A 225169-nucleotide genomic window follows, 5' to 3' on the forward strand; every position below is an offset into this window, starting at 1 on the left:
GCTCGACCGGCAGACCGAGATCGACATCGCCGGTGCGGTCGATGCGCAGCACGTCGGCGCCCAGATCGGCCAGCAGCATGCCGCAGAACGGCGCCGGGCCGATGGCCGGCATCTCGATCACTTTCAGGCCATTCAGTGGCCCCTGACTGCTTTTGGTCATTTCTTGTCCTTCGGCTTCCAGTCCTGCACCGGCAGGCCGGCCTTCTTCCATTCCGAGAGACCGCCATGGATATGCGCGATTTTTTCCAGCCCCATATCCTGCGCGGTCTTGGTGGCCAGCGCCGAGCGCAGGCCACCGGCGCAATAGAAGATAAAGCGCTTGTCTTCGGCGAATACCGGCTTGTGATACGGGCTTTCCGGATCGATCCAGAATTCCAGCATGCCGCGCGTGGCGTGGAATGAGCCCGGAATCAGGCCGTCGCGTTCAAGTTCACGCGGATCGCGGATATCGACGAAGACAACATCCGGCTTGTTCAGATGCTCGGCCGCTTGTTCCGGCGTGAGCGTGACGATGGCCTGCATGGCCTCGTCGAGCATGGCTTTGTAGCCCTTGCGCATGGCGTTCCTCCGCTTCAATTGCGGAGCAGTATAGGTCAGTCGCCGAAACCGAGCCAAGAGCGGTCGAAGCGCGGCCTCGGCAGTGGCGGCGTCAGCCTGAGCTGCCAGGTCCAGCCGGCTTCCGTTACGGCATTGCGCACCGCGAGCAGCAGTGCGTCATCGCCGTCGATCAGCAGCGTGTTGTTGTGCCAGCGTTTCGGCGGCGGCGGCGCGGCGCCCAGCCGTTCCGTCTCGCCGCTGCGGCCGACCAGCGGCAGTGCCGTCACGACATTGCGCTCGCGATCAAAGCTGAGATCGAGGCCGGTGAGCCAGTCCCGGCCAGCCAAAAGCCCGAGATCGCGCTGGCGCAGATCCTCGCCATGGCCGGCAATCCGCATGCCGCCAGGCCGCAATGCCACGGCAACGCGCTGGCCGCCGGCATCCAGCGCGGTCAGCCGCATGCGCAGTTCGCTGGTGGGAATGGGCGCCCGCGCCGCCTCGCGCTGTGCGGCGAATTCGATGCATCGGCCGGCCCCGGCCAGCAGCAGAACGAGCCAGAGCAGCATCACCATGCCATGGCCGGCGCGGCTGTGCAGAATGCGCAGCGGGCCGGGAAAGCGGCGCGCACGTAATGCTGGAATGGCATGGCGGCGACGCGCCAGCGCAGCGCTGTCGGCGCCGTAGAAAGCGAACAGCGTATCGCCGATCACCAGCCACTGGCCGCGCGCATAGCCCTTCTTCTCGCTGCCAGCCTCAGTCTGGAACGACACGCCGGCATCGGCATATTCGACGCCCGCAGCGGCAAAGCTGCCGAAACGCTGCTCGGCGGCGGCCTGGGCGCCTGCGGCGTTGCGAAAGCGCGCGGCGATACAGGCTGTGCCATCGTGGAAGCGTGCCAGTTCTGCGGCCTGCGCCTCGGGGAACAACGGCCGCAGGTCGCGGTATTCACTGGCATGACGGCCGAACACCGCCCAGGAATTCATGTAGCCGCCGTAGCGGGTGGCGAGCGCGATACTGTCGATGCGCAGCCGCGACGCCGCCCAGCGATCGAGCAGCGCATAGAAGCCGGCCGGCACCGCGATGCCACCGGCCAGCAGCAGCAGCAACGCGAACCAGGGACCGTCGGCCGTCCAGTTGATCTGCGACCAGTCGAACCGATCGACCAGCGCTGCTGCCCAAGCTTCGCTCATACCGCCTGTTTGCCTGTAAATCCGTGTGTAAACAAGGGGATAGTGTATTTCTCAGGTATTAACTGAATCTTTCCCCTCACCCGCTATAGGATAATCCGGTCCATATCAGGTTTGCTTTGCCCATGGCTCCCGTTACGCCGTTCCGTCCCGCCACCACGCCTGCCACCGACAGCTATCGCGTCGGCGGCCATCAGGTAAGCTATGAGCTGCTCAGCACGCTCAAGCAGGCCAGCAGCCGCACCGGCGTGGATTTCGCCTATCTGGTGGCCCAGGCCGGACAGGAAAGCGGCTTCAAGGCCGATGCCCAGGCCAAGACCAGTTCGGCGCGCGGCCTGTTCCAGTTCATCGACAGCACCTGGCTGGAAACCGTGCGCGACCACGGCGCCAAGCATGGCCTGGCTGACTATGCCCAGAAGATCGGCACCGCCAGCGATGGCCGCCCGCGCGTGACCGACCCGGACGCGCGCAGTGAAATTTTGGCCCTGCGCGACGATCCGCGCATCGCCTCGGTGATGGCCGCGGAATATGCGCGCAGCAACCAGCAGGTTCTGGCGCGCGAATTCGGCGTCGATGTGAAGAAGGTCGACCTCTATCTCGGCCATTTCCTGGGTCCGAACGGCGCCACCAGATTCCTCGGCGCGCTGAAGGAGAACCCGACCCAGCCTGCCGCCAACCTGCTGCCTGAGGCCGCCGCCGCCAACAAGGGTGTGTTCTACGGCGCCGATGGCAACCCGCGCACGCTGGGTGAAATCTACGCCTTCTTCAACGCCAAGCTCGACAGCAAGTCGCAGGGTCTCGATACCGTGCCGCTGGATGGCCAGTCGTCAGGGCTGGCCGCCGCGCCCTATGGCAATTCCGCTGTGCAGGCGCAGATGGATGAGCAGCGCCGCTTCGTCGACCAGAATATGAAAATGATGGCGATGGAAATGCTGCACAAGATCATGCTCGGCAACAAAAGCCGGCTGATGGGGCTGGGCAGCCCCAGGAGCAGCTTCGACAGCGGCGAGAGCTGAAGCCCTCGCCTGCCCCGCCCTGATCAGACGACTTTCGTCAGCACGGGCTTGCCGGCGAACCAGGCTTCCAGATTCTTCAGCATCAGATCGCCCATCGCCTGGCGCGTTTCATGCGTGCCCGAGCCGACATGCGGCGCGAGCGCCACGGTGTCGAGCGACCACAGCGCTTCCGGCACGTTCGGCTCGTCGGCGAACACGTCCAGACCCGCGCCGGCGATCTTCTTCTCCACCAGCGCCTTCACCAGCGCCGGCTCCTCCACCACGCTGCCCCGTGCGATATTGACAATGTAGCCATCGGCGCCCAGTGCGTCGATCACGGCTGCATTTACAAGCTGGTTGGTTTCTTTGCCGCCCGGGCAGGAGATCATCAGGATATCTACATCCTTCGCCATGGCGACAAGGTTGTCGTAATAGCGCCAACTCAGATCGGCTTTCTTGCGCGGACCGAAATAGGCGATCTGCAGGCCGAAGGCTTCGGCGCGCTTGGCAATCGCCTGACCGATACGGCCGGCGCCGACGATGCCCATGATGCGGCCGCCCAGCTTGTCGGTGAGCGGGAACTTGTCCTTCGGCCAGCGGCCCGTACGAACGAACTGGTCGGCCTGCGGGATGCGGCGCATCATCGCGAGCGTCAGCGCCATCGCGGTATCGGCGACGCAGTCGGTCAGCACGTCCGGCGTGTTGGTCACGGTGACGCCGCGGTCCCTGGCGCAGCCGATGTCGATGGAGTCATAGCCGACGCCGAAGCTGGAGATGATTTCGAGCTTCGGCAGCGCCTCGATCAGCTCGCGGCTCGCCCCCGCTCCGCCCGACGTCGCCATGCCGCGTACGCGCGGCGCGATCTCTTTCAGCAAAGCGGCCTTGTCCGTGGCTTCCCACAGCTTGTGGACCGTGTAGGCGCCATCCAGCACCTTCTGGACGGCCGGCGGCATGGCGGTGGTCTGCAGGATTTCGACGGCCATCGGGTATTCCTCCAACTGATATATGAGTTGGCGCAAACCCTAGCGGGGGGAGGACGCTACCCGCAAGCCGCAGGACCAATGGACCAAATGGCCCACGGCCCCTTTGGGCCATACCCGGCTAACCCTGCAAGAGTATTTCCCGACTGCCGAATCCCGTCATCCTGTCGATTGTCGGACAAGGGCTTGGGTTATTTCGGGGAACCCTCGGCCGATGGGGTGCAGGCATGAATATAGAGCCACATTTTCTGTCGCGGTTTCTGCGGCTCGGCCCCGGACCGCATCACGCGGCGAACGCGCCGGCGATCAGCAACCCCCGACTGCAGCGGCTGTATGAATTGTGGGACACAAAACGTGGCGGCAGCCTTGTGGCGCCGGCGCGCAGCGATTTCAGCATCGCCGAATTCAAACCCTGGCTCGGCAATCTGCTGATCCTCGACAATATCGGCGCGCGCGAGGATATCCGCTTCCGCCTGTATGGCACGAACCTCGCCGAGCTGTTCGGTTTCGACCTCACCTACAAGACCGTGCTGGAATCGACACTGCTGATCGGCGACCGGCCACTGGTGGAATATCAGGAAGTCTCGCAACAGCAGCGACCGATCCATGTCTCGCGCTTCACGCCGACGGCGCGCCGCCATATCGCGGTCGACAAGCTGGCACTGCCGCTGATGTCGCATGATCGCGTCGACCAGATCCTGGCCGCGATCTATCCGTCCGAACCTGACGAGATTTAGCGGGCCTAATTACCCAGACCGTTGCCGAGCAGGCGCACCAGGTCGTAGTGCCGCGCGACGCCGAGCTTGCGATACAGGTTGCGCCGGTGCACGCGGATGGTGTTGACGCTGTTGCCCAGCATCTGCGCCACGCGCTTGACCGGATGACCCGCCACCAGATGCTCGGCCACCCGCACTTCCGACGGGCTGAGACCGAACTGGCTGGCGAGCGTAGCATCGAGGCCATGCTCGGCGACCGGCTCGCTGAAAATCTGGATCGCCAGTTCTACGCCGTCGCCGGCGAAATAGTATTTGCGCAGCGACAGCGGCATGATCTGCAGCCGGTACGGCCGGCCGGCGGGCCGCCGCACGAACACGGTCGAGCCCGGCCGCGACAGGATCGGACTGTTCATCAGCGAGAAGATTTCCTGCTGCAGTTTCCGGTTGTCGTCGGCATTGGCTGCGGCCAGCGCACCGCCCGTGATCACCAGGCCGTCATTGTCGCAGCAGATCGCCGAGGCAACTTCGTTCATCGACTGCACGCGGCCGCTGCGATCGAGCACGACCAGGCCGACGCCGCGTTCGGCCATCGAGGCCGTAAAGAAGTCGAGATGGCGGTCGCGCGCGATCATGGTGCCACGCAGCTGGAACATGGTCTGGAAATGCGGAATCATCTCGCTCAACCCGACAATGGTATCCTCATCGAACTCACCGAAGCGGTCGCCGCGATTGAGCACGAAGTAATTGAAGCGGTCGCCATCCTGGGCAAAGATTCCGGTGGCGAGATACTGGTGCCCGGCGGGCCGCAGGAATTCATTGACGAACTGGTCGCGCATCTGGCGTTCGCGCGACAGCATGCTGCTGGTGGTGAGCACGCGGCCAAGATTGCCCCGCAGCATCATGATCGGACGGAACGGGCTGCGCATCGCGTAGTATTCCGGCAGGCGCGGCGCTTCTTCGCTCTCATTAGCGCAGCCGGACACGCGCAGGCCGTCGCGACGCGAGGGACCTTCCATGGTCGCAATGGTGGCGAGGCTCGCATTGTAAGCGAGCGCGAGTTCGCTCAGGAACGGCGACAGGTTCTGATCGTCGGCCGCTGCGAGATACAGCTTCTGCAGCAGGCGCGACGAGTTAATCTCGGAATACGACATTCAGCTCCCCCGCAAACGTCGAATTGCGCGCAGTCAATGCGCGACTGTACGTCCAAACTCAAGTGCAGAATTGAGACCCTGCAATTTTACCCGCTTTTGGCGAGGTTTTGCAGCTTTTTAGGTCGCACGGGGGTCACAACTGAGGGAGAAGCCGCCCGCAAAACAGGCAACCGTTTGGATGATTATTTCCGGTCAGGCCGCCTTCGCGGCTGACGCTACGGAAGCGCGGGGGACCGGACGCTCCAGCGGCACCAGATTCCGCAAGAATTGGTCCGTGCACGCATCCCACGAATACTGCAGCGCCAGGTCGCGGCAGGCTTCCGGCGACTTGCCCAGCGCGCCCCGGATCGCGACTGCCAGATCCTCATCCAGCGCACCGACTTCGGGATGCGGTCCGATGATGTCGATCGGTCCGGTGACCGGATAGGCGGCGACCGGCACGCCCGAGGCCAGCGCCTCCAGCACGACAAGGCCGAATGTGTCGGTCAGGCTGGGGAAGACGAACACATCGGCTGCCGAGAAGTAGCTGGCGAGATGGCCGTTCTCCAGATAGCCGGCAAACACGGCTTCAGGATACTTCGCGCGATAGCCGTCCAGATCTGGACCGATGCCGACCACCAGCTTGGTGCCATCGAGTTTGAGTTTCAGGAAGGCCTCGACATTCTTGTCGACCACGACGCGGCCGGCATAGAGGTAGATCGGGCGCGGCAGGTCGAGAATATCCTTCGGCCGCGGCTTGAAGCGTTCGATATCCACGCCGCGCGACCAGGTGCGCAGGTTCTTGAAACCGCGCTCGGTCAGGCTCTGCGCCAGGCTGTCGGTCGCCACCATCATTCCGGCGCCGCCATTGTGGAACCAGCGCATGAAGGCATAGCTCCAGCTGAGCGGAATGCCGGTGCGCTCCTGGACGTATTCCGGGAACTTGGTGTGATAGGCGGTGGTGAAGATCAGGTTATGGCGCTTGCAGTATTTGCGCGCCGCCATGCCGAGCGGGCCTTCGGTGGCGATATGGATGGCGTCGGGTGCGAAGGCCTCGATCAGCCGGACCAGCTTGCGATAGGGCAGGATCGACAATTCGATCTCGGGGTAGGTCGGGCAAGGCACGCGGCGGAATTCGCCCGGGCCGATCACCTCGACCACGTGACCGCGCTTTTCCAGCACCTCGCGGGTCTTGGTCAGGGTCCGTACCACGCCGTTGACCTGCGGATGCCAGGCATCCGAGACGATCAGAATACGCATGCCGTTCTTTCTCCCACTCGCGTTCTGGCTCATGACGGGCCGAATCACCGAGTCCCGATTTCATCGCGATTCGATGACAGACGGATGAAAGGCTGGGGATAAGTCGGAGACAGTGGTGAAACTTTGATGACAATCCACAAAGGGTTACCGCCCGGGTCGAGGTGGAATCCCGGCGTTGCCCGGCCGTGGACGGATTGTCATAATCCGGCAACCCAAACCGGAGCCGCTGCATTATGACCCTGATCCGCCTGCCCCTCCTCGCCGCACTGCTGGCCATCACGTCCCTTGGCGCAGTTGCCCAGGAGAAGGTCGTCAACGTCTACAACTGGTCGGACTATGTCGATCCGCAGGTGCTGAAGGATTTCGAGACCGAGACCGGCATCAAGGTGCACTACGACGTCTACGACAGCAACGACACGCTCGAAGCGAAACTGCTCGCCGGCAAGAGCGGCTACGACATCGTGGTGCCGACGCAGTACTACATGGCGCGCCAAGCGCAGGCCAAGCTGCTCCGCCCGCTCGACAAGTCGAAGATCCCGAACTTCACCAAACTCGATCCGGCGCAGATGGAACGTCTGGCCAAATACGATGCTGGCAACCAGCATGCCGCGATCTATCTCTGGGGCACCAGCGGCATCGGCCTCAACCCCGACAAGATCAAGCAGCGCATGCCTAATCCGCCGTCTTACAGCTTGCGCATGCTGTTCGATCCTGAAGTGGTGTCGAAATTCGCCGATTGCGGCGTGGTGATGCTGGATGCGCCGGACGAGATCCTGCCTGCCGCGCTGAAATATCTCGGCCTCGATCCGAACGCCAAGGACGCCGCCAGCATTGCCAAGGCCGAGGCCGTGCTGATGAAGGTGCGCCCCTACATCCGCAAGTTCCATTCCTCGCAATACATCAACGACCTCGCCAACGGCGATGCCTGCCTGGCCTATGGTTACTCGGGCGACATCCTGCAGGCCCGCACCCGCGCCGAAGAGGCCAAGAAGGGCGTGCGCGTGCAGTATCTGCTGCCGAAGGAAGGTGCCCAGCAGTGGTTCGACGTGATGGTGATCCCGGCCGATGCGCCCAATCCTGACAACGCGCATGCCTTCATCAACTACGTGCTGCAGCCCAAGGTGATGGCCAAGATCACCAATGCCGTGCAGTACCCGAACGCCGTGCCTGAGTCGCTGCCGCTGGTGTCGAAGGATGCTATGGCCGACAAGGACGTGTTCCCGCTGGCCGAGGCGCTGAAGTACCTTTACACCGTGGTGCCGTCCAGCCAGACGGAGCAGCGCACGATCAGCCGCACATGGACTCGCATCAAGGGCGGCAACTAGGCGTGCCTCTGCTTCAGCTTGCCGGCGTCTGTAAATCCTATGGCGCCGAACCGGCCGTCAGCAGTCTGAATCTGAGCGTCGACGAGGGCGAATCCCTCGTCCTGCTCGGCCCATCCGGTTGCGGCAAGTCCACCTTGCTGCGGATGATCGCCGGGCTGGAGACGCCGGACAGCGGCCATATCCTGCTGGATGGCCGCGACATCACCGCCCTGCCGCCCAACCACCGGCCCGTCAACATGATGTTCCAGTCCTATGCGCTGTTTCCGCATTTGAGCGTGCGCGACAACATCGCCTTCGGCCTGCGCCGCGAGAGACTGCCGGCGTCCGAGATTGCCGTACGCACGGCGGAAGCCATGGCGATGCTGGAGATCGAAAGTTTCGCCACCCGCAAGCCGCATCAGCTGTCCGGCGGCCAGCAGCAGCGCGTCGCTTTGGCGCGCGCGCTGGTGAAACGGCCCCGCATGCTGCTGCTCGACGAACCGCTTGGTGCATTGGATAAACGCCTGCGCCAGCAGACCCAGGCTGAGCTGCGCAAGCTGAACCGGCAGACCGGCATCACCTTCGTCTTCGTCACCCATGACAACGACGAGGCCATGGCGCTGGCCGACCGCATCGCCGTGATGGACCATGGCCGCTTCCGCCAGCTGGATGCGCCGCGCCGGATATACGACCGGCCAATCGACCGCTTCGTCGCCAGCCTGATGGCCGAGACCAACCTGTTCAATGCAGCCGTCGAAAGCGGCAGCGGCGGCCTGGTGACGGCGCGCAGCGGCATCCTGCGGCTGCATTACAGCGCCGATGCCGAACGGCCTACCCGCAATGGCCGGCAGGAACTGTCGCTGCGGCCGGAGCAGATCGAGATTTCGCGCGAGCCGTTGGAAACCGTGGCCAATGCCGCCACCGGCATCGTCGCAGATATCGACTATATCGGCGACATGACCGGAATCTCCGTACGGCTGGATGACGGCCAGGTATTGAAGGCCTCACAGCTCAATGCCCTGCACGAACCGCTGCTCGAACTCGACCAGCAGGTCTGGCTCAACTGGGAGGCCGATGCGCTGGTGCCGTTGCGGAGTCAGGAGTGACAGCGAGACGCCTCGGCCTGCTGGCGCTGCCGCTGCTGTGGACAGCGGCATTCGTCGTCGTGCCGCTGCTGCTGATCCTCAAGATCAGCTTCGCCGAGGCACAACTGGCGCAGCCACCCTATACGCCGCTGTTCCAGGACGGCGCACTGGCCGCAAGCCTGACCAATTACAGCCTGCTGCTGGAAGACACGCTTTACTTACGCGCACTCGGCAACAGCCTGCTCTATGCCGGCCTCGCCACGATCTGCTGCCTCGTGATCGGCCTGGCGATTGCCCGCGCCGTGACGCAGGCGCCGAAAGGCTGGCAACCGTTTCTGCTCACCCTGATCATCCTGCCCTTCTGGACCTCGTTCCTGATCCGCGTCTATGCCTGGATCGCGCTGCTCAAGCCTGAGGGCCTGATCAATGCCGCGCTGCTCAGCAGTGGCGTGATCGACCAGCCGCTGGTGCTGGTCAATACTGGCTTCGGCGTCGTGCTCGGCATGACCTACAGCTACCTGCCATTCGCCATCCTGCCCATCTATGCCAGCCTCGCCGGCCAGTCGCCGCGCCTGACCGAAGCCGCCATCGACCTCGGCTCGACGCCGATCCGTGCTTTCTGGCTCGTCACCGTGCCGCTGGCGCGGCCCGGCATTCTCGCGGCTGGGCTTATGGTGTTCATCCCGATGGCGGGCGAGTTCGTTATTCCCGACCTGCTGGGCGGCTCGGCCACCATCATGATGGGCCAGACACTGTGGACCGAGTTCTTCTCCAACCGCGACTGGCCACTGGCCAGCGCGCTGGCAGTACTGCTCACGCTGCTGCTCCTGGTGCCGGCGATGACGCTGCAGCGGCTCGAACTCGGCAAGGCCAGCCGATGAATCGCAACCGCCTCAGCTCCATCAACGTCGCCGCGCTGGCGCTCGGCCTCGGCTTCCTCTACCTGCCGATCCTGCTGGTGGTGGTGTTCTCCTTCAACGCTTCCAAGCTGGTCACCGTCTGGGGCGGTTTTTCGCTGCACTGGTATGGCGTGCTGTTTTCCAGCCCAGCCTATCTGGAAGCCGCGCTGCATTCGCTGCAGATCGGCGCAGCGGCGGCAACGCTGGCTACACTGGTCGGCACGCTGGGCGCACTGGCCTTCACCCGGCTCGGCCGCTTCCCCGGCCGGCAGGTATTTGCCGGCCTGATGCTGGCGCCGATGGTGCTGCCGGAAGTGATTCTCGGCGTTGCCACGCTTCTGTTATTTGTCTCACTCGATGTCGAACGCGGGCTGCTGACGGTGATGCTGACGCATGCCACCTTTGGCGCCGCCTTCGTGCTGGTGATCGTACAAGCCAAGCTGGTCGGCATGGACCCCGATCTCGAAGCCGCCGCGCGCGACCTCGGCGCCGGACCGGTGAAGGCCTTCCTGCTGGTGACGGTGCCGGCCCTGCTGCCCGCGCTGGTCGCCGGCTGGCTGCTGGCATTTACGCTGTCGCTCGACGACGTGGTGCTGGCGTCCTTCGTCAACGGGCCTGGCGCGACCACATTGCCGGTGCGGGTCTACTCAGCCGTGCGGCTCGGCGTCTCGCCCGAGATCAACGCCATCTCCACCTTGCTGATCGCGCTGGTCAGCATCTTCGTGATCGCCGCCAGCCTGCTCTACAAGCGGACCATCGTCGACCGCCATTGAACAGGGCGGGGTTCGGAACAGGTGCCGGCAGAGTCGCCTCCGCCGGCACATGGTATGGCTATCAGATGGCCTGGCCACCTGAGACTTCGATCCGCTGCGCATTGATCCAGCGGTTGTCGTCGGACAGCAGGTTGGCGATCATCGGGCCGATATCGTCAGGCAGACCCACGCGGCCGAGCGCGGTCATCCCGGCCAGAACCTTGTTGATCTCCGGATTGTCGCGCACCGCGCCGCCGCCGAAATCGGTCTCGATGGCGCCCGGCGCGACGGTGTTGACGGCAATGCCGCGCGCACCGAGTTCCTTGGCCATATAGGCGGTCAGCACCTCGACCGCGCCCTTCATCGCCGCATAGGCGGCATAGCCGGGATAAGCGAAGCGCGTCAGGCCCGAAGACAGGTTGACGATGCGTCCGCCATCGGCGATCAGCGGCAGCAGCGTCTGCGTCAGGAAGTAGACGCCCTTGAGGTGAACGTTCATCAAACCATCGAACTGCGCCTCGGTGGTGTCGGCGAACAGGGCGTAATCGCCGTGGCCGGCATTGTTCACCAAGTGGTCGAACGTGTCGCGCGACCAGGTTTCGCGCAGCGTCTTGCGCAGTTGCGCGGCGAAGGGCGCAAAGGCCGCGACCTTGCCGCTGTCGAGCTGGAAGGCGACCGCCTTGCGACCCATCGCCTGGATTTCGGCGACCACAGCCTCGGCGTCGGCGCTGCGGCTCTGGTAGGTGAGGATCACGTCGCCGCCGCGGCGGGCGATGCTGAGGGCGGTGTTGCGGCCCAGACCGCGGCTGCCGCCGGTAACCAGGGTGATCTTGCTCATGGTCGTCTCCTGTCCTGAGGGGGGCTTGGAACAGGGCTGAATATCGCGCCGGAAAATCGCGCTTTGTTGCCGGATACTCGGGGTTCTTTGCCTAATCCTCCAAAACCCCGTGCATGGCTGCTGGCACCGCGCTAGGCTTGCCGTATGACCGACCTGCTCAACGCCGTCCGACGCTATGCCGATGCCCATGCCAACCCGCTCGGCATGGCGCAGACCCCGATCCCGGGCCTGTTCCTGGTCCGCGCGACCGCACGCAGCGAACTGATGCATGCCGTTTCCCGGCCGATGGTCTGCCTCGTGGTTCAGGGCAGCAAACAGGTGACGATGGGCCTGCAGGAGTTTGCATTCGCAGCTGGCGACTCCCTGCTGATCACCGCCGATGTGCCGATCGTGAGCCAGATCACCCGCGCCAGCACCGCCGCGCCGTATTACTCGCTGGTGCTCGAACTCGATCTTGCCATCATCGCGGCGCTGGCGGTGGAGATGAAAGCCGTGCTGGTCGGCGACGATGCGCCCGTGCGCGTCGACCCGACCGATGCGGAAGTCGCCGAAGCGGCGCTGCGCCTGTTGCGGCTGCTGGAACGGCCGTCATCCCTGCCGGTCCTGAAAGACCAGCTGCTGCGCGAGATGCACTACTGGCTGCTGGCGGGCCGGCATGGTTCGGCGATCCGGCGGCTGGGCTGGCCCGACGGTCATGTGCAGCGCGTGGCGCGGGCGGTCGCCGTGCTGCGGGCGGATTATGCGCAGCGGATCCCGGTGGAGCGCCTCGCCTCGGCGGCCGGCATGAGTCCGTCTTCCTTCCACCAGCATTTCCGCGCCGTGACCTCGCTGTCGCCGCTGCAGTTCCAGAAGCAGCTGCGACTGATCGAGGCGCGACGGCTGATGCTGATGGAAGACATGACCGCGAGTCATGCGGCTTTCCAGGTCGGCTATGAAAGCGTATCGCAGTTCACCCGCGAATACGGCCGCCTCTATGGCGCACCACCGGTGCGCGATATCGAGCAGGCCCGCAGCAAGGCCCGTTCGGCCGCCTAGCCCCGCAACTCCGACAGCGCCAGAACGAAGCGCCGCCAGAACTCGGCTTCATCCGCCGGCAGGCCGAAGCGCATCCACTGCGGCTCGTAGTCGAACACGCGGACATGAATCCCCCGCCCGCGCAACGCGGCCGCAAAACTGGCAGCATCGGCGATCTTCGCGAGCCGGAACAGCGACGTGCCGCCCAGCACATGGATGCCACGCTCGCGCATGCTCTGGTCGAAGCGGCGCGCACGGGCACGCAACTCGTCGCGCATCCCGACTTGCCATTGCGTATCACTGAGCGCCGCACATCCAATCTGCAGCGCCGGGCCGCTGACCGCCCAGGGACCCGCCGTGACACGAATGGCCCCGGTGACGATCTCGGGCCCCAGCACGAAACCGAGCCGCAGCCCGGCCAGGCCGAAGAACTTGCCGAAGCTGCGCAGGATCACCAGCCCGGGCTTGCCGGCCTCGGCGCAGAACGACACCTCCGGCACCACATCGGCAAAGGCCTCGTCGAGGATCAGCCAGCCGCCGCGCGCAGCGAGGTCTTCATGCCAGCGCCGCAGCAGCGGCAGGCCCAGCCCGCGACCGTCGGGATTGTTGGGATTGACGGCGAGCAGAACATCGAACCCCTGCAGGCTGCCCGGCACGCCATCGATCTCGACCACGTCATGCCCCATCGAGCGCCAGACATGCGCATGTTCGCCATAGGTCGGGCCGAGAATGCCGATGCGCACCACGCCCTGTGGTCGCGCGAACAGTCGCGGCAGCAGCTGGATCGCCGCCTGCGTGCCCGGCACGGCGACGATGCCGGCCTCGGCCGGTGCGCCATAGGCCTGTCGCGCCGCCTGCAGCAACGCGGTCATGTCGTCGCTACTCGGCAGCCGCGTCCATGCCTCGGTCGGCAATTCAGGTACGGGCCATGCAAACGGATTGATGCCGGTGCTGAGGTCGATCCAGTCGCCGGCATGAGCCTGACGCAGGCCGCTGAGATCGCCGCCGTGCACAGGTTGACGGAGCACAGCCGGAGCGCCCATGGTGGAATCATCTGTCATGAACGGCGATCTTACGGTGTACCCGGCTGCAATCAACCTCTGGCTCCTGGTCGTGGCCCTCGGTCTCGAAGCCCTGCTCGGCTGGCCCGATGCGCTGCATCGCACGATCCGCCATCCGGTGGTATGGATCGGCGCGCTGATCGCGTTGCTGGAGCGCCATCTCAACACTCCCGCCCGCTCCGATCTGCTGCGCCGGCTCGGTGGCATCCTGGCGCTGATCGTGCTGCTGGTCGCGGTCTGGTATGTCACCAGCGTTGCGCGCCACATGATCCACTATCTGCTGCCGGCAGACGGCTGGATTTTGGAAGCGGTACTGGCTGCCAGTCTCCTCGCGTCGCGCAACCTGTGGAATCATGTGATCGCCGTGGCGCGCGGCCTGGAACAGGATGGTCTCGACGGCGGTCGCGCCGCTGTGGCGATGATCGTCGGCCGCGATCCGGACAGCCTGGATGAAGCGGGCGTCAGCCGCGCCGCCATCGAAAGTCTCGCCGAGAATTTTTCCGATGGCGTGGTGGCGCCGGCTTTCTGGCTCACGATCGGCGGCCTGCCCGGCATCGCGCTCTACAAGGCGATCAACACCGCCGACAGCATGATCGGTCATAAATCCGACCGCTATCGCGCCTTCGGCTGGGCCACCGCCCGGCTGGATGATCTGGTCAACCTGCCGGCATCGCGGCTCAGCGCGTTATTGCTTGTGGTGGCCGCAGCCCTCCTGCCCGGTACTTCGGCCGGCAATGCCTTCAAGGCTGTCGAACGCGATGCCGGCAGGCACCGTTCCCCCAATGCCGGCTGGCCCGAAGCGGCGATGGCCGGCGCGCTGGGGCTGCGGCTGGCCGGACCGCGCCGCTATGCCGAGGGTCTGGTCGAGGATCACTGGATGGGCGACGGCCGCAGCGACGCCAATGCGGCGGATATCCGCCGCGCGCTGAAGCTCTATGCGATGGCCGGACTGCTGCTGTTCGGCGCGGCGCTGGCCGGCGGAATTATCGTGCTGCTCTGATCAGGGCATCGACATCGAGATGCGTCTCGATGCCGTCCGCCAGCGCGTCCAGCGCATCTTCCACACCGGCCTCGTAATTGCGCACCGCCATGCTGCGACCGCTGAGCTGCGACAGATAAGCAGCACGGAAGGCATCGCTGCCGAACAGTCCGTGCAGATAACAGCCGGCGATACGGCCATCGTCTGTCACCGCGCCATCATGCCGGCCGGACAGGCGCAGCAACGGCCGCGCGGTATCCGCCCCCTGCGTCTCACCGACATGCATCTCATAGCCGCGCACCGGCTCGCCGGTGAATCGCTCGAAACCATCGGTTTCGGTCAGCGTTTTGCTGCCAGTCAGCACGGTATCCACCGCCAGCAGACCAAGTCCTTCGACGGCTTCAGCCGGGCCCTCGAGGCCGCCCGGATCGGCAATGCTGTGGCCGAGCATCTGGTAACCGCCGCAGATGCCGAGCACACGACCGCCACGGCGCAGATGCGCCACGAGGTCGATATCCCAGCCCTGTGCCCGCAGGAATTTCAGATCGGAAATCGTGGCCTTGGAACCCGGCAGGATCACCAGCGCGGCATCCGGCGGCAATGGCTCGCCCGGCGTCACGAAGACAAGACGCACGCCTGGCTCCTGCTTCAGCGGATCGAAGTCGTCGAAATTGGCGATCTGCTTCAGCTGCGGCACGGCGATCACGATATCGCCCCCGTTGCCATTCGGGCTCTCCTGCACCGTGCCCAGTGCCACGGCGTCTTCCGCGGGCAGGCGCGCGACCTCGGGCAGGAAGGGCAGCACGCCGAAACTCGGCCAGCCGGTGCGCTGGGTGATGATCTTCAGCCCGTCGTCGAACAGGCTGGCATCGCCACGAAACTTGTTGATCACATAGCCGGCAATCATCGCCAGTTCTTCAGGTTCCAGCAGCGCTGCCGTACCGACCAGCGAGGCGATCACGCCGCCGCGGTTGATGTCTCCCACCAGCACCACCGGCACATCGGCGCGGGTGGCGAACCCCATATTGGCGATATCGTTGGCGCGCAGGTTCACCTCGGCCGGCGAACCCGCGCCCTCGACGATGACAAAATCGGCGTCGGCTTTCAGCTTGGCATAGCTCTCGGCTACGAAAGGCCAGAGTTCGGCCTTGCGGGTGAGATAGCCGCGTGCATCCGACTGCGCATAGACCTTACCCTGCACCACGATCTGGCTGGTGCGGTCGCCCTGCGGCTTCAGCAGCACCGGGTTCATATGCACGCTGGTCGGCACGCCGGCCGCACGCGCCTGCAGCGCCTGGGCACGGCCGATCTCGCCGCCACCATCCGCTGTGACGGCGGCATTGTTCGACATATTCTGCGGCTTGAACGGCAGCACACGATGGCCGCGTTTCACCAGTGCGCGGATCACGCCGGCGCAAAGCACGGACTTGCCGACATCGGAGCCGGTGCCCTGGAACATCAGGCTGCGGGCAGGTTTCATCCCACCTATTTCAGCACGAGCGGCAGCCCCGCAGCCATGAAAATCGCATGATCGGCTGCGGCGGCCACGGCCTGGTTGAGCCGGCCCTGTGCATCGCGGAAGTCACGCGCCAGCTTGTTCTCCGGCACGATGCTGAGACCGACTTCGTTGGAGACCAGCAGCACCGGGAATGCGACATTGTTCAGCGCCGTCAGCAGCCCGGCGGTCTCGGCAGCGATGTCGCGGCCGGCATGCATAAGGTTGGAGAGCCAGAGTGTGAGGCAGTCGATCAGTACGGCGCCGGTGTCAGACGGAAGCGCGCGCAGGACTTCGGCGACGGCAATCGGCGCCTCGATACTGTGCCAGCGGTCGTCGCGTCGGGCCTTATGCTCGGCAATCCGCGCCTTCATCTCGTCGTCCCAGGCTTCGGCCGTGGCGATATAGACCAGTCTGCCGGAGCGTTTCTCGGCCAGCTGTTCGGCCAGCCGCGACTTGCCCGACCGCGCGCCGCCCAGCAGCAGGGTGATGCGGGCGTCGTCGCGTACGGCCATGTCAGGCCTTCACCTTCTCGCGCATGGTGACGAATTCTTCCGCCGCCGTGGGATGAATGCCGATGGTGGCATCGAAATCGGCCTTCTTGGCGCCAGCTTTGATCGCCACCGCGATACCCTGCATGATCTCGCCGGCATCTTCGCCGACCATATGCGCGCCGATCACACGGTCGGTCTTGGCATCGACCACCAGCTTCATCATCACGCGCTCGTCGCGACCCGAAATGGTGGCCTTGAGCGGGCGGAAGCTGGTGCGATAGACATCCACCTCGCCGTATTTGGCGCGCGCATCGGTCTCGCTGAGACCGATGGTGCCAACCGGCGGCTGGCTGAACACGGCAGCCGGCACATCGGCATGGTCGGGCGAGCGCGGCTTGTTACCGAACACCGTATCGGCGAAGCAATGGCCCTCGCGGATCGCGACTGGCGTGAGATTGATGCGGTTGGTCACGTCGCCCACCGCGTAGATATTCTCCACGCTGCTGCGCGAATATTCGTTCACCACCACGGCGCCGTCGGCATCGGTGTTGACGCCGAGCACTTCCAGGCCGAGGCCCGCGGTATTCGGCTTGCGACCGGTGGCGGCCAGCACGGCATCGACTTCCAGAGTGCTGCCATCGGTCAGATGCACCAGCAGCGCGCCGTCTTTCGCTTTCTCGATCTTGGTCAGGTCGGTCTTGCATTTGAGATCGATGCCGGATTTCCTGATCTCGCCGGCCAGATGGTTGCGGATATCCTCATCGAAGCCGCGCAGCACCTGCTCGCCGCGATACAGCATCGTCACCTTCGATCCGAAACCGTTGAAGATGCCGGCGAATTCCAGCGCGATATAGCCGCCGCCGACAATGACGATCCGCTTCGGCTGTTCCTTCAGATGGAACGCCTCGTTCGAGGTGATCATCAGCTCGGCGCCAGGCACGGCGGGCTTGACCGGATGACCGCCGGTGGCGATCAGTATCTTGTCCGCCGTCACGGTCTTGTCGCCGATCAGGACGGTATGGGCGTCCTTCAGCGTGGCGCGGCCATCGAAGGTCTTGGCACCGGCATTCTCAAACAGCTTGCGATAGATGCCTTCGAGCCGGGCGATTTCCTTGTCCTTGTTGGCGATCATCGTGGGCCAATCAAAAACCGGAGATCCAACCGTCCAGCCGAAGCCGGCGGCATCCTCGAAGTCATGCGCGAACTGCGATCCGTAGACCAGCAGCTTCTTCGGCACGCAGCCGCGGATCACGCAGGTGCCGCCGTAGCGGTATTCCTCGGCCACCGCGACCTTCGCGCCATAACCGCCCGAGATACGCCCGGCGCGTACGCCGCCCGAACCGCCGCCGATTACAAACAGGTCGAAATCATACTGACTCATCGGGGGCCAATCCTTCCGCGTGATATTCCGCCGGCAATTCATGCCGGCGGCCCACGCTGGAGATCAGGGTCCGAACCTCGGGATAGCGATGGGCCACGGCAATGTGGTGCAGCCGGAGGGCTTCGACAAGCGTCCCGCCCAGGCCCAGCATGCGGTCGGCATGGGCGATCATCACACTGTTGGGCCAGGCCCTGGGCCGGATATCGCCCAATGCGGCAAAGATATCCGCGGCGCGGCCCGGATTGCGCTGGGCCATCAGCGTGACCGCCGAGGCGGTCGAACGCGACACACCGGCATAGCAATGCACCAGCAGATGCTTCACCGGCTGCGCCGCCAGCTTCTCGCCAACCTTCAGGATAGCGGCGACATCGGTCTCGCTCGGCAGCGAGCGGCTGCCTTCTTCGGTGACGATATCGTAGAAGCGGAATTCGTCGCGTAGCGCCCTGGGGTGATGCACATAGCCATCGGGCTGCGGCGTGCCGGGATCAAGGATGCCGAGGATATGGCTGACGTCACCGGCGAATTCGTGCAGTTCGGCCACGCCGCAGATGCTGATACGGAACGGCATCAACCCACGTTCGACGGTACTCATCAGTCAGGTCTCCTTATTCGCCAAGAATCATTCAACAGTTACGGATTTGGCCAGGTTGCGCGGCTGGTCCACATCAGTGCCCTTCAGCACCGCGACATGATAGGCCAGCAGCTGCACCGGAATGGCGTAGAGGATCGGCGCGACGAAAGGCTCGACCTGCGGCAGCACCACGGTGGCGAAGGTGCGCTCGTCCACATGCGCCAGGCCGGCCTTGTCCGACATGAAGATCACCTTGCCGCCGCGTGCCATCACTTCCTGCATGTTGGAAATGGTCTTTTCGAACAGGCTGTCGCTCGGTGCGATCACGATCACCGGCACCTGTTCGTCGATCAGCGCGATCGGACCGTGCTTCAGCTCGCCGGCGGCATAGCCTTCGGCATGGATATAGGAAATCTCCTTCAGCTTCAGCGCGCCTTCCAGCGCCAGCGGGTAGCACGGGCCGCGGCCGATATACAGCACGTCGCGCGCATCCATGATCTTCTCGGCCAGCGCCTGCAGGTCCTCGTCGTGGTTCAGCACCTCGGCCGCATGCGCCGGCACTTCCATCAGCGCGGCCATCAGCTTGGCGCTTTCGGCCTCGCTCAGCGCCTTGCGGGCGCGCGCCACCGCCAGGCTGAAGGCGGCCAGCGTGACCAGCTGGCAGGTAAAGGCCTTGGTCGAGGCGACGCCGATTTCGGGTCCGGCTTTCGTGGGCAGCACACCATCGGCTTCGCGCGCCATGCTGCTTTCCGGCACATTGACGATCACCAGGGTGCGGCCGCCATTCTGCTTCACATAGCGCATGGCGGCCAGCGTATCGGCCGTCTCGCCCGACTGCGAGATGAAGATCGACAGGCTGTTGGGATCGACCGGCGCTTCGCGGTAGCGGAATTCAGACGCGACATCGACCTCGACGCCGATGCGGGCATAGCGTTCGAGCCAGTATTTCGCCACCAGGCCGGAATAATACGACGTGCCGCAGGCCACGATGGTGATGCGGCTGATCTTCGCCAAGTCGATGCCCAGGTCGGGCAGATGCACCCAGCGGTCGGTCGGGCTGACCATGGTGTTGATGGTGTCGCCCATCACCGCCGGCTGCTCGTAGATTTCCTTGAGCATGTAATGGCGGTAGTTGCCCTTGCCGATCATGGCGCCGCTGATCGCAGTCGGCCGCACGGCGCGCTGCACCGGCTTGTCGTCAGCATCGAAGAAGCGCGCACCGTCGCGGCTCAGCACCACCCAGTCGCCTTCATCCAGATAGGCGATCTTGTCGGTCAGCGGCGCCAGTGCCAGCGCATCCGAGCCGAGATACATTTCGCCATTGCCGAAGCCGACGGCCAGCGGCGCGCCGCGACGCGCACCGATCAGCAGATCGGTCTCGCCGTGGAACAGGATGGCCAGCGCAAAGGCGCCACGCAGGCGGCCGAGCGCGGTTTTGACGGCGTCTTCCGGCTTCAGTCCCTCGATCAGATACTGGTCGATCAGGCGCACGGCCACTTCCGTGTCGGTCTGGCTCTGAAACTTGTGACCCTTGGCCAGCAGTTCCTCGCCCAGCTCGCGGTAATTCTCGATAATGCCGTTATGCACCAGCGCGACGCGCTCGGTGGCATGCGGGTGTGCATTCGACTCATTCGGCGCGCCATGCGTGGCCCAGCGCGTATGCGCGATGCCGATCAGGCCCTGCAGCGGTTCTTCCTGCAGGCGGGCCTGCAGGTTGACGATCTTGCCTTCGGCGCGGCGGCGCTCCAGCGCGCCGCTCTTCACCAGCGTGGCGACTCCGGCCGAGTCATAGCCGCGATATTCCAGCCGTTTCAGGCCATCAACCAGCAGCGGCACCACATCCCGCGTGCCGACGACACCGACAATTCCACACATGCTGGAAACTCCTACTTCTTCTTGCGGGTGGCGACTTTCGCCTTGCGGAAGGCAGCGGCCTTGCCCGGTTTATCTTCCTGACGGCCGCGCCCGAGGCTGAGCGCATCGGCGGGTACGTTGCGGGTGATCACGCTGCCGGCCGCGACGATGGCGCCGTCACCGATCTTCACGGGTGCCACCAGCGCCGAATTCGAGCCGATGAAGGCACCGGCGCCGATATCGGTATGATGCTTGTCGTAGCCGTCGTAATTGCAGGTGATGGTGCCGGCGCCGATATTGGCCTTCGCGCCGACGCGGGCATCGCCGATATAGGTCAGGTGATTGACCTTGGCGCCCGCCTCGATACTGGCATTCTTGATCTCGACGAAATTGCCGACATGGGCATTGGCCGCGAGCTTCGCACCCGGCCGCAGACGCGCGAACGGGCCGACTGTGGCGCCTTCGGCAATGCTGGCGCCTTCGATATGGCTGTGGCTGCGGATCACGACATTGTCGCCCACGCTGACCTTCGGGCCAAACACCACGAAGGGCTCGATCACGACATCGCGGCCGAACTGGGTGTCCTTGCGCAAATACACCGTCTCCGGCGCGGTCATGGTAACGCCGCCGGCCATGGCGGCCAGGCGCAGGCGCTGCTGCATCGCCGCTTCGGCCACGCTCAGTTCGGCGCGGGTGTTGATGCCCATCACCTCGACCGGATCGGCCTCCACCACGCGGCAGGTCCAGCCCTTCGCATTGGCATGCTCCACCGTGTCGGTGAGCAGGAATTCGCCCTGCGCATTCTTGTCGCTCAGCTTCTTCAGCAGCGCCGGCAGGCGTTCGCTGTCAAACGCGACCAGCCCGGCATTGCACAGCCGCACGGCGCGTTCTTCCTCAGAGGCGTTCTTGAACTCAACGATCTTCTGCAGCTTACCTTTGCCATCCACGATCAGCCGGCCATAGGCGGCAGGATCGACCGGACGGAAGCCGACGATCACGGCGGCCGGATCGTCCTTGCCGCGACGCGCTGCCAGCAGGTTCTGGATCAGCGCCGTGGTCAGCAGCGGCGTATCGCCGAACAGCACGACGACATCGCCCCTGAAACCCTTCAGCGCCGGCAGCGCCGCCATCACGGCATGGCCGGTGCCGCGCGCCGGATGCTGGATCGCGATCTTCGCCGGCTGAGCCGCAGCGGCCACCGCATCCTGGCCCTTGCCAGTGACGATGATGACGCGTGCCGGCTTCAGCACGGCAGCAGCGTCCAGCACATGGCCGAGCATCGCCCGGCCGGCCACCGGATGCAGCACCTTGGGCTGTGCAGACTTCATGCGCGTGCCCTGGCCTGCTGCCAGAATGACTACTGCTACCGGCCGTTTCGCCATGCTTCACTTCCGTGTACAAAAAAACGCGATTCGCCGCATTTCAGCGCGCGGACAGTGTCATAGCCGCGTCGGCCAACGGAAATCAAATCCCATTTCCGTCTGTTTCAGGGTCTTTCTAATTGTAACACCATGACTCAAAAGGCAATTCTGTTCGATCTCGATGGTACGCTGGTCGACACGGCGCCTGACCTCGCCGCTGCCACCGATCACGCCCTGGTCCGCGCCGGGCGACCGGCCATCGGCCTTGAGTCGGTGCGCAGCATGGTCGGTGACGGCGCCCGCGCCCTGATCGAGAAGGGCTTCAGAGCCTCGGGCGGCATGCCGGAGCCGGCGGCCTTCGAGGCCGCCTTCAGCGACTTCATGATCTACTACGGGCGCCATATCGCCGCGACCAGCCGGCCGTTTCCCGGCGTCGCCACCTGCCTGGCTGCGCTGGCCGAACAGGGCTACGCGCTGGCCGTCTGCACCAACAAGCCGGAAGCCTTGAGTCGCAGCCTGCTCGACCAGCTTGGCCTCTCCGGCTTCTTCGGTGCGGTGGTGGGCGGCGACAGTCTGCTGGTGCGCAAGCCCGATCCCGGCCATATCCGCGGCACGCTGGACAAGCTGGGCCCGGCTTTCGACTGGGCCGCGATGGTGGGCGATTCCGCCAACGACGTGAATGCGGCCAGGGCCGCCGGCCTGCCCTGCGTGGTGGTCAGCTTCGGCTATACGCAGATCGCGCCCAAAGACCTGGGCGGTGACCGGCTGATCGATCATTTCTCGGAATTGCCCGATGCGCTGGTCGCGCTGGGTGGATGAGACGCCTACTTCTCGTTCGCCGCGGCCTTGTAGCCGCCGATCACGCGCGATGGCGGCAGATGCACGCTGACGCTGGTGCCCTGGCCGGGCGTGCTCCGGATTTCCAGCCAGCCGCCATGCATGCGCACCATGCGGTCGCTTAAAGGCAGTCCCAGCCCGGTGCCGGGCTGCGCGCGCGTTAGCGCATTCTGGATCTGGCCAAACGGCTGCAGCGCGATCTTGATCTGTGTCGGCGTCATGCCGATGCCGGTATCCGCCACCGTGTAGACGAAACCACCACCATCGGTCAGTGCGCCCGACAGCACGATGCGGCCCTTCTCGGTGAATTTCAGCGCATTGGCCAGCAGGTTGATCAGCACCTGCAGCAGCGCCCGGCGGTCGGCGCTCAGCTGCACCAGTCCCTCCGGCGGAATGACGCGCAGGTCGACATCGCTACGCTCGACCTTCTCGCGCACCAGGCGCAAAGCCGCGGTCATGATCTCGTCGGCATCGAAATCCTGCTCGGCCAGTTCATATTTGCCAGCCTCCACCTTCGACAGGTCGAGGATGTCGTTGATGATGGCCAGCAGATGCTCGCCGCTGGCATGGATATCGCCAGCATATTCGCGATAGCGCGGGATACTCACCTTGCCCAGCATCTCGTTGCGGATGATCGACGAGAAACCGATGATGGCGTTGAGCGGCGTGCGCAGCTCGTGGCTCATATTGGCGAGGAATTCCGACTTGGCGCGGTTGGCCTCCTCGGCCGAGCGCTTCGCCGCCAGTGCGGTCAGTTCGGCCTGCTCCTTCAGGTCGACCACGCGGCGCTCACGGAACAGCAGCAGCACCAGGCCGATCACCAACATGGCGATGAAGGCCGTCAGCAGGCCGACGCCGTCGGCGAAACGATCGAGCCGGCGCTCCTGATTCAGCAGCATATCGCGCGCCGTGCTGCGCGATTGTCCCAGCAGCGCGATCAGGCGAAACTCGGCATCGCGTGCCCGCGCCTGCATCAGCGTCAGCACCGCCGGCGATCCGGGCGGCTGACCCGGCACGCCCTCGTCCAGCCAGCGCGTCAGGTCCTGCAGGGCCGGGCTGGCCACCGCATGCATGCCGGCAGCGCCCACCATGTTGTCGAGATTGTAGTTGGCGCGCAGCGCCTCGGCGCGTGCCCGCGACGAAATCATATGCGCCACCACACGCGCACGGCCATCGCCCTGCGGATCGTGCTGCCAGGCCTCAATGGCCCAGGCGAGATTGGCGACCTCGCGGATCATGGTTTCGGCATCGCGCTCCTGATCCAGCAGCGTGACCGGCAGGTCGCGCGCCACCGAGGTGAGCGCGTTCTGCACATACAGCGCCACGCCAAACGCGCCCAGCACGACAAGTATGATGATGAACGTGATCTGACGACGGCCAAGCATGATGACGCGGCTCAGTTCGACAGGCTGCCGCGGGCGCGATAGAAGCGCTCCGCGCCGGCATGCAGCGGCAGACTGCGGCCGATCAGGGCATCGGTGAAGCGGACATCTGCGCCGCGCGGATGGCCTTTGCCGAGCAATGACTGACCGCGCTGGCTCCACAGTGCCTCCAGCACGGCCTGCACGCGCTCGTCAGGCACGTCGGCGCGCACCACGAGCTGCGCACCCACCATCAGGCTGCCCACAGCGGTTGTCTGCCCCGGATAGGCGCCGGCCGGAATCTGGCCGTAGCTGAGGAAGGGATTCTGCCGTACCAGACGGGTGGCCGCATCGGCATCGACGCCGACCAGGCTGGCCGGTCCGCTGGCCAGCGCTTCGCTGACCGCTTTGGTGGGCCAGCCGGCAACGATGAAAAAGGCATCGAGTTGCCCGGTCAGCAGCCGCGGCAAGGCCAGATCGGGTTTGATATAGACGGGGCGCAGATCGGCTTCCGACAGGCGATAGGCGCTCAGCAGGTTGCGCACATGCACCAGCGTGCCCGAACCCGGCTCGTCCATCGCGACGGTGCGGCCACGCAGATCGCCGAGGGCAGTGATGCGGGCCTCGCGCCGCACCACCACATGCATCGCCTCCGAGTAGAGGTGCGCGACGAAGCGCAGGCGGTCGTGCCTGCCCTTGCCCGTGAAGATTTCCCTGGCGTTGAAGGCCCAGTCGGCGACATCCGCCTGCACCAGCGCCATCTCGATTTCACCATTCTGCAGACCGGCGACATTGGCGACCGAGCCGTTCGAGGTCTGCGCCACCGCCACCAGGCCCGGCACGCCGCAGCGGCCGTCTCGTGCATCGGAAGAATTGCAGCCCGGGCCGACCGGCATGTCGCTGACCGCCTGGGCGATCAGGCTGCCAATGGGAAAATACGTGCCGCTCTGACCGCCAGTGCCGATGCGCAGGATGCTGGTCTGGGCTTCGGCAGTCACGGCTCCCAGAAGCACCGCAGCGAACAACAGCAGCGCGCCCCGGATAGCACCCTGGGGGGCGCGGAAACGTCGGATGGCGGCGCGGAAAGCCATGCGGTTATTCGGCATCCGGCTGGTTGGCCGGGGCAGCATCGGCGAAGGCCTTCACCTTCTGGCATTCGGCGTCGATCCGCACCACGGTGGGGCAGCCCGACAGGTCTGCCTTGAAGCGGCGGCCATTGGCGACCTGCGGCACCAGGCAGAGATCGGCCAGCGTCGGCGTGTCGCCATGGCAGAAGCGGCCGGTCTGCGGGCTGGCGACCAGCATCTGCTCCACGGCCTGCAGCCCCTCTTCCACCCAGTGGCGATACCAGTCGTCCCTCTGCGCCTCGCTGACGCCCAGCTTGCCGGTCAGGTAGCGCAGCACGCGGGGGTTGTTGATCGGGTGGATTTCGCAGGCCACGGCCAGCGCCAGCGCCCGCACGCGGGCGCGCTCCAGCGGGTCCCTCGGCAGCAATGCCGGCTGCGGATGGGTTTCTTCCAGATATTCGATGATCGCCAGCGACTGGGTCAGCAACTGGCCGCTGTCGGTCTTCAGCACCGGCAGCAGTTTCTGCGGATTGATCGCGGCAAAGCTCTCGGCAAGCTGCTCCAGCTTGGCAAGGTGGACAAAGGTCTGATCGTAGGCGAGGCCCTTGAGGTTGAGCGCGATCCGGACCCGATAGGCGGCCGAGGACCTGAAATAACCGTACAGCAGCATGCTTGCCTCCTCCTGACCCGGATTCTAGCCCAGTCGCCGTTGTGTTACAAAGCCTTGGTGGGTCTCTGCGGTCACCCGAAAGGGTTGCCGCGACGGCGTGCCGCGCTCTATTGTCTGCGCTCCGCAGCGCCCCCATCTGAAGGGGATCGCCAGAAGCAGACTGGGCGGAGCGGGTCGGGAGTGGGCTGAACGGCAGAAGACCGGTAGGCCGGGTATTTGGGGGCCAGCAGGGTAGAGTTGAGATGCGCCTGACGATTAACGGCGAGATGCGGGATATGACCAGCGCGGGCACCGTGACCGAGCTGCTGTCCGCGCTCGAACTCGATGCGCGCAAGATCGCCATCGAACTGAACCGCGAAATCGTGCCGCGCTCCGCCTATGACGCCACCGGCCTGAACGACGGCGACAAGATCGAGATCGTGCATTTCATCGGCGGCGGCAACGCGCCCCACAAGGATGACGACTATTTCGAGGTGGCGGGCCAGCGCTTCCGCTCGCGGCTGCTGGTCGGCACCGGCAAGTACAAGGATTTCGAAGAGACCAAACTGGCCATCGAGGCGTCCGGCGCCGAGATCGTCACCGTGGCAGTGCGGCGCGTCAACGTCACCGACCGCAACAAGCCGATGCTGGTCGATTACGTCGACCCGAAGAAATACACCTACCTGCCCAACACCGCCGGCTGCTACACCGCCGATGATGCCGTGCGCACGCTGCGCCTGGCACGCGAGGCCGGCGGCTGGAAGCTGGTCAAGCTCGAGGTGCTGGGCGACCAGAAGACGCTGTATCCCGACATGGAAGCCACGCTGGAAGCCACCAAAGCGCTGGTGAAGGACGGCTTCGACGTCATGGTCTACTGCGCCGACGATCCGATCGCGGCCAGGAAGCTGGAGGACCTCGGCGCCTGCGCGATCATGCCGCTGGCCGCGCCGATCGGTTCCGGCCTTGGCCTGCAGAATCCGGTCACCATCCGCATCATCATCGAGAATGCGAAAGTTCCGGTGCTGGTCGATGCCGGCGTGGGCACTGCGTCTGACGCCGCCGTGGCGATGGAACTGGGCTGCGACGGCGTGCTGATGAACACGGCGATTGCCGAAGCGAAAGACCCGATCCGTATGGCACGCGCCATGAAGCTGGCGATCGAGGCCGGCCGCCTGGCCTACCAGGCCGGCCGCATGCCGAAGAAACTCTATGCCGATCCCTCCTCGCCGCTCGCCGGCCTGATCTGACCGTGCGAGGCTGAACGACCGTGGACATCGACATTTACGCCCTCATCGAACAGTACCGCGAGTGGTTCTACGTCATCACCTTCATCTGGACCTTCCTGGAAGGCGAGACGTTCGTGATTTTCGCGGGTGCCGCAGCCAGCCAGGGCTTGCTGCACATGTACTGGTTGATCGGCGCCGCCTGGCTCGGCAGCTTCTGTGGCGACCAGCTGTATTTCTGGATCGGCCGCAAATACGGACACAAGCTGCTGAAGCGTTTCCCGCGCATGCAGGGCGGCGTCAACGTCGCGCTCGACATGCTGCACAAATACCATGTCGGCTTCATTCTCAGCTTCCGCTTCATCTATGGCGTGCGTAACTTCTCCTCGCTCGCCATGGGCATGAGCCTGATCAGCTGGCCGCGTTTCGCCGCGCTGAACTTCGTCGCCGCCGGCCTGTGGGCCAACGCGTTTTCCTGGGCCGGCTATCTGCTCGGCGTTGCCTTCGAGGCCATGCTGGGCAACATCGCCAAGGATTTCGGCCTGATCATGCTGGGCATCTTTGCGGTGGTGGGTGGCATCCTGTTCTTCGTGCACCGCCGCGGCAAAAAGAACTTCGAGGCCAAGGTTGCCGCCCAGCAGCAGAAGCAGGTCACCCCGCCGGTTTCGACGGAGTAAAAGGCTCGACGGCGCAGAGACGCCTACAGGCTGTCCATCTTGCCGGTCAGCTTGTCGATGATGCGGTCGAGCTGCGCCACTTCATCCACGCTCAGCGCCGTCAGCAGGTCGCGCTCGAAACCGAGTGCCAGCGGGGCGATCTCGGCATAGACCCCCTGCCCCTTCACCGACAGCGTCAGCCGCGACTTGCGCTTGTCGTCGCTGTCCTTCTCGCGCGCCAGCAGGCCCTTCTGCTCCAGCGCTGCCACGGCGCGGCTGACCGTCACCTTGTCCATCGCCGAGCGCTCCACCACCTCGTTGGCGGTCAGGCCGGGCGTGCGGCCGAGATTGGCGATCACGCGCCATTCCGGAATGCCGATCCCGAAACGGTCGGCATAGTGGCGCGACAGCGCGCCGGAGATGCGGTTCGTGATCACCGAAAGCCGGTAGGGCAGGAATTTCTCCAGATGTAACGCTGCCTTAGCCATGTCCCGCTTTCCGCGGCCGCGCTCCGTTGCCGGCCTTGAATATAGTTTCAATTGTAACTAATGTGCGACTCAACCGCAATACGATTCCGTGCCCAGGGAGGATACGTGCCATGGCCGACCTTTTCGACAATCCCATGAACACCGACGGCTTCGAGTTCATCGAATATGCCGCGCCCGATCCGGCCAAGCTCGCCGCCCTGTTCGAGCGTATGGGCTTCCAGGCCGTCGCCAGACACCGCTCGAAGAATGTGACGCTCTATCGCCAGGGCGACGTCAACTTCATCCTCAACGCCGAACCGGCCAGCTTCGCCCAGAGCTTTGCCCGCATCCACGGCCCCTCGATCTGCGCCATGGCCTTCCGCGTGAAGGATGCCGCCAAGGCCTACAAGCGCGCCGTCGAGCTCGGCGCCTGGGGCGTCGAGAACCATGCCGGCCCGATGGAACTCAACATCCCGGCGATCAAGGGGATCGGCGACAGCCTGATCTACCTGGTCGACCGCTACGGCGAACGCGGCACCATCTATGACGTCGACTTCGTGCCCATTGAGGGCACCGAACGCAACCCGAAGGGCGTCGGCCTCACCTATGTGGATCATCTGACCCATAACGTGCATCGCGGCCGCATGGGCGAATGGGCCAGCTTCTACGAGCGCCTGTTCAATTTCCGCGAGATCAAGTATTTCGACATCGAAGGCAAGCTGACCGGCCTGAAGTCGAAGGCGATGACCAGCCCCTGCGGCAAGATCCGCATTCCGATCAACGAAAGCTCGGACGACAAGTCGCAGATCGCCGAATATCTGAATGCCTATCACGGCGAAGGCATCCAGCATGTGGCGATGGGCACCGACGACATTTACACGACGGTGAGCCAGCTGCGCGGCCGAGACCTGCCCTTCCAGTCGACCAACGACACCTATTTCGACCAGATCGACGAACGCCTGCCCGGCCATGGCGAGGATGTCGCCCGCCTGAAGGAACTGCAGATCCTGATCGACGGCGCCCCGACCAAGGGCCAGGGCCTGCTGCTGCAGATATTCACCGAGAATGCCATCGGCCCGATCTTCTACGAGATCATCCAGCGCAAGGGCAATGACGGCTTCGGCGAAGGCAACTTCAAGGCGCTGTTCGAATCCATCGAACTCGACCAGATCCGCCGCGGCGTGCTGAAGGCCAACTAAAGAAAAGTCCAGTTCCAGGAGGACGCATCATGGGCAAGACATGGATTCCGATGACCCACAGCGAGGGCCTCGCCGCGCGGCAGGCCCATGTGGCGCTGCCCGAGGGCACCTACGAGCGCGAGATGGGCAAGGAGGGTTTCTTCGGCCCGGCGGCGCATCTCTATCACGCCAATCCTCCGACCGGCTGGATCGACTGGGAAGGCCCGCTGAAGCCTCGCGCGTTTGATACCTCGAAATTCGCCGACGGTGTCGACTGCCCCTGGAAGGCGAAGCCGCTGCTCACCAACGCGCATTGCAAATACCGCCATCTGCTGATGTCGCAGCCGATGGACCATCTGGTGCGTAACGGCGACGGCGACGAACTGATCTTCGTGCATGACGGCGAAGGGTCGCTGTTCTGCGACTTCGGCCATATCACCTATTCCGAAGGCGACTACATCCTGCTGCCGCGTGGCACGATGTGGCGGCTGGAGCCGGCGACGCCGAGCAAGCTGCTGCTGATCGAGGCGACCAACGACAGCTATCGCCTGCCGGAAAAGGGCCTGGTCGGCCCGCATGCGATCTTCGATCCCGGCGTGCTGCAGATTCCGAAACTGGATGACGCCTACAAGGCGCAGCAGAAGAAGCCGGGTCAGTGGAAGGTCGTCATCAAGCGGCGCGAGCAGCTCTCGACTGTGACCTATCCGCACAATCCGCTCGATGTGGTGGGCTGGAAGGGCGACCTCACGGTGGTGAAGCTGAACTGGCGCGACATCCGCCCGCTGATGAGCCACCGCTATCACCTGCCGCCCAGCGCGCATACCACCTTCCTGGCCTCGCGCTTTGTCGTCTGCACCTTCGTGCCGCGTCCGATTGAATCTGACCCTGAAGCGCTGAAGGTGCCGTTCTTCCACAACAACGACGACTACGACGAGGTCATCTTCTACCACAAGGGCAGCTTCTTCAGTCGCGACAACATCCATCCCGGCATGATCAGCCTGCACCCTTGCGGCTTCCCGCATGGTCCGCATCCCAAGGCCTTCGCCGCCGGCGCCAAGGCGGCCAAGAAGGAGACCGACGAGGTGGCGGTGATGATCGACACCCGCGATGCGCTGGATGTGGCATCCGCTGCCGAGAGCGTCGAGTTCAAGGGCTATGTCGCGACCTGGAATCCGGAAGGCTTCAGGCAGGCGGCTGAGTAAGACACACGCACACCCGTCATCCCCGTCCAGGGATATCTTCTTTGGCGGGGATCCCATTTGTTGTTTTTAAATGGGATGCCGGGTCAAGCCCGGCATGACGATTAAAGGACACCCAGGGAGACTCCATTCATGAAACTCGCCTCGCTGCGGCATGGCCGCGACGGCCGCCTTGTCATTGTCAGCCGCGACCTGAAGACCATGCTGCCGGTCGACCAGCTCTGCCCCACTTTGCAGATGGCGCTCGATTCATGGACCATCATGGCGCCGAAGCTGCAGGCGGTGTCGGAGGCGCTGAACAAGGGCGAGGCTTCGGGCGCCATTGCCTATGATGCGACCAGGCTGCACTCTCCCCTGCCGCGCGCCTATCAGTGGTGCGACGGCTCGGCCTATCTCAATCATGTCGAACTGGTGCGCAAGGCGCGCAACGCGGTGATGCCGCCGGAATTCCTGCACGACCCGCTGATGTACCAGGGCGGCTCGGACGACTTCCTGCCCCCCACGGCAGATATCGAGGTGGCCGACGAGGCCTATGGTATCGATTTCGAGGGCGAAGTGGCCGCCATCACCGGCGATGTGCCGATGGGTGCGTCTTCCGCTGAAGCCGCGAAGCATATTCGCCTGCTGATGCTGGTGAACGATGTCTCGCTCCGCAACCTGATCCCCGGCGAACTCGCCAAGGGCTTCGGTTTCTTCCACGGCAAGCCCTCGACGGCCTTCGCGCCGGTCGCCGTCACGCCCGACGAACTCGGCGACGCCTGGAAGGACAACAAGGTGATGCGCCCGCTGGTCAGCATCCTGAACGGCAAGCAGTTCGGCGCGCCGGACGCCGGCACCGACATGCAGTTTAGCCTCGCCGACCTGGTGGCGCATGCGGCGAAAACGCGACGGCTCCGCGCCGGCTGCATCGTCGGCAGCGGCACGGTGTCGAACAGGGATGCAAGCAAGGGTTTCTCCTGCCTGGCCGAAATCCGCATGATCGAGACGATTGCGGATGGCAAGCCGAAGACGCCCTTCATGAAATTCGGCGACCGCATTGAAATGGAAATGACGGGCCTCGACGGCCAGTCGATCTTCGGCAGGATCGACCAAACGGTGGTGAAGTATACGCCGCCCTCTTAAGCGTCATCCTCGGGCTTGACCCGAGGATCTCTCTCAGTCCTGCCTGAGATGGTCGGGTCAAGCCCGGGCATGACAGCTGTTTTTTGTCGTCATGCCCGCGAAGGCGGGCATCCAGTCCACCCTTGAAACTGGACTCCCGCCTTCGCGGGAACGACGATTAGGAGCCCCGCCCCACCGCGCGATCCGACACGAACGGGTTGTTCGCGCGCTCCTGCCCGAACGTCGACAGCGGTCCGTGCCCCGGCACGAAGGTGATGTCGTCACCGAGCGGGAACAGCTTTTCGCGGATCGAGTGGATCAGGTCTGCGTGGTTGCCCTTGGGAAAATCCGTGCGCCCGATCGAGCCCTGAAAGAGCACATCGCCCACCAACGCGGCCTGCGAGGGCGCGTGATAAAACACCACATGCCCCGGCGTATGCCCCGGGCAGTGGATCACATCCAGCACCAGATTGCCGACCGTCACCGTATCGCCATCCTTGAGCCAGCGATCCGGCGTGAAGCTGCGGCTGGGCGGAAAGCCATACTGCTTTGCCGCCGCAGGCATGCCGTCGATCCAGAATTTGTCATCCTCATGCGGCCCCTCGATGGGCAGGCCGAGGTGTTCGGCGATCTCCATCACCGCGCCGGCATGATCCAGATGGCCATGCGTCACCAGCAGCTTTTCCAGTGTCACGCCACGGCGCTTTGCAGCGGCCAGCAGTTTCTCGGGCTCGCCGCCGGCATCGACCAGCGCGCCGCGCAGGGTTTCGGAACACCAGATCAGCGAGCAGTTCTGCTGGAACGGCGTGACGGGGTTGATCTCGGCATGCAGGCGCGGTGTCGTGCTGGAGAAATTCTCGGTCATATCCTGCCGGCGATACGGTTCATCAGTTTTTCCGCGGACTCGCCCTGCGAGCCGTAATAGGCGAAGAAAACGAACTTGCGCGCGAGGTCCATCGCCTTTTCGCCCATGTTGGTCTTGTTCAGCATGACGTTGTTGATTTCAGTGTCATGGAAAAAGCCAATGCGGTCCAGAGCCCGACGCCTGCAGTGATAATGCGCAAACACCAGCGCGATCTGGTCGACGAACTGTTCGATATGGTCGCGCTTCAGCCTGACCTCAAGAAAATGCCGGAGCATCGCGGCGAACTGCTGTCCGGTCGGGCCGGGTTTGATCAGCACGAGATTGGCGGTGAAATACGACCCGAAGGACACGACCGACTCGTTCCGGTTGAGCACGACCTCTGCCTCCGCATGCCGCTCCAGCAGTCCGGCGACGCTGCCCTGCAGCAGGATGTCGATATCGCTGACCATCAGCGGCATCTCCAGGTCGCGCAGCAGGGATTCCAGCACCAGGAAGCGCGCCGACTGGTAATAGGCCCGGGCGCAATCGGTCAGACAGCCTTCCGGGGTGTAATAGGAAACCGCGTGCACCGGATCGAAGGTGTCGACCATGTAGAACAGGCGCGGATCCCGGATGCCGATCTCCGCGATCACGCTTTTCAGCTTTTTCGGGTCGCCCACCATGCACAGGATGATCGCGCAATCGACGTCGCAGCGCTGCAACAAGGCATCCAGATAGCTGCGGCCATAGCGGCGCAGATATACCTCGTCGGCGGCCGCCAGGAAGGTCAGTTTCGCTGCGCCGGCACGGATTTTCTGCCGCATCTTGTCGAAGCTCAGCTTGGCGCCGGCGGAATCGGCAAATGTCAGCGGCGGCGGCGGACGATCCGGCAGGGTTTCCGTCAGGATCGCGGTCGCGGCACTGTCCAGGCAAAGCCTGAGGAAGCGGTCGTTGCTGCGATCGTCTTCCTTGCTGAAACTCTGCGGCTGGGCGGCAACGGCAGCGCGCACCTCGTCCACCAGCGGCAGCAGATGCGGAACCTCCGGATGAACCAGAATGTCGGACGCGACGTGGAAAGCCTCACCGGAGAACATCCACTCATCGCCATCGGCAGTGCGCTGACGCAGCAGCACGACCCGGGCGTTGTGTTCCAGCCAGCCGGCGACATCGCCCCGCGCCGTCGCCACATCGGACAGGGCGGCATGCGCCGACCATGATTCCGGATTCCGCTGCAGCAACTGCGTTGCATGATGCAGAATCCGCCCGGCATTGCCGCGATAGCGCGCCAGTACCAGCGCCGTGGACTGGTACTCATCGGGCCGCAGCAAAGCCAGTGCCTCGATGATCGGCTCCGCGGCAGCGAGGTCGTTCGCCATCAGCCTCTCGTTGAAAGCCACCGAGGCTTCGACGCAGATGGTGCTGACAAACGGCGTGAGCTGGAAACCGGCTGGCGCCAGACGGGTCGCGCGGCCGATCAGGCGCAGGGCGTCCGCATGCTGCGCCTGCCGGCTCGCCACCAGTGCCGCATTCACATTGGCAATGAAGTGATCGGGTTCGACCTGCAGGACATAGTTATAGATCTCGCCGGCCTGTGCGGTGCGGCCTTCATTCAGCAGCTCGGTCGCGATACCGACCAGGATCTCGGCGTTCGGCGTATCACGATTCTCGATCAGTATGCCGCGGAGCGCCAACGTGTCGTAGCCGTTGCTGTTCAGCACATAGCCGTGCCCACGCAGCAGCTCCTCGGCCGCCTGTGCATCCGTCGGCTGCAGGTGCTGGCACTCGTAATGCACGATGGCGGGGCGATGCCTGGCGAAGTCGAAAGCCTTGAGCAGTTCGTAATCGTAGCCCTCGGTGTCGATCTGCAGCAGGTCGATCCGCTTCAGGCCATGCCGGGCGATCACCGTGTCGTAGGTGTGGCAGGGCACGGTGATCGATTCCACCAGCGAATTCAGGATCGCGCGGTTCGCGTCGCTGTACAGCCCGCCCAGCGTGCCGCCCTTTTCCAGCAGGTTGGGCAGCAGGAAAGAGGTGATCCCGCCGAAGACCTGGCCGATCGTGCCCCTGGCGATGGCATCGCGCGAGAAGAACCACATGGTCCGCTCGCCCTCGTCGCGGTCGACCGCGCAATTCTCCACCTTGATCAGGTCGCTGCCGGCATAGAGCGCCTGCAGCTTCTCGAAATGCATCGGCACCGGCTCGACGATCACGCCGGTCAGATGGCCCTTCAGGATATGCTGGCGCAGCGGGTCGTAACTGACCCCGTCATAGCCGCCGATCTGCAGGAAGCTGAGTTGCCCATGGGCGCGGAGATAGCCCTCAACCGCCTGGTCGAATGTGAGGGCATGCTGGGTAGCGGCGGGCATAGGCCTTTGACCTGACTGAAGAGCCTCTTCCGGGCCCGGTTGGACTGGACGGCAATCTGCCTGCAGGGAATGAATGATCCCTAAAGCGGGGCCTGCCCCTTGCGAAACGGGACATGGCTCCCATCTGTTGATGAAGCCGCCCACGCGGCGATAAGGTACTGATAAAACAGAATAATCAGGAATTAGTGAGACATAAGCACCGAATAAGCCGGACTAAGCCCGTAGCAGGACCGTAGTGACACCCGCCCCAGACCGGGCAGAGCCGGAAGACGAGGACAGGCTGCCGGGGTTTCCCGGCCGGTATGTTACACGTGAAACATACTGCGAACACCGAAGCTGGGCTGTGGATGCCTCCCCCTCTCCGACGCCCAGCGGGATCAAGGGGTTGGCCCCGGGGTTGCCCGGGCTTTGCCGATGGTGTACGGCAGGCGGTCTGATCGCGAAACCTCTGGGACTCGCATGGCGAAAGCACGGAAATCGGCAGCAAACGGCAAGGGCAAAAGCGCGGCCAAGGCGGCAGGCGGCAAACCGGTGATCTACGTGCTGAACGGCCCGAACCTCAACATGCTCGGCCTGCGCCAGCCTGAGATCTACGGCCGTGCCACGCTGGCCGATGTCGAGAAGCTCTGCGCCAGGGCCGGCGACCGCCTCGGCCTGACCGTCGACTTCCGCCAGAGCAACCTCGAGGGCGAGCTGGTCACCTGGATCCAGCAGGCGCGGACAAAAGCCGCCGGCATCGTATTGAATGCAGGTGCCTATACCCATACCTCGGTCGCCCTGCTCGATGCGCTCAACGCGGCCGAAAAGCCCTGCGTCGAGGTGCATCTGTCGAATATCCACCGGCGTGAAAGCTTCCGCCATCATTCCTATATCTCGCTGGCAGCGGTGGGGATGATCTGCGGCTTCGGGCCGAAGGGTTACGTGCTGGCGCTCGAAGCGCTCGCCGATATCGTCTGAACCGTTTCCGTTTCAAAAGACCACAGGAGTAGCGCATGGCCGCGCCCAAGGACAAAAAGGCAGACAGCCGCATCGACCAGCAGATGATCCGTGAACTCGCCGACCTGCTGAACGAGACCGGCCTGACCGAGATCGAGTGGAGCGAAGGTCCGCTCAAGGTGCGCGTCACCAAGGGCGGCACGCCGATCTATGCCGCAGCGCCGATGGCCGCCGCCGCCGCTGCCGCTGCCGTGGCTGCCACCGGTGGCGCACCGGCCGCCAGCGATGACGCCAGCCATCCGGGCGCGCTCAAGTCGCCGATGGTGGGCACCGTCTACACCGCAGCCGAGCCGGGCGCCGCGCCCTTCGTGAAGGTGGGCGACAGCGTGACCGCCGGCCAGACCGTGCTGATCGTCGAGGCGATGAAGACGATGAACCCGATCACGGCGCCGAAGGGCGGTCGCATCGCGCGCATCCTGATCGAAAACCAGCAGCCGGTCGAATTCGGCCAGCCGCTCCTGATCATCGAGTAACAGAACCAGCGGGTCCCGCAATGTTCGACAAGGTTCTGATCGCCAATCGCGGCGAGATCGCGCTCCGCATCCACCGCGCCTGCCGCGAGATGGGTATCCGCACGGTGGCGGTGCATTCCACCGCCGATGCCGATGCCATGCATGTGCGCATCGCGGATGAGTCCGTCTGCATCGGCCCGCCGCCGTCGTCGCAGAGCTATCTGAACATCCCGGCCATCATCTCGGCCGCCGAGATCACCGGCGCCAATGCGATCCATCCGGGTTACGGCTTCCTGTCCGAGAATGCCAAATTCGCCGAGATCGTCGAGGCGCATGGCATCACCTTCATCGGCCCGACGTCCGAGCACATCAAGCTGATGGGCGACAAGATCACCGCCAAGGATGCCGCGCGCGCACTCGGCATCCCGGTCGTGCCCGGCTCGAAGGGCGCGGTGGAAACCGAGGAACAGGGGCTGAAACTCGCCTCTGACATGGGCTATCCCGTGCTGATCAAGGCCACCGCCGGTGGCGGCGGTCGCGGCATGAAAGTCGTGCGCTCGCCGGCCGAATTCGGCCCGGCGCTGATGGCTGCCCGCACCGAGGCGCGCAATGCGTTCGGCAACGACCAGGTCTATGTCGAGAAGTATCTCGCCCGCCCGCGCCATATCGAGATCCAGATCTTCGGCGACGGCCAGGGCAATGCCGTGCATCTGGGCGAACGCGACTGCTCACTGCAGCGCCGCCACCAGAAGGTTCTGGAAGAGGCCCGCTCGCCGGCACTGAACGACGACCAGCGCAAGGTCATCGGCGACATTGCCGCCAAGGCGATCGCCAAGCTGAACTACCGCGGCGCCGGCACCATCGAATTCCTGTTCGAGAATGGCGAGTTCTATTTCATCGAAATGAACACCCGCCTGCAGGTGGAGCATCCGGTGACCGAAGCTATCACCGGCCTCGATCTGGTGCGCGAGCAGCTGCGTATCGCCGACGGCGCGCCGCTGGGCTACACCCAGAAGGACATCAAGTTCTCCGGCCATGCCATCGAATGCCGCATCAATGCCGAGAACCCGCGCACCTTCGCGCCCTCACCCGGCCGCGTCACCGATTACCATGCGCCTGGCGGCCTGGGCGTGCGCGTCGATAGCGCGCTCTACACCGGCTACCAGATTCCGCCGCATTATGACTCGCTGATCGGCAAGCTGATCGTGCACGGCACCACGCGCAACGAATGCCTGATGCGCCTGCGCCGCTCGCTGGAGGAATATGTGATCGGCGGTCTGGAGACCACGATCCCGCTGCATCTGGCGCTGATCAACGAGCCCGACTTCGTCAACGGCGCTTACGACATCCACTGGCTCGAAGAATTCATCGCGCGCCAGAATTGATTGGCGAACTTTGGGCAGCGCGCTAGCTTCTGAAAGATGAGCGCGCGCCCCGAACCGCTGACACCGGAACTGCTGCTGCAGGCCTATGCCCGCGGCTATTTCCCGATGGCCGACAGCGCCGACGATCCGGGCTATTTCTGGGTCTATCCGACCAGACGCGGCATCCTGCCGCTCGACGGCTTTCATGTGCCGCAGAAACTGGCGCGCAAGGTGCGGTCCGGCGTCTTCACCGTGCGCATCGACAGCGACTTCGCCGGCGTGATGGCCGCCTGCGCCGAACCGACGCCGCACCCGCACCGCAACAGCACCTGGATCAACGCCACGATCCGCGATGCCTATACCGAACTGCACAAGCTCGGCTTCGCGCATAGCGTGGAATGTTTCGATGCCAGCGGCACGATGGTCGGTGGACTCTATGGCGTGAAGCTGGGTGCGGCCTTCTTTGGCGAAAGCATGTTCAGCCGTGCCACCGATGCCTCGAAAGTGGCGCTGGTGCATCTGGTCGGGCGGCTGGTGGCGGGCGGCTTCACCCTGCTGGATACGCAGTTCGTCACCGATCACCTGAAGCAGTTCGGCGCGGTGGAAGTGAAACGCGATGCGTATCTGGAACTGCTGTTCGACGCGCTGCCGCGTCAGGCGGATTTCTACGGCCTGGCGCCCGATGCGCCGCCAGCGCTGGTCCTGCAGTCGATCAGCCAGACGTCGTAGACCGGATGCTCCAGCGGGTTGAGGCCTGGACTGGAGGCGAACATCCAGCCCTGAAACAGCGCGTTGGGCTGCTGGTCGGGCCGCTGCTCGACCACGTCGAGGAAGGCAGCGCTCTCCGGCGGATATTCCGGCGGCCGCTTGCGGCAGGATTTCACCGTCACCTTGAGCGTGCCGAAACCGATGGTCTGGTCGACCGGCGCCTCGAAGGTGTAGATGCGGGCGGTGATCTTATCCAGGCCCTGCAGCACGGCGATCGGCATCGGCGTGGACGGATACTGCTGCGAGAGCTGCGGCTCCTGCGCCTGCGCAGCAGAAGCGCCGAGCAACAGCAACACGCACCAGGATGCAAAACGCAGCACTGATCAGTTGGCCTTGGGCAGCGGGCTCAGCTCGGTCTCGCCGGCCGGCTTATCCTTGCCGTTGCTGCCGGCACCGGTGGCGCTGAAGATCGCCTGACCGATCAGGTCCATCAGGTTGACCGACCCTTGCGTGAACTTCACTTCGGCGCCCGGCTTCAGCATGGCTTCGCTGCCGCCCGGCTCGACCGAGATGAAGTTGCCGCCGAGCAGGCCTTCGGACGCGATCTTCACGGCAGAGTCGTCCGGCAGCTGGTAGCGGCTGTCGACGCTGAAGGTGACGATGGCGTCATAGGTCTTGGGATCGAGTGCCTGCTTGGTGATGGTGCCGATCTTGATGCCGCTCAGGCGCACGTCGCCGCCATTGACCAGACCATCGGCGCGGTTGAAGCGCGCCTGCAGTTCATAACCGCCAACACGGCTGCTGCCGACGCCGCCGGTCGTGTAGGCAAAGGCGAGGAAAAAGCCGGCGACCAGCAGCACGACCGCGCCGATCAGAGTCTCGACCAGATTGCCGTTCATGCCAAACTGCCGTTCATAATTGTCTCGCGCCCCGCCGTTATTCCGGCTGCCAGGCCTGGTAGTCGCCGGTCGCAGCGGCGCGCTGGCCGCCCCTGGCGACGCTGCCCTGCGGGCGATACGCGTAAGGCGTGCCACTCAGGTTCGGCAGATGCTCTTTCTCCCACGGCTTGTGCTCGACGCCATGGATCGGAGCTTCATCGGTGGTGTAATGCAGCCAGGCATGCCATTCCGGCGGCACCTTGGAGGCCTCGGGCTGGCCCTTGTAGATCACCCAGCGCTTGGCATGACCGCTCTTGGTGCGGAAATACCGGTTGCCGAACCCGTCCTTGCCGACGAGTTCACCACTCCACCAGGTAAAAAGCTTGGTGCCGAACAGGCTCATGGAAACCGCCACCCTCAGGCCGGGAATCCGGCCGAAAAACCTGCCGGAATATGACATTCCGGCACGCCGGGAGCAAGCCCCGCCCTGCCCGGCCAAGGCCTTGCCGGGGCAGAAGAAATCGCGCCGATCAGGCCGGATTGCCGGGCGCCGCTTCCAGGAGTTTGGCCACGTCCAGCCAGCTGCCGTCGGCAAAGGCCAGCCGCGGGGCCGTATCCTGGAAGTCCCTGAAGGTGATCGAGCCGCCCGCACTGCCGAAGCTGACGCGCACGTCGTTGCCGTCGCGCACGGCGGTCACCTCGTCGCGCGCGATGCCTTCACCCAGCACCACCTGGCCCTTGTGCATCATCCGGGACGGTCCGTCCTGCACAAACTTTATAAACTTGCCGTCCTCGATCAGCGGCTTGAACGAGGTGACCTTCACGCCGCTGAGGTCGCCGGCGATGATGTCGTCGCCATCGCCCTTGTTATACTCGATGCGATAGCCGTAATCGGCCTCCGGCAGCAGGTTGATCGTGTCATTGCCGGTGCCGCCGTTGAACTTGCTCCGGAAGCCGCCGCTCACAGTGAGCACATCGTCGCCGGCACCGCCAAACAGCTGGGCCCGGCCATGCGCGATGATCGTGTCATTGCCGTCGCCGCCATCGGCAAAGCCGCTGGCCCCGAGGCCGCCGGCAACGATTTCAATATGGTCGTCACCGTCCTCACCATAGACATGGCCACGATCCATCACCAGGAAGCGGTCGTCGCCCGTCCCGCCATAAGCCCTGCCCCCGTTCAGCAGGGTGAACTGGTCCTTGCCGTCACCGCCACGGGCGGTTCCGTTGTAGATCAGCGCGAGATCATCGCCCTCGCCCAGATTCACCTCGCCGCCGCCCATATAAAGCACGGCCTTGTCGTTGCCAGCGCCAGCATCAACGGTGCCGTGCCTGTAGTTGTAGATCGTGTCGTTGCCGGCACCGCTGCTGCTGGTCTGGTTGTGATAGACATGCTGCTCGTCGTCGCCATCGGTGCCGTCAACCGGTGCGCCGCTCACGGCGGCGGGGTCGGGCTGCCCCTCCAGCCAGTCGACCTGAGCGTGCAGCATGCGCTGTACGCCGTAGGCGATATCCGAGAGCCGCGCCATCGCGGCATTTACATTGCCGGCGACTTCGGCAGGGTCCTGCGGTGTCGTCGGCGCCGGCTGGGGCGCCTGGTTGTAGATGTCGAGCGAGGGCTTCGCCTCAGTCTGCCCGCTGCTGATCCAGGTGCGGTGCTGCTGCGCCAGGCCGTCCATATTCACGCCGAACTGCTGCAGATGCGCGCGAAAGCGATCGGCAGTCCCCGCACCCATCTGGTTGGCGGTATAGCGGAAATAGTGATCGGCGGCGCTGCGCGGCGGGACGATGTAGGTCATCGGATTGAGCCCATCTGCTGACCGCCCCACGACGAGGCGGAATGGGCAGAGACTTCAGCCGATACCAAAAAACGTCAATGGAAATGTATACTTAAAGGAGCATTAACCAACACGTATCGGCAGAAATGCAACTATACCGCGCCATTCAGCGCTGGTTGATCAGGGCGATTTCCTGAGAGAATTCGCGCTGCAGCTCGGCCTGCGCCAGCTTCTCGAAAGCGGGATACTTGGCGGCGGCCGCCTGCAAAGCCGGATTGTCGCGCGGCAGGTCTTCCGGCCGCAGGATGTCACTGCTCTTCACACCGCCCTTGCTGCCGACGCCGAGCACGGCGCGGGTGACGGCGGTGGTCAGCAGGCGCTGGCCCTCGCCGCTGGCGAAATAGCTATCCAGCGCGTCCAACTCGGGCCTGGTGTAACTGCTGCTGGCCGCATTCACGACAGCGGTGCGGAAGCGCGGACCGGCGCTGGGCCCGCGCTGGCGCAGCTCGGCGGCGCGCTGCTGCTCGGCCGGCGTGTTGGTGGGCAGGAAGTTCAGATAGAGCTGCGTGATCGCCTCGACACGTTTTTCCAGCCCGATCGTGGTCATCAGCCGCTCGGCGGCCGCACGCGTCTGGGCATTGCCGGCCTGGGCCAGACTCGGGCCCGCGGCAAGGCCAAAAGCCAAGGCGGAGACAATCATCACAACGGCAAACAGAAGGCGGCGCATGGGCGAATCCTGTGCAACTCAACGAGTCATACTCATACGCCTAATTATGGCAGAATCCAGTCAAGGGAACGAAATAAGACCGACCCCCAAATTTACTCACATAATCAGCTTTGAGCGACTCAGGGCACATCCCTAGATTTAGCCCTCGTTGCGGTCTGCCGGTGACCAGATATTGGGTTTTTTGCCCGTTTATCCAAGAGCCAACCAGAGCACAACACATTGATTTCATTTGCGGTCCGGTTGGGGGCGAAGAGCCATGCGTATTGAGCGTCATTTCACGGTTGCGGGCCAGGACGCCTATGCCGGACTGGAGTGGAAAACCACCACCAGCGAAATCCGTAATCCTGACGGCAGCGTTGTCTTCCGCCTCGACAATCTGGAAGTGCCCACAGCCTGGAGCCAGGTGGCCGCCGACGTGCTGGCGCAGAAGTATTTCCGTCGCGCCGGCGTGCCCGTCGCGCTGAAGGCCGTGGAAGAATCCGATGTCCCCGATTTCCTGTGGCGCCGCGAAGCCGATACCGAAGTGCTCGCCGTGCTGCCCGAGAAGGATCGCTTCACGCAGGAGACCAGCGGCAAGGAAGTCTTCGACCGTCTCGCCGGCACCTGGACCTACTGGGGTTGGAAGGGCGGCTATTTCGACAGCGCCGAAGATGCCAGCGCCTTCTTCGACGAGATGCGCTACATGCTGGCGGCGCAGATCGCCGCGCCCAACTCGCCGCAGTGGTTCAACACAGGCCTGCATTGGGCCTATGGCATCGACGGTCCGGCGCAGGGCCATCACTACGTTGACTTCAAGACCGGCCAGCTGACCAAGTCGGCTTCGGCCTACGAACATCCGCAGCCGCATGCCTGCTTCATCCAGTCGGTGCAGGACGACCTCGTCAACGAGGGCGGCATCATGGACCTGTGGGTGCGCGAGGCGCGCCTGTTCAAATATGGCTCGGGCACCGGCAGCAACTTCTCGAAGCTGCGCGGCGAAAATGAAAAGCTGTCGGGCGGCGGCAAGTCGTCGGGCCTGATGAGCTTCCTGAAAATCGGCGACCGCGCCGCCGGTGCGATCAAGTCGGGCGGAACGACCCGCCGCGCCGCCAAGATGGTGATCTGCGATATCGATCATCCCGATATCGAGCAGTTCATCGACTGGAAGGTGAAGGAAGAGCAGAAGGTCGCAGCCCTCGTGGCCGGCTCCAAGCTGTCGCAGAAACATCTCGGCGCCATCATGGCCGCCTGCCAGCTCGGCAGCGGAGAGGCGCGCTTCGACGCGAAGAAGAACACGCAGCTGCGCAAGGAGATTCTCGCCGCCCGCAAGGCGATGATCCCGGAGAACTACATCCAGCGCGTGGTGCAGTTCGCCAAGCAGGGCTACACCGAGATCGATTTCGCGGCTTACGACACCGACTGGGATTCGGAAGCCTATCTCACGGTGGCCGGCCAGAATTCCAACAACTCGGTGCGCGTCACCGACGGCTTTCTCGCCGCGGTCGAAACCAATGGCGACTGGAACCTGACCTGGCGCGGCAGCGGCAAGGTGTCGAAGACCTTGCCGGCGCGCCAGCTCTGGGAACAGGTCGGCTATGCTGCCTGGGCCTCGGCCGATCCGGGCATCCAGTTCGACACCAGCATCAACGACTGGCATACCTGCCCGGCCGATGGCCGCATCAATGCGTCGAACCCGTGTTCGGAATACATGTTCCTCGACGACACGGCCTGCAATCTCGCCTCGATGAACCTGATGTGCTTCCGTCAGGCTGACGGCAGGTTCAACACCACCGCCTTCGAACATGCCACGCGCCTGTGGACCGTGGTGCTGGAGATCAGCGTTCTGATGGCGCAGTTCCCCAGCAAGGAGATCGCCGAGCTTTCCTACAAGTTCCGCACGCTCGGCCTGGGCTACGCCAATCTCGGCGCGCTGCTGATGTCCTGCGGTCATTCCTATGACTCGGATGCCGGTCGCGCGATCTGCGGCGCGATCACCGCGCTGATGACCGGCGTGTCTTACGCGACCTCGGCCGAAATGGCCGGCGAGCTTGGTGCCTTCCCCGGCTATGCGCCGAATGCCGAGAACATGCTGCGCGTGATCCGCAACCATCGCCGCGCCGCACAGGGCGATCATTTCGGCTATGAGGGCCTGTCGACGGCGCCGGTGCCGCTGGATCATGCCAGCTGCCCGGATCAGGCGCTGCTGAATGCCGCCGAAACCGCCTGGGACCGCGCGCTGGAGCTGGGCACCGCGCATGGCTTCCGCAATGCGCAGGTCAGCGTGATCGCGCCGACCGGCACCATCGGTCTGGTGATGGATTGCGACACCACCGGCATCGAGCCGGATTTCGCGCTGGTCAAGTTCAAGAAGCTGGCTGGCGGCGGCTATTTCAAGATCATTAACCGCACCGTGCCGCTGGCGCTGAAAACGCTCGGCTACAACGACGGCCAGATCAAACAGATCATCGATTATGCCGTGGGCCATGGCACGCTGAAGGATGCGCCCGGCGTGAACCACGACACGCTGGCGGAAAAGGGCCTGTCGACGGCGGCGATCGCCAAGGTCGAAACCGGCCTGCGCGGCGCCTTCGATATCAAGTTCGTGCTGAACCGCTGGACGCTCGGCACCGATGTCTGCAAGGCGCTCGGCTTCACGGACGCGCAGCTCGACGATCCCGCCTTCGACCTGCTGACCGCGCTCGGTTTCTCGGCTGACGAGATCACCGAAGCCAACCTGTTCTGCTGCGGCGCGATGACGGTGGAAGGCGCACCGCATCTGAAGGACATGCATCTGTCGGTGTTCGACTGCGCCAATCCCTGCGGCAAGGACGGCGTGCGTTTCCTCTCGGCAGAAAGCCATATCCGCATCATGGCCGCCGCCCAGCCCTTCATCACCGGCGCGATCTCCAAGACCATCAACATGCCGAACCTGGCGACCGTTGAGGACTGCAAGACCGCCTACATGCTGTCGTGGAAACTGGGCTGCAAGGCCATCGCGCTGTATCGCGACGGCTCGAAACTCTCGCAGCCGCTGCAGACCCAGGCGCTGGAAGACGACACGATGGAAGAGAGCGTGGCCGAGCAGGTCGCCGAGGCGCCGGCGGCTGCGCGCGCGCAGATCATGGCCGAGCGTATCGTCGAGAAGCTGATCGCGGCCGGCCGACAGAAGCTGCCGCAGCGCCGCAAGGGCTATACCCAGAAGGCCATCGTCGGCGGGCACAAGGTCTACCTGCGCACCGGCGAATATGACGAGGGCAAGCTGGGCGAGATCTTCATCGACATGCACAAGGAAGGCGCCGCCTTCCGCAGCCTGATGAACAATTTCGCCATCGCGATTTCCATCGGGCTGCAGTATGGCGTGCCGCTGGAAGAATTCGTCGAGGCCTTCACCTTCACGCGCTTCGAACCGTCGGGCATGGTGGAAGGCAACGACGTCATCAAGATGTCGACCTCGATCCTCGACTATGTGTTCCGCGAACTGGCAGTGAGCTACCTCGGCCGCACTGATCTGGCACATGTGCAGCCCGACGACCTGCGCCATGACGCGCTGGGTGCGAAGGAAGCACCGGCCAAGGTCAAGGTCGAGGAAGAGATCATCAAGGTCGCCTCCAACGGCTATATCCGCTCGAATCTCTATGTGCTGAAAGGCGGTCAGAACCGCGCGCCGGAATATCAGGCGACAGGTACAGACGGTCCGGTGATGCATGTCAGCACCGACACGCATACCCATGTCGAGATGGACATTCCCGTGACGGCGCTCGGCGGCGGCCCCAGCAAGATGGAGCGCGTCGCACAGGAACGCTCCTTGGCTCGGATGAAGGGCTACGAGGGCGACAGCTGCCCCGAATGCGGCAACTTCACGCTGGTGCGCAACGGCACCTGCCTGAAATGCGACAGCTGCGGCGGCACGACGGGCTGCTCATAAGAATCTGAAGCTCCTCCTCCAGGGAGCGGCCCTGGCCTCCGAAAGGTGGCCGGGGCCTTTTTTTGAGCCCGCAAAAAGGAAAGACGGGGATGGCCGGGTCAGGCCCGGCCATGACATTGGGGGAATTGTATCCATTGTCCTCATTCAGCTTCGCACCGATCTGCGCCACTGTGCCTGCCGGAAACGCGAGGGCGCATGGATAGCAAGACCGCAGGCTGGGGCAATGGCCTGCTCGGCGTGATCATCTTCAGCGGATCGCTGCCGGCGACGCGCATCGCCGTCGCTGACTTTTCGCCGCTGTTTCTCACTTCGGCCCGCGCCGCGATCGCGGCATTGCTCGGCGCGATCTTTCTGCTGGCCTTGCGTGCGACCAGGCCGCAGCGCAGCGACCTTCTGTCGCTCGTCATCGTGTCGCTCGGCGTCGTGCTCGGCTTTCCGCTGCTGACCGCACTGGCGCTGCAGCACATCACGGCGGCGCATTCCATCGTCTTCATCGGCCTGCTGCCGCTCGCGACCGCGTTCTTCGGCGTGCTGCGCGGCGGCGAACGGCCGAAGCCGGCCTTCTGGCTGTTCTCCGCCGTGGGGGCTGCCACCGTCTCGGCCTTCGCACTCTCCCGAAGCGACGGAGGATCGGTCACGGGCGACCTGCTGATGATCGCCGCCGTGCTGGCCTGCGGGCTGGGCTATGCCGAAGGCGCCACGCTGTCGCGCCGTCTCGGCGGCTGGCAGGTGATCTCCTGGGCGCTGCTGCTGTCGCTGCCGCCGATGGCGGCGCTCACGCTGGTGACCTGGCCCGACAGCCTCCATGGCATCGGCACACCGGCCTGGCTCGGGCTCGGCTATGTCTCGGTCTTCAGCATGCTGGTCGGCTTCATCTTCTGGTATCGCGGCCTGGCGCTGGGCGGCATCGCCGGCGTCGGGCAACTGCAGCTGCTGCAGCCCTTCATGGGCCTGGTGCTGGCAGCCCTGCTGCTGGGCGAGCCGGTCGCCTGGACCATGATCGCCTCCACCGCCGTGGTGGTGCTCTGCGTCGCCGGGGCGAAGCGTTTCTCGTGAGTGTCCCGGCAAATCCTGCCGGGGCGGCAGAAATGACCGTCCGAAACCCATAAATCTTTCAGTTAATTCAATACCTTAAATCTGGCTCCGGCTGGCCTGCCGCTTGCAGGTCCGTGTCCTGACAAAAGGACATGCGTCATGACCACGATCAACACCGCCTACAGCAGCACGATCTATCCCGGCACCGTGAAGCCGGCCGAGACCCCACCGCCGGGTAGCACGACCACGCCGAAGCCGGTGATGGTCCCGACTGACCTGCGCCAGGATGTCGGCGTGGAAGTGACGCTCTCGCCCGCCGCCTTGCAGGCGCTGGCCCAGCAGGCGGCCGCCGTCGCCGATATGCTGGACGAGGAAGCCAAGATCACCGAGAAGCTGAAGCAGACGCTGTCGGCCATCTTCCTCGACAGCGCCAAGCAGGCCGATGAGGCCGACAAGGCGCTGCCCCCGGGACTGACTGGCGACGAGGCCACCGATGCCACCCGCAAGCTCGCTGCCAAGCAGGCCAGCGACTTCTTCGACGGCAAGGCCGCCAATCCCTTCCGCGGCAAGACGCCGGCCGAGCTGTCCGCCGTGATCATCGACAAGGACGGCAAATACACCATCAACGAACGCCGCGCCGCCTACAGTGAATTCGCGCGCCAGGACCATGCCCGCATCATGGACGACCTGACGCCGAAATCCGAATTCGACAAGAAGGTGAACGACGCTGAATTGCCGAAATCCGGCACCACCGAGCGCAATGCAGCCGCCAAGAAGGCGACCGAATTCCTCAATGGCGGCGGCAAGGTGAAGAACCCGCTGGAGGGCAAGACGCGCGACGAGCTGACCGCCATCATCGGCAACGACACCGGCGACTACACGGTCAACGAACGCCGCGCCGCCATGGCGCAGCGCGATGTGCTGGAAAAGGCCGTGCTGGCCAAATCGGTCAAGACGCTGACCTTCGACGAGAAGATGCGCGCCAACAACGAAAGCGTCGCCGGGGCCAGTGCCGAGGCGCAGGCCCGTGCCCGTCTGGCCACGCGCTACACCAATGGCTGGGACAAGACCAATCCCTTCGCCGGCCTGAGCCGCGAAGAACTGAATGCCATCGTGTTTGACGAGACCCGCAGCTATACCAGCAACGAGCAGCGCGCCGCCTTTGCCGAGCTGAAGCAGTATCTGCCGGCCTCGGCGATCCCGGCCGATCCGGCCGCCAAGCCGGATCCGAAAAAGACCGATACCAAGGCGACGGACGGCGACAAGACCAAGGCGAATGACCCCTACAACACGCAGGGCGCCTACAGCAAATACATGCTGCAGCAGCTGCAGCGCGCCAACAACACCTCCTACCTGCTGGGCCTGATGGGTGGTGGCAGCAGTGGCGGTGGCTACGGCCTGGCGAACTACCTGCGTGCCTGAGTTTCCGGATCGGTGCTGACATAAAAAAAGCCCCCGCCGTTTCGGGCAGGGGCAAGTCGGTAATCAGGGAGGAAACGCATACTCGAAACTCTGCAGGGCGGACCGATCAGCGGGGCTGGCCGCGCCCTGTGAGATTCAACATACGCCTTCCCGGATAAAGCGGGAGGTTACGGTCCGGCAACCTCACATTACGTTCCGGTAACCTCAGGCGACTTTCCGTAGCCGGATCATGCCGCCTTCGATGGAGCCAGGGTGGCTTCCACCTGGCGATCGAGATGCGCCACGAGTTCCACCGGCAACTGTAGCTTCTGCGCCAGGTTTTTCAGATAGGCCTGCTCGTCCGGATGATCCGGATCGATGGCAATGCGCGAGGCGAGATACAGCTCGGCGGCCTGCTCCTCGTTGGTGGCGCTGCCGCCCACGGCTTCCAGCGTGATCGGCTTCGACAGCAGATCAAACACAGCGCCCTTGGTTTCGGCATCCAGCTGCAGGCGCTCGATTTCGGAAAACAGGCGCTGCTGCTCCTGCGCATCGATATGGCCGTCGGCTTTCGCGGCGGCCACCATCGCCTGCACCAGCGCCAGCTCAAAGGGCTGGCCGTTGCTGGCCGGTGCCGCCGACGGCAGATACCGCGGCTCGACATTGGCGATGTCGGCCGGCTGTGCCACCGGCGCGCTGCCCGGTTTCTGGCCTTCCTGGTAATTGCGATAGGCGCGCCAGGCCAGCAGACCCAGCGCCGCCGCGCCGCCATAGACGGCGACATTGCCGGCCACGTTACGCGCCTTCTTGTTGGCGAGGATCAGCCCGAGCAGACCGCCGACCGCGAGCCCTTTGCCGCCACCGAGCGTGTCCAGCCCGCGTTTGGCGAGATCGGCATAGTCCGTCGTCTTGCCGCTCCCGCCGAATTTACCGCCCCCCAGCTGTTTTCCGCCGAGGAACTGGTCCAGCAGGGATTTCGCATCGATCATCGCTCGTCTAGCCTCCGTGACATGAGTTCGCGCGCCAAAGATCGGGATTGCAGGCACCAGCTTCAAGGCCGGTGGCGACTTCATCTTTTCGTCATGGCGCTGCTGTCGCCGCTTTTCAGCCACAATCATTCAGCCGCTGCCATGGATACGATCTGGCAGAGCGACATCCTGTTCCATGTGAATGCGGCGCGCGCGGCGCATCATCTCGCGCCGCTGCAATGGAATGCGCGGCTGGCGGATGCGGCAGCCGCACATGCCGCCGATCTGCAAAGCTGCCGCAAGCTGGCGCATGACGGCTGCGATGGCAGCAACCTGCCGCAGCGCGTGAGCCGCGCCGGTTATGCCTTCCGCCGCATTTCGGAAAATCTGGCGCTCTGTCCCTGCGACGCCGCAGCCGTCGTGCCGCTCTGGATGAACAGCGAGGGCCATCGCCGGAATTTGCTTGATCCGAATGTCACCGAGCTGGGCGCCGATACGCGAGTCGATGCGGCGGACCTGCGCCGCCAGCAATGGGTGCTGGTGATGGGACGGCAGTGATGTGAAAGACGAATACGCTAGTAAACACTATGGGTTATTTTGCTTGCTGCAACTGGAAGAATTATTTCTAAATAAAATTAATTTTAATGGGGAAATAGAAAATGGCCGCTCATAAGAAAGCCTCGAGAAAAGGCAAACCTCCTATAAAAAACAAAAAAGGGGCAGAGACAAAGGATATATGTTTTACCATCATGCCATTTGGTGGATGGTTTGATGACTACTACGAAACGATATATTGCCCAGCAATTGAAGCTGCGGGTTTAATTGGAAAGCGTGCTGATGACATATATCGGCCCAGCACAATCGTGCATGACATTTGGCAATATACTCAGAATGCAAAAGTCGTATTGGCAGATTTGTCTGGAAAAAACCCCAATGTTTTTTATGAGCTTGGCTTAGCCCACGCGGCAACAAAGCCCGCTATATTAGTAACTGACTCCATAGATGATGTCCCCTTCGATTTGAGAGCATTAAGAGTGCTTGAATATAATAAAAATCAGCCCAACTGGGGTGAGGAGTTAAGGCAGAAAATTACTGCGTCAATAAAAGAAATTATAGCATCACCACTACAGTCAGTTTTACCTGCATTCCTTACCGTTAAGAATGAATCAAAAAACTCGACTGTCTCTGAACAAGAAAAAGCATTCTTGGAATTGAAGAGTGACTTTGATTTATTGAGGCAGGAGATTGCGCACGTAGGGCGTCAAATCTCGCCCCGAGAAAGTCGCGTCAATATGCGTGAGGATCGCATTAATCCTGATGAAGCGAGAGAGAAGGTCAAATTATATTTGAAAAAAGGAATGCCGGAAGAAATGATTGTTAGACGCCTAACCGAAGTCGGAGCACCTAGATCCTGGGTAATTCGAAAAATTGACGAATACACTACAAAAAAAGAAAGTGAAAACACTCCCAATTCTTCTGAGTAATAAATCGCCTACTTTAACCCTGCCCAAACGCCAGCTTGAGCGCGGTGCCCATCTCCGCAATCGCCTGTCCGGCCTGCGGCATCACCTTGCCGAGCACCACGAAGCCGTGGACCTGGCCGGGGAATTCACGGAAAGCAACGGGCACGCCGGCCTTCTTCAGCGCATCGGCATAGGCCTCGCCTTCATCACGCAGCGGGTCGTTGCCCGCGACCAGCACATAGGCCGGCGGCAGGCCGGCCAGGCTTTTGGCGCGCAACGGCGAGGCGCGCCAGTCGTCGCGATCCGCCGCGCCGTTCAGATACTGCTCCTGGAACCAGTCCATCGCGGCGCGCGTCAGCAGGTGGTCCCTGGCGAAACTCTCATGCGACTTCGTATCCATGTGCATGTCGGTGGCCGGATAGATCAGCAGCTGGTAGCCGATCTTCGGCGCGGTCTTGTCGCCGTCCTTCAGCTTGCCGCGCGCCATCAGCGCGACCACGGCGGCGAGATTGCCGCCGGCACTGTCGCCGCCGACCGCCAGCTTCGTCGCATCGATGCGCAAGGCCGCCGCCTCGCCCGCCACCCAGTGCGCCGCCGCGTAGGCGTCTTCCACCGCGGCGGGGAATTTATGCTCGGGCCCCATGCGGTAATCGACCGAGACCACGGCGCAGCGCGCCTCGTTCGACAGCAGCCGGCAGGCCACGTCATGCGTATCGAGGTCGCCGATCACCCAGCCGCCGCCATGGTAGAAGACGACAACCGGAATCGGTTCCTTCTTGTCGACGCCGGCCGGACGATAATAGCGCAGCGGGATCGGGCCATGCGGACCGGGCGCGGCGATATTGTCGACCTCCGACATCTCCGGCGCCTCGGGCGTCACCGCGCCACGGGTTTCCTTGTAGAGCTGCCGCGCCCCTGCGGCGCCCAGCACGGTATATTCCGGGCGGTTCGCGGCTTTGACGGCAGCGAGAAAAGCTTCAGCTTCTTTGTCCAGCATGCGAGGCGCTCGTTTCTTGGTTTTCACCCCAGGGCTGGAAACAGTCCCCGCAGGCCATTGGCAAAGATTTGAACCGCAACGGCAGCCAGCAGCAAGCCGAAAATGCGGTTGAGGATGTTGATACCGGTCCGGCCGAGCCGGTCTCCGATCGGCCGCGCCAGTTGCAGAACGATCCAGATCGCCATGCATATCAACGCCAAAACGGCCACGCTCAGACCTTTATGCTGCCAGCCGGCCCCGCGCTCCATGTAAATAATCGTCGCCGAGATCGAACCCGGGCCGACCAGCAGCGGCATGGCGATCGGCACCACGCCGACAGCCAGGCGCTCGTCGCCCGATTTGTCGGCGGCTTCGGCATGCTCTTCCGGCGTGTGCTGCTGCAGGCTCATCTGCGCGTTGATCATGCTGAGCGACATCAGGAACAGCACGATGCCACCGCCGACCTGGAAGGCCGGCAGGCTGGCGCCGAGCAGGCGCAGGATCAAATCACCGGAAAAGCCGGCGATCACCAGGATGATGAAAACCGCCAGCGCCGCGGTGCGCGCCGTGGCGCGGCGCTCCAGCCGCGAACGATCGGCCGTGAGCATCAGGAACAGCGGGATCGCCGCGAAGGGATCCAGAATCGAGAACAGCGTGATGGCGAAGCGGACATAGTCGAGCGTGTCGAGCATGGCCGCCTGCCGTCAGATCACGAGGATTTTTTATCAAGCTCCGGCGCGTGGACGCGGATATGCAGCTCGCGCAGCTGCTTCATCGTCGCCTCGCTCGGGGCCTGCATCATCAGATCCTGCGCCTGCTGGTTCATCGGGAACAGCACGATCTCGCGGATATTCGGCTCATCGGCCAGCAGCATCACGATACGGTCGATGCCCGGCGCGATGCCGCCATGCGGCGGCGCGCCGAACTTGAACGCATTCAGCATGCCGCCGAACTTGTCTTCCACGACCTCGGGGCCGTAACCGGCGATCTCGAAGGCCTTGTACATGATCTCGGGCTTGTGATTGCGGATCGCGCCCGACGACAGTTCCACGCCGTTGCAGACGATGTCGTACTGATAGGCGTTGATGGTCAGAGGATCCTGGGTGTTCAGCGCCTCCAGCCCGCCCTGCGGCATCGAGAAGGGGTTGTGGCTGAAATCCACCTTCTTGTCGTCTTCGTTATACTCGAACATCGGGAAGTCGACGATCCAGCAGAACTTGAAGACATTCTTCTCGCAGATATCCAGCTCGTCGCCGATGCGGATACGGGCCTGACCGGCGAGTTTCGCGGCCGGAAGCTCCTTGTCGCAGGCGAAGAAGATCGCATCGCCATCCTGCACGTTGCCGAGCTTCTTCAGCAGGGCGACGCGGTCGGCATCGAGGAACTTGGCGATGGGCCCCTTGGCCTCGCCGTTGTCGAAGATGATGTAGCCCAGGCCCGCCGCGCCTTCCTGGCGCGCCCAGTCGTTGGTCTTGTCGAAGAAGCTGCGCGGGCGCGTGGCGGCGCCCGGCGCCGGAATGCCGCGCACCACAGCGCCATTCTCGATATTGCGCGCGAACACGCCGAAGCCCGAGCCGCGGAACACCTCAGTCACGTCGGCCAGGATGATCGGGTTACGCAGGTCCGGCTTGTCCGAACCATACTTCAGCATCGACTCACGATACGGGATGCGCGGGAATTCGGCCGGGCCGCAATCGCGCCCGTTGGCGAATTCCTGGAACACGCCATGGATCACCGGGCCGACGGCGTTGAACACGTCATCCTGTTCGACAAAGCTCATCTCGACATCAAGCTGGTAGAATTCGCCGGGCGAGCGGTCCTTGCGGGCGTCTTCGTCGCGGAAGCAGGGCGCGATCTGGAAATAGCGGTCAAAGCCCGACACCATGATCAGCTGCTTGAACTGCTGCGGCGCCTGCGGCAGGGCGTAGAACTTGCCCGGATGCAGGCGGCTCGGCACCAGGAAGTCGCGCGCGCCTTCCGGCGAGCTGGCGGTCAGGATCGGCGTCTGGAATTCCATGAAGCCCTGATCCGTCATGCGGCGACGGATCGAGGAGATCACCTTGCTGCGCAGGATGATGTTGTTGTGCAGCCGCTCGCGGCGCAGGTCGAGGAAGCGGTACTTGAGGCGGATGTCTTCCGGATATTCCTGCTCGCCGAACACCGGCATCGGCAGGTCGGCCGCCTCGCCCAGCACTTCGATGGTGGTGACGACCACTTCCACGCTGCCGGTCGGCAGGTTCGGATTGATCGTGTCGCCGGTGCGCGCGACCACCTTGCCCACCGCGCTGATCACATATTCGGAGCGCAGGCCTTCCATCTGTTTGAAAGCCTCCGAGCCGCTCTCGGCCACGATCTGCGTGATGCCGTAATGGTCGCGCAGGTCGATGAACAGCAGGTTGCCGTGGTCGCGCTTGCGATGGACCCAGCCGGCGAGTTTGACCTCGGTGCCGACCTGCTCGGAACGAAGCTGGCCACAGGTGTGGGTGCGGTAACGGGACATCGCCAAATCCGTTGAAAATCTCTAGGGAAATCAAAGGGGGAACAGGCCCGTTTAGGGCCCGAAAGTCAAGACAGATAGGGGCGGAAATTCACCGCCACCAGGGCCAAATTCCGCCGCCGCCCTGCCCGGCAGGGTTGGGCCGGCGAAAAGGGCATGCTAAAGCGGAACAATGCGTGACGATCCCACCCCGATTACCACCACCGAAGAGCTAGCCCGTTTCTGCGCCCCCCTGGCCACGGTCGACTATGTCACCGTGGACACGGAGTTCATGCGCGAGACCACCTACTGGCCCAAGGTCTGTCTCATCCAGATTGCCGGTCCCGACGAGGCCCGGGTGATCGACCCGCTGGCCGAGGGCCTGTCGCTCGAGCCTTTGCTGGAGCTGCTGCGCAACAAGGCCGTGCTGAAGGTGTTCCATGCCGCCCGGCAGGACTTGGAAATCTTCTACAAGCTGATGGGCGAGGTCCCTGCCCCGCTGTTCGACAGCCAGGTGGCCGCCATGGTCTGCGGCTTCGGCGATCAGGTGTCATATGAGCAGCTGGTGTCCAAGCTGGCCGGTGCGCAGGTCGACAAGTCCTCGCGCTTCACCGACTGGGCCCGCCGGCCGCTGACCGAGAAGCAGGTGCGCTACGCACTCGGCGACGTGACCTACCTGCGCAAGATCTACGAAAAGCTGAATGCCAAGCTGGTCAAGACCGGCCGCGCCGACTGGCTGCGCGAGGAAATGGCCCTGCTGGCCGATCCCGAGACCTATGAAACGCCGCCCGACAACGCCTGGCGCCGCCTGAAGCCGCGCACCGCCAAGGGTGAATACCTGGCCGTGCTGCAGGCCGCCGCCGCCTGGCGTGAAGTGGAAGCGCGCCACCGCGACATCCCGCGCCAGCGCATCGTGCGCGACGAGACCCTGATGGAGATCGCCTCGCATCCGCCGAAATCGGCTGACGACCTGGAGCGGATGCGTGGCCTGTCGAAGGGCTTTGCCGAGGGCAAGATGGGCCAGGGCCTGCTCGCCGCCATCTCGGCCAAGCTGGCCAGTCCGAAAGACACCTGGCCGGTGCTGGAGCGCGAGCCCGATCTGCCGCGTGGCATCGGCCCGCTGGTGGAACTGCTCAAGGTGCTGCTCAAGCTGAAATGCGACGACCACGATGTCGCGCAGAAGCTGCTGGCCAACAGCTCAGACCTCGACAGGATCGCCGCCGACGACAACGCCAATGTGCCGGCCATGCAAGGCTGGCGGCGCGAAATGTTCGGCGAGGATGCCTTGCGGCTCAAGCGCGGCGAGATCGCGCTGGCCGTGCAGGGCATGCGCATCAAGCTGGTCGATCTGAAGAAGTAGACCCTACTTCGCCTTCAGAACCCGCAGCTCTGCAGCGCGATTGAACGCCTTGCCAAGCGCTTCGACGCGGCGCTGCACCGCTTCGCCATCAAGGGCTGCATGCTGCGTCGGCAGTTCCAGCAGCAGACTGTTGCCGTTCGGCCGCAGCTTGCAGTCGGCCAGCACGCCGGGCACGCCGGCCGACAGCGTCTGCGCCAGACGCAGCGCCAGCCCGACGCGCTGGGCATAATCGATCTCTTCGGCCGTCAGCAGCTGCCAGGCTGGTGCTGCAATCGGATCGCTGGCGGTGCCGGTGTAACGGGTGTAGACGGCCAGCGCCAGCAGGGCGCGTTCGCTCTGGGTGATCGCGCCGAACGGTGCATGCAGGATGGTGCCGAGCGACTGTTCGCCGCGATAGTCGGGATGCACGCGCCAGCCGGTATCGGCCAGGATGGCGGCGGCGAAGCGGATGCGCTGGCGCTCCTGCGTGTCGCGCTCGAACAGCGGCGCGATGAAGCGGTCGATCTCCATGCCATGGTCGCCGAAGCGGTTTTCGCGCTCGGCCATGTGGCGGCAGGTCGCCAGCAGCGGATCTTCGCTGCGCTGGCGCTCGTCCAGCAGCGCATAGGCCAGGCCCTCGCGCAGGCCGTTGGCGGAGAACACCACATCCTTCGGCTCGAGAACCTTCAGCAGCCGGCGCATCACCAGTGCCGCCAGCGGCAGTGAATCCTGGCGCTTGCGCGGCACGCCTTCCACGCGGGTCAGCGATTCCTTGCTCTGCTTGGCCAGCAGGCGGGTGAAGTCGGCCGCCTCGTTCCGCTGCAAGGTATACTGGTGGATGATGTGCAGCGGGCTGTGCATCTGCGCCATGTGCACGCGAGCAATGGCGCGCCACGAGCCGCCGACAGCGTAGAGCGACTTGCCCTTCCACTTTTTCAGCCAGGGCACGCCGGCCAGCTTCTCGTCGATATAGGCCTTCACCACGGGATACGAGTCCATGCCGGCGATGCGCAGCGGCCCGAGCGGCAGCGTGACGCTGTCGCCCAGCTTGTGACCGTCCAGCGCGACGAGTTCGAGGCTGCCGCCGCCGAGATCGCCCATCACGCCGCAGGCATCGGGAATGCCCGACAGCACACCATAGGCCGAATAGGTCGCCTCTTCCTGCCCGCTCAGCACGCGCACGGTCTCGCCGGTCTCGCGTTCGATCTGACCGACGAAGTCGGCGCCATTGGCCGCATCGCGCACGGCCGCCGTGGCGACGATCTGCAGCGCGCGCACGTTCATGCGGCGCGCCAGCGTGACGAAGCGCCGGATCGCGGCCAGCGCCTGTCTGGCGCCGTCGGAATCCAGCGCGCCGGTCTGGCCCATGCCGCGGCCCAGGCCGCACAGCACCTTTTCATTGAACATGCCGGTGGGCATGCGCAGCGGATCGCTGAACACCACCAGGCGCACGGAATTGGAACCGATGTCGATAACTCCGAGCGGCAACGGCGAAGCGCCCGGCGCAGCAGCGGATTTGGCAAGCGATTGCGCGACGGCCACGAGACTCCTATCCGGCTTTCCACTGCAGCCGCGGCGCGGCGGCGGCTTTCTTGAGCGCCTTGCCGCGACCCGACAGGCTGGGATTGGTCATGAAATAGGTATGCGCGCTGAACGCATCCGGATCGGCCGAGACGCGCGTATACTGGTCGTCGGCGCCAAGATTCCAGCTCTGCGCCTGATCCTTCAGGGTCGCCACCATGATCTGGTCGAGAATCTGCTCATGCACGGTCTGGTTCTCGATCGGAATCAGAACCTCGACGCGGCGGTCGAAGTTCCGCGGCATCCAGTCGGCCGAGGAGATGAACAGCTTGGCCTCGGGCGACGGCAGGCCATGGCCGCTGCCGAAGCAGATGACGCGCGAATGTTCGAGGAAGCGGCCGATCAGGCTGCGCACACGGATATTCTCGCTCAGGCCCTTCACGCCCGGCCGCAGGCAGCAGATGCCGCGCACGATCAGGTCGATCTGCACGCCGGCCTGGCTCGCCTGATACAGCGCATCGATCACCACCGGATCGACGACACTGTTCATCTTGGCCCAGATCGCCGCCGGACGCCCCGCCTCGGCATGGCGGATTTCCTCGTTGATCAGTTCGAGCAGGCGCGGCCGCAGCGTATAGGGCGAGATCGCCACCTTCTTCAGGTTTTCCGGCGCGGCATAGCCGGTCAGGAAATTGAACAGATAGGTGGCATCGTGGCCGAGATCGTTGTCATCGGTGAAGAAGCTCAGATCGGTATAAACCCGCGCCGTGTAAGGGTGATAGTTGCCGGTGCCGAAATGCACATAGGTGTTGAGCTGGCCGCTTTCGCGCCGCACCACCAGCGAAATCTTGGCATGCGTCTTCAGCTCGATGAAGCCATACACCACCTGCACACCGACACGCTCCATGTCGCGCGCCCATTTGATATTGGCGGCCTCATCGAAACGCGCCTTCAACTCGACCAGCGCGGTCACCGATTTGCCGGCCTCAGCCGCCTCGATCAGGGCGCGCACGATCGGACTGTCGTCAGACGTGCGGTACAGCGTCTGCTTGATCGCCACCACATGCGGATCGGCGGCGGCCTGACGCAGGAACTGCACCACCACGTCGAAACTTTCGTAAGGGTGATGAACGACCAGATCCTTGGCGCGGATGGCGGCGAAGCAGTCGCCGCCATAATCGCGGATGCGCTCGGGGAAGCGCGGGCTGAAGGGCGGGAATTTCAGCTCCGGCAGGTCGTCCACGATCAGCCGCTTGGTATCGGCCAGACCCAGGATGCCGTCGACCACGATCACCGCCTGCGGGCTGACTTCCATTTCCTCGCAAACGAACTTGCGCAGGTCTTCCGGCATGTCGGCGTTGATTTTCAGGCGGATCACGTTGCCGCGCCGGCGGCGCTTCAGTGCGGTCTCGAACAGGCGGACCAGATCTTCGGCCTCTTCCTCGATTTCGATATCGCTGTCGCGCGTGATGCGGAACAGGCCCGAACCGAGAATTTCATAGCCGGGGAACAGCTTGTTGATGAATAGCCCGACCAGGTTCTCCAGCGACAGGAAACGGATGCCCTCACCCGGCAGCCTGACGAAGCGGTCGACCTGACTCGGCAGCGGCAGCAGCGCATTCAGGCTGCGACCGTCACGAATCCGTCGCATTTGCATCACCATTGCGAAACCGAGATTCGGAATAAACGGGAATGGATGCGCCGGATCGATGGCCAACGGTGTCAGAACGGGAAACACATGGGCGAGGAAATAATCCTCCAGCCAACGCTTGTCTTCGGTATTCAGCAGTTCGGGCTCCAGCACATGGATGCCGGCAGCGGCCAATTCGCGGGTCAGCGAGCGCCAGCAGACCTGCTGCTTGTTCATCAGATTGGAGGCCGCCTCGTTGATCTGCGCCAGCTGCTGCGCCGGGCTCAGCCCGTCCTGGCTGATTTCCTCGATGCCGGCGCGGATCTGGCCATGCAGACCGGCGACGCGAACCATGAAGAATTCGTCGAGGTTGTTGGCCGAGATCGACAGAAAGCGCAGCCGCTCCAGCAGCGGGTAGCGCGTGTTGTTGGCCTCTTCCATGACCCGCAGATTGAAGGCGAGCCAGGACAGTTCGCGGTTGATGAAACGCTCGCGCGGGCCCAGCGCGATCGGCGGACGGCCCGGCAGGACGGCCGCGCCATCGGACAACGGCAGTGTGGCCGGCTCGCCGGATCCGATTCGGGAAGATTCCGCTGTCTTTTGCATGGTTTGACGCCTCTGTCGTTGCCGGACGCCCTGGCGGGCTTGGGCCCGGTCGACGCCTTCGGGTATAGGTCTAACCATCGTTTATGTCAAAGCGGCGACAACCCGGCCCGATCGCCGAAATGAAGGATAACCCCATGCTCCGCCTCTGGCTTTTGCGCCACGCCAAGTCCGCCTGGGACGACCCGAAACTGGACGATTTCGCCCGTGCCTTGAGCGCCCGCGGCAAGAAGGCCTGCCGGGCGCTGGCCCGCCATATGGGCGAACGGGCCATCCATCCCGACCTGGTGCTGTGTTCGCCGGCCACCCGCACCCGCCAGACCTGGGAGCGGCTGGAAAAGCGCCTGAGCGGCGACGCGCCGCCCAGGGTGCCGGGCGAGCCGCGCGCGCGCTTCGAGCCCCGGCTCTATCTGGCCGAAAGCGCTACCCTGCTGGCGCTGGTGCGCGCCGCACCGGCGGCGGTGCGTGAGCTGCTCGTGATCGGCCACAATCCCGGCCTGGAGGACTTCGCCAGCGACCTGACCGGATCGAGCGCCGGCGACGCGCTGGACCGCCTGGGCGACAAGTACCCGACCGGCGGCCTGGCCGAACTGACCTTCAACGCCAAAAACTGGGGCCAGGTGGCGCCGAAAAGCGGCTTCCTTGCCAGCTTCGTGGTGCCGGCACAGCTGGCGGACTGAAACAGCCGGGCCCGTCACAGGACTGGCCCAGAGACTGGCATCGCACGACAGGTTGGGACACCATGTCCGCCGTCATGCTGCATCTCAACACCACGCTGCTGATTCTGACCGCCACCGTCCTGCTGCAGGGCCTCGTGTGGCTGCTGGTCTGGTTCACCCAGCGTCACCTGTTCGAGTTGCGCCTGATCGCCGCCGGCTTCATCGCCTTTGGCCTGGGTCTGGTGCTGCATGTGACGCGCAATGCCCTCGACGTTCCGCTGGCATTGTTCGTCATCAGCCAGAATTACCTCCTTCATATCGGCATGGCGGCGCTGGCGCATGGCATCGCGCGCTTCCTCGGCCAGCGCGGCAATCCGGCACTGATCTGGGGCAGCATTGCCGTCGTGGTGGTGTTCTGGCCGGCTGCCCTGCTGATCGATCCCTACAATACCGCCGTCCGCATCCTGGCCAGCAATCTCATCGGCATGACGCTGATCCTGTTCATCGTGCAGACGCTGGCCCGCGACCGCACCCAGCCGCCCCTGCTGCGCTGGGCCACCATCGGCGTCCTGATGAGCGACTTCATCGCGCTGGTCCTGCGCTGCGGTATCGCCATCGAATACTGGAATGACCAGCAGGCGCTGGTGCAGGACAACGTTCAGGCCTGGTATTTCTTCTTCTTCAACATCTTCGTCACCGGCCTGTTCCTCATGCTGCTGCTGATGGTGGGCGTGAAGCTGTCGTATGGCTTGCGGCAGAAGAACGACGACCTGTCGCGCGAGGTGGCGCAGCGCCGCGAACTGCAGGACCAGCTGTCGACCAGCCTGGAAACCGCCAAGGCGCTGCACGAGGAACAGAAGCAGCTGCTGCGCATGGTGACACATGAATTCCGCACGCCGCTGGCGGTGGTGGACCGCGCTGCCGAGATGATCGACGTGGTGCTGGACAAACCGTCCGAGACGGTGAGCCGCCGGCTCGACAGCATCCGCGGCGCGGTGCGCCGCCTGGTGCAGCTGATCGACCGATTCCTCGATGTCGAACGTCGCGACCTCAGCTTCCTGCAGCCCGAACGGATCGACATCGGCAGCCTGATGGAACGGGTGCGCAAACATTTCGCCGGGCTGGAACTGGACCTGCGGCTGCGCTTCACGGTGCAGCCCAGCCTGTCATTTTACTGGGGCGACCCGGAAATGCTGGGCACGGTGCTGATCAACCTGATCGACAACGCGCTGAAATACACCACCGATGGCACCCCGGTGGAAATTGTCGCCCGCAGCGAGGACAAGGCCATCGTCATCACGGTGACCGACCACGGCATCGGCATCCCCGAAGCGGAAGCCGCGCTGATCGGCCGCCGCTTCTTCCGCGCCTCCAACACCACACCGGCCACCGGCACCGGCCTCGGGCTCTACAACACCCGCCGCCTCCTGGAGTATCATAACGGCATCCTGAGTCTGCGGGGCGGACGCGGCGGCGGCACCATCGCCACCATCCGCCTGCCGCTGCCGGGCGTGGTGCCGGATGTGAGTATGGAGGTCGCGTGAACCGGATTCTGGTGGTCGAAGACGAGCCGTCGCTGCGCAGCGACCTGGTCGAGTATCTGGCCATGCGCGGCTTCGCGGTCGAGGGCGTCGGCACGGCACGCGAGCTGCGCGCCGCCTTCGACTCCGCGCCGCCGGCCATCGTCATCCTGGATATCGGCCTGCCCGACGGCAGCGGCTTCGACCTGGCGAACGAGATCCGCGCCAAGTCGGATTGCGGCATCATCATCCTGACCGCACTGGGCGAGGCCGACGACCGCATCCGCGGCTTCGAGAGCGGCGCCGACATCTATCTGGTCAAGCATTCGTCCCTGCGCGAGATCGAGGCGACCGTGCAGAGCCTGATGCGCCGGCTGCAGGATCCGCAGAGCCGCGCCGTCGACCGCCAGCCGGACCAGTGGCTGCTGAACCGCTCGACCTGGAACCTGGTGGCGCCGAACCGCAGCGAAATCAAGCTGACCGCCACCGAACTGGCCTTCATCAACGCGCTGCTGGAAAAGGCCGGTCAGCCCTGCTCGCGCGAGGAACTGGCGCAGCTGCTGGCGCGGCCGCAGACCAGCTGGGACAACCGCCATCTCGATGCGGTGGTCAATCGCCTGCGCCGCAAGATCAAGGACTACGCGCAGATCGAAGCGCCGATCAAGATGATCTACGGCCGCGGCTATGCCTTCAGCGCGCCGGCGCGGATTGAAGCTTAAATGGCCGCCGACGTCGTCAGCCTGAACAAGGCACGCAAGGTGCTGCAGCGCAAGGCCGCCAAGGAACAGGCGGCCGAGAACCGCATCCGCTTCGGCCAGAGCAAGCCCGAGCGCGAGAAGCAGCGGAAAGACGCCGAGCGTATCGCGCGCGAATTCGAAGGCAAAAAAGTCGAGGACTAGTCGCTCGCCGGCACTTCTTCCAGCAGGCGCCGCGCCAGCACGACCGTGACGGCGCGGTTCTCGGCCAGGGCTGCCGCATCCAGCACCGCGACCCAGTCTCTGGCCGCGCGGCAGGAGCGCTCGATGCGGGCGGCAAGATATTTCACCACATCCTCGCCGACCTGCAGCTGGCGGTCGGCGAACAGCTTCACCAGCACGGCCGAGAGCAGCGCGTCGTCGGGTTCACTGATCCGTTCGGCCGGCATCGCCTTCAGCCGCGACATCAGATCAGGCAAGGTATACGTCCAGTGCGCCGGCGCGGCCGAGCCGGTCAGCAGCAGCGCATGGCGGCGTTCGCGCATCAGGTTGACCAGATGGAACAGCGCGACCGGATCGGCATGACGATCCGCGTCATCCAGCGCCAGCGGCTGGCGCGCCAGCTCATCCACCGCAGCCGGCGTGAGATCGGCCGGGCCGATCAGGCGGGCGCCATGCGTAGCCGCCCAGATATGTGCCAGATGCGTCTTGCCGCTGCCGGGCGGGCCATAGAGCGCCAGCGCCGGCTGCGCCGCGCCCTCGACAGCAGCCAGTGCCGCCGCGTTGCCGGGTACTTCGAGGAAATCCTCGCGCGCCCATGAGATCGGCAGGGCAAGGCCGAGGCTCAGCTGATTGCGGGCCATGGAAAAACTTACTCGATCTTCTTGGGCGGAGCGCCGGGGCGGTAGAGATAGCTCTGGCGATAGCGTTCCAGCGTGAAACGCGCCAGCACGCCGATCACGGCGAACAGCGGCACCGACACGAGAATACCGACAAAGCCGAACAGGCTGCCGCCGGCGAGCAGCGCGAACATGATCCAGACCGGATGCAGGCCGACGCGGTCGCCGATCAGCACCGGATGCAGCACGTTGCCCTCGATCATCTGGCCGACGATGAACACGCCCGCAACCGCCGCGATCCAGACCGGCTCGTTCCAGAACTGCGCGATCGCCACGCCGATGCCGACCACGAAGCCCAACGTGGTGCCGACATAGGGAATGAAGGAGATCATGCCGGCCGTAATACCGATGAACAGGCCGAACTGCAGGCCGAACAGCGTGAGGCCGAGACCGTAGAAGGCGGCGAGGAACAGGCAGACCAGCATCTGGCCGCGCACGAAGCCGGCCAGCACCTTGTCGATCTCGCGCGCCTGCTCGCGGATCGTCTCGGCATGGTCGAGCGGCAGGTAGTCGTTGATCTGCGCGATCATGCGATCCCAGTCACGCAGCAGGTAGAAGCCGACCACCGGCGTGATCACTAGCAGCGACAGCACGTTGAAAATCGCCTGGCCGCCGCCGAGCAGCCCGGTCAGCACGCCGCCGACCACCTTCATCACCTGCTCGCCCTGGCCGGCCAGCGCCGTCTTGGGATCGTGGGTCAGGTCGATGCCAAAGCTGCCGGCCACGCCCTGCACATAGGGCAGCAGGCGCTGGTTGAACCAGGCGACGTATTCCGGCAGATGGTCCATGAATTTGGCGAACTGGTCCGACACCAGCGGCACCAGCAGCACCACGATCAGGGTGGCGACGACGAAGAACAGCCCGATGATCAGCAGGGTGGCGAGCCAGCGCCTCACTCCGCGGCGTTCCATCCAGTCGGCCGCCGGATCGAGCAGATAGGCAATCGCCATGGCGGCGATGAACGGCAGCAGCATGTCGCGCAGCACGATCAGGAGCGTGAAGGTGATGACGATGATCGCCATCCAGGCGATCATCTGCTGGCGGCGCGTCATGGCTGGCGGCTCCGCATTTCCCAGAAGCCGTCGCGCTGCTGCAGCACGATGTTGCGCTGGGCCAGCGCGGTGCTGAGCTGGGCGGGCTCGCCGTAATAGTCGAGCAGGATCTGCGCGTCGCGATGCGACACCTGCAGCACATCCACCTTGCGCACGATCGGCACGGCGCCGAGTGCTGAGCGCAGCTTGTTCCAGTCGGCCAGGCCGCTGAAGGCGGCGGCGACATTGAGCTGGCCCTGCTTTTCGAGGTCGATCACCGAGGCATATTTCCAGCGCGTCTCGATGCGGCGGCCGAGCTCGATGGCGGCCGAGATCAGGGTCTCTTCCAGCGTGCCGCCGGTGGCGGTGAAGGTCTCGGTCGTACCGAGGAAAGCCGCCTCGCCCTGGTGCTGGATCTGGATCTCGACGCGCATATTGCCGGGGTCGCTGCTCTGCAGGGTCGCCACCACCAGCAGGGCATCGTCGTAATTGCCGCGCCGCATGATGGCGCGCAGCTCGTCGGGGTTGCCGAACAGGCGTTCCAGCGTCGGGCCGTTGGCCATCGGCGGCGCGACGCTGAACGGCACCAGGCCGCCCTCGGCCTCGGGCCGGCGCAGCCACGCCTCGCGCCAGGGATTGTCGGTTTCCCAGATGCGCGCGCCGCCTTCCGCGGATTGCCACACCGACACCAGCAGCACCGGCCGGCTCATGGTTTCGGAATACGGCAGCCGGTTATCCTGCAGCAGGCGGCGGATCGCGTCGGCGCGGAACTGCACGCTGATCTTGCCGATATAGCGCGTCGCAGACGTGCGCTCCTCGTCGATGCCGAAGCCGGCCACCACCTCGTTGAGCAGCGCCTCGGTCGGGCGCGGCAGGCGGGCATGGTCGTCGGGCAGGGTCAGACGGCGCAGCAGGGTCGTGAACGCCCGGCGCTGGCCCTCGGCCACCGCGATGGGACGCGCCGAGGCCGCGCTGTCGGCGCTGGCATCGACGCTGACGCCGGACACGCCGAAGGGGTCGGGCCGCCGGGCCTGCGGAGTCGTCTGCGCATAGGCTTCAGCCCCCGCCCCGAAAGCCAGGAAACCCGAAAAAAGTGCGACAAAACAGGCCCTTAGCGGGCTACGGAGGAGCATTGCAAAGACAGGGGGAATGAGTATGTTGCCAGAATTACTGCGCTGCATTCAGCATACCCCATCGTGGAGGCTGCCATCAACACGTCGCCGCTTTATAAGGCCGCCGGTGTCGATATCGACGCGGGCGAGGCCCTGGTCGATGCCATCAAGCCGCTCGCCGCCTCCACCCGCCGCAAGGGCGCCGATGCGTCGCTCGGCGGTTTCGGCGCGCTGTTCGATCTCAAGGCCGCCGGCTTCACCGATCCGATCCTGGTCTCGTCGACCGACGGCGTCGGCACCAAGCTGAAGATCGCCATCGAGACCGGCCGGCATGACGGCGTGGGCGTCGACCTGGTCGCCATGGTGGTGAACGATATCCTGGTGCAGGGCGCCGAGCCGCTGTTCTTCCTCGACTATTACGCCACCGGCAAGCTGGAAGTCGATGTCGCCCGCCGCGTGGTGGCCGGCATCGCCGAGGGCTGCCGCCAGGCCGGCTGCGCGCTGACCGGCGGCGAGACCGCCGAGATGCCCGGCATGTATGCCGCCAAGGACTACGACCTCGCCGGCTTCGCCGTTGGCGCGGCCGAACGCGGCCGCCTGCTGCCACAGGGTGTAAAGCCGGGCGACATATTGCTTGGTCTCGCGTCGTCGGGCGTACATTCGAACGGCTTTTCGCTGGTCCGCAAGGTGATTGCCGATAACGGCCTCTCCTTCGAGAGCCCCGCCCCCTTCGAGCCTTCGAAGCCGCTGGCGGAAATCCTCATGGTCCCAACGCGCATCTATGTGAAAAGTTGCATGCCGCTGGTGCGCGAGGGCCTGATCAAGGCGATGGCGCATATCACCGGCGGCGGCCTGGTCGACAATATCCCGCGCGTGCTGCCCGATGGCACCGATGCGATCATCGACGCCACCGGCTGGACCCTGCCGCCGGTGTTCAAATGGCTGAAAGCTGCCGGGAAGATCGACGATTCCGAGATGGCGCGCGCGTTTAACTGCGGCATCGGGCTTGTTGTCGTGGTGGCGAAGGAAAAAGCCGACACCGTGATCGCCAAGCTGAAAAGCGCCGGCGAGACCGTGTCGAAGCTCGGCGTGATCGAGGCGCAGCAGGATTCAACGGCCGAGCCGATGGTCAGCATGCGCAACTGCGACACGGCCTGGAATTAAGCTGACCATGCCTGCCCGCAAGTCTGTGGCCGTGCTGATCTCCGGGCGCGGCACCAACCTGCGCGCGCTGATCGACTCCACGCTGGCCGCCGATCATCCCGCCCGCATCGCGCTGGTGCTGAGCAACCGCGCGGATGCCGAGGGGCTGGAGATCGCGAAAGCCGCCGGCATCGAGACGGCGGTGATCCCGAGCAAGGGCAAGGAGCGCGCGGAATTCGACGCCATCCTCTACACCGTGCTGCGCGCCAAGGGCATCGACTATATCTGCCTCGCCGGTTTCATGCGGCTGCTGACGACGGACTTCGTGCAGGCCTGGTATGGCCGCATGATCAACATCCATCCCTCGCTGCTGCCGGCCTTCAGGGGCACCGATGTGCATGCGCGCGTGATCGAAAGCGGCACGCGCTTCACCGGCTGCAGCGTGCATTTCGTCAGCCCCGAAGTGGACGCCGGGCCAATCATCCTGCAGGCCGCGATCCCCGTGCCGCAGGATGCGACGGCCGACAGCATCGCAGCCGCCGTGCTGGAGCAGGAACACGCGCTCTATCCGCAGGCGCTCAGGCTGCTGGCCGCGGGGCGGCTGAGCATTGAGGGGCAGCGGGTGCGGATCGGGCAGCAGACCGCCTAGCAACCGGCTCAGATAGCAGCCTAGCAAGCGCTTGGGGGCGTAACATTTGCTACGCCCTCTGAGAGAGGACCGATCTGTGCTACCAATTTAAATACTGGCGAATCGGGGGATTGCTGTGACGAAAATTCCATTGAGCATTGATCTTCTTTGCGTAGAAGCCGCGAATTTTTCAGTTATCGAAGCTAAGCATCCAGAACCGAGTCTTTTTGGAGTTACAGACGGTAAGGCCGTAGGAACTTATCTTGAACATAAGTTTCGCGTTTTTCTTCAAGAGAGGTACGAGTTCGTCAAAGGGAACTCTGCGAACGGCGTGGACTTTCCCGACCTCGGCGTCGATATGAAAGTTACCAGTATTCGACAACCGCAGTCCTCATGTCCGTTTAAATCTGCAAGACAGAAAATTTATGGTCTTGGTTATGGCCTTATTGTTTTTGTTTACGACAAGTTTGACGACCCTGTAAACAAGACCGCCATATTGCGCATGACCGACACCATCTTTGTTGAACAGCAAAGAACTGCCGATTTCCAAATGACTAAGGGCATTCGGGGAATTCTCGAAAATGAAGGCAACACGGAAGACCTTATGGCTTTCATGTCCGAGAAGAACTTGCCGGTGGATGAAATAGAACTGAAAAATCTCGCAGACGAGATTTTAAAGAACAAGCCGGAGCAGGGTTATCTAACTATATCAAACGCCCTACAGTGGCGACTGCAGTATGGACGAGTGATTGAGAAGGCTGGCGAGCAAGCGGGAATTAGATCCATATATAAGGGCATTGAGCGCATATGAATCCTGAGACCAATCGGCGCATAGAGTATGGCGACTTTCAGACGCCAGATGCGCTGGCTATCCAGGTGTGCACCAGACTAGCCGCGGATGGTGTGAGCCCTGATGTAGTTATCGAACCAACATGCGGATTGGGGGCTTTCGTCATTGCAGCTGCATCTAAATTTCCGGATGCGGCTCATATTTGCGGATACGAAATCAATCCTGAGTATTTACAGATTTTACGGGAAAGAATTTCCAACATTAAAGAGCCAACTAAATATTCAGTCCGCCAAGCCAATTTTTTTACACACGGTTGGCAATCTGACTTAGACCAATTAACAGGCAGCATACTCGTTGTAGGGAATTTTCCTTGGGTAACTAATGCAGCTCAAGGCCTTATAGGCGGCAATAATCTGCCTGAAAAATCAAACTTCCTGAACTTCTCTGGTTTCGATGCGATTAGCGGTAAAGCAAATTTTGATATTTCGGAATGGATGCTGATTGACGTTTTGCGTTGGTTAAAAGGGCGCCACGCGCATATCGCGATGCTAGTCAAGACTGCTGTGGCACGCAAAGTGATGGCCCACGCACAGCGCCGACAGGATTCAGTTAGTGACGCTTACATAATTCAAATTGATGCAAAGAAGAACTTTGCCGCGTCGGTCGATGCTTGCCTTTTAGTAATCAACTTGGACCCCGAGAAAGACACCTGTTACGACTATACCGTATATCAAGACTTTAACGACAAAATTGGGCGCCGCGTTGGCACTCGACTCGGTATGGTTGTTCGCGACTTAGAGGCGTTTAATCGCCATTTGGATTGGCTCGGGACAAGCGACCAAAAATGGCGCTCCGGCATCAAGCATGATGCGTCATCGGTAATGGAGTTTATCCGCTCAGGAGGCCGATATAAAAACGGTCTCGGAGAAGAAGTATCATTAGAAGATCGTTTTCTATTTCCACTTCTTAAGGGCTCCGACGTAGGTAGCGATAAAACTTGGCGCGAGAAATATGTCCTCGTGACACAGAGACACGTTGGCGAACAAACTAACTCGATCGAAACGCAAGCGCCCTTAACTTGGTCGTACTTAATCAAACATGCAAATTACCTTGATGGCCGGGGAAGCACGATATACAAAAAAAACCCGCGCTTTTCGATTTTTGGTATAGGCGATTATTCGTTCCGTCCTTGGCGAATAGCGATATGCGCTCTTTATAAATCACTACGTTTTAGGTTAGTGGGGCCGATTGATGGCCGGCCGGTAATGTTTGATGACACCGTATATTATGTCTCGTTTGAAACTGAGGCCGAGGCGGTTGCTGCATATTCGAGCCTCAACTCAAAACCAATCAATGCTCTTCTAGAGTCTCTCATTTTCTGGGATGAGAAACGTCCGATAAAAACGAGCATTTTAAATTCTGTTCGTTGGTCACCAAGCACCAGTGTCGAACCTCTATTAAAGCTCACTCGCAGCTCTGCAGCGGAGTAAGACGACGTTACTGAGGCATACTTGCCAACATCGGGACCTAGATATTGGCGTTTATGGCTGCGGTGGGTGATTGATCGTGCGAGCCACCAACCATCACTCCCACCACTTATTCCTCTGCCGGCCGATAGCCGTATCCCAGAACATCCGCTGCGCGCGGCGACAGGCGTGAGCGTTCATAGGCCAGCAGCCGCGTCGGGTTCTCGTGCGCCCAGCGCAGCGCGTCATGGCCGATCCACAGACCGGATGAGGACGCGCCCGGCACCTGTGGCAACAGCTCGTAATCGGGATAGCGCACCAGCACTACCCGCGCGTTCGCAGTGAACCGCGCCAGCAGCCGCCACATCTGCCGCGCGAACCGCGCATGGCCTTGGTGATGCGGCGCCGTGTGGATCAGGATCTGTGCCTCGCGCAGACGCTCCGGCCCGCGCTCATCGGCCGGCAGCGGCGCCATCGGCCGGCCCAGCGTGATCTGCGGCCAGAACAGGCCTTCGCTGGCGACCTGCCAGCCCAGTTGCCGTTTCAGGATCAGCTCCGTCTCCGGACCGAAATGCATCTGCGTCGCAGCCTGCGGATCGCTCAGCCGCAGGCTGTGCTCCAGGCGCAGCTTCGGCGGCGCGGCGCGGGTCAATTCCGCGAGGCTCACGCTGCGGCTGTACAGCGCATCAGGGAACGCCTCCTGCAGCGCGGTGGTGAACCGCGTCCAGTCCAGCGGGCTGAGGCAGACCGACCGGCCCAGCACGCTGGGCCGCAGGTAGGGCTGCGCCTTCACGATCTCGGGCGACGCGATATCCCCTTTCGGCGTGACGCGGACAGCGGTGCCGGGAAAGCGAAAAGGACGGGTCTGCTCAAGGACGGACTGCAGGCTCATGTCGCGCTCCGGGATGGCGGGCCACAGAATGAATGGACAGAATCACATAGACTTTAATCCTATATTTATGTACCATAAATGTTCTGTTTGTCAATCGGCAATCTGGCAAGGTGGACGGAACGGATGCGTCGCATACAGGTGCATTCACTGTGGCCCCACAGCCCGAACCGCCACGAACGCGTACGAACCGCCACGAACGCGTACGAACCGCCGCGAACACGCACGAACTCCGGCGAACCCAAACGAGCATCAAACGAACCGCCACGAACGCCAGCGAACACCACCGAAGCAAAACGAGGTCGATTTGATATCAGTGATATCACTGCCGCCGCTGCTCCGTCCGTCACCCTCGGCCCGAGCCAATATGCACCGGCCGATGCGCGGAGGGTTGGGATGGATCCTCGGCGCAAGGCGGAGGATGACGATCTCTGGTGTGGCTGGAGCAGCCGCCTCAGCGGCAGGTCACAAACAAAAAAAGGCCCGGCAGTGCTGCCGGGCCTTCGCTCAGTCCGGAGACTGAAAAGATGTCTTTAGCCGACGATCTCGGTGCCGGCGAAGAAGTAGGCGATTTCCACCGCAGCCGTTTCGGCGGCGTCCGAGCCGTGTACCGAGTTGGCTTCGATGCTCTCGGCGAAATCCTTGCGGATGGTGCCGGCGGCGGCATTGGCCGGGTTGGTCGCGCCCATCACGTCGCGGTACTTGGCAATGGCGCCTTCGCCTTCCAGCACCTGCACGACGACCGGGCCCGAGATCATGAACGACACTAGGTCGTTGAAGAACGGACGGGCGCTGTGCACGCCGTAGAAGCTCTCGGCCTGGGCCTTGCTCATGTGGATGCGCTTCTGCGCCACGATGCGCAGGCCGGCGGCCTCGATCTTGGCATTGATCGCGCCAGTCAGGTTGCGGCGGGTCGCGTCCGGCTTGATGATCGAGAAAGTGCGTTCAATCGCCATGATCATGGGTCCTTTAGGTCTTGGCTAAAAATCGGTGGCGGGTATATAGAGGCTCCGCCGAGGACCTGCAACCGTCCCGGCCCTCCCAAACCCCGCCAGCCCTCCCCGGCCAGCCAAGTTAAGTTGTTCTGAATGCTGTCTTTTCGCGACCTGACCTACCGGATTGCCGGCCGTGTGCTGCTGGACCATGTCTCGGCCGTGATCCCGGCCGGGCATAAAGTCGGCCTGGTCGGGCGTAATGGCACCGGCAAATCGACGCTGTTCAAGATCATCACCGGCGAATTGCAGACCGAAACCGGCAGCGTCGAACTGCCCAACGACTGCAAGATCGCCAAGCTGCCGCAGGAACCGCCGGGCGGCGAGCAGACGCCGATCGCCTATGTGCTGGCCGCCGATGCCGAGCGCGAGGCGCTGCTGATCGAGGCGGAAGAACTCGAAGACGCCACCAGCATGGAAGACGCCGAGCGCATCGCCGCGGTGCATATGCGACTGGCCGAGATCGACGCCCATACCGCGCCGGCGCGCGCCGCCGTCATCCTGGCGGGACTGGGCTTTGACGAAGCCGCGCAGAACCGTCCGCTGGATTCCTTCTCGGGCGGCTGGCGCATGCGCGTGGCGCTGGCCGGCTGTCTGTTTGCCCAGCCGGATCTGCTGCTGCTGGATGAGCCGACCAACCATCTCGATCTCGAAGCCTCGCTCTGGCTCGAAAGCTACCTGAAAACCTATCCGCGCACCTTCCTGCTGATCAGCCATGACCGGCATTTCCTGAACAGCGCGATCGAACACATCCTGCATATCGACAACACCAAGCTCGTTCTCTATCGCGGCAACTACGACACTTTCGAGACCGAGCGGCGGCTCCGCATGGAGCAGCAGACGGCCTTTGCCACGCGCCAGGCCGAACAGCGCAAGCATATGGAAGCCTTCGTCGCGCGCTTCCGCGCCTCGGCCTCCAAAGCGCGTCAGGCGCAGAGCCGCATCAAGATGCTGGCCAAGATGCAGCCGATCGTGGCCGCCATTGAAGATCCCACCGTGATCTTCCGCCTGCCCGATCCGGAAGAACTGCCGCCGCCGCTGATCGTGCTGGATCATCTGACCGCCGGGTATGCCGCCGACAAGCCGGTGCTGCGCAACCTCGATCTGCGCATCGACATGGAAGACCGCATCGCCATGCTGGGTGCCAACGGCAACGGCAAGTCGACGCTGGCCAAGATTCTCGCCGGCACGCTGAAGCCGCAGGGCGGCAAGCTGCAGAAAAGCGGCAAGCTGCGCATCGGCTATTTCGCGCAGGACCAGGACGACGTGCTGGACGAAAACCGCACGCCGGTCGAACACATGCTCGACCTGCTGCCGAATGCCACTATCGAACAGATGCGCACCAAGCTGGGCAGCTTCGGCCTCGTGCGCGACAAGGCGCAGACCGCGGCCGGCAAGCTGTCGGGCGGCGAGCGCGCGCGGCTGCTGTTTGCCATGGTCACGCATCATGCGCCGCATCTGCTGATCCTCGACGAACCGACCAACCATCTCGACATGGACACGCGCGACGCGCTGGTGCAGGCGGTGAACGAATTCAAGGGCGCCGTCATCCTGGTCAGCCATGATCGCCATATGGCCGAGGCCTGCGCGGACCGCTTCTGGCTGGTCGGCGACGGCACCGTGAAAGACTTCGACGGCGACCTCGACGATTACGCCAGACTGCTGGCCGAGAAGCGCCGCGCCACGGCCTCGACGGTGAAGCTGAAAGGCGGCGGCGGTGGCGGCAAGGCCGTGGATGCCTCCGCCGACCGCAAGGCAGACCGCAAGGCGGCGGCCGCCGCGCGTCAGGCGCTGGCGCCGTTGCGCATCGCCGTGCAGGCAGCCGAAAAGGCGATGGCCAAACTCAATGCCGAGAAGACGCGGCTGGATGCGACGCTGGCCGATCCCGACACCTACACGAAGATGAGCGCGGCGAAGCAGAGTGAACTGCAGAAGCAGCATGGCGAGTTGGTGAAGCAGCTGGAGACGGCGGAAGAAGCCTGGCTCGACGCGCAGGCGAAACTCGAAACCGCGCAGGCCGAGGCGGCGTAAGGCGTTAGCCTTCGGCCTTCTTGATCCAGCCGCCGGTGTCTTCGTTCTGCTGCCAGTAGGTCAGCTTGTGGCCGGCGTCTTTCGCGCGTTTCCAGCGCTGCCGCGCGGCATCCACGGCGGCATCGTCATTGCCGTCGAACAGGTCGCAGACGCGGGTATAAGCCGAGACATCCGTGGCATCGGCGCCGTCGACCAGGAACAGCACGTCGGCCTGGTTGGGCCGCTCGTCCTCGACGGTGAGATAGATCGGCTGCTTTTCCGCGAAGCCGTCCGGCTTGATGCCATGCGGCAAAAAGCTGTTGCGGCCATAGGTCCACAGCTCGCCGTTCAGCGCCTGGATGCGTTCCTCGCTGCCGCCCTTGACGACAGCCTTCCAGCCCTTCTGCAGCGTCTTTTCCAAAAGCTCCGGCAGCACCTGTTCAAGGCGCCGCCGGGTCAGATGGTAGAACAGCAGTTCGGCCACTCAGCGATCTTCGTAGTGATCGGCGACGAGGCGGTTGAGCAGGCGGACGCCAAAGCCGGTGGCGCCCTTCGGCACCGTCGCCTTGTCCTTCTTGCTCCAGGCCACGCCGGCGATGTCCAGATGCGCCCAGGGCGTCTTGTCGATGACAAAGCGCTGCAGGAACTGCGCCGCCGTGATCGAGCCGGCGCCGAAGCCGGGGCCCGCGATATTCTGCATGTCGGCGATCGGCGACTTCAGGCCCTCGTCGTAAGCCTCGCTGAGCGGCATGCGCCACAGCAGCTCGTCTTCCGACTTGCCGGCGGCGGCCAGCTGCTCCGACAGGCGGTCGTTGTTCGAGAACAGGCCGGCATGCTCATGGCCCAGCGAGATGATGATCGCGCCGGTCAGCGTGGCGAGGTCGACCATGAACTGCGGCTTGAAACGCTGCTGCGTGTACCACATGGCGTCGCACAGGATCAGGCGGCCTTCGGCATCGGTATTCAATACCTCGATGGTTTGCCCGGACATGGACGTGACCACGTCGCCCGGACGCTGCGCGGTGCCGGACGGCATGTTTTCCACCAGCGCCACCACGCCCACCGCATTCACCTTGGCCTTGCGGCCGGCAAGGGCCGCCATGGTGCCGACGACGGCGCCGGCGCCGGCCATATCCCACTTCATCTCTTCCATGCCGCCGGCCGGCTTGATCGAAATGCCGCCGGTGTCGAAGCAGACGCCCTTGCCGACGAAGCTGACGGGCTTGCCGCCCTTCTTGCCGCCGTTCCAGTGCATCACGACCAGCTTGGACTCGCGCTCCGAGCCCTGGCCGACGCCGAGCAGCGCGCCCATGCCGAGCTTCTTCATCTCGCGCTCGCCCAGCACCTCGACCTTGACGCCGAGCTTGGTCAGCTTGCGGCATTCAGCCGCCATGCTTTCCGGATAGATGATGTTGGCCGGCTCGGTCACCAGGTTGCGGGTGATCTCCACGCCCGCCGCCAGCTTGTCGAGCGGGGCATGCAGCTTTTTCGCCGCCGGAGCGGCCTGGGTCAGCACGTTGACCGTCTTCAGCGTCGGCTTCTCGCGGTCCTTCATTTTTGTGCGGTATTTGTCGAAGCGGTAACCGCCGAGCCGGGCGCCCAGGGCGGCGCGCGCCGCGGCCTCGCCGGCCGGCAGCATGGTGCCCTTCAGCACCTCGGCCCCGATGGCCAGCTCGGTCTCGCCCGCCGTCGCCAGCCGCTTCACCGCGTCGGCGCCCACCGCCTCATAGGCGACAGCCTTGACCTCGGTGGTCTTGCCCAGGCCGGCCAGCAGCACCCGGTTCAGGCCGCCGCCCGAACCGCCACCTGGTGCCAGCACCTCGAGCCACTGGCCCTTGCCGCCGGAAAACCGCGCCGCGGCCGCCATGGCCTTGCCCAGCGCACCGCCGCAGGCCTTGTCGACCTGCTGGCCGAACGAACCGAGCTGGCGCCCCTCGCCCACGACAAGGACCAGGCTGCCGCGTTTCGGGGTTTTGCTGTCGACGATCTCGATTTTCATGATGCTCCAATCCGGGCGGAAAATGGGTGTTGGACTGGCCAAGGACTATAGCGGCCCGGACCTTGGCCAATCAATCGGCACAGACCGGCCGAATCGCCGAATCTGCCTTGTGGACCAAGTCGTTCTTTTCGAGCCGAGGCTGTGGCGGCAGGGGGCGGAATCGCTATACTGCGCGCCATGCGCGGGGTCGTTCTCTACATCATGCGCCAGATCGCCTGGCCGCTCGGTTTTGCCACCCTCACCCTGACCGGGGTGATCTGGCTGACCCAGTCGCTCCGCTTCATCGACCGCATCGTCAACAACAACCTCGCCTTCGACGATTTCCTCTATCTGACCATGCTGGTCCTGCCCAGCATCGTGGCCATCATCCTGCCGGTCGCCGGCTTCTGCGCCGCGCTCTATGCCTTCCACCGGCTGGCCAGCGATTCCGAGATGATCGTGCTGTCGGCGGCGGGGTTCAGCCGGCTGTCGCTGGCGCGCCCGGCGCTCTACATCTCAGCCGTCGTGATGGTGGCAATGTATGTGATCCTGCTTTTCCTGATGCCGCTCGGCTCGCGCACCCTGCGCGCCACGCAGTATGAATTCCGCAACGACCTCGCCGGCATGGCGCTGCTGGAAGGCGTATTCAACACGCCAACCGCCAACCTGACCGTCTACATCCGCGAACGCGACAGCAATGGCGACATGCTGGGCGTGCTGGTGCACGACAACCGCAATTCCGCCAGCCCGGTGACCATGCTGGCCGAGCGCGCCACACTGGTGCGCACAGACCTGGGCCCGCGACTGTACATGGTGAACGGCAACCGCCAGCAGGTCGATGCCGAGCACAAGTCGCTGTCACTGCTGTATTTCGACAATTACAGCCTCGACCTCGACAGTTATGCGAACAAGGAAGGGCAGGGCTGGCGCGAACCGTCCGAGCGATATCTGCACGAGCTGTTCAATCCCGATATGAGCAACGCCGACGACGTGAACCAGTATGCCAAGCTGATCGTCGAGGGCCATCGCCGGCTGGCGACACCTCTCTATGCTCCGGCACTGATCCTGATCGCGATCGCCAGCGTGATCGGTGGCGAATTCAACCGGCGCGGCCATGGCCAGCGCCTGATCCTCGGTGCCGCCATTGCCATCCTGGTGCAGGTTCTCAGTCTGAGCGTCACTCAGCTCTCGGTCAAAAACCTGCCACTGGTGCCGCTGATGTATCTGGTGCCCGTGCTGACGATGGCCGCAGCCATTTATGCATTGCGTGAGCCGGTCCGCCGGCTGCGGACGGCCTGATGCGACAGTCGCTGACGCTATCGCTCTATTTCGGGCGCCACTTCTTTGCGGCGATCCTCACGGTCCTGACCGTGCTGGCCGTGCTGGCGTTCAGTTTCGACACCGTGGAACTGCTGCGCCGCGCCAGCGGCCGTGCCGATGCGTCGCTCGGCCTGGTACTCGAAATGTCGGTGCTCAAGCTGCCGTCGCTGATGACCAAGCTGTTTCCCTTCGCTGTCCTGTTCGGCGGCATGCTGGCGCTCAGCCGCCTGACCCGGTCGCAGGAACTGACGGTCAGCCGCGCCGCCGGCGTTTCGGTCTGGCAGTTCCTGTTCCCTGGCATCGCGCTGTCGTTGCTGCTCGGGGTCTTCCTGGTCACGGTTTACAATCCTCTCAGCGCCGCCATGCTGTCGCGCTACGAAAATATCGACGCCAAGGTGATGCGCGGCCGCACCAGCATGCTGGCGGTGTCGTCTGGCGGCCTGTGGCTGCGTGAAGCCGACGCCAATGGACAGGTGGTGGTGCATGCTCTGCGCGTGGCGCAGCAAGGCGTCGAGCTGCGCGACGCAATCCTGTTCTACTACGAAGGCCGCGACAAGTTCGTGAAGCGGATCGATGCCGCCGTGGCACTGCTCGAAGCCGGCCAGTGGCGGCTGCAGAAGGCCGTGGTCAGCTACCCCGACCGCGCCGCAGAACGCCACGAGCTTCTGACGGTGCCGACCACACTGACCTTCGATCGCATCCAGGAAAGCTTTGCCTCGCCGGCAACGATCTCGTTCTGGGAACTGCCGTCGTTCATCAGCACGCTGGAAAACGCGGGCTTCTCGGCGATGCGCCATCGCCTGCATTTCTACACGCTGCTCGCCTCGCCCGTCCTGCTCTGCGCCATGCTGCTGATCGCCGCCAGCTTCAGCCTGCGCCTGACCCGGCGCGGCGGCATCGGCGCCATGCTGGCAGGCGGCGTTGCCGCCGGCTTCCTGCTGTATTTCACGGTCGAATTAATGCAGCCATTCGGTCTCAACGGCACCTTGCCAGTGCCGCTGGCCGCCTGGGCCCCCACTGTGGTTTTCGTCATGCTGGGAATTTCGCTGCTGTTCCATCTGGAGGACGGATGAACGCACGAAGGGGGGGACTGCTGCAGGCAGCAATCATTGCATTGCTGCTGAGCTATGCCGCACAGAGCCAGGCCCAGATCCAGCCGCAATCTCAACCTGCCGCAGGCAGCGCCGCGCCCACCGCCGGGTCAGGTGAGCCCGTGCTGATGACGGCTGACCAGCTGAACTACGACCAGAACCTTGGCCTCATCCGGGCCGAGGGCAAGGTCGAACTGTCGCAGGGCGGCCGCACGCTGCTGGCCGATATGGTCAGCTACAGCGAGCGTGACGACAAGGTGACGGCCAGCGGCAACGTCTCGCTGCTGGAGGAGAATGGTACCGTCATCTTCGCCAATTACATGGAACTGACCGGCGGCATGCGGAACGGGTTCATCCGCGACATCTCATTCCTGCTGAATGACATGTCGCGTGGCGCTGCCGCGCAGGCCGAACGCAAGGACGGCAACCGCACGATCATGAAAAAGGCGGTCTACAGCACCTGCTCACTGTGCGAAAGCGATCCGACGCGGGCACCGCTGTGGCAGATCAAGGGCCGCGAAGTCGAGCACAATGAATCGGAACAGGAAATCAAATACCGCGACGCGGTCTTTGAGCTTTTCGGCATTCCGATCCTGTATTCTCCCTATTTCAGCCATCCGGATCCGACAGTGAACCGCCGCAGCGGTTTCCTGCCGCCGCGCTATACCAGCAGCTCATTCTTCCAGAGTGCGGTGCAGGTTCCGTATTTCTACGCGATCGACGACACCAGCGACCTGACCGTGACGCCGCAATATTCGACGCGGCAGGGCCCGTTCATCGGTGCTGACTACCGCCAGCGCTTTGCCAAGGGCGAAATCCAGCTCGACGGCAGCGTGGCGGACGAAGATGCCTCCAACGATACGCGCGGACATATCCGCGCCAACGCCGCCTTCCGCGCCACCGACGACATCACTTACGGCGCCAATATCCTGCGCTCGACTGACGACACCTATCTGAGTCGCTACTCAATCCAGGATCGCCCCAGCGGCAACACCCTGGTCAGCCGCGTGTATGGCGAGGCGATCAACAACCGTCACTTCGCCAGCGTGAATGCCTTTGCCTTCCAGAACACGCTGGAGCGCGTACGCAACAGCACCGTGCCCATTGCTGTTCCCGTGATGGACTATTCGGCGGTTTTCGAGCCCGGCGATTACGGCGGCCGCTGGGGCCTGGATGCCAACATGGTTTCGCTGTCGCGCAGCGAAGGACCCGACATGCGCCGCCTGACCTCAACGGTCTCGTGGTCGCAGCCCTACTACGCGCCAAGCGGCGAGGTCTTCACCGCCACCGCGATGATGCGCGCTGACGGCTACTGGTCCGACAATGTCAGCCAGAGCATGGTGCCGGGTTCGACCGACGGAGCGAATATGACTGGCCGCGTCCTGCCGGCGGTGGCGCTGGATTGGCGCTATCCGATGGTGCGCGATGCCGGCCGCATGCGCCAGCTCGTCGAGCCGATTGTGATGGGCGTGATCAGTCCCTATGGCGGCAATCGCAGCGATATCCCGAACGAGGATTCGGTCAGCTTCGAATTCGATGAAACCAATCTCTTCTCGCTCAGCCGTTTCCCGGGCTACGATCGCTGGGATGGCGGACCGAAGCTGAATTATGGTGTCCGCATGGCCGCCTATGGCGAAAACAATGGCCATGTTGAATTTCTGGCTGGTCAGTCGCTGCGCGCCAAGACCGATGACACTTTCACCGAAGCTTCAGGCCTGCGCGACCAGTTCTCCGATTATGTTGGCCGTCTGACCGTTTCGCCTGGCCGCTATATCCAGCTGGTTGACCGCGTCAGACTTGCGCAGAACAGCAACCTGGATGTGCGTCGCCATGAAATGGGCGCCACGCTCGGCACATCGACCAACAACTTCACCGTATCTTACGCCGATCTGGTGAATACCGACTATCTGCGGCAGAATGAGCGGCAGGAAGCGATTTCCGCGACCGTCCGCATGCAGCTGAGCAAATACTGGGCCACGGAAATCCGCCATACCCGCGATCTTCGGGATGACGGATCTTTGCTGAACTTCCTCGGTCTGCGCTATACTGACGAGTGTTTCGACATCATCCTGTTCGCCGAGCGGACGTTTACGGTCAATCGCGATATTCAGCCTGATACCGTCATCGGTGTCCGCTTCAGGATCGCCTCGTTCAATTGAGTCTGCCCATGCACCGCCTGATCGCCCTCACTCTCATTCTTGGCTGTCTGACCGCCACACCGGTCCTGGCACAGGATCAGCAACGCATTGTTGCGCTGATCAATGATGAGGTCGTTTCGCAACGCGATCTCAACGAACGCATGCGTATCATCATGGCCACTACCCGCCTGCCGGATAACAATCCGGAAATCCTGCGGGCCGTCCGTGAACAGGCGCTGCGCTCGCTGGTCGATGACCGGTTGCAGATGCAGGAAGCCAAGCGCCGCAACATCAATGTCAGTCAGCAGGATGTCGATGCGGCGATCGGCGCCGTCGAGCGCCAGATGAACATCCCGCCGGGTCGCTTCGACGAATTCATTCGTCGCGGCGGCATCGACCCCACGGCAGTCGCCGGCCAGATCCGTACCGAGCTGACCTGGAGCCGCATGGTGCGCGCCCGCACCAGCGCCCAGACCTCCGTGACCGAGCAGGAAATCGACGAAGCGGTCGCCAAGCTGCGCGCCAATGTCGGCCAGACCGAAGAGCTGATCTCGGAAATCCTGGTGCCGGTCGACAGCCCCGATCAGGAAGAACCGCAGCGTCAGCTGGCACAGCGCATCATCGAACAGCTGCGTGGCGGCGCCAATTTCCCCGCCCTCGCCCGCCAGTTCAGCCGCGGCACCACCGCAGTCAACGGCGGCGATGTCGGCTGGGTGCAGCGCGGTACCCTGAACGAGGAAATCGAGGCTGCCATCGCCAAGCTGGACAAGGGCCAGCTCTCGGAGCCGATCCGCACCGTGGGCGGCTGGCAGATCGTGGCGCTGCGCGACCGCCGTCGCATCTCGCTGCCGGGTATCGAAGAAAATCGCGTCACGCTGAAGCAGTTGCTGATCCCGCTGGCCGCCGAAGCGCCGCAGGCCGAAGCGGATGCCGCCATCGCCAAGGCGCGCCAGGCGCGCGGCGAGATCCGGACCTGCGATGACGTGGAACCTGTGGCGGGCCGCTACGACGCGCCCGGTTCGGGCAGCCTGGGGACGCTGCGGATGGGCGATCTGCCGGAGAGCTTCCGCCAGGCGGTCGCCCCGCTCGACATCAACCAGACCTCGGAGCCGGTGCGGGCCACCCGCGCGGTGCATATCTTCACCCTGTGCGGCAGGCAGGAAGCCTCCGGCCTGAACCGCAACGAAGTGCGCCAGAACATTCTGTCGCGTCGCGCCGAGTTGATGGCCCAGCGTTACATTCGCGAGTTGCGCCGCGATGCCACCATTGAATTCCGATAAGGCGCAGTCCACCAGCGCGGCGCCGGCCGCAGTTTTGCCCATCGCCCTGACCATGGGCGAACCGGCCGGCATCGGTGGCGAGATCGCCCTGCAGGCCTGGTTGCGCCGACGCGAAGCTGGCCTCCCCCCCTTCCTGATGCTGGACGACCCCGAGCGCCTGAAAGCGATTGCGGCCCTGCATGGCTGGAAGGTGCCGATCGAGGCCATCTCCGAGCCCGAGGCGGCGCTCGATGTGTTCGACCGCGCGCTGCCGGTGCTGCCGGTGCCTCTGCCGGCCATCCCGCAGCCCGGCATCCCGGATCGCCGCAACGCCCCCGCCGTGCTGCATGCCATCGAACTCGCGGTCACGCTCTGCAGCAATGGCAAGGTGGCTGCGCTGGTCACCAATCCAATCCACAAGGCGGCACTCTACGACGCCGGCTTCAGCCATCCCGGCCATACCGAATTCCTGGCGGCGCTTTGCGATGCGCCGCGTCCGGTGATGATGCTGGCCTCCGACAGGCTGCGTGTCGTGCCCGTCACCATCCACGTGGCGCTGAAGCGTGCCATTGACCTGCTCGATGCCGACCTGATCGTGGAGACGGCGCGGATCACGGCAGCCGACCTGCGCGACAGGTTCGGCATCCCAAAGCCGCGGCTGGCGCTGGCTGGTCTCAACCCGCATGCCGGCGAAAGCCGCAGCATGGGCGAGGAAGACGCCGCCATCGTGGCGCCCGCCGTCGCGCGCCTGCGTAGCATGGGCATCGACGCGCGCGGGCCGCTGCCGCCCGACACCATGTTTCATGCCGAGGCGCGCGAGACTTACGACGCCGCGATCTGCATGTATCACGACCAGGCGCTGATCCCGATCAAGACGCTGGATTTCGACAGCGGCGTGAATGTCACGCTCGGCCTGCCGATCATCCGCACCTCGCCCGATCATGGCACGGCATTCGATATCGCCGGCAAGGGGATTGCCAAACCCGACAGCCTGATCGCCGCGCTGAAGATGGCAGCCACGATGGCGAAGCATCGCATTGATGTCCAAGGTTGAAGCGCTGCCGCCGCTGCGCGAGGTGATCGCGCAGCACGAGCTGGCCGCGCGCAAGTCGCTCGGACAGAATTTCCTGCTCGACCTTAATCTGACCCGCAAGATCGCCCGTTCCGCTATGCCATGGACGGATGCCACCGTCGTCGAGATCGGCCCCGGTCCCGGTGGGCTGACCCGCGCGCTGCTGCTGGAAGGCGCGCCCAGAGTGATCGCCGTCGAGCGCGACGACCGCTGTATCGCTGCGCTGCAGGATGTGATTGCCGCAGCCGACGGCCGCCTCGTCGTGCATGCCGGCGACGCGCTGGAAACCGATTTCGCCGCGCTGGCGCCGCCGCCATGGCAGGTGGTCGCCAACCTGCCCTACAACATCGCCACGCCGCTGCTGCTTGGCTGGCTGGCGCAGGCGCAGAATTTCACGCGCATCACGGTTCTGGTGCAGAAGGAAGTCGCCGAGCGGCTGGCGGCCAAACCCGGCGGCAAGACCTATGGCCGGCTGGCCGTGGCGGCGCAGTGGCGCGCCGAAGTGCGCATGCTGTTCGATATCGGCCCGCAGGCTTTCGTCCCGGCACCCAAGGTGACGTCCACCATTGTGGAACTGACGCCGCGCACCAAACCGCTGGCCGAAGCCGAACCCGCCAAGCTGGAACGCGTGACAGCAGCGGCCTTCAACCAGCGCCGCAAGATGCTGCGCGCCGCGCTCAAGCCGCTGTGGCCGGATGCCGATGCGAAACTGGGGCAGGCTGGCATCGATCCGACCCGCCGCGCGGAAACGCTCTCTATCGAAGAGTTCTGCGCGCTCGCGAGGCTGATGTAATCAGCGACCCTCGCGCAGCGTCTTGACGAAATCGACCAGGCCGACGCCGCGATGCCGCTTCAGCCGCTCGGCGCGCAGGATGGCATGCACCTGCGCCAAGCAGTGTTCGACATCCTCGTTGATCACCACGTAGTCGTATTCCGCCCAGTGGCTGATCTCGTCAGCTGCCTTCGACATGCGCTTGGCCACGACTTCGGCGGAATCCTGCGCGCGGGTATGCAGCCGCTTTTCCAGGTCGCGGGTGGACGGCGGCAAAATGAAGACGCTGACCAGATCGTCGCGCGCGCGCTGGCGCAGCTGCTGCGTGCCCTGCCAGTCGATGTCGAACAGGATGTCCTGCCCGGCCGACAGCCGCTTCTCGACCTGCTCTTTCGGCGTGCCGTAGTAATAGTCGAACACCTTGGCGTGTTCGAGCAGCTCCTGGCGGTTCACCATCAGGCCGAAATCTTCCGAACTGATGAAGTGATAATGCGTGCCGTCCACCTCACCCGGACGGCGCGCCCGCGTCGTCACAGAGACCGAGAGATGCAGGTCCGGGTCTTCGGCCAGCAGGCGGCGCGAGATCGTGGTCTTGCCGGCGCCCGAGGGCGAGGACAGCACCAGCATCAAGCCACGCCGGGCAATCGAAACAGCCTTACTCGACATTCTGGGCCTGCTCGCGCAAACGGTCGATCACCAGTTTCAGATCAAGGCCAATCGCAGTCAGTCCGGCATCGAAGGCCTTGGAGCAGAGCGTGTTGGCCTCGCGGTTGAATTCCTGCATCAGGAAGTCGAGCTTGCGGCCCACGCCCTTGGCGTCGCCCTTCAGCAGACCCTGCGCGGAGGCGACATGCGCCCGCAGGCGGTCCAGTTCCTCGCGCACGTCCAGCCGTGTGACCTGCAGCGCGAGTTCCTGCGCCAGACGGTCTTCGGCGACCGGCGGATTCTGCGCCAGCAGTTCCGACAGCTGCGTCTGCAGGCGGCGGCGCAGGCCTTCGGGCCGTACGGCCTCGACTTCGCTGGCGCGCCCGGTCAGCACCGCAATTTCATTGAACTGCCCGCCCAGCACCTCGGCCAGCTTGGCGCCTTCGGCATCGCGGCTCTGTACCAGTTTGTCGAGGGCCTCAGTGAAACTTTGTTTCAGCGCGGCTTCCAGCGACGCGCGGGCCTCTTCATCCTCGGCGATGCTGCCGACCGGCTCGACCACGCCGCGCACGGCCAGCAGGCCATCCAGACGCGGCGCACCGACGCCGCGCGATTCCAGCTTACCGGCCATCGCCAGCAGTTGTTCGAGCAGCGCCTCGTTCAGCCGATAGTTCGGCGCAGCATCCGCACTTTCGACAAGCTGCAGATTGAGATTGATGTTGCCGCGCACCAGTCTGGCCTGCGCCTGACTGCGCAGATCGGCCTCGATGCTGTCGAAGCCCGGCGGCAGGCGAAAGCGCAGCTCAAGGCCGCGGCCGTTGACCGACTTCAGTTCCCAGATCCAGGCTTTGTTGCCGGCGCGTCCATCGACACGAGCGAAGCCAGTCATGCTGACAAGCGACACGATTCCCCCGAAAATGCTACGGTGCGCTGCACTATAGTGAAAAACACTCAGGGGGTCGAGGCCAGGTCATGGAGCAGACAGAGCTTTCGGGAATCGTCATCACCGGGGCCTCGAGCGGAATCGGCCAGGCGCTGGCCGAGCTGTATGCCCGCCCCGGCGTGCTGCTGGCGCTGACCGGCCGTGATGCGACTCGCCTGGAGGCCGTCGCCGAAGCCTGCCGCCAGCGCGGCGCGGCCGTGGAAGCCGAAACCGTGCCCGTCACCGACCATGCCGGCATGCAGGCCTTCATCGCAAAGGTCGCGGCCAGATCGCGTCTCGACCTGGTGATCGCCAATGCCGGCGTATCTGGCGGCTTCAAGGACTGGGCCGACTTCGATGCTTATATCCGCGCGATCACCAGCGTGAATATCGACGGCGTGCTGAACACAGTGAACCCGGCGATCCCGGTGATGGTGCAGCAGCGCAGCGGCCAGATCGCCATTGTCGCCTCGATCGCCGGCTTCCTTGCCATGCCGGGTGCGGTGCCCTATTCCGCGACCAAGCATTTCGCCCGCGCCTATGCCGAGGAACTGCGCGGCCGGCTGGCGCGCGAAGGCGTGCGCGTCTCGTCGATCTGCCCCGGCTTCGTCACCACGCGCATGACCGCGCGCAACACATTCCCGATGCCCTTCCTGATGGACGAGCAGCGCGCCGCCCGCATCATTGCGGATGGTCTGGCGCGTGATCAGGGGCGTATCGCGTTTCCCTGGCCGATGCTGGCGATGGTGCGGCTGCTTGGAATGCTGCCGTATCCGCTGCTCGACTGGGTGCTGCGCCGCAGTCCGGCGAAGAACTGACTTATCGACGCTGGGTCGCGCGATAGGCCGCTACATTCTTCAGGTGCTCGTCGTAGGTGCGGGCAAAGACATGCCCGCCCTTGCCATCGGCGACGAAATACAGGAAGTCGTGGCTTTCCGGCTGCAGCACGGCAGCAATGCTGGCACGGCCGGGATGATTGATCGGCGTCGGCGGCAGACCGTCGATGGTGTAGGTGTTCCACGCACTCGGACGGGCAAGATCGTTCAGCGTCAGCGGCCGTTCCATCTCGCGCGCACCGCCGGTGATGCCATAGGCCACCGTGGGGTCGGCCTGCAGCTTCATGTTGCGCTTCAGGCGATTGAGATAGACACCGGCGACGCGCGGACGCTCGGCCGGCACCGGCGTTTCCGCCTCCACGATGGAGGCCAGAATCACCGCCTGCGCCTGCGTCGTGACCGGCAGGTTGGCGGCGCGCTTGGGCCATAGCTCGGCCAACAGGTCCTCGTGCGCCTTGCGCATGCGCGCCAGCAGCTCGGCGCGGCCGTCGCCGTAGATATACTGATAGGTCTCGGGCAGCAGGCTGCCTTCTGCCACCGCCGTTGATGGCCAGCTGCCGGTCAGAGCCTCGCCCGCCTCAACCAGCCTGCGAATCTCCACCGTCATCTGGCCTTCGGGTATGGTGAGGCGGCGCGGATAGACGCGGCCGGCGGCGATCTTCTCCAGCACCTGCCGTGGCGTAGCCCCCGGCGTGAACTGGTATTCGCCGGCCTTCAGGCTTTGTCCCGTCCCGGTCAGCCAGGCCGCAATCTCGGCCAGCTTCGCATGATCCACCACGCGCGCTTCGGCCAGCCGTTCGGCGATGCCGGCCACGCGCGTGCCGCGCGGCACCAGCACGATACTCTCCTGCGCCAGCGGGCCCGGACTGTCGAGCCAGTGCGAGAACCACAGCCAGGCAGCACACAGGACGACGGCGCCGGCCAGCGGGATCGCCAGCAGGCCGCGCAGAAGCCTTTTCATCGACGGGGAATTAGGCGTCGTACCGCTTCAGCACGAGCGACGCGTTGGTGCCGCCGAACCCGAAGGAGTTCGACAGCGCCGCGCGAACGTCGCGCTGCTTGGCCTTGTGCGGCACCAGGTCGAGACCGACAGCGACATCGCTGGGGTCGTCCAGGTTCAGCGTCGGCGGGCAGATGCCGGTCTTGATCGCCAGCGTGGAGAAGATCGCCTCCACCGCGCCGGCGGCGCCGAGCAGATGGCCGATCGACGATTTGGTGGACGACATCGACAGGCTGCCCATCGCATTGCCGAACAGGCGCTTCACGGCACCGAGTTCGATCTCGTCGCCCAACGGCGTCGAGGTGCCGTGCGCGTTGATGTAATCGATGTCGCTGGGCTGCATGCCGGCACGCTTCAGCGCCATCTGCATGCAGCGGAACGCGCCGTCGCCGCTCTCATGCGGCGCGGTGATGTGATAGGCGTCACCCGACAGGCCATACCCCACCACTTCGGCATAAATCTTGGCGCCGCGCGCCTTGGCATGCTCGAGTTCCTCGAGCACCACCACGCCGGCACCTTCGCCCATCACGAAACCATCGCGCCCCTTGTCCCAGGGGCGCGAGCCCTTGGTCGGGTTGTCGTTGAAGCCGGTGGACAGGGCACGCGAGGCACAGAAGCCGGCGACACCGAGCGGACCGATGGTGGCTTCGGCACCGCCGGCCACCATCACATCAGCATCGTCCCACATGATCAGCCGGGCGGCATCGCCGATGGCATGCGCGCCGGTCGAACAGGCCGTCACCACCGCGTGGTTCGGCCCCTTGAAGCCGTATTCGATCGAGACATGGCCGGAGACCAGGTTGATCAGACGGCCCGGCACGAAGAACGGGCTGATGCGGCGGGGGCCTTTTTCCTTGAGCAGGAGCGCGGCTTCCTCGATACCGTTGAGGCCGCCGATGCCGGAGCCGATCAGCACGCCGGTGCGGCAGCGCTGCTCTTCATCGGCCGGGACCCAACCGGAATCCTTCACCGCCTGCTTGGCTGCTGCCAGCCCGAAGACGATGAAATCGTCAACGCGCTTGCGATCCTTCGCCTCCATCCATTCGTCGGGATCGAAGGCATCGGCACGGTCAGGGAAATCCGCCTTGAGCGGAACCTGACCGGCGATTTTCGCGGACATCTCGGCAGGGTCGAAACGGGTGATCGGGCCAAGGCCGGATTCACCGTTGATCAGACGCTGCCAAGTTGCCTCTACGCCGCAGGCGAGTGGCGTGACCAGGCCGAGGCCGGTGACGACGACACGACGCATAGCGGTACCTTTCGTGACGAGACGGAAAAAGCGGAGAACGTAAGCGGCGTCAGCCGATTACGACGCCGAACGCTCTTTGATGAAATCGATCGCGTCCTTGACGGTCAGGATCTTTTCAGCGGCATCATCGGGGATCTCGACGCCGAACTCTTCTTCGAACGCCATCACCAGCTCAACAGTGTCGAGGCTGTCCGCGCCCAGGTCATCGATGAAGCTTGCCGCTTCGGTGACCTTCTCTTCTTCGACGCCGAGATGTTCGACGACGATCTTCTTAACGCGCTCAGCAACATCGCTCATTTCATAAATCCCTGTGGTTGTGGCTGCCAGCGCCTGCTTTTCATGCGGCGGCAGCGGGCAGATGGGGGCTCCCTTACCATAGAAACCCCACGCTTCCAAGCCGTTCCAAGACCGCGAAACGGCGTGATTCGTGACCGGATTTCCTTAGGAAATCATGGCCATGCCGCCGTTAACATGCAAGGTCTGTCCGGTCACGTAGGCAGCTTCCTCCGAGGCCAGATAAAGCACGGCGGCGGCAATTTCCGGGCTCTGGCCGAGTCGGCCGGCCGGAATCTTCTGGGAAATCATTTCCTTCTGCTGGTCGGTCAGCACATCGGTCATCGCGGTCTGGATAAAACCGGGGGCGACGCAGTTGGCAGTGATATTGCGCGAGGCCACTTCCTGGGCCAGCGACTTGGTCATGCCGGTCAGGCCGGCCTTCGCAGCTGCGTAATTGAGCTGGCCCGGATTACCGGTCGCACCCACCACCGAGGTGATGGAAATGATGCGGCCCCAGCGGCGCTTCATCATGCCCTTCAGCGAAGCGCGGGCGAGCCGGAAGGCGGCGCTGAGATTGACGTCCAGCACGGTCTGCCAGTCATCATCCTTCATGCGCATGGCCAGGCCGTCGCGGGTGATGCCGGCGTTGTTGACCAGGATATCCACCTGCCCCATCGCGGCTTCAGCCTTGGCAACCAGGCCGTTCACGGCTTCGGCGTCCGCCAGATTGCAGGGCACGACATGCGCGCGACTGCCCAGCTTGGCCGCCAGTTCCTGCAGCACGGCTTCGCGGGTACCCGACAGTGCCACGGTGGCGCCCTGCTTGTGCAGCGCTTCGGCGATGGCGCCGCCGATACCGCCGGTGGCGCCGGTGACGAGAGCGAATTTGCCGGTCAGGTCGAACATGTGCGTTTTCCTATCTCGATCTCAAAGAGCCTTGGCCCAGGCTTCAAGCTCGGCCGGCGTGTTGATGCTGAGCGGCTCGATTTCCTTGTCGATGCGCTTGACCAGACCGGCCAGCACCTTGCCCGAGCCAAGCTCGACCACCTGCGCCACGCCCTGGGCCTTCAGCCACTGCACGCCTTCACGCCAGCGCACCAGCCCCGTCACCTGCTGCACCAGCAGCTTCTTGATGTCGTCGGGGTTGGATTCGCCCCTGGCCGTAACGTTGGACACCACCGGCAGTTTCGGCGCCGTCATCGCCACAGTCGCCAGCGCTTCCGCCATGGCATCGGCGGCCGGCTGCATCATGGCGCAATGGAACGGCGCACTGACCGGCAGCAGCATGCCGCGCTTGACGCCCCTGGTCTTCGAGACCTCGATGGCGCGTTCGACGGCCGACTTCTGGCCCGAGATCACCACCTGGCCGCCGCCATTGTCGTTGGCGCAGCCCAGGATTTCGCCCTGCGCGGCCTCGGCCACCACCTGCTGCGCCAGTTCGAGCTCGGCGCCCAGCAGCGCGGCCATCGCGCCCGTCCCCACCGGCACGGCCTTCTGCATCGACTGGCCGCGCAGCTTCAGCAGCCGCGCGGTGTCGGCGACGCTGAGCGCACCCATGGCGCAGAGCGCGGAATATTCACCCAGCGAATGGCCGGCGGCAAAAGCGCCTTTGGCTGCGAGATCGACACCGAAATCCTTCTGCGCGACGCGCACCACCGCCAGGCTGGCGGCCATCAGCGCGGGCTGGGCATTCTCGGTCAGCGTCAGGTCGGCTTCCGGGCCCTCGAACATCAGCGTCGACAGCTTCTGCGACAGGGCGTCATCCACTTCCTGGAACAGCTCGCGCGCCGTGGCGAAAGCCTCGGCAAGATCCTTGCCCATGCCGACGGCCTGGCTGCCCTGGCCGGGGAACAAGAACGCTCGGCTCATGATGGAAGACTCCTGCTGGTGGGACCGAAGATAGGGATAACGCCGAAACAGCGTAAAAAGCCGCGCAAGTCATAAGGCCCGGCCCAATAGTGTCAAGCGTCGGCGTCAAGCCGATCGGGCCAGAGCACGATCATAAGCCATTGAAATGTCTTGCCTTGATGGCTGATGCCAGCGTGCCGCCACATACTGATCGGGACGCAGCAGATAAGCGCTGCCGGGCGCGGCCCCATAACGCTGGGCGGCCAGGCCATCGGCCGGCAGCCAGCGGACGGCGATGCGATCCAGCAGATTGGGCGGCAGGTCCGGCACGGCGCCGAAGGCCAGCAGGGTGAAGCCGGCGCGGCACTGGCCGAGCAGCCAGCCCCCGGCTTCATCGACAGGGGCGTCGATGGCCGGCGCGCCTGGCGGCGGCCCGGCTGAAAAGGCATCGCGATCCGGCGTCGACAATGGCGTGTCGCGATACGTGCTGGGCAGCGACAGGCGGCCGGAATTCACCAGCTTGCGCGCGAAAGCGTAGTCGGCCGCGAGATCCAGCACGGCATCGCGCAGCGCCTTTGCCGTCGTGCCCTTGGGCGAAATGAAATCGGTGCTGCGCGTGGAGTTCAGAATGTTTTCATCGGCGGCCGCGCTGCGTTCCGCATCGTAGGTCTCGAGCAGCGCCTCGGGCGCATCGCCGCGCAGCACATGCGCCAGCTTCCAGGCCAGGTTGTCGGCATCCTGCACACCGGAATTGGCACCGCGCGCGCCGAACGGCGAGACCTGATGCGCGGAATCGCCGATGAAGATCACGCGGCCATGACGGAAGCGCTCCAGCCGGCGGCACTGGAAGGTGTAGATGCTCACCCATTCCAGTTCGAATTTTGCATCCTTGCCCAGCATCGCCTGCAGGCGCGGAATCACGCGTTCCGGCTGGCGTTCGGCGTCGGGATCGGCCTGCCAGCCGAGTTGCAGGTCGATGCGCCAGACATCATCGGGCTGGCTGTGCAGCAGCGCCGAGCCCCCACTGTGAAACGGCGGATCGAACCAGAACCAGCGTTCCACCGGGAAGTCGGCCTTCATCTTCACATCGGCGATGAGAAAACGATCCTCGAAGACCTGGCCTTTGAAATCGAGGCCGAGCTTGCGGCGGATGGTGGACCTCGCGCCGTCGGCGGCCAGCACATGATCAGCCAGCAAAATGTAGTCGCCATCCGGCGTCGTCACCGTCAGGCGGACGTTATCGTTGCCGGGCTGCAGGTCGCTGACGCGATGTTTCCAGCGCAGCTCGATCAGCGGCTGCTGGCGCGCCGCTTCCACCAGGTAGAGCTCGGCGTAATATTGCTGCAGGTTGATGAAGGCCGGGTACTGATGGCCGCTCTCGGGCAGCAGGTCGAAGCTGTAGCGCTGCTGCTCGCCGTGAAACACCTTGCCCAGCCGCCAGGTGACGCCCTTGACCAGCATGCGCGCGCCAACCCCCAGCCGGTCCCAGATTTCCAGGGTTCGTTTGGCGTAGCAGATCGCCCGGCTGCCGGTGCTGACGCTGTCTTCCTCGTCCAGCAAGACGCTGGCGATGCCCTGCCGGGCCAGATCCAGCGCCATGGTCAGGCCGACCGGGCCGCCGCCGACAATGGCCACCCGGCAGGCTTCGGTGCCGCCCGAACCGCCTTGGGGTCCGGTCCGGGGCGGCACATAGCCGAAGGATGGGTAGGTGAAATCCGTCATGCCCCCTCCCTGCGGGTATCCTTTTGTTTCATTTGAAACCAAATTAGCGGCTTCAGCAGACACATTACAGCTTTTTAACCATGGATTCCGTCGCGTTAACCAAGCTCTGCCCTTGTCTGGCCGGCCGGTTTCGGTAAAACTGGCGGCAGGAAGAATTCCTGGAGCAGTATTCCATCATGGAAGTGTCTGGCGTTAAGCAGCAGATGGCGTTCGCGGGGCTTCGTGCCGCGCAGACTGCACAACTGAATGTGCTGCAAGCTGTCAGTGCCGGCCTTGAGAACGTCAAGGCGGTTCAGGCGGTCGCCTCGGCGCCGGTCCCGCCGAGCAGCGGCAAGCTGCTCGATATCAAGGTCTGAGCGAGAGCCTCTCCCGCGACGCGGAAACAAAAAAAAACCGGCCACTGGCCGGTTTTTTGTTGTCCGGCCACCCAATCGCTCGGGGCCGGATCTGAAACCTGATCTACTTCTTGGCGTCGAAAGCACCCGAGCGGATCGTGTCGGGCAGCTTTTCCAGGCCATGCGCCGTGACGGCCTTGCCGAACAGCGAGGTCAGCTCCGCCAGCGCCATGCTCATTGCGATCGCGGCGACAATCTCGCGGCTTACGCCGCCGTTGATCAGAGCTTCCCAGGTCGCGACGAAGGACTCCCGCGTAACCTTGCTCTGCTCTTCTTCGTTCATCGCCATGGGATATCCCCTTATGTTTTGCGAATCGGCCGTTTCTAACCACAGCCTTCGTCGCATATTTAGGTTTATCGAAGGTAAATGCGTCCGGCTGGTGGCAGGCGCCAAGACAAATACTAGCACGAATTCCGGCTCTGCCAGCCCGCTTTGCAAGCATCGGGGGGCAGGATTACCCCAGTATTACAGCACAGCCGCAGCCTTAGCGCAGGCCGTCCATGATATTGCGGTTGATGTCGATCAGCGGGCCGACATCGGTCGCCTGACCCTGGCTGATCCGCTCGGTATGCTTGTTGACGAACAGGCAGATGTTGATCAGCGAGACCTTGGTTTCCTTGGGCAGCGGATTGTTCTCGTCGAGAACTTCCGGCATCAGGTGATTCCAGACATCGCGGTTCCAGGCGGTCGCCGAAGCGATCTTGGCGACATCGGCCGGATGCTTGCTCTGCATCAGGGGGCGTATGTCCATCAGCGCGCGCGTGACCGAAGAGAACAGCCGGTATTCCAGCTGCCTCGGCGATTCAAGTGCGTTCTGCGCTGTCAGATACGGGTTTCTTCCCGACATCAATCAATCTCCTCTCGACCTCGATCAGCCGACGCGCAAGCTTCAGGAGCTTGAAGTAGTCCTTCTGGGCCAGGGCCGCGCCAATATTGCCGATCAAGGCATGTGTACTCGGTGCAGCCTTAACGAACTCCATACAGGCGTCTTTAGCCTTTGCGTAGTACTCGTCGTACTGCTCGTCCCACAGATACGCCAACTGACAGTAGTAGTAGATTCTCTTGGCGCCGGTATCGACATCTTCCGGCTTCATTATGTGCTTTTCGCGCAGAAAAGATGCTTTATTTTCGATAACGATGCTGGCCGATTTGGAAAGGCTGAGCACAGCACGATTTAGTATGAATTTCTCACCTGCCTTGAGCGTAATGATCAGCGGCACAGCATCTGGAGGGGTTGTAACAGCCCCTCCCTCCATATCGGGTTGACACCCAAAGAGGGCTATCCCGCTTCCGCCCCCCCGTCAAGAAACCCTGCGGAAACAGCCCAAAAAGAAAGCCCCCTTTCGTGGTGCTGGCGTATACCGGATATTAACCGGACCCTATCGGTATCCCTCTGCCCGGGAGCGCCGCGAGTCCCGCCATGCCCAGGACAGGACGGCCGGCGCCGGAAGGCCTGCCGGCGCCCGGCAACTGCCACCGCCGCGCATCTGATCCGTCACCTGTACGCCATTGATCAGGTATAGTGGTTCGGCATGACCGTTCGTAACCTCGACAAACTCTTTGCGCCGAAGTCGGTCGCCGTGATCGGCGCCTCGGGCCAGCCAGCCCGCGTCGGCAGCGTGGTCCTCGCCAACCTGCTGCGTGGCGGCTTTGCCGGCCCGGTCTGGCCGGTCAATCCGAAATACCGCACGCTGGAAGGCATCCCCTGCTACCCCGATGTGCGCGCCCTGCCCGGCATTCCAGATCTGGCCGTCATCGTGGTGCCGCCCGCCGCCGTGCCGGCGCAGATCGCCACGCTGGGTGAGATCGGCTGCCGCGCCGCCGTGGTTCTGACGGCTGGCCTCTCGACACAGATGGCGCCGGATGGCCGCACCCTGCAGCAGGCCATGCTGGATGCCGCCAAGCCCTATCTATTGCGCATCCTCGGGCCGAACGGCATCGGCACGATGATCCCGGGCCTGAAGCTGAATGCCAGCTTCGCGCATACCGACGCCCAGCCGGGCCAGCTGGCTTTCGTCAGCCAGTCGGGCGCGCTCTGCACCATCGTGCTCGACTGGGCGAAGCAGCACGGCATCGGCTTCAGCCACTTCCTGTCGGTCGGCGATTCCGCCGACGTGGATTTCGGCGACATCATCGACTATCTCGCCACCGATCCGCAAACCCGCGCCATCCTGCTCTACATCGAGTCCGTGAAGAACGCGCGCAAGTTCATGTCGGCGGCACGCGCGGCGGCGCGCAACAAGCCGATTGTCGCCGTCAAATCCGGCCGCAATGCGCGCGCGGCCCAGGCTGCCGCCTCGCATACCGGCGCATTGGCCGGCAGCGACGACGTCTATACCGCAGCGCTTGGTCGCGCCGGCATCCTGCGCGTCGATGGCGTCGAGGAACTGTTCGACACCGTCGAAACACTGGCGCGCAGCCGCCGCCTGCCCGGCGAGCGGCTGGCCATCGTGACCAATGGCGGCGGACCGGGCGTGATGGCCGTGGACGAACTGATCGAGCGCGGCGGCATGCTGGCCGAACTGCAGCCTGAGACGCTGGCGGCACTCGACAAGGTGCTGCCGGTGACCTGGTCGCATGGCAATCCGGTCGACATCATCGGCGACGCGCCGAGCCAGCGTTACGCCGACGCGCTGAAGATCGTGCTGGCCGATGCCGGCGTGGATGCCGTGCTGGTGATGCATGCGCCCACCGCCATCGTGCCGTCGCTGGAACCCGCGCAGGCGGTGATCGCAGCGGCGCGCGGTTCGCCGAAAAACGTGCTGACCTGCTGGTCGGGCGGCGAAGCCGTGCAGACGGCGCGTCGCGCCTTTGCCGAAGCCGGACTGGTATCCTACGAAACGCCGGATGCGGCGGCGCGCGCCTTCATGCATATGGTGAACTATCGCCGCAATACGAAGAACCTGATGGAAATCCCACCCGAATTGCCGGAGGATTTCACGCCCGACCATGCGACCGTGCGTGCCGTGATCGGTACGGCGCTGGCCGAGGGCCGCAGCATGCTGAACGAGATCGAGGGCAAGCGGATTCTCGCCGCCTATGGCATTCCCGCGGTCGCCACCGAAGCGGCCGCCGATGCCGCCGCGGCCGTCGCGGCGGCGCATCGCATCGGCTATCCGGTGGCGCTCAAGATCCTGTCGCCGGACATCACGCATAAATCCGATGTCGGCGGCGTGGCACTCAACATCAGCAGCGAAGCCGAACTGGTCACGGCAGCCGACGCCATGCTCACCCGCGTGCGCGAACGTCGGCCCGACGCCCGCATCGACGGCTTCGCCATCCAGGCAATGATCCGCCGGCCGCGCGCGCATGAACTGATCGTCGGCGCGCTGACCGATCCGATCTTCGGCCCGGCCATCATGTTCGGCCAGGGCGGCGTCGGCGTCGAGGTGATCGGCGACCGCGCCGTGGCCCTGCCGCCGCTGAACATGCATCTGGCGATGGACCTGATCGACCGCACCAAGGTCAGCCGCCTGATGGCCGGCTATCGCGACTTCCCCCCGGTCGACCGCGATGCGCTGGCCGCGCTGCTGATCCGCGTGGCGCAGATGATCTCCGATCATGCCGAGATCGCCGAACTCGACATCAATCCGCTCTATGCCGACGACCAGGGCATGCTGGCGCTGGATGCCCGCATGGTGATCCGGCCGAGTGCTGTGACCGGCCATGACCGGCTGGCGATCCGCCCCTATCCCAGCGGCCTGGAGGAAAACTTCACGTTGCGCAACGGCGAGACCGTGCTGCTGCGCCCGGTGCGGCCGGAAGACGAACCGGCGCATGAGGATTTCGTGAACAGCGTCTCGGCCGAGGATTTCCGCCTGCGCTTCTTCTCGCCGCTGCGCCAGCTGCCGCATACCGAGATGGCCCGCTTCACCCAGATCGACTATGAGCGCGAGATGGCTTTCATCGCCACACGACAGGCGGGCGACCATTCAGAAACCCTGGGCGTGGTGCGCGCCATCACCGACCCAGACAACCTGCGCGCCGAATTCGCCGTGCTGGTGCGCACCGACATGAAGGGCCAGGGCCTGGGCGAAGCGCTGATGCGCAAGATCATCGCCTACTGCCGGCAGCGCGGCACACGCGAGATTGTCGGCGACATCCTGCGCGAAAACCAGGCCATGCGCACGCTGGCCTCCGAACTCGGTTTCCAGCCGGTCAGCATACCGGCCTCCGACGTGGTGGAAGTGCGGCTGCCGCTCCACGAGTGAAAACCCGCCAGAAACGCGGCTTTCGCCAATCACATTCCTGGGGTTGCCCCTGCCCTGCCCGGCCACTATCTTAAGCGGGCAGCCGGACGGTGGGTCCGGGCCAGAAGACCAGCGCTGTCAGTGCCCCTTTATGATCGATCCTTTCGGCCGTTCGATTTCCTACCTTCGCGTGTCGGTCACTGACCGCTGCGACTTCCGCTGCGTCTACTGCATGGCGGAAGACATGACCTTCCTGCCCAAGGCCGATCTGCTCAGCCTGGAAGAACTCGACCGGCTCTGCTCGGCCTTCGTCCGCATGGGCGTCCGCAAACTGCGCCTGACCGGCGGCGAGCCGCTGGTTCGGCGCGGCATCATGACGCTGATCGATGGCCTGGGCCGTCACCTGAAGACCGGTGCGCTGGACGAGCTGACGCTGACCACCAACGGCAGCCAGCTGGAAAAATACGCCGATGGCCTGGCCGCGGCCGGCGTGAAGCGGATCAACGTTTCGCTGGACACGCTCGACTCCGACAAGTTCACCGAGCTGACCCGCTGGGGCAAGCTCGACAAGGTGATGGCCGGGCTGAAAGCCGCGAAGGCCGCCGGCCTGCAGGTGAAGATCAATGCCGTGGCTTTGCGCGGCGTCAACGACATGGAATTCGACGACCTGATCGCCTGGTGCGGCGATGAAGGTTTCGATCTGGTGTTCATCGAAGTGATGCCGATGGGCGAGATCGGCGAGGAAGCCCGCATCGACCAGTATCTGCCCCTGTCGATGGCACGCAGCCAGATCCAGCGCAAATGGACGCTGGAAGAGACCGACTACAAGACCGGTGGCCCGGCGCGCTATTACACCGTGGCCGAGACCGGGCGTCGCCTCGGCTTCATCACGCCGCTGACGCATAACTTCTGCGAAAGCTGCAACCGCGTGCGACTCACCTGCACCGGGACACTGTATATGTGCCTGGGGCAGAACGACGCCGCCGACCTGCGCGCGCCGTTACGCGCCTCCGAGAGCGACGCGCTGCTGGAAGACGCCATCCGCGGCGCCATCGCGCGCAAACCCAAGGGCCATGACTTCATCATCGACCGCCGTCACGCCCCTGCCGCGGTGCCGCGGCATATGAGCGTGACGGGCGGTTAGACAAGACCGGAGGCTGAGTCTTCAGTCTTTGCTCACGCCATTGGCCAGCGTGTACTGGTCGGCGCGGGCGCGATAGCTGAAGCCCTTGCGCAGTCCCCAGCTGGTCACTTCGGTGTGCAGCGGGATCAGCGCCTGATCATCCAGCGCCATTTTCGAACCCTGCTGCAGCAAAGCCTCGCGCTTTACGTTATCCACCGTGCCGATCGCCTGCTCGATGATCGCATCGAGCTGCGGATTGGAATAGCGCGTCTTGTTGGCGGCGCCGAAGCCCTTGTCGCGGCTCACCGTGGCGACGATCGAGCGCAGCGGATTCGACATCTCGCCGGTGCCCGCCGCCCAGCCGACCAGGCCGGCGGAATACTTGTACTCGTCGCGGTTCTTGAAGAAGACGGTGGCATTCACCGCCTCCACCTTGGTCTTCACGCCGATGCGGGTCCATTGCGAGGCGACGGCCTGCGCCACTTCGGCATCGTTGATATAGCGGTTGTTGGGCGAACCCAGCGTGATCGAGAAGCCGTTCGGATAGCCCGCATCGGCCAGCAGCTTCTTGGCCGCATCCGGGTTGTAGGCGTCGGGTTTGGCGTCCGGGCGCGTACCGAACATCGGGCTGGGCAGGAAATCGCCGGCCGGCTTGCCGAGGCCCTCCATGATGCGACTGGTGATCGCATCGCGATTGATCGCCATCGACAGCGCCTTGCGCACGCGGACATCCTTCAGCGGATTCCTGTCGCCCGCATCGGGAATGCCGGCCGTCGGCTCGCTCTGGTCAAGCGAGATATAGATCAGCCGGTTCGACACCGTGTCGCTGATCTTCACATTCGGATTCTCGCGCAGTTTCTTCATATCGGCCGGCGGCGGATTCTCGATCATGTCGACATCGCCCGCCAGCAGCGCGGCGACGCGCGCCGCATCGTTCGACATCGGACGATAGATCACCTGGCCCCATTTCGGCTTGCCGCCCCAATACTCCGGGTTGGCCACCAGCACCAGCCGATTGCCACGCGTCCATTCGGCAAACTTGTAGGGCCCGGTGCCGACCAGACCCTGGCCCTGGTTCAGCGCTTCTGTGGTCATGCCCTCGGCGACATCGGCTTTGGCGGCTTTCGACGACATGATGGCCACACGGCTGAGATCGTTGGGCAACAGCGGTGTCGGCGCCTTGGTGATGAAATGCACGGTGAAATCGTCGATCACCTTTACTTCGCTGGCCGTGCGGGTGAACAGCGTGAATGGCGACGGGCTGTTCGGGACTTTCGCGGGGCGCGCCATCGAGAAGGCGACATCAGCCGCCGTGAACGGCGAGCCATCATGGAACTTCACGCCGCGACGCAGCTTGAACTCCCAGGTCGTCTCGTTGACCGCGCGCCAGCTTTCGGCCAGGCCGGGCGTCAGTTTCTGCGTCTCGTCCTGCGTGATCAGGGTATTGAAGATCGAATAGGCGATCTGGTTGTTGACCGTCAGATTGAAGTAATGCGGGTCGAGCGAGTTCAGTTCGGTCGAAAGACCGATGCGCAGGTCCTGCGCCTGAGCGCCCCATGCAACACTTCCTGCAACACCGGCTGCGAATACCGCAGCCACCGTCAGCCGTCGCCAATCCAGAATCGTCATCACACCCTCTGCTTGATTTATTTCAGCGCTATACGATGCGCGAAGCTCTGCCCGTCCGAAACGGTGAGTTCCTCGAAGCCCAGCATGCGCGCCAGATCGAGGAATGTCAGCAGGTCCTGCACGTTATTTTCGCGGAAGACCGGACTGGTCCGCGCGATGCTGGTCATCTGCGCCAGCACGGCACGGGCCTGGTAGATGCCACGGAAGCCGTTGCTGCCGATGCCGACGATGATCATCCGCTCGAACCGCTCGCCCTTGGCGAACATCACGAAGCTGGGCGGATAGGGGCGCTGGTTCTGCTGAAACGCCATCCCGGTGATGAAATTCAGCCGCACGTCGCTGTCGGCCTCGGGCATCACCACGGCGCGGGCCTTGTAGGTCTCGCGCGAGGTGATCGGCGGATAATAATAGCCGGCATGGCGGTCGTTTTCCGCCGTCGCGCCGGATGGCAGCAGCAGGAGCGTCGCCAGGCCCATCAGCATGATGCACCGCATCACGTTTCGGATTTTCATGTCTTCCCCCCATTCTCCCGATTCCCGGCATGCAGGCCGGGGCTGTCCACCCTCGGTAACGCTGGCTATACTGGCCTGAATTCAAGGCCTTGCAGTATCCATCCAGCCTGGCGGGCACGTATTCGAATGACGCATGTTAGCAAGATCGCCTTTGTCGCGGCCAGAGGCGATACCGCCGAAGCAGCGCGCGAACGGCTGGCCTCCCGCTATGGCGACTGCCCGCCCGAGAAGGCCGAGGTGATCGTGGCGCTGGGCGGCGACGGATTCATGCTGCAGACCCTGCACCAGTATATGCTGGGCGACACCCCGATCTACGGGATGAACCAGGGCACCGTCGGCTTCCTGATGAACGAATATCGCGAGGATGACCTGCTGGAACGGCTGGCCGAGGCGCAGTCCGCCCGCCTGCATCCCCTGCGCATGCGCGCGGTCACGGTGACCGGCGAAAGGCATGAGGCACTGGCGATCAATGAAGTGGCGCTGCTGCGCCAGACCCGCCAGAGCGCCAAGCTGCGCATTTCGATCGACGGCACCGTGCGCGTGGCCGAACTGGTCTGCGATGGCGCCATGGTGGCGACGCCGGCGGGCTCCACCGCCTACAATCTGTCCGCCCACGGCCCTGTCCTGCCGCTGTCGGCCGGCGTGCTGGCGCTGACGCCGATCAGCGCCTTCCGCCCGCGGCGCTGGCGTGGCGCCCTGCTCGGCCGCTCGGCCACGGTGAAGATCGAGGTGCTGGAAACCGACAAACGCCCGGTCTCGGCCACAGCGGATTTCGACGAAGTGCGCAAAGTGGCCAGTGTGGAAATTTCCGAAGCGCCGGAGATCAGCCTGCATCTGCTGTTCGATGCCGGCCACGGCCTGGAAGAGCGCATCCTGAACGAACAGTTTTTGACTTGACGCACTGCTGAAAAGAAAAACGCCGCGGAATTGCTCCCGCGGCGTCTTTGTTCGTGCGCTGGTCCTGCGATCAGTCGCGGGTCACGCCATTGGCGTAGGTGTACTGATCTGCGCGCGCCTTGTAGCTCAGGCCCTTGCGAGTAGCCCAGGGCGTCACTTCGATATGCAGCGGGATCAGCGCCTGATCGTCCATCGCCATCTTCGAACCCTGCTGCAGCAGGGCTTCGCGCTTGGCGTTGTCGACGGTGCCGAGCGCCTGTTCGATGATCGCATCGAGCTGCGGGTTCGAGTAACGGCCCTTGTTGGTGCCGCCGAAGCCCTTGTCGCGGATCGGTGTGGCGACCAGCGAGCGCAGCGGATCCGACATTTCGCCAGTGCCCGCGCCCCAGCCGGCCAGATAGGCCGAATAGGCAAACGAGTCACGGTTCTTGAAGAACACGGTGGCGGTGGTTGCCTCCACCTTGGTCTTCACGCCGATACGGGTCCACTGCGACGCCACCGCCTGCGCCACTTCGGCGTCATTGATATAGCGGTTGTTCGGCGTGCCCAGCGTGATGCTGAAGCCGTTCGGATAACCGGCATCGGCCAGCAGCTTCTTGGCGGCATCCGGGTTGGCGACTTCCGGCTTGGCGTCCTTGCGCGTGCCGAACATCGGCGACGGCAGGAAGTCGCCGGTCGGCTGACCCAGGTTTTCCATGATGCGGCTGGTGATCGCCTCGCGGTTGATCGCCATCGACAGCGCCTTGCGGACACGCACGTCCTTCAGCGGATTCTTGCCATTGGCATCCGGAATGCCGACGGTGGTCGGCTCCGAGAAGCTGTCGAGATGGATGTAGATCAGGCGGTTCGAAACGGCCTGGCTGATCTTCACATTGGGATTCTCGCGCAGCTTCTTCAGATCGGCCGGCGGCGGGTTTTCGATCAGATCGACGTCGCCCGACAGCAGTGCCGCAACGCGGGCCGCGTCATTCGACATCGGACGATAGATCACGCGTTCCCAGTTCGGCTTGCCGCCCCAGTAATTCGGGTTAGCGGCCAGCACGATGCGGTTGCCGCGCGTCCACTCGACGAACTTGTAAGGACCGGTGCCGATCAGGCCTTCGCCCTTGCTCAGTGCTTCGGTGGTCATGCCTTCGGCGACATCGGCCTTGGCGGCCTTGGACGACATGATGGCGACGCGGCTCAGGTCGGTCGGCAGCAGCGGCGCCGGCGCCTTGGTGATGAACTGCAGGGTGAAGTCGTCGATCACCTTCACTTCCGAGAAGGACCGCGTGAACAGCGTGAACGGCGACGGGCTGTTCGGCACCTTGGCCGGACGCGCCATCGAGAAGACCACGTCGGCCGCCGTGAACGGCGAGCCATCGTGGAACTTCACGTTCTTGCGCAGCTTGAATTCCCAGGTGGTGTCGTTGATCGCCTTCCAGCTTTCGGCAAGACCCGGCGTCAGCTTCTGCGTCTCATCCTGCAGGATCAGCGTGTCGAAGATGGTGAAGGCCATCTGGTTGTTCGGACCGAGATTGTGGTAATGCGGGTCGAGCGCGCTCGGCTCGGTCGAAACACCGATCTTCAGTTCCTGCGCCAGGACCGGACCGGCCATCAGGCCGGCCGACAGCACGGCCGCTGCGGTCAGCGTTTTCCATCGCATCGTCATCAGTTTTATCTCCCCTCAATGGGCGCTTCGTTGCGCCAGACTGGGGCGCAGCTTGCCTGATTCAGTTCCGGACTGACAAGGCTCGGCTAGATCACGAGTGCGATTGCGAAAAGGATCAGGACCATTCCGGCGATGCGGTTGATCCAGCGGCGCATTTCCGCGCCCACGCGATGCCGCAGCGCGGCGATTCCCCCACTCAGCAGCGCCCACCAAAGCAGCGAACCGATGAAAACCCCGGCAACCGCGCTGGCCGCCGCGCCAAGGGTGGGATCGGCAGCCAGGCCAAGGCCGGCGAACAACGCCGCAAAGGACAGAATCGTCGCCGGGTTGCTCATGGTCAGCGCGAAGGTAACGACGAACAGCCGCAGCGGATTTCCCTGGATCGGCGCCCTCTCTGATGAAGACTGGGCCGCGCCCTCGGCAATGGGGGCGGCGAATGTGCGCCAGCCAAGCCAGGCGATGAACAGTGCACCGCCCCACTGGAGAATCTGCTGCACCGGTACGGGCCCGGCCATGCCGAGATTGCCACCCAGCAGCACCGCGAAACCGGCGGCGGCCAGCGCGGCGTAAAGCGCATCGGCCACCGCCGTGCCGATTCCGCCACTGAACCCCATCCAGAATCCGCCAGCGAGACTGCGCTGGATGCACAGCACACCGATCGGGCCCACCGGTGCTGCCACCGCAACGCCGAGAAGGATGCCACGCAGGAACAACTCGAGGTCGGGCGTCATGCAGGCGACAGATGAACCGGTACCGTCGCGGTTTCCTTGGCGGTCGACATCACGATCACGGTCTGGCTGCGCGGGATGCCGGGCAGCGCCTTGATCTTGCGCGCCACCAGTTCCTCCAGCGCCAGCAGGTTGGGCGCACGCACCTTCAGCAGATACGACCAGTCGCTGGCAACATGGTGGCATTCCTGGATCGCAGACTCGCTGCGCACCAGCGCCTGGAAGGCGGCCTCATGCTCGGGCCGCTCGATCAGCACGTAGACGAAGGCGAGCACGCCGTTGCCGGCCGCCAGCGGATCGACCCGCGCGGTCCAGCCGGCGATCACGCCCTGCTTTTCCAGCTTTTTCAGGCGCTCGTTGACCGCCGAGACCGACAGGCCGATGGCACCGCCGATCTCGGCATATGAACTGCGGCCGAAATGCTGGATGTGCTCCAGTATTTTCCTGTCTAACTCATCCATACCGGAAATATATCCGGCAAAATCCGATCAGTTAAGGAAAATCTACGGTTTGATATCCAGGCCAATCGGACAGGACACGCCGGTGCCGCCCAAGCCGCAGTAACCATTGGGATTTTTGGCCAGATACTGCTGGTGATAGTCTTCGGCGTAATAGTAGTCCGGCGCCGGGATGATCTCGGTGGTGATCTTCGCCCGCTTCGCCCTGGTCAGCGCGGCCTGGTAGGCCTCGCGCGAGGTCTCGGCCGCCTGCTTCTGCGCTGCTGAGGTGACGTAGATGCCGGAACGGTACTGCGTGCCGACATCGTTGCCCTGGCGCATGCCATGGGTCGGGTCGTGGCTCTCCCAGAACAGCTTGAGCAGCGCGCTGTAGCTGATCACCTTCGGATCGAAGACCACCTGCACCACTTCGTTATGACCGGTCAGGCCGGAGCAGACCTCCTCATAGGTCGGATTCGGCGTGTAGCCGCCGGCATAGCCGACCGAGGTGCTGAACACGCCCGGGCCCGCTTCCCAGAATTTGCGCTCGGCGCCCCAGAAGCAGCCGAGGCCGAAAATCGCCACCTCCATGCCGTCCGGGAACGGCCCCTTCAGCGGGTTGCCGTTGACGTAATGCTTAGCCGGCACCCGCATGACCTCAGCCCGGCCGGGCAGCGCGCGGTCGCGCGGCGGCATCTCGACTTTATGGCGCGGTGTCTGGAACCACATGGCATTCTCCAAAATTGCTGCAGCGCCCCTGAAAAGCGAGGCCTGCATTCCGCTCAGCCCTGCCCTGCGCGGCGCTGCCTTGCGGGAGGGTGAATAAAAGGTAGTGTGCCTGCTCAAGGAAATCAAAATCACAACGCCGCGTTTCGCCGCCTTTTTCCCTCCATTATCTGTGTCTGTAGTCATCCCCGTGTTCACCCAGCCTTTATTTGCCCGCCTGTTCGGCACTGGCACCCGTCGCGGCATCACCTCGATGGTGCTCGGCATGGCCGCCTTCGTGACCAACGATTCGCTGATCAAGCTGGCCAGCACCACCGTGCCGACCGGCCAGCTGATCTCCACACGCAATATCCTGACGGCCGTGCTGCTGCTGCTGATCATGCTGGCGACCGGCCAGGCCGCGCAGATCCGCCGCTGCATGGATCGCCCGGTGATGACCCGCAGCGCCATCGACGTGGTGGCGACGATCCTTTACCTGATCGCGCTGTTCCATATGCCGATCGGCAACGTCACGGCGATCAACATGAGCACGCCGTTGCTGCTCACCGCGGTCGTCGCCATCTTCCTGCATATCCCGGTCGGCTGGCGGCGCTGGACTGCCGTCGTGTTCGGCTTTGTCGGGGTGACGCTGATCGTGCAGCCGCGCGCCGAAGGCTTCAACGCCTATGCGCTGGTGGCGCTCGCCTCCACCATCTTCATCGTCGCCCGCGACCTCAGCACGCGGCGGATCGCCAGGGATGTGTCCTCGCTGGCGGTAGCGCTGGCCAATGCGATCTTCGTGCTGGTCGGCGCGCTGGCGCTGTCGGCCTTCGAGGGCTGGGTGGCGGTCGGCTGGCATGAACTGCTGCTGCTCGGTGGCGCCAGCCTGTTCCTGATCGTCGGCTATCTGCTGATCGTCGATGCCTTCCGCCATGGCGACATCGCCACCATCAGTCCCTTCCGCTATACTGGCCTGATCTGGGCGCTGGGCGCGGGCTATCTGGTCTGGGGCGATATCCCCAACACGCTGGCGTTTGCCGGCATCGTCATCGTGGTGGGCAGCGGGCTTTACGTGCTGCATCGCGAGCGCATCCGGGCGCGCGACGAGGCGACCCGCAGCGAGCCTGTGGAATAATATCTCCGGCCGGTGCAGTGTGGGCCATGACCGAAGCCCGCCTGAAAGCCCGGCTGCTGGTGCAGGCCATCCTGCGCCGCTATGACCTGGAAGCCATCCCCGCCTATATCCGGCGCAAGGGCGATCCTGATTCCGGCACCGTGCTGCTGAAGATCGCGCTCGGGCCGCAGACCGCGATCCTGCTGGCCCAGGCTCGCAACGCCGAGGGCGTGGCTGGCTGGCTGCAACTGGGCAATGGCCCGATCAACGAGGCGGATGCCGAGACGGCCATCGAGAAAGCCGCCAAGCGTGACCCCGATGTCTATGTGATCGAAGTGGAGGATGCCAGGGGCCGCATCCTCGTGGAGGGCATCCTGCTCTAGGCGACCTGCTCGAGACTGACTGCCGCGACGCGTGCGGCAGCGAAGACCTGACCGATGCCGACCAGAACCGGCTGTTCGACACCCGTCATCATCAGTGCATCACCCAGTTCTGAAAGCGTCCCCGTCCAGCGTGTCTCTTCGCGGCGCGAGACCGCGCTGACCACGGCAACCGGCGTCGCGGGTGACAACCCCTCGCCGATCAGTCTGGCTGCGAAAGCGCCGCCGGTGCGCCCGCCCATATACACCATCAGCGAGGTTTCCGCGTCCGCCAGACCGCGCCAGTCGAGGTCGCTGGGCAGTTCGCCCTGCCGCGAATGGCCGGTGACGAAGCGCACCGAATGCGCCGCATCGCGATGGGTCAGCGACACACCGAGGCTGCTGGCCGCCGCCAGTGCCGCCGTGATGCCTGGGATCACCGCGACCGGAATGCCGGCGGCGTCGAGCGCGGCGATTTCCTCGCCGGCGCGGCCGAACACCATCGGATCGCCGGCCTTGAGCCGCACCACGCGCTTGCCCTGACGCGCCAGCTTGATCATCAGCGCGTTGATATCTTCCTGTTTGCAGCTGGCGCGACCGCCGCGCTTGCCCACCATCATGCGCTTGGCTTCGCGGCGCGCGAGTTCCAGCACCTCGTCCGAGACCAGGTCGTCGAACAGGATCACATCGGCCGATTGCAGCGCGCGCATGGCTTTCAGCGTCAGCAGTTCAGCATCACCCGGCCCGGCGCCGACCAGCGTGACATGACCGCCAGCGGCTTTAGCTGGAGCAATCTCGATATCGGCAGGGACAGTCGGTTCGATGAAGGCGCGCTCGGAAAAACGCTCCCAGAAAGTGCGGCGCAGACCGCCAGCCGGCAAACGTTCGGCGACAGACTTGCGGATGCGCTTGGCGGCAGCGGCCCAGGCGCCCAGTGTTGCCGGCAACAGCGTTTCGATACGGCGGCGGATCGCCTGCGCCAGAATGGGCGCCGCGCCATCGGTGGAAATGCCGATCACCACCGGCGAACGGTTGACGATGGCACCGAACTGCACGTCGCAGTGATCGGGCTTGTCGATGGCGCTGCAGATCGCGCCGGCTGCCTTCGCGGCGGCATGGAAGGCAGCGGCCTCTTCGGCATCGGCCGCATCGATCACTGCCAGCACGGCACCGGCAAGATCCTCGGCCTGCCAGCCATGCGCGATGCAGACGACATCTGCGCCGGCCGCAGTCATCAGTTCGGCTTTCCAGGCCGCGCCCGGCGTATCGCCGACAACCACCGCACGTTTGCCCTGCAGATCAAGGAAGACCGGCAGCTTGGCCAGTGCGCCGATCCGCTGCGGACCTTCGGCCTCAGCCGGCTTTCTGGATACTGACAGCATCGATGATCCTCGCAATCTCGCTGCGGCAGGAGCCGCAATTGGTGCCGGCCTGCAATGCCTCGCCCACGGCCGCCACCGTGCGGCAACCGCCGGTCACGGCGGCAGCAATCTGCCCGGCGCCGATCTCGAAACAGGAGCAGACGAGCGCGCCGCGATCAGGCTGCGCCGCGCCGGCTCGGCCAGCCAGGAGTCGCAGACGATCAGGTGCGCTCACGGCCTTGCCGAGCTGATCCACGGCCCAGCTGCGCGACACGGCGACCGGCTCGGGTCCGATGAACAGCGCGCCGACCAGATGCTCGCCACGGAAGGCGGCGAAACGGTGATGCGACGTCGCCGCGTCGTGATAGGCTAGCAGGTCGATCTCGTCTTCGACCTCAAACCCGAACAGCGTGCGGGCGAATTCGGTCCAGTCCTGCGGCAAAGCCGGATCGGCCAGTTCGATACGCCAGCCGGCTTTCGTGCGCGCCCTGGCCCAGTAGCCGGCCGCGACCTCGCCCGGCGCGTCGGCCATCACGGCGAAGCCATACCAAGCCGCCGCAAAAGGCTGCACGGCGACGGCGGAGTATTTCAGTTCCGGCTGGCCCGAGACCGGATCGGTGGCCGGATTGACCAGCACATCGACGCGGGCATTCGAGGCGATCTGGTCGGTCCAGTGCAGCGGCACGAACACATTGCCGCGCTTCTGGTCGGAGGTGACCAGCGCCCGCACAACAATGCTGCCGCGCGCGTTCTTCACTTCAACCAAAGCTGCCGGCGCGATTCCGCAGCCGGCGGCGTCGTCCGGGTGCAGTTCGATGAAGGGCTCCGCGATATGACCCATCAGGCGCGGCGACAGGGCCGTGCGCGTCATGGTGTGCCACTGGTCGCGCACCCGCCCGGTATTGAGGATGAAGGGCAGATCGTCGGACACCTGCTCGACCGGCGCGCGGAACGCCGTGGCGATGAACCGCGCGCGACGGTCCGGCGTATAGAACTGCCCATCGGCGAAGAACCGCCGCGTGCCGCGCGGCGCCGCGCCGGCCGGGCACGGCCACTGCACCGGCTCCAGGGCCTCGTAGGCTTCGTCGGTGATCGCAGCAAAAGCCGAGATATCGAAATCGCGCGCACCGTGATTTTCGACGCCGCTCAGTTCGGCATATTCGCGGAACGCATCCACGGGCGCGTCATAAGAAAAATCACCCACCCAGCCCATGCGCTTGGCCACTTCGGCGAAGATCCACCAGTCGGCGCGCACCTCGCCCGGCCAGGGCATGAATCCGCGCTGGCGCGAGATGCGGCGCTCGGAATTGGTCACCGTGCCATCCTTCTCGCCCCAGGCGGCGGCTGGCAGCAGCACATGCGCATGCCGCGCCGTGTCTGTGCTCTGCATTACATCGGAGACGACAACGAAGGGACAAGCCCTGAGCGCGGCCTGCACCTCATCGGCTTCGGGCAGGCTGTCGGCCGGATTGGTGCCGGCGATCCAGATCGCCTTCACCTGTCCGGATTTGACGGCGCGGAACAGATCGACCGCTTTCAGCCCTGGCTTGTCGGCGATGCGCGGAGAGTTCCAGAAAGTCTGCACGATGCGGCGATGTTCGGCATCACCCAGTTCCATATGGCAGGCGAGCTGGTTGGCCAGCCCGCCGACTTCGCGGCCGCCCATCGCATTCGGCTGGCCAGTGATCGAGAACGGGCCGGTGCCCTCTTTGCCGATGCGGCCGGTCAGCAGATGACAGTTCAGGATCGCATTCACCTTGTCGCTGCCGGCCGAGGACTGGTTCACGCCCTGCGAAAAGCCGGTGACCACGCGTTCGGTGCGGGCGAACAGATCGTAGAAGCGGCGCAGCTCGGGCTGAGACAGTCCGGTGATCTCGGCCACATCCGCCAGAGAGAGCTTCCGCGCCGCCGCCAGCGCCGCCTCGAGACCATTGGTGTGGTCCGTGACGAACTCGGCGTCGATACGCCCGGTGTCCTGCAGATGCAGCAGCAGGCCGTTGAACAGCGCCACGTCGCTGCCCGGATTGAGCGCCAGATGCAGGTCAGCGGAACGCGCCGTCATGGTGCGGCGCGGATCGACCACCACCACGGTCAGCTCCGGGCGTTCGGCTTTTGCAGCCGCCAGCCGCTGGAACAGCACCGGATGGCACCAGGCCAGATTTGAACCGACCAGCACGACCAGATCGGCCAGCTCAAGGTCTTCGTAGATGCCGGGCACCGTATCGGTGCCGAAGGCGCGCTTGTGGCCCGCCACGGCCGAGGCCATGCAGAGCCGCGAATTGGTGTCGATATTGCCCGAGCCGATGAAGCCCTTCATCAGCTTGTTGGCGACATAGTAGTCCTCGGTCAGCAGCTGGCCCGAGACGTAGAACGCCACCGAGTCCGGGCCATACTGGGCGATCGTGTCGCTGAACACGGAGGCGACGCGGTCCAGTGCAGTGTCCCAATCGACACGCACTCCATCGACAGTCGGATAGAGCAGCCGGCCATCGAGCCCGAGCGTTTCGCCCAGCGCGGAGCCTTTCGAGCAGGCGCGGCCGAAATTGGCCGGATGATCGGCATCGCCCTGCACCGTCACGCTGCCCGCAGTTTCATCACGTGCGACCTTCAGGCCGCAACCGACGCCACAATACGGACAGGTGGTGCGGGTCTCCGCCACGGTGTCTGGCATCAGGCGGCCTTCACCGCCAGCCCCGGCCAGGACAGCAGGATGCGACCCTCCTGCAGCTTGACCGCAATGGTCCGGGTGCAGCCCTGATCGGCGCCCTGAGCTTCGCCGGTTTTGAGACTGATCACCCAGTTGTGCAGGGGGCAGGTGACAGAGTCCCCCTGAACAATGCCCTGCGACAGCGGCCCGCCCTTATGCGGGCATTTGTCGTCCAGGGCGAAAACCTGATCATCCATGGTGCGGAAGATTGCGATGTCGCCGCGCACGGTTTTCACCACGCGCGCGGCGCGCTTGGGGATATCGTTCAGCGTACCGATGTCGAGCCAGTCGTTGCTCATCTGCATGGCCCTTCCTACTCGGCCGCCTGGGCAAACCGCAGATCGGCCAGCGGCTTGAATTCGTAATCGAAGGCGCCGGCAACCCGTTCGGCCCAGGGATCGACCTGCGCGAAGCTCTGCGCGTGCACGAAGCGGGCGAACAGCGCGCGGCGGCGTTCATGGTCCTCGACGATCTGCTGTTTCACCGTGTCGAAGCCGACGCGATGCATCCATTTGTGGATGCGGTCGAGGTAATGCGCCTGCTCACGATAGAGCTGCATCAGCGCGCCGGTATATTCCAGCACCTCTTCCTCGGTCTCGATCTTGCAGAGCAGGACAGTCTGTTTGACTTCCAGGCCCGCCGCACCGGCGATATGGAATTCATAGCCGGAATCGACACAGATGATTCCGATATCCTTGACCGTTGCTTCGGCGCAGTTGCGCGGGCAACCCGAGACGCCGAGCTTCACCTTATGCGGTGTCCAGCTGCCCCAGGTGAATTTCTCCAGCTTGATGCCAAGCCCGGTCGAATCCTGCGTGCCGAAACGGCACCATTCTGTGCCGACGCAGGTCTTCACCGTGCGCAGCCCCTTGGCATAGGCATGACCCGAGACCATGCCGGCGGCATTGAGATCGGCCCAGACACCGGGAAGGTCTTCCTTCTTCACGCCCAGCAGGTCGATACGCTGCCCGCCCGTCACCTTCACGGAGGGTATGTTGAACTTGTCTGCCACATCGGCAATCGCGCGCAGTTCCTTCGCGCTGGTCATGCCGCCCCACATGCGCGGCACCACGGAATATGTGCCGTCCTTCTGGATGTTGGCGTGCACGCGTTCGTTGATGAAGCGCGACTGGTTGTCGTCGGTATAGTCACCGGGCCAGGTGGCCAGCAGGTAGTAGTTCAGCGCCGGGCGGCATTTGCTGCAGCCACAGGAGGTTTTCCACTCCAGCTCCTGCATCACCGCCGGAATCGATTTCAGCTCCTTGGCAATGATCAGGCGGCGGATGTCGTCATGGCCGAGATCCGTGCAGCCGCAGGCCGCCTTGCTGACCTTCGGCGCATAGGTATCGCCCAGCGTGAGCCCGATCAGCTTTTCGACCAGCCCGGTGCAGGAGCCGCAGGAGGCCGACGCCTTGGTGACGGCGCGGACTTCCTCCAGGCTGGTCAGGCCGTTGGCCGTGATCGCGCCGGTGATCTTGCTTTTGCACACGCCGTTACAGCCACAGATCTCTGCCTCATCCGGCAAGGCTGCAACGGCCGCCATAGGGTCCAGCGGGGCACCTCCCGCATAGCCTTGGCCGAAGATCAGGGTCTGGCGCATCTCGGCGATATCCGCGCCTTCGCGCAGCAGCTGGAAGAACCAGGCGCCGTCTTCCACGTCGCCATAGAGCACGGTGCCGATGATCTTGCCCTCTTTCAGCACCAGCCGCTTGTACACTCCGCGCGCGGCGTCGCGCAGCACAATTTCCTCGCGGTCTTTGGCTTCGGCGAAATCTCCGGCAGAGAAAAGACTGATGCCGGTCACCTTCAGCTTGGTTGCCGTCACCGAGCCGTTATAGGCTGCCGGCTCGTCGATCAGGGTCCTGGCCAGCACGCCCGCCATCTCGTACAGCGGGGCGACCAGACCATAGGTGGCGCCGCGATGCTCGACGCATTCGCCCAATGAGAAAATGTCGGGATCAGATGTGCGCATCTGGTCATCGACGACGATGCCGCGATTGACCGTCAGGCCGGATTCCTTGGCAAGCCAGCCATTCGGCCGGATACCCACTGCCATCACCACCAGCGAAGCCGGCAGTACCGTGCCGTCTTCCAGCTCCACGCCTTCGACCCGGCTGGTGCCGAGGATCGCCTTGGTATTGGCGCCGGTCACAACCTTGATGCCGCGCCTTTCGATTTCCTTCTTCAGCAGATACCCGGCGCTGGCATCGAGCTGGCGCTCCATCAGCGTCGGCATCAGATGCACGACGGTGACATCCATACCCTGTTCGGCAAGACCGGCTGCAGCCTCCAGGCCCAGCAGGCCGCCGCCGATCACCACCGCATTGCCGCGCGCTTTCGAGGCCAGGATCATGGCATCGACATCATCGAGGTCGCGGTAGCTCAGCACGCCCGGCAAAGTGTGGCCCGGCACCGGAATGATGAAGGGCACCGAGCCGGTCGCGATCACCAGCTTGTCGTAACTTTCGACCAGACCATTGTCGGTGCTGATCGTCTTGGCGGCACGATCGATGCCGGTGACCTTGGTGCCCTTGTGCAGCGTGATGCCGTTCTTGATGTACCAGCCGTCGCCATGGATGACGATCTGCTCGTAGCTCTTCTCGCCCGACAGCACCGGCGACAGCATGATGCGGTCGTAGTTCACGCGCGGCTCGGCATTGAAGATCGTGATGTCATAACGGCCCGGCGCCTTGTCCAGCAGATGCTCCAGCATCCGTCCCGGTGCCATGCCATTCCCAACGATAAGCAGTCTTTCAGCCATGGAACATACTCCTTACGCGATACTCAGGCGGCGTGTACGGCCGGTGCGCGATGGCGCGCATACAGGAATTCCATGATCTCCTTGCGGCAGCGCACATACTCTGCGTCACCGGCCAGCGTCAGCCGGTTGCGCGGCCGCGGCAGGTCGACCTTGAGGATTTCGCCGATCGTGGCGGCCGGTCCGTTGGTCATCATCACCACGCGATCCGACAGCAGCACGGCCTCGTCCACGTCATGGGTGATCATGATCACGGTGTTTTTCAGCTTGGCATGCAGCTCCATCACGGTGTCCTGCAGCGTCGCGCGGGTCAGCGCATCGAGTGCGCCGAACGGTTCGTCCAGCAGCAGCACCTTGGGCTCCATGGCCAGCGCCCGCGCAATGCCGACACGCTGCTTCATGCCGCCGGAGATTTCCTGCGGCCGCTTGTCGAGCGCATGGTCCATGCCGACCAGAGCGAGGTTATGCCGGGTCCATTCGTCGCGCTCGGCCCGGGTCTTGGCGCCACCATGCACCTTGTCGACGGCGAGGCGCACATTGTCGTAGACGGTCAGCCAGGGCAGCAGCGAATGGTTCTGAAACACCACGGCGCGATCCGGGCCGGGATCGGACACTTCCTTGCCCTGAAGCAGCACACCGCCTGTGGTGGCGCGCGTCAGGCCGGCCACGATGTTGAGCAAGGTGGACTTGCCGCAGCCGGAATGGCCGATCAGGGCGACAAACTCGCCGCTGCTGATCTCCAGCTCGATGTCGCGCAGGGCAATGAAGGGGCCGTTGGCGCCCTTGAAGGTCATGCCGACATTGCTGATGCTCAGATAGGCGCTCATGGCAGGCTCCTTTTGGTACGCGACGGGTTGGGACTTAACTGTGCGGGGGCTGGAATGGAGGTTTCGCGCGCCACCGGAATGACCGGACGCGCGGACGAGACATACGAGCCGTCGAAGAAGAGATCGGCGCCCATCGGGATCGGCGCGCTGGCCTGCGCCAGGGTCCAGGGGCCGGCATGCAGGCCTTCCGGCTTGCGATCGATCAGCGGGAACGGCTTGTCGAGCGCGGCGGCGGCTTCGCGATAGAGGTCGGTGCGGTAGACGGCGTCGGCGGTGGCGGCGATATCGGTGGCGGGATCGATCAGCTTCCAGCGCCGCATCTCGGTCAGATACCACTCGGCCTGGCTGCGCCAGGGGAAGTTGGCGCTGTAGCGGTTGAAGACGAAGAAGTCCGGCATATGCTCAGGCGCGGTATCAAGACCGTAGCGCACCACGCCCAGCATGCTGAGGCGGATCGCCTCGGCGGCTTCCGGGCCGATATAGTCGGGCTTCGCCATGATCTCGACGCCTTCGAGGCGATTCTCCGGCCGGTCGAGCCATTCGGCCGCCTCGATCAGCGCCATCAGCATCTGCTTGTGCGTCAGCGGATTGCGCTCGACCCAGTCGCGGTTGGTGCCGATCACCTTCTCGACGCGGTTGTTCCATATCTCATAACCCGAGATCAGGATGCGGCCAACGCCACGCAGCACGGCCAGCGAGTTCCACGGATCACCGACGCAGAAGCCGTCAATCTCGCCAGCTGCCAGACGATCGGTCATCTGCGGCGGCGGCACGATCACCAGCTGCACGTCGCGATCCGGGTCGATGCCGGCCGAGGCGAGCCAGTAGCGCAGCTGGATCTGGTGCGAAGAGAAATTGAACACGGTGGCAAAAGTGAGCTGCGGCCGGCCCGCATTGCGGTCGGCCGCGATAAGCCGGCGCAGCACATTGCCGGCCTCGTGACGATCATGCGCCAGCGCCGGCTCGGCATCGACCAGGCGGTTCCACAGTTTCGTGGAGATGGTGACGGCATTGCCGTTCAGGTTGAGCACAAAGGACGTGATCTGCGGCTTTTTCCAGCCGCCGGCGCCCAGTGTGGCGGCCAGCGGCATCGGCGCCAGCATATGGGCGGCATCCAGCGCACCGAGCGCCACCTTGTCGCGCATGTTGGCCCAGCTGGGTTCGCGCACCAGCGTGACATTCAGGCCGTGGCGCTCGAAGAAACCCTTCTCCTTGGCCACGATCAGCGGCGCGCAGTCGGTCAGCGCAATGAAGCCGATCCGCATGTCCGTGGGGGCCGCAGCTTTCGCTGCACCCCCCACCATCTTCGTTTTGACTGTGCGACGCGGCATCTTGCCCTCTCGTCCTATTGGGCCGAATAGCCGCCGACGCGGTTGCCGATGAAGCCGATCAGGCGGTCGAGCATGAAACCGACCAGACCGACATAGATCAGCGCCAGGATGATCTCGCTGATCAGCGAGCTGTTCCAGGCATCCCAGATGAAGAAGCCGATGCCGACGCCGCCGATCAGCATCTCGGCCGCGACGATGGCGAGCCAGCTCAGGCCGATGCCGATCTTCAGGCCGGTGAACATGAACGGCACGGTCGCCGGCAGCATCACCTTGAAGAAGAACTCGAAACCGTTGAGCCGCAGCACGCGCGAGACATTGCGGTAATCCTGCGGGATGTTGCGGATACCGACCGCGGTGTTGAGGATGATCGGCCAGATCGCCGTAATCGTGATCACGAAGATTGCTGAAGGATCAGCATGGCGGAAGGCGGCGAGCGACAGCGGCAGCCAGGCCAGCGGCGGCACAGTGCGCAGCACCTGGAAGATCGGATCAAGGCCGCGGAAAGCCAGTGTCGACTGCCCGATCAGCACGCCGAGCGCGATACCGATGCCGGACGCCAGTGTAAAGCCGATCGCCACACGCTTGAGGCTGGACGCCAGGTGCCAGAACAGGCCCTTGTCGAGATTGCCCTTGTCGTAGAAGGGATCGATGATCAGTTCCCAGGTATCGGCGATCACCTTGGATGGCGGCGGCAGCGTCGCCTTCGGGCTGGAACAGGCGATTTCCCAGACCGCGATGGCCAGCGCCAGGAACAGCAGCGGCGGCAGCACGCGCGCGGCGACAAATTTCGCGCCGCTCACCACACGCGGCAGCAGGGTGGCGAGAATGCTCTCGCCACCCATTTCTGCCTTGGTCAGTACATCGGTCTTGACGGCCATGGACAGCTCCTTGTCATGCGCGGACATCGGCTCAGACCCGCGTGATCGCCTGGCTCTTCAGGTAGGCCATCGGATCCGCCGGATCGAAGACCTTGCCGTCGAAGAAGGTTTCCTTGCCGCGCGAGACCGACTTCGGAATCTCGGCGTCGCTGGTGCCCAGCGACTTGGCCGCCTCGCGCCACATGTCTTCGCGGTTGACCTTCTTGATCAGGCCTTTCGCGTCGAAATCGGTCGGCAGGTAGCCCCAGCGCATATCCTCGGTGAGGAACCACAGGTCATGGCTCTGATACGGATAGGAGGCATTGCCGCGCCAGAACTTCATCATCAGCGGATTGTTCACGTCGGCCGTCACCTTACGGCCGCCGTCGCCGTAGTCGATGATGCCCTTGGCACGGTCGAGGATGTCGGGCACCGGCACCTTGAACCAGTCGCGGCCACCGACGATCTTGCACATCTCTTCCTTGTTCTCGAGCTTGTCGCACCACTGCTGCGCTTCCATGGTCGCCATCAGGATCGCCTTGGCGGCCTTCGGATTCTTGTCGACCCAGTCGGAACGCAGGCCGAGCGACTTTTCGGGATGGTCGTTCCACAGCTCGCCGGTCATCAGCGCGGTGAAGCCGATCTTCTGGTGGATGAGTTGCAGGTTCCACGGCTCGCAGACGCAGAAGGCCTCCATCGCGTTGACCTTCATGTTGGCCACCATCTGCGGCGGCGGCACCACGATGGTGGAGATGTCCTTGTCGGGGTCGATGCCGGCCGCCGCCATCCAGTAGCGGATCCACAAATCATGCGTGCCGCCCGGGAAGGTCATGGCTGCCTTGATTTCCTTGCCGCCCGCCTTGGCCTTCTTCAGCGCAGCGCCGAAGCTCGTGGCATCCTTGGTCACGTTCATGCCGGCATAGGCACTCGACACCGAGATGCCCTGGCCGTTCAGGTTCAGGCGCGCCAGGATATACATCGGCACCGGCACATTGCCCTTGGTGACCTTGCCCGACGAGATCAGATACGGCATGGGGGTGAGGATATGCGCGCCGGTGATGCCGCCGCCGGCTTCGCCGAGTTCGATATTGTCGCGCGTCGCGCCCCAGGAGGCCTGCTTGTCGATCACCATGTCGGGCAGGCCATACTTGGCGAACATGCCCTTTTCCTTGGCGATGATCAGCGGCGAGGCATCGGTCAGCGCGATATAGCCGAGCTTGGTGCCCTTCACTTCGGGGCCCGCGGCCTGCGCAAAGGCGCCACCGGGCAGCTGCAGCCGGGCGGCGGCGAACAATGCGGCGGTGCCGGCGGCACCCTTGAACACCTGGCGACGATTGAACTTTTTCATCCTGCTGGTCCCCTCTTCCCTGTTGCGGCCGTCGTTGCGGCCAATAAAAAAGCGCCCCTCGACAGCAGCCTCGGAAGAGGCCGTATCGCGGGACGCCATTGTCCAGTCCGGGACCGGGCACTCTTGCGCAAACCTGGGGAGGCTTTTGCCTGGAGGATCCGGTCAATCCCGCTGCGCCATTGCAGCGGGAGGTTCACACTCTGTTTAGCAGGAAGCGTGCCACAGCCTGCCGCAGTGCAGCATGGGCGGTTTCGCGAGATTTTTCAGGGGGATGGCGCGGCTGCACGATTCGGGGCAGATATGCCGCACTGCACAAATTTCAGGCGGATGCCCGGGCGGCCTGCCTACTTCTTCTTCAACACGTCGGCAAACGCCAGCAGCGCTTCGGCCACATCGACCAGACGCTGCTGGCGGTCCATCGCGAGCTTGCGCAGCGCCGCATAGGCCTCGTCTTCGCCGATCTTGCGCTCGCGCATCAGCAGCCCTTTGGCGCGCTCGATCAGCTTGCGTTCAGATAGGGTGGCCTTGGTCTTTTTCAACTCGTCGCGCAGCGCCTGGAATTCACGGAAACGCGCGACGGCGACATCGATGATCGGCTTCACCCGCTTGGGGTTCATGCCGTCGATGATATAGGCGGAAACCCCGGCCTGCATGGCTTCCTGGATCATCGTGTCGTCGGACTGGTCGACAAACATCACGATCGGGCGCGGCTCGTCGGCATTGATCTGGCGCATGCTGTCGATGGTGTCGCGCGAGGGGCTTTCCATGTCGACGATGATCACGTCGGGCGCGATTTCCTGCACGCGTTTGGCCGACAGCTCGCGCGGCGCCAGCTGCGCCACCAGCGTATAGCCCTTGCCCTGCAGCGCCTCGGCCAGCACGACGGCGCGGTCTGGGTCTTCGTCGATGAGAAGGATACGGATCACTGGGGTCACGGGGCTGCGGCGGACTGGCGTTTACCAGTGACGTAGCAAGATGCGTACCGTCTTATTGGCCGGAGCGAATAGAAAGGTTTTAGTGGTGGCTGGAGGCGGATTTGAACCGCCGACCCAGGGCTTATGAGTCCCTTGCTCTACCAACTGAGCTATCCAGCCACACTAAACGTCCCGCCACCGAGCATGTCGGCCCCGGGAGGCGCATGAAATACGGGCAGAGCCCCGATCTGTCAAGCGCGGGACAAGTCGTTGTTTTCAAGCGGCTAATTCGGCCCCCGCGAGCGTCTCCGCCCGTGCGATCCAGCCGCCGCCGAGCAGTCGTTCGCCGCCATAGACCACGCCGGCCTGGCCGGGCGCGACGCCGTATTCGGCCGAATAGAGTTCCAGCCGTGCGGTCCCCTTTTCGCTGGCCGCGAATATTCTCGCGGCAACGGCCGGCTGCGCCGAGCGCAGCTTCACGGTCACATCGAGTCCCTCGGCCGGGATCGCGCCGCCGAGCCAGTTGAGTTCGCGCAAACCGACGACCTTGCGCGCCAGCGCCTCGCGCGGACCGACCACGACGCGCCGCGTCGCCGCATCGAGGCGCACGACATACAGCGGCTCGCTTGCTGCGATGCCAATGCCCTTGCGCTGGCCCACGGTGAAATGAATCACGCCGTCGTGTCTGCCAAGTACATTGCCTTGCACATCGACGATCTCGCCCGGCTCGGCCGCTTCAGGCCGCAGCTTGCTCACCACGCTGGCGTAATCGCCATTGGGCACGAAGCAGATATCCTGGCTGTCCGGCTTGTCGGCCACGATCAGCCCGAACTCTTCGGCCAGCCTGCGCACCTCGGGCTTTTCCAGATGGCCCAGCGGGAAGCGCAGGTAGTCGAGCTGCGCCTGCGTCGTGGTGTAGAGGAAATAGCTCTGGTCGCGGCGCGGATCGGCGCCGCGCAGCAGCTGCGAATGCCCGTCATCGCCCAGCACGCGCTGCACATAATGGCCAGTGGCGAGGCAGTCGGCATCGAGATCGCGCGCGGTCTCCAGCAGGTCGCGGAACTTGACGCGCTGGTTGCAGCGGATGCAGGGGATCGGCGTTTCGCCGCGCACGTAACTGTCGGCGAATTCGTCGATCACCGCCTGGCGGAAACGGCTTTCGTAATCCAGCACGTAATGCGGAATGCCGAGACGCTCGGACACCATGCGCGCATCGTGGATATCCTGCCCGGCGCAGCAGGCGCCTTTTTTCGCAATCGCCGCGCCATGATCGTAGAGCTGCAGCGTAATGCCGATGACATCGTAACCCTGGCGCTTGAGCAGCCCGGCGACCACGGAGGAATCCACCCCGCCCGACATGGCGACGACCACGCGCGTCTCGCCCGGGGCTTTGGCGAAGCCCAGCGAGTTCAAAGCGGTGGTCTGGTCGGCGGCGGTCATCTGGCGGCGGCGGTCCTTATGCGGCGGGGCGGACTATAGCGCCCGAACCCCGCCAGACAAGCTCAGAGGCGGCAAGCTCAGAGGCGGCAAGCTCTGGGGCGACAAGATCCTCCGGGTCAGGATTGTTTCCCGGCGGCTCGATCCGGCTCGACTGAGGCCCGGTGGGGGCTGAGTGAGGTCTATTTGATGCTGAGTCAGGTCTATTCGGGGCCAAGTGAGGTCCATTCGGGTTCGTGGGTGTTCGTTTTGCTTCGTTCGGGTTCGTAGCGGTTCGTGGCGGTTCGTGGCGGTTCGCTGATGTTCGTGGCGGTTCCCTGGCGTTCGTGGCGGTTCGTAGAGCTTCGCTCCGGCTAACGTGAGCTATCGCATACATAGGTATTCAGCGGCAGCCGCCACGGCTGGACAGGCGCGCCGCCTTATGAGAACATATCACGAACTCTGTAATCCGGCAAGCGGAGGACGACCCATGGTGAAAACGGCGACAGCGGCCCTGCCCTGCAAGCACCTGTCTGTCTCGATCCCGCAACCCTTCGAACGGGTGAATGCGTTTCTGTCCGACCCGGCGAACTGGACGCTCTGGGCCAGCGGCCTGGGCGAGATGCAGTTCGATGCCGCACGCGATGTCTGGACCGCGCAACAGGACGGCGTCGGCGTGGTGACGATTGTATTCACGCCGCCGAATGCTTTCGGGATTCTGGATCACCGCGTGACACTGCCCGATGGCAGCGTGGTGATCATGCCGGTGCGCGCGATGGCGAATGGCGACAGCACGGAGCTTGTGCTGACGCTGTTCCGCCAGCCCGGCATGGATGATGCGACGTGGAAGCGTGATGAGGAGTGGGTGAAGAAGGATTTGGAGAGATTGAAGAAAATTATCGGCGCAACGGAATGTCCGAGATAAACACTCGCTTGTAAGCGTCTTCTACCCCGGCCTCTTTAAGCAAAATGATAAATGCGTCGTAAAGGGCAGCAGGATAATCAGACGGCCCAATAATGATGCGATCAATCAACTCAGGTATTTCTATACCAGTAAGACCTTGGTCAGGAAAATTCCTTAACGGAATCTTGTAAACTGGCTGAGGAACACCCGCGATCACTCTTACGTCCCTCAGCAATCACTCTTACGTCCCTCAGCAATACATTGGAGGGACTGTACATCGGGTTAAAAAGAATTCGCCATTCGCGTTCCTCCCAAAATCCGGGATGCTTGGTACACAGGGCAGCAAACATGAGCATATTAAACGCCATATTTTTTATGGCTTCACGGCCGTATGGGCGGAGCAGATCAATATTTTCTTCTATTCCATCCACAACTATTTTGAACTCAGCATCAAATTCCGAATCGCTGAGATAAGCGACAGGGCTCGTGTATGCGTGGAAAACATCACTCTCGTTAAAAAACGGAGCGGCGTTCATAACAAAGGCAACTCCTGTGCCGCCGCCGTATCCGCGCCACATGGAGAGGCGGCCAAAAGTATCCTCGGTATCGTAGTGTTCAGAGAAGCATGTGAAATATGTGCTGGTGCGAAGACGATCACGCCAATCGTTATAAAAAGTTTGTAATTCTTTCGATAGACCATCGAAAAGATGGTCTAAGGCAACCTGAAATCGCTTTCCATTACTCCCCTTATTATAGGCCGCGGCCACACAATTCATTCCATGCTCCACTTCCATGATATCATTCATGCAAGTCGAATTTCGCATCCACACTTCTTTATTACGCAAAATACTCATTGCCGCATCAGCGTTTGTGTAGTGGACAAAGCGGCCATTGCGCTTTTGCACTTCCGCTTGTCGGTTATGCATGTAAGGGAAAAACACCTGCAACGCAGGCCGCATATCAAGGGGATCAGACATGATGGAATCGTCCAAAGTGTGGCTGTCAGTCACACTTTAGCTTCGCTTTGCCTCGATGGTCCATCTGCAATTCAGAACATTGACAAACCCGAGGATGACGGTTACGCGGCGTTGATCGCATATTACGCCACCCTCTTCCGCTTCGTGAGAATCTCCGCCAGCGCGCTCACCTTCGCCTGCGGCTGGTCCTTGCGCCACACCAGCAGCGTCTTCGCGCGCTGGAACGGCGCCGGCAGTTTGTGTTCGCGCAGCTTGCTGCGCGCGGCATAGCCATCCAGCACGCTGCGTGGCATCAGCGCCGCGCCCATGCCGGCCGCCACGCAGCCGAGCATCACGTGATACGACGCCAGCTCCACCGTGCGCGCGATCTCGCGCCCGCCCTGGCCGAACCAGCGTTCCAGCCGCTCGCGATGCGGACAGCCGGGATGAAACGCCAGCACGCTCGCCTCACGCAGGTCGGCGGGTTTCCGCACGACTGGATGATCGGCAACTGTGACCAGCACCAGTTCCTCGTCGAACACGGCCAATGAGCTGAGCCGCGCATCGCTGACCGGTTCGGCCACCAGGGCTGCATCGCTCTCGCCCGCCAGCACTTTCGCCATCAGCTCGCGCGGCGAGCCGGTATGCAGCTCGACGCGCACCTCGGCATATCTGCGATGATATTCGGCCAGCGGCCCGGGCAGGCGCACGCCGGCGGTGCTTTCCATCGTGCCGAGCGTGAGCAGGCCGCGCGGCGGCGCATCCGTCTGCACGGCGTTGCGGGCTTCGTCCGCCAGCACCAGCAGGCGGTGTGCATAGTCCAGCAGCGTGCGGCCGGCCGGCGTGATCTGCAGCCGCTTGCCGACGCGCACAAACAGCTGCGTGCCGAGGTCCTCTTCCAGTTTCTGGATGCGCGCCGTCACATTCGACTGCACGCGATGCAGCCGGTTGGCCGCCGCCGTGATGCCGCCGCTTTCCACCACGGTGCGGAAGACATGCAGGTCGGTCAGGTCCATTTTCCATATCTCGTTTAGAGATCAATATGATCAGTATTATTCATTTTACGGGATATGCGGCCAAAGGCAATATCCGCCGCGTCGTTGCAGACCAACCCGAAAAGAGCCTCCCCATGATCCTCGTCGCCTTCCGCAGCCGCCTGCGGCCCGAAGCCACTGAATCTTACGCCGCCATGGCGCAGCAGATCGGCCCGCTGGCGATGGCGGTGCCCGGCTATGTCGCGCACAAGGCCTATACCGCCGCCGATGGCGAACGCGTCACGCTGGTGGAATACGAGTCAGAAGACGCCGTGAAACTCTGGGCGCGCGACCGCCAGCATGCGGCAGCCAAGAAAGCCGGCCATGCCGAGTTCTTTTCCTGGTTTCGCGTGCAGGTCTGCCAGGTGCTGAGCGACCGCAGCCATGATGCCGCCGACAAACGGCCGGCCGCGCCGCCTGCCGCTTCCGGTCATCCGGTGATCGCGCGCTATTACTGAAGCAGCCAGCGCGCCACGATATAGCCGCCGAGCAGCAGCAGCGCGCCATAGAAGGCTTTCCTGAACGCCGCTTCCGACAGGCGGTCGCGCAGGCGCTGGCCGATCACCATGCCGAGCAGGGCCGGCAGCACGCACAGCCCCGAGAGCAGCAGCAGGTCGAGGCTCAGCATGTTGCGGCCACCGAGCGATGCGCCCAGCCCGAGCGTGGAGGCCATGAACAGCATGCCCATCGCCTGCACCAGCTGGTCGCGCGTCAGGCCCAGCGCCTGCAGATACGGCACGCCGGGCACCACGAAGCTGCCGGTCAGTCCGGTCAGCACGCCGTTGATGCCGCCCACTAAAGGTCCCGCCCAGATTTCATGCCGTGCCGGCAGCGACAGCGGCGGACGAGCCAAGCCGAGCAAGGCATAGACCACCAGCAGCAGCCCGAGCAGCGCGCCGAGCGCCTTGGCATCGACGAGTTCGAGCGCGGCGCTGCCGAGCCAGATGGCGACGGCGGCGCAGAGCAGGAACAGCCAGAGCCGCTTCAGCAGCATCCTGAAATGCCCGCCGACAAAGGCCTGCCACAGATTGGTGATCGCGTTGGGCGCCAGCAGCAGGATCATCGCCAGCCTGAGGTCCATGGTGGCGGCGAGCAGCCCGAGCGAGATGCTGGGCAGGCCGAGCCCGATGGTGCCCTTCACCATGCCGGCGAGCAAAAAGACGGCGCCGACCCAGAGCAGCAGGACGGGCTCGAAGGGCAAGGCAACGGGGAAGGACATGACGGGGCGGCTCCGGTGTTTTTTGTGATTTTCAATGCCCGGAGTATGGCAGGCGGCGGCAGGCGAATGCTTCGGCGGTGGCCGAAGTGTCCGCCGTTTCGTCATCTACTTATTACGTCACCCTCGGGCTTGACCCGAGGGTCTTTCTCCATCCGGCATGAGATCCTCGGGTCAAGCCCGAGGATGACGGTTTTAAAGTTGCAGCGTCCTGCCTACCCCAGCCACAGCAACGCCAGCGCGATCACCGCCGGCACGCAACCCCACTCCGTCACCCTCGGACTTGATCCGAGGGTCTTTCTCCGTCCGGCATGAGATCCCGGGTCAAGCCCGGGGACGACGACTATGAGAGCCACAGCAGCGCCAGCGCGATCGCGGCAGGCACGGTCTGGATGTAGAGGATTTTCTTCGCCGCCGTCGCCGCGCCATAGACGCCGGCCACCGCCACACAGGCGAGGAAGAAGCTCTTGATATGCAGCGCGGCGGGTTCGCCCCCTGCGAAGAGCGACGGATAGAGCAGCCCGAACACCAGCCCGGCGGCGAGGAACCCGTTGTAAAGCCCCTGGTTGGCGGCGAGCACCGCCGTGTCGCGCGCTTTCTCGGGCGTGTTGCGGAAGGCCTTCAGTCCGGCCGGCTTGGTCCAGAGAAACATCTCCAGCACCAGGATCCAGACATGCAGCACGGCGACCAGCGCGACGGCAATGTTTGCGATGAGAGACATGGCTTATTCCCCCTTATTCGCTCTTGGCTGCAGCCGCCTGCACGGTCGGATGCTGCGCCACCGCATCGAGCGCGCGGGCGGAGTACACCAGCGCCGCGCCGGCGCTGATCGCGATTGCCACGTTGCAGGCTTCGGCGATCTCTTCTTTCGTCGCGCCATGGCGGATCGCCGCATCGGTGTGCACGGTGATGCAGCCATCGCAGCGCAGGGCGACGCCGACCGCGATCGACATCAGCTCGCGCGTCTTGGCATCGAGATGACCGCTGTCTTTATAGGCCGTCGCCATGGTGCGATAGCCGTCCATCGTGCCGGGGCTGAGCCTGGCGATCTCGCCCATCGTGGTCTTGAGCTGGCGGCGGTAGTCGTTCCAGTCGAGCATCATGGCCTGTTCCCCCCGTGTAAGATGAGGGCAAGGCTGTGCCGCGCTGTCGCGATTGTCAATCTTTGCGATTAGTCGTCTTTGACGAAGGGATTCTTGCCCTTGCGCAGATGCATGCGCACCGGCACGCCCTGCAGGTCGAAATGCTCGCGCAGGCCGTTGATCAGGTAGCGCAGGTAGGATTCCGGGATGTATTCGGCGCGCGGGGCGAACAGCGCCACCGTCGGCGGCCGCGCCTTCACCTGCGTGGCATAGCGGATATTGACGCTGCGCCCGCCGGCCAGCGGCGGCGCGTTGCGCTGGGTCATCTCACTCAGCCAGCGATTGAGCTGCGAGGTCGAGATGCGGGTGTTCCAGCGCTTGTACTGCTGCATCACGGCGGGCAGCAGGCGGTCGAGATGCCGGCCGGTCAATGCAGAGAGCGTCACAACCGGAACACCGCGCGCCTGCGGCAGCGAGCGTTCCAGCCGGTCCTCGATATCCTTCAGCGCCAGCGCGCGATCGTCCACCGCATCCCACTTGTTGATGGCGATGACCAGCGCGCGGCCTTCGTTCAGCACATGATCGGCGATGGTGAGGTCCTGCTTGTCGAAGCCCAGCGCGCCGTCCAGCACCAGCACCACCACCTGGGCGAGACGGATGGTGCGAAGCGAGTCCGCGACCGACAGCTTTTCCAGCTTCTGCTCGACGCGCGACTTGCGCCGCATGCCGGCGGTATCCACCAGCTTCACCTTGCGGCCGTCATACTCCCACTGGATGGCGATGGCGTCGCGGGTCAGGCCGGGCTCGGGCCCGGTCAGCAGGCGGTCGCTGCCGATCAGCGCGTTCACCAGGGTCGACTTGCCGGCATTCGGACGCCCGACGATGGCGAGCTGGATCGGCTTGGCGGGATCGTCGATCAGCGGGGTTTCGTTTTCCGGATCGAGATCGATATCGACCTCGACCAGATCAAGCTCGTCGCCGTCATCGCCCAGCGCGCCGCCGGTGCGGCCGCCGATATGCTCGATCAGCGCCACGGCCAGGTCATACATGCCCTCGCCATGCTCGGCCGAGACCGGCAGCGGATCGCCCAGGCCGAGCGCATAGGCTTCGCCCACGCCGCTCTTGCCCGCGCCGCCTTCGCATTTGTTGGCGACCAGGATCACCGGCGTCTTCTGCTTGCGCAGCCAGTTGGCGAAATGCGAGTCGAGCGGCGTGATGCCGGCGCGGCCATCGATCACGAACAGCACGGCATCGGCCTCAAAGACGGCCGCCTCGGTCTGCAGCCGCATGCGGCCGGTCATGCTCTCGACGTCGGAGTCTTCCAGGCCGGCGGTGTCGACGGCGGTGAATTCCAGGTCGCCGAGCATGGCGGCGCCTTCGCGCCGGTCGCGCGTCACGCCCGGCGTGTCATCGACAATGGCGAGGCGCTTGCCAACCAGACGATTGAACAGCGTCGACTTGCCGACATTGGGCCGGCCGACAATGGCTACTTTAGCGGTCATGATCTCTACTTTTTAACGCAGCGCCGTCAGCCGCGCATCTTCCGTCACGATATAAACAGTGCCGTCAGCCACGACAGGCGGCTGCGCCGCTTTGTCGGAGAGGCTCATCGCGCCGATCAGGTCGCCGGTATAGGGCGAGATCGACAGCATGCGTTCGTCGCTGGAGGCGACCAGCAGGCGGTCGCCGGCCAGAACCGGGCCCCACCAGGTGATCACGCCCTTGTTGGTGCGCGCCTTGGGGTCTTCGTAGCGACGCAGCTGGCGGATCCACTTCACCCGGCCGTCGCGGCGCGACAGGCAGATGATCTCGGAATCGATGGTGATGGCATAGATGAACTCGCCGGCGACCCAGGGCGTCTGGATGCTGGGGATCACGCGTTCCCACACGCGCTCGCCGGTGCGCAGGTCGAGCGCCACGAAACGGCCCGACTGGCTGACGGCGTAGACGCGGCCGCGGTCGATCACCGGGCGGCCATTGATGTCGTTCAGGGCGCCGGCCTGGCTGAAGCGGCCGCTGGCGCGCACCAGCTGTTCGCCCCAGGCGACCACGCCGGTATCGGCGCGCAGCGCGAGGATTTCGCCCGACGAATACGGCGCCACCACGGTGTTGCCCTCGACCGCCGGATTGGCGGCGCCGAGGAAGCCGGCCTGCTCGGCAATGCCGGTATGGGTCCACAGCTCCGTGCCGCGCTCGATGTCGAGCGCATGCATCTGGTTGTCGTAGGTGATGACGAAGACGCGGCCGGCATCTGCGGTCGGCGCGCCGCGGATCGGCTGCTTGAGCTGCGTCGCCCAGAAGGCGCGGCCGGTGGCCGGCTCCAGCGCCACGACATCGCCGTAGCCGGTGGCGACGAACAGCCTGTCGGCATGCCAGGCGAGACCGCCGCCGGTGGCGCCGCTGTCTTCCTTGCGCGGCGTGAGGTTGACGCGCCACAGGCGCTTGCCGGTCTGCGCGTCAAAGGCGCTGATATTCGCCGCCGCATCCATGGCAAAGACGCGGCCGCCGGCGATCACCGGCTGCGACAGGATCTTCTGTTCGTCGTCGGCGGATTCACCGAGATCGGCGGTCCAGGCGGTGCGCAGCGTCTCGCCGAGTTCGAGATGCTGCATGGCATGGCCGGGATAACCGCCGCCCTGCGGCCATTCGGCATTGCGCCACGGCTTGGGCAGCGCGACCGGCGTTTCCGCCAGCTGCGGATCGGGATCGAGCTGGCTGTCAAACGCCAGCACCGAGATGCGCTCGCCGGTGGCCTCGACCTTCCGCTCCTCGTCGAACCAGCCGCCGATGGTGTCGCAGCCGGCAAGGCCTAACGTCACCACAACGAGAATGGCGAGGCGCTGCTTGGAGGTTCCGATCATTCGTGCTGCCCCGATGCCTGCGTGTTTACTGACCAGAAATCACTGTACCGGACCGCCGAGCGCGGCCAGCAGTTCGGCGGCGCGGCCACGCAGGCCGGCCGGAACCAGCGGATCGTCGGCCAGTGCGGTGAGCTGGCGACGCGCCTCCTCGACGTTGCCGGCCTTGAATTCGGCGATGGCGCCCAGTTCGCGGGCATTGGCGGCCCAGGGGCTGTCGCTGGTGATGGCGGACAGGCGCTGCTTCGCCTGGTCGAGCGGCAGCTGGTCCAGGCCATGGAAAACGGCGAGGTAGCGCGCGAGATCGCGGAAACCGGAGGTCGCACGGCTGTCGCCGGCGATGTTGTCATAGGCGGCGATGGCGCCGGTGATATCCTTGGCCTCGATCAGGTTGGCGGCCTGCTGGAAACGGGCGAGCTGGGCATAGCCGGCGGCATCGCCGCGCGCGAGATCGGCGAAGGCGGTGGCGGCTTCGGTGTTCTTGCCGGCCTGGGCCAGGCCGAGTGCGCTGCTGAACCGGGCGCCGGCGGCGGCGGTCCTGTCGGCCTGCCAGCCCTTCCACAGCTCATAGCCGGCCACGCCGGCCAGGATCACGATCACGAACCCGATGAAGAAGGGGCTCCAGCGTTTCCAGGCCTTTGCAGCCCTGTCGCGCCGGACTTCCTCGTCAACTTCCTCGATAAAATTGGCCACACCGAACTCCGCAGACACGAATCGCCACACCCGGTCCGCGACACGGACCGAAAACGGCGCGTACCTTACCCGGATCGCCGAATGATAGCAAAGCCCGGAAGACTCCCAATTTTTCTGATAACCTTTTGATAACACTTAGACTCTTGGCAAGACTCGGGAAATCGCCTAATCTGCCGCCGCATTCGCCAAACCGAGGGCTGCGGCCCGTGTCGCCACACGGCGTCGCCGAGGGGGAGCTTCGATGAACCGATTTTGGATTGCGGCGATCACGATCGTGATCTGCGCCAGTGCCGCCGGAGTCGCTTCGGCGCAGTCTAAGAAAGCTGCGAAGCCAACCGCCCTGATTCCCTTCGAGCTGGAACGCGCCAAGGAGCGCGGCGGCAGCGCCAGCGGCCTGATCCGCCTCAACGACGATGTCGCCCGCATGTCGGCAACGCGCATCATCGAGATGCCGGTGGTCGATGGCCGCATGGGCGAACATGCCCGCCTCGACAACCTGGAACTCTTCTTCCCCTATGGCAGCGTGGTGACCGCCACCGCCGAATTCCACAAATACCGCCCGGCCCTGCTGGCCGCGAGCGACAACACGGTGCCGGAATTCAATCCCGATCCGCTGTATGATCGCGTGAAGACCTTCGACAGCCAGCTCGGCCGCGTCTGCGCCACCGAGCAGCATAGCGACGGCCGCCGCACCGAGATGCGCATCAGCCCCGACCGCGTGATGTCGGTGGTGCAGGTGATGCCGGCGAAATATGCCGGCCCCAGCTCGCAGGAGCATCCGTCCTACAAGGTGATCAGCGGCCTGGAAATGCGTTTCCTCTCCTTCAAGGAGCCGGAAGCCGACCGCCTGTATCGCCAGTGCCAGCGCCCGAGCGGCCAGAAGGTCTCGGCGGCGCAGTAATCGTTTCCCCCATATCCCGTTCCATGACTGGTTCGGATTGGTTACAGCTGGCCGCCATTTTAATGGCGGCCTTGCTGATTCTGCCGGCCGCGCTGCGCCTGCCGTGGAAGAACACACGGATACTGGCCTTTGCCGCGATCTGGCTGGCGATCTTCGCCGTGGTCGCCCTGCTCTGGCGCCTGCTGAACTGATCAGCGTCTTTCTCACGCAGTTTTTATCAGTCACTTGCATGGCGCAGCCGCTATCCTGCGCCGTCTCGCGCGCGGTCTCGTCAGACCTTGCGCGCCGTCGGCCCATAACAATTCTGCAACCGGAGAAAACCCGATGAATGCCGATCTGCTCAGTCTCATGCCGAAGGTGGACTTTTCCCGCCGCGGCTTCATGGCCACCAGCCTGATCACCGGCTTTACCGTCGCCGCGGGTCCGGTGATGGGCCAGACCGCGATCAAGACCGATGCCACCGGCCTGACCGCCGGCGAAGTCGACATCCCGGTGCCGGGCGGCACCATGAAGGCCTATCGCGCCCAGCCGGCTGGCGCCGGTCCCTTCCCCACCATCCTGGTGGTGCAGGAAATCTTCGGCGTGCACGAATACATCAAGGATACCTGCCGCCGCTTCGCCAAGCAGGGCTTCCAGGCAATTGCCGGCGACCTCTATGCGCGCCAGGGCGACATGAGCAAGGTGACCGACATGCAGGGTGCCGTTGCCGTGGCCGGCAAGGTGCCGGATGCACAGGTGATGGCCGATCTGGACGCCACCGCAGCCTGGGCCGCGAAGAACGGCGGCAACGCCAGCAAGCTGGGCATCACCGGCTTCTGCTGGGGTGGCCGCATCACCTGGCTGTACAGCGCGCATAATCCGAAGGTGAAGGCTGGCGTGGCCTGGTATGGCCGTCTGGTCGGCGCTGCCAGCGAGCTGACGCCGAAGCATCCGGTCGATATCGCCAAGGACCTGAAGGCCCCCGTGCTGGGCCTCTACGGCGGCGCCGACCAGGGCATCCCGAACGACACGGTCGACCGCATGCGCGCGGCGCTGGACGCCAACAAGAAGTTCAACGTCTTCTACGTCTATCCCGACACGCCGCATGCCTTCCATGCCGACTACCGCCCGAGCTATCGCAAGGAACAGGCGGAAGATGGCTTCGCCAAGGCGGTGGCCTTCTTCAAGATGCATATGGCGTAAGCACTAGAAGCAGACACAAAAGAAAAAGCCGCAGAGCAATCTGCGGCTTTTTTTATTCCGTCACCCTCGGGACAAGCCCGAGGGCGACGTTGTTTTTAGATTTCTTACAGCCGGCCCTTGAGATTGGCCGAGGCCTTGAAGCGCACCGACTTCGACGCGGCGATCTTGATCGTTTCGCCGGTCTGCGGATTGCGGCCCTTGCGCGCGGCGCGCTTGGACACCTTGAAGGTGCCAAAGCCGACGATGGTGAAGGCGCCTTCCTTCTTCAGCGACTTGGCCATCGCTTCGAAGACTGCATCGACCGCCTCACCCGAGGCAGCCTTGGTGGCGCCAGTGGTGTCGCGCACGATTTCGATCAGATCAGCCTTGTTCATAGTCCCTCCAGTTTCTGCGGATCGTTCCCGCCATACAGAATCGGACGATCCGCAGCGGTCAAAGCAGTTACCCATATCGCCGCCGGCAAACAAGCCGCAACTGCGGCAGAACGGGCTTGATTTGCACGGCGAATCACGGCTGCCGCGAGTCGGAACGATTGATCGAGATCAAGGTTGCACGCGCGCGGGCGATCTAGGCTTCCGGCAGTGTTCAGGCGACACCAAAGGAGTCTCCCATGCCGCTCGCGCAAACCCTGTTCCTCGCCGCTGTCATCGGCGCCTTCACCCTGTTCGGTGCGACGCTGGCGTTTTGCCGCGCTGTCTCGAAGGACCTGCCGAAGTAAGGCCGCTCAGTACAGCAACGGTGCGGGCAGCAACCTGCGCAACTCGCCCGACTGCACCAGCGCCTTGGCGGCCGCGAGATCGGGCGCGAGATAGCGATCCTGCGCCATGAACGGCACCTGCGCGCGCAGCAGTCCCTGCGCGATCAGCAGCCGGTCAGACGTCACCAGCGGCGCACGCAGGTCCACGCCCTGCGCGGCACAGAGCCATTCGACCGCCACAATCCCGGCGGCATTCTCGGCCATCGCCAGCAGGCGATAGCCCGCATGGGCGGCCATCGAGACATGATCTTCCTGGTTGGCCGAGGTCGGGATCGTATCGATGCTGGCCGGATGGGCGCGCTGCTTGTTTTCGGACGCCAGCGCCGCCGCCGTCACCTGCGCGATCATAAAACCTGAGTTGATGCCGGGGTCTGGTGCGAGAAACGCCGGCAGGCCGCTGAGCACCGGATCGACCAGCAGCGAGGTGCGGCGCTCCGAGATATTGCCGGTCTCGGCCAGCGCGATGGCGATCATGTCGGCGGCAAAAGCCACCGGTTCGGCATGGAAGTTGCCGCCCGACAGGATACTGCCGTCGTCGAACACCAGCGGATTGTCGGACACGCCGTTGGCCTCGATCTCCAGCGTGACCGCGGCGTTGCGCAGCACATCCAGCACCGCGCCCATCACCTGCGGCTGGCAGCGCAGGCAGTAAGGGTCCTGCACGCGTTCGTCGCCCTGGCGATGCGAGGCGCGGATCACCGAACCTTCCAGCAGATGCAGCAGCAGGTCGGCCACCGCGATCTGGCCCGGCTGGCCGCGCGCCGCATGGATGCGCGGATCGAAAGGCGTGTCGCTGCCGGCGGCGGCATCGGTGCTGAGCGCGCCGCAGACCAGCGCAGCGGCGACGACATCCTCGGTGGCGAACAGTCCCGCCAGCGCCAGTGCCGTGGACACCTGCGTGCCATTCAGCAGCGCAAGACCTTCCTTGGCGCCGAGGTGCAGCGGCGTCAGCCCTGCCTGCTTCAGTCCTTCAGCGGCATCGGTTTCGACGCCGCCAATGCGCACCCTGCCCTCGCCGATCAGCGGCAGCACCAGATGCGCCAGCGGCGCGAGATCGCCCGATGCGCCAACCGAACCCTGCGCCGGAATACAGGGCAGCACATCGGCATTCAGCAGCGCCTGCAATGCAGTGATCGTCTCCCACTGCACACCTGACAGGCCCTGCGCGAGTGAATTGATCTTGAGCAGCAGGATCAGGCGCACCACGGCATCGGGCAGCAAAGGCCCGGTGCCGACGGCGTGGCTGAGCACCAGCCGGCGCTGCAGCTCGGCCACCTGGTCGGGTGCAATGCGCACCTTGGCGAGTTTGCCGAAACCGGTATTGATGCCGTAGACCGGCGCGTCGCCCGCGGCCGCCGCGGCGACCAGCGCCGCCGATTTATCCACAGCCGGGCGAACCGTCGCTGCCTCCAGCACCAGGTCGATCCGGCCCCCGCGATACAGCGCGGCAATCTCCGGCAACGGCAATTTCCCGGGCAGCAATCGGCAGGACATGCGGAACTCCTGGCGCTTATCGGGCCTGTTTTGTGGGCAGTTCGATCCTAACACGGTACGGCGGGCAGGCTCACTTGTCTATACATGCATATTTGACTTGCCGGCTTTCGCGCCACGGTCTTAAATTGTGCAGCTGCGAATGGCCATGATGGCTGTTCGCTCAGACCTAGAGCGGGGGTTCCGGGACATGACGAAGACTTTGATTGCGGGCATTGCAACTGCAGCTGCCCTTCTCGCCGCGCCGGCCATGGCGCAGGACAAGATCGTGCTGGGCATGAGCGGCTGGACCGGCTTTGCGCCGCTGACGCTGGCTGCCGAGGCCGGCCTGTTCAAGAAGCATGGCGTGGATGTCGAGATCAAGTTCATCCCGCAGAAGGAGCGTCACCTGACAGTCGCCGCCGGCGCCACGCAGGCGGTTGCCACCACCGTCGACACCTTCGTCGCCTGGACCGCTGCCGGCGTGCCGCTGACCCAGGTGCTGCTGCTCGACAAGTCGAAGGGCGGCGACGGCCTGGCTGTGCGCGGCAATATCAACAAGATCACCGACCTGAAGGGCAAGACCATTGCCGTCGACGGTGCCGGCACCACGCCGTATTTCACCCTGCTTGCCTTCATGAAGCGCAACGGAATGTCGCCCAAGGATGTGCAGTTCGCGACGCTCGGCCCGCAGCCGGCGGCGCAGGCCTTCATCGCCGGCCAGTATGATGCGGCGCTGACCTATGAGCCGTATCTGTCGTCGGTGCGCAATGCGCCGAATGCCGGCAAGATCCTGATCACCACGCTGGATTATCCGGTGGTGGTGGACATGGTCGCCTTCCAGCCCGACTACATCAAGAAGAACCCGAAGATCGTGCAGGGCGTGGTCAACGGCTACTTCGACGCGCTGGAAATGATCAAGAAGGAACCGGCCAAGTCGAACGAGATCATGGGCGCCAAGGTGAAGCAGACTGCCGAGCAGTTCGCGACCTCGGCCTCGTATATCGCCTGGCAGGACAAGGCCGCCAATCAGGCCTATTTCAAGGGCGAGCTGCAGACCTTCATGAAGGAAGCCGCCGACATCCAGCTCGAAGCCGGCGTGATCCGTGCGATCCCCGACCTCAAGGCGCTGGTCGATGACACGTTCATCAAGTGAAAACCGGCATCAAGTGAGTCTCTGACTTAAGGACAATAAGTGTTCGATCCACTTAAGCCTGTTTCCCCGGGGCGGCGTACCGCCCTGGGGATTCTCTTTTTCGTCGTCTTCCTCGCCGGCTGGAGCGCAGTCACCTTCGGCGGCATCGTGCCGCCGCTGTTCCTCGCCAATCCGGTGAAGGCAGCGCAGGCCGGCATTTCGCTGTTCACGGAATACGGCTTTGCCAAGGATGTCGGCGTCACTATCTGGCGCGTGGTCGGCGGCTTCGTGATCGCTGCCGTATTCGCCGTGCCGCTCGGCATCCTGATGGGCGCCTTCAAGAGTGTCGAAGCCTTCTTCGAGCCATTCATTTCCTTTGCCCGCTACCTGCCCGCCTCCGCCTTCATCCCGCTGCTGATCCTGTGGGCCGGCGTCGGCGAGGCGCAGAAGCTGTCGGTAATCGTCATCGGCTCCTTCTTCCAGATCGTGCTGATGGTCGCCGTGATTGTCGGCGGCAGCCGCATGGATCTGGTCGAGGCCTCCAAGACGCTGGGCGCCAAACGCGCCGGCATCGTGCTGCGCGTACTGTTACCGGGCGCCGCGCCGCAGATCGCCGAAACCCTGCGCCTCGTGCTGGGCTGGGCCTGGACCTATGTGATCGTCGCCGAACTGATCGGCGCGCAGAGCGGCATCGGCCATATGATCATGGACAGCCAGCGCCTGCTCGATACCGGGCAGATGATCTTCGGCATTTTCGTGATCGGCCTGATCGGCCTGGTCTCCGACTTCCTGTTCAAGCAGGCCAACGAGCGCCTCTATCCCTGGTATTTCATCAAGTGAGCAAGCTTCGCATCGAGAATGTCAGCCGGATTTTCCCGGGCGTGCGCGGCGGCGAGCCGACCCGCGCGCTGGAACCGACCCACTTAAGCGTCGAGGACAACGACTTCATCACCATCCTGGGCCCTTCGGGCTGCGGCAAGAGCACGCTGCTGCGCATCGTCGCCGGGCTGGACCAGCCGACCACCGGCCGGGTACTGCTCGACGGCCAGGCCGTGCGCGACCCCGGCCCGGATCGCGGCATGGTGTTCCAGAGCTACACGCTGTTCCCCTGGCTGACCGTGCGGGAAAACATCTGCTTCGGCCTGCGCGAAAAGCAGGTGCCGGACAGGCAGCAGGCCGAGATCGCCGACCATTTCATCAACCAGGTCGGCCTCAAGGGGTTTGAGAACCATTTCCCCAAGCAGCTCTCGGGCGGCATGCAGCAGCGCACCGCGCTGGCACGCGCGCTGGCCAACGATCCGAAGATCATGCTGCTGGATGAACCCTTCGGCGCGCTCGACAACCAGACCCGCGCGCTGATGCAGGAACTGCTGCTCGGCATCTGGGAAGCCGCCAAGAAGACCGTGCTGTTCGTGACGCATGATATCGACGAAGCGATCTTCATGGCCAACCGCGTGCTGGTGATGACGGCCCGGCCCGGCAAGGTGAAATGCGACATTGCCATCGATCTGCCGCATCCGCGCCATTACACGATGAAGACCTCGCCCGAATTCGCCGCCTTCAAGGCGCGGCTGACCGAGGAAATCCGCGTCGAGTCGATCCGCGCGGCACAACTGGAACACTGACCATGCAGATCCGCCCGTTTGCGGAAGCCGACCGCAGCGCCGTCATCGCGCTGTGGCAGGCCTGCGGCCTGACCCGGCCGTGGAACGATCCGGATACCGATATCAGCTTCTGCATCTCGCGGCCGGAATCGACCATCCTGGTCGGCGCCCGCGACGGCAAGGTGATTGCCAGCATCATGACCGGCCATGACGGCCATCGCGGCTGGCTCTACTATCTCGCGGTCGAGCCGGCCCTGCAGAAGGGTGGCCATGGCCGCGCCATGGTGGCGGCTGCCGAAAGCTGGCTGCAGCAGCGCGGCGTGCCCAAGGTCATGCTGATGGTGCGCCCCGAGAACGACAAGGTGCGTGCCTTCTACGAGGCGCTCGGCTACGAGGAAGAACCCCGCGTCATCTTCGCCCGCCGGCTGGACGGGAAGTGACGTTACGACAGTCTTGAGCGCCGCCGCGAAGCCGGCCTAGTCTCCTCTCCTCACGGGAGGACATCATGGCCCAGTCTATTGCGGTGCTCGGCGGCAACGGCGTCTATGCCCGCCACCTGATTCCCCGCCTCATCGCGGCCGGCCATACCGTGCGCGCCGTGGTGCGCCGTCCCGAAGCCGCCGGCATCGCGCGCGACAGCAATGCTGAAGTTTGCACCGGCGATATCTTCGACACGGCATCGATGGCAGCCGCCTTCGCCGGCTGCGACACCGCGATCAACCTCGCCACATCCTTGCCCGGCCCGAGCGGGCGTGGCGACTTCGCCGCCAATGACAGGCTGCGCGTCGAGGGCGCGCCGAATTTCGTCACCGCCTGTAAGCAGGCCAATGTTTCGCGCGTGATTCAGCAGAGCATCAGCTTCCTGAATGCCTCGGGCAGCGCGGACTGGTCCGATGAAGACCACCGCTATGCGCCGCCGGCCGAGACCATCGCGAGCAAGGCGATGGATGCCGCGGAGGCGATGGAAGCCACGATCCGGGCGTCGGGCCTCGACTGGATCATCCTGCGCGGCGGGCTGTTCTACGGCCCCGGCACCGGCTTCGACGAACGCTGGTTCGCGGGTGCGGCCGCCGGCAAGCTGAAGATGCCGGGCGACGGCAGCGACTATGTCTCTCTGCTGCATATCGCCGACATGGCGGCCGCCACCGTCGCCGCGGTGCAGAAGTGGCCGTCGCGCCAGACGCTGATTGTCTGCGACGATCAGCCTGCGCAGTGGCGCGAGGTATTCGGCTTCATCGCCGCCAGCCTCGGCCAGCCGGCCCCGGCACCCGGCGGCGCGGCCGGCTTTCCGTCCTTCCGCCTGCGCAATGCGCGCGCCAAAACCGCGCTTGGGTGGCAGCCGTTTTACAAGAGCTTCCGCGAAGGCCTCGCGCGCTGATCCGGGCGCGCTGAGCCTCACCCCAGATTGAGGAAATCGCGCTTCACCAGCGGCAGGCCCTTGTGACGCAGGATGTCGTAGGCCGTCACCGCGTGGAAAAAGAAATTCGGCAGCGCGAAGCCCGTCAGATAGTCCTGGCCGGTGAAGCTCAGCTCGCCGCTGCCGGTCTTGAGCGCCACGGCGCGGGTCTCCGCGCCCTCGAAGGCCGCCTCGCCGATACCATTGACGAAATCCAGCACGGCTTTGATCCGCGCCTGCAGTTCGGCAAAGCTGGTCTCGGTATCGGGATGGCTCGGCGGCGTGATGCCGGCCGGTCGCGCGGCGCCGAATTTGGCGGCATCGCAGGCGGCCTGGATCTGGCGGGTGAGCGCATACATGTCGGGCGCCAGCCGCGCCTCCAGCAGGTCGGCAGGCGACAGGCCGTTGGCGGCGGCATGCGCCTCGGCCTTGGTCAGCAGCTTGGACAGCATGCTCAGGCCACGGGCAAAGACCGGCACCGAGGCCTGGTACATCGAGAGCGACATTTTCTGATCTCCGAAGGATTAAACGTCAGCGGTAACCGCTGGCCTACAGCTAGGCTTCGCGTGGCAAAAGTCTAGCGCCCGCCGCCGCGGGCCTCATCGAAATATTTGCGTAACAGCGGCAGCGCATTGCCGTAATCCTGCAGCACCATCGCCATGTCCATGGTCTCGCCATCGGCGCCCAGCGGCAGGCGCAGCACGCGGTAGGACATCGGCTCGCCGGTGCTGGCAATCACGCTGATCTGCAGATACTGCGGGGCGCGCTCGCGCTGCATTTCGCAGAGATCGTTCCACAGCCGCAGGCCATGCTGTTGCGGCACCAGGTCGAGCACGGAATGTCCGGTCACTTCCACGCCGCGCAGGTCACGGCTCATGGTGCCGGCCAGCCTGTAACGGAAATCCGGTGGGTCGCTGATCACGTCGATCAGGATCAGCCGGGGCAGGATGGGCTTGAGTTCGACCGGGTCGAAATCGGCGCGCGCCGGCATGACCCGGCCGGCACGCTTGACCTGCCACAGATCGATGGCCAGCCGGCAATCCGGATTGGCCAAGGCCTCCTCCAGCGGCAGGCGCGTGAATTGCGCCCGCGAATCCCGGCTGTCGATCTCGACCGGATCGTGGAATGCCACAGTTCCCCTCCCGCCAGCAGCCGGTATCGGTCGCTGTTGGGAGGCACCATAGCAGTTTCTGCCGGGGGCGGCGTTTTTTTGGCGCGCCCCGCGCCAGGCCGGATATACGAATTTAACGCTTCAGGGCCGCCGCGTAAGCGTCGGGCCTGAAGCCGGCCATCACCTTGCGGTTATTGCCTTCCGGGCCATATTCAAGCATCGGCCGCTTGATCATCGAGGGCTGCGCGATCATCAGCGCGATCGCCTTCTTCTCGGTCAGGTTCTCGCGGTCGGAGTCCGGCAGCTTGCGAAACGTCGTGCCGGCACGGTTGAGCACCGCCTCCCAGCCCAGCGCTCCGCACCAGCTTTCCAGATGCGCCTGGTCGATGCCGCTGGCCTTGTAGTCGTGGAAGTCATGCTTCACGCCACGATCCTTCAGCCAGGTGAAGGCCTTCTTCATGGTGTCGCAGTTCTTGATGCCGTAGATGGTGACGGGCATGTGTTTACTCCAGATAACCCTGCAGGCGCATCCAGTCGCCCAGTTCGCGGTTCACCGCCCCGGTGAGTGCCGCATCGAAATCCCTGCTGCGCCCGATATTCGCCTTGTCCGATGAAATCATTTTCGTGTCGAAGCGGTTCTCGACCTCGAGGAAAGCAGCAACTGTGGCCATGGTCTCGTCGGTTTTAGTCACGAGATCCTCGAGCCGCACTTCCAGCAGGCTGTCGGCCGGAATGCTGTCCTTCAGCGCGCGGTAGCTGCGGATCATCGCGGCACAGACCGATACGGCCAAGGGCTGATCGGACGGGAACCAGGTCTGGTTGATGAAGGATGATGCCACATCGCGCGGATCTCGGATCATGTGGATGAACTTCATCTTCGGATACAGCGCGTGCAGAAAATCGAAGTTGACGAAATTCAGCGGCGTATCGTCGATCCAGCGCGAGGCTCCGGCTGCAGTCACCGGCTGCGCATAGAGCTCATCGAGGAAGCGGCCGCATTCGGCGAGGATCGCTTCGCGCGTGAAAGTCCTCGCCACGAAGAACGGCTTGAGCAGGCCATCGGCGCCGACAATGCCATCCGGCGCGATATGCGCCACAACACGCAGCAGAAAGGCATTGATGCAGGCGATATAATGCTCGATGCCGAAGCGTACGCCGATGGCATGGATCGAGCCGGGAATGTCGGGATTCTCGCGCTGGACAATCTCGAAAGCCTGCTGAAAGTTGAGCTTCTGCCCGTCGCGCAGCTGGTTGAGGCGATGGTTCAGTTCCGGCACAGGAAAGCCGAACTGCTGCATCCGCTGCGCACGCGACAGGAAACCCTGGATGATGGCGTGCAAGCGATTGATCTCATAGCGGCCGCTCAGGTTCTCCACGATGTCCCTGAGGCCGCCATGCTCGACGATCAGCTTGTTCTCATGGACCGGCAGGCAGAAATCGGCATGGCTGTTGAGCAGATTCGCCATGATCGAGGTGCCGGAGCGCCCCGTTCCGCCGATAAAGACCGGTCTGTCCAGTTGCATCCGTGGTCCGATTCGCTTGCCGTGACGGTCCCTGTCTTTATACACAATCCTGACTTTTGCCGCCGCCCGCAGCTCAGCCGAAAGTGAAGGCATAGGCGCGGATGCCGGGATCGTCGAACTCGATCCGGAAGGTCCGCTCGCCCACCGTGCCGGACTGCCGCACCAGCTGGTACAGCCGGCTGTCCTGCACGACGCCCCAGCCCTCCGCATCGATATCCGCACCGTGATCGGCGCCGGGTGCTGCGCCATCGAGGGTGACGCGGAAACGCACCGGTCGGCTGCCGCCATTGGCATCAGACGTGGGCGCCAGCACCAGATGCAGGTCGCGGGCGCGGAAGCGATGCAGGATGCCACCGCCGGCGCTGTGCAGGGTTGCGAATTCCGCCCCCACCGTCCAGCTGCCGTCCAGGCCCCAGCGGTTGCGCGACAGCGCCGCCGGCGCCTGATAAAGCTGCGCTGTATCAGGATGCAGGCCGCCCGGCGAGGCGAAGCCGCTGGTCTGTTGGTAGCCGATATAGGTTTCGCCCGAAGCGAGATTGCGCAGATCCGGCGCCGCCTGCGCACCATTTCCGGCCACCGTGCCGAGCGGCATCGTCATGGCGGCACCGCGCGTCTCGGCCAGCAGCTGCTGGATCAGTTTCTCGCCGCGATCCTCGCTGCCCTCGCCCAGGATGCGCTGCCGGATCTGGCCATCGCTGCCGATGAAATACAGCGCCGGCCATGCCTGGTTGCCGAAGGCGCGCCAGGTGGTGAAATCGTTATCGAGCGCGACCGGATAGGTGATGCCGAGCGAGGGCAGCGCCCGCGCAACATTCTCGATCCGCTTCTCGAAGGCGAATTCCGGCGTATGAACACCGACCACCACCAGGCCACTGTCGCGATACTTCTCGGCCCAGCCGCGCACATGCGGCAGCAGGCGCAGGCAGTTGATGCAGGAATAGGTCCAGAAATTCACCAGCACGACCTTGCCGCGCAGGTCTTCCGCCCGCAGCGCCGGACCATTCAGCCAGGGACGCGGCTGCAGCAGCGCCGCCAGCGGGCCGGTGAGCGGCTGCGGTTTGGGCTGTGCCTCGGCAGCGCGCGCATTGCCCAGCAGGGTCAGCAGGCATTGCTCGATCTGCGCCGTGCCGGCCGACGACAGCCGCGTCAACAACCCGACATCGAGGCCGCTCCAGATCGCCGCCACGCCGGCAATCACCGCGGCACCCGAGACACGGCGTAGCCGGTCGGTCCAGGCCGATGAAAAACCTGCGGCCAGACGCCGGCCGAACAGCAGGCCGAGCGCCAGTGCCGTCGCCGCGCCCAGGCCATAGGTGAACAGCAGCAGCGAGGTTTCTGCGCCCGGGCCGCGCAAGGCGGCACCGGTGAGGATCACGCCCAGCACCGGGCCGGCGCAGGGCGCCCAGACCAGTCCGGTGGCGATGCCGACCAGCAGTGAGGCGCCGGACGATGTCTTGCCGCCATCACGCTGCGCCGACCGGTACATCTCGACCCGGTGCAGCAGCCGATTGCCGGCACTCACCAGCGGCGCCATCAGCCGCGTCGCCACTGCCGGCACCAGCATGGCGAGCCCGAACAGCGCCATGCCGGCCAATGCAATGTTGCGGCCGTAATGGCTGGCCGCCACCGCCCAGTGCCCGGCGACCGCACCGAGGCTGGCCGCCGCAGCAAAAGCGACCGCAAGCCCGAGCAGCAGCGGCAGCGCGCCCTGCCGGAAAGGTTGATCCGCACGCGCCAGCACGAAGGGCAGCACCGGCAGGATGCAGGGCGTGACGATGGTGAACAGTCCGGCCAGGTAAGCCAAAGCAAAGAGCGTCATGCGGATCTCCGATCAGAAGCGCAGTCAGAAACGGGCAGCGTCGAGCACGGCCCGGGCAAAAGCCTGCGGCGCTTCCTGCGGCAGGTTATGGCCGATACCGCCGGTGACATGCCGATGCTCGTAGCGACCGGTGAACTTCGCCGCGTAAAGTTTCGGATCGGGATGCGGTGCGCCATTGGCATCGCTTTCCATCGTGATGCTGGGCGCGGCGATCGCCGGCGCCACGGCCAGCCGCTGTTCCAGCGCGTCGTAGCGCGCCTCGCCCTCGGCCAGTCCCAGACGCCAGCGGTAATTGTGCACCACGATGGCGACATGGTCTGGATTGTCGAAGGACTGCGCACTGCGGTCGAAGGTGGCGTCGTCGAACCGCCATTGCGGCGAGGCGAGCTGCCAGATCAGCCGGTTGAAGTCACGGCGGTATTTCTCATAGCCCGCCTGGCCGCGCTCGGTGGTGAAATAGAACTGGTACCACCAGTCGAGTTCGGCCTTCGGCGGCAGCGGCATGCGGTTGGCTGCCGGGCTGCCGATCAGATAGCCGCTGACCGACACCATCGCCTGCACGCGCTCGGGCCAGAGCGCCGCCATGATATTGGCCGTGCGCGCGCCCCAGTCGAAACCCGCCACGACAGCGCGGTCGATGCGCAGCGCGTCCATCAGGGCGATCATGTCGAGCGCCACCGCCGATTGCTGACCATTGCGGACCGTGGCATCGGACAGGAACCGCGTGTCGCCGTAGCCGCGCAGATACGGCACGATGACGCGATGTCCCGCCTGCACCAGCAGCGGCGCCACTTCGACAAAGCTGTGGATGTCGTAAGGCCAGCCGTGCAGCAGCAGGACCGGCGGGCCATCCGCAGGGCCGGCTTCCGCATAGCTCACGCGCAGCAGGCCGGCATCGACCTGTTTCAGCGGCGCGAATCCCGCTGCGCTGCCCTGCCCGGCCACCCCTGCCTGCGTATTGCCCGGCTGTGCCCGGGCTGACACCACGAGGCCAAGTTGCACGGTGGCCATGGCCATCGCAGCGGCGCTCATGAAATGCCGGCGCGAGGGGATGATGCTCTCTATCGACTTCATGTTCGCTCGCTCAGGCCAGGTTCAGGGTGACGTCGATATTGCCGCGCGTGGCGCGCGAATACGGACAGGTCTGGTGCGCTGCTTCGACCAGGCGCCGCGCCGTCTCGGCATCCAGGCCCGGCAGGCTGACCGTCAGCCGCGCGGCCAGGCCGTAATCGCCCGCCGCGCTCTTGCCGAGATCGACCTCGGCATCCACCGCCAGGCCCGCCGGCAGCTTCACGCGCTGCTGCGTGGCGGCAATGCCGATGGCGCCGATGAAGCAGGCCGACCAGCCGGCAGCAAACAACTGCTCGGGATTGGTGCCGGCGCCCTTGCCGCCAGGCTGGGAGAGCTGGAGGTCGAGCCGGCCGTCGTCGCTGCGGGCGGCGCCGTCGCGGCCACCAGTGGTGCGGGTTCTGGCGGTGTAGAGAACAGTCTGAAGCTGGGTCATGGGGGTGTCCTTGGGGGAAGGTTTATTTATCTGTACCGATTAAATCGGATGCGATACATATTGGACAGCCTGCCGCAACGTCAACCCCTTCCGATTTAATCGGATACGATCTATATTGAGATTGCGATCACCTTTTTGTGTCCCGGAGGCCGTCATGAGCGCCCAGATCACCAAAGCCCAGGCCACCAAGGCCCAGTCGCGGCGACTGACCGAGTTCATGTGTTTTTCCATCTATTCGGCCAATCTGGCCTTTGGCCGCGCCTATCAGCCGATCCTGGAAAAGCTCGGCCTCGCCTCCTACACGCAATACATCGCCATCGTGGCACTGTGGGAGGAGGACGGCCAGACCGTCGGCGGGCTGGGCGAGAAGCTGTTCCTGGAATCGAACACGCTGACACCGATGCTCAAGAAACTGGAAGAGATGGGCTATGTCAGGCGCCAGCGCGATCCGCAGGATGAGCGCCAGGTGCGAGTGCATCTGACGCCGCAGGGCCGGCGCCTGCGCGAAAAGGGCATGACCATGAGCCTGGTAAAGGACACCGGGCTGTCGCCGGACGAATTTGCGCAGGTGCAGAAGGCCGTGGCGCGCGTGCGCGACAACCTGCTGAGGGCAACGCGCAAGCCAGAGTAAGCACGGAGTTTTGCCGGAACGGACTGGGCTGGTGCAAGCCGGCCTGAATGCCTAGACTGATGGCGATGTCGGAACTGTTCTCAGATCTGGAAAACACTGAACGGCCGATCCCCACCGGACAGGGCTTCCGGCGCCGGTTGCAGGACCTGTATTTCGGCGAAAGCCATGAGGCCCGCCGCTTCCGCTACAGCCTGGTGTTTTTCGATATCACCACGATCGCGCTGTTTGTGCTGGTCGCCAGCGTACAGGACCAGTGGTGGATACTGCCGCTCGACTTCGCGCTGGGCGTCCTGCTCACGCTTGAACTGGCGCTGCGGCTCTATGCCGAACCGAACCGCCGCCGCCAACTGCTCAGCCTCGCCACGATGGCCGATCTGGCAGTGATTGCGTCGCTGTTCCTGCCGGTGCTGCTGGAGAATCTTGCCTTCCTGCGGGTCTTCCGCGCGCTGCGTCTGCTGCGATCCTACTATCTGCTGAAAGACCTGCGTGCCAGCTCGCTGTGGTTCCGCCTGCATGAAGATGTCATTCTTCGCAGTCTGAACCTTCTGATCTTCATCTTCATCGTGACCTCCTTCGTTTATGTCAGCCAGCACAACATCAATGCCACCATCACCACCTATGTTGATGCGCTGTATTTCACCATCACGACACTGACCACCACCGGCTTCGGCGACATCACCCTGGTCGGGCCGGGCGGGCGGCTATTGTCGGTGCTGATCATGATGGTCGGCGTCGGCCTGTTCCTGCGGCTGCTGCAGGCCATTTTCCGGCCCAACAAGGTGCGCTTCGAATGCCCCGACTGCGCGCTGCGCATTCACGACATCGATGCCGTGCATTGCAAACATTGCGGCCGCGTTCTGCCGATCCCGACTGACGGCGCAGTCTGATCTCCGGCGGAACCGCGCGGGCGGCGCGGTGTTTATCCTGCGGCATCACTGCAGGAGACGCGACCATGGCTGATCTGATCCCCGCTGCCGACCTGGCCAGGCTGGCCAAGACGCCCTTCCCCGGCGAAAGCACCGACTATCGTGCGGCGCGGCAGGCTTTGCTGGCCGAGGAAATCGAATTCCGCCGTCATGCCACCCGGCTGGTCGAGCAGCGCCGCGCCCTGCCGCCCGGCCCGGTGATCGAAAAGAATTACCGCTTCAGGGACGAGAACGGTTTCGAGGTCGGGCTGGCCGACCTGTTCGGCGACAAGGATACGCTGGTCACCTATTTCTGGATGTACGGGCCGGAACGCGACCGCCCCTGCCCGATGTGCACCAACCTGCTCGGTTCGGTCAACGGCAATGCGATGGACATCAAGCAGCGCGTGGCGCTGAAGATTCTCGGCCGCAGCACAGTAGAGCGCCAGTTTCTGTTCGCGCAGGAACGCGGCTGGCGCGATCTCGATTTCATCCAGACCGTTGGCGACGACTATGCCAGCGATCTCGGCCTGCTGCAGAAGGACGGCGAGTATCCCGCGCTGACCGTCTATCGCCGCGACGACAGCGGCAAGGTGCGGCTGTTTTGGGCCAGCGAGATGACCAAGGCGATGGCCGATCCCGGCCAGGACCCGCGCGATTCACCCGATCTCGGCGTGCTGTGGTCGGTGCTCGACCTCACGCCGGGCGGGCGCGGCACCGACTGGTATCCCAAACTGCGGTATTAAGGCGCTGCAGTATCAGGGCAGTTGCGGATTTTCGGGCTCGGGGACCGCCGCGATCACTTCCACCTCGATCAGCAGGTCGGGATTCACCAGCGCGGTGACGCCGACCAGCGTGCTGGCCGGAAACGGCCCGTCGCCGAAACGCTTCGCCCGCGCCGCGCGCACCGGCGGCAGCAGCTCGGGCGTCAGGCCCACCACATAGGTGACCTGCTTGAACACATGCGAGAAGTTCAGCCCGACCGCGGCGAGCGCGATTTCGAGGTTTCTGTAGACCTGCTCGGCCTGCGCGCCGATATCGCCCTTGCCGACCACATTGCCGTTCGAATCCAGCGCCACCTGGCCGGAGATATGCACATGCTGGTTGGCCGTCACCACCGTGACATGCGTATAGCCGGTCGGCTTGGACAGGCCGTCGGGGTTGTGATGGGTGATGGGCATGGGTTTTCCTCCGCTCAGGCCTTGTAGCTGATCTTCACCTTGTCGGCCGCCGCCCTGGCCGCCTTGCGCGCCGCATCGGTGTCACCGTTTTTGGCCAGCGCCAGCGCCACGCCCATGCGACGATAGGGCCGCGTGGTTGGCTTGTTGAAAATGCGCAGGTCGATATCGATGCCGGCAGGCGCAGAGCCCAGCGCATCGGCCAGGCCGTCCACGCTGAAATCGGTGCTGTCGCGGTCCGCCAGGATCACCGCCGAGGCGGCCGGGCCATGTTGGGTGATGCTCGGGATCGGCAAACCGAGAATGGCGCGGGCATGCAGATCGAATTCGGTCAGGTTCTGCGAGATCAGCGTCACCATGCCGGTGTCATGCGGGCGCGGCGATAGTTCGGAGAAGATCACTTCGTCGTTCCTGACGAAGAATTCGACGCCGAACAGGCCATAGCCGCCGAGATTGTCGACCACCGCCTTGGCCTGGCGCTGCGACTCTGCCACGGCCTTGTCCGACATCGGCGTCGGCTGCCAGCTTTCCTGATAGTCCCCGCGTTCCTGCCGGTGGCCGATCGGCGGGCAGAAGATCACGCCCTGGCGCGTCCGGATGGTGAGCAGGGTGATCTCGTAGTCGAAATCGATGAAGGCCTCGACGATCACGCGCTTGCGGTCGCCGCGCATGCCGGCCACGGCATAGTCCCAGGCCTTGTCGACATCACCCTCGGCCTTCACCGTGCTCTGGCCCTTGCCCGACGATGACATCACCGGCTTGACCACGCAGGGAATGCCGACCTTGGCCACGGCATCGCGCATCTCCTCCAGGCTTTCGGCATAGAGGAATTTCGAGGTCGGCAGGCCGAGCTCGTTGGCGGCGACATCGCGGATGCGGTCGCGGTTCATGGTCATCTGCGTGGCGCGCGCGGACGGCACGACATTCTGGCCGCGGTCTTCGTAGTCCTTCAGCACCTCGGTGCGGATGGCCTCCACTTCGGGCACGATGAAATCGGGCTTGTGCTTGTCGATGGCAGCGCCGAGCGCTGCGCCATCCAGCATCGAGAAGACCTCGAACTCGTCAGCCACCTGCATGGCGGGCGCGCCGGCATAGGCATCGCAGGCCACCACATGGGCGCCGAGACGCTTGGCCGAAATCACGAATTCGCGGCCGAGTTCGCCCGAGCCGAGGAGGAGGATTTTCTTGATGGCGGCCATGGCCCGTATCCCTGCTTGCGTTACCTGCGGGCGGCCGAGTCGAGAGGCGCGCTCCGGGCAGGCTTATAGCAGTCCGGGCGGCAAAATTGCAGGGCCGGCGCGGGTTCTGTCCCGGCCGGCCCTGTTGATAACTGGCCCTGTCGACAATTGGCGGTCAGGCCGCGACGGGCACCGCCTGCGGTCGCCGCAGCGGCCTGAAAGTGAGCGCGATCAGCACCGCGCCCAGCCCCATGGCCCAGGCCCCGACATAGAGCCAGCGGTAGCTGTCGAAGATGTCGAAGATCAGCCCGCCGACCAGCGGCCCGGTCGACATGCCGAGGCTGCCGGCCATGGCGATGCCGCCGATCACGGTGCCCATCATATGCAGCGGGAAATTCTCGCGCGCGATCACCGAATAGAGCGGCATCACGCCGGCGTAGATGAAACCGAACAAAGCCGCCACCGCATAGAAGCTGCTGAGGTCGCGCGCCAGCAGGAAGCCGAGTGCCCCGAAGGCCTGCACCAGCAGGCCGAGCACCAGCACGCGCCGGGCGCCGAAGCGGTCGCCCATGATGCCGAAGCCGATGCGGCCGGCCAGGCCCGCGAGCCCTTCAACGCTGTAGATCGACACGGCGAGCAGCAGCGGAATGCCGCAGGTGACGGCATAGCTGACGGTATGGAAGATCGGGCCGGCGTGAGTCGCGCAGCAGAAGAAGTTGGTGACCAGCAGAATGAGGAAGGCCGGCGAGCGCAGCACCTGGCCTAAGGTCAACCCGGGCGTGAGATCGCTTTCCGCCGCGGCGGTCCCCTCTTCTGCCGCTGCAGCCTGCTCCAGCGCGGGCGGGCGGCGCACCAGCAGCCCGGCCGGCAGCATCAGCACGGCCGCGAGTACGGCGATGATCAGCATGGATGTACGCCAGTCGTAATTGGTCACCAGCCAGCCGGCCAGCGGCGACATGGTCATCGGCGCGACGCCCATGCCGGCCGAGACCAGCGAGACGGCCAGGCTGCGATGCGTATCGAACCAGCCGGTGACGGCCGCCATCATCGGCGCGAAGATCGCCGCCGTGCCGCCGCCCACCAGAAGCCCGAACACGATCTGGAACATCAGCAGCGACGTGGCCTGGCTGGCCAGCGCGAGGCCGACGGTGAGGATGACGGTCCCTGAAAGCACGACCACACGCGGGCCGTAACGGTCCGACAGGTTGCCCCAGGCCATGCTGCCCAGCGCCATGGCCAGGAAGGCGATGGTCATGGCGGTGGAAATGCCGGCGACCGACCAGCCGGTGGCCTGCGAGACCGGTTGCAGGAAGACCGGCAGCGAGAACATGCCACCGATGGCAACGCAGCTGAGCAGGCCGCCTGCCGCCACGATCACCCACCTATATTGTGAACTGGGATACTGAAGATTGGTCATCCCTTGTCTCCGTCCGGCATTGGATCGGCACTGATGTAAAGACGTGCCGGCATCGCTGGGTCCGACATCACCGCAGAAATTATTGCGCGGGCGGCATTGTGTCGAATTTCACCAGCGCCGGATCGAGCAGGTCCCAGCCATGGCCACGGCTGGCATAGGTGACGGCCTGCGGCTGAAACCGCTCCGGTTCGTCCAGGCTGGCGGCATGGATGGTGATCACGTCGGGCATCGCCGGATAGGTCTGGAAGACCGGCGCGCCGCAGGTGGGGCAGAAGCTGCGCGTCTTCACCTTGCCGCTGTCGGCGGTCATATCCCAGCTCGTCGCCTGGCCGCTCAGCTGCACATCCTTGCGGCCGACGAAACTTAAGTAAGAGCCATGGCCGGTGCCGCTCTTGTGCTGGCACTGGCGGCACTGGCAGTGATTGGAAAACACCGGCTCGGACGCGATCTCGTAGCGGATCGCGCCGCAGGCGCATCCACCAGTATAGGCTTTGGTCATCGTCGGTCTCCTTCAGACGCAGGTCTCCGGGCCGCTGGAGGCCAGCGGCGGAACAGTTCAGATCGGGTGGGTTTAACTCAGGCTTGCTCGCCGGCCACGGTGCTGAGGGTTTCGACACATTTGACCCAGCCCTTGCCCATATTGGTGTAGGCCGTGTCGTTCTTCGGCAGCACGAAGCCGGAATGCTCCATGCGCAGCCGCGTGCCGGTCTGCACGCGTTTCAGCGTGAAGGTGACCACCGTATCGAGTTTCGAGCCGTAGCCGACATTGGCCTCGTCGCCGCCGCGCCAGGCGAAGGCGAAACGCTCCAGCGGCGCGACTTCCAGCACCTCGCAGCGGATGGTGCCGTCCCAGGCGCCGGCCGGCGTGGTCTGGAAGGTGAAACGGTTGCCGACCTCCGGCGCGAAGCCGTTCGGCTTCATCATCCAGCGCCCCATCAGGTCGCCATTGGTGATGGCGCGCCACAGCACCTCGGCGCGATGCGGGAAGACTTCGTCGATCACGATGGAGGTCGTGTCGGCCAGGTGAGCGGATTGGGCGGCAAGGTTGTTCATGAGCTGGTATCCTCGGGGTCGATGTCCTTGAGCACGGCGCGCAGTTTGTCGAAATTGTCGCGCCAGAAGATGCTGTAATGCTTCATCCAGTCGGCCAGCGGCTCCAGCCCGTCGGGCTGCGCGCGGTAATAAACCTTGCGGCCCTCCGGCCGTTCGATCACCAGGCCGGCCTGCTTCAGCGATTTGAGATGCTGCGAGATCGCGCCCTGGGTGACCCCGCTGCCACGGGTCAGTTCCGCGACGGTGATTTCCTCGGCGCCGGCCACGCGCTCGAACACCGCCCGGCGGGTGGGATCGGCAAGGGCGCGCATGACGACGGAAACGGGTGTGGCTTCGATCATGGAGTTACATTAGCCATCACTTATTGATTAGTCAATACTAATTTATTCATTTATTTTCCAACCCTGTCGGAACAGCCACCCCGCCCGCGTCCTTGGATGACAAACCCCCGCAAAGGAAGGAAAACACCATGAAGGTTTCGCAATGTCTCTGGTTCGAGAAGGGCATGGATGAGGCGCTGCGTCTCTACACTTCGCTGATCCCCGGGTCGTCGCTCGACTGGGGCTCGGCGCTGCCGGCTGAATCGCCGAGCGGCCCGCCCGACAGCGTGAAGATCGCCGGCTTCACGCTCGGCGACCAGCGCTACATGGCCTTCCAGGCCGCCGGACGGCCGGGCGCCTTCAATCACTGCGTCTCGATCATGATCGAATGCGAGACCCAGGCCGAGATCGACAAGCTGTGGGAGGCGCTGGGCGAAGGCGGCCAGTATGAACAATGCGGCTGGCTGCGCGACCGCTGGGGCCTCGCCTGGCAGATCAATGCGAAGCGGCTCGGCGAGCTGCAGAAAGGCCCGGACCGCGCGGCGGCCAAGCGCGTGACCGAAGCCATGCTGAAGATGGTGAAGATCGATATCGCCGCGCTGGAGGCGGCCGCCAGGGGCTAGTCTTTCTGGATAGCATTTATTGCGCAGGCGGGGTGTCATACCCGCCTGCGCAAGATGACTATGGCGTGTTGCCGCGCAGCTTCATATGCGTGACCGTTACGCCGCCTTCTGCAAGCTCCGGCAGACGAGCGAACCAGGCCTGCACATGCGGCGTCGCATTATGCGCCTGGAAATCCGCCTCCGTGGCAAAGATTTCATAGAAGACGAAATGTCCAGGCGCGGCGCGATCCTCGTGCAGGAAGTACACGATGTTGTTCGGCTCGTTCCGGACCGCCGTCACAAGCGGCAAGGTCGCCGCCCGCAAATCGTCTTCCCTGCCCGCCTTCGCCCGCACTTCTGCGACGACTGCATAGGCGCCAGCGGGAATCCCGGCATAACGGACTGCTGTTTCGCCGGCAAATGCCGGCACGGAGACGGCAAGCGCCATCGCGGCAGCATATTTAACGGATGCTTTCGACATTGTTTTTCTCCTCGCTTCAGATTTTCCGACGTGCGTCGCGCGCCTGGTCGAACACCCGCTTGACCGGGCCCAGGGCCTGGACGAATTCGAGCTGCTCGCCCTCGGGACCTTTGCAGTAGATCAGCCTCCAGCCATTCGACTGGCCTTCGGTGATCCCGTTGCTGTTGGCCTCGATCGGCGTTGCCAGGCGTTCCGTCTCGCTGCCGACCGTGACCACGCGATTGGCCCTCACCTGCGTCATGCCGCGCCGTGCCGACTCCGCTTCAAGGTCGGCGATGAAGCGGTTGAAATCGACATCGTCGCGGAGATGGAAGCAGATGTGCATCATGCGCGGGAAGGCCGGGCTCATATGATCGAGCGGTTCGGCAAAGGCGTTGCCGCTGCCGGCCGGCTGATCCGCATCGCGATACTGCAGCAACTCGATCACCACATTGTCGAACTGGATGAAGCGCACATCCAGGCGCTGCGCACCGCCGCGCAGATCGGGAATGCCGATCGTCTGCGGATTGACGCGGCGAGCCCGGGCCTCGATGTCCTGGTCGGTCAGCAGCGTGTTGTGGATGCGCTCACCATAGAAATCGCCGTCGCGCATCACCTCTGTGCCGCCCAGCACCTCGGTGTAGAAGGCATAGGCACGGTCCATGTTCTGCACCGTGAGGCCGAAATGCTGCACGCCCTGCAGGCGGGTACCCAGCGGGCCGCTGTCTCCGCCGCCCCGGGGCCCATCCCGGCGTGCCGTCTGGGCCTCGGCTGGCAGGGCAACAATGCCCAGTCCGCCGATGAGCGCGGCCGCGCCGGTTCCCTGAAGCACCCTGCGCCGGTCAACGGGGGTTTCGTAATCATATTGGTTGGTCATCTGTCGTTCCTTTGCTGTGAGTGAAATCAGCATCATCTCTGATGTGATGACCTATCACATACAATGGATTGACCATGAGGCAAGTGAAATGTTATGACCTATCACATGAAAAAACCGACAACCAAAAGCAAACGTGACGCCTATCACCACGGGGACCTGCGCCGCACCCTGTTGCAAGCGGCGCGCAGCGAAATCGCCGCGCATGGCGCGCAAAGCCTGTCGCTGGCCTCCCTGGCGCGTCGGGCCGGCGTGGCGCAATCGGCGCCATACCGTCATTTTGCGGATCGCGACGAGCTTCTGACCGCCGTCGCCATTGCGGGATTCGAGGCTTTCACTGAAACACTGCGGATCGCCTCGGAGGCCGGCTCCAGAGCCGGCGCCATCAAGCGTATCTGCGCGGCCTATCTCGGCTTCGGCGCCGAGAATATTCAGCTTTACCGCCTGATGTTCGCATCCAGCCTTGTCGCCAGCGCCACCGAGGACAGCGAATTGCGCAAGGCGGCCTGGGCAAGCTTCGACCCGCTGCTGGAACGCGTGGTCGAGGGCGGCAAGTCGAAACAGGCGCGCCTCACCGCCTATGCCATCTGGGCCCAGTTGCACGGCTTCGTCACCCTGCAGGCCGACGGGCTGCTCACCGAGCCGCCGGAGGAACTGCTCAAGGGCCTGATGCTTTAGCCGGCGCTGACCTTGGCCCTGCCGCTGTCCCTGACCACATCGAGGAAGGCGCGGAGCGCCGGCGGCACGGCGCGGTGGCCGGGATAATAGACTGCCAGCGTCTCCGCCGCCGGCATCCAGCCGGCCAGCACCTGGCGCAGCTGCTTCGTCTTGAGTGCGGCGGTCGCGGCGGCATCCGCGACATAGGCGATGCCCAGCCCCTGCACGGCCGCTTCCGCCATCAGCCGGTCGTCGTCGAGGATGAGCGCACCGGGCGGATCGAGCGCCAGTGTTTGCTTGCCGCGTTCGAAGTCCCAGCGATACAGCCTGCCGCCCGGCAGGCGATGCCGGATGCAGCGATGGCGCATCAGGTCATCGGGCGTTTTCGGTGCGCCGGCACGCTTGAGATACTCCGGCGCGGCGACGCAGACGAAACCGACCGGCTTGCCGAAGCGCACGGCAATCATGTCGCGCGGGATGGTGTCGCCCAGCCGCAGCCCGGCATCGAACCCGCCGGCGACGATATCGACCAGCCGGCCTTCCGCTACCAGATCCACCGTGACATCGGGAAAGCGTTCGGCCATGCGCGGCAGCACATCACGGATCAGCATGGCGATACCCAGCGGCGGCGCGTTGAGGCGCACGGTGCCGGCAACTTTTGCGCTGCCGCGAAACGCCGCGACGCTGTCCAGCGCATCGTCCAGCGAGGCCAGCGCGGTCTGCAGGCTGGCCAGCAGCCGGACGCCGGCCTCGGTGGGCGAGACGCTGCGCGTGGTGCGGTTCAGCAGCCGCACGCCCAGCCGCTCTTCCAGCGCGCGCATGGCATGGCTGAGCGTGGACGGCGCGGTGCCGAGCTCATCGGCGGCGCGACGGAAGCTGCGATGGGTGGCGACCGCCACGAAGGCGGACAGGTCGTTGAAGGATGGCCGGCTCATTACTGGGGATTTTGCATCACCCCATGCGGATTTCAACGTCTAATCCCAGCAATCCCTCGTTGTTATATCAGGCCTGTACTCACACAGGAGCCTGCCATGATCAAACGCGACGCCGTTTTCCCCGCCAACCGCCACGCGCTGTATGACGCGCATCAGTATTCGCCGGCGGTCCGCTCCGGCGACCTGCTCTTTATCTCGGGCCAGGTCGGCAGCCGCGCCGACGGCTCGCCCGAGCCGGACTTCGCGAAACAGGTGAAGCTCGCCTTTGACAACCTGAAGGCCGTGCTGGCGGCGGCCGGCGCCAGCTTCGACGACGTGATCGACGTCATCAGCTTCCACACCGATCCGGAAACGCAGTTCGAAACCGTGATGGCGGTGCGCGCGGGAGAAATCGGCGACGCGCCCTGGCCGACCTGGACGGCGGTGGGCGTGACCTGGCTGGCCGGCTTCGACTTCGAGCTCAAGGTGGTGGCGCGGGTGCCAGCGAAGGCGTGATTTCACAATCGCCCGAGGACCCAACCGGGCCCTCGGGTGTTACGAACATCATGCATCATGCAAGACGGAGGGATGCCGATGAAGGTTCGCAAATTCACCCAAAGCGATGCGTCGTTCGAACGATCGCCGGGACAGGATGCCGGCATCTATGCTGGCAACGTGATCGACCAGCGCCATGGCGGGCCGATCACCATCGGATATGGCCGCTACGACCCCAACCAGAGCCTGACCGCGGCAATCGCCGTTTATGATGTGATGGTCGTTCTGGAGGGGCGGCTGTCGGTCGAGGCGGATGGGAACACGCTCACTGCCGGTCCGGGCGAGATCGTCCATATGCCCAAAGGCACATCAGTCACCATCCGCTCACATGAAGAGGGCGCAGTGACGGCCTATGTCACCTATCCGCACTGGCAGGAGGCGGGCGACTGACCCTCAGCCCGGGTGCAGCCCCGGCGCTTCCTGGCCGGTCCGTTCCACATATTCGGTATAGCCGCCGGTGAACTGGTGCACGCCCTCGGGCGTCAGTTCCAGCACGCGGTTCGACAGCGCCGCCAGGAAATGGCGGTCATGCGACACGAACAGCATGGTGCCCTCGAAATCCGCCAGCGCGGCCACCAGCATCTCTTTCGTGGCCATGTCGAGATGGTTGGTCGGCTCATCCAGCACCAGGAAGTTCGGCGGGTCGAACAGCATCAGGGCCATGACCAGACGCGCCTTCTCGCCGCCCGAGAGCACGCGGCAGGTCTTCTCGATGTCGTCGCCGGAAAAGCCGAAACAGCCGGCCAGCGTGCGCAGGGCCGGCTGTCCGGCCTGCGGGAAGGCCTTGTCGAGCGTTTCGAAAATCGTGTCGTCGCCGTCCAGCAGGTCCATCGAATGCTGGGCGAAATAGCCCATCTTCACGCTGCTGCCGAGCGAGACGCTGCCCTGGTCGGGTTTGGCATCGCCGGCGATCAGCTTCAGCAAGGTGGATTTGCCGGCGCCATTGGCGCCCAGGATGCACCAGCGCTCCTTGCGGCGCACCTGAAAATCCAGCCCGGTATAGATCGCGTGGCTGCCATAGCTCTTGTGCACGTCGCGGAAGTTCGCCACGTCTTCGCCCGAGCGCGGCGGGCTGCGAAATTCAAACTGCACCGCCTGGCGCCGCCGCGGCGGCTCGACGCGTTCGATCTTGTCCAGCTTCTTCACCCGGCTCTGCACCTGGGCGGCATGCGAGGCGCGCGCCTTGAAGCGCTCGATGAACTTGATCTCCTTGGCCAGCATGGCCTGCTGGCGCTCGAACTGCGCCTGGCGATGCTTTTCGTTCAGCGCGCGCTGCTGGTCGTAGAAATCATAGTTGCCCGAGTAAGTGGTGAGCGAGCCGCCGTCGATCTCCACGATCTTGCCGACGATGCGGTTCATGAACTCGCGGTCATGCGAGGTCATCAGCAGCGCGCCGTCATAATCCTTGAGGAAGGCTTCCAGCCAGATCAGGCTTTCGAGATCGAGATGGTTGCTCGGCTCGTCGAGCAGCATGCCATCGGGCCGCATCAGCAGGATGCGCGCCAGCGCGACGCGCATCTTCCAGCCGCCCGACAGCAGGCCCACATCGCCGTCCATGCGTTCCTGGCTGAAGCTCAGGCCCGCCAGCACCTCGCGCGCCCTGGCCTCCAGCGCATAGCCGTCCAGCTCCTGGAAGCGGCCCTGCACCTCGCCATAGCGCTCGATGATGGCGTCCATCTCGTCGGCTTGCTCGGGGTCGACCATCGCGGCTTCGAGCTGCGCCATCTCGGCGGCCAGCGCGCTGACCGGCCCGACGCCATCCATCACGGCGGCGACAGCAGACTGGCCCGACATCTCGCCGACATCCTGGTTGAAATAGCCGATCGTCATGCCGGTATCGATCGCCACCTGGCCATCGTCGGGCTTTTCCTCGCCGACGATCATGCGGAACAGGGTCGACTTGCCGGCGCCATTCGGCCCGACCAGCCCCGCCTTCTCCCCCTTCTGGAGGCCCATCGACGCATCGATGAACAGGATCTGGTGGCCGTGCTGCTTGCTGACGTTATCGAGGCGAATCATGAGGTCCGTGCAAAACGAAAAATCTGAAAACCACTCACACCCTGGCGTGGGTTAGTCCCACTCGCCCATTATTCCCACTCGATGGTGCCCGGCGGCTTGGAGGTGATGTCGTAGGTCACGCGGTTGATGCCGCGCACCTCGTTGATGATGCGGGTGGCGACGCGGCCGAGGAAGTCATGCGGGAACGGGTAGTAATCCGCCGTCATGCCGTCGGTCGAGGTCACCGCGCGCAAGGCGCAGGCCTGGTCATAGGTGCGGCCATCGCCCATCACGCCCACGGTGCGCACCGGCAGCAGCACGGCAAAGGCCTGCCAGATCTGGTCATAGAGGCCCGAGCGCCTGATCTCGTCGAGATAGACCGCATCCACCTCGCGCAGCAGGTCGAGCTTGTCCCTGGTGATATCACCCGGAATGCGGATCGCCAGGCCCGGGCCGGGGAACGGATGCCGGCCGACGAGGCTTTCCGGCAGGCCGAGTTCGCGGCCGAGCATGCGGACTTCGTCCTTGAACAGCTCGCGCAGCGGCTCCACCAGCTTCATGTTCATGCGCGCCGGCAGGCCGCCCACATTGTGGTGCGACTTGATCGTCACGCTCGGGCCGCCGGAGAAGCTGATGCTCTCGATCACGTCGGGGTAGAGCGTGCCCTGCGCCAGGAATTCGGCGCCGCCGATCTTTTTCGCTTCGGCCTCGAACACGTCGATGAACAAGCCGCCGATGATCTTGCGCTTGGTCTCCGGGTCGCTGACGCCGGCCAGCTTGCCGAGGAACAGGTCAGAAGCGTCATTGTGAATGAGAGGGATGTTGTAATGGTCGCGGAACAGCCGCACGACCTCTTCGCCCTCGCCCTTGCGCAGCAGGCCGTGGTCGACGAAGACGCAGGTGAGCTGGTCGCCGATGGCTTCATGGATCAGCACGGCAGCGACCGAAGAATCCACGCCGCCGGAGAGACCGCAGATCACGCGGCCCTTGCCGACCTGTTCGCGGATCTTGGCGATGGCCTCGTTGCGGAAGCCCTTCATGGTCCATTCGCCCGAACAGCCCGCCACCTTGCGCACGAAATTGCGCAGCAGCTTGGCGCCGTCCAGCGTGTGCATCACTTCGGGGTGGAACTGCACGGCGTAGATCTTGCGCACGTCGTCGGCGATGGCGGCGAACGGCGAGCCGTCGCTGACGCCGACGGCGCGGAAGCCGGTCGGGATTTCGGTGATCTTGTCGCCATGGCTCATCCAGACCTGGTGCTTCTCGCCCTTGGCCCAGACGCCGTCGAACAGATCGCAGTCGTCCTTGATCTCGAGGAAGGCGCGGCCGAATTCGCGGTGGTGCCCGGTTTCGACCGCGCCGCCGAGCTGCATGCAGATGGTCTGTTCGCCGTAGCAGATGCCGAAGATCGGCAGGCCAAGCTTGAAGACACCGTCAGGCGCGCGTGGCGAGAATTCTTCCGTGGTCGAGGCCGGGCCGCCGGAGAAGATGATGCCCTTCAGCGTGCCGTGATCGTTGACGAGGTCAAGGCACTTGTCCGCCTTCTGGAAGGGCACGATCTCGCAATACACGCCGGACTCGCGCACGCGGCGCGCGATCAGCTGGGTCACCTGCGATCCGAAATCGATAATAAGAATGCGCTCCGCCATCGGCGTTCCCGAACTCCTGTGTCGTGTAAGATTAGCTGGGTTTGGCGGCCTTGAAGGCCGCGATCTTGGTTTTCAGTTCCGTCAGTTCGGCGCAGCCGAAGGTGCAGATGCTGTCGAGGCGCCTGAGGTGTTCCTCGGCCTTCGCGACATTGTTCACCTTGAGATAGGCCTCGCCGATATATTCATGCGCGCCCTTGTGGCGCGGATCGATGCCGAGCGCCTTCTCATAGGCCGCGAAGGCCTTGGGGTAGTCACCCTGGTTGCGCAGCGCATAGCCGAGCCAGTTGAAGGCATCGGCATTCTTCTCGTCCTTCGCCACCACCCTGGAGAACAGGTCGACCGCCCTGGGCCAGTCCTTGGCGTCGATGGCTTTCTTGCCCTCGGCGAAATCGGGATCGGCCGCCTTGGGCGCGCCGGCAGCGGGATCGCTGCTGCCCATCGCGGCGACAGGCTGCGGCGCGGCAAGCGCGAACGCGGCCAGCAGGGCGAAAACGACGACGGAAATCCGGGAAAATTTAGGCAGATCAATCATGACGGGACCCCTTGGAAAAGACTCCGTGGACGCCCGCCAGTATACGCCAGCCGATCGCTGCCGGGCCACCCACAGGACTGGGCGCCGCGGCAGGGACGGCCCGATTCAGCTCGGTTTGGCAGCCTTGTAGGCGGCGATCTTGCCCTTCAGCTCGGTGTATTCCGCGCAGCCGAAGGTGCAGAGGCTGTCGAGCCGTTTCAGATGCTCTTCCGCCTTTTGCAGGTTGTTCACCTTCAGATAGGCCTCGCCGATATATTCGTGCGCGCCGCGATGCCGCGGATCGATCGTCAGTGCTTTTTCGTAGGCCGCAAACGACTGGGGATAGTCGCCCTGATTGCGCCAGGCATAGCCGAGCCAGTTGAAGGCATCGGCGTTCTTGTCGTCCTTGGCCACCACCTGCTGGAACAGCGGAATGGCGCGCGCCCAGTCCTTGGCGTCGATGGCTTTTTTGCCCTCGGTGAAATTCGGATCGGCCGGCTTGGCCACCGGTGCCGGATCGGAGCCGCCGGCGGCCCAGGCCGGCATCATGACGGGCGATGCCATCATCAGGACGGCGATCATGGAAAGGACGAGACGCGACATGGACATGCTCCTCAGGTTGCCGTCCGGTCATGCCTGCCCTCTCTGGAAAGCAGCGGCGAAGAAACCATCGGTGCCATGCCGATACGGCGTCAGCACGAGGCGATTGCCCGACCGGATACGCTGATCGGTTACACCCGCCGGCCAGGCTTCGGCCAGTGGCAGCGCCGTAAACTCGGCGTGATGCGCCAGGAACCAGTCAGCCTGCTCGCCATTCTCGGCCGGCAGGATCGAACAGGTCGCATACACAAGTCGTCCGCCCGGCCGCACCAGTTTCGCGCCATCGCTCAGGAGCCCACGCTGACGGCGCAGGACCTCGTCCAGACTGGCGGGATCGTAACGCCAGCGCGCTTCCGGATTGCGTCGCCAGGTGCCGCTGCCCGAACAGGGCACATCAAGCAGCACACGATCGGCGTTGCCTTCCAGCTCGCGCAGCAGGTCCGGCATTGCATCGGCATCGCGGATCACGATGTTGCGAGCATGCGCGCGTTCAAGTCTTGGTGAGAGACGCGCCAGCCGGCGCGGATCGTTGTCGCAGGCATGCAGCACGCCCTGATTGCGCATGGCGGCCGCCAGCAACAGCGTCTTGCCGCCGGCCCCGGCGCAGAGATCGACCACGGTTTCATCGGGTTTGGCATCCACGAGAAGGCCGGCGAGCTGGGCGGCTTCATCCTGCGGTTCGATCAGGCCGTCGCGATACAGCGAATTCATGTCGAGCCGTACGCGCTCGGGCAGGCGAATGCCCAACGGCGACATCGGCGTGAAGGCCGCCGCGATGCCATCTGCGCGCAGCTGCTCCAGCACCATCTCGCGGTTCCCCTGCAGGGTGTTCACCCGCAGATCGAGCGGTGCACGGCCGTTCAGCGCGGCCAGCTCCATCTCGGTGTCGGCGCCGAAGGTCGCCTGCACCATCTCGGCCACTTCGGGCGGCAGGTTGGCGCGGGCCCAGAGCGGCGCGTCTTCATCGCTCGGCAGTTTGGAGAGCGCTGCGATTTCGGTCTCGTCCAGCGCCGGCGGTGCATAGGTGCCGTTGCCGCAGAGATCGCGCCAGACATGCAGCGGCGTGGCCGCATCGGCCAGCACCAGCAGGCGTGGCGTCAGTTCCGCGCCCGTGGCGGCCACGCGCCAGCGCCGCATGCCCTGCTCGCGCAACACGGCATAAACCATTTCCGCCACCGCGCGACGGTCCTTGGCGCCGGCAAAACGGCTGCGCCGCTGCCATTCGGTGACCACACGGTCGGCGGCAGCGGCGCGCTGTAAAATCTCGGCGATGATCTCGATGCTGGCGGCGAGCCGCGCCGCAGGGGTCATGGGAGCCTCAGCCCTCCTGCCGATAGTTCGGCGCTTCGCGGGTGATCGCCACGTCATGCACATGGCTTTCGCGCAGGCCCGCCGAGGTGATGCGCAGGAAGCGGCAGTTGGTGCGCATCTGCTCCAGGTTGGCATTGCCGGTATAGCCCATGGCGGCGCGCAGGCCGCCGACCAGCTGGTGCAGGATGGTGCCGACCGGGCCCTTGTAGGCGACGCGACCTTCGATGCCTTCCGGCACCAGCTTCAGCTTGTCGCCGACTTCCTGCTGGAAGTAGCGGTCGGCCGAGCCGCGGCCCATGGCGCCGAGCGAGCCCATGCCGCGATAGGATTTGTACGAACGGCCCTGGTAGAGGAAGACCTCGCCGGGCGCTTCATCGGTGCCGGCCAGCAGCGAGCCGATCATGCAGGCGCTGGCGCCGGCGGCAATCGCCTTGGCCAGATCGCCCGAGAACTTGATGCCGCCATCGGCGATCACCGGCACACCGGCCTTGTTGGCGACGGCAACGGAGTCAGCGACTGCCGTCAGCTGCGGCACACCGACACCGGCGACGATGCGCGTGGTGCAGATCGAGCCCGGGCCGATACCGACCTTCACGGCATCCACACCGGCATCGATCAGTGCCTTGGTGCCTTCGGCGGTGGCGACATTGCCGCCGATCACCTGCGTGAGATTCGAGCGCTTCTTGATGGCGGTGATGGTCTCCAGCACGCGGCTGGAATGGCCATGCGCGGTATCGACGATCACGATATCGACGCCGGCGGCGATCAGCGCCTGGGCGCGTTCCAGGCCATCGGCGCCGGTCGAGACGGCAGCGGCGCAGCGCAGGCGGCCCTGCTCGTCCTTGCTGGCATTCGGATGCAGGCGGGCCTTTTCGATGTCTTTCACCGTGATCAGGCCAACGCAGCGATAGGCTTCGTCCACCACCAGCAGCTTCTCGATGCGATGCTGGTGCAGCAGCTTCTTGGCTTCGGCGCTGGAGACGCCTTCGCGCACAGTGATCAGGCGGTCCTTGGTCATCAGTTCATGCACCGGCTGCTGCATGTTGCTGGCGAAGCGCACGTCGCGGTTGGTCAGGATGCCGACCAGCTTGCCGCCCTGCCCTTCGGTGACCGGAATGCCATGGATGCCGTAACGCTCCATCAGCGCCAGCGCATCGGCCAGCGTGGCATTCGGCTCGATGGTCAGCGGGTTCACCACCATGCCGGATTCGAACTTCTTCACCGCGATGACTTCGCGGGCCTGTTCCTCGATGGTCATGTTCTTGTGCAGCACGCCGATCGCGCCAGCCTGCGCCATGGCAATGGCCATCTTGGCTTCGGTCACAGTGTCCATCGCCGCCGAGATCAGCGGGATGCCAAGCTCGATGCTGCGCGTGATGCGCGTGCGGGTCTCGACTTCGGTCGGCAGCACGCTGGACGCGGCCGGCTCAAGCAGCACGTCATCGAATGTATAGGCTTCACGGAACTGCATCGGGTGGCTCCTTACGGGGTCTTGTTCTGGGGTGTGTTGGCTTCGGCGGCGGCCTCGGCGGCAAAGTCACCGCCGGATCGCTTCTCGGTCATCAGATAGGGGTAGTGTTTCAGCATCGCCTCACGCCATTCAGCGAAGGGCATCTCGGCAAAGCTGCCGCGGTCGGCGACATATTCCATATGGCGGCGGTTATCGGCATCGAAGGGATGGAACACGGAATCAGTTTCGCCATCGAACTCGAGCGGCAGCACGCGGAATTTCTCGCAGAGCGCCAGATTGAAGGCCGGCGTCGCCTTCACCCACTTGCCCTCGATATAGAGCTCGGTGAAGCCATGGAAATAGAAAATATCGGTGCCCATCTGGGCGCGCAGGCGTTCGGTCGCCAGATGGTTTTTCACATCGGCCAGGCCGATGCGAGCCGGAATGCCCTCGGCGCGCGCCACGGCGGCGAGCAGGATCGCCTTGTTGACGCAAAAGCCCTTTCCGCGCGCGATCACGTCCGAGGCACGCAGGCCGTCCTGGCTGACTTCAACGCTGTAGGGGTCGTAGAGGAAGCGATCTCGGATCGCGTAGTAGAGCCTGATTGCCTTGGCTTTGGTGTCCGTCTCATCCCCCGCAGCTTCGCGCGCCAGGGCGCGCACGGCCGCATGATCGCTGTCGATGAAGGGGGTGGCGGCAAGGTATGCCGGATCCACCGCGGGCTCGGAATGCTCCGGCGCGGTCATTGGCAAGGCGGCTCCTGACTGGGAGTGGTGTCTTGCCGCGGAGGATATAGACCGTCTTTCCGGGTCGGTCCAGTATCAAGAAATGCAGGGATTCCGGGTGTTTAGCCGCGGAAGCCGGTGGCGATCACATAAGACTCCGCCGAATCCGCGCGGCTGGCCGGCGGTTTGACATGCCGCACGCTGCGGAAATCCCGCTTCATCGTATTCAGCATCTCGTTCTCGCTGCCGCCACGCAGCACCTTGGCGAGGAAGACGCCGCCCGGATTGAGCACGCGGCGGGCAAAATCCAGCGCCAGCTCGCACAACAGCATGATGCGGATATGGTCGGTCTGGCGGTGGCCGGTGGCCGGTGCGGCCATGTCCGACAGCACCAGGTCGGCCTTGCCGCCCAGCGCCTCGATGATCTTCAGATCAGCGCCTTCCTCCAGGAAATCCTGCTGCATCAGCGTGGCGCCGACGATGGGATCGACCGGGTTGATGTCGACGCCCAGCACGAAGCCGCGCCCCTTCTCGCCCTCAGCCGATTTCACGCGCTTGACCGCCACCTGCGTCCAGCCGCCCGGCGCCGCGCCGAGATCGACCACACGCATGCCCGGCTTGAGCAGTTTGTATTTCTCATCCAGCTCGATCAGTTTGAAGGCGGCGCGGCTGCGCCAGCCATCCACTTTCGCGGCGGCCACATAAGGATCGTTGAGCTGGCGCCGCAGCCATTTCGCCTGACCGACCGTGCGGCCGCGCGCGGTCTTCACGCGCACCTTGACGCCTGCCTTGCGTGGAGGTTGTGCCATCAGCGTCGCCTCCAGCCGTTATGCCGGCCGCCGTCGCCAATCTGGCGGCGCTGGCCCATCAACTCGACCAGCACGCCCTCGCGCACGCCACGGTCGGCGACGCGCAGCCGCGTGGCCGGCCAGAAACGATACAGTGCCTCAAGGATGGCGCAGCCGGCCACCACCAGATCGGCGCGTTCCTCGCCGATGCAGGGATGCAGTGCGCGTTCGGGCACGCTGATCGAGGCCAGCCGGCGCGACTGCTCAATCACGGTGGGGAATTCCAGCCAGCAGCCATCGACATATCGGCGCTCGTAACGCGGCAGGTTGAGATGCACGCCGGCCAGCGTGGTGACGGTGCCGGACGTGCCCAGCACCTGGATCTGGCCTGACAGCAGCTTCTGCGACAGGGCGTGTTTGACCTCGAACGGACGCAGTTCATCGGCCACCAGATCGATCATCTGCGCGTAAGAGCCGCTCTGTATATCGCCGGGACCGAAGCGTTCGGTCAGGTTGACGACGCCGAAAGGCAGCGAGATCCAGTCGATCACATCGGTGCGGCCACCGCCGAGCAGTCGCGCCCAGAGGATTTCGGTCGAGCCGCCGCCGATATCAAAGACGATGGCTTCGCGATGCGGCGGCTCCAGCAGCGGCGCGCAGCCGTTCAGCGCCAGCCGGGCTTCCTCGGCCGTCGAGATGATGTCGAGGCTGATGCCGGTGGCGGTCTTCACCTCATGCAGGAATTCGTTGCCGTTGGCGGCGCGGCGGCAGGCCTCGGTGGCGACGGCGCGCGCAGACGACACGCCGCGACGCGCCATTTTCTCGGAACAGATCTTCAGCGCCTCGATGGTGCGCGCCATGGCGGCATCCGACAGGCGACCGGATACGCTGAGCCCCTCGCCCAGGCGCACGATGCGGGAAAACGCCTCGATGACGCGAAAACCATCGCGAACCGGCCGCGCGATCAGCAGGCGGCAGTTGTTGGTCCCGAGGTCGATGGCGGCGTAGACCGGTGCCGGCTCAGACGCCGCCTGCACTCCGGCCGCGCCGGCGCCCGGCCGGGAAACGGGAGAATCCGTGCTCACAGAATTGGTCCTCGCGCCTGACGGGCTTCGCAGCCTCGCGGACGGCCCAGCCGGCGCAATAGAAGTTGACGATCATGGGGGGAGTGTAGCGCGACAGGGCCGCCACTGTAAGACCCTCACCCCTCCCGGCCGCGAGCCGGAAGGGGTGAAGTCAGCGTCAGTTGGTCGATTTGCCGCCCGGAGTATTATGACCCGGCACGGCGAAGACCTGACCCGGATAGATCATGTCCGGATCGGTGATCTGGCTCTGGTTGGCCCGGTAGATTTCGGTATAGCGCGGGCCCTGGCCGTAAACCTGGCGGGCAATACGCCACAGGCTGTTGCCCGGCTGCACGATGATGCTATTGCCGCTGGCGTCGAATTTCACGTCTTCGGGCCGGGCACGGCTGAACGGCATTTCCAGACGCGAGGCGACCTTGCCGCCGGCCTGCTCGACCTGGTCGACACGCAGCGAGTAGATGCCCGGATCGACGGCCTTGTCGGGCCGCATGCGCCAGGTGCCCTTGTCATCGGCAGTGGCGACGCCGATCGGCTCGTTATTCAGATAGATCTGCACGGTCGAACCCGGCTGGGCGCGGCCCGAGAGGATCAGGTTGCCGGCCTGGTCGTATTCGATGGCATCCAGCGCCAGCCCCTTGCGGGCCGGATCGAGCGGGCCGTCCGGCCGCTGCAGCAGGCGGCTGGCACCCTTCAGCGGGGTGAGCACGGCAATCGCCTGCTCGCCGCCTTCGCCCGGCTGGCACTCCGGCACCACGGCAACGACATTGGCCTCGGCCTTGATCGGCTCCTGGCCCTGCATCTGCGATTCCAGCGTGAATTCCTGATTGCCGCGTTCCAGCGGCAGGTCGGGCACCAGCACCCATTCGCCGCGCGTATCGGCGGTGACACGGCCAAGCTCGCGCTGACCGGTCTTCACCACCACCACCGAGCCGGCCATGGCACGGCCGGCGAAAACGGAGGTGCAGTTGCGGCTGATGCGCACCACATCGAAGCTGGGCGGGGCCTTGGCCACGCTGTCGGGCGATGGCGCCACAGGGGCGGCCGGCACCGGCGGAGGGGGAATGTTTGCCGTCGGCGTCATGCCCCGCTTGTTGGGGTCGGCGCCGAAAAAGATCACGGCCAGGATACCCAGGACCGCTGCAGCAAGAAGGATGAAGAAGAAACGACTTCCGCGCACCAGCTTGTCCCGGTTATCTAAATTGTGAACGACGCGAGAGATTAAGTCCTCGCCCCCAGACCCGCAACACCTCTAACTTGTCCAGCGTTTGCAAATCCTTACGATTGCGCCGCAAAAAGCCCCTGGAACCAGCCCATGACCATAGAAACGCCCGGCATCGCCTCTGGTTCGGCCCCTGTACAGGCCAGGATCACGGTTTGGGACCTGCCAACCCGCCTGTTCCACTGGGCGCTGGTGCTGCTGGTGATCGCTATGGTCTGGACCGGCTGGACCGGCAAGCTCGAACTGCACATGACCCTGGGCCAGGCGGTGCTGTCGCTGGTGCTGTTCCGCCTCGTCTGGGGCTTTACCGGAAACCGCTACGCCCGCTTCACCGAATTCGTCACCGGGCCAATCAGCTGCCTGCGCTATCTGGGCTCGCTGTTCAGCAGTTCAAGCGGTCAGCATGTCGGCCATAACCCGGCCGGCGGCTATGCCGTCCTGGCCATGCTTGTGCTGCTGGCAGTGCAGGCTGGATCAGGACTGTTCACCAGCGACGACATCTTCACCGATGGGCCACTGTTCTCCAAGGTGTCGAGCGCGACGGGATCGCTGCTCAGCACCGTCCATCGCCGCACGATCTGGATCCTGCTCGGCGTGATCGGCCTGCATCTGCTGGCCAATGTGTTCTATCTTGTGGTGAAGAAGAACGATCTGATCAGTCCGATGGTGACCGGCCGCAAACTCGCGCCGGCAGCGGCCGATGCCGGCCGTGGCGGCCATCCGCTGCTGGCGCTGGTGATCCTGGCCGTCTGCGCGGCGATCGTCTTCGGCGGCATCGCCCTCGTAAAATAAAAGCTGGGTGAAATAAAAAAAGGCGCAGCTTGCCGCCGCGCCTTTTTCACAATCGGATAACCGCCGATCAATCGGCGCGGAAAGCCTTGTGGCAAGTGCCGCAGGCACCGCCCATGGCGCCGAAGGCCGCCTTCAGCGCGGCGGCATCGCCCGCCTTGCCGGCAGCGGCAACAGCCGTGGCCTTGCCTTCGAGATCCTTCATGCCGGCCTCGAACTGCGCCCAGTTGGCCCAGATTTCCGGCTTGGCCTTGGTGTTGCCCTTGTCGGAGCCCGGCGGGAAATGCTGCAGCTGCCTGGCCGCCTGCTGGGCAATCGCTTCGGCCGCTGCCACGGCGCCCGACGGCGCGCTGTTGTCATCGACCACTTTCTTGATGGCGCCCGCGGACACGCGGAACACCTGGAAACCGTCCTTGCGGGCCTTGATGTGGTCGTCGGCTGACTGGGCAAAGGCCAGACCGCCGACCGACATCATTGCAAGACCCAGCGTCGCCGCCAGGACTGCCTTGTGCCAAGTAGCCATTCTTATGATCCCCTCGTTGAAACCCGTCTGCTGGAACGGGCGATTCACTCTATACCGGCCGCCACGAAATGAGCGACAAGTCCTTACGCCCTCACGAAAAATTTAAAGCCACCGGTTTCCATCCGGAACCCGCCATTTTTCCGGCCATTTTAACTGGCATCCATGGGCGGAATCAGCTACCCATCCCCACCCCGCAAACACCGCCTCCCCGTATCGGATCCGTCTTTACATGACCGCCATTCGCTCCGTCTGTGTCTATTGCGGCTCAAGCCTCGGCGAGAGCAACGTCTACACGGCCCAGGCCCAGATTCTGGGCCAGCGGCTGGCGGAGAACGGCATCCGCCTGATCTATGGCGGCGGCCGCATCGGCCTGATGGGCGTGGTGGCCGATGCCGTCATGAAGGGCGGCGGCGAAGTCGTCGGCATCATCCCCAATCACCTGCACGACTGGGAAGTGGGCCATACCGGCCTGACCGAACTGCATGTCGTCGACAGCATGCACACGCGCAAGCGCATGATGGTCGAGATGTCGGATGCCTTCATCGCCCTGCCCGGCGGCCTGGGCACGCTGGACGAATTCTTCGAGATCATCACCTGGCGCCAGCTCAAGCTGCATGACAAGCCGGTGCTGGTGCTCAACACCGAGGATTACTGGCATCCGCTGATGGCGCTGATCGAGACCGTGATCGAGCGCGGCTTTGCCCGCCGCACCGCCACCACGCTCTACACCGTGGTCGAGGATGCGGAAGCGGTGATCGCCGCCCTGCTGGCCGAGCCGCCGCCGGAACACGCCGCGCGCACCAGCAAAATCTGAGGTCAGGCCCCGTCTGCGGGCCTGAATTGACCTTTTCTCGCCCCCGCTAAAGTTTAAATCCACCCGTCCGGCGGGGGCTTAAGGCTTCTCGCCCTGCACCCCGTTTGCTAGGGTCCGGGCCATCACGAAGTCCGTAAACCTGAGCCTGTGGAGGGAGCCTTTTATGGCGAAGATCAAGGTCAAAAATCCGGTCGTCGAGCTCGACGGCGACGAGATGACCCGCATCATCTGGAAGTTCATCAAGGAGAAGCTGATCCTGCCGTATCTGGACGTGGATCTGCTCTACTACGATCTCGGCGTCGAATACCGCGACCAGACCAACGACCAGGTCACCATCGACAGCGCCCAGGCCATCCTGAAGCACGGCGTCGGCGTCAAATGCGCCACCATCACGCCGGACGAACAGCGCGTGACCGAGTTCAAGCTGAAGGAAATGTGGAAGTCGCCGAACGGCACGATCCGCAACATCATCGGCGGCACGATCTTCCGCGAGCCGATCATCTGCAAGAACGTGCCGCGTCTGGTGCCGCACTGGAACGACCCGATCGTGGTCGGCCGCCATGCTTTCGGCGACCAGTATCGCGCCACCGACTTCCGCTTCCCCGGCAAGGGCACGCTGACGATCAAGTTCGTCGGCGAAGACGGCAAGATCATCGAGAAGGAAGTCTTCAAGGCTCCCGGCAGCGGCGTCGCCATGGCGATGTACAACCTCGATGACTCGATCCGCGACTTCGCCCGTTCCAGCATGAACTACTCGCTGGTGCGCGGCTGGCCGCTGTACCTGTCGACCAAGAACACGATCCTCAAGGCCTATGACGGCCGCTTCAAGGATCTGTTCGAGGAAGTGTTCGAGAAGGAATTCGCCGACCAGTTCAAGAAGGCCGGGATCACTTACGAACACCGCCTGATCGACGATATGGTCGCCTGCGCGATCAAGTGGTCGGGCAAGTTCGTCTGGGCCTGCAAGAACTACGACGGCGACGTGCAGTCCGACGTGGTGGCGCAGGGCTTCGGTTCGCTCGGCCTGATGACGAGCGTGCTGATGACTCCCGATGGCAAGACCGTCGAAGCCGAAGCCGCCCATGGCACGGTGACGCGTCACTATCGCGAGCACCAGGCGGGTCGCGAGACCTCGACCAACCCGATCGCCTCGATCTTCGCCTGGACGCGCGGCCTGATGCATCGCGCCAAGCTGGACAACAATGCCGATCTGGACAAGTTCGCCCAGACGCTGGAGAAGGTCTGCATCTCCACCGTGGAAGCCGGCTTCATGACCAAGGATCTCGCGATCCTGATCTCGAAGGACCAGCCCTGGCTGACGACCCAGAAGTTCCTCGACAAGATCGACGAGAACCTCAAGACGGCCCTGGCGGCGTAAGCCACGCCATCTCAAAGGCCTGTCAGACGGCGGGGGGAGATAATCCCTCCGCCGTTTTTCGTTGCTCCAGCCGCTCCGCCGCCAGGCGGTCGATATGCTCCTTGATGGTGGGATGCACCTGCAGCAGCCGCTGGAAATCCGTGACCTCCAGCGCCAGCAGGCGGCAGTCGGTGATGGCGCTGACCGTGGCGGTGCGGTCGGTGCGGCGCAGCAGCGCGATCTCGCCGAAATGCTGGCCGGACCCCAACACCACCGGCTTAGGCAGAATCTCCACCTCTACTTCGCCCGCCATGATGAAGAACATCGCCTCGGCGCGTTCGTCCCTGCGCACGATGGCGGTGCCTGACGGCACCACCTGCGGCTTTAGCAGGCTGGCGATCTCGGCGATCGAACTGGCATCGAGATTGTGGAACAGCGGCAGAGACGCCACCGCGCGCCAGGTGACCATAAACTCGCGGCGCTTGATCTCCTCGGCGAAACCTGACGCCAGCAAACCGGCGGGAATGGCGATGGTGCCGACGCCTATCAAGATGATCACGCCATTGAAGATTTTGCCCAGCGGCGTGATCGGGATCATGTCGCCATAGCCGACCGAGCCGACGGTGACGATGCCCCACCACAGCGCCTTGGGGATCGAGCCGAACACCTCGGGCTGCGCATCGTGTTCCAGCATGTACATGATGCACGACGCCACCACCAGCAGCACGCCTGCCGCGCCCAGAGCCGCGGTCAGGCCGCGCGCTTCGCGCCGCAGCACTGCCGCCACCAGCGGGAGGCCGGGCGTGTAGCGCGCCAGCTTGAACAGGGTGAACATCTCGGTGGCGAGAAACAGGTCACGCGGGAACGGCACCACCAGATTGAGCCAGAACGGCAGGATCACCAGCAGATCGACGACGCCGAGGAAGGAGCTCATATAACGCCGCCGCATGGTCGTCGCGCCGACCCGGCCGCTATGGGCATAGGCCGGCGCGATCCAGATGCGCAGCAGGTATTCGGCGGTGAACAGGATATCGGTGGCTTCGCGCAGGCGGTCACACCAGAAGACGGTGCGCGCATCGAGGCCCGGCACGGTGACCAGCATGATGGCGGCCGCACAGGCAAAGACACTGATGATGATCAGCGTCGAGAGCAGCCGATGACCGATACGCGCATCGCGGCGATCATCCGCCAGCAGATCGAAGCAGATCCGGCGCCAGTCTGTTTTTGACATTGCGCCGGTGCCTTTCCGTGATTACGCGGCCTTGCCGATCTGTTCGGCGATGGCCTCCAGCGCCTTCGCGGCACCCGACGGATCGGCGCCGCCGCCTTGCGCGAAATCGGGCCGGCCGCCGCCGCCTTGTCCACCAATCAGAGGTGTCGCGATCTTCACCAGCTCGGCCGCATTGATCTTGCCCGTCAGGTCGTTCGACACGCCGACCACCACCGACACCTTGCCGTCAGCGACAGAGGTCAAAGCTACGACACCGGAGCCGATTTCCTTCTTGATGGCATCAACCATGCCGCGCAGGTCCTTGGCCGGCACGCCGTCGAGGCTGCGCGCGGCATATTTCACGCCGTTCACATCCTTGACCTGCGGACCACCCGAGCCGCCGCCGGTCGCGAGCTGCTTGCGCAATTCGGAGAGTTCGCGCTCCAGCTTGCGGCGCTCTTCAATGAGCGCAGTGATGCGCTGCGGCACTTCCTTCGGCTGCGCCTTCAGCACATCGGCGGCGGCCTGCAGCATGCCTTCCTGTTCGAGGAAGTAATGCCGCGCGGCTTCGCCGGTCAGCGCCTCGACGCGGCGCACGCCGGCCGCGACCGCGCCCTCGCCCACGATCTTGAACAGCGCGATGTCGCCGGTACGCTTCACATGCGTGCCGCCGCAGAGTTCGGTCGAGTAATCCTTGCCGTCGTCGAGCTTGCCCATCGAGAGCACGCGGACCTCGTCGCCATATTTCTCGCCGAACAGCGCCATGGCGCCGGCGGCAATCGCCTCATCCGGCGTCATCAGCCGCGTGGTGACGGCATCGTTCTGCCGGATCATCTCGTTGACCTCGGCTTCCACCGCCTGCAGCTCGGCACCGGTGATCGCCTTGGGATGACTGATGTCGAAGCGGAAGCGATCCGGCGACACCAGCGAGCCCTTCTGCGTGACATGGTCGCCCAGCCTGCGGCGCAAGGCGGCATGCAGCAGATGCGTGGCGGAATGGTTCGACGCAATCGCGCCGCGGCGCGTGGCATCCACGGTCAGGATCGCCATGTCATCGACCTTGAGCGTGCCTTCGGTCACCTTGCCGAGATGGGCATGCAGCGCGCCGAGTTTCTTCTGCGTGTCGCTGATCTCTACTTTGGCGCCGCCAGCCGTGGTGATCATGCCGCTGTCGCCCTGCTGGCCACCGGACTCACCGTAGAACGGCGTCTGGTTCAGCACGATGGCAACTTCGGTGCCGGCCTTCGCCTCGTTCACCGGCTGGCCGGCGACAACGATGGCATCGATACGACCTTCGGCCGACTGCGTGTCGTAGCCGAGGAATTCGGTGGCGCCCTTGTCTTCCCTGATCTCGAACCAGACCTTCTCGGTCGCGGCCTCGCCCGACCCGGCCCAGGCCTTACGCGCCTCGGCCTTCTGCGCCGCCATCGCGGTCTGGAAGCCGTCGAGGTTCACGTTGATGCCGCGCGGACGCAGCGCATCCTGCGTCAGGTCCAGCGGGAAGCCGAAGGTGTCGTAGAGTTTGAACGCGGTTTCGCCCGGCAGCATGTCGCCCTTGCTCATGCTGGCGGTGGCTTCGTCGAGCAGCCGGAGGCCGCGATCCAGCGTCTGCTTGAAGCGGGTCTCTTCCAGCTTCAGCGTCTCGGCGATCAGTGCTTCGGCGCGGCCGAGTTCGGGATAGGCGCGGCCCATCTCCGACACCAGCGTCGGCACCAGGCGGTGCATCAGCGGCTCCTTGCAGCCCATCAGCTGGGCATGGCGCATGGCGCGGCGCATGATGCGGCGCAGCACATAGCCGCGGCCTTCATTCGACGGCAGCACCCCATCGGCGATCAGGAAGCAGGACGAGCGCAGATGGTCGGCCACCACGCGATGGCTCACCTTGTGCGCGCCGTCCGGATCGGTGCTGGACGCATCGGCCGAGGCCTCGATCAGCGCACGCATCAGATCGATGTCATAATTGTCGTGCTTGCCCTGCATCACGGCGGTGATGCGTTCCAGGCCCATGCCGGTATCGATGGACGGTTTCGGCAGGCTGACGCGCTGCTCCTTCGTCACCTGCTCGAACTGCATGAAGACGAGATTCCAGATCTCGATATAGCGGTCGCCATCGGCTTCCGGCGTCCCCGGCGGGCCGCCCCAGATCTTGTCGCCGTGGTCGTAGAAGATTTCCGAACAGGGGCCGCAAGGGCCGGTATCGCCCATGGCCCAGAAGTTGTCGGAGGTGGCGATACGCACGATGCGGCTCTCGGGCACGCCGATCTTTTTCCAGATATCGAAGGCCTGGTCGTCGTCGTGATAGACGGTGACCCAGAGCTTCTCCTTGGGCAGGCCGTAGTCTTTGGTGATCAGGTTCCAGGCGAGCGGGATCGCATCGTCCTTGAAGTAATCGCCGAAGGAGAAATTTCCGAGCATCTCGAAGAAGGTGTGATGCCGCGCGGTGTAACCCACGTTATCCAGGTCGTTATGCTTGCCGCCGGCGCGCACGCATTTCTGCGAGGTGGTGGCGCGCGTGTAAGGACGCTTCTCCTGGCCGGTGAAGACATTCTTGAACTGCACCATGCCCGCGTTGGTGAACATGAGCGTCGGGTCGTTGCGCGGCACCAGCGGCGACGACTCGACCACGCTGTGCCCGTTCTTGGCAAAGTAGTCGAGGAAGGCCTGGCGGACATCGCTGGCGGAGGACATGGACTTCGCACCCCTGGTCGGTGGCGCCCGGCTGGACCGGGTCGCCTTGTCGTTTGCTGGTCAGATTGTCACGAGCCGGACCCCATCCGGCAAGCGACCTGTCTTAACGGTCTGCCCTTTCCCTGTCCAGCCGGCATGCGGCCAGTTAAGTCCTTGGTCGGATAGGGAATTGCCCGTAAATCGGCCGGCCCTGCCGGCCACCCTGTCCGATCTTCGCGCCGCTTCGCCCGTGTTCGCAGCGCTTCGCCAGTGTTCGTAGCGCTTCGCTGGTGTTCGTGGCGCTTCGCGCGTGTTCGCCAGCGTTCGTACGGCTTCGTGGCGGTTCGCTGGTGTTCGGACGGCTTCGCCGCCGGAACCGCCGGCCCGGCAACGGGCCAACAGGAACATTTAGGGTCCGGACGGTCACATTCAAGGGACAAAAAAACCCGGTATCGCGCGAGCGATACCGGGGTCCATGGAGGAGAGAACTTCTCCCCTGCCAGATAGCGCCCGGCGGCCGGAAGGCAACCGGGTTCCGGAGCCGAAGGAGGCAAAAAATAACCCCGGCAGCGAGGTCCGCTGCCGGGGCTTTGCCCATGGAGGAGAATAACTCAGGCGCCGTGGTTTACCGGCGTTGAGCGGGGCGAAACTGTTTACTCGGCGTCCTCCGCCTCGCCCGCATCCGGGCCGGCGTCGATGGCGGCCGCGACGATGCCGGTGTTGGCCTTGATCGCGGCTTCGATACGATTGGCAACCTCAGGGTTTTCCTTGAGGAAGGTCTTGGCAGCCTCGCGGCCCTGGCCGATGCGCTGGCTGTCGAACGAGAGCCAGGAGCCCGACTTCTCGACCACATTGGCCTTCACGCCGAGGTCGATCAGTTCGCCGGTCTTGGACACGCCCTCGCCATACATGATGTCGAAATCGACCACCTTGAACGGGGGCGCCACCTTGTTCTTGACCACCTTCACGCGGGTCTGGTTGCCGACCACCTCGTCGCGGATCTTGATCGCGCCGATGCGGCGGATATCGAGACGGACCGAGGCATAGAACTTCAGCGCATTGCCGCCGGTGGTGGTTTCCGGGCTGCCGAACATCACGCCGATCTTCATGCGGATCTGGTTGATGAAGATGACCATGCAGTTCGACTTGGAGATCGAGGCGGTCAGCTTGCGCAAAGCCTGGCTCATCAGGCGGGCCTGCAGGCCGACATGGGTGTCGCCCATCTCGCCTTCGAGTTCGGCCTGCGGCACCAGGGCGGCGACCGAGTCGATGACCAGCACGTCGATGGCGCCCGAGCGGACCAGGGTATCGGCGATTTCCAGCGCCTGCTCACCGGTATCGGGCTGCGAGATCAGCAGCTCTTCGATATTCACACCGAGCTTGCGGGCATAGGACGGGTCGAGCGCATGTTCGGCGTCGACGAAGGCGCAGGTGCCGCCCTTCTTCTGGGCCTCGGCCACGACATGCAGCGCGATGGTGGTCTTGCCCGAGCTTTCCGGACCGTAGACTTCAACGATACGGCCCTTGGGCAGGCCGCCGATCCCCAGCGCGATATCCAGGCCGAGCGAGCCGGTGGAAATGGCTTCGACTTCCATGCTCTGGCGCTGGCCGAGCTTCATCACCGAGCCCTTGCCGAAATTGCGCTCGATCTGCGAGAGCGCAGCTTCCAGAGCCTTACCCTTATCCATGTTCTCTTTTTCCACGACGCGAAGTGAGGGGGACGACATTTGCGAGCATCCTTTCATGGGGGCCGGTGAATTGCAATTATACGCCGTTCTGACCCCATATGTTCTCATATCGTTGCCGTTGTCCAGCGAAAAATATGCCCCTCTGTATGTGCCTGATATTTATGGAATATTCCCCTGATGTTCTCATAAGACCGCCGCCCCGTTCCGGTCTGTTCGGCAGCAGGCGATTCTCTGGCGGCCAGGCTTACGATGCCTCTGCCTGGCCGGTCTGTCGGCCCAAACCCGGTCTTTTGAACGGATAAGAAGGTGCGATTTCGCCATATCATGGCGAAGCATCAAAGCCAATACATCCAGAAGTAATGCCGCGACTCGGTCAGGCCGGGCGGTTGGACGGTGCTCAGAGCACCCGCAGCCAAGCCCAGTACTGCCACCACTGCATGGCGCCGACCTGCTGCTGCGTGAAGGCATTCGCCTGCGCGGAGCTGAGGCCGAGGATGTCGCCGACGCCGAGACCGCTGATCGCGGTGGTCGAGATCGCGGCGATCTGCGAGGTCGTGAAGGCCTGGATCTGCGTGCGGTACAGCTCGTTCACGTCGGTCGAGCGCAGGCCGGCGATCTGGGTGGTGCTCAACGCCAACACCTGCGACGAGGTCAGCGCGCGCGCCTGGGTGCCGCTCAGCGCATTCAGGTTGGTGGTGCTGAGCGTCTGCAGCTGCGACGTGGTCAGCGCGGCGACCTGGTCCGTATCCAGTTCGCCGATATCGGTGGTGCGCAGGTTGGCGATCTGCGACGAGGTCAGGGCGGCGATCTGCGAATTGGCCAGCGCCTGCACCTGCGTGGTGTTCAGCGCGTTGAAGTTGGTGCTGCCGAGCGCCTGGATCTGCGCCGTGGTCAGCGCCTGCACCTGCGCGGTGCCGAACTCGCCGATATCCGAGGTACGCAGGCCGGCGATCTGCGTCGAGGTCAGCGCCGCCACCTGCGTGGAGGCCAGCGCCTGGATCTGCGTCGTGGTCAGGGCATTCAGGTTGGTGGTGCTGAAGGACGCGATCTGCGTCGTCGTCAGGCCGCGCACCTGGTTCGTGCCCAGTTCGGCGATGTCGCCGGTGCCCAGACCGGCCAGCTGCGTCGTGGTCAGCGCCGCGATCTGCGACGTGGTCAGGGCAGCGACCTGCGTGGCCAGCAGCGCATTGAAGTTGGTGGTGCCGAGCGCCTGGATCTGCGCCGTGGTCAGCGCCTGGATCTGGCTGGTGCTCAGCTCGGCAATATCGGTGGTGCGCAGCCCGGCGATCTGCGTGGTGGTCAGCGCCTGGATCTGCGCGCTGCCCAGCGCGCGGGTCTGCGTCGTGCTGAAGGCATTCAGGTCGCCGGTTTCAAGCGCGGCCACCTGCGTGGCGGTCAGTGCGCCGATCTGCGAGGTGCCCAGCGCGCCGATCTGCGCCGTGGTCAGGGCGGCGATCTGCGTGGTGCCGAGTTCGGCGATGTCGCTGGTGCGGAGCGCGGCGATCTGCGCGGTGGTCAGCGCCGCGACCTGATCGGCGGACAGCGCCTGCACCTGCGTGGTGGAGAGCGCGTTCAGGTTGGTGGTGCTGAAGGCCTGCAGCTGGGTGGCAGTGAGCGCGCGGATCTGCGCGGTGCCCAGTTCGGCAATGTCGGTGGTACGCAGACCGGCGATCTGCGTGGTGGTCAGCGCCTGCACCTGTGCCGAGCCCAGCGCCTGCACCTGCGCGGTATTCAGCGCCTGCACGTTGGTGGTGTTGAGCGCCTGAACCTGCGCCGTGGTCAGCGCGGCAATCTGCGACGTCGTCAGTTCGCCGATCTCGGTGGTGCGCAGGCCGGCGATCTGCGTCGTGGTCAGGGCCTGGATCTGCGCGGTCGACAGCGCCTGCACCTGCGCGGTCGAGAAGGTGTTCAGGTTGGTGCTGCTCAGCGCCTGCACCTGCGCTGTCGTCAGCGCGGCAATCTGCGTGGTGCTGAATTCACCGATCTCGGTGGTACGGAGCCCGGCGATCTGGCTGGTGGTCAGCGCCTGGATCTGACTGGTGGTCAGCGCCGCAACCTGGTTGCCGTTCAGGGCGTTCAGCGCCGTGCTGGTCAGCGCCGCGATCTGCGTGGTGGCCAGCGCCGCCACATCCGTCGGCGTCAGCGCGCCGACCTGGGTGGCGTTCAGCGTGCCGATCTGCGCGGTGGTCAGCGCACGCAGCTGCGTCGTGGTCAGTTCGTCGATGTCGGTGGTGCGCAGGCCCGCGATCTGGCTGGTGGTGAGCGCCGCGATCTGCGTGGTGCCGAGCGCCTGGGCCTGCGTGGTGTTGAACGCATTCAGGTTGCCGCTGCCCAGCGCCTGCACCTGCGCCGAGGTCAGCGCGGCGATCTGCCCGGTGGTCAGCTCAGCAATATCTGTGGTGCGGAGCCCGGCGACCTGCGTCGTGGTCAGGGCCTGGATCTGCGTCGCACCCAGCGCCTGGGTCTGCGTCGTGCTCAGCGCGTTCAGGTTGGCGGTGCCGAGCGCCTGTACCTGCGCCGTGGTCAGCGCCGCGATCTGGCTGCTGGCCAGTTCGGCGATATCGGTGGTGCGCAGACCGGCAATCTGCGTCGTGGTCAGCGCGGCGATCTGCGAGGTGCCCAGCGCCTGCGTCTGGCTCGTCGAGAAGGCGTTCAGCGCCGAGCTGCTGAAGGCTGCGACCTGTGCCGGCGACAGTGCCGCGATGTCGGCCGTGCTCAGCGCGCCGACCTGGGTCGCATTCAGCGTGCCGATCTGCGTGGCGGTCAGCGCGGCAATCTGCGACGTCGTCAGTTCGGCGATGTCGGTGGTGCGCAGGCCCGCGATCTGGCTGGTGGTGAGCGCCGCGATCTGCGCGGTGCCCAGCGCCTGGGTCTGCGCCGTGGTCAGCGCATTCAGGTTGGTGGTGCTGAGCGCCTGCGCCTGCACGGTCGTCAGCGCGGCGATCTGCGAGGTGGTCAGCTCGCCGATCTCGGTGGTGCGCAGGCCCGCGATTTGCGCCGTGGTCAGGGCTGCGATCTGCGTCGCACCCAGCGCCTGGGTCTGCGCCGTGGTCAGCGCATTCAGGTTCGTGGTGCCGAGCGCCTGCACCTGCGCCGTGGTCAGCGCCGCGATCTGCGTGGTGGTCAGTTCGGCGATATCGGTGGTGCGCAGATTGGCGATCTGCGTGTTGGTCAGCGCGCCGATCTGCGACGTGGTCAGCGCCTGCGCCTGCGTCTGGGTCAGCGCGTTCAGGTTCGTGGTGCCGAGCGCCTGCAGCTGCGTGGCGGTCAGCGCCGAGACCTGGTCGGTATCGAGTTCGCCGATATCGGTGGTGCGCAGGCCCGCGATCTGGCTGGTGGTGAGCGCCGCGATCTGCTCAGCCGACAGCGTCTGCACCTGGGTCTGGTTCAGGCCATTCAGGGCCGAGGTGGTCAGCGCGGCGATCTGCGTGCCGGCCAGCGCCGACAGCGCCGCGGTGCTCAGGCCGCCGACCTGGGCCTCGGACAGCGCGCCGATCTGCGTGGTGGTCAGCGCGCGCAGCTGCGTCGTGGTCAATTCGGCGATATCGGTGCCGCGCAGGCCGGCAATCTGCGTGTTGGTCAGCGCGCCGATCTGCGCGGAGGTCAGCGCCTGCGCCTGCGTCGTGTTGAAGGCATTCAGGCTGGTGGTGCTGAGCGCGCGGATCTGCGTGGTGGTCAGCGCCGCGACCTGGTCGGGCGTCAGTTCGGCAATATCAGTGGTGCGCAGGCCGGCGATCTGGCCTGTGGTCAGCGCGCCGATCTGCGCGGAGGTCAGCGCCTGCGCCTGCGTCTGGCTCAGCGCGTTCAGGTTACTGGTGCCGAGCGCCTGCACCTGCGCCGTGGTCAGTGCAGCAACCTGCTCGGCGCTCAGTTCGGCGATGTCCGTGGTGCGCAGGCCGGCGATCTGGCTGGTGGTCAGCGCGGCAATCTGCGACGTGCTCAACGCGGCGGCCTGCGTGGCCGACAGCGCGTTGAGGTTGGCGGTGCCGAGCGCCTGCAGCTGCGTGGCGGTCAGCGCCGAGATCTGGTCGGTGTCGAGTTCGCCGATATCGGTGGCGCGCAGGCTGGCAATCTGCGTCGTGGTCAGCGCGCCGATCTGTTCGGCCGACAGCGCCTGTACCTGGTCCGTCGTCAGCGCATTCAGCGCCGAGGTGGTCAGCGCCGCGATCTGCGTGCCCGCCAGCGCCGACAGTGCCGTGGTGCTCAGCGCACCGACCTGCGTTTCGTTCAGCGTGCCGATCTGCGCGGCGGTCAGTGCCGCGATCTGTGTCTCGGTCAGTTCTTCGATATCGGTGGCGCGCAGGCCGGCGATCTGTCCGGTGGTCAGCGCCTGGATCTGGCTGGTGGCCAGCGCCTGCGCCTGCGTCGTGTCGAAGGCATTCAGGTTGGCCGTGCCCAGCGCCTGCACCTGCACCGTGGTCAGCGCGGCGATCTGGTCGGCGCTCAGTTCGCCGATATCCCCGGTGCGCAGCGCACCGATCTGCGTGGTGGTCAGGGCGGCAATCTGGCTGCCGGCCAGGGCCTGGATCTGGCTGGTCTCCAGCGCATTCAGCGCGGTGGTGGTGAGCGCGGCCAGCTGCGTGCCGGTCAGGCCGGAAACCTGATCCGGACTCAGCGCGCCGACCTGGGTCTCATTCAGCGTGCCGACCTGCGACGTGGTCAGGCCAGCGAGCTGCGTCGCGCCCAGTTCGGCGATATCGGTGACGCGCAGGCCGGCGATCTGCGTCGTGGTCAGCGCGGCAACCTGATCCGAGCTCAGTGCCTGCGCCTGGGTGGTGGCGAAGGCGTTCAGCGCGGTGGTGCTCAGCGCGCGCAGCTGCGACCCGGTCAGGGCGGCAACCTGCTGCGTGGACAGCGCGGCGATCTGGGTTTCGTCCAGCGCGCCGATCTGCGTGGCGGTCAGCGCGGCGATCTGGCTGGTGCCCAGTTCGGCGATATCTTCGGCGCGCAGGCCGGCAATCTGGCTCGTGCTCAGCGCGGCGACCTGGTCGGCCGTCAGAGCCTGCACCTGCGCGGTGGTCAGCGCCTGAATCTGCGCCGTGGTCAGTTCGCCGAGATCTGTGTTGCGTAGCCCGGTGATCTGCGTCGTGGTCAACGCGGCGACCTGGCTGGTCGAGAGCGCCTGCGCCTGCGAGGTGCTGAACGCATTCAGCGCCGTGGTGCTGAGCGCCTGCAGCTGCGTGCTGGTCAGCCCGCTGATAGCGCTGGTGCTGAGCGCGCCGATCTGCGTGGCGGTCAGCCCGCCGATCTGCCCCGCGCCGAGTTCGGCGATGTCGCTGGCGCGCAGGCCCGTGATCTGCGTGGTGGTGAGCGCGGCGACCTGTTCCGAAGTCAGCGCCTGCGCCTGCGAGGTATTGAACGCATTCAGCGCTGTGGTGCTGAGTGCTGCAATCTGCGTCGTGGTCAGCGCCGCGATCGCCTCCGGGCTCAGCCCGGCAATCTGGGTGTCGGTCAGCGCGCCGATTTGCGCCGTGGTCAGGGCGCGCAGCTGCGTGGTGCCGAATTCGGCAATATCATCGGCGCGCAGGCTGGCGATCTGCGTACCGCTCAGCGCCTGCACCTGCTCGGCCGTCAGGGCCTGCACCTGCGCCGCAGTGAGCGCCTGCACCTGCGCCGTATCCAGCTCACCGATATCGCCGGTGCGCAGGCCCGCGATCTGCGTGGCGGTCAGCGCCGCGATCTGGTCGGTACCCAGCGCCTGGGTCTGCGTGGTCGACAGGGCATTCAGCGCCGTGGTGCTGAGGGCGGCGACCTGCGTGGTGGCCAGCGCCGCCAGATCGGCGGTGTCGAAAGCGCCGACCTGCGTGGCGGTCAGCGCGCCGATCTGGCTGCTGCCGAGTTCGGCGATGTCGCCGGCGCGCAGACCATCGATCTGCGTGTTGGTCAGCGCCGCGACCTGCTCGGTGGTCAGCGCCCGCGCCTGCGACGTATTGAATGCATTCAGGGCCGCGGTGCTGAGCGCCGCGATCTGCGAGGTGGTCAGCGCGGCAATGGCGGTCGTGCTCAGGCCGGCGATCTGGGTTTCGTCGAGCGAGCCGATCTGCGTCGTGGTCAGCGCGCGCAGCTGCGTGGTGCTGAGTTCGGCGAGATCGCTGGCGCGCAGGCCATCGATCTGCGTGCCGGTCAGCGCCTGCAGCTGGGTTGCCGCCAGTGACTGCGCCTGCGTGGTCGACAGCGCATTCAGCGCCGTGGTGCTGAGCGCCGCGATCTGGCTGGTGCTGAGCGCCGCCAGCGCCGTGGTGGTGAGGCCGGAAATCTGGGTTCCGGTCAGCGCGCCGACCTGGGTGGTGGTCAGCGCGCGGATCTGCGTGGCGCCCAGTTCGGCGATATCGCCGGCGCGCAGGCCATCGACCTGCGTCGCGGTCAGCGCCTGCACCTGCGCGGTGGTCAGCGACTGGACCTGTGTGGTCGACAGTGCATTCACGGCCGAGGTGCTGAGCGCCGCGATCTGGCTCGGGCTGAGGGCGGCAAGCGCCGTCGTGGTGAGGCCGGAAACCTGGGTTTCGGTGAGCGCGGCGACCTGCGTCGTGGTCAGCGCCTGGATCTGCGAGGCACCGAACTCGGCGATATCCGTCGTACGCAGGCCGGCAATCTGCGTGGTGGTCAGCGACTGGACCTGCGCGGTCGACAGCACCTGCACCTGAGTGGCGGTCAACGCCTGCACCTGCGCGGTGCCAAGCTCGCCGAGATCGCCCGGCTGCAGGCCGGCGATCTGCGTATTGGTCAGCGCGGCAATCTGGCTCGAGGTCAGTGCCTGCGCCTGCGTCGTATTGAAGGCATTCAGGTTGGTGGTGCTGAGCGCGGCCACCTGCGTGGTGGACAGCGCGGCAATCGCCGTGGTGCTCAGGGCGCCGATCTGTGTCGTGGTCAGCGCGTCGATCTGCGACGTGCTGAGCGCCTTGATCTGCGTCGCCGTCAGGGCGCCGATCGCGTCGGCATCCAGCGCGCCGATCTGCGTCGGCGTCAGCGCGCCAATCTGTGTCGTGGTCAGCGCCTGCACCTGCGTGGTGTTCAGCGCATTCAGAACCGTGGTGGTCAGCGCGCCGACCTGCGTGGTGTTCAGCGCCGCCAGAGCTGCCGTGCCGAGGCCGCTGGCCTGGGTTCCCGTCAGCGCACCAACCTGCGCGGTAGACAGGCCGCCGAGATCGACCGGCTCAAGCGCCGCGACCTGCGTGGCGGTCAGGCCCGCGATCTGCGTGGTGGTCAGTTCGCCAAGATCGGTGGAGCGCAGGCCGGTGATCTGCGTTGAGGTCAGGCCGGCGATCTGCGACGTGCTCAGCGCCTGAATCTGGCCCTGGTTCAGCGCGTTCAGCGCAGAGGTGGTCAACGCGCCGAGCTGCGTGGACGAGAAGGCCGACAGCGCCGTCGTGGTCAGGCTGCCGACCTGGGTCTCGTTCAGGGCCGCGATCTGCGTGGTGGTCAGCGCCTTGACCTGCTCCGTGGTCAGTTCGGCGAAAGCAGCGGTGCCGAGCGCATTGCGCTGCGCCGTGGTCATCGCCTTGAGCTGCGCCGCCGTGAGGTTATTCACCTGCGTGGAATTGAAGCCGCCCAGCTGGGTCAGGCTCAGCACCTTTACCTGCTGGGCAGTGAGCGACTGGAGCTGCCCGGCATTCAGCGCGTTAATATCGGCAATCTCGAGCGCGGCGACCTGCGTCGTTGCCAGCGCCTTGATCTGCGTCACCGTGAACTCGCCGATATCGCTGGTCCGCAGGTCGATGACCTGCGCGATGCTCAGCGCCTTGATCTGCGGGATGGCCAGCGACTGGACCTGCGCCGTGGTCAGCGCGTTCAGATTCGTTGAGGTCAGGCCGCGAATCTGCGTTGACGTCAGGGCTTTGACCTGCGCTGTGCTCAGCTCGCCAATATCGCCGGTCGTCAGGGACGCAAGCTGCGACGACGTCAGGGCCCGGATCTGCCGCACCTGCAGCGCCTGCGTCTGCGCCGTGGTCAGCGCATTCAGATTCGTGGTGCTGAGCGCCTGCAACTGCGTCGACGTGAATCCCTTGATCTGCGTCGCGCTCAATTCAGCGATATCTGTCGTACGCAGGCCCGCGATCTGCGTGGCCGTCAGTGCCCCAAACAGCGGGCCGGTCAGCGCCTGGATCTGGGCCTCATTGAAGGCGTTCAGATTGGTCGTGGTCAGGGCGCGCAGCTGGGTCTTCGTCAGCGACTTGACGCGTGACGCGCTCAGTTCGCTGATATCTTCGCTGCGCAGGCTGGCAATCTGGGCCGTGGTCAGCGCGCCGAGCTGCGAAGCGGCGAACGCCTGCATCTGCGTGGTATTGAGCGCATTCAGGTTGGTGGTGGTCAGGGCTTGCAGCTGCGTGCCGGCGAACGCCTTGAGTTGCGTGACGGTCAGCTCGGCGATGTCGGTGGTCCGCAGGTTGGCGATCTGCGTCGATGTCAGGGCCTTCGCCTGGGCCCCGGTCAGCGCCCCGGTCTGGGTCGCGTCCAGCGCATTCAGGTTGGTCGTGCTGAGCGACTTCACCTGGGTGGCCGTCAATCCGGCAATGGCCGAGGCGGTCAGCGCCCGGATCTGGGTCTGTGTGAATTCTCCGAGCTGGCCTGGCGTTAAGCCCTTCGCCTGCGTCGCATTCAGGGTTCCGATCGCCGTCGTGGTCAGGGCCTGGATCTGCGTCTCGGTCAAAGCGCGGATCTGGTTCGAATTCAGCGCCTGGATCTGCGCCGTGCCGAATGCATTCAGATCTGTGGTTTCAAGCGCCGCGACCTGTCCGGTGGTCAGCCCCTTGATCTGCGTCGCCGTGAGTTCTGAAATATCAGCAGTGGCGAATGACGCAATCTGCGTGTTGCTGAGCGCGGCAATCTGATTGCCGGTCAGCACCCGGACCTGGGCTGCGTTGAAGGCGTTCAGGTTCGTCGTGGTCAGGGCGCCCAGTTGCGCCGACGACAGCGCCTTGACCTGCGACGAGGTCAGCTCGCCGATGTCAGCGACATTCAACGCCGAAATCTGCGTCGTGGTCAGTGAGCGGATCTGTCCCGGATCCAGCGCCTGCACCTGCGCAGTGCTGAGCGCATTCAGGCTGGTGGTCGACAGGTACTGCAGCTGGACCGGCGACAGCGCCTTGACCTGCGCCGTGGTCAATTCGCCGACATCCGCCGCCCGCAGGCCGGCAATCTGCGTCGTGCTCAGGACAGAAATCTGCTTGGGCGTCAGCGACTGGATCTGGGCCGTGTCGAGCGCATTCAGGTTGCTGGTGCTGAGCGCCTGCAACTGCGTGGGAAGCAGAGCCTTCAGCTGGGTTGTACCCAACTCGGCGATATCCGTGGTTCGCAGGCCAGCAATCTGCGTCTCGCTCAGCGCGGCAAACTGGCCGGCCGAGAGCACCCGTATCTGCGTCGTGTCGAGCGCATTCAGGTTGCTGATGCTGAACGCTTTCAGCTGGGCGCCGGACAATGCGGCGATTGCCGCGCTGCTCAGTTCGCCGACCTGGGCCTCATTCAATTGCGCGATATGGCTGCTGCTCAGTCCGCGCGCCTGCGTCGCATTCAGGGCCCCGACCAGCGTCGTGTTCAGCGCCTTGACCTGCGCTGTGCTCAAGCCGCTGATCTGAGTGGCCGCCAGCGCCTGAAACTGCGCGGTGCTGAACGCATTCAGGTCCGTGGTCTCAAACGCCGCGATCTGCGTGCTGGACAGGCCCTTGATCTGCGTAACGGTCAGCTCGGCAATGTCGCTCGACCGCAGGCCGGCAATCTGCGTGTTGGTCAGCGCCTTGATCTGCGTGGCCTTGAGCGCGCCCATCTGCGCAGAGTCGAGGTAAGTGATATTGGTCCCCAGCGCCTGCAGCTGCGAACCGGACAGAACCGAAAGCTGTGAGGCGTCGAAGACAAGCTGCGACGTGGTGAAATAGCCCAGTTGGGTGGGCGTGAGCGCCTTGATCTGCGCGCTCTTCAGCGCGTCGATCTGCGTCGTGTCGAGTGATGCAATGGCTTGCTGCGACAGCGCGGCGATCTGCGTCGACTTGAGCGACTGGATATCAGACGTGGTGAGGTCGTCGATCGCCGAGGCCGTCAGGCCTGCGATTTGTCCTGCTGAATAGGAGCTGACACTCGAAACCACCGAAGCGTCCCCAAACCCTCAAGCCAGCCGATGCCGTGTGGGCATCGACTCGAGCCTGCCTTTCGCCGCAACCCTACGACGATTCTGCCGGGCCGGAGCTTCGCATTAAAACCGGGTGAAAACCAATGAATTCCTTGGAGTTTCCAAGAAATTAGGCAATCAGTCCGGGTGCGGCCGTTAACCGGTTGGCACTCGCGGTGCGATTATAGATTATGGGGGCAACTATTGGCGGTTTTTCAGGCAGTCCCGTCCATGACTTCCTTCACTTTGCCGGCCAGCTGGGCGAGCGAGAATGGCTTGGGCAGGAAGTTCACATCGGCCGATTTCGCCATATTGTTGCGCAAGCTGTCTTCGGCGTAACCGGAGATAAACAGGATTTTCAGGTCGGGCCGGCGGCTGCGCAACTGGGCGGCCAGGGTCGGACCGTCCAGATTGGGCATCACGACGTCGGAGATCAGCAGTTCGACCCGGTCGAGCTGCTCGGGTGGCAAGGCGAGCGCCTGCTCGCCCGATGCTGCCTCGATGACTGTATAGCCCTTGTTGCGCAGCGCCCGGGCGGCGAAAGCACGCACGGCATCCTCATCTTCCACCAGCAGCACCAGGCCCTGGCCGGTCAGGTCGCGGCTGTCGGGCCGGGCATCTTCGCGGCCGGCGGGAAGCTCCTCGGCGTTCGGACGGTGGCGCGGCAGGTAGAGGCGGAAACAGGCGCCCTCGCCCGGCTCGCTCTCGACATGGATGAAACCGCCGGTCTGCTTGATGATGCCGTAGACGGTCGAGAGCCCCAGTCCGGTACCGGCACCAACAGCCTTGGTGGTGAAGAAGGGATCGAAAATCTTGGCCATGTTTTCCGGTGCGATGCCGTGGCCGGTATCGGTCACCTCGATCGCCACATAGTCGCCGGCTGGAATGATTTCGGCGCCCAGCTGGGTCGGCTGCGCGACCGAATGATTGAGCGTGCGGATTTTCAGTTCGCCGCCATCGGCCATGGCGTCACGCGCATTCACCGCCAGATTGATGATCACCTGCTCGAGCTGACCCTGATCGACCTTGACCAGGCCAAGGTCACGGCCATGCACCATTTTCAGCGTGATGGTCTCGCCGATCAGGCGGCCGATCAGGTTGCGCAGGTCCGCCAGCACATCCGTGATGTCGAGCACCTTGGGCACCAGCGTCTGCTGGCGCGAGAAGGCCAGCAGCTGGCGCACCAGATTGGCGGCGCGGCTGGCATTCTGCTTGATCTGCATGATGTCGGCAAACGACTGGTCGCCCGGCTGGTGCCGTTGCAGCAGCAGGTCGCAGAAACCGATCATCGCGGTGAGCAGATTGTTGAAGTCATGCGCGATGCCGCCGGCGAGCTGGCCGACCGCCTGCATCTTCTGGCTCTGATGGAACTGGGTCTGCAGGCTGCGCTGGTCCGTGGTGTCGACCAGATAGACCAGTTGCGCCGACTGGCCATCCTCGCGTTCGGCCGAAGACGCGGCAAAGACCTCGACGACGCGCTCGCGCGGGCCGTCAAGCCGCACTTCCAGCGCACGGCTGAAGATCTCGCCGCGCCGCAGCGCCACCAGATGACGCGCCAGCGCCAGCGCATCTTCCTCGCGCACCATCGCGGCAAGCCGCTGGCCGAGCCAGTCGTCGCGGCCGCAGAGCTGGGCGAAGGCGGCATTGGCTTCACGGATCGTGCCGGCGGAATCCAGCACCAGAATGCCGATCGGCGCCTGGTCGAAGAAGCGGCGGAACTCGGCTTCCACCGGACGCAGCGTGCCGCGCTGGCGCAACTCGAGCCCAAGATCATGCACCACCGCGCTGTAGCGCAGCGGATTGCCATCGACATCGGGCACCACGGTCTGGCTGACGCTGACCAGCCGCAGCCGTGCGGGATGATCCGGTTCGGTGTCTTCGGCCGGCAGTGGCCGCAGCTTCGCCTCGCCGCCCGGCCAGTCGGGCGTCATGGTCTCGTTCTCGCGCGCCTCGCCGTGGCTCAGCACATCGGACAGCAGCAGGTCGCTGCCGACCAGCTGTTCCGGCACGCCGCCGAGCCAGGCCGCAAAGGTGCGGTTGGCAAACAGGAAGCGGCCATCCGGCGCCACCGAATAGAGGCCGACCGGCGCATTGTCGATGAAGGCCGCGAGTTCGTCGCGCTGCTGACGCACGGCCACCAAAGCAGCGGCATTGTCGGCCACTTCCTGGATATCCCAGATCACCCAGTTGCGGCCGCCCGACACCGATCCCGGCGCCTGCATCGCGGTGACTCGCAGCGAGACCACGCCGGTCGCGGTATGGATGGCGATGTCTTCCTGCACGGCCCTGCCGAGCGGCAACAGGCTTTGCAGCCGCGCGATGATCTCGGCGTTGCCGATCTCGCGGCCCAGCAGCACATCCGGAGCATGGCCGCCTTCGTTGCCCAGCCGCGCGGCCAGCACGCGATAGGCCGTGTTGTCCGCAAGCAGCTGGTGGCCGCGGGTGATGGCGCGCGCAAAGGGGCTCGCCTCGGCCAGCATCCAGGCGGCGCGACGGCGCGGCGATCCGATCAGCGAGGCGAAGCTCAGCGCCATGACTGCATCACTCTTCAGCCGTCTCTATCGTCGCAACCTTGGGTTCGTATTTGCTCTGGATGCCGTCCTTCAGTTTCATGATGTAGGAAATCACCTCGGCGACAGCGCGGAAATGTTCGACCGGAATTTCCTGCTCCAGATCCACCTTGTAGAGCGCGCGCGCCAGCGGCGGGTTCTCCACGATCGGGATGTCATGCTTGGTGGCGAGCTCGCGGATACGGAAGGCGATGTTGTCGGCGCCCTTGGCCACGACAATCGGCGCTTCGGACTGGCCCTGCTCGTATTTCAGCGCCACCGCAAAGTGGGTCGGGTTGGTGACGATCACGCTGGCCTTCGGCACGGCTGTCATCATGCGCTGGCGCGCACGCTGCATGCGCAACTGGCGCAGGCGCGCCTTGATATGCGGGTCGCCTTCGATCTCCTTGTACTCTTCCTTGACCTCCTGCTTGGTCATGCGGAGATTCTTCATGTAGTTAAAGCGCTGATACAGGTAGTCGGCAGCAGCGACGACGAACATGATGCCGAGCAGCGCGCCGACCACCTTGGCGACGATCTTGAGGCAGAGCGGCAGAACGACGCTCAGATCGAGATCGATCAGGACTTCCAGCTCATCGAGTTCGGGGATCAGGATGGTGAGCAGGATGCCGCCGATCACCGATATCTTGATCATGTTCTTGACGAACTCGACAAAGTTCTGCATGCCGAACATACGCTTGAGGCCGGCCATCGGCGATAGCTTCGCGAAATCCGGCTTGATCTTCTCAAGGCTGACATGAAACGGATTCTGCAGCAGGCTGGCGGCCACGCTGGCCAGCACGAACAGCCCGATGATCGGCGAGAGCGCCAGTGCGATATTCATGGATACGTCGACGGCGATGCGGGCCAGTTGGCTGGGATCGACCGGGATCAGATGCGGCTGGGCGAAGAACATCGTGGTGGAGTTGACCACCCGGCTGCCGAGCGAATCCGCCAGCATCCAAAGCGATATACTGGCCGCCAGGAAGGTGAACCAGTAGCCGATTTCCATCGACTTGGCGACGTTGCCCTTGTCGGCGGCATCCTGCAGCCGTTTCCCGGAAGCGTCTTCGGTTTTGGATTCTGGGTCAGCGTCTTCCGACATACCCTTTCTCCTACCGCTTCACGAGGAACTGGGCGATGTGTTCCTCGAGATGCCCCGTGAATGCCAGACCGATGGCGCCGAGCGACAGCCCGAGCACCACCAGCGAAAACGCGATCTGCGGCGCCTGCATGATGAAGAAAATCTGCAGCGACGGCATCAGGCGGTTGAGCAGGCCGAGCGCCACGTTGAACACGATGCCGTAGACGATGAACGGCGCGGCCATCCGCATGCCGAGCGCGAAGCCCTCGCTGACCATCCGTGTCGCCGTGGTGGCGAAATCGCCGAAGGCCGGCGCCTGCATCGGCGGAAACATCGTATAGCTGTCGAAAGCGGCCTGTAAGCCCAGCAGGTGCAGGTCGGTGACGAAGACCAGCACGATGCCCATGAAGACCAGGGCGCTGGACACCACCACGCTCTGGCCGCCCTGGGCGGGATCGAACAGCATGGCCGAGGCCAGGCCGGCCTGCAGGGCGATCACCGTGCCCGCCACATGCATGGCCGACATCAGCAGCCGGATCATGATGCCCAGTGCGAGGCCGAAACCGATCTCGGTGATGACCAGGAATGCGACATGAATCGGCTGCGCCGGCAGCGGCGGCAATGTCGGGCCGATCACGGGCACGACCAGTCCGGAGATCAGCAGCGCGATGGTGAGGCGGAAACGCGCGGGGACCGAATTCTCGCCGACGCCGGGCAGCGCCATCATGGTCGAGCCCAGGCGGCTGAAGATCAGCAGGAAGGCATAGACGTTGCCGGCGACAATGTCCTGCAGCACCGGCGCTTACTCCAGGCCGGCGATTCTCTGGGCCAGGTGCTCCATGAAGGTCACCATGGTGCCGATCATGAACGGCATGGTGATGATCAGGGCGCCGAAGATGGCCACGATTTTCGGAACGAAGGTCAGGGTTGGCTCCTGCAGCTGCGTCACCGCCTGGAACAGCGAGATGATCAGGCCGATCACCAGACTCACGATCATGGCCGGGCCGGCCACCTTGAGCAGCACCCAGATGGCTTCACGCATAACGTCTGTGACTTCGACGGCCGTCATCGATTCGGTCTCCGCGGCCGATCTTACCTGATTGCGCGCCATTACCCCAGCCCAGCACCCGCCAGGCGGAATATTATTGTCCAGGTTTGCTGGGACCAGATCCGCTTCCGCCGGCTGGACGGATCAGATCGGCATGCGCATGATTTCCTGATAGGCGTTGATCACGCGGTCGCGGACGGCCACCACCGTATCCAGCGCGACTTCGGCATTGGTCACGGCCGTCACCACGTCCGTTACGTCAGCCTTGCCGTTGACCGCCTTGACCGAGGTTGCCTCGGCCGTCTTCTGGGCATCGACCGTGCTCTGCAGCGCTTCGCTCAGCATCTCGCCGAAAGCGGTGCCGCCGTCGCCCTTGATCTTCCCGGCATCGGCGCCACCCAGGACCTTGCCCAGGCCCAGTGTATCGGCAATGCGTAAATCAGCCATGGTTCAGGCCTCCGGGAACAGTTACTGACGCAGCAGATCGACCGTGCGATTCAGCATCGCCTTGGCCGAGTCGATCACGTTCAGGTTGGCTTCGTAGGTGCGCTGTGCTTCGCGCATGTCGGCCATTTCGATCACCGACTTCACGTTTGGCATCTTCACATAGCCATCGGCATTGGCGGACGGGTGGCCCGGATCGTATTTCAGCTCGAAATCCGACCTGTCCTGCTGCGGCTTCTGCGCCTTGACCAGATTGGCGCCCATCGCGCGGTCCAGCTCCGACTTGAAGGAGACGACCTTGCGGCGATAGGGATCGCTGCCCGGCGTCTTGCCGAGCGAATCCGAGTTGGCGAGATTTTCGGAGATGATCTTGAGACGCTCGCCCTGGGCACGCATGCCCGAGGCCGAAATCTGCATTGCGTTCTTGAGTTCCATGCGCCGTCTCCGTCGCTATCCTGTTGGCCGAGTGATCAACCTGGGCCTTAGCCCTGGCGGTTGCCCAACGCCTTGCGCAGCATACCAACCTGCTTGCGGTAAAGGTTGGTCATCAATCCGTGTTCGGCCTGGGTCTCGGCAACATTCATCATCTGCTGCTCGAGATTGACCGAGTTGCCGTTCGGCGAGGTTTCGTAGCCTTTGGCAGTGCTGTTGCGCCAGTGGTCGCTGCTGCGCCCGCCCAGGCCGCGGAAATGGCCGGCCTGCGTGGCGGCAACACCGCCGGACAGCTGACTGCCGCGCACCAGCTCGCTGAAGCTGACCTGCTTCAGGTCCTTGGGCTTGTAACCCGGCGTGTCGGCATTGGCCACATTCTCGGCCAGCACGCGCTGACGCTCACCCAGCCAGTCCATCCGCCGGGTAATCGCCTTGATCACGTTGATCTTGTCGAGATCCATACCGACCCTTAAAACGCTGTCCGCCCCGGACCAGACAACTGGCCGCGGAAGAGCTTTTCCGTTGGCTGCAGGCTGACTCCGGGGTCTAAAGATTCAGTTAACCGCTGACCGTGATAGGATGTCGCGGCAGGTAACTTTTCAACCACCGAGTCTGACGCAGCTTGGCCGACAAACCACCACAAAATACTGGAAAACCGCCAAAACAGAAGGCGGTCGCGCTCCGTTACGAGACCGAGCATGAGGAGGCTCCCCGTGTGGTGGCCTCCGGAGAAGGGTTTATTGCCGAGCAGATCGTCAGAATCGCCCTCGATAACGGTATTACCGTCCACAAGGATTCCGACCTGGTCGAAATTCTCTCAAAGCTGGATATCGATGCCCTGATTCCGATCGAGGCCTTCGCCGCGGTGGCGGAAATCCTCAGCTATATCTATCGCACCCAGGGCCGCGAACCCGGTAGCTGAGCAACGCGTACCCGTTTCACCGGCGGGGCTATCAGCTTGACCCGACTCGCTGCCGGCCACCAGAGTAGCGTCCAACCACGGACAGCCGGTATGGACAACATCAACTTCACTCAAGTCGCTCTCGCCTTTGGCGCCCTGCTGCTGCTGCTGGCGCTGTTCTATTACGGCGCGCGCGCGCTGTCCGGCGCCACCTCGCGCGGCGCCAAATGGCGTGCGGGCCAACGCATCGGCGTGGTCGAGAACGCGCCGGTCGATGGCACGCGCCGGCTGGTGCTGGTGCGCCGCGACGATACCGAACATTTGCTGCTGGTCGGCACGCATGGCGATCTGGTGATCGAGAGCAATATTCCAATCACGAAAAATGGCAGTGGCGAGACGACGGCGGCTGCCGCAGCCCGTCGCCCGTCCTCCTCCGTGGCAACGGAAGACTCCGGCGGCTGGCCTACGCTGCGCGTTCCGGGCCGCGACAAACCCGGACAGGACCGTTGATGCGCAAGATTGCCCGCCAGAAACTTGCCGCCCTGTGGGCGGATTGCCGGCGCGCCCTGCCCTGGTCGCTCGGCCTCGGCCTGGTGGCGATACTGATGATGGTGCCGGCGGCGCTGGCACAGTCGGTGAATATCGACCTTGGCCAGGGCGGCACGATCAGTGGCCGCGTGATCCAGCTGGTCGCGCTGACCACGGTGCTGGCGCTGGCGCCGTCGATCCTCGTCGTCATCACCAGCTTTGTCCGCATCGTGGTGGTGCTGTCGATCCTGCGCAGCGCCATGGGCACGCAGAGCACGCCGCCCAACACCGTGCTGATGAGCCTGGCGCTGTTCCTCACCTTCTTCATCATGCAGCCCTATCTGGAGCGCGCCTATAACGACGGCATACAGCCGCTGATCGAGGAGCAGATCGACGAGCGCACCGCCTTCGACCGTTCGATCGCGCCGTTCCATGAGTTCATGCGAAGCCATGTGCGCGAGAAGGACCTGGCGCTGTTCAGCGGCTTTGCCAACGCCCCGATTCCGGCTTCGGCCGAGCAGATCCAGCTGCGTGTGCTGATCCCCTCCTTCATCATCAGCGAGCTCAAGCGCGCCTTCGAGATCGGCTTCCTGCTGTTCATCCCCTTCATCGTGGTCGATATGGTGGTGGCCAGCGTGCTGATGTCGATGGGCATGATGATGCTGCCGCCAGTGATGATCTCACTGCCGTTCAAGCTGATCTTCTTCGTATTGGTGGACGGCTGGAACCTGGTCTGCGCCGCGCTGGTCGAGAGTTTCATTGCGCGCTGACGCCGCCTGAAAGGTGGCGCCCAATTTATGATGCCCGTCAGTTGATCGCGCCCTAGTTGATCGCGCTGAGGCCGCCCTTGGCGACACGGTCGCGATAGCGGCCCATGAAGGCTTCATACTGGCCCACCTGCGCGATCGTCTGCGCCAGCTGGCGTGGATCGCTGGCATTGCGCGACACCGACGTCACGACGGCATTGAAGGTTTCGGCATCCGGCGTATCGCGCAGTCGCGCATCATAGCTGCGGCGCAGGACATCCAGCGCCGCGGTGTCGTTGCTCAGGGCATAGGCAACAGCGAGCTGCAGCACCAGTTTGCGCTCATCGGCACTCATCGGCGTCGGATCGGCCGCGCGATTGCCGAGCAGCTGGCCGGCGACGCGGGCAAACGCCACCCAGTCCTTGGCGCGCCAGTGCAGCTCGGCACGCAGCGCCAGCGCATCCGGCGACTGGTCCTGACCCAGCAGGTTGAGCGCTTCGGGGAACCGTTCCAGATCGCCCAGTCCGCGCGCTTCCAGCAGGCGGCGTTCCTGCTGCAGGGCCGGCGGCAGATTCTGCGCATTGGTGCCCTGCAGCGACTTCAGCGCCGCATCGGGATTGCGATCGAGCAGATAGACCACGGCAAGCCGCGCGCCGGTGCGGGCGCGGGCTTCGCCGCGCAGGCGATACTGAATCTGGTGTTCCAGCAGCTCGGCGGCGCGGTTGAGCAGGTCGACCGAAACCAGGCGATCCGCCAGCTTGCCGATGATCTCGTCGCCTTCCGGCCCGACCGGCGTCAGCTCGCGGTAGTCGTAATACAGCGCCAGGGCGACCAGCGGCGGCAGCGACTGCGCGCCGCCATCGAGGAACAGCTTGGCGAATTCGTCACTCATCTGCTTGGACAGCAGCGGCATTTCCGGTGAACGCGGGAAATACTTCACGATCTGGCGGAAGGTCGTGATGCCGCTGCGCAGGTCGCCGACGGCGAACTGCAGCTCGCCCAGGCGCCGCAGCAGGTTGAATTCGTAAGGCCCGCCGCGCCAGGCAAAGCGCAGAGAGTCCAGACGCTCGATCGCCTGCTGCGTATTGATCAGCTTGCGGTTCAGCATCATCTCGGTCTTGGCGAATTCCGCCAGCGCACGCGCCCGGCGGTCGCCACTGCCCGAGGCCATGTCGAAGAAGCGGATCGCCTCTTCGGGCTTGTTGGTGGCGTCGGCCAGCAGGCCACGGATGTAATTGCCTTCGGCCTCCTGGCCGCGGCTGAGCGTGTCGCTGTCGAGCGCGCGCAGTTCCGACGTCGCCGCATTCACGTCGCCGCCGGCGAGCCAGGCGCGCGCCATGGACAGGCGCAGGGACGCCCGCAGTTCAGGCGGGAATTTCGCCACGGCGGCCCCGGCCAGCGAGAACGACCGCCGTGCCGACGGCCAGTCGTCGCGCTCGGCGGCCAGCATGCCGCGATAGGCGAGTACGTCCGGATCGTCGTCGAAAATCTTGGACTCGAGATCGTTGGCAGAATCGGTCAGACGGCCAATGCGCAGATAGGCGATGCCGCGCAGCGCACGATACAGCTTGTCGCGCTCCAGATCGGGCTGCTCCGCCCGCGCCCTGGCCAGAACGCCAAGCGCTTCAGGCTGCATGTCGTTGGCGGAATAGAACTGCGCCAGCGCCAGTCGCGCGGGCTGCCGCTGGTTCGCACTGCTAAGGCCGATGCGGCGCAGCAGGTTTTCCTCCTGCTCGGCATAGGTCTTGCCCTCGACGCGGCGCCATTCGCCGAACTGCAGGATATCAATGGTTCCGCTGCGCGGATTGGCGCCGCGCGGCGCCGACAGCGAAAGGCCATTCGGCGTGCCGATCTCGACGCCGCGGGGGAAGCGGCTGATCACCAGGTTGTCGGTATTGGGCTGAACGGCAAAGCCCTGGAAGCTCGGCAGCACGCTCAACTCAATGAAGTCGCGCCGGCCCGGCACGCCGGCATTGGCGCCGGCAAAGGGAACCACGATCAGGCGGTCGCCGGTATCCGGATCCGGCACGCTGAGCTCGGCGCCGGGATCATTGGCGGCGAAGAACAGTTTCGCGCCGCCATCGGCATCAAGCTGGCGACGTACATCGATTTCGGGCAGGCGCGTCTGCAGGGCATTGGGATCTTCGGGAATGCTGCCCGGTGCGGCTTCACGCGCCACCAGCTGTTCGGGCTGCAGGGTGTTGATGCTGATCTGCCAGCCGGCATTGCGACGCGCGAAGGTGGCGGTGGTGGAACTCGGCACGCTGAGCCGCAGCACGGTCAGGCCGGGCACCGGCAACTGCTCGATGCCATTGATGGCGCCGCCCCAGTCGCGCGTGGTGATCGGACGCAGATCGACTTGCGCATCGCGGTCGAACACGATCCACAGCATGCCGTTGCGCATGAAAGCGCTGACCGCCACCGGCCGCGTCCAGGGGAAATTCAGTAGCGGGCCGGTGCGTGTGGAGTCCACTGCGGGCACCAGCGGCGCACCGGTCAGTCGATCCGTGAGGGGTGCCGGCATGAAGGTGCCGAGCGGCGCGGTGCCAACCCCGGCAACCGGGGCCGCGAGCGGCACACCGCCGCTACCCGGCACTGCCGCCGGAGCAGCAGGCTGCTGTGTCGCAGGCTGTTGGGCCACAGGCGCAGGCGTGGGCAGGGTGTTGCGCTGAGGCGCCGCTGCCGGGGGCTGCGCTGCGGGAGGCTGGGCGGGCGCCGGCGCAACAGCCGCCGGCGCAGCGGCGGACGCGGGCGGCGTGGCAGGTCGCTGCGGTGACGGGGCCTGGGCCTGGGCCTGGGCCTGGGCCGGGGCCGGGGCTGGCGCCGGAGCCGGGACCTGGGCCGGACGCGCCGGTTCCGCCGGCTTCGGCGATTCAGCTTTAGGTGTATCTGGCGCCTTGGCTTCGGCGGAGCGGTTCACATCGAGCACCACCTTGGCGCCATCGCGCCAGGATTTCAGGCTGCTGCCTTCGCTCATGGTGAAACTGACGATGCTGGCTGCCCCGTCGTTGCGCACGGCAAGGCCGCTGATGCCGCGCGGCGGGAATTGCGCCAGCCGGCCGATATCGATGGGCGCGTTGCGCTCGAAGCGTATGCTGACCTGCTGCCCTTCGGCATTCGCGGTGAAATCGACGCGCTCGGGCCAGTCGAAGACCAGACGGGTATAGGTCGGATGCTCGCCAGCACGCAGACGAACGGCGCTGTTTGCGGGGGCTGGCGTGGTCGGAGTGGCCGCTGGCGCCGCCGGCTGCCGCGCGCCGATCGGCGGTGTATTGGCCTGCTGGGCGACAACCGGCCCTGCCTGCGCGACAGACAAGGCGAGAGCGATGGCGCCGGTCACAAAAAGACCGGCGACCCTGCTCTGGTGGGCGCGCCCTGGGCCACGACCTTGCGGCTGGCCCGGCGCGCGGTCTGTACCGCGACTTTTCGCCATACTCCCTGTCTGCGCCTGTCACTCGATCCGCTGGAGGGGACTCGCGATCCCGGCAGGCGGATTATAAGAGCCTCGCAGGATAAGGCGATACCGTTAACAGATTGTTCTTGCGGCGAGATCGGACATCTCCCCGCCTTTGAGGGCGAACTCAGAACGCCCCCAGGACCGCCGACAGTTTTGCCTTCAGGCCAGTGCGGTCGAAGGGTTTGACCAGATAGCCGTCGACACCCAACCGGCGGGCCTCCAGCACATTCTCCGGCCGGCTTTCGGCCGTGACCAGAATGAAGGGTGTGGCGGCATAAAGCGGGTCGCGCCGCAGGTTTTCCAGCAGGGCGATGCCGCTCATCGGCTCCATATTCCAGTCGGACAGGATCAGGCGGTAGCGCCGCTGTGCCAGCATGGTCAGCGCAGTGACCGCATCACCCGCGGTATCGACGCTGTGAAAGCCGAGATCGCGCAACTGGTGCGCGACGATCGCCTGCATGGTGCGATGGTCGTCGACGACGAGAATCGGCATGGACCAGTCGATGGCCATGCCGATATTTAACGCAGATTTGGCGGAAAACCTAGCCGAACAGGTTGGTCAGGTAGCTTTTCGAGGATGCAGCCGTGTAACCGCCATCCTTGAAGGTCAGATAGCGCATGACCATTTTTTCTCGCTCATTCTGGTCGCTCTTGAGCGAATTCAGATCGACCTTGCGCTCCACCGCCGTCACCTGGCTCTCGACTTCCTGGTAGGCGATTTCCTTCGGGATGTTGTTCGCCACCGTCACCACTTCGCGCAGCACGTTGTCGCCCAACAGCTGGGCGGTCAGGGTGACGTCCTTGATGCGCCGGTTGAACTCGATGGCGGCGCGCACGCCGGGCGCTTGCTCATCCAGATGCTTTTCGTAAGCGACGCGTTCGTAGCGCGAGGTCAGGTCCTGGATGGTGCTGCCGAGCTGCAGCTTGGTCACGCCCATGAAGTTGAGGTTGAGATCCTTGGTCAACTGCAGGAAACGCGGATCCTTGAAGCGGTTCGCCAGCGAGTCGATGTCGGTCAGATCGCTTTCGAGAATCTTGCGGATCTTGCCCGGATACTGCGCTTCACTCTCGAGATCGTAGGCGGAGAGCACGAATTTCAGCAAACGGTGGTTCTGATTCTCGAAGAGTTCATCGACCGACTTGATCGTGCCGATATTCTCCTTGAAGTACTCGATGTCCTTCTGGACGTCCTTGCGCTCGCGGAATTTCTGGAATTCGGTGCCTTCGAATTCATAGACCGCGCTGACGCTCGACTTCTCCGGCGCAACCTTCTCCTGCAGCAGCGCCTTGGTCTCCTTGCGGGTATAGGTGGTGACATCGCTGGCCGACGGGCCGAGCGTACGTACCAGCTGGGAGGGCGCATCAGCCGTCGCCGGAGTTACCGCGGCATTGCCGGCGTAGTCGACAACCAGCCCCTTCATGCGGGCGAGTCCGGCCGGCAGCGCCGTGCCATCGCCGGACACGTTCACCACGCCACCGGCGCTGACCGAAATCGGATTGCCTTCGGTGTCGTACTGATCGCCCGTGGCGCCGAAATTGTATTTCTGCGCGAGCTCGAGCTCCTTCAGCGTGCCGGTGCGCGCGACAGAGCTCGGATCGTTGACGTCGCTGCGCAGGATGTCGCGCAGGCGCTGACGATCGTGGAGATACATGTCATCGAAGCCGTTGGCGGAGGCCAGCACTCTCAGGAAACGGTCGTCGTTGATCAGTTCGTCGACGGTGGTCGCAGTGGCAACGCGGTTCTTGTAGAACATCGCGTCGTCCTGGACCTGCACATTCTGCAGCTTGTATTGCTTGTTGCGCACGCGGATGGCGGCGTTGTCGATTTCGCGCGTAGCCGCGTCGGCCTTTTCCTTGGCCTGCTCAATGTCACTGGCGCCGGAATTCTCTTCGGCGAGCTTCTGCAGCTTCTTGTACATCGCCATAGGCGACACGGTCGACACAGTTGTCGACGCGCCCGAGATCAGTACAGACAGATCAATAGCCATCCTTGCTCGCCTCCTGCGGCAGTGACGCTGGGGCACCTGCCCTTTTCTGGGCTGGCGCACTGGACCAGATGTCCGACGCGGATTTTACCACGGATACGGATCACGGCAACACCGGCTTTTCTTAGCCGGAACAACGCATTAACCTATGATTAACCGTGTTTTCAGCCGCCAGCCGCCGGGCGCTGGCCCGGAGCGGCACCGGCAGGAGGCTGAGTCGCCTGCGGCTGGGCGGGGGCAACCGGCACCCGCTGGGCCGGCGATACACCGCCGGCAGGCGCAGCTGCGGCGGGCGCCAACTGGGATTCCACGCCGGCGCGCACGCTGGGCGGAATCTGCTTGCGGGTCGCCAGACGGACAGTGAGGTCCTGTGCGGTGGTCGGATTCATCTCGGCCAGCAGGGCGGCAAGCTTCGCCTCCTTCATGCGCTCGACCACGCCGAGCAAAACGTTGGGCTCCAGCTTCTCGAAGATGCGCGCGGCGTCCTTCGGCTTCATGTTTTCGTAGACCTTCACCAGGCCCTGCAGGTTCTGCTCTTCCTGCTTGTCGTACTGCTGCACGATCTGCTTGACGCTGGCTTCCAGCTTCTTGATCTCGGCAATGCGGTCGTCCAGCCGCTTCTCGGCGGCGGCCAGCAGGCTTTCGCGCAGGTCGACTTCACGCGCCCGCTGCTCGATCTGGTCGCGGCGCTGCGCCAGGTTGGCCAGCAGATCGATTTCGGCGCGAGTAAAGGTGGTGGGATCTTTCTCGGCCAGCGACTGGACACTGGAAGACGGGCGCGTGGCCGACTGACCGGCCGGCTGCTGCGCTGCCGCAGGAGCGGCAGCGGACGGCGCGGTCTGTGCCGTTTGCGCCGGGGCGGGAGTCAGCGGCGTCGGCGCCTGTTGTGCCGGGGGCTGTTGCGCGGATGCCCGCTGCGCCTGGGCCTGGGCCTGTTGCATCGGCGTCTGCGTCGGCTGGCCCTGCTGCGCGCCGGCCGGCGTGACGAAAAGCTCCGCCCTGCCCTGCCACAACGCGCCGATCTTCAGCCCAAGCAGCAGCGCGACCGCGAGAATGGTCAGCGGCAGAATACGGACGCGGCTGGCGAGCGAGCGCCGCGTCGCTGTCACAGATATCTGTGCCGCAGCACTCATCGTGCCTGCCTCAGGGCCATCAACAGTTCACGCTCCGCTTCAGAGCGCGGCTCGATCTTGAAATCGCGGCCGCTGCCACCAGCCGGTGCGATCGACGGCTTCTTCGGCGGGAACGGCGTGACCGGGCCGCCGGCGCCAGGGTGAGCACCACTGCGCGGGTCGGAGCGCATCGGCTCGGGACGTTCCATCGCCGCACGCTCCAGCACGCGTTCCATGCCGGCGCGATCGGCGACCATACGTTCGGCGGCCGCCGGGCGATCCTGACGCGCCGCGCGATTGCCGCTGGCTTCGCCGGCCAGACGATCCGCGAGACGATCCCCGGTCTCGATCATGAAACCGAGTTCATCCCGCAGCGCCTTGGCCGCCTTCAGACGCTCTTCATGCGCGGTGTCGGCGGTGGCCGACGCGGTCTTCAGTTCGCTCAAGCCCTGGCGGGCCTTGGTCAGGGCCTTGTCGAAATCGCCGATCAGGCGGCGCATCTCGTCCTGGTTGGCGCGCAGGTTGCCCAGTCGCCGGTTCAGCACCAGTGAAATGGCGAGCGTGACAAGCAGCAACACGGCGACAACGATCTCGACCATAAGGGTCAGCGTCATCACACACCTCCCAGGTTCTTCAGAGTTCGGTCGATCTTGACAGCGATATTGTTGCCCATGCGCCCCATGCGACCTTCCACCATGGAAATGCCGCCGCAGCGCATCATGATCACGGACTCTGGCGTCGCATTGAACATAATGGTTTTACCCACCTCCAGGTTCATCACCTGGCCGAGAGTCATGACCTGTTCGTCCAGCACAGCTTCGATTTCCACGTCGGTTGACCACAATTCGGTCGCAAGGTGGTTTTCCCAGATCGAGTCACGGCCGAACTTTTCGCCCATGAACATCTGGAGCAGCAGTTCGCGGACCGGCTCCAGGGTGGCATAGGGCAGCAGCAGTTCGAGGCGGCCGCCGCGGTCTTCCATGTCCACACGCAGGCGGGCAAGAATTGCCGCATTGGCCGGGCGGGCGATGGTGGCGAAGCGCGGGTTGGTCTCGATGCGGTCGTAGGAGAAGTTGACCGGCGCCAGCGGCTCGAAGGCGGCACGCATGTCGTCGAGCACGACATTGACCATGCGTTCGACGAGGTTACGTTCGATGGTTGTATACGGACGTCCCTCGATACGCATCGCGGCCGTGCCGCGGCGACCACCGAGCAGCACGTCGACGATGGAATAGATGAGCGAGCTGTCGACGGTGAGCAGCCCGTAGTTATCCCACTCCACCGCGCGGAACACGCTCAGGATAGCCGGCAGCGGGATCGAGTTCAGGTAATCGCCGAAACGGATCGAGGTAATATTGTCCAGCGAGACTTCGACGTTGTCCGAGGTGAAGTTACGCAACGAGGTCGTCATCAGACGCACGAGACGGTCGAACACCACCTCAAGCATCGGCAGACGTTCGTAGGAGACCAGCGCGCTGTTGATGATCGCGCGAATGCCGGCTTTGTCGGCGTCTTCCTCTACACTGGCGTCAAAGCCAAGAAGACTGTCGATTTCGTCCTGATTCAGAATCCGGGTGGAGCCGCCGGCTTCATCGCCGCCGTCGCCGCCGGCCCAGGCCGCGCCGTCTTCGGTATTATCCGCCATACGCGCCTCGCCTGGTCACTGGATCAACATTTCCTTGAACAGCACGTCATTGATCTTCAGCGGGGCCACCGCCTGGTTGACGCGGATCAAAAGCTCTTCCTTGAGACGGTACAGACCGGCCGAGCCGACCAGATCATCCGGGCGCAGCTCGCGCAGATAGATCTGGAAGTTATCGACAACGCGGGGCAGCAGTTCGTTCAGCTTCGGCGTCGAGAGCGGGTCGTTATGCTCCAGCGACACCTTCAGCTTGAGATAGGAGGCCTGCCGGCCAGTCGAGTTCAGGTTTACCAGAATGTCGGGCAGATCATAGAAGACCGTGACCTTGGGAGCTTCGGGCTTGACCTCAGCCTCTTCATGCTTGTTGGCGAACAGGAAGAAATAGGCTGCGCCGCCGCCGCCCACGAGCAGCAACAGCACGACAACGACCGCAATAATGACTATGGCCCGCTTGCCGCGCTTCTTGGGTGCGCCGTCGCCCTCGCCATCAACCTGGCCGTCAGTCTCGTCACTCATGCCTGTACATCCCTGGCGCCAGGACTCGCCGGCGCATCCGGTTCACTCCAGATGCGATTCCTAAGGTGCGTCAGTTAACACTTTGTCAAAGGGCGGCAGTTTTTGCCGGGTTTGATCCGGCCCGCACTGGTCAAAAACCGCCTGGCGAGCATAAATCGAACATATATTCTCAGTTTTCCGCCAAAAAATAAACTGGCACGCCGCCTGCAACAGATTGGCCAGCAACAGCTAACCACGGTTTTGGTGTCATGGAAAACACGACTTACATCGGCCTGTCCCGCCTTTCGGCCATGCGGCGTGAAATGGACGTCATCGCCAACAACATGGCGAACATGAACTCGAACGCCTACAAGGGCGAGCGGGTCATGTTTGAGGAATTCCTCAAGGGTCCGAACCAGCAGCAGAAGTCCAGCTTCGTTCAGGACTGGGGCGTTCTGCGCGATTTCCGCACCGGCAAGCTTGAGCAGACCGGCAACACCTTCGATTTCGCCATCAACGGCAGCGGTTACCTGACGGTCGATACCCCGCAAGGCCGCCGCTACACCCGCGACGGCCACCTCCGCATGGACGGCGATCGCCGCCTGGTCACCTCGGGTGGCCATCCGGTGCTCGACACCCGCGGCCGCGACATCGTGATCCCCGAAGGCCTCGGCACTCCCGCTGTTTCCGTCGATGGCACGATCAATGTCGGCCAGGAGCAGGTCGCCAAGATCGACCTCGTCCATTTCGAAAATGAGCAGGAACTGCGCAAGACCGCCAACGGCCTGTTCGCCACCGCCCAGGACACGGTCCCGGCGCCGCCCACCACCACGCTGATACAGGGCATGGTGGAAGCCTCGAACATCGAGCCGATCCTGGAGATGACCAACATGATCGAATTGATGCGGCAGTATCAAAGCACCCAGGGCCTGATCGACAGCGAGAATGACCGTCTGAAAATGGCCATCCAGCGGCTCGGCCGCGCTTCGAATTAACTGAATTGACGGACCAGGAGACCTAGATCATGCGTTCGCTCAGCACCGGTGCCACCGGCATGATGGCGCAACAGCTCAATGTTGAAGTCATCTCGAACAATATCGCCAACATGAGCACGACCGCTTTCAAGCGGCAGCGTGCCGAGTTCCAGGATCTGCTGTACCAGAACATGCGCCGTCCGGGCTCGACCTCGTCGGATGCCAATACCATCGTGCCCTCGGGCATCCAGGTCGGTGTCGGTGTGCGCACCGCGGGCGTGTACCGCATCAACGAACAGGGCAACCTGAACAGCACCGGCAACACCTACGATCTCGCGATCAGCGGCAAGGGTTACTTCCAGATCACCCTGCCCTCGGGCGAAACCTCCTACACCCGCGCCGGCTCGTTCCAGATCAACGCCCAGGGCCAGATCGTCACCGTCGACGGCTACCAGATCAGTCCGGCGATCACCGTGCCGCAAGGCGCGCTCTCGGTGAACATCGATGCCACCGGCGTCGTCGAGGCGCGGATCGCCGGCCAGACCAACGCTCAGAACCTCGGCCAGATCCAGCTCGCCACCTTCGTGAACGAGGCGGGCCTGGAAGCGACCGGCGACAACCTGTTCCTCGAAACCGCCGCTTCGGGCCAGGCCACCGTGGGCAACCCCAACGCGGTCGGCTTCGGCGTGCTGCGCCAGGGTTACGTCGAAACCTCGAACGTCAACCCGGTGCAGGAAATCACCAATCTGATCACCGCCCAGCGCGCTTACGAAATGAATTCGAAGATCATCACCGCGTCGGACGAAATGCTGCAGACCGCAACCCGCCTGCGCTAACGCCCTCGCATCTGGATTTACGGAGACCGACCATGGCTTCGCTTCGCACACTTCTTCTCGCCGGTATCGCCTGCACCACGCTGGCGGCGCCCGTTGTCTTCGCGCAGCCCGCCGCGGCGCAGACCCAGGTGGCCAGCGCCACTGCTGCCACGCGCTTCATCGGCGAACGCGAAATCAGCCGTCGCATCGCCGATATGGTGAAGCAGCGCAATGGTGGCCGGCCGGTGGAAATCAACTTCCACGGCATGGGCAACGAACTCGAGGTACCGGCCGGCACGGCCGCTTTCCAGATCGACGAATTCAGCTACGACTCGCGCAGCGGCCGCTTCTACGGCACCGTCGCCAGCGCCACCGCCAGCATCAAGGTCAGCGGTCGCGCCCAGGTCGTCGAGGCGATCCCGGTGTTGAAGGGCCGCATTACCGCCGGCCAGGTGATCACGCGCAACGATGTCGAATGGCTGCAGGTGCCCGCCAACCGTTACGGCGCCGGCTTTATCGACCGCTTCGACGATCTGATCGGCCAGACGCCGCGCCGGCCACTGGCCGCCGGCATGCCGATCCGCACGTCCGATATCGGCAAGCCCGAAGCCATTGCCAAGAACAGCCTGGTCACCATGGTGGCCCAGGCTCCCGGTCTCACCATCACGACCACCGGCCGCGCCATGGAATCGGGCAGCATCGGCGACGTGGTGCAGGTCCTGAACATGCAGAGCAAGCGGGCCATTCAGGCGACCGTGACCGGAATGAACCTGGTCCAGGTCATCACTGCCCCCAACATCATCGCGTCGAACTAAGAGCCGAGCGGAAGGATTATCATCATGACTCGTTTTACCCATCCCACGCTCGCCGGCATGCTGCGAATTGCCGCCGCCGCCGGCCTTGCTGTCACTCTCGGCGCCTGCGGTAACCTTAACCGCCTCGGCGATATTGGCAGCGCGCCGGCCATGACCGGCATCGACAACCCGACCGAGAAACGCGACTACCGCCCGGTCAGCCTGCCGATGCCGGCGCCGGAAGTGGCACCGCGTCATGCCAATTCGCTGTGGCGTCCCGGTGCGCGCCAGTTCTTCAAGGATCCGCGCGCCACCAGGGTCGGCGACATCCTGACAGTGAACATCAACATCCGGGAAAATGCGCAGCTGCAGAACAATACCACCACCTCGCGTGACAACAGCGAAGGCCAGGGCCTGCCGAACTTCCTCGGCTGGGAGTCGGCGCGCGACGGTGCCGGTGGCGTAATCACCCAGCCGGGTGCGCCCTCGGCGCTGAACAAGATCTTCCGCAACGTCGATCCGGAAAACATGGTCACCATGAACTCGCAGTCGAGCGTGCAGGGCCAGGGCCAGGTGATCCGCCGTGAAGAAGTCACCCTGAACGTCGCCGCGCTGGTGACGCAGGTGCTGCCGAACGGCAACCTCGTGGTGCAGGGCCGCCAGGAAGTGCGGGTGAACAACGAAGTGCGCGAACTGCTGATCCAGGGCATCGTGCGGCCGGAAGACATCACCGCGACCAACACGATCGTGCACACCCAGATGGCCGAAGCGCGCATCTCCTACGGCGGCCGCGGTCAGCTGACCGATGTGCAGCAGGGCCGCTGGGGCCAGCAGGTCTACGACATCCTCTTCCCCTTCTAAGAACGAGAAGGATTTCGCCCAGCCTGAAAATTCAGGCACGTCAGAAGGTGCGTAAGGACCGCAGAATGCGGACCGCGGCAAAAAAGCCAGGGCGAGAGAGTAAAACGCAAAAGGCCGGTCAGAAGACCGGCCTTTTCGTTTTTCAGTTCAGCACTTCAAGCGACGAAGATATCGCCCCGGTCTATGTATCGTCCCGGTGCGTGCGCTCGCGGCGCTCGTGACGCTCCTGCGCTTCGATCGACAGCGTGGCAATCGGGCGGGCTTCCAGGCGCTTGAGCGAGATCGGTTCGCCGGTCTCCTCGCAATAGCCGTAGGAACCATCGTCGATCCGCTTCATCGCGGCGTCGATCTTGGCGATCAGCTTGCGCTGGCGGTCGCGCGTGCGCAGCTCGAGAGAACGGTCAGTCTCGGTCGAGGCGCGATCAGCAATGTCGGGCTCCTGCGAGGTGTCTTCCTGCAGGTGCTGCAATGTCTGGTTCGATTCCCGCAGGATGTCTTCCTTCCAGGCCGTCAGCTTGCGGCGGAAGTATTCCTTCATGCGCGGGTTCATGAAGGGCTCACTCTCGGTCGGCTTATAATTCGCCTTCAATTGGATACCCATGTCAGAGACCCTCCAGGCGCCGTGGCGACTCCGATACCCCGGCCACGGCGCGCGGGAGTATATGAATCGGCCCGCCGCCGGGCAAGGCTGTCGATTGGCCGGGAAGTCGTTGATTTTATGATATAATTATGAATGGCCCAGCTTGTGGGCAATAAAATTACAATCCGAGCTTGGCTAACTCGACCTCGCAGCGCAGCTCGATCTCGGCCATCACCTCGGCCAGCCTGGGGTCCAGCACCATCAGTTTTTCGGCGCGCAACGTCTGCGCCAGCCTCTGCAGGCGGTCGGCCGGAATTGAGCCCATCAGCAGCCCATGGCGGATTTCCTCCAGCCGTTCGATCAGGGTCGAACCGCGCTGATAGGCGCGCTGCCGGTTCTGCCGGCCACCGGCCTGCTCGTCGACAGCCTGGATGGTCAGCATGGCGTCCAGCGCCGCAACCGGGGCAGCCTGCCCGACCTGGCCGGCAGGCTTTTCTGCGCCCTTCAGCATGCTGGCAAAGCTCGGCCCCCCGGCGCTGCTGCTGCCGGTCGAACGTTTGGGGCTGCCGGGCGCAATGCCTCCCGGACCGCGGATTTTGTCGATGCTCATGGGAAATAATATCTCTTAACCGGGCGCATGGTGCCCGATAAGACTGACCGGGTAAAGACGGCATTTTTTGCCGGGCGGGGCCGGTTTTTCACTCCAACTGTCATATAATTCAACGAGTTAACCATTGGCACGACAATCGCATTAATAGGCACGACAGAACCGGCATCCGTGGCCGGCTTTGCGTAGAGGAAGATGACGATGACCCGTTTCGCCAAGGATACGTTCCGCCGCCTGCTCCAGGCCGCCGTCGCAGTGGCGCTGCTCGCCCTGCCGCTGCAGGCCCAGGCTGGCTCGCGCATCAAGGACATCGCCGATTTCGAAGGCATCCGCGACAACATGCTGGTCGGTTATGGCCTGGTGGTCGGTCTGGATGGCACCGGCGACAGCCTCACCAACTCGCCTTTCACCCGTCAGAGCCTGCAGGCCATGCTGGAGCGCTTCGGCGTCAATATCCGCGACGCCGCCAACTTCCGTACGGCCAATCTTGCCGCGGTGATGGTCACCGCCACCCTGCCCCCCTTCGCCCGCCATGGCAGCCGCCTCGACGTCACCATCTCCACGATGGGCGATGCCAAGAGCCTGCAGGGCGGCACGCTGCTGGTCACCCCGCTGCTCGGCGCCGATGGCGAAGTGTACAGCGTTGCCCAGGGCGCCGTTGCGATCAGCGGTTTCCGCGCTCAGGGCGCGGCCGCCCAGATCACCCGCGGCACGCCCACCTCGGGCCGCATTGCCAATGGCGCCATCGTTGAGCGCGAGGTCGGTTTCGAACTGACGTCGTTGCCGGTGCTGCGCCTGTCCCTGAAGAATCCTGACCTGACCACCGCGCGCCGCGTGAGCCAGGCCGTCTCCACCCTGGCCGGCATGCCGACCGCGCGCGCGCTGGACCCCTCCACCGTGCATATCGACATCCCGGAACGCTTCCGTCGTGACGTCGTCGGTTTCATGACCGAAGTCGAACAGCTGCAGGTCGAGACCGACCAGATGGCCCGCGTCGTGATCGACGAACGCTCCGGCACCATCGTGATGGGCCCGAATGTGCGCATCGACACCGTTGCGATCGCCCAGGGCTCGCTCACCGTCCGCATCACAGAAACCCCGCAGGTATCGCAGCCGCTGCCCTTCTCGCCGGCCGCCACCGCCATCCCGGGCATTGCCGGCTCCTCGGCCGCGACCGGCACCATCCAGGTGCCGCGCATCGGTCCCGACGGCCAGCCGGTTCGCAACGCGCAGGGCAACTTCGTGTTCGATACCATCACCCAGGCTGTTCCCGGCACTGGCACTCCGACGATCCCCGGCGCCGCCGCCGGTGGCGCCCAGACCGTGGTTGTTCCGCGCACCGATATCCAGGTGGACGACCAGAACCAGCGTCGCCTCGGTCTGCTGCCGCGCGGTGTGTCGCTGCAGGAACTGGTGGATGGCCTGAATGCGCTGGGCGTCGGTCCGCGCGACATGATCACCATCCTGCAGGCGATCAAGGCCGCAGGCGCCCTGCAAGCCGAAATCCAGGTGATGTGAGGCCATCATGTCCGCAGCTATCGCTTCTCCCGCCATCAACACCTTCGGCCTCGAGCAGGCCCAGGCCGACCGCTCGAAGCTGAACAAGCTCGGCAACGCGAAGGACGATCCGCGCAAGACCGCGCAGGAATTCGAAGCCTTCTTCCTGTCGCAGATGTTTGAAGTGATGTCGGCCGGCGTGAAGACCGACGGCCCGATGGGCGGCGGCCAGGCCGAAGGCAAATGGCGTTCGTTCCTCAACGACGAGTACGGCAAGACGATGTCCAAGGGTCGCGGCATCGGTATCGCCAACATGGTCTATGACCAGATGATCAAGATGCAGGAGGCCCAGCCGTGAACCAGAAGCAGCAGCCGCAGCCGGCCCGCCAACCGCTCTCTCCCCGCGCTGCCCAGCGTCTGGGCGTCGACACGCCCCGGATGATGGACAATATCGGCCAGGGCGCCGTGCCACCCACCGTAGCGGAACTGAGCGATCTGGTGATCCAGCTCAAGGATGTCATGCAGGAAGAAACCGCGGCGCTGGAACGCTTTTCCTATGACGGGTTGGAGCGCTCGACCGAGCAAAAGCGCATCATCTCGGGCCTGTTGCGCGACAAGCAGAAGGTTTTGCGCAAGCATCCCGATGCACTGGCCAGCGCACCGGAAGGTGAGCGCAAGCAGCTTGAAAAGCTGCTGGGCGAAATGCAGACCGTCGGCAAGCGCAATGAAATTCTCGTGCGCACGGCGCGCGACGCCAATCAGAAACTGCTGAACGCCGTGATCCGTGGCGCCACCAAGCAGAACCAGCTTGGTACCGGCTACGGCAAGTCCGGCGCGATGACCGCGCTGACCGCCAATTACGGCTCGCGCCAGCCGGTGTCGCTGTTCAGCAACGAGACCTGCTGAACATTTCCACCGTTCCCCCCCGCCAGTACCCACTTGCCCCGCCCGGAGAACCGGACGGGGCCTTCTTTTAGCGCGTTGCCGCTAATTGGTTGGCGGCGCCGGCCGGATCGGCCGAGAGGTATCCAGCGGCCCCTGTATAGGTGCTGCATTGTTGCCGGCGCGGTTCTGCCCAGTGCTATTCTGATCTGCCGGTGCGCGGCTGGGGCCCGGTTGCTGGTCGCTTGAGGCACGGCTGGGATCGCGATATTCCGGCATGGCGTTCAGCGTCTCGCGGCTGACATCTGTCTTCACCACGAGATCGCTGCCCTGGCTGCTGAAGCGCAAACGCTCAAATGGCAACACGACCTTGCGTTCGCCCATCCCCAGCACGCCGCCCATCGCAACGACAACGGCATTGACGCGACCGTCGGTCGTGACCAGCACCTCATCGACGTCACCAAGCTTGTCGTTCACGGAATTCACGACATCAGCGCCGATCAGGCGTGCGCCCTTCACTTCCGCCGTTCCCGTGCCCGGGATCGGGACGATCGTATCTGACTTCGTTTTCGATTTTCCGGCATCCTGCGCCACGGCGAACCCAGACAGCGCCAGCAGCAAAGCGACGGCGGAAACAGCAGCGAGATTGCGTTTCATGGCATCCTCTTTCGTCTGTTTTCCCAGTCTTTAGATATAGGGCGCACGGCTCCGCCCGCCGTGGGATCAGGCCGATAATGCTGCAATATAGCTGTGATACTGAGCCGTTTAGCGGAACCCGAACGCAAAGCCTCGCTAGGCCGCGCGATCGTCCTCATGCGCCAGCACAACGTCGAGAAACGCCTGGCCGAACCGCTCCAGCTTGGCTTGGCCAATACCGTGAATGTCGGTCAGGCGATACAGGCTGGTCGGGCGTTTCGCGGCCAGCTCCAGCAAAGTGCGATCGGAAAAAATCACATAGGCCGGCTGCTGCAACTCGGCGGCAAGCTGGCGCCGCAGATTCTTCAGCGCCGACAGAAGACGCTGATCGGAGGGTTGCAGCGCAGTCTCCGCCATCGACGATCCGCTGCGCCGGCTGCGGTCGCGCTTTGCTGACAGGGATTCCTGCCGCATCTCGACTTTGCTCTGACCGCGTAGGACCAGGCGTCCGGCATCGGTGATGAACCAGCCGCCATGGCCCGCGATATCCAGCTCGATCAGACCGGCGCCATAAAGCTGGCGGAAGATCGAGCGCCAGCTGTTGGCATCGCGATCCTTGCCGACACCGAAGGTCGGCAGGCGATCATGCTCGCTGCGCAGAATGGCGTCGGTGGTGTTGCCCAGCAGGATCTGCACCAGATGCTCGGTGCCATACCGCTGGCCGGTGCGCATCATGGCCGAGAGTGCCTTCTGTGCTTCTGTGGTGCCATCGAACCGCGCCACGCCGTCCTGGCAGAGATCGCAATGGCCGCAGGGTTCGGAGCTTTCGCCGAAATAGGCCAGCAGCGTCTGGCGACGACAGCGCGGCGACTCACACAGCGCGATCAATGCATTAAAGCGCTGGCGCTCAATGCGCTTGCGTTCGTCCGAGGCCTCACCTTCCTCGATCTGCAGCCGGCGCAGACGCATGTCATCGAGGCCGTAGAGCGTCATGGTCTCGGCCGGCAGGCCATCGCGACCGGCGCGGCCGATTTCCTGATAATAGGCCTCCACATTGCGTGGCATGTCGGCATGGCAGACAAATCGCACATCCGGCTTGTCGATCCCCATGCCAAACGCCACGGTCGCCACCATCACCACACCGTCTTCACGCAGGAAAGTATCCTGGTTGGCATCGCGCAGGCGTTGCTCCATGCCGGCATGGTAGGCCAGCGCGGTATGGCCCATGGCATTGAGCCCGGCGGCCAGATCTTCCGTGCGCTTGCGCGAAGAACAGTAAACGATGCCGCTCATGCCCCGGCGTGCGGCGATAAAGTCGCCGATCTGCTTTTTCGCGCTCGCCTTGGGCAGCATCATCAGATGCAGGTTCGGACGGTCGAAGCTGCGAATGAAGGTGCGCGGAGACGTCGCGAACAGCTTCTGCACGATATCGGCGCGGGTCGGCGCATCGGCCGTGGCCGTCAGCGCGATGGTGGTGATGTCGCCCAGCTCGGCCCGAATCTGCCCGAGCGCAAGGTATTCAGGCCGGAAATCATGCCCCCATTGCGACACGCAATGCGCCTCGTCAATCGCCAGCAGGTTGGCGCCGGAGCGCTTCAGCAATGCCACCGTGTCGGACCGCACCAGCCGTTCCGGCGCGACATAGAGCAATCGCAATGTGCCTTCGCGCAAGTCGCGATAGACGCGCTGGTTCTCGGCCTCGTCATTGGCCGAGTTCAGACTCGCGGCATTGACGCCAAAGCCCTGCAACTGCCGCACCTGATCGCGCATCAGTGCAATCAGCGGCGACACCACCACAGTGAGACCGTTACTCAGGATCGCCGGCAATTGGTAGCAGAGCGACTTGCCGCTGCCGGTCGGCATCACGGCCAGCACATCCTCGCCCTCCAGCAGCACCTGCACGATTTCGGCCTGCCCGGCGCGAAAGCGCTCGAAGCCGAAAACCCTGTGCAGTGTCGATTCTGCCGCGTCTAGAGAGGACGATCCCATGTCACCTGCTGTGCGACGGCACCGATTCGCCGCCTGCACCACCGGCATAGCAAAGCAGGGGACGAGCCGCGAGGCCTACCGCGCCCGCCTGTGCAGGATTGGTGGTTTATCGCCGCACAGCGTCGAGATCGTTCCACACCTTCTGGTCGACCAGTAGGCCGCCGCGCACCGTGAACCGGTCGATGAAGCGGATGCCGGAAAAAGCCGAACCGTCCGGCCACACGCCTTCCAGCGTGCCGAAACAGTAGACCACGGCGCTTTCCATGCCCGGCACGGTGTCGAAACGCTCATAGGCCTTGCCGATCCGCTGGTAGCGCGGCCGGGCCCAGTCGATCAGTTCCTCGAGCTTCGCGAAACTCGCGCCGCCCGGAAAGGTCATGGCGAAATCCGCTGCCAGCATGGTTTTGGCGGCCGCGAGGTCGCGACGTTCCATGGCACCGAGGAAATCGCGCACGATCTGTTCCGGTGCTGGTGGCGGAGCCTTCGGGTTTTTTCGCTGGTTGCCGCGCCGGTAATTGCTCTGCTTCACTTCCTCGATCGCGATGGTAATACCGTCCGGAATGGCTTCCAGCACCGTGCGGGTCACTGCGCTGTAGCCTTCGAGCAGACGATCGCGTACCGCCTCGTCGTAGCCTTCGATCAGTGTCACGCGGATCACCGGCATGTCAGCCTCCGTGTTTGATAAGCGTGGCAGCGGTACGTCCGGCTTTGGCGCCCAGTACGGTGGCCATCAGCAGACCATTGCCCGAAAGGTATCCATCGCGCCCCTGCCCCGAGAGGCCGCAGGCCGCACCGCCACCGGCGAGAAGATTCGGCAGTGGCGCGCCGTTCGCACGCAGCACACGGGCATCGCTGTCGACCCGCAGGCCGCCCTGCGTGTGGAACAGCGCGCCGGTCACTTTCACAGCATAGAAAGCACCTGCCAGTGCCGGCTTGCCGGTGAAATCACGACCGAACCGGTCACTGCCCCGTCCCGCAGCCAGTTGCTGCGTCTCGGCCAGTGTCGCGGCCAGCGTCGCTGCCGGCAGGCCGCAGAGTTCGGCGAGCGCCCCGATACTGTCGGCCGAGCGGATCGCGCCAGCCTTCAGTGCCTCGCGGTAGTCCTCGAATTCAAGGCCGAGCTTGTGCAGGCGTTCGTCATAGATATTCCAGGCGATGGCTCCGGGCTGGGCAATGACGCGCATCGCCTGTTCGGAATAGCCGTCATGCTCGCAGGAAAATCGCTCGGCCTTCGCGTTGACCTGAAAGCCGCCTTCCATCATCAGCGCCCAGGAAATCAGGATGGCATGCGGCATCGCCAGCGAGCCATGGCCCTGATAGGCGCCGAGATGCCGTGTCGCTGCCCCGAGTTGCTCACCCCAGAGCAGCGCGTCGCCACGATTGCCGGTATGGCCGTAGTACATCGCGCCTTTCAGCTCGGGGATATGGCGCGCCAGGAGTTCGGCATTGCCGCCGAAGCCCGAACAGGCCAGCACCAGCGCTGTGCAGCCGATGCGTTCCGCGGCACCATCAGGCCGCTGCAGTTCGACGCCGCGCACGCGACCATCGGGATCGGCAAACAATGTCGTGACCGAAGCATTGCAGACGATATCGATGCCGGCAGTGTTGGCCGCGGCCAGAAGACCGGCCACCAGATCGGCACCGCTGCGCGAAGCCGGCGCATGCATGCGCGGCTGGCTGTGGCCGGGATAGAGAAAACCTTCGACAAGCCTCAGCGGCACGTGATGCTGCTGCACCAGCCAGTCAATCACAGGCCCGGAGGCAGCGCAGATGGCATCCACCATGACCGGATCGTTCTCGCCATGCGCCTTGGCCTGGATATCGGCCGAGAAGATGGCTGGCATATCGGTGACGCCACGCGTTTTCTGCAGGGCCGTACCGGCGCCTGGAATCATGCCAGACGACATCGCCGTCGAGCCGCTGGGCGAGGCATCGCGCTCCAGCACCAGCACATCAGCGCCAGCGTCGTGCGCTGCCAGCGCGGCAACCAGCCCGCAGGCGCCACCGCCGATCACCAGCACCGGCACGTCGAGCGGGAAGTCGATCCCCGCAGCCGGCAGGACCCTGCTCATGCGGCCTGGATCAGTTTCACGGCTTCGGCGCAGGTCAGTTTCGGCGCCACGGTACCGAGCGAAGCAATGCTGGCTTCATGGGCCTCGCGGCTGAAGGCAGCACAGCCATCGGTCAGTAGCATGGCATGAATGTCGCGCACATGAGCATCGCGCAGCGTGCTGGCGACGCCGCCATTGGTGACGATGCCGCCGATCAGCAGCGTCTCGATGCCCACCTTGCGCAGCACGAATTCCAGCCGTGTCATATAGAAGGCCGAATAGGCCACCTTCTCGATCACGAAATCCGCCGGTGCCAGTTCATCGATCAGGCTGTGGCCCCAGCCGCCGGGCTGGAAATCGCCCTTACGCAGGAATGGCCGCAGTTGCTGCAGATGCGGACTGATCAACGGCTCACCGCCACGCCCTGGCACCAGGGTAAACTGCGTCGAGATGATCAAACCGCCGGCCGACCGCATCGTGTCTGTCACCGACTTCATATTGGCGATCAGCGCGGTAGTCCCCGGCAGGCTGGCGCCGCCCCGCGCATAGGCGCCTTTTTCGTGCAGGAAATCATTCTGCAGATCGACGATCAGCAGCGCGGTGCGCTTGAGATCCAGCTGGGTTGCGCTCATCAGGCTTTCCGCCTCACGATCAGGTTGCCGAATTTGTCGACCTCGCCGACCAGATCGGCTTCGATCAGGATCGTCGTGTCGGGCTGTTCCAGAATGGCCGGACCGGGAACCACCGCGCCCAGCGGCAGTTCCAGCCGGCGGAAGATGCCGGCCTCGTGCCAGGCGCCATCGATCCAGACTTTCCGGGTTGTCCGCTTCGCGGCCTCAACCGAGCCTTCAGACGGCGGTGCCAGCAGCGCGAGATCGAATTTTTTGCGCCGGCCGATGACGGCGACCCGCAGGTTCAGCACCCGGATGCCGATATTCTCCAGCACACGGCCAAAGGCTGCGGCATAAGCCGCCTCAAAGGCCGTCTTGATGCCAGCACGTGACAGTTTTGCCGGCTGGGTGAAATCACCCGGCAGCGGCACGGCCACGGTATGGGTCTGACCGAGATAGGACATGTCGAGCTCGACCGAGATCGTGCGGCCCTCGAAAGCGATACCAGCCTGATCCAGCAGACGCAGGCCCTCGCCGGCGGCCTCGGCAATCGCGGTGTCCAGAACGGACGGATCGGTATCGTCCAGCGTCTTGTTCACCGTACGCACGAAGTCATGCCGCATGTCGGCAATCACGCAGCCGAGCGCCGACGTGACGCCTGGAAAGCGCGGCACCAGCGCCGAGGCCAGGCCGACTTCCTTGATGAGCGCGCCGACATGCAGCGCGCCGCCACCGCCAAACGGCATGGCGGCGAAATCGCGCGGATTGTGGCCGCGCTCAATAGAAACCAGGCGGATGGCGCCGGCCATGCGTGAATTCGCCACCTTGATGATGGCTTCGGCCGCCGCCATGACATCAAGGCCGAGCGGCTCGGCAATGTGTTCCGCGATGGCGGCCTTCGCGGCCTCGACATCGAGCCGCTTGAGCTTGCCACCAATCGGGCGTTCGGCATCGATACGGCCCATCACCACATTGGCGTCGGTCACGGTCGGCCGGTCGTTGCCCAGACCATAGGCCACCGGGCCGGGATCGGAGCCGGCGCTTTCCGGGCCGATCTGCAGGATGCCACCACGGTCGATCCAGGCGATCGAACCACCGCCAGCGCCGATGGTGGTGATCTCGACCATAGGCGCGCGCACCACCATGCCGAAATCGATGGCGGTCTGTGCGCTCATGGCCGGTGCGCCATCAGCGATCAGCGACACGTCGAAACTGGTGCCGCCCATGTCGCAGGTCACGACATTGGGGAATCCGGCCGCCACCGCGATATGCTGACAGGCGATCACGCCGGCAGCGGGACCGGACAAAGCCGTGCGCACCGGCCGGCTCGCGGCGCTGTCTACGCTCATCACGCCGCCGTTGGACTGCACGATCAGCAGCTGGCCTGCGAAACCGTCGCCCTGCAGGCGGCTTTCCAGCTTGCGCAGATAGCTGCCGACCGGCGGCTGCAGATAGGCATTCAGCGCCGCCGTGGAGGTGCGCTCGAATTCACGAATTTCGGGCAGGATATCGGAAGATGCGGTCACATAAGCATTCGGCCAGACGTCTTTCACTGCCGCCAGCGCCACGCGCTCGTTGCCCGGGTTGGCATAGGCGTTGATGAAAACCACGGCGACCGCTTCGGCACCGCGCGCCAGCAACTCGCGTGCGGCCTGCTTCACCTCTTCGGCATCAACGGTTTCCCGAATGCTGCCATCGGCCAGCACGCGCTCAGCAACTTCCAGCCGCAGATCGCGCGGCACCACCGGCGTGAACTGGCCCCAGAGGCCCCAGGTGGTCGGCCGGTCGCGCCGGCGCATTTCCAGCACATCGCGGAAGCCGCGCGTGGTGATAATGCCGGTCCGCGCACCCTTGCGCTCCAGCAGCGCGTTGGTCCCCACGGTGGTGCCATGCACCACCGTGGCGATCTGCTTCAGCTCGGCCTTGCTGCGCAGGCCCTCGATGAAGCCCGCCGCCTGGTCGCCACGGGTCGACGGCACCTTGGCAACGTCGATGTGGCCATTGGCTTCGTCGAGGAAAAAGACATCCGTGAAGGTGCCGCCGACATCGACGCCCACGGCCAAACGCGGGGCCAGCCGACCTGCCTCAATCTGTTGTGATGTTGGCATCTTTAATAACTTTCTCCCACTTCACCGTTTCGTCGGCAATGAACTTGCCCAGCACACCGGGCGCGCCACCAACAACCTCAAAACTCAGCTCTTCCAGCCGGGTACGGATACCGGCATCGGCCAGAACCGCACTGGTGGCTTTGTTCAGCTTTGCAATGATATCTGGCGGCGTCTTGGCCGGCGCCAGGATGCTGAACCAGGTATAGACTTCGACGCCGTTCACTCCGGCTTCGGCGAAGGTCGGCACATCCGGCAGGGTCTTCAGGCGCTGTCCCGAAGTGACCGCCAGTGGGCGCACACGGCCTTCGCGGATATTGCCCAGCGAGGCTGCCGGCGCCTCGAACAGCGCCTGCACATGACCGGCCAGCAGATCCTGCGAGGCCGGCGCATTGCCGCGATAGGGCACATGCGTGATGTCGATGCCAGCACGGGATTTGAATAATTCACCAGAAAGGTGACTGGTGTTGCCTTTGCCAGCCGAGGCGAAATTCAGCTTGCCCGGCTGCTGCTTGGCCAATGCTACGAATTCGGCAACGGTTTTCGCCGGCACACCGGGATTGACCACCAGCACATTCGGTCCGCGCACCAGCAGCGAGATCGGTGCGAAATCCCTGGCGGGGTCATAGGCAATCTGCTTGGTGAGGAACTGCGCCGTCACCTGGTCAGGCGGCGTGCCCAGCAACAGCGTGTAGCCATCCGGTGCAGCCTTCGTCACGAAACCTGCGCCGATTGTACCGCCAGCACCGGCACGATTTTCGATCACGATGGGCTGGCCAATCTGCTCCGAAATCTTGGGCGCAACCAGGCGTGCAACGATATCGGTGGTGCCGCCCGGCGGATACGGCACGACGAGCGTGACCGGTCGTGACGGATAGGCCTGCGCCAGAACTGCCGATGGCAGCAGGGCGAGACTGAACAGGGCGATCAGCAGTTTCTGCATGGCGTTTCCTCTCGCATGTTACGGTACCTGCTTCATGGCGGCAGGTTTTCTATAGTTGCGGGCAACCCCTTCTTCGGTAACGTAACCCAGACGCAGGTCCTCGGTGATGGCCTCCTGCCTGCGCTCGGCCGCCGGGCCGTAGCCGCCGCCACCGGGCGTCTCGAGCCGGATCCGGTCACCCTTCTTCAGCTTGGCGTCATGCAGCTTCGACACCATGGCGGGTTCGGTGGGCTTGCCATCTTTGGGATAGGTGAAACGGTTACGAAGTGCGGCTTGCCCTCCGAGCACACCTGCCGGCGCATATTTGCCGCGCTCGCCGAACAGGAAAAGATCAGCCTCTTCCTCGAGCAGTTCGATCTCGTAGATCGCACCCAGCCCGCCGCGATGTTTGCCGGCGCCGCCACTGTCGGCGCGCAGACTCCATTCGGTGAAGGCCACGGGGTAGGCGGCCTCAAGGATTTCCAGCGGCGGAATCGTCGCCATCGAGATCGGTGCGTTGCCGTGATTGAGGCCGTCTCCATTGGGATGGCCGCCATGACCGCCGCCGAAGAAGCTGAACATCACCCAGCGCCGGCCGTCCTTGCGATGACCGGCCAGCGACAGTGCATTGATCGTGCCATAGGCACAGCCATTGACGCGATCCGGTGCGATCTGCGCAAAGGCTGAGAAGATCACGTCGATCACACGCAGGATCGTCTCGGTATAACCGCCGACCGGCTTGGGCGCGCGCACGCTGATCAGGCTGGTTTCGGGGATGACGAATCTCACCGGCTCCAGTACGCCTGAATTGGCGGGGACATCCGGGAAGATATGCTTGATCGCCACGTAGCAGGCAGCAATGGCGGTTGAGCGCGCGATATTCACCGGGCCGGCGCAGGCCGGCGAGGTGCGGGTGAAATCCAGCGTCAGGCTTTCGCCCTGGATCACGACCTCCAGACCGATGCGCAGTGCCTCGTCACGGATGCCGTCATTGTCGAGGAAGTCTTCCGCGGCATAGCGGCCATCGGGCAGGTCACGGATCAGGCTGCGGAACTGCAGTGCGGCGCGGGCTTTCAACTCGGCCAGCGCCTCGGCCACCGTAGCATCGGTGTATTCGTCCAGCAGGGCATGCAGCCGCTTGGCTCCGAGATCCAGCGCATTCACCTGGCCGTTCATGTCGCCATAGAGACTGTCGGGCAGGCGCGTGTTGGCGCGCAGGATATCCACCACATCCTGTCGCAGCTTGCCCGCCGCGTAGAGTCGCACCGGCGGAATCATCATGCCTTCCTGGAAGCATTCGGTGGCGACCGGGTTGTAGTTGCCCGGTACATTGCCGCCGACATCGTGCCAGTGGCCCACGGAGGCGAGGTAGCAGAAGACCTTGCCGTTGCGGAAAAACGGCCGCACCAGCTTGAAGTCGCTTAAATGCGTGCCGCCATCGTAAGGATCGTTGAAGATATAGACATCGCCGTCGGTGAGATCGCCGTCTTTGGCAGCCTTGTCGATCACGGCTTTGACCGCAAAGGCCATAGCGCCGACAAAGATCGGCAGGCCGGACTTGCCCTGCACCAGCGTTTCGCCAGTGACGGCATGATAGAGGCCGTGGCTGGCGTCATGCGCCTCGGCGATGATCGGGTTGAAGGCCGAGCGGAACAGCGTCGCATCCATCTCGTCGGCGACCTGTTCGAGCCGGCCTTTCAGTACGGCCAGGGTAATTGGATCGATCATGAGCGGCTCTCGTGACGGGAGGGATCGTATTTGCGGCCCTCTTCCAGCAGCTCCGGGGTGCCGATCAGGGCATTGAGCGCCGAGAAATCCAGCATGCGGTCGCGGAATGGCGCCGTGGTGCCATGCTGTTGCAGCGAGGCGAAATAGGCCTGCATGCAATGCGCCAGCGCGCGCGTCAGGCCGCCGGGAAAAATCGCCAGCCGGTAGCCGATCCGGGCCAGTTCGGCCGAGGACAGCAGCGGCGTCTTGCCGCCTTCCACCATATTGGCCATCAGCGGCACGCGATTGCCGAAGCGGCTGATGATGCTGCGCATCTCGTCCACGCTCTGCGGCGCCTCGACGAACAGTACGTCGCAGCCGGCCTCGATATAGCGATCGGCACGCTCCATCGCAGCGGCAATGCCTTCGACCGCGATGGCGTCGGTGCGCGCCACGATCAGCGTGTCTTCCGATTTGCGTGCGTCCAGCGCCGCCTTGATCTTGCCGATCATCTCTCCGGTCGAGACCAGCGTCTTGCCGTCCAGATGGCCGCAACGTTTCGGCGTCGACTGGTCTTCCAGCTGGATGCCGGCGGCGCCGTTGCGCTCGAACAGCTTCACCGTGCGCTGCACGTTCAGGGCATTGCCGAAGCCGGTATCGGCATCGACGATGATCGGCGTCTCGACGCGTTCGCAGATCGCGCCCAGCGTATCGGCCACCTCGCTCATCGAGACAAGCCCAATATCGGAGCGGCCAAACCGTGTATAGGCGATGCTGGCGCCCGAGAGATACAGCGCCTCGAAACCGGCCTGCGTCGCGACCAGCGCGCTCAGGCCATCGTAGACGCCGGGCGCCACGATGATATCGCCGCGATCGAGACGTTCGCGCAGCTCAGTCATGCCTGCGCCTCCTTTGAGCGTTGAATTTTGAGTTTCTTTTCCAGATTTGGCAGCAGGCCGCCATCGGCGATCATCTGCAGTAGATGCGCCGGCAGCGGTTCGCAGGCATACCGTTTACCGGTATCGAGGTCGCGCAGCTCGGCATTCGCCGCATCGACTGACAACACCGCATCGGCGCGGATCTGGCCGGCATCGGCACAGACCAGCGCCAACAGGCCGAGATTGAGTGCGTTGCGATAGAAGATGCCCGCGAAGCCGGGCGCTACCACGGCGCCGACCCCGAGTTCGCGCAGGGCCATCACCGCCTGCTCGCGCGACGACCCCATGCCGAAATTACGGCCGCCGACCACGATATCACCGGGCCTGACCTCTTTGGCGAAACGCGGCTCGACCGCTTCGAGGCAGTGTTTCGCCAGTTCGGCCAGCGGACTTTTCATGTAGAGGCCCGGCGCCAGCACGTCGGTGTCGATATTGTCGCCGAATTTCCAGACCCGGCCGGTCGGTGTCGCGGTCATGCCAGCAACTCCCGGGGATCAACGATATGGCCGGCGACGGCGGTGGCTGCCACGGTATAGGGCGAGCCGAGATAAACTTTCGACGAGCCCGCCCCCATACGGCCTTTGAAGTTACGTGCTGTCGAGGCAATGCAGGTTTCGTTTTCGGCCAGCACGCCCGCACCATAGCCGGCACAGGCACCGCAGCCCGATGACAGCAAGATGGCGCCGGCTTCGGTGAGTGTCGCCAGCGTACCGTCGGCAGCAGCCTCAGCCGTGGTGCGCGCCGAGGCCGGTGCGATCAGCAGCCGTGTGCCGCTGGCCACCTTGCGGCCTTTCAAAACGCTGGCCGCCATGCGCAGATCGTTGATCTTGGCACCGGTGCAGGCACCAATGTATGCCTGCTCAATCACTATCCCGCGATGCTCAGCAACGGCGGCACTGTTGGCCGGGCTGTGCGGCGCCGCTACCATGGGCGACAGCGTGGCGGCATCGAAATCGTGGCGCTCGGCCACTTTGGCATCGGCGTCCGTCTGCCAGCTCGCAATGTCGATCTCGCCCGCCGACACGCCAACCGCCTGCAGGTAGTCGCGTGTTATGGTATCCGGCGCGATCAGGCCGGTCTGCGCGCCGAGCTCTGCCGCCATGTTTGACAGTGTCATGCGTTCCTGCATTGACAGCCCGGCCAGCGTGTCGCCGGCATACTGGATCGCTTGATAACGTCCGCCATCCATGCCGAGTTTGGCGCACATGGCCAGGATCATGTCCTTGGCTGCCACACCGGGGCCGAGCTGGCCGGTCCAGTGCAGCAGGATGGTTTCGGGCACGCGCAGCCAGATCTCGCCAGTGACCAGCACGCCGCACATTTCGGTAGCGCCGACGCCGAACATATAGGTGCCGAAGGCACCGCCGGTGGGTGAATGGCTGTCGCCGCCGACGACAAACAGGCCCGGGCGCAGATGGCCCCGTTCAGGCAGCACGACATGGCAGATACCCTGCATGTCGTGGAATTTGGTCACGCCGGCCGCCTTCACCCATTTGCGGGTGAGATCGAGAATGCCGGCGCTCTCGGCATCCACCGCCGGCACGTAGTGATCGGAAATCACCACCACCTTGTCTGGGTCCCAGAGCTTCGCCTGCAGCCGTTCCAGCATCGGGGCCACGCGGCGCGGCCCGCCGGAATCATGCATCATGGCAAGATCGACTTGGGCGGTGATCACCTCGCCCGGCCGCACCACATCCCGCCCGGCGGCGCGCGCCACCAGTTTCTCAGCCAGGGTCATCGGGGTTTTCTGCGCCATGATCATATCCCCAGATACGAGGCCTTCAGCCCCGGATCGTTCAGCAACTCGGCTGCGAGGCCAGACATCGCAATCACGCCATGCTCCAGCACGAAGGCGCGATGCGCGATGGCCAGCGACTGCACGACATTCTGTTCGACCAGCAGGATCGACAGCCCGTCGCGGTTCAGCGACTGGATCAGGCTGAACATTTCCTCCACCAGCAACGGCGACAGGCCCAGTGAAGGTTCATCCAGCACCAAAAGCTCAGGCTGGGCCATCAGGCCGCGTCCGATGGCCAGCATCTGCTGCTCGCCGCCTGACAGCGTGCCGGCAAGCTGGGTCACACGCTCCTTCAGGCGGGGAAAGATTGTGTAGACCCGTTCGAGATTGAAACTGCGCTGCGCGCGGCCACGGCGGTAACTGCCAAGCTCGAGATTTTCCTGCACCGTCAGATTCGGAAAGACCCGACGGCCTTCCGGCACCTGGATCAGGCCAGCATCGACGATGGCATCCGTGCCCATGCCGGCGATATCGCGGCCCATGAAGCGGATCTGCCCGGCAAACGGTCGATAGATACCGGAGAGATTGTTGTTCAGTGTCGATTTGCCGACGCCATTGGCGCCGAGCAGCGCGACGATCTCGCCCTTGCCGACATCGAGGTCGATACCGCGCAGGACCGCCACTTCGCCATAGCCGGCGTGAAGTCCGCGCACTTCAAGCATGCGGCGCCTCCTGCCCGGTCAGAACCTGGGCCTGGATTTTGGCCTGCTGCATGCGTTCGGCCGCGCCATGGCCGAGATAAGCCTCGATCACCTGCGGGTCGGCAGCGATCTGCGCCGGCGTGCCACTGGCGATCAGGCTGCCGTTGTTCAGCACCCAGGCGTGATCCGACAGGTTCATCACTGCACGCATCACATGCTCAATCAGCAGGATGGTAATGCCCGACTGGCGGATGCCGCGGATGATCGGAATGATTTCATCGATCTCGGCCGGATTAAGCCCCGCCATCACCTCATCCAGCAGCAACAGCCTGGGATCGGTCGCCAGCGCCTTGGCCAGCTCCAACCGCTTGCGGCCGGCGACCGTGAGCGCCGCCGCCGGCTTGTCGAGCTGCGGAGCGAGGCCGACGCGCTGCGCCACAGCTTCGGCATGATCCAGTGCCGTCTTGCGCGCCGCACGATGCAGATAGGCGCCCACGGCGATATTTTCACGGACCGTCAGTCCGGCGAAGGGTTGCACGATCTGGAAAGTACGCGCGATGCCCAGCATGCAGATTCGCTCCGGCGTCAGACCGAGCAACGAACTGCCCTCGAAGCGGATGTCGCCTTCATCGGGTCGGTGGAAGCCTGAAATCTGCGCGAAGATGGTGGTCTTGCCAGCACCATTCGGGCCGATCAGCGCCGAGATACTGCCGGGCTGCACGGTGAAGCTGACATTATTGGTCGCGACCAGACCGCCGAAGCGCTTGGAGAGTTTTGTCACCTCAAGCATGGGTCCCTCCCCGCTTGAAGCGGCGCTGCAGGCCGAAACCGAACCGGCCAAGGCCGAACAAGCCATTGGGCAGGAACAGCACCATCAGCACCAGCAACACGCCATACAGCACCAGATTGAGACCCGGCGCCTCGCCGAAGACCAGCCGACCGATCTCGGCAATTGCATGCAGCGCGAAAGCACCCAGCACCGGACCGAAAACGGTACCCAGACCACCGATGATCGGCACCAGCAGCGCCTCGACCGACATGGACGGGCCGTAAGCAATGCCGGGATCGACATAGAGGAAGAGCTGCACATAGACCGCGCCGGCCGTGCCGGCGATGGCGCCCGACGCGATGATGGCGAGCAGTTTGGTGTTGAAGGGATCGACGCCGAGCGCGCGTGCAGCGTCTTCATTTTCGCGCACCGCCATCAGGCGAGCGCCAAAGCGGGCATTTTGCAGCCACCAGGTGAACAGCAGGCAGGCAACGACCAGGGCCAGCAGCAACCAGAAGAAGCCGGCCTTGGTTTCGAACTGCATCTGCCAGGCGCCGGGCTTCAGCGGCACCAGCAGGCCGACGCCGGCGCCGGTGAAGGCGAAGCTATTGGCGAGGATGCGGAAGACCTCGGCAAAGGCGAGCGTGACCAGGGCGAAGTATGAGCCGCGCAGGCCATAGCGGAAGACCAGCCAGCCAGTGGCGGCGCCGACGAGACCGGCAGCCACCGCAGCCAGCACGAAGCCGGCCCAGGCATTGATGCCAAACTGGATCTGCAGTACCGCCGTGCAATAGGCGCCAGTGCCGAAGAACAGCGCATGGCCGAAGGAGAACTGCCCGCCGTAGCCGCCCAGCAGATTCCAAGCCTGCCCGAGATAGGCATAGAACAGCGCGAGCGTGAGCCAGGTCAGCCAGAATTCCGACCGTATCAGCAGCGGCAGCGGCAGTAGCACCAGCGCGAAAATCAGAATTACCCACGGCGTACGCATGTCAGGCCTTCTGGCCCAGCAGTCCGGTCGGCCGGAACAGCAGGACAATGATGAAGATCAGGAAGATGCCCAGCTGGCCGAGGCTTTCGCCGAGGAACAGGCCGCCAAGGCTCTCGGTGACGCCGATGATCAGCCCCCCCAGCAATGCGCCGACAAAGCTGCCCATGCCACCGAGCACGACAACGGTGAAGGCGACCAGCACGAAGGCATGGCCGACCTGCGGACTGACATAGAAGCTAGGCAGCAACAGGCAGGCGGCGACGCCAAGACAGGCGCAGCCGATGCCGAACGACATGGCAAAGATATGCTCGACGTTGATACCGACCAGCCGGGCGCCCTGGCGCTCCCTGGCCAGCGCACGGATGGCGCGGCCGAGATCGGTACGGGTCATCAGTAGCCACAGCAGGGCTGCCACCAGCAGCGCGCCGACAAAGGCGACGGCCTTGGGCACCGGAATGAAGGCGACGCCGAAATCCAGCACCTCGAAGGAATACGGCGTCTCGATGGTGCGGGTGTCGGAGCGCCACAGATAGAGCGCGAGATTCTCGATGATCACCGACAGGCCGAGGGTGACCAGCAGGATATTCTCGTCCTTGCCATGGCTGGCACGGCCGATAATGAAGCGCTGCAGTCCATATCCGATACCGAACAGCGCGACAGCAGCCACTGGCAGCGCCAGATAGGGATCGATGCCGAACAGGCTGTGCAGGAAGAACACGCCATAGAGCGCCAGCATCAGCAGGCTGCCATGGGCGAAGTTGATGATATGCAGAACACCGTAGATCAGCGTCAGACCCAGCGCGATCAGGGCATAGATCGCGCCGATGGTGAGGCCGTTCAGGATCGCCGGCAAGAGGATGGAAAACTCAAGCATGGATCACGCCGCAAAGAGGGTGGCGGAGCCGACTGCCCGGCTCCGCCACAAGACTGAACTTAAGCTCGCGGTGCCGGGAATACCGGCTTGGCATTGGCGAAGTCCTTCGGGAAGATCACCTTGATGTCCTTCTGCAGGATCTGGGTGTTCACCGGAGCCGCGCCTTCATTCTGGCCGTTGACGAATTTGGTCGGGCCATAGGGCATGAAGTGGTTGCTCCAGCCCGACGAGGCCAGCGCATGGGTGATAGCGGCGCGGTCAGACGACTTGGCGCGCTCCAGCGCATCGGCCAGCAAGCGCACGCATTCGTAGTTGAGGAACACTTCGTAGGAGAAGAAAGCTTTCTCGGCTTCCACCTTTTTCTTCAGTTCCAGCGCCACCGGGTTGCGCGGATCGAACCAGTGATTGCAGTCCATGATGAATTCCGCCGCATCGGGGAATTCCTGCACGAAGCGATACTGCGAGGCCGCGCCGCCGAGGATGGAATAGATCGCCTTCGGGCGGATCTTCTGCTGGCGCAGCGTGCGGGCCAGCAGCACGAATTCGTTGTAGTAGTTCGACGGGATCAGCAGGTCCGGGTTGCGGCCCTTGATCTTGAGCGCGATGTTGTTGAAATCGCGCGTCGGATTGGCATGCGCGATGGTCTCCAGCACCTCGAAGCCCATACCCGGCAGCTTTTCGTTCAGCGTCTTGGCCATGCCGGCGCCGAAGGCGGATTCTTCGTGCACGATCATTACGGTCTTGGCCGGCTTGCCGGCCTGGGTGTTCAGCGCGACCAGATTTTGGATCGCGCTATCGACAATCTTGTTCAGACCCGGCCCGAAACGGAAAGTGTTGGTAAGGCCGCGGGTGACCACCTGGTCGACGACGCCGACATCCACGATATGCGGAATGCCGTGCTTGGCGGCGGCCTGCGTGGTGGCCAGCGCGATGCCGGAGGCGAACGGCCCGATGATGGCGGTGGCGCCGGCCTCATTCAACTTCTCGACCTCGGCAGCGCCGACATCGGGCTTGGACTGCGCATCGGCATAGATCGGTTCCAGCTTGGCACCGCCCATCGAGGCGATTCCGCCATTAGCGTTGATCGTGTCGATCGCCAGCTTGGCGCCGAGGCGACACTGCTGGCCCGACGGTGCCAGCGGACCGGTCACCGGGTGCAGGATGCCGACCTTGATAGTGCGCGGCTGCGCCTTGAGGATGGCCGGAAAACCGGCCATGCCGGCGGCAACGGCCGTCCCGGCGAGGAAATGTCTACGGGATACGCGCGGTGTCTTGATCATCACTTTTTCTCCCTGTTTCTGGATCGTGGCGCAGCGCTGGGTTCCCCGGTCGCCGGCGCCACGCTGGCCGACCAAGTATTGCGATCCTCGCCACGTACACGGTCGAGGCTCATACGGAACTGATAGCGGTCCGGGCGATACAGCCCGACGATATATTCCACCGGACGGCCGCTGCGGTCTTGTACGATGCGGCTGATGCGCAGCAGCGGCGCACCGATAACGGTTTTCAATGCCGGTGCCACGCGCGTATCTGCCAGTGTGGCGGACAGCGTCTGTTCAGCGCTGTCAATCACCACGCCGGATTTTTCCAGCAGGCCAAGCAGCGGCTCGCGCCCCAGTTCCTTGCGGCCGAACTTGCGGCCGATATCGGCAGGCACATAGGTGGTGAGATAGGAAAACGGGCCGTCCACGAGCGAGCGCACGCGCACGGAGCGTTGCACTTCTTCGCCCGGCGCAATCCGCAAGGCGGCAGCTACGTCCGGCGCCGCGGCCTCATAGCTGAAATCGAGCAGTTCGACCTGGGTCTTCAGGCCCATCGCCATCAGGTTTTCGATCAGGCCTTCGACGCCGCCATGCACGGGCGGCGGCTCGTGGTCGCGGGCTGCGACATGCGTGCCGCGGCCCCGGCCGCGCGTGACCAGGCCTTCGGCGGCGAGTTCCGCCAACGCACGCCGGGCGGTGATGCGCGAGACATTGAACTGGCGGGCGAGTTCTTCTTCGCCGGGCACCTGAGCGCCGGGTTTCAGTCGCCCTTCGACGATCTGACCGCGCAGGATCAGGAAAATCTGGTGATAGAGCGGCGTCGGAATACGCGCATCGACTGCTTTCACCGCTCCCTCCTGCTATCATCTCACCTATTGTTATACTGATAGAACATTTGATCGCGAGTCAATGCCGGAATCCAGCGACCAGGCTGCGCTTCAATGGTTCAGCTGAAGGTTCGCTGCCGCGTCAGCGGGCGGGCTGCAATCCGCCGCCGAGGAATAATTGTGCGATACGCGGATCGGCCAGGATCGTGCTGGCGGTATCCTCGATTCGCGTCTGGCCCAGTTCCAGCACTAGGCCATAGTCGGACATCTGCAGCGCCTGTTTGGCATTCTGCTCGATCAGCAGAATGGTGACGCCGCTGTCGCGTAAGCCTTTCAGAATGCCGAACACCTCCTGCACCATCAGCGGCGACAGGCCGATCGACGGCTCGTCGATCAGGATCAGTTTGGGATCAAGCAGCAGCCCGCGCGCCACTTCCAGCAGCTTCTGCTGCCCGCCCGACAGCGTGGAGGCCTGACTGCTGGCCTTCTCGGCCAGGACAGGAAAGTGCTTCAGCATGGCGGCGACGCGATCCGGCAGACCAGACTGATCCTTCAGCGCTACGCCGCCGAGCTCGAGGTTGTGCCGCACCGACAGCTCGGGAAAGATATTCCGGCCCTGTGGCACATAGCAGACGCCGGCATCCAGCATCATGCGCGGCGTATGGCCGGAGACATCCCTGCCCTCGAACAGGATGCGGCCGGACCGCAGGCCGAGCAGGCCGAAGATCGCCTTGAACATGGTCGACTTGCCGGCGCCGTTCGGGCCGATCACCGTGGTGATCTTGGCGCGGCGGATACTGGCCGTGGTGCCATTGAGAATGGTCATCTTGCCGTAGCCCCCGACCACGCCGTCGAGCTGCAGGATGCCGTCACTTATCGCAGGCTTAGTGTCCAAGATAGGCCTCGATCACATCCGGGTTGCTGCGGATATCGGCCGGCGTGCCTGCCGCGATCAGGCGGCCTTCGG

217 protein-coding genes and 1 tRNA gene (2 of these 218 running past the window's edge) are annotated in these 225169 nt (G+C 64.2%); 76 read left to right on the top strand and 142 right to left on the bottom strand.

Going from position 1 to position 225169, the window contains the following annotated elements:
* The 3 genes in view from FNB15_RS18945 to FNB15_RS18955 are tightly spaced (at most 35 nt apart) and all read right to left on the bottom strand, a layout consistent with a single transcriptional unit that may run on beyond the window.
* Nucleotides 1–160 carry the 5' portion of a CaiB/BaiF CoA transferase family protein gene (locus FNB15_RS18945; RefSeq protein WP_144258219.1) on the bottom strand. 977 nt of this gene lie to the left of the window's left edge, so the window shows 160 of its 1137 coding nt (coding positions 1–160); its start codon is at nucleotides 158–160; its stop codon lies off the left edge, out of view.
* Nucleotides 157–558 carry a rhodanese-like domain-containing protein gene (locus FNB15_RS18950; RefSeq protein WP_144258220.1) on the bottom strand — a complete coding sequence of 134 codons (402 nt, stop codon included), beginning with the start codon at nucleotides 556–558 and terminating at the stop codon, nucleotides 157–159. The genes FNB15_RS18945 and FNB15_RS18950 overlap by 4 nt, the downstream gene beginning before the upstream one ends.
* A 35-nt stretch (nucleotides 559–593) precedes the next feature.
* The gene (locus FNB15_RS18955; protein WP_144258221.1) at nucleotides 594–1727 is read right to left on the bottom strand and encodes a hypothetical protein; all 1134 of its coding nucleotides are present in this window, start codon (nucleotides 1725–1727) and stop codon (nucleotides 594–596) included.
* Between the two features lie 122 nt (nucleotides 1728–1849).
* On the opposite strand from FNB15_RS18955, the gene FNB15_RS18960 reads away from it, so the two are divergent.
* On the top strand, nucleotides 1850–2740 hold the full coding sequence (locus tag FNB15_RS18960) for a transglycosylase SLT domain-containing protein (RefSeq protein WP_144258222.1): 891 nt from the start codon (nucleotides 1850–1852) through the stop codon (nucleotides 2738–2740).
* A gap of 23 nt (nucleotides 2741–2763) precedes the next feature.
* Here the strand turns inward: FNB15_RS18960 and FNB15_RS18965 are convergent, their stop codons facing one another.
* Nucleotides 2764–3702, bottom strand: a complete 939-nt coding sequence (locus FNB15_RS18965) for a 2-hydroxyacid dehydrogenase (protein WP_144258223.1) — start codon at nucleotides 3700–3702, stop codon at nucleotides 2764–2766.
* Nucleotides 3703–3926: 224 nt separating this feature from the next.
* On the opposite strand from FNB15_RS18965, the gene FNB15_RS18970 reads away from it, so the two are divergent.
* A complete protein-coding gene (locus tag FNB15_RS18970; RefSeq protein WP_144258224.1) occupies nucleotides 3927–4436 on the top strand; it encodes a PAS domain-containing protein in 510 nt (169 codons plus the stop codon).
* 5 nt (nucleotides 4437–4441) lie between these two features.
* On the opposite strand, the gene FNB15_RS18975 is transcribed toward FNB15_RS18970, so the two are convergent.
* On the bottom strand, nucleotides 4442–5566 hold the full coding sequence (locus tag FNB15_RS18975; protein WP_144258225.1) for a helix-turn-helix transcriptional regulator: 1125 nt from the start codon (nucleotides 5564–5566) through the stop codon (nucleotides 4442–4444).
* A 192-nt stretch (nucleotides 5567–5758) separates the two neighbouring features.
* Complete coding sequence (locus FNB15_RS18980; RefSeq protein WP_144258226.1) at nucleotides 5759–6805, bottom strand: glycosyltransferase family 4 protein; 1047 nt, start codon at nucleotides 6803–6805, stop codon at nucleotides 5759–5761.
* A gap of 233 nt (nucleotides 6806–7038) precedes the next feature.
* Here FNB15_RS18980 and FNB15_RS18985 point away from each other — a divergent pair, with 233 nt between their 5' ends.
* From FNB15_RS18985 to FNB15_RS19000, 4 genes are read left to right on the top strand one after another with little or no spacing between them, the layout of a single operon-like run.
* Nucleotides 7039–8130: a polyamine ABC transporter substrate-binding protein gene (locus FNB15_RS18985; protein WP_144258227.1), complete on the top strand. Its 1092-nt coding sequence runs from the start codon at nucleotides 7039–7041 to the stop codon at nucleotides 8128–8130.
* A 2-nt stretch (nucleotides 8131–8132) separates the two neighbouring features.
* On the top strand, nucleotides 8133–9215 hold the full coding sequence (locus FNB15_RS18990; RefSeq protein WP_185973617.1) for an ABC transporter ATP-binding protein: 1083 nt from the start codon (nucleotides 8133–8135) through the stop codon (nucleotides 9213–9215).
* Nucleotides 9212–10075: an ABC transporter permease gene (locus FNB15_RS18995; protein WP_185973618.1), complete on the top strand. Its 864-nt coding sequence runs from the start codon at nucleotides 9212–9214 to the stop codon at nucleotides 10073–10075. The genes FNB15_RS18990 and FNB15_RS18995 overlap by 4 nt, the downstream gene beginning before the upstream one ends.
* On the top strand, nucleotides 10072–10866 hold the full coding sequence (locus FNB15_RS19000) for an ABC transporter permease (protein WP_144258230.1): 795 nt from the start codon (nucleotides 10072–10074) through the stop codon (nucleotides 10864–10866). The genes FNB15_RS18995 and FNB15_RS19000 overlap by 4 nt, the downstream gene beginning before the upstream one ends.
* A gap of 61 nt (nucleotides 10867–10927) precedes the next feature.
* On the opposite strand, the gene FNB15_RS19005 is transcribed toward FNB15_RS19000, so the two are convergent.
* Entirely contained in the window at nucleotides 10928–11683 is a 756-nt protein-coding gene (locus tag FNB15_RS19005; protein ID WP_144258231.1) for an SDR family NAD(P)-dependent oxidoreductase, read from the bottom strand.
* A 144-nt stretch (nucleotides 11684–11827) separates the two neighbouring features.
* Here FNB15_RS19005 and FNB15_RS19010 point away from each other — a divergent pair, with 144 nt between their 5' ends.
* Complete coding sequence (locus FNB15_RS19010; RefSeq protein ID WP_144258232.1) at nucleotides 11828–12718, top strand: AraC family transcriptional regulator; 891 nt, start codon at nucleotides 11828–11830, stop codon at nucleotides 12716–12718.
* On the opposite strand, the gene cobD is transcribed toward FNB15_RS19010, so the two are convergent.
* The gene (gene cobD, locus FNB15_RS19015) at nucleotides 12715–13758 is read right to left on the bottom strand and encodes a threonine-phosphate decarboxylase CobD (RefSeq protein ID WP_246068730.1); all 1044 of its coding nucleotides are present in this window, start codon (nucleotides 13756–13758) and stop codon (nucleotides 12715–12717) included. The two genes, FNB15_RS19010 and cobD, sit on opposite strands and share 4 nt — an antisense overlap.
* Here cobD and cbiB point away from each other — a divergent pair.
* Complete coding sequence (gene cbiB / locus FNB15_RS19020) at nucleotides 13757–14758, top strand: adenosylcobinamide-phosphate synthase CbiB (RefSeq protein ID WP_144258233.1); 1002 nt, start codon at nucleotides 13757–13759, stop codon at nucleotides 14756–14758. The genes cobD and cbiB overlap by 2 nt on opposite strands.
* Here cbiB and FNB15_RS19025 read toward each other — a convergent pair.
* From FNB15_RS19025 to glmU, 6 genes are read right to left on the bottom strand one after another with little or no spacing between them, the layout of a single operon-like run.
* Nucleotides 14742–16217, bottom strand: coding sequence for a cobyric acid synthase (locus FNB15_RS19025; protein ID WP_144258234.1), 1476 nt, complete (start codon nucleotides 16215–16217; stop codon nucleotides 14742–14744). The genes cbiB and FNB15_RS19025 overlap by 17 nt on opposite strands.
* Before the next feature lie 5 nt (nucleotides 16218–16222).
* Nucleotides 16223–16747, bottom strand: coding sequence for a bifunctional adenosylcobinamide kinase/adenosylcobinamide-phosphate guanylyltransferase (cobU, locus tag FNB15_RS19030; RefSeq protein WP_144258235.1), 525 nt, complete (start codon nucleotides 16745–16747; stop codon nucleotides 16223–16225).
* Nucleotide 16748: 1 nt separating this feature from the next.
* Nucleotides 16749–18107, bottom strand: a complete 1359-nt coding sequence (gor, locus tag FNB15_RS19035) for a glutathione-disulfide reductase (protein WP_144258236.1) — start codon at nucleotides 18105–18107, stop codon at nucleotides 16749–16751.
* Nucleotides 18094–18699 (bottom strand): tyrosine phosphatase family protein, encoded by a 606-nt coding sequence (locus FNB15_RS19040; RefSeq protein ID WP_185973619.1) that lies wholly within the window; start codon nucleotides 18697–18699, stop codon nucleotides 18094–18096. The genes gor and FNB15_RS19040 overlap by 14 nt, the downstream gene beginning before the upstream one ends.
* Before the next feature lie 27 nt (nucleotides 18700–18726).
* Complete coding sequence (gene glmS, locus FNB15_RS19045; RefSeq protein WP_144258237.1) at nucleotides 18727–20553, bottom strand: glutamine--fructose-6-phosphate transaminase (isomerizing); 1827 nt, start codon at nucleotides 20551–20553, stop codon at nucleotides 18727–18729.
* 11 nt (nucleotides 20554–20564) lie between these two features.
* Nucleotides 20565–21860 (bottom strand): bifunctional UDP-N-acetylglucosamine diphosphorylase/glucosamine-1-phosphate N-acetyltransferase GlmU, encoded by a 1296-nt coding sequence (gene glmU, locus FNB15_RS19050; RefSeq protein WP_425460271.1) that lies wholly within the window; start codon nucleotides 21858–21860, stop codon nucleotides 20565–20567.
* Between the two features lie 183 nt (nucleotides 21861–22043).
* On the opposite strand from glmU, the gene gph reads away from it, so the two are divergent.
* A complete protein-coding gene (gene gph, locus FNB15_RS19055; protein ID WP_144258239.1) occupies nucleotides 22044–22712 on the top strand; it encodes a phosphoglycolate phosphatase in 669 nt (222 codons plus the stop codon).
* A 5-nt stretch (nucleotides 22713–22717) separates the two neighbouring features.
* On the opposite strand, the gene FNB15_RS19060 is transcribed toward gph, so the two are convergent.
* The 3 genes from FNB15_RS19060 to maiA are packed head-to-tail and all read right to left on the bottom strand — an operon-like array spanning nucleotide 22718 to nucleotide 25828.
* On the bottom strand, nucleotides 22718–24115 hold the full coding sequence (locus FNB15_RS19060) for a sensor histidine kinase (RefSeq protein WP_144258240.1): 1398 nt from the start codon (nucleotides 24113–24115) through the stop codon (nucleotides 22718–22720).
* Between the two features lie 11 nt (nucleotides 24116–24126).
* A complete protein-coding gene (locus FNB15_RS19065; protein ID WP_185973620.1) occupies nucleotides 24127–25182 on the bottom strand; it encodes a TAXI family TRAP transporter solute-binding subunit in 1056 nt (351 codons plus the stop codon).
* Between the two features lie 4 nt (nucleotides 25183–25186).
* A complete protein-coding gene (gene maiA, locus FNB15_RS19070) occupies nucleotides 25187–25828 on the bottom strand; it encodes a maleylacetoacetate isomerase (protein ID WP_144258242.1) in 642 nt (213 codons plus the stop codon).
* A gap of 242 nt (nucleotides 25829–26070) precedes the next feature.
* Between maiA and thiS the strand changes: the two genes are divergently transcribed.
* Both thiS and FNB15_RS19080 read left to right on the top strand, forming a co-directional pair.
* Nucleotides 26071–27054 carry a sulfur carrier protein ThiS gene (gene thiS / locus FNB15_RS19075; RefSeq protein ID WP_144258243.1) on the top strand — a complete coding sequence of 328 codons (984 nt, stop codon included), beginning with the start codon at nucleotides 26071–26073 and terminating at the stop codon, nucleotides 27052–27054.
* Between the two features lie 20 nt (nucleotides 27055–27074).
* Nucleotides 27075–27707 (top strand): DedA family protein, encoded by a 633-nt coding sequence (locus FNB15_RS19080; protein WP_144258244.1) that lies wholly within the window; start codon nucleotides 27075–27077, stop codon nucleotides 27705–27707.
* A gap of 23 nt (nucleotides 27708–27730) precedes the next feature.
* Here the strand turns inward: FNB15_RS19080 and FNB15_RS19085 are convergent, their stop codons facing one another.
* Complete coding sequence (locus FNB15_RS19085; protein ID WP_144258245.1) at nucleotides 27731–28174, bottom strand: MarR family winged helix-turn-helix transcriptional regulator; 444 nt, start codon at nucleotides 28172–28174, stop codon at nucleotides 27731–27733.
* Between the two features lie 110 nt (nucleotides 28175–28284).
* On the opposite strand from FNB15_RS19085, the gene hppD reads away from it, so the two are divergent.
* From hppD to FNB15_RS19100, 3 genes are all read left to right on the top strand, one after another.
* On the top strand, nucleotides 28285–29352 hold the full coding sequence (gene hppD / locus FNB15_RS19090; protein WP_144258246.1) for a 4-hydroxyphenylpyruvate dioxygenase: 1068 nt from the start codon (nucleotides 28285–28287) through the stop codon (nucleotides 29350–29352).
* Between the two features lie 29 nt (nucleotides 29353–29381).
* Entirely contained in the window at nucleotides 29382–30533 is a 1152-nt protein-coding gene (locus FNB15_RS19095; protein ID WP_246068731.1) for a homogentisate 1,2-dioxygenase, read from the top strand.
* 129 nt (nucleotides 30534–30662) lie between these two features.
* A complete protein-coding gene (locus tag FNB15_RS19100; protein ID WP_144258247.1) occupies nucleotides 30663–31652 on the top strand; it encodes a fumarylacetoacetate hydrolase family protein in 990 nt (329 codons plus the stop codon).
* A gap of 157 nt (nucleotides 31653–31809) precedes the next feature.
* On the opposite strand, the gene FNB15_RS19105 is transcribed toward FNB15_RS19100, so the two are convergent.
* Nucleotides 31810–32496, bottom strand: coding sequence for an MBL fold metallo-hydrolase (locus tag FNB15_RS19105; RefSeq protein ID WP_144258248.1), 687 nt, complete (start codon nucleotides 32494–32496; stop codon nucleotides 31810–31812).
* Entirely contained in the window at nucleotides 32493–34841 is a 2349-nt protein-coding gene (locus FNB15_RS19110) for an FkbM family methyltransferase (RefSeq protein WP_144258249.1), read from the bottom strand. The genes FNB15_RS19105 and FNB15_RS19110 overlap by 4 nt, the downstream gene beginning before the upstream one ends.
* 564 nt (nucleotides 34842–35405) lie before the next feature.
* On the opposite strand from FNB15_RS19110, the gene aroQ reads away from it, so the two are divergent.
* The 4 genes from aroQ to aat are packed head-to-tail and all read left to right on the top strand — an operon-like array spanning nucleotide 35406 to nucleotide 38382.
* Complete coding sequence (aroQ, locus tag FNB15_RS19115; RefSeq protein ID WP_246068879.1) at nucleotides 35406–35798, top strand: type II 3-dehydroquinate dehydratase; 393 nt, start codon at nucleotides 35406–35408, stop codon at nucleotides 35796–35798.
* Nucleotides 35799–35833: 35 nt separating this feature from the next.
* On the top strand, nucleotides 35834–36310 hold the full coding sequence (gene accB / locus FNB15_RS19120) for an acetyl-CoA carboxylase biotin carboxyl carrier protein (protein ID WP_144258251.1): 477 nt from the start codon (nucleotides 35834–35836) through the stop codon (nucleotides 36308–36310).
* A 20-nt stretch (nucleotides 36311–36330) separates the two neighbouring features.
* Nucleotides 36331–37674 carry an acetyl-CoA carboxylase biotin carboxylase subunit gene (gene accC, locus FNB15_RS19125; protein ID WP_144258252.1) on the top strand — a complete coding sequence of 448 codons (1344 nt, stop codon included), beginning with the start codon at nucleotides 36331–36333 and terminating at the stop codon, nucleotides 37672–37674.
* Between the two features lie 36 nt (nucleotides 37675–37710).
* Nucleotides 37711–38382: a leucyl/phenylalanyl-tRNA--protein transferase gene (gene aat, locus FNB15_RS19130; RefSeq protein WP_144258253.1), complete on the top strand. Its 672-nt coding sequence runs from the start codon at nucleotides 37711–37713 to the stop codon at nucleotides 38380–38382.
* Here aat and FNB15_RS19135 read toward each other — a convergent pair.
* The 5 genes from FNB15_RS19135 to FNB15_RS19155 form a co-directional block, all read right to left on the bottom strand.
* Entirely contained in the window at nucleotides 38319–38741 is a 423-nt protein-coding gene (locus FNB15_RS19135) for a DUF2155 domain-containing protein (RefSeq protein ID WP_246068732.1), read from the bottom strand. The genes aat and FNB15_RS19135 overlap by 64 nt on opposite strands.
* A gap of 3 nt (nucleotides 38742–38744) precedes the next feature.
* Nucleotides 38745–39260, bottom strand: a complete 516-nt coding sequence (gene mlaD, locus FNB15_RS19140) for an outer membrane lipid asymmetry maintenance protein MlaD (protein ID WP_144258254.1) — start codon at nucleotides 39258–39260, stop codon at nucleotides 38745–38747.
* 37 nt (nucleotides 39261–39297) lie between these two features.
* Nucleotides 39298–39642: an NADH:ubiquinone oxidoreductase subunit NDUFA12 gene (locus FNB15_RS19145; protein WP_144258255.1), complete on the bottom strand. Its 345-nt coding sequence runs from the start codon at nucleotides 39640–39642 to the stop codon at nucleotides 39298–39300.
* A 127-nt stretch (nucleotides 39643–39769) separates the two neighbouring features.
* Nucleotides 39770–41035: a calcium-binding protein gene (locus tag FNB15_RS19150; RefSeq protein ID WP_144258256.1), complete on the bottom strand. Its 1266-nt coding sequence runs from the start codon at nucleotides 41033–41035 to the stop codon at nucleotides 39770–39772.
* Nucleotides 41036–41180: 145 nt separating this feature from the next.
* The gene (locus FNB15_RS19155) at nucleotides 41181–41741 is read right to left on the bottom strand and encodes a DUF2059 domain-containing protein (RefSeq protein ID WP_144258257.1); all 561 of its coding nucleotides are present in this window, start codon (nucleotides 41739–41741) and stop codon (nucleotides 41181–41183) included.
* A 256-nt stretch (nucleotides 41742–41997) separates the two neighbouring features.
* On the opposite strand from FNB15_RS19155, the gene FNB15_RS19160 reads away from it, so the two are divergent.
* The 3 genes from FNB15_RS19160 (at nucleotide 41998) to FNB15_RS19170 (ending at nucleotide 48102) form a co-directional block, all read left to right on the top strand.
* Complete coding sequence (locus FNB15_RS19160; protein WP_144258258.1) at nucleotides 41998–45645, top strand: vitamin B12-dependent ribonucleotide reductase; 3648 nt, start codon at nucleotides 41998–42000, stop codon at nucleotides 45643–45645.
* A 195-nt stretch (nucleotides 45646–45840) separates the two neighbouring features.
* Nucleotides 45841–46701 carry a DMT family transporter gene (locus tag FNB15_RS19165; RefSeq protein ID WP_144258259.1) on the top strand — a complete coding sequence of 287 codons (861 nt, stop codon included), beginning with the start codon at nucleotides 45841–45843 and terminating at the stop codon, nucleotides 46699–46701.
* Between the two features lie 138 nt (nucleotides 46702–46839).
* Nucleotides 46840–48102 (top strand): hypothetical protein, encoded by a 1263-nt coding sequence (locus FNB15_RS19170; protein ID WP_144258260.1) that lies wholly within the window; start codon nucleotides 46840–46842, stop codon nucleotides 48100–48102.
* 227 nt (nucleotides 48103–48329) lie between these two features.
* On the opposite strand, the gene FNB15_RS19175 is transcribed toward FNB15_RS19170, so the two are convergent.
* A complete protein-coding gene (locus FNB15_RS19175) occupies nucleotides 48330–49199 on the bottom strand; it encodes a tellurite resistance TerB family protein (protein ID WP_246068733.1) in 870 nt (289 codons plus the stop codon).
* A 12-nt stretch (nucleotides 49200–49211) separates the two neighbouring features.
* Here FNB15_RS19175 and FNB15_RS19180 point away from each other — a divergent pair, with 12 nt between their 5' ends.
* Together FNB15_RS19180 and FNB15_RS19185 are read left to right on the top strand one after the other, a co-directional pair.
* Nucleotides 49212–49607: a CAP domain-containing protein gene (locus FNB15_RS19180; protein WP_185973621.1), complete on the top strand. Its 396-nt coding sequence runs from the start codon at nucleotides 49212–49214 to the stop codon at nucleotides 49605–49607.
* A gap of 101 nt (nucleotides 49608–49708) precedes the next feature.
* Nucleotides 49709–50533, top strand: a complete 825-nt coding sequence (locus FNB15_RS19185) for a hypothetical protein (protein ID WP_144258263.1) — start codon at nucleotides 49709–49711, stop codon at nucleotides 50531–50533.
* A 13-nt stretch (nucleotides 50534–50546) separates the two neighbouring features.
* Here the strand turns inward: FNB15_RS19185 and FNB15_RS19190 are convergent, their stop codons facing one another.
* From FNB15_RS19190 to aspS, 3 genes are read right to left on the bottom strand one after another with little or no spacing between them, the layout of a single operon-like run.
* A complete protein-coding gene (locus FNB15_RS19190; RefSeq protein WP_144258264.1) occupies nucleotides 50547–51509 on the bottom strand; it encodes an alpha/beta hydrolase in 963 nt (320 codons plus the stop codon).
* A gap of 23 nt (nucleotides 51510–51532) precedes the next feature.
* On the bottom strand, nucleotides 51533–52180 hold the full coding sequence (locus FNB15_RS19195) for a MarC family protein (protein WP_144258265.1): 648 nt from the start codon (nucleotides 52178–52180) through the stop codon (nucleotides 51533–51535).
* Nucleotides 52181–52197: 17 nt separating this feature from the next.
* On the bottom strand, nucleotides 52198–53988 hold the full coding sequence (gene aspS, locus FNB15_RS19200) for an aspartate--tRNA ligase (RefSeq protein WP_144258266.1): 1791 nt from the start codon (nucleotides 53986–53988) through the stop codon (nucleotides 52198–52200).
* A gap of 169 nt (nucleotides 53989–54157) precedes the next feature.
* On the opposite strand from aspS, the gene rnd reads away from it, so the two are divergent.
* The gene (gene rnd / locus FNB15_RS19205) at nucleotides 54158–55324 is read left to right on the top strand and encodes a ribonuclease D (protein ID WP_144258267.1); all 1167 of its coding nucleotides are present in this window, start codon (nucleotides 54158–54160) and stop codon (nucleotides 55322–55324) included.
* Between the two features lie 3 nt (nucleotides 55325–55327).
* Here rnd and FNB15_RS19210 read toward each other — a convergent pair whose 3' ends face one another.
* Together FNB15_RS19210 and FNB15_RS19215 are read right to left on the bottom strand one after the other, a co-directional pair.
* Nucleotides 55328–56845 carry a Ppx/GppA family phosphatase gene (locus FNB15_RS19210; protein ID WP_144258268.1) on the bottom strand — a complete coding sequence of 506 codons (1518 nt, stop codon included), beginning with the start codon at nucleotides 56843–56845 and terminating at the stop codon, nucleotides 55328–55330.
* A 7-nt stretch (nucleotides 56846–56852) separates the two neighbouring features.
* On the bottom strand, nucleotides 56853–59060 hold the full coding sequence (locus FNB15_RS19215; RefSeq protein WP_144258269.1) for an RNA degradosome polyphosphate kinase: 2208 nt from the start codon (nucleotides 59058–59060) through the stop codon (nucleotides 56853–56855).
* Between the two features lie 134 nt (nucleotides 59061–59194).
* Here FNB15_RS19215 and FNB15_RS19220 point away from each other — a divergent pair, with 134 nt between their 5' ends.
* From FNB15_RS19220 to FNB15_RS19235, 4 genes are all read left to right on the top strand, one after another.
* Nucleotides 59195–59737 (top strand): SixA phosphatase family protein, encoded by a 543-nt coding sequence (locus FNB15_RS19220; RefSeq protein ID WP_185973622.1) that lies wholly within the window; start codon nucleotides 59195–59197, stop codon nucleotides 59735–59737.
* A 62-nt stretch (nucleotides 59738–59799) separates the two neighbouring features.
* Complete coding sequence (locus FNB15_RS19225) at nucleotides 59800–61260, top strand: sensor histidine kinase (protein WP_144258271.1); 1461 nt, start codon at nucleotides 59800–59802, stop codon at nucleotides 61258–61260.
* Complete coding sequence (locus tag FNB15_RS19230; protein ID WP_144258272.1) at nucleotides 61257–61955, top strand: response regulator transcription factor; 699 nt, start codon at nucleotides 61257–61259, stop codon at nucleotides 61953–61955. The genes FNB15_RS19225 and FNB15_RS19230 overlap by 4 nt, the downstream gene beginning before the upstream one ends.
* Entirely contained in the window at nucleotides 61956–62135 is a 180-nt protein-coding gene (locus FNB15_RS19235) for a DUF4169 family protein (RefSeq protein WP_144258273.1), read from the top strand. It abuts the gene before it with no gap.
* Here FNB15_RS19235 and FNB15_RS19240 read toward each other — a convergent pair.
* Genes FNB15_RS19240 through FNB15_RS19250 form a run of 3 tightly spaced genes read right to left on the bottom strand, consistent with a single transcriptional unit; the run spans nucleotide 62132 to nucleotide 64994 of the window.
* On the bottom strand, nucleotides 62132–62794 hold the full coding sequence (locus tag FNB15_RS19240; protein WP_144258274.1) for an HdaA/DnaA family protein: 663 nt from the start codon (nucleotides 62792–62794) through the stop codon (nucleotides 62132–62134). The two genes, FNB15_RS19235 and FNB15_RS19240, sit on opposite strands and share 4 nt — an antisense overlap.
* Nucleotides 62795–62802: 8 nt before the next feature.
* Complete coding sequence (locus FNB15_RS19245; protein WP_144258275.1) at nucleotides 62803–63882, bottom strand: AI-2E family transporter; 1080 nt, start codon at nucleotides 63880–63882, stop codon at nucleotides 62803–62805.
* Nucleotides 63879–64994 carry a DUF2066 domain-containing protein gene (locus tag FNB15_RS19250; protein ID WP_185973623.1) on the bottom strand — a complete coding sequence of 372 codons (1116 nt, stop codon included), beginning with the start codon at nucleotides 64992–64994 and terminating at the stop codon, nucleotides 63879–63881. The genes FNB15_RS19245 and FNB15_RS19250 overlap by 4 nt, the downstream gene beginning before the upstream one ends.
* Nucleotides 64995–65057: 63 nt before the next feature.
* Here FNB15_RS19250 and purM point away from each other — a divergent pair, with 63 nt between their 5' ends.
* From purM to FNB15_RS19270, 4 genes are all read left to right on the top strand, one after another.
* The gene (purM, locus tag FNB15_RS19255) at nucleotides 65058–66137 is read left to right on the top strand and encodes a phosphoribosylformylglycinamidine cyclo-ligase (RefSeq protein WP_246068734.1); all 1080 of its coding nucleotides are present in this window, start codon (nucleotides 65058–65060) and stop codon (nucleotides 66135–66137) included.
* Between the two features lie 7 nt (nucleotides 66138–66144).
* The gene (gene purN, locus FNB15_RS19260; RefSeq protein ID WP_144258277.1) at nucleotides 66145–66765 is read left to right on the top strand and encodes a phosphoribosylglycinamide formyltransferase; all 621 of its coding nucleotides are present in this window, start codon (nucleotides 66145–66147) and stop codon (nucleotides 66763–66765) included.
* 130 nt (nucleotides 66766–66895) lie between these two features.
* On the top strand, nucleotides 66896–67555 hold the full coding sequence (locus FNB15_RS19265) for a type II restriction-modification system restriction endonuclease (protein ID WP_221932684.1): 660 nt from the start codon (nucleotides 66896–66898) through the stop codon (nucleotides 67553–67555).
* Nucleotides 67552–69024, top strand: a complete 1473-nt coding sequence (locus FNB15_RS19270; protein ID WP_144258278.1) for an SAM-dependent methyltransferase — start codon at nucleotides 67552–67554, stop codon at nucleotides 69022–69024. The genes FNB15_RS19265 and FNB15_RS19270 overlap by 4 nt, the downstream gene beginning before the upstream one ends.
* A 106-nt stretch (nucleotides 69025–69130) precedes the next feature.
* Here the strand turns inward: FNB15_RS19270 and FNB15_RS19275 are convergent, their stop codons facing one another.
* Nucleotides 69131–69892, bottom strand: a complete 762-nt coding sequence (locus FNB15_RS19275; protein WP_144258279.1) for a hypothetical protein — start codon at nucleotides 69890–69892, stop codon at nucleotides 69131–69133.
* Nucleotides 69893–70422: 530 nt separating this feature from the next.
* Nucleotides 70423–70845 carry a nucleoside-diphosphate kinase gene (gene ndk / locus FNB15_RS19280; protein WP_144258280.1) on the bottom strand — a complete coding sequence of 141 codons (423 nt, stop codon included), beginning with the start codon at nucleotides 70843–70845 and terminating at the stop codon, nucleotides 70423–70425.
* Between the two features lie 132 nt (nucleotides 70846–70977).
* Between ndk and FNB15_RS19285 the strand changes: the two genes are divergently transcribed.
* On the top strand, nucleotides 70978–72912 hold the full coding sequence (locus FNB15_RS19285; protein WP_144258281.1) for an ABC-F family ATP-binding cassette domain-containing protein: 1935 nt from the start codon (nucleotides 70978–70980) through the stop codon (nucleotides 72910–72912).
* 4 nt (nucleotides 72913–72916) lie between these two features.
* Here FNB15_RS19285 and FNB15_RS19290 read toward each other — a convergent pair whose 3' ends face one another.
* On the bottom strand, nucleotides 72917–73375 hold the full coding sequence (locus FNB15_RS19290) for a DNA polymerase III subunit chi (protein ID WP_144258282.1): 459 nt from the start codon (nucleotides 73373–73375) through the stop codon (nucleotides 72917–72919).
* Nucleotides 73376–74890 carry a leucyl aminopeptidase gene (locus FNB15_RS19295; protein WP_144258283.1) on the bottom strand — a complete coding sequence of 505 codons (1515 nt, stop codon included), beginning with the start codon at nucleotides 74888–74890 and terminating at the stop codon, nucleotides 73376–73378.
* A 177-nt stretch (nucleotides 74891–75067) separates the two neighbouring features.
* On the opposite strand from FNB15_RS19295, the gene lptF reads away from it, so the two are divergent.
* From lptF to rsmA, 6 genes are read left to right on the top strand one after another with little or no spacing between them, the layout of a single operon-like run.
* Entirely contained in the window at nucleotides 75068–76168 is a 1101-nt protein-coding gene (lptF, locus tag FNB15_RS19300; protein ID WP_144258284.1) for an LPS export ABC transporter permease LptF, read from the top strand.
* Complete coding sequence (lptG, locus tag FNB15_RS19305) at nucleotides 76168–77262, top strand: LPS export ABC transporter permease LptG (protein WP_144258285.1); 1095 nt, start codon at nucleotides 76168–76170, stop codon at nucleotides 77260–77262. Before lptF ends, lptG begins: the two co-directional genes overlap by 1 nt.
* On the top strand, nucleotides 77259–79439 hold the full coding sequence (locus FNB15_RS19310) for an LPS-assembly protein LptD (protein ID WP_144258286.1): 2181 nt from the start codon (nucleotides 77259–77261) through the stop codon (nucleotides 79437–79439). Before lptG ends, FNB15_RS19310 begins: the two co-directional genes overlap by 4 nt.
* 8 nt (nucleotides 79440–79447) lie before the next feature.
* Nucleotides 79448–80698: a peptidylprolyl isomerase gene (locus FNB15_RS19315; RefSeq protein WP_144258287.1), complete on the top strand. Its 1251-nt coding sequence runs from the start codon at nucleotides 79448–79450 to the stop codon at nucleotides 80696–80698.
* Complete coding sequence (pdxA, locus tag FNB15_RS19320) at nucleotides 80676–81731, top strand: 4-hydroxythreonine-4-phosphate dehydrogenase PdxA (protein ID WP_144258288.1); 1056 nt, start codon at nucleotides 80676–80678, stop codon at nucleotides 81729–81731. The genes FNB15_RS19315 and pdxA overlap by 23 nt, the downstream gene beginning before the upstream one ends.
* Entirely contained in the window at nucleotides 81718–82542 is an 825-nt protein-coding gene (gene rsmA / locus FNB15_RS19325; RefSeq protein WP_144258289.1) for a 16S rRNA (adenine(1518)-N(6)/adenine(1519)-N(6))-dimethyltransferase RsmA, read from the top strand. The genes pdxA and rsmA overlap by 14 nt, the downstream gene beginning before the upstream one ends.
* Here the strand turns inward: rsmA and gmk are convergent, their stop codons facing one another.
* Both gmk and FNB15_RS19335 read right to left on the bottom strand, forming a co-directional pair.
* Nucleotides 82543–83187, bottom strand: coding sequence for a guanylate kinase (gene gmk, locus FNB15_RS19330; protein WP_144258290.1), 645 nt, complete (start codon nucleotides 83185–83187; stop codon nucleotides 82543–82545). It abuts the gene before it with no gap.
* Nucleotides 83177–84055, bottom strand: a complete 879-nt coding sequence (locus tag FNB15_RS19335) for a YicC/YloC family endoribonuclease (protein WP_185973624.1) — start codon at nucleotides 84053–84055, stop codon at nucleotides 83177–83179. The genes gmk and FNB15_RS19335 overlap by 11 nt, the downstream gene beginning before the upstream one ends.
* Before the next feature lie 83 nt (nucleotides 84056–84138).
* Between FNB15_RS19335 and FNB15_RS19340 the strand changes: the two genes are divergently transcribed.
* Nucleotides 84139–84906: an SDR family NAD(P)-dependent oxidoreductase gene (locus FNB15_RS19340; protein WP_144258292.1), complete on the top strand. Its 768-nt coding sequence runs from the start codon at nucleotides 84139–84141 to the stop codon at nucleotides 84904–84906.
* Nucleotide 84907: 1 nt separating this feature from the next.
* Here the strand turns inward: FNB15_RS19340 and mltG are convergent, their stop codons facing one another.
* The 6 genes from mltG to FNB15_RS19370 all read right to left on the bottom strand — a co-directional run bounded on the left by mltG (nucleotide 84908) and on the right by FNB15_RS19370 (nucleotide 91019).
* Entirely contained in the window at nucleotides 84908–85885 is a 978-nt protein-coding gene (gene mltG / locus FNB15_RS19345) for an endolytic transglycosylase MltG (RefSeq protein WP_144258293.1), read from the bottom strand.
* Between the two features lie 10 nt (nucleotides 85886–85895).
* Nucleotides 85896–87173, bottom strand: a complete 1278-nt coding sequence (fabF, locus tag FNB15_RS19350; protein ID WP_144258294.1) for a beta-ketoacyl-ACP synthase II — start codon at nucleotides 87171–87173, stop codon at nucleotides 85896–85898.
* 57 nt (nucleotides 87174–87230) lie between these two features.
* Complete coding sequence (locus tag FNB15_RS19355) at nucleotides 87231–87470, bottom strand: acyl carrier protein (protein ID WP_144258295.1); 240 nt, start codon at nucleotides 87468–87470, stop codon at nucleotides 87231–87233.
* Between the two features lie 144 nt (nucleotides 87471–87614).
* The gene (fabG, locus tag FNB15_RS19360; RefSeq protein WP_144258296.1) at nucleotides 87615–88355 is read right to left on the bottom strand and encodes a 3-oxoacyl-[acyl-carrier-protein] reductase; all 741 of its coding nucleotides are present in this window, start codon (nucleotides 88353–88355) and stop codon (nucleotides 87615–87617) included.
* 21 nt (nucleotides 88356–88376) lie between these two features.
* Nucleotides 88377–89318: an ACP S-malonyltransferase gene (gene fabD / locus FNB15_RS19365; RefSeq protein WP_144258297.1), complete on the bottom strand. Its 942-nt coding sequence runs from the start codon at nucleotides 89316–89318 to the stop codon at nucleotides 88377–88379.
* A gap of 105 nt (nucleotides 89319–89423) precedes the next feature.
* Nucleotides 89424–91019, bottom strand: coding sequence for an FAD-dependent oxidoreductase (locus tag FNB15_RS19370; RefSeq protein WP_144258298.1), 1596 nt, complete (start codon nucleotides 91017–91019; stop codon nucleotides 89424–89426).
* 176 nt (nucleotides 91020–91195) lie between these two features.
* On the opposite strand from FNB15_RS19370, the gene FNB15_RS19375 reads away from it, so the two are divergent.
* Nucleotides 91196–91375, top strand: coding sequence for a hypothetical protein (locus FNB15_RS19375; RefSeq protein WP_144258299.1), 180 nt, complete (start codon nucleotides 91196–91198; stop codon nucleotides 91373–91375).
* Between the two features lie 103 nt (nucleotides 91376–91478).
* Here FNB15_RS19375 and FNB15_RS19380 read toward each other — a convergent pair whose 3' ends face one another.
* The 3 genes from FNB15_RS19380 to FNB15_RS19390 all read right to left on the bottom strand — a co-directional run bounded on the left by FNB15_RS19380 (nucleotide 91479) and on the right by FNB15_RS19390 (nucleotide 92635).
* The gene (locus tag FNB15_RS19380) at nucleotides 91479–91703 is read right to left on the bottom strand and encodes a hypothetical protein (RefSeq protein WP_144258300.1); all 225 of its coding nucleotides are present in this window, start codon (nucleotides 91701–91703) and stop codon (nucleotides 91479–91481) included.
* A 196-nt stretch (nucleotides 91704–91899) separates the two neighbouring features.
* Nucleotides 91900–92262, bottom strand: coding sequence for a flagellar biosynthesis regulator FlaF (gene flaF, locus FNB15_RS19385; protein WP_144258301.1), 363 nt, complete (start codon nucleotides 92260–92262; stop codon nucleotides 91900–91902).
* Nucleotides 92219–92635: a flagellar biosynthesis repressor FlbT gene (locus FNB15_RS19390; RefSeq protein WP_185973625.1), complete on the bottom strand. Its 417-nt coding sequence runs from the start codon at nucleotides 92633–92635 to the stop codon at nucleotides 92219–92221. Before FNB15_RS19390 ends, flaF begins: the two co-directional genes overlap by 44 nt.
* Before the next feature lie 312 nt (nucleotides 92636–92947).
* On the opposite strand from FNB15_RS19390, the gene FNB15_RS19395 reads away from it, so the two are divergent.
* Both FNB15_RS19395 and moaA read left to right on the top strand, forming a co-directional pair.
* Nucleotides 92948–95626 (top strand): bifunctional acetate--CoA ligase family protein/GNAT family N-acetyltransferase, encoded by a 2679-nt coding sequence (locus tag FNB15_RS19395; protein ID WP_144258303.1) that lies wholly within the window; start codon nucleotides 92948–92950, stop codon nucleotides 95624–95626.
* Between the two features lie 130 nt (nucleotides 95627–95756).
* The gene (moaA, locus tag FNB15_RS19400) at nucleotides 95757–96749 is read left to right on the top strand and encodes a GTP 3',8-cyclase MoaA (protein ID WP_144258304.1); all 993 of its coding nucleotides are present in this window, start codon (nucleotides 95757–95759) and stop codon (nucleotides 96747–96749) included.
* 21 nt (nucleotides 96750–96770) lie between these two features.
* Here the strand turns inward: moaA and FNB15_RS19405 are convergent, their stop codons facing one another.
* Together FNB15_RS19405 and FNB15_RS19410 are read right to left on the bottom strand one after the other, a co-directional pair.
* Nucleotides 96771–98357: an ABC transporter substrate-binding protein gene (locus tag FNB15_RS19405; RefSeq protein ID WP_144258305.1), complete on the bottom strand. Its 1587-nt coding sequence runs from the start codon at nucleotides 98355–98357 to the stop codon at nucleotides 96771–96773.
* Nucleotides 98358–98374: 17 nt separating this feature from the next.
* Entirely contained in the window at nucleotides 98375–98869 is a 495-nt protein-coding gene (locus tag FNB15_RS19410) for a molybdopterin-guanine dinucleotide biosynthesis protein A (RefSeq protein ID WP_144258306.1), read from the bottom strand.
* A gap of 126 nt (nucleotides 98870–98995) precedes the next feature.
* Between FNB15_RS19410 and FNB15_RS19415 the strand changes: the two genes are divergently transcribed.
* The gene (locus FNB15_RS19415; RefSeq protein ID WP_144258307.1) at nucleotides 98996–99766 is read left to right on the top strand and encodes an NAD kinase; all 771 of its coding nucleotides are present in this window, start codon (nucleotides 98996–98998) and stop codon (nucleotides 99764–99766) included.
* 70 nt (nucleotides 99767–99836) lie between these two features.
* Here FNB15_RS19415 and FNB15_RS19420 read toward each other — a convergent pair whose 3' ends face one another.
* The 4 genes from FNB15_RS19420 to msrA form a co-directional block, all read right to left on the bottom strand.
* The gene (locus tag FNB15_RS19420; RefSeq protein WP_144258308.1) at nucleotides 99837–101417 is read right to left on the bottom strand and encodes an ABC transporter substrate-binding protein; all 1581 of its coding nucleotides are present in this window, start codon (nucleotides 101415–101417) and stop codon (nucleotides 99837–99839) included.
* A gap of 86 nt (nucleotides 101418–101503) precedes the next feature.
* A complete protein-coding gene (locus FNB15_RS19425; protein WP_144258309.1) occupies nucleotides 101504–102148 on the bottom strand; it encodes a LysE family translocator in 645 nt (214 codons plus the stop codon).
* The gene (locus tag FNB15_RS19430) at nucleotides 102145–102606 is read right to left on the bottom strand and encodes an Lrp/AsnC family transcriptional regulator (protein WP_144258310.1); all 462 of its coding nucleotides are present in this window, start codon (nucleotides 102604–102606) and stop codon (nucleotides 102145–102147) included. Before FNB15_RS19430 ends, FNB15_RS19425 begins: the two co-directional genes overlap by 4 nt.
* 42 nt (nucleotides 102607–102648) lie before the next feature.
* Nucleotides 102649–103311 carry a peptide-methionine (S)-S-oxide reductase MsrA gene (gene msrA, locus FNB15_RS19435; protein WP_144258311.1) on the bottom strand — a complete coding sequence of 221 codons (663 nt, stop codon included), beginning with the start codon at nucleotides 103309–103311 and terminating at the stop codon, nucleotides 102649–102651.
* Between the two features lie 187 nt (nucleotides 103312–103498).
* Here msrA and FNB15_RS19440 point away from each other — a divergent pair, with 187 nt between their 5' ends.
* Complete coding sequence (locus FNB15_RS19440) at nucleotides 103499–104422, top strand: DMT family transporter (RefSeq protein WP_144258312.1); 924 nt, start codon at nucleotides 103499–103501, stop codon at nucleotides 104420–104422.
* Nucleotides 104423–104448: 26 nt separating this feature from the next.
* Nucleotides 104449–104784 carry a DUF1491 family protein gene (locus FNB15_RS19445; protein ID WP_144258313.1) on the top strand — a complete coding sequence of 112 codons (336 nt, stop codon included), beginning with the start codon at nucleotides 104449–104451 and terminating at the stop codon, nucleotides 104782–104784.
* On the opposite strand, the gene cysG is transcribed toward FNB15_RS19445, so the two are convergent.
* From cysG to mnmA, 11 genes are all read right to left on the bottom strand, one after another.
* On the bottom strand, nucleotides 104781–106142 hold the full coding sequence (gene cysG / locus FNB15_RS19450; protein ID WP_144258314.1) for a siroheme synthase CysG: 1362 nt from the start codon (nucleotides 106140–106142) through the stop codon (nucleotides 104781–104783). The genes FNB15_RS19445 and cysG overlap by 4 nt on opposite strands.
* Nucleotides 106114–108792: a nitrate reductase gene (locus tag FNB15_RS19455; RefSeq protein WP_144258315.1), complete on the bottom strand. Its 2679-nt coding sequence runs from the start codon at nucleotides 108790–108792 to the stop codon at nucleotides 106114–106116. Before FNB15_RS19455 ends, cysG begins: the two co-directional genes overlap by 29 nt.
* Nucleotides 108792–109133: a nitrite reductase small subunit NirD gene (gene nirD, locus FNB15_RS19460; RefSeq protein WP_221932685.1), complete on the bottom strand. Its 342-nt coding sequence runs from the start codon at nucleotides 109131–109133 to the stop codon at nucleotides 108792–108794. The genes FNB15_RS19455 and nirD overlap by 1 nt, the downstream gene beginning before the upstream one ends.
* Before the next feature lie 8 nt (nucleotides 109134–109141).
* A complete protein-coding gene (nirB, locus tag FNB15_RS19465; RefSeq protein WP_144258316.1) occupies nucleotides 109142–111589 on the bottom strand; it encodes a nitrite reductase large subunit NirB in 2448 nt (815 codons plus the stop codon).
* Nucleotides 111590–111612: 23 nt separating this feature from the next.
* On the bottom strand, nucleotides 111613–112413 hold the full coding sequence (locus FNB15_RS19470) for an ABC transporter ATP-binding protein (RefSeq protein ID WP_144258317.1): 801 nt from the start codon (nucleotides 112411–112413) through the stop codon (nucleotides 111613–111615).
* Nucleotides 112410–113744 carry a CmpA/NrtA family ABC transporter substrate-binding protein gene (locus FNB15_RS19475; protein WP_144258318.1) on the bottom strand — a complete coding sequence of 445 codons (1335 nt, stop codon included), beginning with the start codon at nucleotides 113742–113744 and terminating at the stop codon, nucleotides 112410–112412. Before FNB15_RS19475 ends, FNB15_RS19470 begins: the two co-directional genes overlap by 4 nt.
* 14 nt (nucleotides 113745–113758) lie before the next feature.
* On the bottom strand, nucleotides 113759–114622 hold the full coding sequence (gene ntrB / locus FNB15_RS19480; protein WP_144258319.1) for a nitrate ABC transporter permease: 864 nt from the start codon (nucleotides 114620–114622) through the stop codon (nucleotides 113759–113761).
* A 31-nt stretch (nucleotides 114623–114653) separates the two neighbouring features.
* Nucleotides 114654–115949, bottom strand: coding sequence for a CmpA/NrtA family ABC transporter substrate-binding protein (locus FNB15_RS19485; RefSeq protein WP_144258320.1), 1296 nt, complete (start codon nucleotides 115947–115949; stop codon nucleotides 114654–114656).
* Between the two features lie 344 nt (nucleotides 115950–116293).
* Entirely contained in the window at nucleotides 116294–116875 is a 582-nt protein-coding gene (locus FNB15_RS19490; protein ID WP_144258321.1) for an ANTAR domain-containing response regulator, read from the bottom strand.
* A gap of 92 nt (nucleotides 116876–116967) precedes the next feature.
* Nucleotides 116968–117043: transfer RNA gene (locus FNB15_RS19495), tRNA-Met, on the bottom strand.
* Between the two features lie 96 nt (nucleotides 117044–117139).
* Nucleotides 117140–118276: a tRNA 2-thiouridine(34) synthase MnmA gene (mnmA, locus tag FNB15_RS19500; protein WP_221932859.1), complete on the bottom strand. Its 1137-nt coding sequence runs from the start codon at nucleotides 118274–118276 to the stop codon at nucleotides 117140–117142.
* Nucleotides 118277–118769: 493 nt separating this feature from the next.
* Between mnmA and FNB15_RS19505 the strand changes: the two genes are divergently transcribed.
* Nucleotides 118770–119204 (top strand): SRPBCC family protein, encoded by a 435-nt coding sequence (locus FNB15_RS19505; protein WP_144258323.1) that lies wholly within the window; start codon nucleotides 118770–118772, stop codon nucleotides 119202–119204.
* Nucleotides 119205–119344: 140 nt separating this feature from the next.
* Here the strand turns inward: FNB15_RS19505 and FNB15_RS19510 are convergent, their stop codons facing one another.
* Nucleotides 119345–120160: a DUF2971 domain-containing protein gene (locus FNB15_RS19510; protein ID WP_144258324.1), complete on the bottom strand. Its 816-nt coding sequence runs from the start codon at nucleotides 120158–120160 to the stop codon at nucleotides 119345–119347.
* Between the two features lie 122 nt (nucleotides 120161–120282).
* Entirely contained in the window at nucleotides 120283–121155 is an 873-nt protein-coding gene (locus FNB15_RS19515; protein ID WP_144258325.1) for a LysR family transcriptional regulator, read from the bottom strand.
* Between the two features lie 113 nt (nucleotides 121156–121268).
* Between FNB15_RS19515 and FNB15_RS19520 the strand changes: the two genes are divergently transcribed.
* Nucleotides 121269–121631 carry an antibiotic biosynthesis monooxygenase family protein gene (locus FNB15_RS19520; RefSeq protein WP_185973627.1) on the top strand — a complete coding sequence of 121 codons (363 nt, stop codon included), beginning with the start codon at nucleotides 121269–121271 and terminating at the stop codon, nucleotides 121629–121631.
* Here FNB15_RS19520 and FNB15_RS19525 read toward each other — a convergent pair.
* The 6 genes from FNB15_RS19525 to FNB15_RS19550 all read right to left on the bottom strand — a co-directional run bounded on the left by FNB15_RS19525 (nucleotide 121625) and on the right by FNB15_RS19550 (nucleotide 127022).
* Nucleotides 121625–122392 carry a sulfite exporter TauE/SafE family protein gene (locus FNB15_RS19525; protein ID WP_144258327.1) on the bottom strand — a complete coding sequence of 256 codons (768 nt, stop codon included), beginning with the start codon at nucleotides 122390–122392 and terminating at the stop codon, nucleotides 121625–121627. The genes FNB15_RS19520 and FNB15_RS19525 overlap by 7 nt on opposite strands.
* A 340-nt stretch (nucleotides 122393–122732) precedes the next feature.
* Nucleotides 122733–123110, bottom strand: a complete 378-nt coding sequence (locus tag FNB15_RS19530) for a DUF1304 domain-containing protein (protein ID WP_144258328.1) — start codon at nucleotides 123108–123110, stop codon at nucleotides 122733–122735.
* A gap of 13 nt (nucleotides 123111–123123) precedes the next feature.
* Complete coding sequence (locus FNB15_RS19535) at nucleotides 123124–123492, bottom strand: carboxymuconolactone decarboxylase family protein (RefSeq protein ID WP_425460272.1); 369 nt, start codon at nucleotides 123490–123492, stop codon at nucleotides 123124–123126.
* Nucleotides 123493–123560: 68 nt separating this feature from the next.
* Nucleotides 123561–124973: a ribosome biogenesis GTPase Der gene (der, locus tag FNB15_RS19540; RefSeq protein ID WP_144258329.1), complete on the bottom strand. Its 1413-nt coding sequence runs from the start codon at nucleotides 124971–124973 to the stop codon at nucleotides 123561–123563.
* Nucleotides 124974–124985: 12 nt separating this feature from the next.
* The gene (locus FNB15_RS19545) at nucleotides 124986–126332 is read right to left on the bottom strand and encodes a PQQ-like beta-propeller repeat protein (protein ID WP_144258330.1); all 1347 of its coding nucleotides are present in this window, start codon (nucleotides 126330–126332) and stop codon (nucleotides 124986–124988) included.
* A 39-nt stretch (nucleotides 126333–126371) separates the two neighbouring features.
* Nucleotides 126372–127022, bottom strand: a complete 651-nt coding sequence (locus FNB15_RS19550) for a tetratricopeptide repeat protein (protein WP_185973628.1) — start codon at nucleotides 127020–127022, stop codon at nucleotides 126372–126374.
* Nucleotides 127023–127263: 241 nt separating this feature from the next.
* Here FNB15_RS19550 and FNB15_RS19555 point away from each other — a divergent pair, with 241 nt between their 5' ends.
* The 3 genes from FNB15_RS19555 to FNB15_RS19560 all read left to right on the top strand — a co-directional run bounded on the left by FNB15_RS19555 (nucleotide 127264) and on the right by FNB15_RS19560 (nucleotide 129105).
* Entirely contained in the window at nucleotides 127264–127923 is a 660-nt protein-coding gene (locus FNB15_RS19555; RefSeq protein ID WP_144258332.1) for a hypothetical protein, read from the top strand.
* A gap of 23 nt (nucleotides 127924–127946) precedes the next feature.
* Nucleotides 127947–128114, top strand: coding sequence for a hypothetical protein (locus FNB15_RS21010; protein ID WP_185973629.1), 168 nt, complete (start codon nucleotides 127947–127949; stop codon nucleotides 128112–128114).
* Nucleotides 128115–128247: 133 nt separating this feature from the next.
* The gene (locus FNB15_RS19560; protein WP_144258333.1) at nucleotides 128248–129105 is read left to right on the top strand and encodes a dienelactone hydrolase family protein; all 858 of its coding nucleotides are present in this window, start codon (nucleotides 128248–128250) and stop codon (nucleotides 129103–129105) included.
* Between the two features lie 104 nt (nucleotides 129106–129209).
* Here FNB15_RS19560 and FNB15_RS19565 read toward each other — a convergent pair whose 3' ends face one another.
* On the bottom strand, nucleotides 129210–129479 hold the full coding sequence (locus tag FNB15_RS19565) for an HU family DNA-binding protein (protein WP_144258334.1): 270 nt from the start codon (nucleotides 129477–129479) through the stop codon (nucleotides 129210–129212).
* 350 nt (nucleotides 129480–129829) lie between these two features.
* Nucleotides 129830–131356: a histidine ammonia-lyase gene (gene hutH / locus FNB15_RS19570; RefSeq protein WP_144258335.1), complete on the bottom strand. Its 1527-nt coding sequence runs from the start codon at nucleotides 131354–131356 to the stop codon at nucleotides 129830–129832.
* Between the two features lie 187 nt (nucleotides 131357–131543).
* Between hutH and FNB15_RS19575 the strand changes: the two genes are divergently transcribed.
* The 5 genes from FNB15_RS19575 to FNB15_RS19595 all read left to right on the top strand — a co-directional run bounded on the left by FNB15_RS19575 (nucleotide 131544) and on the right by FNB15_RS19595 (nucleotide 135449).
* A complete protein-coding gene (locus FNB15_RS19575; RefSeq protein ID WP_221932686.1) occupies nucleotides 131544–132488 on the top strand; it encodes an ABC transporter substrate-binding protein in 945 nt (314 codons plus the stop codon).
* 39 nt (nucleotides 132489–132527) lie between these two features.
* A complete protein-coding gene (locus FNB15_RS19580; protein ID WP_144258337.1) occupies nucleotides 132528–133307 on the top strand; it encodes an ABC transporter permease in 780 nt (259 codons plus the stop codon).
* Nucleotides 133304–134092, top strand: coding sequence for an ABC transporter ATP-binding protein (locus FNB15_RS19585; RefSeq protein WP_144258338.1), 789 nt, complete (start codon nucleotides 133304–133306; stop codon nucleotides 134090–134092). The genes FNB15_RS19580 and FNB15_RS19585 overlap by 4 nt, the downstream gene beginning before the upstream one ends.
* A 2-nt stretch (nucleotides 134093–134094) precedes the next feature.
* Entirely contained in the window at nucleotides 134095–134511 is a 417-nt protein-coding gene (locus tag FNB15_RS19590) for a GNAT family acetyltransferase (RefSeq protein WP_144258339.1), read from the top strand.
* A 65-nt stretch (nucleotides 134512–134576) separates the two neighbouring features.
* Nucleotides 134577–135449: an NAD-dependent epimerase/dehydratase family protein gene (locus tag FNB15_RS19595; protein ID WP_144258340.1), complete on the top strand. Its 873-nt coding sequence runs from the start codon at nucleotides 134577–134579 to the stop codon at nucleotides 135447–135449.
* A 17-nt stretch (nucleotides 135450–135466) separates the two neighbouring features.
* On the opposite strand, the gene FNB15_RS19600 is transcribed toward FNB15_RS19595, so the two are convergent.
* From FNB15_RS19600 to FNB15_RS19630, 7 genes are all read right to left on the bottom strand, one after another.
* The gene (locus tag FNB15_RS19600) at nucleotides 135467–135973 is read right to left on the bottom strand and encodes a DUF1993 domain-containing protein (RefSeq protein WP_144258341.1); all 507 of its coding nucleotides are present in this window, start codon (nucleotides 135971–135973) and stop codon (nucleotides 135467–135469) included.
* Nucleotides 135974–136044: 71 nt separating this feature from the next.
* A complete protein-coding gene (locus FNB15_RS19605) occupies nucleotides 136045–136599 on the bottom strand; it encodes a PAS domain-containing protein (protein WP_144258342.1) in 555 nt (184 codons plus the stop codon).
* Between the two features lie 112 nt (nucleotides 136600–136711).
* Entirely contained in the window at nucleotides 136712–137077 is a 366-nt protein-coding gene (locus tag FNB15_RS19610) for an ArsC family reductase (RefSeq protein ID WP_144258343.1), read from the bottom strand.
* A gap of 4 nt (nucleotides 137078–137081) precedes the next feature.
* On the bottom strand, nucleotides 137082–138044 hold the full coding sequence (locus FNB15_RS19615) for a sulfotransferase family protein (protein ID WP_185973630.1): 963 nt from the start codon (nucleotides 138042–138044) through the stop codon (nucleotides 137082–137084).
* A 130-nt stretch (nucleotides 138045–138174) separates the two neighbouring features.
* A complete protein-coding gene (locus FNB15_RS19620) occupies nucleotides 138175–139920 on the bottom strand; it encodes a cytochrome c biogenesis protein DipZ (RefSeq protein WP_144258345.1) in 1746 nt (581 codons plus the stop codon).
* A gap of 24 nt (nucleotides 139921–139944) precedes the next feature.
* Entirely contained in the window at nucleotides 139945–140994 is a 1050-nt protein-coding gene (locus tag FNB15_RS19625) for an alpha/beta fold hydrolase (RefSeq protein WP_144258346.1), read from the bottom strand.
* 10 nt (nucleotides 140995–141004) lie between these two features.
* Complete coding sequence (locus FNB15_RS19630; RefSeq protein ID WP_144258347.1) at nucleotides 141005–141424, bottom strand: organic hydroperoxide resistance protein; 420 nt, start codon at nucleotides 141422–141424, stop codon at nucleotides 141005–141007.
* A gap of 154 nt (nucleotides 141425–141578) precedes the next feature.
* Between FNB15_RS19630 and FNB15_RS19635 the strand changes: the two genes are divergently transcribed.
* From FNB15_RS19635 to FNB15_RS19645, 3 genes are all read left to right on the top strand, one after another.
* Complete coding sequence (locus tag FNB15_RS19635) at nucleotides 141579–142055, top strand: MarR family winged helix-turn-helix transcriptional regulator (protein ID WP_144258348.1); 477 nt, start codon at nucleotides 141579–141581, stop codon at nucleotides 142053–142055.
* A gap of 47 nt (nucleotides 142056–142102) precedes the next feature.
* On the top strand, nucleotides 142103–142942 hold the full coding sequence (locus tag FNB15_RS19640) for a potassium channel family protein (protein ID WP_221932687.1): 840 nt from the start codon (nucleotides 142103–142105) through the stop codon (nucleotides 142940–142942).
* A 65-nt stretch (nucleotides 142943–143007) separates the two neighbouring features.
* Nucleotides 143008–143706, top strand: a complete 699-nt coding sequence (locus FNB15_RS19645) for a DUF899 family protein (protein WP_144258349.1) — start codon at nucleotides 143008–143010, stop codon at nucleotides 143704–143706.
* Nucleotides 143707–143718: 12 nt separating this feature from the next.
* Here FNB15_RS19645 and FNB15_RS19650 read toward each other — a convergent pair whose 3' ends face one another.
* From FNB15_RS19650 to FNB15_RS19675, 6 genes are all read right to left on the bottom strand, one after another.
* Complete coding sequence (locus FNB15_RS19650) at nucleotides 143719–144141, bottom strand: RidA family protein (protein WP_144258350.1); 423 nt, start codon at nucleotides 144139–144141, stop codon at nucleotides 143719–143721.
* A gap of 14 nt (nucleotides 144142–144155) precedes the next feature.
* Entirely contained in the window at nucleotides 144156–145337 is a 1182-nt protein-coding gene (gene purT / locus FNB15_RS19655; protein WP_144258351.1) for a formate-dependent phosphoribosylglycinamide formyltransferase, read from the bottom strand.
* 154 nt (nucleotides 145338–145491) lie between these two features.
* Nucleotides 145492–146733 carry an MFS transporter gene (locus FNB15_RS19660; RefSeq protein ID WP_144258352.1) on the bottom strand — a complete coding sequence of 414 codons (1242 nt, stop codon included), beginning with the start codon at nucleotides 146731–146733 and terminating at the stop codon, nucleotides 145492–145494.
* Between the two features lie 79 nt (nucleotides 146734–146812).
* The gene (locus FNB15_RS19665) at nucleotides 146813–147232 is read right to left on the bottom strand and encodes a GFA family protein (protein WP_144258353.1); all 420 of its coding nucleotides are present in this window, start codon (nucleotides 147230–147232) and stop codon (nucleotides 146813–146815) included.
* A gap of 77 nt (nucleotides 147233–147309) precedes the next feature.
* Complete coding sequence (locus FNB15_RS19670; protein ID WP_144258354.1) at nucleotides 147310–147786, bottom strand: SRPBCC family protein; 477 nt, start codon at nucleotides 147784–147786, stop codon at nucleotides 147310–147312.
* Entirely contained in the window at nucleotides 147783–148127 is a 345-nt protein-coding gene (locus FNB15_RS19675; RefSeq protein WP_144258355.1) for an ArsR/SmtB family transcription factor, read from the bottom strand. The genes FNB15_RS19670 and FNB15_RS19675 overlap by 4 nt, the downstream gene beginning before the upstream one ends.
* A 128-nt stretch (nucleotides 148128–148255) precedes the next feature.
* Between FNB15_RS19675 and FNB15_RS19680 the strand changes: the two genes are divergently transcribed.
* A complete protein-coding gene (locus tag FNB15_RS19680; RefSeq protein WP_144258356.1) occupies nucleotides 148256–148729 on the top strand; it encodes a VOC family protein in 474 nt (157 codons plus the stop codon).
* Between the two features lie 58 nt (nucleotides 148730–148787).
* On the opposite strand, the gene FNB15_RS19685 is transcribed toward FNB15_RS19680, so the two are convergent.
* A complete protein-coding gene (locus FNB15_RS19685) occupies nucleotides 148788–149189 on the bottom strand; it encodes a putative quinol monooxygenase (RefSeq protein WP_144258357.1) in 402 nt (133 codons plus the stop codon).
* A 16-nt stretch (nucleotides 149190–149205) separates the two neighbouring features.
* Nucleotides 149206–150045, bottom strand: a complete 840-nt coding sequence (locus FNB15_RS19690; protein ID WP_144258358.1) for a VOC family protein — start codon at nucleotides 150043–150045, stop codon at nucleotides 149206–149208.
* A gap of 105 nt (nucleotides 150046–150150) precedes the next feature.
* On the opposite strand from FNB15_RS19690, the gene FNB15_RS19695 reads away from it, so the two are divergent.
* Nucleotides 150151–150720, top strand: a complete 570-nt coding sequence (locus FNB15_RS19695) for a TetR/AcrR family transcriptional regulator (protein ID WP_221932688.1) — start codon at nucleotides 150151–150153, stop codon at nucleotides 150718–150720.
* Here FNB15_RS19695 and FNB15_RS19700 read toward each other — a convergent pair.
* Nucleotides 150717–151634, bottom strand: a complete 918-nt coding sequence (locus FNB15_RS19700; protein ID WP_144258360.1) for a LysR family transcriptional regulator — start codon at nucleotides 151632–151634, stop codon at nucleotides 150717–150719. The two genes, FNB15_RS19695 and FNB15_RS19700, sit on opposite strands and share 4 nt — an antisense overlap.
* Before the next feature lie 96 nt (nucleotides 151635–151730).
* Between FNB15_RS19700 and FNB15_RS19705 the strand changes: the two genes are divergently transcribed.
* Complete coding sequence (locus FNB15_RS19705; protein WP_144258361.1) at nucleotides 151731–152129, top strand: RidA family protein; 399 nt, start codon at nucleotides 151731–151733, stop codon at nucleotides 152127–152129.
* A 78-nt stretch (nucleotides 152130–152207) separates the two neighbouring features.
* Complete coding sequence (locus FNB15_RS19710) at nucleotides 152208–152558, top strand: AraC family ligand binding domain-containing protein (RefSeq protein WP_144258362.1); 351 nt, start codon at nucleotides 152208–152210, stop codon at nucleotides 152556–152558.
* 3 nt (nucleotides 152559–152561) lie between these two features.
* On the opposite strand, the gene FNB15_RS19715 is transcribed toward FNB15_RS19710, so the two are convergent.
* From FNB15_RS19715 to FNB15_RS19760, 10 genes are all read right to left on the bottom strand, one after another.
* The gene (locus FNB15_RS19715; protein WP_144258363.1) at nucleotides 152562–154187 is read right to left on the bottom strand and encodes an ABC-F family ATP-binding cassette domain-containing protein; all 1626 of its coding nucleotides are present in this window, start codon (nucleotides 154185–154187) and stop codon (nucleotides 152562–152564) included.
* Nucleotides 154188–154255: 68 nt separating this feature from the next.
* Nucleotides 154256–155815, bottom strand: a complete 1560-nt coding sequence (gene guaA, locus FNB15_RS19720; RefSeq protein WP_144258364.1) for a glutamine-hydrolyzing GMP synthase — start codon at nucleotides 155813–155815, stop codon at nucleotides 154256–154258.
* A gap of 31 nt (nucleotides 155816–155846) precedes the next feature.
* Nucleotides 155847–156347, bottom strand: a complete 501-nt coding sequence (locus tag FNB15_RS19725; RefSeq protein WP_144258365.1) for a tetratricopeptide repeat protein — start codon at nucleotides 156345–156347, stop codon at nucleotides 155847–155849.
* 105 nt (nucleotides 156348–156452) lie between these two features.
* Nucleotides 156453–156929: a tetratricopeptide repeat protein gene (locus tag FNB15_RS19730; RefSeq protein WP_185973631.1), complete on the bottom strand. Its 477-nt coding sequence runs from the start codon at nucleotides 156927–156929 to the stop codon at nucleotides 156453–156455.
* 27 nt (nucleotides 156930–156956) lie between these two features.
* Nucleotides 156957–158237, bottom strand: coding sequence for an RsmB/NOP family class I SAM-dependent RNA methyltransferase (locus FNB15_RS19735; protein ID WP_185973632.1), 1281 nt, complete (start codon nucleotides 158235–158237; stop codon nucleotides 156957–156959).
* A gap of 7 nt (nucleotides 158238–158244) precedes the next feature.
* Nucleotides 158245–159708: an IMP dehydrogenase gene (gene guaB, locus FNB15_RS19740; RefSeq protein WP_144258368.1), complete on the bottom strand. Its 1464-nt coding sequence runs from the start codon at nucleotides 159706–159708 to the stop codon at nucleotides 158245–158247.
* 11 nt (nucleotides 159709–159719) lie between these two features.
* Nucleotides 159720–160433, bottom strand: coding sequence for a transglutaminase-like domain-containing protein (locus FNB15_RS19745; protein ID WP_144258369.1), 714 nt, complete (start codon nucleotides 160431–160433; stop codon nucleotides 159720–159722).
* A gap of 101 nt (nucleotides 160434–160534) precedes the next feature.
* Nucleotides 160535–161221 carry an RlmE family RNA methyltransferase gene (locus tag FNB15_RS19750; protein ID WP_144258370.1) on the bottom strand — a complete coding sequence of 229 codons (687 nt, stop codon included), beginning with the start codon at nucleotides 161219–161221 and terminating at the stop codon, nucleotides 160535–160537.
* Nucleotides 161221–162285, bottom strand: a complete 1065-nt coding sequence (locus FNB15_RS19755) for a Ppx/GppA phosphatase family protein (protein ID WP_246068735.1) — start codon at nucleotides 162283–162285, stop codon at nucleotides 161221–161223. Before FNB15_RS19755 ends, FNB15_RS19750 begins: the two co-directional genes overlap by 1 nt.
* Nucleotides 162286–162442: 157 nt before the next feature.
* Entirely contained in the window at nucleotides 162443–163462 is a 1020-nt protein-coding gene (locus tag FNB15_RS19760; RefSeq protein WP_144258371.1) for a LysM peptidoglycan-binding domain-containing protein, read from the bottom strand.
* Nucleotides 163463–163597: 135 nt separating this feature from the next.
* Here FNB15_RS19760 and FNB15_RS19765 point away from each other — a divergent pair, with 135 nt between their 5' ends.
* A complete protein-coding gene (locus FNB15_RS19765; protein ID WP_144258372.1) occupies nucleotides 163598–164296 on the top strand; it encodes a cytochrome b/b6 domain-containing protein in 699 nt (232 codons plus the stop codon).
* A 67-nt stretch (nucleotides 164297–164363) separates the two neighbouring features.
* Here the strand turns inward: FNB15_RS19765 and FNB15_RS19770 are convergent, their stop codons facing one another.
* Nucleotides 164364–164816 carry a cytochrome c gene (locus FNB15_RS19770; protein ID WP_144258373.1) on the bottom strand — a complete coding sequence of 151 codons (453 nt, stop codon included), beginning with the start codon at nucleotides 164814–164816 and terminating at the stop codon, nucleotides 164364–164366.
* Nucleotides 164817–165045: 229 nt separating this feature from the next.
* Between FNB15_RS19770 and FNB15_RS19775 the strand changes: the two genes are divergently transcribed.
* Together FNB15_RS19775 and FNB15_RS19780 are read left to right on the top strand one after the other, a co-directional pair.
* Nucleotides 165046–165630: an LOG family protein gene (locus FNB15_RS19775; protein ID WP_144258374.1), complete on the top strand. Its 585-nt coding sequence runs from the start codon at nucleotides 165046–165048 to the stop codon at nucleotides 165628–165630.
* Nucleotides 165631–165793: 163 nt separating this feature from the next.
* The gene (locus FNB15_RS19780; RefSeq protein ID WP_144258375.1) at nucleotides 165794–167008 is read left to right on the top strand and encodes an NADP-dependent isocitrate dehydrogenase; all 1215 of its coding nucleotides are present in this window, start codon (nucleotides 165794–165796) and stop codon (nucleotides 167006–167008) included.
* Between the two features lie 22 nt (nucleotides 167009–167030).
* Here the strand turns inward: FNB15_RS19780 and FNB15_RS19785 are convergent, their stop codons facing one another.
* The 11 genes from FNB15_RS19785 to flgB all read right to left on the bottom strand — a co-directional run bounded on the left by FNB15_RS19785 (nucleotide 167031) and on the right by flgB (nucleotide 188669).
* On the bottom strand, nucleotides 167031–168218 hold the full coding sequence (locus FNB15_RS19785) for a cyclic nucleotide-gated ion channel (protein ID WP_144258376.1): 1188 nt from the start codon (nucleotides 168216–168218) through the stop codon (nucleotides 167031–167033).
* A 21-nt stretch (nucleotides 168219–168239) separates the two neighbouring features.
* Complete coding sequence (gene alaS, locus FNB15_RS19790; RefSeq protein WP_144258377.1) at nucleotides 168240–170885, bottom strand: alanine--tRNA ligase; 2646 nt, start codon at nucleotides 170883–170885, stop codon at nucleotides 168240–168242.
* A 632-nt stretch (nucleotides 170886–171517) separates the two neighbouring features.
* Nucleotides 171518–172591, bottom strand: a complete 1074-nt coding sequence (gene recA, locus FNB15_RS19795; protein WP_144258378.1) for a recombinase RecA — start codon at nucleotides 172589–172591, stop codon at nucleotides 171518–171520.
* A 358-nt stretch (nucleotides 172592–172949) separates the two neighbouring features.
* Nucleotides 172950–182630 carry a hypothetical protein gene (locus FNB15_RS21425; protein ID WP_144258379.1) on the bottom strand — a complete coding sequence of 3227 codons (9681 nt, stop codon included), beginning with the start codon at nucleotides 182628–182630 and terminating at the stop codon, nucleotides 172950–172952.
* Between the two features lie 236 nt (nucleotides 182631–182866).
* Entirely contained in the window at nucleotides 182867–185185 is a 2319-nt protein-coding gene (locus FNB15_RS19805) for a hybrid sensor histidine kinase/response regulator (protein WP_144258380.1), read from the bottom strand.
* Between the two features lie 7 nt (nucleotides 185186–185192).
* A complete protein-coding gene (gene flhB / locus FNB15_RS19810) occupies nucleotides 185193–186305 on the bottom strand; it encodes a flagellar biosynthesis protein FlhB (RefSeq protein ID WP_144258381.1) in 1113 nt (370 codons plus the stop codon).
* A gap of 10 nt (nucleotides 186306–186315) precedes the next feature.
* Complete coding sequence (locus FNB15_RS19815; RefSeq protein WP_144258382.1) at nucleotides 186316–187080, bottom strand: flagellar biosynthetic protein FliR; 765 nt, start codon at nucleotides 187078–187080, stop codon at nucleotides 186316–186318.
* Nucleotides 187081–187086: 6 nt separating this feature from the next.
* Complete coding sequence (fliQ, locus tag FNB15_RS19820) at nucleotides 187087–187353, bottom strand: flagellar biosynthesis protein FliQ (RefSeq protein WP_144258383.1); 267 nt, start codon at nucleotides 187351–187353, stop codon at nucleotides 187087–187089.
* A gap of 123 nt (nucleotides 187354–187476) precedes the next feature.
* On the bottom strand, nucleotides 187477–187779 hold the full coding sequence (gene fliE, locus FNB15_RS19825; RefSeq protein WP_144258384.1) for a flagellar hook-basal body complex protein FliE: 303 nt from the start codon (nucleotides 187777–187779) through the stop codon (nucleotides 187477–187479).
* A 21-nt stretch (nucleotides 187780–187800) separates the two neighbouring features.
* Nucleotides 187801–188211, bottom strand: coding sequence for a flagellar basal body rod protein FlgC (gene flgC, locus FNB15_RS19830; protein WP_144258385.1), 411 nt, complete (start codon nucleotides 188209–188211; stop codon nucleotides 187801–187803).
* A 47-nt stretch (nucleotides 188212–188258) separates the two neighbouring features.
* Complete coding sequence (flgB, locus tag FNB15_RS19835; protein ID WP_144258386.1) at nucleotides 188259–188669, bottom strand: flagellar basal body rod protein FlgB; 411 nt, start codon at nucleotides 188667–188669, stop codon at nucleotides 188259–188261.
* A gap of 161 nt (nucleotides 188670–188830) precedes the next feature.
* Between flgB and FNB15_RS19840 the strand changes: the two genes are divergently transcribed.
* The 3 genes from FNB15_RS19840 (at nucleotide 188831) to fliP (ending at nucleotide 190407) form a co-directional block, all read left to right on the top strand.
* Nucleotides 188831–189130, top strand: a complete 300-nt coding sequence (locus FNB15_RS19840; RefSeq protein WP_144258387.1) for an EscU/YscU/HrcU family type III secretion system export apparatus switch protein — start codon at nucleotides 188831–188833, stop codon at nucleotides 189128–189130.
* Between the two features lie 90 nt (nucleotides 189131–189220).
* On the top strand, nucleotides 189221–189619 hold the full coding sequence (locus FNB15_RS19845) for a flagellar biosynthetic protein FliO (RefSeq protein WP_144258388.1): 399 nt from the start codon (nucleotides 189221–189223) through the stop codon (nucleotides 189617–189619).
* On the top strand, nucleotides 189619–190407 hold the full coding sequence (gene fliP, locus FNB15_RS19850) for a flagellar type III secretion system pore protein FliP (protein ID WP_144258389.1): 789 nt from the start codon (nucleotides 189619–189621) through the stop codon (nucleotides 190405–190407). The genes FNB15_RS19845 and fliP overlap by 1 nt, the downstream gene beginning before the upstream one ends.
* Before the next feature lie 52 nt (nucleotides 190408–190459).
* Here fliP and FNB15_RS21015 read toward each other — a convergent pair whose 3' ends face one another.
* The 7 genes from FNB15_RS21015 to FNB15_RS19885 form a co-directional block, all read right to left on the bottom strand.
* Nucleotides 190460–193723 carry a tetratricopeptide repeat protein gene (locus FNB15_RS21015; protein WP_185973633.1) on the bottom strand — a complete coding sequence of 1088 codons (3264 nt, stop codon included), beginning with the start codon at nucleotides 193721–193723 and terminating at the stop codon, nucleotides 190460–190462.
* Nucleotides 193724–193964: 241 nt separating this feature from the next.
* Complete coding sequence (locus FNB15_RS19860) at nucleotides 193965–194351, bottom strand: response regulator (RefSeq protein WP_144258390.1); 387 nt, start codon at nucleotides 194349–194351, stop codon at nucleotides 193965–193967.
* A 31-nt stretch (nucleotides 194352–194382) separates the two neighbouring features.
* Complete coding sequence (locus FNB15_RS19865) at nucleotides 194383–195828, bottom strand: DUF1217 domain-containing protein (protein WP_144258391.1); 1446 nt, start codon at nucleotides 195826–195828, stop codon at nucleotides 194383–194385.
* A 161-nt stretch (nucleotides 195829–195989) separates the two neighbouring features.
* Nucleotides 195990–196958 (bottom strand): MotE family protein, encoded by a 969-nt coding sequence (locus tag FNB15_RS19870; RefSeq protein WP_144258392.1) that lies wholly within the window; start codon nucleotides 196956–196958, stop codon nucleotides 195990–195992.
* The gene (locus tag FNB15_RS19875; protein WP_144258393.1) at nucleotides 196955–197551 is read right to left on the bottom strand and encodes a DUF6468 domain-containing protein; all 597 of its coding nucleotides are present in this window, start codon (nucleotides 197549–197551) and stop codon (nucleotides 196955–196957) included. The genes FNB15_RS19870 and FNB15_RS19875 overlap by 4 nt, the downstream gene beginning before the upstream one ends.
* Nucleotides 197551–198582, bottom strand: coding sequence for a flagellar motor switch protein FliM (gene fliM / locus FNB15_RS19880; RefSeq protein WP_144258394.1), 1032 nt, complete (start codon nucleotides 198580–198582; stop codon nucleotides 197551–197553). Before fliM ends, FNB15_RS19875 begins: the two co-directional genes overlap by 1 nt.
* Nucleotides 198583–198597: 15 nt before the next feature.
* Nucleotides 198598–199095: a flagellar basal body-associated FliL family protein gene (locus FNB15_RS19885; protein WP_144258395.1), complete on the bottom strand. Its 498-nt coding sequence runs from the start codon at nucleotides 199093–199095 to the stop codon at nucleotides 198598–198600.
* A 248-nt stretch (nucleotides 199096–199343) separates the two neighbouring features.
* On the opposite strand from FNB15_RS19885, the gene flgF reads away from it, so the two are divergent.
* Genes flgF through flgH form a run of 4 tightly spaced genes read left to right on the top strand, consistent with a single transcriptional unit; the run spans nucleotide 199344 to nucleotide 202518 of the window.
* Nucleotides 199344–200069, top strand: coding sequence for a flagellar basal-body rod protein FlgF (gene flgF / locus FNB15_RS19890; RefSeq protein WP_144258396.1), 726 nt, complete (start codon nucleotides 199344–199346; stop codon nucleotides 200067–200069).
* Nucleotides 200070–200098: 29 nt separating this feature from the next.
* Complete coding sequence (gene flgG, locus FNB15_RS19895; RefSeq protein WP_144258397.1) at nucleotides 200099–200884, top strand: flagellar basal-body rod protein FlgG; 786 nt, start codon at nucleotides 200099–200101, stop codon at nucleotides 200882–200884.
* A 32-nt stretch (nucleotides 200885–200916) separates the two neighbouring features.
* Nucleotides 200917–201678 carry a flagellar basal body P-ring formation chaperone FlgA gene (flgA, locus tag FNB15_RS19900; protein WP_144258398.1) on the top strand — a complete coding sequence of 254 codons (762 nt, stop codon included), beginning with the start codon at nucleotides 200917–200919 and terminating at the stop codon, nucleotides 201676–201678.
* Between the two features lie 24 nt (nucleotides 201679–201702).
* Entirely contained in the window at nucleotides 201703–202518 is an 816-nt protein-coding gene (gene flgH / locus FNB15_RS19905) for a flagellar basal body L-ring protein FlgH (RefSeq protein WP_246068736.1), read from the top strand.
* A gap of 181 nt (nucleotides 202519–202699) precedes the next feature.
* On the opposite strand, the gene dksA is transcribed toward flgH, so the two are convergent.
* Both dksA and FNB15_RS19915 read right to left on the bottom strand, forming a co-directional pair.
* A complete protein-coding gene (dksA, locus tag FNB15_RS19910) occupies nucleotides 202700–203119 on the bottom strand; it encodes an RNA polymerase-binding protein DksA (protein WP_144258399.1) in 420 nt (139 codons plus the stop codon).
* Between the two features lie 157 nt (nucleotides 203120–203276).
* Nucleotides 203277–203708 (bottom strand): flagellar assembly protein FliX, encoded by a 432-nt coding sequence (locus FNB15_RS19915; RefSeq protein ID WP_144258400.1) that lies wholly within the window; start codon nucleotides 203706–203708, stop codon nucleotides 203277–203279.
* Nucleotides 203709–203906: 198 nt separating this feature from the next.
* On the opposite strand from FNB15_RS19915, the gene FNB15_RS19920 reads away from it, so the two are divergent.
* The 3 genes from FNB15_RS19920 to FNB15_RS19930 are packed head-to-tail and all read left to right on the top strand — an operon-like array spanning nucleotide 203907 to nucleotide 206108.
* Entirely contained in the window at nucleotides 203907–205223 is a 1317-nt protein-coding gene (locus tag FNB15_RS19920) for a flagellar basal body P-ring protein FlgI (protein WP_185973634.1), read from the top strand.
* A 7-nt stretch (nucleotides 205224–205230) separates the two neighbouring features.
* Entirely contained in the window at nucleotides 205231–205560 is a 330-nt protein-coding gene (locus FNB15_RS19925) for a rod-binding protein (protein WP_144258401.1), read from the top strand.
* A complete protein-coding gene (locus tag FNB15_RS19930) occupies nucleotides 205557–206108 on the top strand; it encodes a flagellar export chaperone FlgN (RefSeq protein ID WP_144258402.1) in 552 nt (183 codons plus the stop codon). Before FNB15_RS19925 ends, FNB15_RS19930 begins: the two co-directional genes overlap by 4 nt.
* 81 nt (nucleotides 206109–206189) lie before the next feature.
* Here FNB15_RS19930 and FNB15_RS19935 read toward each other — a convergent pair whose 3' ends face one another.
* From FNB15_RS19935 to FNB15_RS20025, 19 genes are all read right to left on the bottom strand, one after another.
* The gene (locus FNB15_RS19935; protein ID WP_144258403.1) at nucleotides 206190–206741 is read right to left on the bottom strand and encodes a PRC-barrel domain-containing protein; all 552 of its coding nucleotides are present in this window, start codon (nucleotides 206739–206741) and stop codon (nucleotides 206190–206192) included.
* Between the two features lie 135 nt (nucleotides 206742–206876).
* Nucleotides 206877–208709: a DNA helicase RecQ gene (gene recQ, locus FNB15_RS19940; RefSeq protein ID WP_144258404.1), complete on the bottom strand. Its 1833-nt coding sequence runs from the start codon at nucleotides 208707–208709 to the stop codon at nucleotides 206877–206879.
* 106 nt (nucleotides 208710–208815) lie between these two features.
* Complete coding sequence (locus FNB15_RS19945; protein ID WP_144258405.1) at nucleotides 208816–209373, bottom strand: nuclear transport factor 2 family protein; 558 nt, start codon at nucleotides 209371–209373, stop codon at nucleotides 208816–208818.
* A gap of 1 nt (nucleotide 209374) precedes the next feature.
* Nucleotides 209375–210781, bottom strand: a complete 1407-nt coding sequence (locus FNB15_RS19950) for an FAD-dependent oxidoreductase (protein WP_144258406.1) — start codon at nucleotides 210779–210781, stop codon at nucleotides 209375–209377.
* The gene (locus tag FNB15_RS19955; RefSeq protein WP_144258407.1) at nucleotides 210778–211392 is read right to left on the bottom strand and encodes a cysteine hydrolase family protein; all 615 of its coding nucleotides are present in this window, start codon (nucleotides 211390–211392) and stop codon (nucleotides 210778–210780) included. The genes FNB15_RS19950 and FNB15_RS19955 overlap by 4 nt, the downstream gene beginning before the upstream one ends.
* Nucleotides 211392–213479, bottom strand: a complete 2088-nt coding sequence (locus FNB15_RS19960; RefSeq protein WP_144258408.1) for a hydantoinase/oxoprolinase family protein — start codon at nucleotides 213477–213479, stop codon at nucleotides 211392–211394. Before FNB15_RS19960 ends, FNB15_RS19955 begins: the two co-directional genes overlap by 1 nt.
* Entirely contained in the window at nucleotides 213457–214419 is a 963-nt protein-coding gene (locus FNB15_RS19965; protein ID WP_144258409.1) for a Bug family tripartite tricarboxylate transporter substrate binding protein, read from the bottom strand. The genes FNB15_RS19960 and FNB15_RS19965 overlap by 23 nt, the downstream gene beginning before the upstream one ends.
* 18 nt (nucleotides 214420–214437) lie before the next feature.
* Nucleotides 214438–216126, bottom strand: coding sequence for a hydantoinase B/oxoprolinase family protein (locus FNB15_RS19970; RefSeq protein ID WP_144258410.1), 1689 nt, complete (start codon nucleotides 216124–216126; stop codon nucleotides 214438–214440).
* Nucleotides 216123–217004, bottom strand: a complete 882-nt coding sequence (locus tag FNB15_RS19975) for an isocitrate lyase/PEP mutase family protein (protein ID WP_144258411.1) — start codon at nucleotides 217002–217004, stop codon at nucleotides 216123–216125. The genes FNB15_RS19970 and FNB15_RS19975 overlap by 4 nt, the downstream gene beginning before the upstream one ends.
* Entirely contained in the window at nucleotides 217001–217519 is a 519-nt protein-coding gene (locus FNB15_RS19980; protein ID WP_144258412.1) for a LeuD/DmdB family oxidoreductase small subunit, read from the bottom strand. The genes FNB15_RS19975 and FNB15_RS19980 overlap by 4 nt, the downstream gene beginning before the upstream one ends.
* Nucleotides 217516–218799: a 3-isopropylmalate dehydratase large subunit gene (locus FNB15_RS19985; RefSeq protein WP_144258413.1), complete on the bottom strand. Its 1284-nt coding sequence runs from the start codon at nucleotides 218797–218799 to the stop codon at nucleotides 217516–217518. The genes FNB15_RS19980 and FNB15_RS19985 overlap by 4 nt, the downstream gene beginning before the upstream one ends.
* A gap of 2 nt (nucleotides 218800–218801) precedes the next feature.
* On the bottom strand, nucleotides 218802–219503 hold the full coding sequence (locus FNB15_RS19990) for an ABC transporter ATP-binding protein (protein ID WP_144258414.1): 702 nt from the start codon (nucleotides 219501–219503) through the stop codon (nucleotides 218802–218804).
* Nucleotides 219496–220272 (bottom strand): ABC transporter ATP-binding protein, encoded by a 777-nt coding sequence (locus FNB15_RS19995; RefSeq protein ID WP_144258415.1) that lies wholly within the window; start codon nucleotides 220270–220272, stop codon nucleotides 219496–219498. Before FNB15_RS19995 ends, FNB15_RS19990 begins: the two co-directional genes overlap by 8 nt.
* Complete coding sequence (locus FNB15_RS20000; protein WP_144258416.1) at nucleotides 220265–221239, bottom strand: branched-chain amino acid ABC transporter permease; 975 nt, start codon at nucleotides 221237–221239, stop codon at nucleotides 220265–220267. The genes FNB15_RS19995 and FNB15_RS20000 overlap by 8 nt, the downstream gene beginning before the upstream one ends.
* 1 nt (nucleotide 221240) lies before the next feature.
* On the bottom strand, nucleotides 221241–222113 hold the full coding sequence (locus FNB15_RS20005; RefSeq protein ID WP_144258417.1) for a branched-chain amino acid ABC transporter permease: 873 nt from the start codon (nucleotides 222111–222113) through the stop codon (nucleotides 221241–221243).
* A 59-nt stretch (nucleotides 222114–222172) separates the two neighbouring features.
* The gene (locus FNB15_RS20010) at nucleotides 222173–223393 is read right to left on the bottom strand and encodes an ABC transporter substrate-binding protein (RefSeq protein ID WP_144258418.1); all 1221 of its coding nucleotides are present in this window, start codon (nucleotides 223391–223393) and stop codon (nucleotides 222173–222175) included.
* Nucleotides 223393–224223, bottom strand: a complete 831-nt coding sequence (locus FNB15_RS20015; protein WP_221932689.1) for a GntR family transcriptional regulator — start codon at nucleotides 224221–224223, stop codon at nucleotides 223393–223395. The genes FNB15_RS20010 and FNB15_RS20015 overlap by 1 nt, the downstream gene beginning before the upstream one ends.
* Before the next feature lie 121 nt (nucleotides 224224–224344).
* Nucleotides 224345–225097, bottom strand: a complete 753-nt coding sequence (locus FNB15_RS20020) for an ABC transporter ATP-binding protein (RefSeq protein ID WP_221932690.1) — start codon at nucleotides 225095–225097, stop codon at nucleotides 224345–224347.
* A protein-coding gene (locus FNB15_RS20025; protein WP_144258419.1) for an ABC transporter ATP-binding protein crosses the window boundary here: on the bottom strand, nucleotides 225087–225169 show its 3' portion. The gene runs 661 nt beyond the window's last position; 83 of the gene's 744 nt are visible here — the last part of the coding sequence; its start codon lies off the right edge, out of view; its stop codon occupies nucleotides 225087–225089. The genes FNB15_RS20020 and FNB15_RS20025 overlap by 11 nt, the downstream gene beginning before the upstream one ends.

This window comes from Ferrovibrio terrae, assembly GCF_007197755.1.
GTDB classification, from domain to species: domain Bacteria; phylum Pseudomonadota; class Alphaproteobacteria; order Ferrovibrionales; family Ferrovibrionaceae; genus Ferrovibrio; species Ferrovibrio terrae.

Excerpts from the sequence above, each read along its gene's own strand:
- fliE (WP_144258384.1), bottom strand. The coding sequence starts at position 187,779 with ATGGCTGATTTACGCATTGCCGATACACTGGGCCTGGGCAAGGTCCTG.
- FNB15_RS19780 (WP_144258375.1), top strand. The coding sequence starts at position 165,794 with ATGGCGAAGATCAAGGTCAAAAATCCGGTCGTCGAGCTCGACGGCGAC.
- FNB15_RS19150 (WP_144258256.1), bottom strand. The coding sequence starts at position 41,035 with ATGACCTACATCGTCCCGCCGCGCAGCGCCGCCGATCACTATTTCCGC.
- recA (WP_144258378.1), bottom strand. The coding sequence starts at position 172,591 with ATGTCGTCCCCCTCACTTCGCGTCGTGGAAAAAGAGAACATGGATAAG.
- FNB15_RS19745 (WP_144258369.1), bottom strand. The coding sequence starts at position 160,433 with ATGACCGCGCCGGAGCATTCCGAGCCCGCGGTGGATCCGGCATACCTT.
- dksA (WP_144258399.1), bottom strand. The coding sequence starts at position 203,119 with ATGGGTATCCAATTGAAGGCGAATTATAAGCCGACCGAGAGTGAGCCC.
- cysG (WP_144258314.1), bottom strand. The coding sequence starts at position 106,142 with ATGCTGTCAGTATCCAGAAAGCCGGCTGAGGCCGAAGGTCCGCAGCGG.
- FNB15_RS19105 (WP_144258248.1), bottom strand. The coding sequence starts at position 32,496 with ATGACCGAGAATTTCTCCAGCACGACACCGCGCCTGCATGCCGAGATC.
- FNB15_RS19805 (WP_144258380.1), bottom strand. The coding sequence starts at position 185,185 with ATGGCGCTGAGCTTCGCCTCGCTGATCGGATCGCCGCGCCGTCGCGCC.
- FNB15_RS19970 (WP_144258410.1), bottom strand. The coding sequence starts at position 216,126 with ATGATCGATCCAATTACCCTGGCCGTACTGAAAGGCCGGCTCGAACAG.
- FNB15_RS19695 (WP_221932688.1), top strand. The coding sequence starts at position 150,151 with ATGAAAAAACCGACAACCAAAAGCAAACGTGACGCCTATCACCACGGG.
- FNB15_RS19220 (WP_185973622.1), top strand. The coding sequence starts at position 59,195 with ATGCTCCGCCTCTGGCTTTTGCGCCACGCCAAGTCCGCCTGGGACGAC.
- FNB15_RS19730 (WP_185973631.1), bottom strand. The coding sequence starts at position 156,929 with ATGTCGCGTCTCGTCCTTTCCATGATCGCCGTCCTGATGATGGCATCG.
- guaB (WP_144258368.1), bottom strand. The coding sequence starts at position 159,708 with ATGCAGTTCCGTGAAGCCTATACATTCGATGACGTGCTGCTTGAGCCG.
- FNB15_RS19310 (WP_144258286.1), top strand. The coding sequence starts at position 77,259 with ATGAACGCACGAAGGGGGGGACTGCTGCAGGCAGCAATCATTGCATTG.
- FNB15_RS19620 (WP_144258345.1), bottom strand. The coding sequence starts at position 139,920 with ATGACGCTCTTTGCTTTGGCTTACCTGGCCGGACTGTTCACCATCGTC.
- FNB15_RS19680 (WP_144258356.1), top strand. The coding sequence starts at position 148,256 with ATGAAGGTTTCGCAATGTCTCTGGTTCGAGAAGGGCATGGATGAGGCG.
- FNB15_RS19025 (WP_144258234.1), bottom strand. The coding sequence starts at position 16,217 with ATGAAACCTGCCCGCAGCCTGATGTTCCAGGGCACCGGCTCCGATGTC.
- flaF (WP_144258301.1), bottom strand. The coding sequence starts at position 92,262 with ATGTCGGGAAGAAACCCGTATCTGACAGCGCAGAACGCACTTGAATCG.
- FNB15_RS19690 (WP_144258358.1), bottom strand. The coding sequence starts at position 150,045 with ATGACCAACCAATATGATTACGAAACCCCCGTTGACCGGCGCAGGGTG.
- FNB15_RS19195 (WP_144258265.1), bottom strand. The coding sequence starts at position 52,180 with ATGCTCGACACGCTCGACTATGTCCGCTTCGCCATCACGCTGTTCTCG.
- flgA (WP_144258398.1), top strand. The coding sequence starts at position 200,917 with ATGGCTTCGCTTCGCACACTTCTTCTCGCCGGTATCGCCTGCACCACG.
- FNB15_RS19945 (WP_144258405.1), bottom strand. The coding sequence starts at position 209,373 with ATGCCGGTGATCCGCGTGACACTGATCGAAGGCTACGACGAGGCGGTA.
- ntrB (WP_144258319.1), bottom strand. The coding sequence starts at position 114,622 with ATGGCCGTCAAGACCGATGTACTGACCAAGGCAGAAATGGGTGGCGAG.
- FNB15_RS19095 (WP_246068731.1), top strand. The coding sequence starts at position 29,382 with ATGGGCAAGACATGGATTCCGATGACCCACAGCGAGGGCCTCGCCGCG.
- FNB15_RS19295 (WP_144258283.1), bottom strand. The coding sequence starts at position 74,890 with ATGAAAATCGAGATCGTCGACAGCAAAACCCCGAAACGCGGCAGCCTG.
- FNB15_RS19635 (WP_144258348.1), top strand. The coding sequence starts at position 141,579 with ATGAGCGCCCAGATCACCAAAGCCCAGGCCACCAAGGCCCAGTCGCGG.
- FNB15_RS19980 (WP_144258412.1), bottom strand. The coding sequence starts at position 217,519 with ATGACCGCGACACCGACCGGCCGGGTCTGGAAATTCGGCGACAATATC.
- FNB15_RS19165 (WP_144258259.1), top strand. The coding sequence starts at position 45,841 with ATGGATAGCAAGACCGCAGGCTGGGGCAATGGCCTGCTCGGCGTGATC.
- fliQ (WP_144258383.1), bottom strand. The coding sequence starts at position 187,353 with ATGACGGCCGTCGAAGTCACAGACGTTATGCGTGAAGCCATCTGGGTG.
- FNB15_RS19455 (WP_144258315.1), bottom strand. The coding sequence starts at position 108,792 with ATGCCAGACACCGTGGCGGAGACCCGCACCACCTGTCCGTATTGTGGC.
- FNB15_RS19600 (WP_144258341.1), bottom strand. The coding sequence starts at position 135,973 with ATGTCGCTCTCGATGTACCAGGCCTCGGTGCCGGTCTTTGCCCGTGGC.
- FNB15_RS19885 (WP_144258395.1), bottom strand. The coding sequence starts at position 199,095 with ATGAGTGACGAGACTGACGGCCAGGTTGATGGCGAGGGCGACGGCGCA.
- FNB15_RS19425 (WP_144258309.1), bottom strand. The coding sequence starts at position 102,148 with ATGACGCCCGACCTCGAGTTGTTCCTGCGTGGCATCCTTCTCGGCGTT.
- fabD (WP_144258297.1), bottom strand. The coding sequence starts at position 89,318 with ATGAGCCGAGCGTTCTTGTTCCCCGGCCAGGGCAGCCAGGCCGTCGGC.
- FNB15_RS19955 (WP_144258407.1), bottom strand. The coding sequence starts at position 211,392 with ATGAGCGCAACCCAGCTGGATCTCAAGCGCACCGCGCTGCTGATCGTC.
- FNB15_RS19340 (WP_144258292.1), top strand. The coding sequence starts at position 84,139 with ATGGAGCAGACAGAGCTTTCGGGAATCGTCATCACCGGGGCCTCGAGC.
- pdxA (WP_144258288.1), top strand. The coding sequence starts at position 80,676 with ATGCCACCATTGAATTCCGATAAGGCGCAGTCCACCAGCGCGGCGCCG.
- FNB15_RS19235 (WP_144258273.1), top strand. The coding sequence starts at position 61,956 with ATGGCCGCCGACGTCGTCAGCCTGAACAAGGCACGCAAGGTGCTGCAG.
- moaA (WP_144258304.1), top strand. The coding sequence starts at position 95,757 with ATGATCGATCCTTTCGGCCGTTCGATTTCCTACCTTCGCGTGTCGGTC.
- FNB15_RS19445 (WP_144258313.1), top strand. The coding sequence starts at position 104,449 with ATGACCGAAGCCCGCCTGAAAGCCCGGCTGCTGGTGCAGGCCATCCTG.
- FNB15_RS19375 (WP_144258299.1), top strand. The coding sequence starts at position 91,196 with ATGGAAGTGTCTGGCGTTAAGCAGCAGATGGCGTTCGCGGGGCTTCGT.
- guaA (WP_144258364.1), bottom strand. The coding sequence starts at position 155,815 with ATGGCGGAGCGCATTCTTATTATCGATTTCGGATCGCAGGTGACCCAG.
- FNB15_RS19520 (WP_185973627.1), top strand. The coding sequence starts at position 121,269 with ATGATCCTCGTCGCCTTCCGCAGCCGCCTGCGGCCCGAAGCCACTGAA.
- FNB15_RS19675 (WP_144258355.1), bottom strand. The coding sequence starts at position 148,127 with ATGATCGAAGCCACACCCGTTTCCGTCGTCATGCGCGCCCTTGCCGAT.
- nirB (WP_144258316.1), bottom strand. The coding sequence starts at position 111,589 with ATGGCTGAAAGACTGCTTATCGTTGGGAATGGCATGGCACCGGGACGG.
- recQ (WP_144258404.1), bottom strand. The coding sequence starts at position 208,709 with ATGGGATCGTCCTCTCTAGACGCGGCAGAATCGACACTGCACAGGGTT.
- glmU (WP_425460271.1), bottom strand. The coding sequence starts at position 21,860 with ATGAAGTCTGCACAGCCCAAGGTGCTGCATCCGGTGGCCGGCCGGGCG.
- fabG (WP_144258296.1), bottom strand. The coding sequence starts at position 88,355 with ATGTTCGACCTGACCGGCAAATTCGCTCTCGTCACCGGCGCCACCGGC.
- FNB15_RS19145 (WP_144258255.1), bottom strand. The coding sequence starts at position 39,642 with ATGAGCCTGTTCGGCACCAAGCTTTTTACCTGGTGGAGTGGTGAACTC.
- FNB15_RS20010 (WP_144258418.1), bottom strand. The coding sequence starts at position 223,393 with ATGATCAAGACACCGCGCGTATCCCGTAGACATTTCCTCGCCGGGACG.
- FNB15_RS19060 (WP_144258240.1), bottom strand. The coding sequence starts at position 24,115 with ATGCTTGGCCGTCGTCAGATCACGTTCATCATCATACTTGTCGTGCTG.
- FNB15_RS19420 (WP_144258308.1), bottom strand. The coding sequence starts at position 101,417 with ATGACGATGCGATGGAAAACGCTGACCGCAGCGGCCGTGCTGTCGGCC.
- FNB15_RS19920 (WP_185973634.1), top strand. The coding sequence starts at position 203,907 with ATGACCCGTTTCGCCAAGGATACGTTCCGCCGCCTGCTCCAGGCCGCC.
- accB (WP_144258251.1), top strand. The coding sequence starts at position 35,834 with ATGGCCGCGCCCAAGGACAAAAAGGCAGACAGCCGCATCGACCAGCAG.
- FNB15_RS19470 (WP_144258317.1), bottom strand. The coding sequence starts at position 112,413 with ATGAGCGCCTATCTGAGCATCAGCAATGTCGGCATGACCTTCAAGGGC.
- FNB15_RS19100 (WP_144258247.1), top strand. The coding sequence starts at position 30,663 with ATGAAACTCGCCTCGCTGCGGCATGGCCGCGACGGCCGCCTTGTCATT.
- FNB15_RS20000 (WP_144258416.1), bottom strand. The coding sequence starts at position 221,239 with ATGCGTACGCCGTGGGTAATTCTGATTTTCGCGCTGGTGCTACTGCCG.
- FNB15_RS19395 (WP_144258303.1), top strand. The coding sequence starts at position 92,948 with ATGACCGTTCGTAACCTCGACAAACTCTTTGCGCCGAAGTCGGTCGCC.
- rnd (WP_144258267.1), top strand. The coding sequence starts at position 54,158 with ATGCGTGACGATCCCACCCCGATTACCACCACCGAAGAGCTAGCCCGT.
- flgF (WP_144258396.1), top strand. The coding sequence starts at position 199,344 with ATGGAAAACACGACTTACATCGGCCTGTCCCGCCTTTCGGCCATGCGG.
- FNB15_RS21010 (WP_185973629.1), top strand. The coding sequence starts at position 127,947 with ATGACTGGTTCGGATTGGTTACAGCTGGCCGCCATTTTAATGGCGGCC.
- cobU (WP_144258235.1), bottom strand. The coding sequence starts at position 16,747 with ATGGCCGTACGCGACGACGCCCGCATCACCCTGCTGCTGGGCGGCGCG.
- FNB15_RS19610 (WP_144258343.1), bottom strand. The coding sequence starts at position 137,077 with ATGCCCGTCACCATCTACGGCATCAAGAACTGCGACACCATGAAGAAG.
- FNB15_RS19615 (WP_185973630.1), bottom strand. The coding sequence starts at position 138,044 with ATGGCGAATCTGCTCAACAGCCATGCCGATTTCTGCCTGCCGGTCCAT.
- FNB15_RS19770 (WP_144258373.1), bottom strand. The coding sequence starts at position 164,816 with ATGGCTACTTGGCACAAGGCAGTCCTGGCGGCGACGCTGGGTCTTGCA.
- FNB15_RS18985 (WP_144258227.1), top strand. The coding sequence starts at position 7,039 with ATGACCCTGATCCGCCTGCCCCTCCTCGCCGCACTGCTGGCCATCACG.
- flgC (WP_144258385.1), bottom strand. The coding sequence starts at position 188,211 with ATGGAACTCAAGAACGCAATGCAGATTTCGGCCTCGGGCATGCGTGCC.
- FNB15_RS19175 (WP_246068733.1), bottom strand. The coding sequence starts at position 49,199 with ATGATTGTGGCTGAAAAGCGGCGACAGCAGCGCCATGACGAAAAGATG.
- FNB15_RS20005 (WP_144258417.1), bottom strand. The coding sequence starts at position 222,113 with ATGCTTGAGTTTTCCATCCTCTTGCCGGCGATCCTGAACGGCCTCACC.
- FNB15_RS19860 (WP_144258390.1), bottom strand. The coding sequence starts at position 194,351 with ATGGCCATCGACTGGTCCATGCCGATTCTCGTCGTCGACGACCATCGC.
- FNB15_RS19995 (WP_144258415.1), bottom strand. The coding sequence starts at position 220,272 with ATGCTTGAGGTGACAAAACTCTCCAAGCGCTTCGGCGGTCTGGTCGCG.
- FNB15_RS19010 (WP_144258232.1), top strand. The coding sequence starts at position 11,828 with ATGACCGACCTGCTCAACGCCGTCCGACGCTATGCCGATGCCCATGCC.
- FNB15_RS19985 (WP_144258413.1), bottom strand. The coding sequence starts at position 218,799 with ATGGCGCAGAAAACCCCGATGACCCTGGCTGAGAAACTGGTGGCGCGC.
- purT (WP_144258351.1), bottom strand. The coding sequence starts at position 145,337 with ATGGCCGCCATCAAGAAAATCCTCCTCCTCGGCTCGGGCGAACTCGGC.
- FNB15_RS19005 (WP_144258231.1), bottom strand. The coding sequence starts at position 11,683 with ATGAGCAAGATCACCCTGGTTACCGGCGGCAGCCGCGGTCTGGGCCGC.
- FNB15_RS19560 (WP_144258333.1), top strand. The coding sequence starts at position 128,248 with ATGAATGCCGATCTGCTCAGTCTCATGCCGAAGGTGGACTTTTCCCGC.
- nirD (WP_221932685.1), bottom strand. The coding sequence starts at position 109,133 with ATGCAGATGAGCAACGACTGGCTCGACATCGGTACGCTGAACGATATC.
- FNB15_RS18965 (WP_144258223.1), bottom strand. The coding sequence starts at position 3,702 with ATGGCCGTCGAAATCCTGCAGACCACCGCCATGCCGCCGGCCGTCCAG.
- FNB15_RS19565 (WP_144258334.1), bottom strand. The coding sequence starts at position 129,479 with ATGAACAAGGCTGATCTGATCGAAATCGTGCGCGACACCACTGGCGCC.
- FNB15_RS19750 (WP_144258370.1), bottom strand. The coding sequence starts at position 161,221 with ATGGCACAACCTCCACGCAAGGCAGGCGTCAAGGTGCGCGTGAAGACC.
- FNB15_RS19725 (WP_144258365.1), bottom strand. The coding sequence starts at position 156,347 with ATGATTGATCTGCCTAAATTTTCCCGGATTTCCGTCGTCGTTTTCGCC.
- FNB15_RS19975 (WP_144258411.1), bottom strand. The coding sequence starts at position 217,004 with ATGACTGAGCTGCGCGAACGTCTCGATCGCGGCGATATCATCGTGGCG.
- cbiB (WP_144258233.1), top strand. The coding sequence starts at position 13,757 with ATGAACGGCGATCTTACGGTGTACCCGGCTGCAATCAACCTCTGGCTC.
- FNB15_RS19660 (WP_144258352.1), bottom strand. The coding sequence starts at position 146,733 with ATGACCAATCTTCAGTATCCCAGTTCACAATATAGGTGGGTGATCGTG.
- FNB15_RS19950 (WP_144258406.1), bottom strand. The coding sequence starts at position 210,781 with ATGAGCAGGGTCCTGCCGGCTGCGGGGATCGACTTCCCGCTCGACGTG.
- rsmA (WP_144258289.1), top strand. The coding sequence starts at position 81,718 with ATGTCCAAGGTTGAAGCGCTGCCGCCGCTGCGCGAGGTGATCGCGCAG.
- FNB15_RS19370 (WP_144258298.1), bottom strand. The coding sequence starts at position 91,019 with ATGACGGATTTCACCTACCCATCCTTCGGCTATGTGCCGCCCCGGACC.
- FNB15_RS19475 (WP_144258318.1), bottom strand. The coding sequence starts at position 113,744 with ATGCCGCGTCGCACAGTCAAAACGAAGATGGTGGGGGGTGCAGCGAAA.
- FNB15_RS19190 (WP_144258264.1), bottom strand. The coding sequence starts at position 51,509 with ATGCTGGACAAAGAAGCTGAAGCTTTTCTCGCTGCCGTCAAAGCCGCG.
- maiA (WP_144258242.1), bottom strand. The coding sequence starts at position 25,828 with ATGCTGCTGTACGGTTATTTCAGGTCCTCGGCCGCCTATCGGGTCCGG.
- FNB15_RS19510 (WP_144258324.1), bottom strand. The coding sequence starts at position 120,160 with ATGTCTGATCCCCTTGATATGCGGCCTGCGTTGCAGGTGTTTTTCCCT.
- FNB15_RS19965 (WP_144258409.1), bottom strand. The coding sequence starts at position 214,419 with ATGCAGAAACTGCTGATCGCCCTGTTCAGTCTCGCCCTGCTGCCATCG.
- FNB15_RS19415 (WP_144258307.1), top strand. The coding sequence starts at position 98,996 with ATGACGCATGTTAGCAAGATCGCCTTTGTCGCGGCCAGAGGCGATACC.
- FNB15_RS19430 (WP_144258310.1), bottom strand. The coding sequence starts at position 102,606 with ATGGATGAGTTAGACAGGAAAATACTGGAGCACATCCAGCATTTCGGC.
- FNB15_RS19485 (WP_144258320.1), bottom strand. The coding sequence starts at position 115,949 with ATGAAAAAGTTCAATCGTCGCCAGGTGTTCAAGGGTGCCGCCGGCACC.
- FNB15_RS19160 (WP_144258258.1), top strand. The coding sequence starts at position 41,998 with ATGCGTATTGAGCGTCATTTCACGGTTGCGGGCCAGGACGCCTATGCC.
- cobD (WP_246068730.1), bottom strand. The coding sequence starts at position 13,758 with ATGACAGATGATTCCACCATGGGCGCTCCGGCTGTGCTCCGTCAACCT.
- FNB15_RS19785 (WP_144258376.1), bottom strand. The coding sequence starts at position 168,218 with ATGTCAAAAACAGACTGGCGCCGGATCTGCTTCGATCTGCTGGCGGAT.
- FNB15_RS19315 (WP_144258287.1), top strand. The coding sequence starts at position 79,448 with ATGCACCGCCTGATCGCCCTCACTCTCATTCTTGGCTGTCTGACCGCC.
- FNB15_RS19085 (WP_144258245.1), bottom strand. The coding sequence starts at position 28,174 with ATGGCTAAGGCAGCGTTACATCTGGAGAAATTCCTGCCCTACCGGCTT.
- FNB15_RS19245 (WP_144258275.1), bottom strand. The coding sequence starts at position 63,882 with ATGACGCGCCGCCAGCAGATGATCGCCTGGATGGCGATCATCGTCATC.
- FNB15_RS19285 (WP_144258281.1), top strand. The coding sequence starts at position 70,978 with ATGCTGTCTTTTCGCGACCTGACCTACCGGATTGCCGGCCGTGTGCTG.
- FNB15_RS19275 (WP_144258279.1), bottom strand. The coding sequence starts at position 69,892 with ATGAGCCTGCAGTCCGTCCTTGAGCAGACCCGTCCTTTTCGCTTTCCC.
- FNB15_RS19065 (WP_185973620.1), bottom strand. The coding sequence starts at position 25,182 with ATGGCTTTCCGCGCCGCCATCCGACGTTTCCGCGCCCCCCAGGGTGCT.
- FNB15_RS19530 (WP_144258328.1), bottom strand. The coding sequence starts at position 123,110 with ATGTCTCTCATCGCAAACATTGCCGTCGCGCTGGTCGCCGTGCTGCAT.
- purN (WP_144258277.1), top strand. The coding sequence starts at position 66,145 with ATGCCTGCCCGCAAGTCTGTGGCCGTGCTGATCTCCGGGCGCGGCACC.
- FNB15_RS19700 (WP_144258360.1), bottom strand. The coding sequence starts at position 151,634 with ATGAGCCGGCCATCCTTCAACGACCTGTCCGCCTTCGTGGCGGTCGCC.
- FNB15_RS19665 (WP_144258353.1), bottom strand. The coding sequence starts at position 147,232 with ATGACCAAAGCCTATACTGGTGGATGCGCCTGCGGCGCGATCCGCTAC.
- aspS (WP_144258266.1), bottom strand. The coding sequence starts at position 53,988 with ATGTCCCGTTACCGCACCCACACCTGTGGCCAGCTTCGTTCCGAGCAG.
- FNB15_RS19875 (WP_144258393.1), bottom strand. The coding sequence starts at position 197,551 with ATGACGCTGACCCTTATGGTCGAGATCGTTGTCGCCGTGTTGCTGCTT.
- FNB15_RS19170 (WP_144258260.1), top strand. The coding sequence starts at position 46,840 with ATGACCACGATCAACACCGCCTACAGCAGCACGATCTATCCCGGCACC.
- FNB15_RS19865 (WP_144258391.1), bottom strand. The coding sequence starts at position 195,828 with ATGGCTATTGATCTGTCTGTACTGATCTCGGGCGCGTCGACAACTGTG.
- FNB15_RS19410 (WP_144258306.1), bottom strand. The coding sequence starts at position 98,869 with ATGAAAATCCGAAACGTGATGCGGTGCATCATGCTGATGGGCCTGGCG.
- FNB15_RS19915 (WP_144258400.1), bottom strand. The coding sequence starts at position 203,708 with ATGAGCATCGACAAAATCCGCGGTCCGGGAGGCATTGCGCCCGGCAGC.
- FNB15_RS19515 (WP_144258325.1), bottom strand. The coding sequence starts at position 121,155 with ATGGACCTGACCGACCTGCATGTCTTCCGCACCGTGGTGGAAAGCGGC.
- fabF (WP_144258294.1), bottom strand. The coding sequence starts at position 87,173 with ATGCGTCGTGTCGTCGTCACCGGCCTCGGCCTGGTCACGCCACTCGCC.
- FNB15_RS19710 (WP_144258362.1), top strand. The coding sequence starts at position 152,208 with ATGAAGGTTCGCAAATTCACCCAAAGCGATGCGTCGTTCGAACGATCG.
- FNB15_RS19380 (WP_144258300.1), bottom strand. The coding sequence starts at position 91,703 with ATGGCGATGAACGAAGAAGAGCAGAGCAAGGTTACGCGGGAGTCCTTC.
- FNB15_RS18955 (WP_144258221.1), bottom strand. The coding sequence starts at position 1,727 with ATGAGCGAAGCTTGGGCAGCAGCGCTGGTCGATCGGTTCGACTGGTCG.
- FNB15_RS19715 (WP_144258363.1), bottom strand. The coding sequence starts at position 154,187 with ATGATTCGCCTCGATAACGTCAGCAAGCAGCACGGCCACCAGATCCTG.
- FNB15_RS18960 (WP_144258222.1), top strand. The coding sequence starts at position 1,850 with ATGGCTCCCGTTACGCCGTTCCGTCCCGCCACCACGCCTGCCACCGAC.
- FNB15_RS19845 (WP_144258388.1), top strand. The coding sequence starts at position 189,221 with ATGGACAACATCAACTTCACTCAAGTCGCTCTCGCCTTTGGCGCCCTG.
- FNB15_RS19240 (WP_144258274.1), bottom strand. The coding sequence starts at position 62,794 with ATGGCCCGCAATCAGCTGAGCCTCGGCCTTGCCCTGCCGATCTCATGG.
- FNB15_RS19870 (WP_144258392.1), bottom strand. The coding sequence starts at position 196,958 with ATGAGTGCTGCGGCACAGATATCTGTGACAGCGACGCGGCGCTCGCTC.
- accC (WP_144258252.1), top strand. The coding sequence starts at position 36,331 with ATGTTCGACAAGGTTCTGATCGCCAATCGCGGCGAGATCGCGCTCCGC.
- flgB (WP_144258386.1), bottom strand. The coding sequence starts at position 188,669 with ATGGATCTCGACAAGATCAACGTGATCAAGGCGATTACCCGGCGGATG.
- FNB15_RS18975 (WP_144258225.1), bottom strand. The coding sequence starts at position 5,566 with ATGTCGTATTCCGAGATTAACTCGTCGCGCCTGCTGCAGAAGCTGTAT.
- FNB15_RS19555 (WP_144258332.1), top strand. The coding sequence starts at position 127,264 with ATGAACCGATTTTGGATTGCGGCGATCACGATCGTGATCTGCGCCAGT.
- hppD (WP_144258246.1), top strand. The coding sequence starts at position 28,285 with ATGGCCGACCTTTTCGACAATCCCATGAACACCGACGGCTTCGAGTTC.
- mltG (WP_144258293.1), bottom strand. The coding sequence starts at position 85,885 with ATGAAAAGGCTTCTGCGCGGCCTGCTGGCGATCCCGCTGGCCGGCGCC.
- lptF (WP_144258284.1), top strand. The coding sequence starts at position 75,068 with ATGCGCGGGGTCGTTCTCTACATCATGCGCCAGATCGCCTGGCCGCTC.
- FNB15_RS19925 (WP_144258401.1), top strand. The coding sequence starts at position 205,231 with ATGTCCGCAGCTATCGCTTCTCCCGCCATCAACACCTTCGGCCTCGAG.
- FNB15_RS19625 (WP_144258346.1), bottom strand. The coding sequence starts at position 140,994 with ATGAAGTCGATAGAGAGCATCATCCCCTCGCGCCGGCATTTCATGAGC.
- msrA (WP_144258311.1), bottom strand. The coding sequence starts at position 103,311 with ATGTGGTTCCAGACACCGCGCCATAAAGTCGAGATGCCGCCGCGCGAC.
- flgG (WP_144258397.1), top strand. The coding sequence starts at position 200,099 with ATGCGTTCGCTCAGCACCGGTGCCACCGGCATGATGGCGCAACAGCTC.
- FNB15_RS19590 (WP_144258339.1), top strand. The coding sequence starts at position 134,095 with ATGCAGATCCGCCCGTTTGCGGAAGCCGACCGCAGCGCCGTCATCGCG.
- glmS (WP_144258237.1), bottom strand. The coding sequence starts at position 20,553 with ATGTGTGGAATTGTCGGTGTCGTCGGCACGCGGGATGTGGTGCCGCTG.
- aat (WP_144258253.1), top strand. The coding sequence starts at position 37,711 with ATGAGCGCGCGCCCCGAACCGCTGACACCGGAACTGCTGCTGCAGGCC.
- FNB15_RS19645 (WP_144258349.1), top strand. The coding sequence starts at position 143,008 with ATGGCTGATCTGATCCCCGCTGCCGACCTGGCCAGGCTGGCCAAGACG.
- mlaD (WP_144258254.1), bottom strand. The coding sequence starts at position 39,260 with ATGAACGGCAATCTGGTCGAGACTCTGATCGGCGCGGTCGTGCTGCTG.
- gor (WP_144258236.1), bottom strand. The coding sequence starts at position 18,107 with ATGAGTCAGTATGATTTCGACCTGTTTGTAATCGGCGGCGGTTCGGGC.
- FNB15_RS19575 (WP_221932686.1), top strand. The coding sequence starts at position 131,544 with ATGACGAAGACTTTGATTGCGGGCATTGCAACTGCAGCTGCCCTTCTC.
- FNB15_RS19670 (WP_144258354.1), bottom strand. The coding sequence starts at position 147,786 with ATGAACAACCTTGCCGCCCAATCCGCTCACCTGGCCGACACGACCTCC.
- FNB15_RS19685 (WP_144258357.1), bottom strand. The coding sequence starts at position 149,189 with ATGTCGAAAGCATCCGTTAAATATGCTGCCGCGATGGCGCTTGCCGTC.
- FNB15_RS19735 (WP_185973632.1), bottom strand. The coding sequence starts at position 158,237 with ATGACCCCTGCGGCGCGGCTCGCCGCCAGCATCGAGATCATCGCCGAG.
- FNB15_RS19335 (WP_185973624.1), bottom strand. The coding sequence starts at position 84,055 with ATGACTGGCTTCGCTCGTGTCGATGGACGCGCCGGCAACAAAGCCTGG.
- FNB15_RS19705 (WP_144258361.1), top strand. The coding sequence starts at position 151,731 with ATGATCAAACGCGACGCCGTTTTCCCCGCCAACCGCCACGCGCTGTAT.
- der (WP_144258329.1), bottom strand. The coding sequence starts at position 124,973 with ATGACCGCTAAAGTAGCCATTGTCGGCCGGCCCAATGTCGGCAAGTCG.
- FNB15_RS19355 (WP_144258295.1), bottom strand. The coding sequence starts at position 87,470 with ATGAGCGATGTTGCTGAGCGCGTTAAGAAGATCGTCGTCGAACATCTC.
- FNB15_RS19040 (WP_185973619.1), bottom strand. The coding sequence starts at position 18,699 with ATGAGTACCGTCGAACGTGGGTTGATGCCGTTCCGTATCAGCATCTGC.
- FNB15_RS19225 (WP_144258271.1), top strand. The coding sequence starts at position 59,800 with ATGTCCGCCGTCATGCTGCATCTCAACACCACGCTGCTGATTCTGACC.
- hutH (WP_144258335.1), bottom strand. The coding sequence starts at position 131,356 with ATGTCCTGCCGATTGCTGCCCGGGAAATTGCCGTTGCCGGAGATTGCC.
- FNB15_RS19110 (WP_144258249.1), bottom strand. The coding sequence starts at position 34,841 with ATGCCCGCCGCTACCCAGCATGCCCTCACATTCGACCAGGCGGTTGAG.
- FNB15_RS19215 (WP_144258269.1), bottom strand. The coding sequence starts at position 59,060 with ATGCAAAAGACAGCGGAATCTTCCCGAATCGGATCCGGCGAGCCGGCC.
- FNB15_RS19545 (WP_144258330.1), bottom strand. The coding sequence starts at position 126,332 with ATGATCGGAACCTCCAAGCAGCGCCTCGCCATTCTCGTTGTGGTGACG.
- ndk (WP_144258280.1), bottom strand. The coding sequence starts at position 70,845 with ATGGCGATTGAACGCACTTTCTCGATCATCAAGCCGGACGCGACCCGC.
- FNB15_RS19270 (WP_144258278.1), top strand. The coding sequence starts at position 67,552 with ATGAATCCTGAGACCAATCGGCGCATAGAGTATGGCGACTTTCAGACG.
- FNB15_RS19650 (WP_144258350.1), bottom strand. The coding sequence starts at position 144,141 with ATGCCCATCACCCATCACAACCCCGACGGCCTGTCCAAGCCGACCGGC.
- FNB15_RS19595 (WP_144258340.1), top strand. The coding sequence starts at position 134,577 with ATGGCCCAGTCTATTGCGGTGCTCGGCGGCAACGGCGTCTATGCCCGC.
- thiS (WP_144258243.1), top strand. The coding sequence starts at position 26,071 with ATGCGCCTGACGATTAACGGCGAGATGCGGGATATGACCAGCGCGGGC.
- FNB15_RS19250 (WP_185973623.1), bottom strand. The coding sequence starts at position 64,994 with ATGCTCCTCCGTAGCCCGCTAAGGGCCTGTTTTGTCGCACTTTTTTCG.
- FNB15_RS19765 (WP_144258372.1), top strand. The coding sequence starts at position 163,598 with ATGACCATAGAAACGCCCGGCATCGCCTCTGGTTCGGCCCCTGTACAG.
- FNB15_RS18980 (WP_144258226.1), bottom strand. The coding sequence starts at position 6,805 with ATGCGTATTCTGATCGTCTCGGATGCCTGGCATCCGCAGGTCAACGGC.
- gph (WP_144258239.1), top strand. The coding sequence starts at position 22,044 with ATGACTCAAAAGGCAATTCTGTTCGATCTCGATGGTACGCTGGTCGAC.
- FNB15_RS19935 (WP_144258403.1), bottom strand. The coding sequence starts at position 206,741 with ATGAAACGCAATCTCGCTGCTGTTTCCGCCGTCGCTTTGCTGCTGGCG.
- fliM (WP_144258394.1), bottom strand. The coding sequence starts at position 198,582 with ATGGCGGATAATACCGAAGACGGCGCGGCCTGGGCCGGCGGCGACGGC.
- fliP (WP_144258389.1), top strand. The coding sequence starts at position 189,619 with ATGCGCAAGATTGCCCGCCAGAAACTTGCCGCCCTGTGGGCGGATTGC.
- FNB15_RS19630 (WP_144258347.1), bottom strand. The coding sequence starts at position 141,424 with ATGACCCAGCTTCAGACTGTTCTCTACACCGCCAGAACCCGCACCACT.
- flgH (WP_246068736.1), top strand. The coding sequence starts at position 201,703 with ATGACTCGTTTTACCCATCCCACGCTCGCCGGCATGCTGCGAATTGCC.
- alaS (WP_144258377.1), bottom strand. The coding sequence starts at position 170,885 with ATGTCCTCCGCCAGCGATGTCCGCCAGGCCTTCCTCGACTACTTTGCC.
- FNB15_RS19960 (WP_144258408.1), bottom strand. The coding sequence starts at position 213,479 with ATGCCAACATCACAACAGATTGAGGCAGGTCGGCTGGCCCCGCGTTTG.
- FNB15_RS18970 (WP_144258224.1), top strand. The coding sequence starts at position 3,927 with ATGAATATAGAGCCACATTTTCTGTCGCGGTTTCTGCGGCTCGGCCCC.
- FNB15_RS19185 (WP_144258263.1), top strand. The coding sequence starts at position 49,709 with ATGGCCGCTCATAAGAAAGCCTCGAGAAAAGGCAAACCTCCTATAAAA.
- FNB15_RS19155 (WP_144258257.1), bottom strand. The coding sequence starts at position 41,741 with ATGCGCCGCCTTCTGTTTGCCGTTGTGATGATTGTCTCCGCCTTGGCT.
- gmk (WP_144258290.1), bottom strand. The coding sequence starts at position 83,187 with ATGTCGAGTAAGGCTGTTTCGATTGCCCGGCGTGGCTTGATGCTGGTG.
- FNB15_RS19000 (WP_144258230.1), top strand. The coding sequence starts at position 10,072 with ATGAATCGCAACCGCCTCAGCTCCATCAACGTCGCCGCGCTGGCGCTC.
- FNB15_RS19535 (WP_425460272.1), bottom strand. The coding sequence starts at position 123,492 with ATGATGCTCGACTGGAACGACTACCGCCGCCAGCTCAAGACCACGATG.
- FNB15_RS19180 (WP_185973621.1), top strand. The coding sequence starts at position 49,212 with ATGGATACGATCTGGCAGAGCGACATCCTGTTCCATGTGAATGCGGCG.
- FNB15_RS19405 (WP_144258305.1), bottom strand. The coding sequence starts at position 98,357 with ATGACGATTCTGGATTGGCGACGGCTGACGGTGGCTGCGGTATTCGCA.
- FNB15_RS19640 (WP_221932687.1), top strand. The coding sequence starts at position 142,103 with ATGCCTAGACTGATGGCGATGTCGGAACTGTTCTCAGATCTGGAAAAC.
- FNB15_RS19990 (WP_144258414.1), bottom strand. The coding sequence starts at position 219,503 with ATGCTTGAAGTGCGCGGACTTCACGCCGGCTATGGCGAAGTGGCGGTC.
- FNB15_RS19525 (WP_144258327.1), bottom strand. The coding sequence starts at position 122,392 with ATGTCCTTCCCCGTTGCCTTGCCCTTCGAGCCCGTCCTGCTGCTCTGG.
- FNB15_RS18950 (WP_144258220.1), bottom strand. The coding sequence starts at position 558 with ATGCGCAAGGGCTACAAAGCCATGCTCGACGAGGCCATGCAGGCCATC.
- lptG (WP_144258285.1), top strand. The coding sequence starts at position 76,168 with ATGCGACAGTCGCTGACGCTATCGCTCTATTTCGGGCGCCACTTCTTT.
- FNB15_RS19505 (WP_144258323.1), top strand. The coding sequence starts at position 118,770 with ATGGTGAAAACGGCGACAGCGGCCCTGCCCTGCAAGCACCTGTCTGTC.
- FNB15_RS19775 (WP_144258374.1), top strand. The coding sequence starts at position 165,046 with ATGACCGCCATTCGCTCCGTCTGTGTCTATTGCGGCTCAAGCCTCGGC.
- flhB (WP_144258381.1), bottom strand. The coding sequence starts at position 186,305 with ATGTCGGAAGACGCTGACCCAGAATCCAAAACCGAAGACGCTTCCGGG.
- aroQ (WP_246068879.1), top strand. The coding sequence starts at position 35,406 with ATGCTCGGCCTGCGCCAGCCTGAGATCTACGGCCGTGCCACGCTGGCC.